The sequence below is a fragment of the Betaproteobacteria bacterium genome, assembly GCA_016720925.1.
Lineage (GTDB): Bacteria > Pseudomonadota > Gammaproteobacteria > Burkholderiales > Usitatibacteraceae > UKL13-2.
The window spans coordinates 1-169,981 of sequence record JADKJR010000009.1 but is presented as its reverse complement, the minus strand read 5'-3'; the positions used below and the strand labels follow the sequence as shown (position 1 = coordinate 169,981).

General features: G+C 59.1%; 146 protein-coding genes, 1 tRNA gene, 5 pseudogenes and 1 riboswitch. Of the genes and pseudogenes, 66 read left to right on the top strand and 86 right to left on the bottom strand.

Annotated features, from left to right (window positions below; translation table 11 throughout):
• Nucleotides 1-168: 168 nt before the first annotated feature.
• Nucleotides 169-245, top strand: a tRNA-Ile gene (locus IPP88_14875).
• Nucleotides 246-928: 683 nt separating this feature from the next.
• Here IPP88_14875 and IPP88_14870 read toward each other — a convergent pair.
• Nucleotides 929-2,290, bottom strand: a complete 1,362-nt coding sequence (locus IPP88_14870; protein MBL0123946.1) for a hypothetical protein — start codon at nt 2,288-2,290, stop codon at nt 929-931.
• Between the two features lie 111 nt (nt 2,291-2,401).
• On the opposite strand from IPP88_14870, the gene IPP88_14865 reads away from it, so the two are divergent.
• The 7 genes from IPP88_14865 to IPP88_14835 all read left to right on the top strand — a co-directional run bounded on the left by IPP88_14865 (nt 2,402) and on the right by IPP88_14835 (nt 15,574).
• On the top strand, nt 2,402-2,737 hold the full coding sequence (locus IPP88_14865; protein ID MBL0123945.1) for a hypothetical protein: 336 nt from the start codon (nt 2,402-2,404) through the stop codon (nt 2,735-2,737).
• Between the two features lie 36 nt (nt 2,738-2,773).
• A complete protein-coding gene (locus tag IPP88_14860) occupies nt 2,774-3,124 on the top strand; it encodes a hypothetical protein (protein ID MBL0123944.1) in 351 nt (116 codons plus the stop codon).
• A 79-nt stretch (nt 3,125-3,203) separates the two neighbouring features.
• Nucleotides 3,204-5,117, top strand: a complete 1,914-nt coding sequence (locus IPP88_14855; protein MBL0123943.1) for a PKD domain-containing protein — start codon at nt 3,204-3,206, stop codon at nt 5,115-5,117.
• A gap of 41 nt (nt 5,118-5,158) precedes the next feature.
• Nucleotides 5,159-12,382 carry a PASTA domain-containing protein gene (locus IPP88_14850; protein MBL0123942.1) on the top strand — a complete coding sequence of 2,408 codons (7,224 nt, stop codon included), beginning with the start codon at nt 5,159-5,161 and terminating at the stop codon, nt 12,380-12,382.
• 44 nt (nt 12,383-12,426) lie between these two features.
• Nucleotides 12,427-12,963, top strand: a complete 537-nt coding sequence (xrtH, locus tag IPP88_14845) for an exosortase H (GenBank protein MBL0123941.1) — start codon at nt 12,427-12,429, stop codon at nt 12,961-12,963.
• A gap of 391 nt (nt 12,964-13,354) precedes the next feature.
• Entirely contained in the window at nt 13,355-13,561 is a 207-nt protein-coding gene (locus tag IPP88_14840; protein ID MBL0123940.1) for a hypothetical protein, read from the top strand.
• A gap of 636 nt (nt 13,562-14,197) precedes the next feature.
• Nucleotides 14,198-15,574 (top strand): tyrosine phenol-lyase, encoded by a 1,377-nt coding sequence (locus tag IPP88_14835; protein ID MBL0123939.1) that lies wholly within the window; start codon nt 14,198-14,200, stop codon nt 15,572-15,574.
• 193 nt (nt 15,575-15,767) lie between these two features.
• On the opposite strand, the gene IPP88_14830 is transcribed toward IPP88_14835, so the two are convergent.
• A complete protein-coding gene (locus IPP88_14830; protein ID MBL0123938.1) occupies nt 15,768-16,628 on the bottom strand; it encodes an alpha/beta hydrolase in 861 nt (286 codons plus the stop codon).
• 125 nt (nt 16,629-16,753) lie between these two features.
• Here IPP88_14830 and IPP88_14825 point away from each other — a divergent pair, with 125 nt between their 5' ends.
• Nucleotides 16,754-17,545: a TetR family transcriptional regulator gene (locus tag IPP88_14825; GenBank protein ID MBL0123937.1), complete on the top strand. Its 792-nt coding sequence runs from the start codon at nt 16,754-16,756 to the stop codon at nt 17,543-17,545.
• 2 nt (nt 17,546-17,547) lie between these two features.
• Here IPP88_14825 and IPP88_14820 read toward each other — a convergent pair whose 3' ends face one another.
• Nucleotides 17,548-19,887: a TonB-dependent receptor gene (locus tag IPP88_14820; GenBank protein MBL0123936.1), complete on the bottom strand. Its 2,340-nt coding sequence runs from the start codon at nt 19,885-19,887 to the stop codon at nt 17,548-17,550.
• A gap of 284 nt (nt 19,888-20,171) precedes the next feature.
• Here IPP88_14820 and IPP88_14815 point away from each other — a divergent pair, with 284 nt between their 5' ends.
• The 10 genes and pseudogenes from IPP88_14815 (at nt 20,172) to IPP88_14770 (ending at nt 30,987) form a co-directional block, all read left to right on the top strand.
• On the top strand, nt 20,172-21,350 hold the full coding sequence (locus IPP88_14815) for a substrate-binding domain-containing protein (GenBank protein MBL0123935.1): 1,179 nt from the start codon (nt 20,172-20,174) through the stop codon (nt 21,348-21,350).
• A gap of 88 nt (nt 21,351-21,438) precedes the next feature.
• The gene (locus IPP88_14810; GenBank protein ID MBL0123934.1) at nt 21,439-22,458 is read left to right on the top strand and encodes a hypothetical protein; all 1,020 of its coding nucleotides are present in this window, start codon (nt 21,439-21,441) and stop codon (nt 22,456-22,458) included.
• A gap of 26 nt (nt 22,459-22,484) precedes the next feature.
• A complete protein-coding gene (locus IPP88_14805; GenBank protein ID MBL0123933.1) occupies nt 22,485-23,249 on the top strand; it encodes an ABC transporter ATP-binding protein in 765 nt (254 codons plus the stop codon).
• Complete coding sequence (locus IPP88_14800; GenBank protein ID MBL0123932.1) at nt 23,246-23,971, top strand: ABC transporter ATP-binding protein; 726 nt, start codon at nt 23,246-23,248, stop codon at nt 23,969-23,971. Before IPP88_14805 ends, IPP88_14800 begins: the two co-directional genes overlap by 4 nt.
• Nucleotides 23,968-24,954, top strand: coding sequence for a branched-chain amino acid ABC transporter permease (locus IPP88_14795; GenBank protein ID MBL0123931.1), 987 nt, complete (start codon nt 23,968-23,970; stop codon nt 24,952-24,954). The genes IPP88_14800 and IPP88_14795 overlap by 4 nt, the downstream gene beginning before the upstream one ends.
• A gap of 8 nt (nt 24,955-24,962) precedes the next feature.
• Nucleotides 24,963-26,018 carry a branched-chain amino acid ABC transporter permease gene (locus IPP88_14790; GenBank protein ID MBL0123930.1) on the top strand — a complete coding sequence of 352 codons (1,056 nt, stop codon included), beginning with the start codon at nt 24,963-24,965 and terminating at the stop codon, nt 26,016-26,018.
• Between the two features lie 50 nt (nt 26,019-26,068).
• Nucleotides 26,069-27,236 (top strand): annotated as a pseudogene (locus tag IPP88_14785) (acetyl-CoA acetyltransferase).
• Nucleotides 27,233-28,747, top strand: coding sequence for an AMP-binding protein (locus IPP88_14780; protein MBL0123929.1), 1,515 nt, complete (start codon nt 27,233-27,235; stop codon nt 28,745-28,747). Before IPP88_14785 ends, IPP88_14780 begins: the two are co-directional and overlap by 4 nt.
• Before the next feature lie 17 nt (nt 28,748-28,764).
• Nucleotides 28,765-29,571, top strand: coding sequence for an SDR family NAD(P)-dependent oxidoreductase (locus IPP88_14775; GenBank protein MBL0123928.1), 807 nt, complete (start codon nt 28,765-28,767; stop codon nt 29,569-29,571).
• A gap of 93 nt (nt 29,572-29,664) precedes the next feature.
• Nucleotides 29,665-30,987 carry a protein kinase gene (locus IPP88_14770; protein MBL0123927.1) on the top strand — a complete coding sequence of 441 codons (1,323 nt, stop codon included), beginning with the start codon at nt 29,665-29,667 and terminating at the stop codon, nt 30,985-30,987.
• Nucleotides 30,988-31,114: 127 nt separating this feature from the next.
• On the opposite strand, the gene IPP88_14765 is transcribed toward IPP88_14770, so the two are convergent.
• From IPP88_14765 to gshA, 5 genes and pseudogenes are all read right to left on the bottom strand, one after another.
• The gene (locus IPP88_14765) at nt 31,115-33,673 is read right to left on the bottom strand and encodes a DUF349 domain-containing protein (GenBank protein ID MBL0123926.1); all 2,559 of its coding nucleotides are present in this window, start codon (nt 33,671-33,673) and stop codon (nt 31,115-31,117) included.
• A 205-nt stretch (nt 33,674-33,878) separates the two neighbouring features.
• Complete coding sequence (locus IPP88_14760; protein ID MBL0123925.1) at nt 33,879-36,182, bottom strand: carbohydrate binding family 9 domain-containing protein; 2,304 nt, start codon at nt 36,180-36,182, stop codon at nt 33,879-33,881.
• A gap of 311 nt (nt 36,183-36,493) precedes the next feature.
• A complete protein-coding gene (locus tag IPP88_14755) occupies nt 36,494-36,862 on the bottom strand; it encodes a hypothetical protein (protein ID MBL0123924.1) in 369 nt (122 codons plus the stop codon).
• Between the two features lie 88 nt (nt 36,863-36,950).
• Nucleotides 36,951-37,889 (bottom strand): glutathione synthase, encoded by a 939-nt coding sequence (gene gshB, locus IPP88_14750; GenBank protein ID MBL0123923.1) that lies wholly within the window; start codon nt 37,887-37,889, stop codon nt 36,951-36,953.
• A gap of 80 nt (nt 37,890-37,969) precedes the next feature.
• A pseudogene (gene gshA, locus IPP88_14745) lies at nt 37,970-39,248 on the bottom strand (glutamate--cysteine ligase).
• A gap of 175 nt (nt 39,249-39,423) precedes the next feature.
• Between gshA and IPP88_14740 the strand changes: the two are divergent.
• Complete coding sequence (locus IPP88_14740; protein ID MBL0123922.1) at nt 39,424-39,780, top strand: DMT family protein; 357 nt, start codon at nt 39,424-39,426, stop codon at nt 39,778-39,780.
• A gap of 117 nt (nt 39,781-39,897) precedes the next feature.
• Nucleotides 39,898-41,279: pseudogene (gene mpl / locus IPP88_14735) on the top strand (UDP-N-acetylmuramate:L-alanyl-gamma-D-glutamyl-meso-diaminopimelate ligase).
• 279 nt (nt 41,280-41,558) lie between these two features.
• On the opposite strand, the gene ssb reads toward mpl, so the two are convergent.
• Nucleotides 41,559-42,059 (bottom strand): single-stranded DNA-binding protein, encoded by a 501-nt coding sequence (ssb, locus tag IPP88_14730; protein MBL0123921.1) that lies wholly within the window; start codon nt 42,057-42,059, stop codon nt 41,559-41,561.
• A 238-nt stretch (nt 42,060-42,297) separates the two neighbouring features.
• On the opposite strand from ssb, the gene uvrA reads away from it, so the two are divergent.
• The 3 genes from uvrA to IPP88_14715 all read left to right on the top strand — a co-directional run bounded on the left by uvrA (nt 42,298) and on the right by IPP88_14715 (nt 46,986).
• Nucleotides 42,298-45,171, top strand: coding sequence for an excinuclease ABC subunit UvrA (uvrA, locus tag IPP88_14725; GenBank protein MBL0123920.1), 2,874 nt, complete (start codon nt 42,298-42,300; stop codon nt 45,169-45,171).
• A gap of 164 nt (nt 45,172-45,335) precedes the next feature.
• Nucleotides 45,336-46,130 (top strand): DUF481 domain-containing protein, encoded by a 795-nt coding sequence (locus tag IPP88_14720; GenBank protein ID MBL0123919.1) that lies wholly within the window; start codon nt 45,336-45,338, stop codon nt 46,128-46,130.
• Between the two features lie 205 nt (nt 46,131-46,335).
• Entirely contained in the window at nt 46,336-46,986 is a 651-nt protein-coding gene (locus IPP88_14715) for a response regulator transcription factor (GenBank protein MBL0123918.1), read from the top strand.
• An 85-nt stretch (nt 46,987-47,071) separates the two neighbouring features.
• Here the strand turns inward: IPP88_14715 and IPP88_14710 are convergent, their stop codons facing one another.
• Nucleotides 47,072-48,223: an aminotransferase class I/II-fold pyridoxal phosphate-dependent enzyme gene (locus IPP88_14710; protein ID MBL0123917.1), complete on the bottom strand. Its 1,152-nt coding sequence runs from the start codon at nt 48,221-48,223 to the stop codon at nt 47,072-47,074.
• 20 nt (nt 48,224-48,243) lie between these two features.
• Between IPP88_14710 and IPP88_14705 the strand changes: the two genes are divergently transcribed.
• Entirely contained in the window at nt 48,244-48,639 is a 396-nt protein-coding gene (locus IPP88_14705; protein ID MBL0123916.1) for a VOC family protein, read from the top strand.
• A gap of 41 nt (nt 48,640-48,680) precedes the next feature.
• Here the strand turns inward: IPP88_14705 and IPP88_14700 are convergent, their stop codons facing one another.
• A complete protein-coding gene (locus IPP88_14700) occupies nt 48,681-49,787 on the bottom strand; it encodes a trypsin-like peptidase domain-containing protein (protein ID MBL0123915.1) in 1,107 nt (368 codons plus the stop codon).
• Between the two features lie 50 nt (nt 49,788-49,837).
• On the opposite strand from IPP88_14700, the gene IPP88_14695 reads away from it, so the two are divergent.
• Complete coding sequence (locus IPP88_14695; GenBank protein MBL0123914.1) at nt 49,838-49,999, top strand: hypothetical protein; 162 nt, start codon at nt 49,838-49,840, stop codon at nt 49,997-49,999.
• 283 nt (nt 50,000-50,282) lie between these two features.
• Here the strand turns inward: IPP88_14695 and rplQ are convergent, their stop codons facing one another.
• From rplQ to IPP88_14595, 20 genes are all read right to left on the bottom strand, one after another.
• Nucleotides 50,283-50,681 (bottom strand): 50S ribosomal protein L17, encoded by a 399-nt coding sequence (gene rplQ / locus IPP88_14690; protein MBL0123913.1) that lies wholly within the window; start codon nt 50,679-50,681, stop codon nt 50,283-50,285.
• 148 nt (nt 50,682-50,829) lie between these two features.
• A complete protein-coding gene (gene rpoA, locus IPP88_14685) occupies nt 50,830-51,810 on the bottom strand; it encodes a DNA-directed RNA polymerase subunit alpha (GenBank protein MBL0123912.1) in 981 nt (326 codons plus the stop codon).
• Between the two features lie 64 nt (nt 51,811-51,874).
• Entirely contained in the window at nt 51,875-52,495 is a 621-nt protein-coding gene (rpsD, locus tag IPP88_14680; GenBank protein MBL0123911.1) for a 30S ribosomal protein S4, read from the bottom strand.
• Between the two features lie 19 nt (nt 52,496-52,514).
• Nucleotides 52,515-52,910, bottom strand: a complete 396-nt coding sequence (gene rpsK, locus IPP88_14675) for a 30S ribosomal protein S11 (GenBank protein MBL0123910.1) — start codon at nt 52,908-52,910, stop codon at nt 52,515-52,517.
• 22 nt (nt 52,911-52,932) lie between these two features.
• Nucleotides 52,933-53,295 carry a 30S ribosomal protein S13 gene (gene rpsM / locus IPP88_14670; GenBank protein ID MBL0123909.1) on the bottom strand — a complete coding sequence of 121 codons (363 nt, stop codon included), beginning with the start codon at nt 53,293-53,295 and terminating at the stop codon, nt 52,933-52,935.
• Nucleotides 53,296-53,318: 23 nt separating this feature from the next.
• The gene (gene rpmJ / locus IPP88_14665) at nt 53,319-53,432 is read right to left on the bottom strand and encodes a 50S ribosomal protein L36 (GenBank protein MBL0123908.1); all 114 of its coding nucleotides are present in this window, start codon (nt 53,430-53,432) and stop codon (nt 53,319-53,321) included.
• A 31-nt stretch (nt 53,433-53,463) separates the two neighbouring features.
• Nucleotides 53,464-53,682 carry a translation initiation factor IF-1 gene (gene infA, locus IPP88_14660; GenBank protein ID MBL0123907.1) on the bottom strand — a complete coding sequence of 73 codons (219 nt, stop codon included), beginning with the start codon at nt 53,680-53,682 and terminating at the stop codon, nt 53,464-53,466.
• Between the two features lie 33 nt (nt 53,683-53,715).
• Nucleotides 53,716-55,035 carry a preprotein translocase subunit SecY gene (secY, locus tag IPP88_14655; protein MBL0123906.1) on the bottom strand — a complete coding sequence of 440 codons (1,320 nt, stop codon included), beginning with the start codon at nt 55,033-55,035 and terminating at the stop codon, nt 53,716-53,718.
• Nucleotides 55,036-55,072: 37 nt separating this feature from the next.
• Nucleotides 55,073-55,540 carry a 50S ribosomal protein L15 gene (gene rplO, locus IPP88_14650; protein ID MBL0123905.1) on the bottom strand — a complete coding sequence of 156 codons (468 nt, stop codon included), beginning with the start codon at nt 55,538-55,540 and terminating at the stop codon, nt 55,073-55,075.
• A gap of 54 nt (nt 55,541-55,594) precedes the next feature.
• Complete coding sequence (gene rpmD / locus IPP88_14645) at nt 55,595-55,780, bottom strand: 50S ribosomal protein L30 (GenBank protein ID MBL0123904.1); 186 nt, start codon at nt 55,778-55,780, stop codon at nt 55,595-55,597.
• An 11-nt stretch (nt 55,781-55,791) separates the two neighbouring features.
• Nucleotides 55,792-56,301 carry a 30S ribosomal protein S5 gene (gene rpsE, locus IPP88_14640; GenBank protein ID MBL0123903.1) on the bottom strand — a complete coding sequence of 170 codons (510 nt, stop codon included), beginning with the start codon at nt 56,299-56,301 and terminating at the stop codon, nt 55,792-55,794.
• Between the two features lie 15 nt (nt 56,302-56,316).
• Nucleotides 56,317-56,670 (bottom strand): 50S ribosomal protein L18, encoded by a 354-nt coding sequence (rplR, locus tag IPP88_14635; protein ID MBL0123902.1) that lies wholly within the window; start codon nt 56,668-56,670, stop codon nt 56,317-56,319.
• A 14-nt stretch (nt 56,671-56,684) separates the two neighbouring features.
• Complete coding sequence (gene rplF / locus IPP88_14630; protein MBL0123901.1) at nt 56,685-57,218, bottom strand: 50S ribosomal protein L6; 534 nt, start codon at nt 57,216-57,218, stop codon at nt 56,685-56,687.
• 12 nt (nt 57,219-57,230) lie between these two features.
• Nucleotides 57,231-57,626 carry a 30S ribosomal protein S8 gene (rpsH, locus tag IPP88_14625; protein MBL0123900.1) on the bottom strand — a complete coding sequence of 132 codons (396 nt, stop codon included), beginning with the start codon at nt 57,624-57,626 and terminating at the stop codon, nt 57,231-57,233.
• Between the two features lie 24 nt (nt 57,627-57,650).
• Nucleotides 57,651-57,956, bottom strand: a complete 306-nt coding sequence (gene rpsN / locus IPP88_14620; protein MBL0123899.1) for a 30S ribosomal protein S14 — start codon at nt 57,954-57,956, stop codon at nt 57,651-57,653.
• 22 nt (nt 57,957-57,978) lie between these two features.
• Entirely contained in the window at nt 57,979-58,518 is a 540-nt protein-coding gene (gene rplE, locus IPP88_14615; protein MBL0123898.1) for a 50S ribosomal protein L5, read from the bottom strand.
• A gap of 9 nt (nt 58,519-58,527) precedes the next feature.
• A complete protein-coding gene (gene rplX, locus IPP88_14610) occupies nt 58,528-58,848 on the bottom strand; it encodes a 50S ribosomal protein L24 (GenBank protein ID MBL0123897.1) in 321 nt (106 codons plus the stop codon).
• A gap of 10 nt (nt 58,849-58,858) precedes the next feature.
• Nucleotides 58,859-59,227 carry a 50S ribosomal protein L14 gene (gene rplN / locus IPP88_14605; protein ID MBL0123896.1) on the bottom strand — a complete coding sequence of 123 codons (369 nt, stop codon included), beginning with the start codon at nt 59,225-59,227 and terminating at the stop codon, nt 58,859-58,861.
• 60 nt (nt 59,228-59,287) lie between these two features.
• The gene (locus IPP88_14600; protein ID MBL0123895.1) at nt 59,288-59,581 is read right to left on the bottom strand and encodes a hypothetical protein; all 294 of its coding nucleotides are present in this window, start codon (nt 59,579-59,581) and stop codon (nt 59,288-59,290) included.
• Nucleotides 59,582-59,662: 81 nt separating this feature from the next.
• Nucleotides 59,663-60,436: an SDR family oxidoreductase gene (locus tag IPP88_14595; protein ID MBL0123894.1), complete on the bottom strand. Its 774-nt coding sequence runs from the start codon at nt 60,434-60,436 to the stop codon at nt 59,663-59,665.
• A gap of 163 nt (nt 60,437-60,599) precedes the next feature.
• On the opposite strand from IPP88_14595, the gene IPP88_14590 reads away from it, so the two are divergent.
• Nucleotides 60,600-61,121 (top strand): DUF3016 domain-containing protein, encoded by a 522-nt coding sequence (locus IPP88_14590; GenBank protein MBL0123893.1) that lies wholly within the window; start codon nt 60,600-60,602, stop codon nt 61,119-61,121.
• A gap of 162 nt (nt 61,122-61,283) precedes the next feature.
• On the opposite strand, the gene IPP88_14585 is transcribed toward IPP88_14590, so the two are convergent.
• Nucleotides 61,284-62,276 (bottom strand): aldo/keto reductase, encoded by a 993-nt coding sequence (locus IPP88_14585; GenBank protein MBL0123892.1) that lies wholly within the window; start codon nt 62,274-62,276, stop codon nt 61,284-61,286.
• A gap of 270 nt (nt 62,277-62,546) precedes the next feature.
• On the opposite strand from IPP88_14585, the gene IPP88_14580 reads away from it, so the two are divergent.
• Nucleotides 62,547-62,789 carry a hypothetical protein gene (locus IPP88_14580; GenBank protein MBL0123891.1) on the top strand — a complete coding sequence of 81 codons (243 nt, stop codon included), beginning with the start codon at nt 62,547-62,549 and terminating at the stop codon, nt 62,787-62,789.
• Between the two features lie 284 nt (nt 62,790-63,073).
• Here IPP88_14580 and IPP88_14575 read toward each other — a convergent pair whose 3' ends face one another.
• The gene (locus IPP88_14575; protein ID MBL0123890.1) at nt 63,074-63,580 is read right to left on the bottom strand and encodes a rhodanese-like domain-containing protein; all 507 of its coding nucleotides are present in this window, start codon (nt 63,578-63,580) and stop codon (nt 63,074-63,076) included.
• Between the two features lie 116 nt (nt 63,581-63,696).
• On the bottom strand, nt 63,697-64,116 hold the full coding sequence (locus IPP88_14570; protein MBL0123889.1) for a response regulator: 420 nt from the start codon (nt 64,114-64,116) through the stop codon (nt 63,697-63,699).
• 318 nt (nt 64,117-64,434) lie between these two features.
• On the opposite strand from IPP88_14570, the gene IPP88_14565 reads away from it, so the two are divergent.
• The gene (locus tag IPP88_14565) at nt 64,435-66,048 is read left to right on the top strand and encodes an amidase (protein ID MBL0123888.1); all 1,614 of its coding nucleotides are present in this window, start codon (nt 64,435-64,437) and stop codon (nt 66,046-66,048) included.
• A gap of 95 nt (nt 66,049-66,143) precedes the next feature.
• On the opposite strand, the gene IPP88_14560 is transcribed toward IPP88_14565, so the two are convergent.
• Nucleotides 66,144-66,842, bottom strand: a complete 699-nt coding sequence (locus tag IPP88_14560; protein ID MBL0123887.1) for a hypothetical protein — start codon at nt 66,840-66,842, stop codon at nt 66,144-66,146.
• Nucleotides 66,843-67,051: 209 nt separating this feature from the next.
• Between IPP88_14560 and IPP88_14555 the strand changes: the two genes are divergently transcribed.
• A complete protein-coding gene (locus IPP88_14555; GenBank protein MBL0123886.1) occupies nt 67,052-67,414 on the top strand; it encodes a hypothetical protein in 363 nt (120 codons plus the stop codon).
• Nucleotides 67,415-67,479: 65 nt separating this feature from the next.
• Here IPP88_14555 and IPP88_14550 read toward each other — a convergent pair whose 3' ends face one another.
• Entirely contained in the window at nt 67,480-67,992 is a 513-nt protein-coding gene (locus IPP88_14550; protein MBL0123885.1) for a hypothetical protein, read from the bottom strand.
• A 301-nt stretch (nt 67,993-68,293) separates the two neighbouring features.
• On the opposite strand from IPP88_14550, the gene IPP88_14545 reads away from it, so the two are divergent.
• On the top strand, nt 68,294-68,527 hold the full coding sequence (locus IPP88_14545) for a hypothetical protein (protein ID MBL0123884.1): 234 nt from the start codon (nt 68,294-68,296) through the stop codon (nt 68,525-68,527).
• Nucleotides 68,528-68,600: 73 nt separating this feature from the next.
• Here the strand turns inward: IPP88_14545 and IPP88_14540 are convergent, their stop codons facing one another.
• Nucleotides 68,601-68,918 carry a helix-turn-helix transcriptional regulator gene (locus IPP88_14540; GenBank protein MBL0123883.1) on the bottom strand — a complete coding sequence of 106 codons (318 nt, stop codon included), beginning with the start codon at nt 68,916-68,918 and terminating at the stop codon, nt 68,601-68,603.
• A 151-nt stretch (nt 68,919-69,069) separates the two neighbouring features.
• Between IPP88_14540 and IPP88_14535 the strand changes: the two genes are divergently transcribed.
• The 3 genes from IPP88_14535 (at nt 69,070) to IPP88_14525 (ending at nt 70,976) form a co-directional block, all read left to right on the top strand.
• Nucleotides 69,070-69,567, top strand: a complete 498-nt coding sequence (locus IPP88_14535; protein ID MBL0123882.1) for a cytochrome P460 family protein — start codon at nt 69,070-69,072, stop codon at nt 69,565-69,567.
• Nucleotides 69,567-70,064 (top strand): TlpA family protein disulfide reductase, encoded by a 498-nt coding sequence (locus IPP88_14530; protein MBL0123881.1) that lies wholly within the window; start codon nt 69,567-69,569, stop codon nt 70,062-70,064. The genes IPP88_14535 and IPP88_14530 overlap by 1 nt, the downstream gene beginning before the upstream one ends.
• 231 nt (nt 70,065-70,295) lie before the next feature.
• Nucleotides 70,296-70,976, top strand: coding sequence for a polysaccharide deacetylase family protein (locus tag IPP88_14525; protein ID MBL0123880.1), 681 nt, complete (start codon nt 70,296-70,298; stop codon nt 70,974-70,976).
• Between the two features lie 146 nt (nt 70,977-71,122).
• Here the strand turns inward: IPP88_14525 and IPP88_14520 are convergent, their stop codons facing one another.
• The 4 genes from IPP88_14520 to IPP88_14505 all read right to left on the bottom strand — a co-directional run bounded on the left by IPP88_14520 (nt 71,123) and on the right by IPP88_14505 (nt 74,576).
• Nucleotides 71,123-71,413: a type II toxin-antitoxin system RelE/ParE family toxin gene (locus IPP88_14520; GenBank protein ID MBL0123879.1), complete on the bottom strand. Its 291-nt coding sequence runs from the start codon at nt 71,411-71,413 to the stop codon at nt 71,123-71,125.
• Nucleotides 71,403-71,663, bottom strand: coding sequence for a hypothetical protein (locus IPP88_14515; GenBank protein MBL0123878.1), 261 nt, complete (start codon nt 71,661-71,663; stop codon nt 71,403-71,405). The genes IPP88_14520 and IPP88_14515 overlap by 11 nt, the downstream gene beginning before the upstream one ends.
• A 569-nt stretch (nt 71,664-72,232) precedes the next feature.
• Complete coding sequence (locus IPP88_14510) at nt 72,233-72,952, bottom strand: hypothetical protein (GenBank protein MBL0123877.1); 720 nt, start codon at nt 72,950-72,952, stop codon at nt 72,233-72,235.
• A 10-nt stretch (nt 72,953-72,962) separates the two neighbouring features.
• Complete coding sequence (locus tag IPP88_14505) at nt 72,963-74,576, bottom strand: gamma-glutamyltransferase (protein ID MBL0123876.1); 1,614 nt, start codon at nt 74,574-74,576, stop codon at nt 72,963-72,965.
• A gap of 88 nt (nt 74,577-74,664) precedes the next feature.
• Between IPP88_14505 and IPP88_14500 the strand changes: the two genes are divergently transcribed.
• From IPP88_14500 to IPP88_14490, 3 genes are all read left to right on the top strand, one after another.
• Nucleotides 74,665-76,533, top strand: coding sequence for an RNB domain-containing ribonuclease (locus IPP88_14500; GenBank protein MBL0123875.1), 1,869 nt, complete (start codon nt 74,665-74,667; stop codon nt 76,531-76,533).
• Nucleotides 76,534-76,587: 54 nt separating this feature from the next.
• Nucleotides 76,588-77,568 carry a TonB family protein gene (locus IPP88_14495; protein ID MBL0123874.1) on the top strand — a complete coding sequence of 327 codons (981 nt, stop codon included), beginning with the start codon at nt 76,588-76,590 and terminating at the stop codon, nt 77,566-77,568.
• A gap of 87 nt (nt 77,569-77,655) precedes the next feature.
• Nucleotides 77,656-79,026 carry a TrpB-like pyridoxal phosphate-dependent enzyme gene (locus IPP88_14490; GenBank protein MBL0123873.1) on the top strand — a complete coding sequence of 457 codons (1,371 nt, stop codon included), beginning with the start codon at nt 77,656-77,658 and terminating at the stop codon, nt 79,024-79,026.
• A 399-nt stretch (nt 79,027-79,425) separates the two neighbouring features.
• Here the strand turns inward: IPP88_14490 and IPP88_14485 are convergent, their stop codons facing one another.
• The 4 genes from IPP88_14485 to IPP88_14470 all read right to left on the bottom strand — a co-directional run bounded on the left by IPP88_14485 (nt 79,426) and on the right by IPP88_14470 (nt 83,246).
• A complete protein-coding gene (locus IPP88_14485; protein MBL0123872.1) occupies nt 79,426-80,499 on the bottom strand; it encodes a TAXI family TRAP transporter solute-binding subunit in 1,074 nt (357 codons plus the stop codon).
• A 1-nt stretch (nt 80,500) separates the two neighbouring features.
• Nucleotides 80,501-81,292, bottom strand: a complete 792-nt coding sequence (locus IPP88_14480; protein MBL0123871.1) for a zinc ribbon domain-containing protein — start codon at nt 81,290-81,292, stop codon at nt 80,501-80,503.
• A 98-nt stretch (nt 81,293-81,390) separates the two neighbouring features.
• Entirely contained in the window at nt 81,391-82,221 is an 831-nt protein-coding gene (gene phnE, locus IPP88_14475; GenBank protein ID MBL0123870.1) for a phosphonate ABC transporter, permease protein PhnE, read from the bottom strand.
• A gap of 143 nt (nt 82,222-82,364) precedes the next feature.
• Nucleotides 82,365-83,246, bottom strand: a complete 882-nt coding sequence (locus IPP88_14470; protein MBL0123869.1) for a phosphate/phosphite/phosphonate ABC transporter substrate-binding protein — start codon at nt 83,244-83,246, stop codon at nt 82,365-82,367.
• A 161-nt stretch (nt 83,247-83,407) separates the two neighbouring features.
• Between IPP88_14470 and IPP88_14465 the strand changes: the two genes are divergently transcribed.
• From IPP88_14465 to IPP88_14440, 6 genes are all read left to right on the top strand, one after another.
• Nucleotides 83,408-83,791 (top strand): winged helix-turn-helix transcriptional regulator, encoded by a 384-nt coding sequence (locus tag IPP88_14465; protein ID MBL0123868.1) that lies wholly within the window; start codon nt 83,408-83,410, stop codon nt 83,789-83,791.
• A gap of 2 nt (nt 83,792-83,793) precedes the next feature.
• On the top strand, nt 83,794-84,288 hold the full coding sequence (locus tag IPP88_14460; protein ID MBL0123867.1) for a VOC family protein: 495 nt from the start codon (nt 83,794-83,796) through the stop codon (nt 84,286-84,288).
• A complete protein-coding gene (locus IPP88_14455) occupies nt 84,281-84,775 on the top strand; it encodes an arsenate reductase ArsC (GenBank protein ID MBL0123866.1) in 495 nt (164 codons plus the stop codon). The genes IPP88_14460 and IPP88_14455 overlap by 8 nt, the downstream gene beginning before the upstream one ends.
• A gap of 19 nt (nt 84,776-84,794) precedes the next feature.
• Nucleotides 84,795-85,862, top strand: a complete 1,068-nt coding sequence (arsB, locus tag IPP88_14450) for an ACR3 family arsenite efflux transporter (protein ID MBL0123865.1) — start codon at nt 84,795-84,797, stop codon at nt 85,860-85,862.
• Nucleotides 85,846-86,325 (top strand): GNAT family N-acetyltransferase, encoded by a 480-nt coding sequence (locus tag IPP88_14445; GenBank protein ID MBL0123864.1) that lies wholly within the window; start codon nt 85,846-85,848, stop codon nt 86,323-86,325. The genes arsB and IPP88_14445 overlap by 17 nt, the downstream gene beginning before the upstream one ends.
• Before the next feature lie 136 nt (nt 86,326-86,461).
• Nucleotides 86,462-87,718: an HD domain-containing protein gene (locus tag IPP88_14440; GenBank protein MBL0123863.1), complete on the top strand. Its 1,257-nt coding sequence runs from the start codon at nt 86,462-86,464 to the stop codon at nt 87,716-87,718.
• A gap of 129 nt (nt 87,719-87,847) precedes the next feature.
• On the opposite strand, the gene IPP88_14435 is transcribed toward IPP88_14440, so the two are convergent.
• The 18 genes from IPP88_14435 to IPP88_14350 all read right to left on the bottom strand — a co-directional run bounded on the left by IPP88_14435 (nt 87,848) and on the right by IPP88_14350 (nt 108,231).
• The gene (locus IPP88_14435; protein ID MBL0123862.1) at nt 87,848-88,291 is read right to left on the bottom strand and encodes a copper chaperone PCu(A)C; all 444 of its coding nucleotides are present in this window, start codon (nt 88,289-88,291) and stop codon (nt 87,848-87,850) included.
• A gap of 47 nt (nt 88,292-88,338) precedes the next feature.
• On the bottom strand, nt 88,339-88,821 hold the full coding sequence (locus IPP88_14430) for a hypothetical protein (protein ID MBL0123861.1): 483 nt from the start codon (nt 88,819-88,821) through the stop codon (nt 88,339-88,341).
• The gene (locus IPP88_14425; protein MBL0123860.1) at nt 88,799-90,031 is read right to left on the bottom strand and encodes an exo-alpha-sialidase; all 1,233 of its coding nucleotides are present in this window, start codon (nt 90,029-90,031) and stop codon (nt 88,799-88,801) included. The genes IPP88_14430 and IPP88_14425 overlap by 23 nt, the downstream gene beginning before the upstream one ends.
• A 7-nt stretch (nt 90,032-90,038) precedes the next feature.
• The gene (locus IPP88_14420; GenBank protein ID MBL0123859.1) at nt 90,039-92,543 is read right to left on the bottom strand and encodes a TonB-dependent receptor; all 2,505 of its coding nucleotides are present in this window, start codon (nt 92,541-92,543) and stop codon (nt 90,039-90,041) included.
• A gap of 172 nt (nt 92,544-92,715) precedes the next feature.
• Entirely contained in the window at nt 92,716-93,099 is a 384-nt protein-coding gene (locus IPP88_14415) for a hypothetical protein (protein ID MBL0123858.1), read from the bottom strand.
• A gap of 255 nt (nt 93,100-93,354) precedes the next feature.
• Nucleotides 93,355-94,179 carry a DJ-1/PfpI family protein gene (locus IPP88_14410; GenBank protein MBL0123857.1) on the bottom strand — a complete coding sequence of 275 codons (825 nt, stop codon included), beginning with the start codon at nt 94,177-94,179 and terminating at the stop codon, nt 93,355-93,357.
• Between the two features lie 130 nt (nt 94,180-94,309).
• On the bottom strand, nt 94,310-94,753 hold the full coding sequence (locus IPP88_14405; GenBank protein ID MBL0123856.1) for a four-helix bundle copper-binding protein: 444 nt from the start codon (nt 94,751-94,753) through the stop codon (nt 94,310-94,312).
• A gap of 411 nt (nt 94,754-95,164) precedes the next feature.
• Nucleotides 95,165-96,673: a hypothetical protein gene (locus tag IPP88_14400; GenBank protein ID MBL0123855.1), complete on the bottom strand. Its 1,509-nt coding sequence runs from the start codon at nt 96,671-96,673 to the stop codon at nt 95,165-95,167.
• 77 nt (nt 96,674-96,750) lie between these two features.
• On the bottom strand, nt 96,751-99,168 hold the full coding sequence (locus IPP88_14395) for a TonB-dependent receptor (protein MBL0123854.1): 2,418 nt from the start codon (nt 99,166-99,168) through the stop codon (nt 96,751-96,753).
• A 107-nt stretch (nt 99,169-99,275) separates the two neighbouring features.
• Nucleotides 99,276-99,659: a DUF2946 family protein gene (locus tag IPP88_14390; GenBank protein MBL0123853.1), complete on the bottom strand. Its 384-nt coding sequence runs from the start codon at nt 99,657-99,659 to the stop codon at nt 99,276-99,278.
• A gap of 273 nt (nt 99,660-99,932) precedes the next feature.
• Nucleotides 99,933-100,313 carry a hypothetical protein gene (locus IPP88_14385; GenBank protein ID MBL0123852.1) on the bottom strand — a complete coding sequence of 127 codons (381 nt, stop codon included), beginning with the start codon at nt 100,311-100,313 and terminating at the stop codon, nt 99,933-99,935.
• 113 nt (nt 100,314-100,426) lie between these two features.
• On the bottom strand, nt 100,427-100,810 hold the full coding sequence (locus IPP88_14380; protein MBL0123851.1) for a hypothetical protein: 384 nt from the start codon (nt 100,808-100,810) through the stop codon (nt 100,427-100,429).
• A gap of 177 nt (nt 100,811-100,987) precedes the next feature.
• A complete protein-coding gene (locus IPP88_14375; protein ID MBL0123850.1) occupies nt 100,988-101,410 on the bottom strand; it encodes a DsrE family protein in 423 nt (140 codons plus the stop codon).
• Nucleotides 101,411-101,692: 282 nt separating this feature from the next.
• Complete coding sequence (locus tag IPP88_14370) at nt 101,693-103,915, bottom strand: TonB-dependent receptor (protein ID MBL0123849.1); 2,223 nt, start codon at nt 103,913-103,915, stop codon at nt 101,693-101,695.
• 94 nt (nt 103,916-104,009) lie between these two features.
• Nucleotides 104,010-104,393 (bottom strand): hypothetical protein, encoded by a 384-nt coding sequence (locus IPP88_14365; GenBank protein ID MBL0123848.1) that lies wholly within the window; start codon nt 104,391-104,393, stop codon nt 104,010-104,012.
• Between the two features lie 128 nt (nt 104,394-104,521).
• Nucleotides 104,522-105,478 (bottom strand): NAD-binding protein, encoded by a 957-nt coding sequence (locus IPP88_14360; protein MBL0123847.1) that lies wholly within the window; start codon nt 105,476-105,478, stop codon nt 104,522-104,524.
• Nucleotides 105,471-107,225, bottom strand: a complete 1,755-nt coding sequence (locus tag IPP88_14355; protein ID MBL0123846.1) for a dihydroxy-acid dehydratase — start codon at nt 107,223-107,225, stop codon at nt 105,471-105,473. Before IPP88_14355 ends, IPP88_14360 begins: the two co-directional genes overlap by 8 nt.
• 4 nt (nt 107,226-107,229) lie before the next feature.
• Nucleotides 107,230-108,231, bottom strand: coding sequence for a tripartite tricarboxylate transporter substrate binding protein (locus tag IPP88_14350; protein ID MBL0123845.1), 1,002 nt, complete (start codon nt 108,229-108,231; stop codon nt 107,230-107,232).
• A 604-nt stretch (nt 108,232-108,835) separates the two neighbouring features.
• Here IPP88_14350 and IPP88_14345 point away from each other — a divergent pair.
• The 4 genes from IPP88_14345 to IPP88_14330 all read left to right on the top strand — a co-directional run bounded on the left by IPP88_14345 (nt 108,836) and on the right by IPP88_14330 (nt 113,826).
• Nucleotides 108,836-109,441, top strand: coding sequence for a hemerythrin domain-containing protein (locus IPP88_14345; GenBank protein MBL0123844.1), 606 nt, complete (start codon nt 108,836-108,838; stop codon nt 109,439-109,441).
• Nucleotides 109,442-109,453: 12 nt separating this feature from the next.
• Entirely contained in the window at nt 109,454-111,157 is a 1,704-nt protein-coding gene (locus tag IPP88_14340; GenBank protein MBL0123843.1) for an AMP-binding protein, read from the top strand.
• A 57-nt stretch (nt 111,158-111,214) separates the two neighbouring features.
• Entirely contained in the window at nt 111,215-112,972 is a 1,758-nt protein-coding gene (locus IPP88_14335; GenBank protein ID MBL0123842.1) for a thiamine pyrophosphate-binding protein, read from the top strand.
• Between the two features lie 158 nt (nt 112,973-113,130).
• Nucleotides 113,131-113,826: a VIT family protein gene (locus IPP88_14330; GenBank protein MBL0123841.1), complete on the top strand. Its 696-nt coding sequence runs from the start codon at nt 113,131-113,133 to the stop codon at nt 113,824-113,826.
• Nucleotides 113,827-114,127: 301 nt separating this feature from the next.
• On the opposite strand, the gene IPP88_14325 is transcribed toward IPP88_14330, so the two are convergent.
• From IPP88_14325 to IPP88_14305, 5 genes are all read right to left on the bottom strand, one after another.
• Entirely contained in the window at nt 114,128-114,358 is a 231-nt protein-coding gene (locus IPP88_14325; GenBank protein MBL0123840.1) for a hypothetical protein, read from the bottom strand.
• A gap of 221 nt (nt 114,359-114,579) precedes the next feature.
• Nucleotides 114,580-115,347: a glucose 1-dehydrogenase gene (locus IPP88_14320; protein ID MBL0123839.1), complete on the bottom strand. Its 768-nt coding sequence runs from the start codon at nt 115,345-115,347 to the stop codon at nt 114,580-114,582.
• Entirely contained in the window at nt 115,344-117,920 is a 2,577-nt protein-coding gene (locus IPP88_14315; GenBank protein MBL0123838.1) for an alpha-L-rhamnosidase N-terminal domain-containing protein, read from the bottom strand. The genes IPP88_14320 and IPP88_14315 overlap by 4 nt, the downstream gene beginning before the upstream one ends.
• A gap of 101 nt (nt 117,921-118,021) precedes the next feature.
• A complete protein-coding gene (locus tag IPP88_14310) occupies nt 118,022-119,395 on the bottom strand; it encodes an MFS transporter (protein MBL0123837.1) in 1,374 nt (457 codons plus the stop codon).
• On the bottom strand, nt 119,392-120,642 hold the full coding sequence (locus IPP88_14305; GenBank protein ID MBL0123836.1) for an SGNH/GDSL hydrolase family protein: 1,251 nt from the start codon (nt 120,640-120,642) through the stop codon (nt 119,392-119,394). Before IPP88_14305 ends, IPP88_14310 begins: the two co-directional genes overlap by 4 nt.
• A 180-nt stretch (nt 120,643-120,822) precedes the next feature.
• Here IPP88_14305 and IPP88_14300 point away from each other — a divergent pair, with 180 nt between their 5' ends.
• From IPP88_14300 to IPP88_14285, 4 genes are all read left to right on the top strand, one after another.
• Nucleotides 120,823-121,284: a RidA family protein gene (locus IPP88_14300; protein ID MBL0123835.1), complete on the top strand. Its 462-nt coding sequence runs from the start codon at nt 120,823-120,825 to the stop codon at nt 121,282-121,284.
• A gap of 82 nt (nt 121,285-121,366) precedes the next feature.
• Nucleotides 121,367-122,410 (top strand): dienelactone hydrolase family protein, encoded by a 1,044-nt coding sequence (locus IPP88_14295; protein ID MBL0123834.1) that lies wholly within the window; start codon nt 121,367-121,369, stop codon nt 122,408-122,410.
• Nucleotides 122,380-124,815: an acylase gene (locus IPP88_14290; protein ID MBL0123833.1), complete on the top strand. Its 2,436-nt coding sequence runs from the start codon at nt 122,380-122,382 to the stop codon at nt 124,813-124,815. Before IPP88_14295 ends, IPP88_14290 begins: the two co-directional genes overlap by 31 nt.
• Nucleotides 124,816-124,846: 31 nt before the next feature.
• Nucleotides 124,847-125,701 carry an alpha/beta fold hydrolase gene (locus IPP88_14285; protein MBL0123832.1) on the top strand — a complete coding sequence of 285 codons (855 nt, stop codon included), beginning with the start codon at nt 124,847-124,849 and terminating at the stop codon, nt 125,699-125,701.
• A gap of 109 nt (nt 125,702-125,810) precedes the next feature.
• On the opposite strand, the gene IPP88_14280 is transcribed toward IPP88_14285, so the two are convergent.
• Nucleotides 125,811-128,000 carry a TonB-dependent receptor gene (locus IPP88_14280; protein MBL0123831.1) on the bottom strand — a complete coding sequence of 730 codons (2,190 nt, stop codon included), beginning with the start codon at nt 127,998-128,000 and terminating at the stop codon, nt 125,811-125,813.
• Between the two features lie 784 nt (nt 128,001-128,784).
• Here IPP88_14280 and IPP88_14275 point away from each other — a divergent pair.
• The 3 genes from IPP88_14275 (at nt 128,785) to IPP88_14265 (ending at nt 131,539) form a co-directional block, all read left to right on the top strand.
• Nucleotides 128,785-129,804, top strand: a complete 1,020-nt coding sequence (locus IPP88_14275) for a YihY/virulence factor BrkB family protein (protein ID MBL0123830.1) — start codon at nt 128,785-128,787, stop codon at nt 129,802-129,804.
• 15 nt (nt 129,805-129,819) lie between these two features.
• Nucleotides 129,820-130,821, top strand: a complete 1,002-nt coding sequence (locus tag IPP88_14270) for a type II secretion system F family protein (protein ID MBL0123829.1) — start codon at nt 129,820-129,822, stop codon at nt 130,819-130,821.
• Nucleotides 130,822-130,918: 97 nt separating this feature from the next.
• Nucleotides 130,919-131,539, top strand: coding sequence for a glutathione S-transferase (locus IPP88_14265; protein ID MBL0123828.1), 621 nt, complete (start codon nt 130,919-130,921; stop codon nt 131,537-131,539).
• A 124-nt stretch (nt 131,540-131,663) separates the two neighbouring features.
• Here the strand turns inward: IPP88_14265 and IPP88_14260 are convergent, their stop codons facing one another.
• Nucleotides 131,664-133,082 carry a GIY-YIG nuclease family protein gene (locus IPP88_14260; protein MBL0123827.1) on the bottom strand — a complete coding sequence of 473 codons (1,419 nt, stop codon included), beginning with the start codon at nt 133,080-133,082 and terminating at the stop codon, nt 131,664-131,666.
• Nucleotides 133,083-133,180: 98 nt separating this feature from the next.
• On the opposite strand from IPP88_14260, the gene ubiM reads away from it, so the two are divergent.
• Together ubiM and IPP88_14250 are read left to right on the top strand one after the other, a co-directional pair.
• Nucleotides 133,181-134,410, top strand: coding sequence for a 5-demethoxyubiquinol-8 5-hydroxylase UbiM (ubiM, locus tag IPP88_14255; protein MBL0123826.1), 1,230 nt, complete (start codon nt 133,181-133,183; stop codon nt 134,408-134,410).
• Between the two features lie 341 nt (nt 134,411-134,751).
• Nucleotides 134,752-136,419: a hypothetical protein gene (locus IPP88_14250; GenBank protein MBL0123825.1), complete on the top strand. Its 1,668-nt coding sequence runs from the start codon at nt 134,752-134,754 to the stop codon at nt 136,417-136,419.
• A gap of 123 nt (nt 136,420-136,542) precedes the next feature.
• Here IPP88_14250 and IPP88_14245 read toward each other — a convergent pair whose 3' ends face one another.
• Complete coding sequence (locus tag IPP88_14245; GenBank protein MBL0123824.1) at nt 136,543-136,965, bottom strand: YXWGXW repeat-containing protein; 423 nt, start codon at nt 136,963-136,965, stop codon at nt 136,543-136,545.
• A 185-nt stretch (nt 136,966-137,150) separates the two neighbouring features.
• Here IPP88_14245 and IPP88_14240 point away from each other — a divergent pair, with 185 nt between their 5' ends.
• Both IPP88_14240 and IPP88_14235 read left to right on the top strand, forming a co-directional pair.
• Nucleotides 137,151-138,158, top strand: a complete 1,008-nt coding sequence (locus IPP88_14240) for an aldo/keto reductase (GenBank protein ID MBL0123823.1) — start codon at nt 137,151-137,153, stop codon at nt 138,156-138,158.
• A 22-nt stretch (nt 138,159-138,180) separates the two neighbouring features.
• Entirely contained in the window at nt 138,181-138,750 is a 570-nt protein-coding gene (locus tag IPP88_14235; GenBank protein MBL0123822.1) for an esterase, read from the top strand.
• Nucleotides 138,751-139,584: 834 nt separating this feature from the next.
• Here the strand turns inward: IPP88_14235 and IPP88_14230 are convergent.
• The 3 genes and pseudogenes from IPP88_14230 to IPP88_14220 form a co-directional block, all read right to left on the bottom strand.
• Entirely contained in the window at nt 139,585-140,982 is a 1,398-nt protein-coding gene (locus tag IPP88_14230; GenBank protein MBL0123821.1) for an L-fuculose kinase, read from the bottom strand.
• Between the two features lie 70 nt (nt 140,983-141,052).
• Nucleotides 141,053-142,336 (bottom strand): annotated as a pseudogene (gene rhaI, locus IPP88_14225) (L-rhamnose catabolism isomerase).
• Nucleotides 142,337-142,375: 39 nt separating this feature from the next.
• Entirely contained in the window at nt 142,376-144,490 is a 2,115-nt protein-coding gene (locus IPP88_14220) for a bifunctional rhamnulose-1-phosphate aldolase/short-chain dehydrogenase (protein MBL0123820.1), read from the bottom strand.
• Between the two features lie 181 nt (nt 144,491-144,671).
• On the opposite strand from IPP88_14220, the gene IPP88_14215 reads away from it, so the two are divergent.
• Together IPP88_14215 and IPP88_14210 are read left to right on the top strand one after the other, a co-directional pair.
• Nucleotides 144,672-145,493, top strand: coding sequence for a DeoR/GlpR transcriptional regulator (locus IPP88_14215; protein ID MBL0123819.1), 822 nt, complete (start codon nt 144,672-144,674; stop codon nt 145,491-145,493).
• A 2-nt stretch (nt 145,494-145,495) separates the two neighbouring features.
• Nucleotides 145,496-146,473 (top strand): Gfo/Idh/MocA family oxidoreductase, encoded by a 978-nt coding sequence (locus tag IPP88_14210; protein MBL0123818.1) that lies wholly within the window; start codon nt 145,496-145,498, stop codon nt 146,471-146,473.
• A gap of 327 nt (nt 146,474-146,800) precedes the next feature.
• Here the strand turns inward: IPP88_14210 and IPP88_14205 are convergent, their stop codons facing one another.
• Nucleotides 146,801-148,171 carry an iron-containing alcohol dehydrogenase gene (locus IPP88_14205; GenBank protein MBL0123817.1) on the bottom strand — a complete coding sequence of 457 codons (1,371 nt, stop codon included), beginning with the start codon at nt 148,169-148,171 and terminating at the stop codon, nt 146,801-146,803.
• A 57-nt stretch (nt 148,172-148,228) separates the two neighbouring features.
• Between IPP88_14205 and IPP88_14200 the strand changes: the two are divergent.
• A pseudogene (locus IPP88_14200) lies at nt 148,229-150,250 on the top strand (dehydrogenase).
• 1,608 nt (nt 150,251-151,858) lie between these two features.
• Here IPP88_14200 and IPP88_14195 read toward each other — a convergent pair.
• Nucleotides 151,859-153,973, bottom strand: a complete 2,115-nt coding sequence (locus IPP88_14195) for a hypothetical protein (protein ID MBL0123816.1) — start codon at nt 153,971-153,973, stop codon at nt 151,859-151,861.
• Nucleotides 153,974-154,199: 226 nt separating this feature from the next.
• Between IPP88_14195 and IPP88_14190 the strand changes: the two genes are divergently transcribed.
• The gene (locus tag IPP88_14190; GenBank protein MBL0123815.1) at nt 154,200-157,538 is read left to right on the top strand and encodes a hypothetical protein; all 3,339 of its coding nucleotides are present in this window, start codon (nt 154,200-154,202) and stop codon (nt 157,536-157,538) included.
• A 111-nt stretch (nt 157,539-157,649) separates the two neighbouring features.
• Here the strand turns inward: IPP88_14190 and IPP88_14185 are convergent, their stop codons facing one another.
• Nucleotides 157,650-157,970 (bottom strand): hypothetical protein, encoded by a 321-nt coding sequence (locus tag IPP88_14185; protein ID MBL0123814.1) that lies wholly within the window; start codon nt 157,968-157,970, stop codon nt 157,650-157,652.
• 78 nt (nt 157,971-158,048) lie between these two features.
• On the opposite strand from IPP88_14185, the gene IPP88_14180 reads away from it, so the two are divergent.
• Nucleotides 158,049-158,822: a TerC family protein gene (locus IPP88_14180; GenBank protein ID MBL0123813.1), complete on the top strand. Its 774-nt coding sequence runs from the start codon at nt 158,049-158,051 to the stop codon at nt 158,820-158,822.
• Entirely contained in the window at nt 158,819-159,952 is a 1,134-nt protein-coding gene (locus tag IPP88_14175) for a M20 family metallopeptidase (GenBank protein MBL0123812.1), read from the top strand. The genes IPP88_14180 and IPP88_14175 overlap by 4 nt, the downstream gene beginning before the upstream one ends.
• Nucleotides 159,953-160,015: 63 nt before the next feature.
• Here the strand turns inward: IPP88_14175 and IPP88_14170 are convergent, their stop codons facing one another.
• From IPP88_14170 to IPP88_14135, 8 genes are all read right to left on the bottom strand, one after another.
• Nucleotides 160,016-160,453 (bottom strand): two pore domain potassium channel family protein, encoded by a 438-nt coding sequence (locus IPP88_14170; protein MBL0123811.1) that lies wholly within the window; start codon nt 160,451-160,453, stop codon nt 160,016-160,018.
• Between the two features lie 85 nt (nt 160,454-160,538).
• The gene (locus IPP88_14165; protein MBL0123810.1) at nt 160,539-160,916 is read right to left on the bottom strand and encodes a DUF202 domain-containing protein; all 378 of its coding nucleotides are present in this window, start codon (nt 160,914-160,916) and stop codon (nt 160,539-160,541) included.
• A 255-nt stretch (nt 160,917-161,171) separates the two neighbouring features.
• Nucleotides 161,172-161,984 (bottom strand): sulfite exporter TauE/SafE family protein, encoded by an 813-nt coding sequence (locus tag IPP88_14160; protein MBL0123809.1) that lies wholly within the window; start codon nt 161,982-161,984, stop codon nt 161,172-161,174.
• Complete coding sequence (locus tag IPP88_14155) at nt 161,985-162,806, bottom strand: LrgB family protein (GenBank protein MBL0123808.1); 822 nt, start codon at nt 162,804-162,806, stop codon at nt 161,985-161,987. It abuts the gene before it with no gap.
• Complete coding sequence (locus IPP88_14150; protein MBL0123807.1) at nt 162,707-163,054, bottom strand: CidA/LrgA family protein; 348 nt, start codon at nt 163,052-163,054, stop codon at nt 162,707-162,709. Before IPP88_14150 ends, IPP88_14155 begins: the two co-directional genes overlap by 100 nt.
• A 37-nt stretch (nt 163,055-163,091) precedes the next feature.
• The gene (locus IPP88_14145) at nt 163,092-163,559 is read right to left on the bottom strand and encodes an EVE domain-containing protein (GenBank protein MBL0123806.1); all 468 of its coding nucleotides are present in this window, start codon (nt 163,557-163,559) and stop codon (nt 163,092-163,094) included.
• 280 nt (nt 163,560-163,839) lie between these two features.
• The gene (locus IPP88_14140; protein MBL0123805.1) at nt 163,840-164,139 is read right to left on the bottom strand and encodes a cell division protein ZapA; all 300 of its coding nucleotides are present in this window, start codon (nt 164,137-164,139) and stop codon (nt 163,840-163,842) included.
• 38 nt (nt 164,140-164,177) lie between these two features.
• On the bottom strand, nt 164,178-164,387 hold the full coding sequence (locus IPP88_14135; GenBank protein MBL0123804.1) for a hypothetical protein: 210 nt from the start codon (nt 164,385-164,387) through the stop codon (nt 164,178-164,180).
• A gap of 145 nt (nt 164,388-164,532) precedes the next feature.
• Here IPP88_14135 and IPP88_14130 point away from each other — a divergent pair, with 145 nt between their 5' ends.
• A complete protein-coding gene (locus IPP88_14130) occupies nt 164,533-166,596 on the top strand; it encodes an EAL domain-containing protein (GenBank protein MBL0123803.1) in 2,064 nt (687 codons plus the stop codon).
• 50 nt (nt 166,597-166,646) lie between these two features.
• Nucleotides 166,647-166,870, top strand: a riboswitch (cobalamin riboswitch).
• Nucleotides 166,871-166,981: 111 nt separating this feature from the next.
• Nucleotides 166,982-168,859, top strand: a complete 1,878-nt coding sequence (locus IPP88_14125; GenBank protein MBL0123802.1) for a TonB-dependent receptor — start codon at nt 166,982-166,984, stop codon at nt 168,857-168,859.
• Nucleotides 168,860-168,911: 52 nt separating this feature from the next.
• Here IPP88_14125 and IPP88_14120 read toward each other — a convergent pair whose 3' ends face one another.
• Nucleotides 168,912-169,691 carry a hypothetical protein gene (locus IPP88_14120; protein ID MBL0123801.1) on the bottom strand — a complete coding sequence of 260 codons (780 nt, stop codon included), beginning with the start codon at nt 169,689-169,691 and terminating at the stop codon, nt 168,912-168,914.
• Between the last annotated feature and the right edge of the window lie 290 nt (nt 169,692-169,981).

Sequence of the window (169,981 nt, the reverse complement as noted above, 5' to 3'; positions counted from 1 at the left end):
AGCGCCCCTTTACGCCTCGCAAGCGCCGATGATTGCGACGGATTTCGGCGCCAACAGCGGAGTGAGGTAGTGGTTGGATAAGGCGGTACTTGTTGTTTTGCGGCTATGATAGCCTGATTAAAAGCGATGTATTACTTGCCATAATCTTGCCTGCTGCAACGTCACACCGGGCCGTTAGCCTGGCTGGTTAGAGCAGAGGACTCATAATCCTTTGGTCGAAGGTTCAAGTCCTTCACGGCCCACCATTGAATTTGGCTTGTACTGACTCGAGCTGCCTTAGTTCGCTAGCTGGCTGCGGGCCTCCGTTACACCGGTAATTCTGACGAGTCAACCACGTCCGCGTACACCGCCGAACATACACTGGCGCGGCGTTCTGCTTTAGCTAGGCCGGAACCCCGTAGCATGGTGCTGGTTGCTGTTTTTCCTTCCAGCTCAAAGTCGTCAAGCGCTGTCGGAGTTCGTTCAGACGCCTGGTCCGAATTGTGCGATTGTTGCCATTGGCAAATGCCCGTCTATTGCCAGTTTGAGCCTTCAGGCGCTGCCGCCGTGGCGCGGACAAAATGTGGATGCGCCGCGCCAATGGTCAAATTCCTTCGTGATAGAAAGAGAGGATAAGCATAGGGGTCGCGTTGTCCGACGGCGTGTTCCCACGCGCGCAGTACACCCTCTTCGTCGCCTAGCAGCGCGTCGATCGTGCCGTACACCATCGGATCATCTGCCCACGGAACTTCATCGAGAGCCCGAGCGCGCAGTTCCCGCGCCTTCTCCAATTCGCCCGCGCTAGCGTGCGTGAGTGCACGGATAAGTTCCGTGTAACGCGCGGTGCTCGGCCAGCGACACGCTATCCGCGAAGTTGTTGTCGCAGGCGTCAAACTCGCCCATCTTCCGCAAGACATGTCCCCGGTTCCAGCGCGCGCCGTTTAGTGGTTTACGGCACTCTGGCCCGTCCAGCACCGTCAACGCACGAGGATAGTCGGGTGCCACGATGGCGGCAGGGCCGCCTCCGCCGCAGTGGACTGAGTGAGGACTGTGCGCGCGCAATTTCGAGACTTTCGTTCGCAGTTTCGAAGCGCCGAAGATAGCTGCAGATCTTCGCGTGCAAGAGGTGTGCCTCGATAACGTGGGGGCCATGTCGAATAGCCCGCACCGCAAACGCGAGCGCAGCCGATGGATCGTAATCGACAAAAAACACGAGGTATCCGTGCGCTGCCAGCACCAGTGGATCAAACGGCGCCAGTGCCATCGCCTGACGGGTTGCCGCAAGCGCACGATGCGCAGCAACGGTCAAGCCCTCAATGCCTGCGTTTCCCTTGGCCCACCACGTTCGCGCGAGCGCGGCATGTGCACGCGCAAAGCCTGGATCGGTGCGGACTGCGTCGGAAAAGCTCTTCTCCGCTGCCGTGAAACCAGCCACTGTGCCCTGCCGGTAGGCATAAAGTCCGCGATGATAGTGCGCGATAGCAACGGTGCTTCCCGACATCGTGAAGAGCGCTTCGCCAGACACCACTGCGGCCTCGCGGTCAGCGATCGCGGTCGAAGGCGAGTCGGTCATGTCGACGATCGATCTTTGCATCAGGTCGATGAGCTGCCCCTGCAATTGCGCGCGATTTTCGGCATCAGCCTCGAATGAGTGACTCCAAAGATGAGTGCTGTCGCTGGCCAGTATCATCTGAGCGGTCAGGCGGAGCCTCGCTCCAACTTCCTGAACGCTACCTTCAAGCACGGCATCGGCGCTGACGTCCTGGGCGATAGCGCGAATATCGGCGGAGACCGCCTTGAACTTGAAGCTCGATGTACGTGCCAGCACGCGCACACTGCTCAATTGCGCCAGCGCGTCGATCAGATCCTCGGTCAGTCCGTCGCATAGCGCGTCGTTGCAAGGTTTACCGGTGAAATTGGCCAGCGGCAGCACGAGAATTCGCGGTTGTGAGGGCAATCCCCCAGGCGTGCGTCGGCGAATGACGGGCGCGTAACTGCCGAGTGGGATCTCAAACCGGAACAACGCCTCGCCACCTTCGCTGCCATAGTAACGCGCCAACGCCTGACGCAGCCTGTTGATGGAAACGCGCACGATGCCATCGGTGTCGCCATCGAAACGGGTTGGTGCCCGCCCGAACACGTCCACCGCAATGGAGGCCTCTTTCAGCCGCGCCGAATCATCGGCGAGTTTGGCCTCGACCAGATACTTGAGCAACGCGCGCGCGCGCGCAGCACGCGCAAAACCGCGACTGGCGAGCGCGTCAGCGAGGGCGCTGCGAATATCCTTGGGGGAATGGACGGGGGTCTTCATTTCTGTGCGATCAAGGTGTAACGGTAACGTAACGTGACAGACGTGGCAATCCCACCAATTGGCGCGCGGGTTCAAGCACACTGTCAACGAGAAAAGCACACCGGGAAAATCATGAGAATAATCGGAAAAACTCGGATTTCATCATCGAAGCAGGCAATACTGGTTGCGTTGACCGCACTTGGGTCGATTTGCGCGTTGCTCATGCCTGCACTAGCCAGTGCGGCCACGCATTCATACGAAGTGTTGATCGACGCTGACGGCAACGCCGCCACCGGTTGCACAGTCAGCAACAGCGCGGGCGCGGCGGCTGGCGTCGAAATCATCGTGCGCGCCACGGTGAACACGACGCAAAACACCGCAAACGCCACGGCGCTTGAACGGCTCAATTGCCAGAGCGGCACATTTGGCGCGGCCAGTGCGCAACCCGGGCACCTTACACGCTGCTGATAGGGATATGGCGGCAGCGGTAGCACCGCCATCGAAATGAGCCTGGCGCTCGCCGCCATTCCGCCCAACGCTAACCCGGCACAGCCGACCGTGGTGCGCCTTGGTGCTCAGTCGCTTGCCGGCAATGGCGCCGCGGATGCACTGCTTCCGCTCGCGCCTTTACAGGTATTTGCAGCCGGCCTGAGCGCAGGTAACACTATTTCGGTTCCGACGCTGCACTGGAGCGCGGTAATGGGGCTGGCGCTGATTGTGTATGCGCTGGGCATCCGGCAGATTCGCCGTAACGGATTGGCCGCGTTGCGCGGCGGCGCAATGGCCTGGTTCGGCGTTGCGCTGGGCAGCGCCTTGTTGATCACGGGCAGGGGGTGCCGTATGCGATCACCGTAAAGACGGCTACATTGGTGATTGGAACGGCGTCACCGCACTGATCACTGGCGCAGTCGGCAACGTCGGGCCGAATGCGGATTTGCACGCGCTCTACGCGATGATAGATGGCACGGAACTGGCATTGCGCGTTGACGTCGATCTGCGCCTGGAGCCTCCATCCGCCAACACCGCCCCAACCGTGAGCGCCGGGCCCAATCAAACGGTCACGCTCAATGCCGGCGGTACCGTGCAGACGAGCCTCGCAGGCAGCGCGAGCGACGACGGCTTGCCCAATCCTCCGGGCGCGCTGACGGTGTCCTGGAGCAGAGTTTCCGGTCCCGGCACGGTGGTTTTTGCCAATGCGGCGCTTGCCGGCACCACCGCCACCTTCAATCAGGCAGGCGCTTATGTTCTGCGCCTTACCGCAACGGATTCGCTGCTCAGTGTCAGCGCAGATGTCACGATCACGGTCAACCCCGTTGTGTCCGGGAATCAGGCGCCAGTAATCTCCGGGCTCCCAGCGGCTCTCGGACTGACGCTGCCTGTGAATTCCACAACCTTCACACCGACGGTCACCGACGATGGCTTGCCCAACCCGCCAGCCGCCCTGACCTACGCATGGAGCAAAGTCTCAGGGGGTACCGTAACGTTTTCCACGGCCAGCAATAAAGACACCACCGCAACGTTCGCGGCGACGGGCACCTATGTGTTGCGTCTGACGGCCAGCGATTCACTGCTCTCCACCACGCGCGACATCAGTGTCACCGTGAATGCGGCCGGCGCGACCAATCAGCCGCCGGTGGTCAGCGCGGGACCGAACCAGGCGATCACGCTGCCGGCCCTGGCCACACTTGCCGGCACCGCCACCGATGACGGTTTGCCGAATCCGCCAGCGCGGCTCACGACTACCTGGAGCATGGTCTCCGGGCCTGCCGCAGGGGTCGCATTCACCGACCCCGCCTCGCCAACGACCAGCGTAACGTTTTCCGCGCCCGGCACCTACGTGTTGCGACTGACCGCGGGCGATGGTGCGCTTTCGGCAACGAGCGACACGCAGGTGACGGTGACTGACGGGGCGCCGCTTCTCCTGAATATTCCCGACCGGACCATCTCGCTCGGCACGCGCTATCAACAGCTGCTGGTGGCACGCGACGGTAACGTCAATGATTCGCTGACTTACACGCTAGTCACGTCACCTGCCGGCGCCGCGCTGAATCCCTCGCCGCTGGTTGACTGGGTGCCGACAGCTGCACAGCTGGGAGCGCACACCTTCACGGCGAAGGTGGTGGATGCGCTGGGCCACACCGCAACCACTTCTTTTACCGTGACAGTCGTGCACACCAATCAGCCGCCGCAACTGGCGACGCAGACCAATGTGATTCTCCCTGTCGGGACCAGCTTCAACCGTGTGCTGCAGGGCCGCGATCCGGACGCAGGCGATGCGCTCACCTACGCGCTGGTTTCCGGCCCGCCGGGCATGGCGCTGAGTGGCGCGACACTGGATTGGTCGACCCTGGGCAGGCCTCCCGGTGACTACCTTGTGACCGTACGGGTGACTGATGGCGGCGGATTGTTCGACAGCAAACAATTCACCGTCACGCTTACGCCGTCGGCCCCGGGACCGACAGCGAAAGATGACAGCTATACCGTCCGGCTCGGCGAGACGCTCACAGTCGCCGCACCTGGGGTACTTGGCAACGATATTTCGCCCGGCGGCCGGCCGCTGACCGCACTAGAAATCACCGATCCCACCAAAGGAACGTTGAGTGCCTTCAACGCCAATGGCGGCTTCAGCTACACCGCACCCGCCACTTTGCCGCCTCGTGCACTCAACCCGGTCGTGAGTTTTCGGGGTATCAACGGCGGCAGCACAGTCTTCCAATACGCGGCTGATTTTGATCGCGATGGCAAGGCGGACTATGTCTCCAGCGACTTCGGTAATTTCCGCGCATGGCGCGGCAGCGACGGTGCGCAACTTGGCACAGTTCGATCCGAATATCGCCACCAACGTTGATCTGACCGGCTGCACGTTCTTTGGCTTTTACTGAGTTTGCGTTGGGCGACGTAACCGGGAATGGCGAGATCGATCTCGTCATGCCCGTCCAATGTACGAAGGATATCGCCGGCGGCGGCACCACGGATCGGCTGGTAGCGGTCAATACGTCTGCGATCTCAACCACCGGCAAAGTGGCGGCACGCTGGCTCAGTCCGCGCCTGTCGCAGCCGCATCCCGGCGCATACGAACCGCCGGCAGGCTCGGCGCTGCCCAACCCGCCAGCCTATCCCGGTTCGGTGGGCGGCGCCTACAGATCGTTGCCGACTCTGGCCAGGATTACACCTACGGGCGGCACCAAAATTCTGTTGCGCAAACTTTGGTCGAGTACCGAGGGCTATTACTTCGCCACACCTGCGCTTGGCACCTATACCTACGCCGCCTGCCGCACTGTCACCGGTCTTGTTGCCGACGAAGGGCGCGCGTGCAAGGCCACCTATGTGCTCAATGCCGGCACTGGTGTGGTAGAGAACGTACTGACCGCGCCAAACAATGCCGATGAGCAGCAAATCGACAATGGCCCCACGACGAGCAGCCCGCCCATTGTCGCGGACCTGGACGGTGACGGTCAGGTAGAAATTATTTCCGGCGGTGACGTGTGGAAGCTTGTGAATGGCAACTGGACGCTGGCATGGCAGGCCCCTTTCGAAAGTAATGCCGGCATCCCGAAAGCCTATGAACCAGACTCCGTCGCAGTCGCAGACCTCGATGGCGATGGTAAGGCGGAAGTCATCATGCACATGTTGCCGACGAGCAACTCTGGCGTGCAAATTTTCGGCTGGATTTATATCTTCAGCCACGATGGAACGCCCCAACGAAAGATTCCCATGGAAAACGGGCTGCCCGGCATCGTTAGCGTGGCTGACGTGGATGGCGATGGCACGTCTGAAATCTTGCTCACCTTTAGCGGCGTTCTGTATGTGTACCGTGGTGACGGAAGCCTGCTCTGGGCGAAGGAGCTTTCCGACGACGTCACAGTCGTGACGCCGGTCATCAACCAGCTTCAACCTGCCTTGCGCTCCAATAACTCGCCGGTCTACGTCTACGACCTTGACCTGGACGGCGTGCCGGAAGTAATTGTGCAAGGTTCGCGACGGCTCTTCATTTTGAATGGACGCACCGGCGCCGAAATCTGGAGCGTCGACACAGAAGCCGACGGCTATCGCAACAACGCCACCCCAATGCTGGTCGATGCCGACGGCGACGGCCATGTCGATATTGTCCTGAACAATCGTAGTCGTTGGAACTGCAGCGTCCTCACTGGTGGACCAGTGGACTGCAAGGGCGGTACCTTCAAGATCAGCGGCGGCGATCTGAACTGGGCACCTGGTCCAAGAGTACAAAACCAGATGAACTTCCGTGCCTCTGCGATCAACGATTCAGCGGTGATTCGCTATGACGCCTCGATGCGGCGCGACTTCCGTCAGCAAATTCAGCAGGGCACGGTGATCGACCAGCGCGTGTCGCAGGGCACCTCGTTTACTTATAAAGCCAATGATGGCACGCTTGATTCCGCGCCAGCCACCGTGCAGGTCGACATCAAGCCAGTCAATCGCCCACCGGTGATCACTTCGATCCCGCCGACGGCATTTACCGAGACGGCACCGACCGGTACTTTTCAAACTGTATATACCATCACAGCGGTCGATCCCGATCCGGGCGACAGCGTGCACTACGAATTTGTTGCAACGCAAGGAAGACAATTTGCGCCGCCCACCGTCGATCCGGTGACTGGCGCGGTGAACGTAACTGTGTGCGGCGCGGCGTGCGGCGGGCGGCTGGTCACCATCGTGGTGGCGGCCATTGATTCGTTCGGCGCGCGTACCGAACAATCGATGATCATCAATATGACGCCAACAACGGCCACCGTGCCAAACGTGGTTGGGCAAACCATTGTTGCCGCGCGGGCATTGCTGGAGCCGGTACCACTGACGCCGCTGGTCGCCTCGGAGGTGTTCAACAGTGCAGCGGCGGGCATTGTGCTCGCTCAAGATCCGCTCGCAGGCGCGTCTGGTATCGCTCAGAACGCCACAGTGAGGCTGACGGTCTCGAAGGGGCCCAAACCAACGCTGGTGCCGTTTGTGGTGGGTGACACGCTTTCTGTCGCCAACGCCAAGCTGGTGGCGCTTGGATTCAGCCGCGCGGTTGCGCCCGTGTTCTCAACGACGATTCCTGTCAATCAGGTGATGTCGCAAACACCCAATGGTGGAACAGAGTTATTGCCCATCCCCGCCAATCCGGTCTCGCTTACGGTATCCGCCGGGCCGCCTTTGCCGCTGCCCATTGCATCGATCGTCGTCGAACCCGGCCCTGGTCCGCTGCAGCGCCTGGCTGGTGACGAGTTGCAATTTAAAGCCACCGCCGTATTCACCGACGGCACCAGTGCCGACATCACACTCACCTCAGCCTGGGCATCGACCGCTGCGTCGGCGGCCACAGTCAGCACCACCGGCCTCGCCAAAGCCATCGGCAACGGCACCACAACCATCAGCGCGACCCTGGGTGGAAGGACTGGATCGGTCACGCTGAATGTCGCGGCGCGAACGCTTGGTGACAACACGCCGCCGGCAGCGGCGATCACGGCACCGACAGACGGCGCCGCGATCACGGGGCCGACCACCATCGTGGGCACTGCGACCGATACCAATTTCTTGCGCTACGAGTTGGCCATCGCATTGGCCGGTGACGAGACTTTCAGCGTGATCGCCGAGGGCACCACTGCCGTGAACAATGGCACGCTGGGTACACTCGATCCAACGACAATGGTCAACGATCTTTACACGATCCGTCTCACCGTGTTTGATCGCAGCGAAAACGTGACCGTCGTCACCAGCACGGTGCAACTGAAGGGCAACCGCAAGGTGGGCTTGTTCACCTTGACCTACCAGGACTTGAACGTTCCCGCGGCAGGCATACCGCTCACGGTACATCGCACTTACGACAGCCGCGACAAAATGAAAGGTGACTTCGGCATCGGCTGGCGCCTTGGTTTGCAGACACTGCGCATCCGCACCAACCGTGCGCTTGGCACGGGATGGGTCAGGAATGTCGCCGGCATCAACGTTTCGCTGGCCCCCACCTCGGGTCACTGGGTCAGCGTCACGCTGCCCGATGGCCGCGTCGAGGAGTTCGACATGGTGGTATCGCCCACCTCGAACGGCGGTTCACTCGATGCAACAAACGTCACCGGTTTCACGCCCCGCGCGGGAACGCTCGGGCGGCTCGAAGCGCTGGGCAACAATAGTCTGTTGATCATCAGCGGGGGCGCCACGTTCGAACTGGTCGACGACACCACGCTCAATACCTACTCCCCCAAGCTTTATCGCTACACGACGCAGGACGGAACACAGATCGAGATCAGTCCAGCTGCCGGCGTGAAGAAAGTGACCGATCGCAATGGCAACGCTGTCACGTTCGGCCCGGGCGGCATCCTGCACTCCGATGGGCGCGGGATTGTGTTCAAGCGCGACGCAAAAGACCGGATCGTGTCAATCACCGATCTTATGGGCAATGTGCAGAACTACACCTATGACGGTAACGGCGACCTTGTTACTCATACCAATGCGGTGGGCGCAGTGTCGACGTTCTCGTACGACCGCAATCACGGCTTGATCGAAATACGCAATGCGCTCGGCGTGCGCGCGGCCCGCAACGATTACGATGCCTCGGGGCGATTGATTTCGATGACGGATGCTGATGGCAAGCAAATCACCATCACCCACGATATGGCATCAAACGAGGAGGTTGTCACTGATCGTCTCGGTAATTCGAGCCGCGTACTCTACGACGCCAGCGGAAATGTTTTATCGAGTCAAAAGAGCGTAACGATTGCGGGCGTGCTGGTGAACGCCACAACGACCATGACCTATGACGCGCAAGGGAATGAGACATCGGTCACCGACCCGGACGGATTGAAACAGACGTCGACCTACGCCGGTGTACTACCGATCACGCAAGTGGTCGATCCAACGGGTCTCAACCTCAGCACATCGTTTGCCTACAATCCGCGAAATGATGTCACCAATGCCACAGATGCCGGTGGTCGTGCCTTCAATTTTAGCTACGACGCAAACGGCAATCTGACCAGCTTTGATTCGCCACTTGCGGGCGCAAGCTCATCCCCGGCTGGCCCGCTAGGATTGCCGTCGCAACGCATCGATGCCCTCGGCAATAAGACCAATCTGACCTACGACTCCGCAGGGCGCGTGACACGCGAGGAAGTCGTTGACGCAGCATCGACGCTGCTCAGACGGATGGACTTTGCCTATGACACAAATGGCAACAAAACCAGCGCAACACTTTTCCGAACCATCGGAGGCACCCTGACACCTCTAGTGACGCGCTATGACTACGACGCGGCGAATCGGCTAATCGCGACCACCGATCCCCTCGGTGGCATCTCGCGCACCGAATACGATGCAAATGCCCGGGTTACCGCCACGGTCGACCCGCTCGGACGACGCACCACCTACACGTACGACACCTTGGGGCGCTTGTCGCGTACGACCTTTCCTGACGGCACGTTTGAGTCGTCAACTCTGGACCCGGATGGTACGGTCATCGCATCGACAGACCGCGCTGGCCGAACCACGACGTTTGCATACGACGAACTGAAGCGACTGGTGAAGACAACCCTGCCAAACGGATCATTCACGCAGACGATCTACTCGGCAGGTGGGCGAGTCGATGCAACCATCGATGCCAACGGCAACCGCACTGACTACGCCTACGACACCGCGGGACGTCGAACGACAACCACACTGCCAGCGGTGGCCAATGGCACCAGCGCCTCGCCTCTGGTGCGGCCAAGCATGACAACATCGCTCAATCCGCTCGGCACGCCTGTCAGCGCCACTGACGCCAATGGGCAAGTCACCACATTCCAGTACGACGTGAGCGGTCGGCCATCTCAAACAACGTACCCGGACGGGAGCACGACGCGCCAGACCTTCGACGCCCTGGGTCGACGCACCAGCAACACCAACGAGGAAGGGCAAACCACCAACTACTCCTATGACGGTCTCGGGCGGTTGATTGCGGTATCCGGTCTAGCGGGAGACGCTACTTATACGTACGACGAAGGCGGCAATATGTTGACGCAATCCGATGCCCTCGGCCGCGTCACCCGCTTCCGTTACGACGCCCTTGGCCGAATGGTTGAGAAAACCTATCCGGGCGGTGAGACCGAGCGCCTTGCATTTGATGCTGTTGGCAATATTGTCGCGCGCGTTGACGGGCTCTCACGGACAACGTTGTTTACCTATAACAGCATGAGCCGCGTCATCACCAAGATCTTGCCTGGGGGCTCAACCGTCGCAACGACCTACAACGCAGACGGGCAGCGCGTCAGCGTGACCGATGCGCGTGGTGTCACCCGCTATACCTATGACGCGATCGGCCGGTTGGCTTCGGTCATCCATCCAACCAGCGAAACCGTGACATACACGCGGGACGCAAATGGCAACCTCATGTCACTCACATCGCCCGCCGCGACAGTGAACTATAGTTACGATGCGTTGAACAGGTTGTCACAGGTTACGTCGCCAGAAGGGCAAAGCCGCACCTACTACGACCTCGTCGGCAACCGCATTCGGCAAACAGCCGCCAATGGAATGGTGACCGACACCAGCTTCAGCAATCGCAACCGACCCACACTGCTGACTCACACCAACGCCACCGGCACCATCCTGCAATCATATGCCACTGTTTATTCGTTGGCAGGACGACGTACTCGAATTACTGAACTGGACGGCTCAGTCGAAAATTACACATACGATGCGCGGGGCCGGCTTGCCACCGAGACGCGCACCGGCACCAACCCCCTGGTGCATACCCACACCTACGATGCGGTTGGCAACCGCGTGCAAGCCGTACGGGGCGGAGTGTCAACCACATACAGCTATAACAGCAACGACCAGCTACTCTCGGACGGTGTCGCCGCGTACACGTGGGATGCCAACGGCAATCTCGGGACAAAGATACAAAGTGCGACGGCAACGGCATACGGGTTCGACGCGGAAAACCGGCTGCGCTCCGTCAACGGTGGCGGGCTGGCAAACACTTACGCTTATGACGCGGATGGCAATCGTGTACAGGCATCCACGGCGGGCGGCTCATTGCGCTTTCTCATCGACGGCGCAAACAATACCGGCCTGTCGCAGGTACTCGAAGAAAAGGACGGTAACGGAACGCTAAACGCGCGTTATTCATATGGCGCCGAGATGCTCGCCATGGCACGCGGCGCGGTGACGAGCTTTCAGATGAAAGACCCGCTCGGCAGTATCCGCGCGCTTGCGAATGCCACGGGGACGCCAACAGATCAGTACCAATACGATGCCTACGGAGCGCCGGTAAGTTCGACGGGAAGCACTGTGAATCATCATCGCTATCGCGGCGAACGGTTCGACGCGGACACGGGGTTGTATCAATTGCGCGCGCGCTACTACAGCCCGGAGCAGGGGCGGTTCAATTCCCGCGATCCTTTCTCCGGTCGCATGGATGCGCCAGTGTCCCGACACCGCTACCTGTACGCGGACGCCGATCCGGTGAATCGCATGGACCCGACCGGCCAGACGACACTCACCGAGCTCTCATTCGTTCAGGGCATGCAGTCCATGCTCAATGCCTCATATGGGGCGCAGGTGGTGGTGCAGTTTTGCAACGTGACGACTCAATTGGACCAAGCGAAAGCCGCCTTGTGGGCGGTTGACAACCTCGGAACAGCGGCAGTGGCCGGTGTTGCTGGTTATGCGGCCCTGCAGGCGGCCGCGTATGGAAGTTTCGCGCCCACACTCGCTCTCGGATGGGAGAGCACCGAACTTACCGGCAAGAAGGGGCTCAAGAAGATAGGCGTGGGCGTAACCGGTGGTGGCGGCGCTCTTGCGATTGGGTTCAATTTCGACCTCCACACCAGTCCACCCAGCGCCGTCAAATTTGACTTCGGGCTGCTGCCGACGGTCAGTTTGGCGCCAGGCTTTGCCATTTCTAACGACAAGTTAAAAAAGGAATTCACGTACTGTTCAACCCTCGTTGTCGGCAGTGTGGCCGTGAAGGGCGAACTGGGTGCCGGTGCCACATTTGACGTGGCTGGCACGGGCGGTAGCTCGGGTGCTTCACTCGGTATCGAGGCGAGCCTATTTCGTGGTGCAGTGAAGTTTGGAATTCCGCTGTTGAAAATTACCTTTCCTCCCGCGTTTTCAGTCGGGTCGATTTTGACGGGTTTCTAGTTTCATCGGCGTGACAGTCGGCACCAAGTGAAAAGGACAATGTTGTGCACCGCTTCCTCCTGATATTCGTCGCCCTGCAAACGCTGCTCTTCGGCATCGAGCTGCTGCATCCCGTGCAACAGCATCTGGTGTTGCCGTGGACCGCCCTGCTCGCGAAGACCTGCGTCGCGCTGGTAGCGCGGTTCGATCTCAATGCCGTCGCTTTTGGAAAGATACTGTGGAATCCGGCGACGGGATTTGGCGTGGCGATCGAACCGGGCTGCAACGGCATCGAAGCATGCATCGTCCTGCTCGCGGCGATCGTTGCCTTTCCTGCCGGTTGGCGGCATCGCGCCTGGGGACTCGCGTTCGGCTTCCTCGCCGTGCAGGGTTTAAACGTCGTTCGCATCATCAGTCTTTTCTACCTCGGGCAGTGGAACGACTCGGTGTTTCGGTTCGCACATGAGTATCTCTGGCAGGGCCTGATCATGCTCGATGTGCTGCTGGTCTGGCTGTTCTGGGTCCGGGCCAATCCGGATCCGTGGGTGCGGAGCGATGCGCAAATAATCCCCAGTCACATGAATGCGCGGCTCACCGCATGAAGCCATCGCCAACTCTGCGGGCCTTTTTCCTCAGCGCCACATTGCTGTTTCTGGTCTTGACCTTGTTATGGTCGTTGGTATCGAGGTGGACATCGGTTCCCGCGGCGGGGATTGCCCGTATCGGTCTGGAGTACGGCGCAAAGGACTGGGTACGCAGCAGCCAAGCGGTTCACGGGCGGCTGGAGGTGGAAACACGGATAGCCGTCAGGCTGCCGCCCGAAGAGAAACGCAGCGGCGAACTAGTCGTTGAGGCCGATGCCGCGCGACACGCGTATGGGCTTCCGCTCTACGTCGCCCTTCTCCTGGCCGCGCACAGCCGACGCAACTTTCGACGGGCGGCAATTGGCTCTTCATTCTGCTTCTTCCTCAAAGCACGTTCGGCGGTGTGTATGTGGATGTCCTCAAGGAGATTGTCGCGAATGCAGGTAACCCGGCAACGCTGGGGGTTTCCCAGTGGCGACTGGAAGCCATTGCGCTGGGCTACCAATTTGGTTCGCTCATATTGCCGACGCTCGCGCCAGTGATCCTGTGGCTGTGGTTCGACCGCGCCTTCGTGGCGGCGTTGATGGTGGATAGCTGGTTGCGCCGGACGCCGTAGCCCGCGTGATGGTTTTTTCACTGTTAACCGATCGGCCTGGATGATTCCGGGATGCCAATACGCGACCCGAAATATGGCCCTTCCCGAAACTGCAAATTCGCCTTTAGAACGGTTGAAATCCGGCCCTTTGATACTTGGGAGAATCCGTTCAGGCTGGCTCCCGCCCTCTCTAAAGGCTGGCGATTCCTATTATTGCGGAGTACAAACTCAAGCACTGGCGAGGCGCTCAAGGCCCTTTACCTCCGAAACCCTTATGGATAGACGTTCTACGTTATCGCGCGCCGCGAAAATGCATTGCGAAAATTTACTCGAGTATGTTTAACTCAAACGAAATCCGGACAGTCGCAATGCATGAAACAGCGGCAAGTAGTGGGCAGATTCCCTTACGACCACAGTCGCACCAATCATGTCAGGGCGCGTTTGATCTGGATCAGTAAAGCCTCGGATATTCGTTGCCAATGTCTCAATGGCGGCCTAGTCTCTAACTTGCGATCGACTTGGTCGCATTCACGGCCACTTCCCCTTTGCAAGGGGTAAGGGATGAAATGCCACAGTCCGTTTCTGTGGTGTTTTTTTGCGTCACCCAAGCTCCACGGAAACTCGTAAGCAGTACTTGTTACCTGAGGAGTGTGTGTCATGCAAAAACGTTCATGGGCTGAGCCCTACAAGATCAAGATGGTCGAGCTGATCAAGATGACCACGCTTGAGGAGCGCCAGAAAGCCATTCGCGACGCGGGAATGAATACCTTTCTGCTGCGCGCGGAAGATGTGTATATCGATCTGCTGACCGATTCCGGCGTCGGTGCGATGAGCGATCGCCAGTGGGCGGGGCTGATGATGGGCGACGAATCTTATGCGGGTAGTCGAAATTTCTATCACCTGCGCGACGCGGTCGAAAATTACTACTCCTACAAATTCACCGTTCCAACTCACCAGGGTCGCGGTGCGGAAAACATCCTCAGCAAAATCCTCATCAAGCCCGGCGACTTTGTGCCAGGTAACATGTACTTCACCACCACGCGGCTGCATCAGGAACTGGCCGGCGGCACCTTCGTTGATGTCATCATCGATGAAGCCCACGATGCGATGAGCCTTCATCCCTTCAAGGGCAATGTCGATCTCGCCAAGCTGGACGCGCTGGTCGATAAAGTGGGGGCGGAAAAAATTCCTTATGTTTGCGTCGCCACCTGCGTGAACATGGCCGGGGGACAGCCGATCTCCATGGAGAATCTGCGCGCGGTGCGTGCCTGGTGCGACCGCCACGGCGTGCTGCTGGTACACGATATGACGCGTGTGGCGGAAAATGCCTGGTTCATCCAGCAGCGGGAACCAGGATACGCAGACAAATCAGTGCGCGACATCGTGCACGAGCTTTGCAGCCTCACGCACGCCGCCACCATGTCCTCGAAAAAGGATGCCATGGTCAACATTGGCGGCTTCCTTGCGATGAATGACGAGAAGCTATACGAGAAGGCCTGTGGCCTAGTAGTTGTGTATGAAGGACTGCACACGTACGGCGGAATGGCGGGACGCGATATGGAAGCGCTGGCCATCGGCATCGGTGAAAGCGTGCAGGATGATCACATGGATGCGCGCATCGGCCAGGTAATTTATCTGGGAGAAAAACTGGAAAAGGCCGGCGTTCCGATCGTCAAGCCGATCGGCGGCCACGCGGTATTCCTGGATGCGCGGCGCATGTTGCCGCACATTCCGCAGGCCCAGTTCCCCGCACAAGCATTGGCCGCCGCGCTATACGTCGAGTCAGGCGTGCGTGCAATGGAACGCGGAGCCGTATCGGCGGGTCGGGACAAGGACACCGGTGAAAATTACTACCCGAGTCTGGAGCTCGTGCGCCTGACCATCCCACGCCGGGTGTACACCCAGGCGCACATGGATGTCACCGCCGAGTCGGTCGCGCGCGTAATGGAGCAGGCGGATAACGTGCGCGGCCTGCGCTTCAGCCATGAACCTGAAATGTTGCGTTTCTTCATGGGTCGGTTTGAAGAGGTTTGAGCGTTCAACTGGATCGGTTCCCTTGCCGATGCTGCGACAAGGAATTCAGGCAATTCGCGATGGGAAAATGCGGCGGCGAAAGCAGGCAGGTATTGCGCGCAATCGACGCCCAGTGATCAAGTGTGCCAGTCGGAAGGCGCGAACTTTCTTACCTCAAACTCGATCACCATCTGGATGGCGTTGCCTAGCACGTTCATACCGCAGACTGCTCCAGACCACCAAGAAATTTGTCGATTGCCGACCAAGCCTCTGGCTCGCTTAGCGTCGGGGCGTGTCCGCGCCTGCTGACATTCTGTGTAATGATGTGAGGCAGCCGGCGCGTCATCTCCGCGAGCGTCTCAGTGGACAGAATGTCCGACGTCTCGCCACGTACCACCAGCAGGGGTTTGGCGCCCGCCAGTTCGAATAGCGGCCAGAGGTTCGGTGCGGTGGTGCCGTTGGACACTCCCAACGCAATCGCGGGGTCGTAATCGAGAACCGGCGTTGGTCCCTCCTGCACATAAATTTCACGCGCCATCGCCTGCCAATCCTCGACGCGATAGTCGGGAAAGGCGACGCCATTGGTGTGGGCAGTTTGCGCGGCCGCCGCGTCCCAATCACGAACGGGGCCACTCTTGCCAACGTAACCGGCAATGCGTGCGAGGCCACGCGGATCCACTTCGGGCCCGACGTCATTCAGCACTGCCGCACGGATTCGACCCGCATCGGTTGCCATCATAATCATCGCCATCAGACCGCCGAGGGACGTGCCGATCACGACCACTTTGGTAATGCCAAGCATATCAAGCAAATTGCGCATGTCCTGTACATACCGGTCAGGACGGTAGCGAGCTGGATCGGCATCGCGGGCCGAGCGGCCACGGCCACGCTGGTCCGGGCAGATTACACGATACGCGGTCCGCAATTTTTCCGCGAGCGGCGCAAAATCCTTGCTGTTTCGCGTCAGCCCGGGCAAACAGAGAATAACCGGCGCGTCCCTCGCCGGGCCGGGGTAGTCGCGCGCATAGAGACGCAGACCGTCATCACTCTGGTAAAACACATCGACATAGTTCATCACGGCGTCCTTAAACAATTAGAATGAGGCATGTTTGAATTGAATGTTCCCTTAATGCCGCGATGGTACTGGCTGAATCCGCAACAGGAATTCACGATTGGCCGCACATGAAAATCAGCCGCGACATGGGTAGAAAAAAAGCCGGTGAAAAGGCCAAGGTGCCCAGGCCCGGAACGACGAAGGCCAAGGCGCCGAAGCGCGCGCGTGCGACGGTTGGACGCCCGCGAAAGGTGGATGGCAGAGTGATCGCGGCGGATCGAATACTCGATGCCGCCGAGGATCTGTTTTCCAAGCGCGGTTTTGACGGTGTCACCATGCGCGAAGTCGCCGAGCTGGCCAATGTTGATGCCGCGCTCGCGCACTATTATTTCGCCAACAAGCAAGGCTTGTTCGATGCAGTACTGGAGCGCCGGTCCGAACTGGTATTTTCCGAACGCACGCAAGCCTTCGATGCCTACGAAGCCGCCTGTGGCGACAACGTGACCGTCGAGGGCGCTGTTGCGGCCTTTGTGATGCCCTTGCTGGAGCGGGCACGCAAGGGTGACGACGGCTGGAAGAACTATTTTCGCCTGATCGCGCTGGTGAACAACGACGCCTCGCATGTGGCGCAATACATCATGTCGTACTTCGATCCGCTGGTGCACCGGCTGATTGCGCTGGTGAAGCGTGCGCTTCCGGAGGCCAGCGAGGAAGAACTTTTCTGGTGCTTTCATTTTCTGACTGGTTCCCTCACGCTTGCGCTTTCACGCACCGGTCGTCTTGACCGGCTCAGTGGTGGACTCTGCCGATCGGATGATCTGGCCTCGATCGAACCGCGCATGGTCGAGTATTGTGCGGCGGGCTTCCGTAGCGTTTGTGTGCGTGCCGATGGGCTGCCCAAGAAGAAAACCGGCGGCCCGCGAGCCGCCGGCAAGTAGCCCTAAAACTTCAGGGTGACGGTGGCCTTGACCACACGCGGATCACCGTAGAAGGCCGTGACCGTATTGAAGAACGAAACGAAGTTGTAGCCGGCGACCTTGTAGCGTTTGTCCGTCAGGTTGCGACCATTCAGTCCTACCTGGACCTTGCGATCCTTGCTGGTCCACACCAGGTTGGCATCCCACAACGTGTACCCCGGTTGCGCCAGCATCAGATTCGCCGGTATCAACGCGTCAGTCGCCGCAATGCCGGTCGGACGTGTGAATTCCGTCTGATACGCCTGGCTCTTGTAAGACAGGCTGTTACCCCAGGCCAGTCCGCCATCTCTGCCGAACATCGCGAGCGGCCATTCGTAGGTCGCCGTGATGTTGGCAGACTTCTTCGGCGTGTTTTGGAACTCTGCCGAGCCCGCAACGTTGATCAGGGCCGCCGCGCTGCCCGTAAGCCCGTTGGCAACGATCCATTCCTTGTATTTGGCGTCGATGTAACCGACCATGCCGCTCACCGTGAAGGCATCCGTGATGCGCGCCAGCGCCTCCAGTTCAAGGCCTTTGATCGTGGCTTTGCCGGCATTGGTCACGTTTCCGGCAAATCCCGTGACGACGCCGCTGGCGTTAAAAGTGGGAATCGAGCCTGGAATCTGGACATTGCTGTAGTCCGTGTGGAACACGGCGGCATTGGTCTGAATCCGGCCGCCGTTGAACGTCGACTTAAGGCCCAACTCATAGGTCTTGACCTCTTCGGGCTCAACCCCTTTGCGTTTTTCAAGCGAAGTCGCACTGGTGGGGATCCCTCCCAAGTCCATGCGTGGATCGAAGAATCCGCCCTTGAATCCTTCCGCGTAGGACGCATAGAGGTTGTGCTCCCGGGCAAACTTCCAGCCGAAACCGATCTTGGGGGTGAATTTGGTATCGGTCCGATTCAGGTCACTCTTGCTCATATCCGTATTGACCGCGAGGCCAACGGCCGCCGGGTTGCCGAGCGTGGGGGATCCGATCAGTCCAAGATAGGTTCTCTTGTAGATCGCCGCCTCGCGCTGGTCATTCGTGTAGCGTCCACCGAGGTTGATATTGAATGTGTCCGAAACACTGTAGCTGGCATCGGCAAACGCGGCCCAGGTCTTGGTGTCTATATCGTCGCGCGTATAGAGGGACAATCCGCCCGCAGCGTTATACAACACGTCAAATTCGTTGAACGCGTTTGCTTTCATGTAGTAGACGCCTGCAACGCCCTGCCACTTTGCACCCGTGTACGTGAACTGGAATTCCTGGCTGCGTTGTTTGTTTGTATAGATCGCAGGCGCTTCAAAAAGCGGCGTATTCAGCGAATCGAAATCGATCGGCGCGTAGGATTTATCTGCGCGGCTTGCGGTGATCGATTTGAATGACAGTGCTGAATCGATCGTCCAATCAACAAGCAGCGATTCACCATGGGTGGTCACTTTTTGAGCGTTTCCGAGCACGGAATAAAGATTGGCGCGCGTGTCGTAATTGCCGTCGAGTACCGGCAAGTTTGTCGGCGCCGGGCCAGACGTCAGGCGATAACCTTGTTTGGGAAGCGAATCGTCGACCGTGCGATCCGCCGCAAAGCGGATGAACAGCGCGGTTGTTGGCGTGAACTCGGCGCTGACACGGCCCGCCAAAACATCCTTGTTGTAGTTGTCGGTGCCGTTAACGACATTCTTGCCGAATCCGTCGCGATTGAAGGAAGCGACCGTCGCGCCCAGCCTGAAGGTGTCCGTAATGGGAAGGCTGCCTTTGACGACCAGGTCCTTTTCGCTATAGCTGCCGAAGGTCGCCTTGACGCTCACCTCGGCTTTGTCGGAAATCTTGCGTGTAATGTATTTGACCGCGCCACCAATCGTGTTGCGTCCGTAAAGCGTACCCTGCGGGCCGCGCAGGACTTCTATGCGATCAAGATCGTAAATATCCGTCAGGGCGCCCTGCGGGCGCGCCAGGTAAATATCGTCCAGATATATGCCAACGCCCTGCTCATATCCCGCCACCGGATCCTGTTGACCGATGCCGCGAATGAACGCCGTCAGCGTCGTATTTGTCGCCCTCGATGTTTTTAGCGTGGTATTGGGCACCAAGTCTGCCAGGCCGGTAATATCCGGAACGCCTGCTTTTTCAAGCGCCGCGCCGGAAAAGGCACTGACTGCGCCCGGAACGTCCTGTATCAACTCTTCACGCCGCCGCGCGGTCACCGTGACAGTTTCGACTTTTTCGCTGTCGTCCGCCTTGGCGGTGGCAGGATTGCTGGCCGGCGCCTGCTGAGCGGATACCGATCCTGCGCCGACAAACAGGGCGGCAATGGCAATACTCATGGTCTTCAGTTTCATGTCTCTCTCCTCCGCTGGGGTTTTTTGATGGATCACTTCCCGGGGTTTTTTGCGTAATGAATCGCAAAAACTTGTCGATTCGGGCAAAGTCCCGGTAAAATTCATTAGTTGGTGAATTAATCGTAACAAAGAATTTGCGGAAGTGCAAGACAGTTTGGAGGCGCGCCGCACTGTCGCCGTCGGCACGCCGCTAAAATGCATGCGCGATGGTGTGCAAGAGCGGCGTGCAAACGCGACGTTGAAGCGCGGCGTTGCCAACGGAATAAAAAGGAGGAGACCCGCCAATGAATGTTCGTTCCTGGATTATGTTGCCCGCGCTCTTCGCCAGCGGGATTGGGCTTGCGCAGCCGACAGACATTCGCATCGCCCTCATCTATGACAAGACCGGGCCGCTCGAAGCTTACTTCAGGCAAACGCAGACTGGATTCCTGATGGGCCTCGACTATGCAACCGCAGGCACAATGACGCTTGGCAGCAGAAAACTCGTCGTGCTGGAGCGCGACAGCCAGGGCAAGCCTGACGTCGCCAAGGCGCAATTGGCTGCGGCTTATGCCGACGACAAAGCAGATATCGCCGTGGGTGCCACCGGCTCTGGCGCGACGCTTGCCCTGCTTCCCGTGGCTGAGGAATACAAGAAAATACTGTTGGTGGAACCCGCCGTCGCGGATTCGATTACCGGCGACAAGTGGAACCGATATGTCTTCCGCACGGGCCGCAACAGTTCACAGGATGCAATTTCCAACGCCGTCGCGCAGGACAAGGCGGGCGTCAGCATTGCCACGCTTGCGCAGGACAATGCGTTTGGCCGCGATGGCGTCAAGGCGTTCAGGGACGCAATCAAGATCGCGAAGATCGTTCACGAAGAATACCTGCCTGCCACCACCACCGACTTCACCGCCGGTGCGCAGCGCCTGATAGACAAGCTTCGCAACTTGCCCGGCCGGAAACTTATCTGGATCTCCTGGGCCGGCGCGGGCAATCCTTTCAAGATTGCCGACCTTGACCTGAAGAGGCACGGCATCGAAATCGTCACGGGAGGAAATATTCTGCCTGCCATGGCAGCGTACAAGAATTTCCCCGGGATGGAGGGGGCAACCTATTACTATTACGGTATCCCCAACAATCCGCTGAATGACGAACTCGTAAAGCGTCATCAGGCCAAGTTCAAGTCCCCGCCAGATTTTTTCACGGCCGGTGGTTTCGCGGCGGCAATGTCTCTTGTCACTGCGCTTAAGAAGACCAATGGCGACGCCCGAACCGAATCGCTCATCAGTGCAATGGAAGGCATGAGCTTCGATACGCCAAAAGGAAAGATGACGTTCCGCAAGGAAGATCATCAGGCGCTGCAGAGCATGTATCACTTCCGGATCAAGGTCGATCCCGCGCTCGCCTGGGCAGTGCCGGAACTGGTTCGTGAGATCAAGGCGGATGAAATGAATGTGCCAATCCGCAACAAGCGATGAACACCGACGAGGTTGCGTGGCCTTAATGCCAAAACCGGGCGGCTCGGGTTATTCGCATGAAGCAGTGTTCACGATTCAGGAGATGAAAATGAAGCGTTCCCTTTTTTCCCGCGTCCCCATATTTGCACTACTATTTGCCGGGGCCGCGATTGCGGCGCCCCTGCCGCAACTCGCGATCGACAAATCGCAGACGACGGTGTCGGGCATTTCATCCGGCGGCTACATGGCGGTGCAGTTGCACGTCGCGTATTCCGGCACCTTCAAGAAAGGTGTCGGCGTGGTGGCCGGCGGCCCCTACAACTGCGCCGAAGGATCGGTGCTCCACGCAATCGTACGTTGCCTGGGCCGCGCCGCCATCCCCGTTGCCGACCTGGTGAAGACCACCAATGAATGGGCGAAGAGCGGCCTGATTGATCCAACGGCCAATTTGTCCAACTCCAGGGCATACGTGTTCTCAGGCGCCAGGGACAGCGTGGTCGGTCAGTCAACTTCCAGCGACTTGCTGGCTTACTATCAAAACTTCATGCCGGCGTCGAACATCCTTTACAAGAATGATATTGAGGTCGAGCACGCGATGGTGACAGACGACTATGGCGCCGCATGTCTGACCAAAATATTGCCCTTCATCAATAATTGTAACTTTGACCTGGCAGGCGCCATGTTTCAGCACCTGTACGGCTCGCTGGTTCCGCGCACCAGGGACACTCTCGCCGGCGCCTTCACGGAGTTCGACCAGACGGCATTCGTAACGGCTCACGGCATGGCAGCCACGGGATGGGTGTTTGTCCCCAAAGCCTGCGCATCGGGCGCAACCTGCCGCCTCCATGTGGCGCTGCACGGTTGCAAACAGAATACGGCCGACATCGGTCAGGAGTTTGTCCGCAATGCCGGTTACAACCGCTGGGCGGACGCAAACAACATCGTTGTCCTGTATCCGCAAACCAGCCAGAAGGCCACCAACAGTTGCTGGGACTGGTGGGGCTATGACGATGCCAGCCACGCGAAGAAATCCGGGCCGCAGTTGGTGGCTATCATGGCGATGGTCGAGCATCTTTCCCGCGGCGGCGCGGCTGAAAAGCCGGCGTCTCCCGCAAGCGCCGCGCGCTGAACGCTGCCTGCGGGGCCACCTTGGGCTTGCTGACGACATCGAAATTGACCGTTCGCTTCGGTGGCCACATTGCGGTGAACGCCGTGTCCTGCGAGTTTCATCCGGGGACGCTGACGGCAATCGTCGGCCCCAACGGCGCCGGCAAGACCACATACTTCAACCTGATTTCCGGCCAGTTGAAAGCGACCAGTGGCCGTGTGATGCTGAACGGTCAGGACCTGTCGAATAAATCCGCGTCGGCGCGTACCCGTGCGGGACTCGGCCGCGCGTTCCAGCTGACAAACCTGTTCCCGCATCTCAGCGTGCTGGAAAATGTGCGCCTCGCCGTGCAGGCCACACGCAAGGGCCCGCATCGCCATGGGCTGAACCTGTGGACCATCTGGAGCGATCATGCGGCGCTGACCGCACGCGCGGAGGAAATCCTCGAATCGGTTTCATTGATCGACAAATCGCACAATGACGTCTCAAGCCTGCCACACGGCGACCAGCGCAAGCTGGAAGTGGCGATGCTCATGGCGCTCGAATCACAGGTATTCATGTTCGATGAACCGACCGCGGGCATGAGCGCCGATGAAATGCCGGCGGTGCTCAACCTGATTCGGCGACTGAGGGAAGACAAAAGCAAAACGATTTTGCTGGTGGAGCACAAAATGGATGTGGTGCGTGAACTGGCGGACCGTATCATCGTGTTGCACAACGGCACGCTGGTAGCCGATGGAGAACCGGCGGCAGTGATCGCGTCACCCATCGTGCAGGAAGCGTACCTGGGCGTGGCCAGGGTTGCCGCATGAGTGATGCCCTGCTCGTGCTCGAAGCGGTGCACACCAATATCGGTGCGTATCACATCCTGCACGGCGTGGATTTGGTCGTGCCGCGCGGCAAGCTCACGATGCTACTCGGCCGCAACGGCGCCGGCAAGACCACCACACTTCGGACCATCATGGGCTTGTGGCGCGCATCTGCCGGCCGGATCGTATTTTCTGGAGAGGACATTGCCGCCATGAGCACGCCGCAAATTGCCGGGCTCAATATTGCCTATGTTCCCGAAACCATGGGAATTTTTTCAGACCTCACCGTGAAAGAAAACATGCTCCTCGCCGCGCGCGGCGCCACGCGCGCGAGCGACATGGACGATACGCGCCTGAAATGGATCTTTTCTCTCTTTCCGGCGGTGGAGACGTTCTGGTCATATCCCGCCGGCAAATTGTCCGGGGGGCAGAAACAAATGCTCGCAGTGGCGCGCGCCATTGTCGAGCCGCGCGAATTGTTGATTGTCGATGAACCCAGCAAGGGCCTCGCCCCGGCGATCATCAACAATATGATCGACGCGTTTGCCGAACTCAAGGCCGGCGGCGTGACGATACTGCTGGTGGAGCAGAACATCAATTTTGCCAAGCGCCTTGGCGACAGCGTCGCGATCATGGATGACGGCCGGGTGGTGCACAGCGGCGCCATGCAGGCGCTTGCCGAAGATGAAGTGTTGCAGCGCTCATTACTGGGGCTGGCGCTATGACTCCCTGGCGGGATTTCGATTGGCAGCCATTGGCGCTGGTGCCGGTGCTGGCGCTGCTGGCGTTGCCATTGGTCGGGTCCGGCTCAACCTGGATCACGCTGACCGTTGCAGGACTTGCGATGGGCATGATCATCTTCATCATCGCCTCTGGCCTCACACTGGTGTTCGGTCTGATGGACGTGCTGAATTTCGGTCATGGCGTGTTCATCGCCCTTGGCGCCTTTGTCGCCACCAGCGTGCTGGGTGCGATGGGTGACTGGACCGGATCGCACTCACTGTGGCGCAATCTGGTAGCGGTGTTTCCGGCGATGCTGATTGCCATGCTGGTGGCCGGCGCCGTCGGCCTCGCGTTCGAACGCTTCATTGTGCGACCGGTGTACGGCCAGCATCTCAAACAGATCCTCATCACCATGGGCGGCATGATCATCGGCGAAGAGCTGATCAAGGTGATTTGGGGCCCGCAGCAGATTCCGCTTCCGCTGCCGGAAGGCATGCGTGGCGCCATCCTGCTCGGCGACGCGGCGATCGAGAAATACCGGCTGTTCGCAGTGGTGGTGGGGCTCGCGGTTTTTGGCGGCCTGGCATGGACGCTGGGGCGCACCAAGATCGGTCTATTGATCCGCGCCGGCGTGCAGGATCGGGAAATGGTGGAAGCGCTGGGCTATCGTATCCGGCGCCTGTTTGTAGCGGTGTTTGTCGTCGGCAGCGCGCTGGCGGGACTCGGTGGCGTCATGTGGGGGCTATATCAGCAGAACGTCATTCCGCAAATCGGCGCGCAGGTCAACGTGCTGATCTTCATCGTCATCATCATCGGCGGGCTGGGATCCACCGGCGGCGCATTGATCGGCGCGCTATTGGTGGGACTGATGGCCAACTACACCGGTTTTCTCGCGCCAAAAGTTGCCCTGTTTTCAAATATCGCCTTGATGGCCGCGGTATTGTTGTGGCGGCCCCAGGGCGTTTACCCGGTTGTGAACAGGTAGGGGTCTTGATGCTAAATCGCATACTTTCCGGTGACTATCCGCGCAGCCGCATCCTGGCCGTGGTGCTGGTCCTGCTGCTACTGGCGCTGGCATTTGCGCCGTTCATTTTTCCCGGGGTAAAGGCCCTGAGCGTCGCGGCCAAGGTGCTGGTGTTCCTGGTGCTGGTCGCAAGTTTCGACCTGCTGCTGGGTTATACCGGCATCGTCAGCTTTGCCCACACCATGTTCTTCGGCATTGGGGCATACGGCATCGCCATCGCCTGCACGCGTTTCGGCCCTACATGGGAAGCCGTGGGTATCGGGCTCGCGGGTTCGCTGGTGCTGTCGTTTGTGCTAGCGCTGGCGGTGGGTCTCTTTTCCCTGCGTGTGCGGGCGATTTTTTTTGCGATGATTACGCTGGCCGTGGCGTCTGCATTCCAGACGCTGGCATCGCAACTGTCGGATATTACCGGCGGCGACGACGGTCTCAATTTCAAGCTGCCGGACATTCTGTCGGGCGGCTATTCACTGATGGAGGAGCCGTTTCTCGGTGTCGCCCTCAATGGCCGCCTGCTCTGCTATTACCTCCTGTTCGTTACCGCACTGGCGCTGCTGCTCGCGATGCTGCGCATCGTCAATTCGCCGTTTGGCCGGGTGCTGCAGGCGATTCGCGAGAACGAATTTCGTGCCGAAGCCATCGGCTATCGGGTCGTCGTCTATCGCACCGTTTCCAGCGTACTCTCCGCCCTGTTTGCCACACTGGCCGGCGTCATGCTGGCGTTGTGGTTGCGATACAACGGCCCCGACACATCGCTGTCGTTCGAAATCATGATCGACATATTGCTGATCGTGGTGATCGGCGGCATGGGGACCATTTACGGGGCCGCCATCGGCGCGGCGTTGTTCGTGGTGGCCCAGGGCTACCTGCAGGAGCTCCTGAAACTTGGCAGCGATGCCGCCGCCGGCCTGCCGTGGTTGGCGGCATTGTTGTCGCCGGACCGGTGGCTGCTGTGGCTCGGCGTGTTGTTTGTGCTGTCGGTCTATTATTTTCCGACGGGCATTGTTGGAAAGTTACGGAAGCGATAGCTTTTGGTGGCACCGCAAATGGAAAAAGTCGAACCGCAGAAGGTACGCACATGACCGCATGCATCGTAGGCTGGGCGCATTCGCCCTTTGGCCGGCTTGTCGCCGAAGATCTCGAGTCGCTGATTGTCGGCGTCAGCAGGCGAGCGATGACGGATGCCGCCATCGGCGCGGAGGAAGTGGACGGTATCTGGCTGGGCAACCTGAATGGTGGCTTCGTTCCCGACAGCTTTTGCTCGTCGCTCGTTCTGCAAGCCGACGATGGGTTGCGCTGGAAACCGGCGACGCGGGTCGAAAATGCCTGCGCGTCAGGGGCGGCGGCAATCTATTCTGCCCTCAACGCCATCGAGGCGGGGCAGTGCAAAATCGCTCTTGTCGTCGGCGCGGAAAAAATGACCGCCGTGTCCGGTGAAGAGGTGACGAAAGCGCTCGGCGCGGCTTCTTATGTAAGGGAAGAAGCGGCGATGGGAATGACTTTCCCGGGTATTTTCGCGCAAATCGCGCAGACTTACTTTCGCGCGCTTTGGCGACCACTCCGCGACGCTGGCGCACATCGCCGCCAAGAATCACGCCAACGGCGTCAGCAACCCGTGGGCACAGATTCGCAAGGACGTGGGCTTCGAATTCTGCAATACGGTATCCGACAAAAACCCCATCATCGCCGCGCCATTACGCAAGACCGACTGCTCGCTGGTTTCCGACGGCGCGGCCGCGCTCGTCATCGTCGACGAATCGTTGTTGGCGCGGTTTGCGCGGGGCGTGCGCTTTCGTGCTCGCAGCCAGGTCAATGATTTCCTGCCGATGTCGCGGCGCGACCCCGCGTCGTTCGCCGGACCGCAACGCGCGTGGAAAGATGCGCTGGCATTGGCTCGCTGCAATGTTAACGACCTGTCACTGGCCGAAGTGCATGACTGTTTCACCATCGCCGAACTGCTCGCCTATGAAGCCATGGGACTGGCGCCAGCCGGACAGGGCCAGCGTGTTCTTGACGACGGCACCGTTTACGCAAACGGACGATTGCCCGTCAACCGTTCCGGCGGGCTCAAGGCCAAGGGCCACCCGATCGGCGCGACCGGCGTCTCGATGCACGTCATTGCCGCCATGCAGTTGTGCGGCGAAGCCGGCGAGATGCAGGTACCCGGCGCGAGGCTCGCGGGCGTGTTCAACATGGGAGGATCGGCGGTCGCCAATTACGTCAGCATCCTGGAGGCCGCCAGATGAACATTGCCCAGCTACTGGTGCGCAGCGCGACGGTTTTTGCTGAACGTCCCGCGGTATTTCTCGGTGAGCATTGTCTGTTCGATTACCGCACGCTGGCGGCGCGCGCGGCCAGCATCGGCGGTTTCTTGCGTGACGAACTCGGGCTGGCTGCAGGCGAACGCATCGCCGTATTCATGACCAATTGCCCGGAATACCTCGAGGTGCTCTACGGCATCTGGTGGGCCGGGCTCGCCGCCGTGCCGGTCAATGCCAAGCTGCATCCGCGCGAGATGGCGTACATCCTGGAAAACGCTGAGGCATCTTGCCTGTTCGTTGGCGCCGACCTCGCGCTGGATGTCGTGCCGCTGGTGGACGATATCGCTTCCGTGAAACGCATCTTCACTCCAGGCACGAGGGAGTACGCAAGCCTCCTGCAAGCCGCGCCGATTGCCATTCAGCATCGTGCCGCGGACGATCTCGCGTGGCTTTTTTACACCTCCGGCACCACTGGCCATCCGAAAGGCGTCATTCAGACTCACCGCAATCTGCTGGCAATGACATCGTGCTATTTCAGCGACGTGGATTCGGTCGATCCCGCCGACGCCATCGTCTATGCGGCACCCATCTCGCACGGCGCCGGGCTCTACAATTTTGCGCATGTGCTGAAAGCGGCGCGGCACGTCGTTCCGGAGTCGGGTGGATTCGATGCCGCCGAACTCAGCGAGCTTGCGCGGAAGATCGGTCGCATGTCGCTGTTCGCGGCGCCGACGATGGTGAAGCGCGTGGTCGAGCACATCGAAACCAGCGGTGCCGATCCGGATGGTTTCAAGACGATTGTGTACGGTGGCGGGCCGATGTACGTCGAGGATATTCGCAAGGCGCTCGATATCATGGGCAATCGCTTCGTGCAGATCTATGGCCAGGGTGAAAGTCCGATGTGCATCACCGCGCTTTCGCGTGATCAGCTCGCCGATCGCGCACACCCGCGCTGGCTCGAGCGCATTGCGTCGGTCGGTGTTGCCCAGTCGCTGGTGGAGGTGCGCGTCGCCGATGAAAGAGGGTTGCCGCTGCCAATCGGCGAGGCCGGGGAGATCCTGGTGCGCGGCGATCCCGTCATGGCGGGCTACTGGAACAATCCCGCCGCGACATCGAAAGTGCTGCTGGCTGGCTGGCTGTGGACGGGCGACATCGGCAGTCTTGACGGCGACGGTTTTCTCACGCTCAAGGATCGCTCCAAGGACGTGATCATTTCCGGCGGCTCCAATATCTACCCACGCGAAGTGGAGGAAGTGCTGCTCAAACATCCCCGGGTTCGCGAAGTTTCCGTCGTGGGGCGCCAGGATCCGGAATGGGGTGAGGTCGTCATTGCGTTCGTGGTCGGCGAGGGCGTTGACGCGCGCGAACTGGATGCGCTCTGCCTTGAGCACATTGCCCGCTTCAAGCGACCGAAGGAATATCGCTTCCTCGAAAGCCTGCCCAAGAATAATTACGGCAAAGTACTTAAAACCGAATTGCGCAAGCATCTTCAATAGTCACACAGGAGAATCGCATGACACCGCCACCCGCAGGCCGCCGTGCCCTCGTTACCGGATCGTTTCAAGGCATCGGCCTCGCCATCGCCGAGGCGCTTGCCGCGGAGGGCTGCCACCTGGTGCTGCACGGCCTTGGTACTGCCGCCCAGCAGGATAATGCGCGCCAGGCAGTGCTCGCCGCCGGGGCACTTTCCGTTGCCTGCTTCACCAACGATCTCAGCAATGCACGCCAGATAGAAACCCTGATGCAGGACGTCCTCGCGGCCAGCCCGCTCGATATATTGGTGAACAATGCCGGCATCCAGCAGACGGCGCCACTTGCAGATTTGCCGGCGAGCGTCTGGGACCGCATTCTTGCCGTCAACCTTTCGGCGGCCTTTCACACCATGAAGGCGGCGATGCCCGGCATGGCTGAACGCGGTTACGGCCGCGTGATCAACATTGCCTCGGTGCATGGCCTGGTCGCTTCGATCAACAAGGCGCCGTATGTTGCGGCCAAATTCGGGCTGATCGGCTTGTCGCGCGTGGCCGCGCTGGAATACGCCAGCGCCGGCAGCCGCGAGCAAGGCGGCGTGACGGTCAATTGCATCTGCCCCGGCTGGACCGAGACGGCCATCATCGAGCCGCAAATAGTCACGCGCTCGGCGCTCTTCAATGGCGATCGTGACGCAGGGGCGCGCGATCTGCTGCGCGAGAAACAGCCCAGCCAGCGCATGTCCAAACCGTCCGAGATCGGCCAACTGACCGCGTGGCTGTGCCATCCAATCGCCCACAACATCACCGGCAGCGCGATCCCCATCGAGGGCGGCTGGACCAGTCAATAAGTGTGAGCAGGCGTCACTGACGGGCATCGTGCGCGGCGCAGTTGCGTCCTCACCGTGCTAACCTGACACGTCGATCTGCTGCACCAGAACAAGATGACCAGCGCGTTCCCGGAATTTCCCGACGATTCTGACCTGCCCCGCCAACTGGGCAAGTACACGCTGCTGCGCGTCCTCGGCAGCGGCGCAACCAGCACGGTTTATCTGGCCGAAGATCCGTTCCACCGCCGCGAGGTCGCGGTGAAAGTTGTCAATCACAATAGTGCGGACAAGCCGAGTATCGCGCTCGCGGATTTGGGAATGCGAACCGAAGCGGCGCTGTTGGGAAAACTCAACCATCCGCATATCGTCAAGATTTTCGATGTCATTCATGACGGCGATGATCACTACGTGGTGATGGAATGCGTGGATGGCGGCACGATGGAAAAGCATTGCGAACGCGGCACGCTGCTCGGCCATGAAGCGCTGGTGGACATTGTTTTCAAGTGCGGCAAAGCGCTGGAATACATGAATGTGTTGGGGCTCATCCATCGCGACATCAAGCCGGCCAATATCCTGATCACCACCAGCGGCGACATCCGCCTGAGCGATCTGGGAGCGACGCTGATATCCACGCGTGCCGGCCAGGTCGAGGCTGGCATCGGCTCACCGCTTTACATGTCGCCGGAGCAGTTGCTCGGTCACCGCCTTGATTTTCGCAGCGACATGTTTTCGCTTGGCGTGGTCTTTTACCTGCTGCTTACTGGCGTGCGGGCGTTCGATGGTACGAACATGGAAGAACTGACGACGCGGATATTCAAGGCGCAGCCGAAACCGCCGAGCGAAATCCGGCCCAGCATCCCGCCCGCGCTCGATGCGGTGATCGCGCGGATGATGGCAAAGCTGCCGTCCGAACGCTTTGGTTCCTGGCGCGAATGCCTGGACGCGCTGACCAAAATCGCGCCGGTCTCGCTCAATCAAGGCTATCTGGCCGTCAATCTTTCGAGCGAAAGCGAGCGTTTTCAGTTGCTTCGCGAGTCGACGTTCTTCCGGCTGTTTTCCGATGCGGACCTCTGGTATGTACTCGAGATCGGAGAATTCCGGCGCGTCTATCAGGGTGACGTGCTGATTCGTGAGGGCGATATTGGCGACTGTTTCTTTGTTCTGCTGAATGGCCAGGCGAGAGTATCGAAGCAAGGACGATTGATTGACCTGGTCTCCGCCGGCATGAGCATGGGCGAAATATCCTATGTGCTGGAAGGCCGCGGGCCGCGCAACACCACTTGCACTGTGCTGCTCGACGGCATCGTCTTGCGTATCGCCGATTCCGCGCTGCGCGACGCGTCGGAAATTTGCCGCGCGCGCTTCGAGAAAACTTTCCTGCAGACGATGGCGAGCTGGCTGGTGGATGCGGACAAGCGATTGAGTACGGTGCCCTAACGCGTCCCCGCCACACCCTCACCAATACGCGAAAGTCCAGCACTGGCGCGGCTTTCAGGGCATAAATGCCCCGAACGGCAATCGGCACGCGGACTTTAGACTCTGGCGCAGACCCGAACCGCCAATCTTATGCGCTGCGATGCGCCCCTTCCCGCAACGCCAACAGGATCGTCCCCAGCCGCTGACGGGACGCCGCATCCGGACGCGCAAACCCGAATGCTTCGGCCAGCCACCGGTCGATATCTGCCGCGTTGACGCCCGCCGATTGCCGCGCTTCCATCGCATTCTTCAACGCGCGCAGTTTCAGTTCGCGGCGCGCTGCCTGAAAGGCTGGCGGGGATTCAATGTTGAGCGCGGCTTCCAGTTGCAACAGAACGCCAGCGAGTGCGTCGGCGGAGGTTTTTGCGGCGTCCGCATTGCCCGCCATGGCCGCCTTGAAGCGTCCCTGCAAGGCAGGTTCCCACGCAGCAGGCAGCGCCGCGGCGGCTTGCCAGCGAACATCCAAGCCTTCGTTCGGCTGCGCGGACTCGACTTCCTCGCACATCGCCAATTTCGCCGCCAGTGCATCGCAGGTGACGTGCCAGACACGCTTCGCGCTGCCGGCGAGATGCTGCTGCGCGGTGTCACGCGCGGTGCGAAACGCGGCATCGAGTTTCGCGCCGACCGCACGTGGCGCTTCGCCGCTATTGCGCCATTCGCGGTCGATATCAACCAGCGCGCGCTTGATCTCGGCGGCCGGCGTGTCGGCGGCCAGTGCGGCGAGGCGCGCGATGAGCGCTTCCTTCGCGACCTGATGGGTTTTGAATTCGGCATCGCGCGTCGCATGCACCGCATCGCGCTGCTTGAATACGGCATCGGTCGCGGCTTTGAATTCTCCCCACAATTTGTTTTCTTCGTTTCGTGCCAGCGGCAAACCTTTGGCGTGTTGCTGCCATTCGGTTTGCAGCTCACGTACCTTGGCGATGACATCGCGGGCGGCCGAATCGGCGGCCAGTGCCTTCGCGCGTTCGATCAGTTTGCTGCGTTTCAATTGCTCGACGCGACGCACTTCACGTAACGGTGCATCGAGGCGTTCGGAACTGGCCTTCAGGCGCGCATCGAGGGCATTGCGCGCCTTGTGCGGCACGGTATGTTCCAGCGGTCCCAGCTTGCGCCATTCGGTCTGAAACTGTTCAAGCACTCGCGCCAGCGCGCGCCAGTCCTGCGTCTCGCCTTTTTCGGCGGCGGCCAGCACCACGGCATCGAGTCCGGCAATCAGCTTGTTGCGCGCCTCGAGATTTTCCTGGCGCACGGCTTTCAGTTTGGCCAGATGCGCGGCCACCGGCAGGTGCGCGGTTTTCAGCGCGCCATCGAACCGGAGCCATAGGGTGCGGTTGGTGGCGCCGCCGAGCTTGTCGAGTTCTTTCCAGCGTTCGCGCAAATTGTCGATGGCATCGCCGTGCGCCTTGATGGCCAGCTTCTCGGCGGCACTGGCCTTGGCGAGCGCTTCGGCTTCCAGCACCAGATCGTCGCGCACCCGTCCGCCACCCCAATGCTGCCAGCCCTTCAGGCGCGCCACTTCGCCCTGCACGGCTTCCATGCGCGCCTGCAGTTTCTTGTCCACGCTCGTTGATTGCGCCGCGCCATCGGCCTTGTGCAAGTGCTCTATGGTCTCGGCCAGATGTCCGGCGGCCAGCGCGGCCTCGGCCTGGGCCAGCACCGCCTCAATTTCATCCAGGCGCGTTTGTCGAGCCGCCTTGCTTTGCTCGCTGGCGTGCTTTTTTACTTCTGCGGTTCGCGCCTGACGGGCATCGGTCTGTTCGCGGTGCCATTGTTCAAAGCGCGCATTGAGCGCCGCCGCGACGTGCGCCTCGGCAATCGGAAGGGCTTGCCAGGCGGCAACTTGCGTGCCATCGGTAGCCGCCGGCAAGTTTTCCAGAAACGTCAATCGCGCGTCGGTTTCGGCGGCGAGTTGCAGTGCTTCACGCAAGCTCGCCTGCAAGTGGGCAACCGATAGCACGGACGTCGCCGCATCACCGGCGGTCAGGGAAGCCGAAAGCGACTCCTCGACCGAGGCGCGCGCCGACGTCAGGTCCGCATGTTCCTTTTCCGCGCGCGCCACCTGCATGCAGACGGTATGAAAATGTGTCAGCGCGCGATTCGCCTCGGCCATCCAGCGTTTGGTCCAGAGTTGCTGGTCGCCGCGCTCGCGCGTCAGCGTGGTGAGCCGGGTCCATACCGCCGCATAGGCGGCAATCTGGCTGTCTTCCAGCATGGCGGGACTCAACACCTGCCAGGCGTGATCAAGTTCTACCAGGCGGTTTGCCGGAATATGCGTTTCCTCGACCAGCGCCGATGCGGCATCAATGAGTTGCGCGGCCTGCGCGCGCGCTTCGCGCTCGGCGATCTTCGCTTCCAGGCGTTGTTTGGCTTCACGGTGCACGCGCCGGTCATGATTGCGAAATTCGCGTTCCGCCAGTTTCAGTGCTTCTTCGCTTGCAAGCGCCTGCACGGCGGAAAACTTGATATCGATGAACGGCGCGGATTTCGCCACCGCCAGCAGCGCCTCGTCATTGCCTGCTGCGGCACGCAATTGTTCTTCCCACGGCGTCTTATCCGGCGGCGGTGAGGCAGCCTGTGCAGATGCGGGTGCGGTGGCCTGCGGTTTGTCGGAGGATTCGTCCTTCTTGAATAGCTTGGTGAACATGGTGTGGGTAGCGGTTAAGTAATCCAGAACGCGCATTGTGACATTTATCGCTGCCGATATCGCGCATTGTGGGTGGCAGCGCAAGCTTGGGTATTCGCCGCGAAATGTGTCTGGCGGCAGCACAAAGTCCGCATCCAGCTTGCCGTTTGGGACATTTTTGGCCAGAAACCCTCGCCAATGCTGGATCTACGTGTTTTCGCCAGTATTATAAAAACAGCGCGACCATATCAAAGGCCCAGGAGATCTTCACGAACACTTCGTTCTGACGCCGCTTCGTCTCGGCGCCGCTGTCAATGCTTCGCGAAGTGGTGGCGCCCACGTACACACTGGTGCCGAGGCTGCGCAAATGCCCGTACACCAGCGACAGCGTTTCGGTTTTTTCATTGGCGGTAACCGGCTCCGCATAGAACGCTGATTCGCGTTTGACACTGCTGTACTGGCCGATGAATCGCAGGTGGTCGCGTGCGGTGAAGTGATAGACCGATGTGATCTGCATCGCGCGTTCGCGCAGCGCGATGTCGCTGCCGGTGGCAAGAATGCCCGTTCCCATCACCGATTCATCGATGCGCGGTTCGATTTCAAATCGATCGGACAGCCGCAAAGTTGCGTTGGCGCCGATGTAATAACCGCGACGGATGACGTTGCCGACGATATCCGCGCGGTCACCGATTGCCGTCTCAACGAAAAGGCGCGACAGCCATGTGCCCGGCGACGTTTCGATCGACGCAAATACCTGATCGCGCTTCAACGTGTCCCCTTCATTGCGGATGCGCACGCGCGTATTGGGCCGCCACTCGATGGCGATGTTGGTGTTTTTGTCGGTGGCGAAAAAAATACCGGGCACGGCTTGCCGGTACAGCAGGTTGCCCGCATCGTCCACGGTACGAACGAGATTGACGAAGGGTGACACTTCATGAAAAGGCCCGACATGGTTCCACCTGCGCTGGATTTCCTGGCGCGCATTGGTGTAACCGGCCTGGCCGAAAAAGCCGTTGTCCGCGCGAAAACCGCGGCCAACCTGTTCGACGCCGCCGGACAAGCCCCACGTCGCGTCGCGGTAGTCATAGTCCCCCATCGCGGCATAGTCATTGTCGGGCGTTACCGGCTCGCGCGGATTACGCGGATCCTTGGTGAAGCTGCCCAGAAGCTGGCCGCGCACGCGCGTCTCGCCCGCCGGACGCCAGACGAAATCAACGCCGGCGACGCGGTTGTACGCGGCCGGGTTGCCGGGTGCGCTTTCATAGGTGCGATCGGTCACCAGTCCACCCACCGACAAATTGCCCAGATGAGAGCGAAAGCGGCCAATGGTCGCCTGTGACTTGGTCTCCTGGGTGGCATAGCCGGTGTCGAGCGGGCCAGGCAACAGGATGAAACCCTTGCCATCATCGCGCGCGGTGAGGATCGTGAAGTCGTTGGTTTCATTGCGCCGGGTGAGGCGCGCGCCCCATGCAGGGTCATTGATGGAGCGCGTATAAATGGCACCCGTGAACGGCGACGAAAGTATGTCCGCGCCCTCGAGAAAAAACGGCCGCTTTTCGGGAAAGAACAAGGCGAACTGCGCGCTGCCGCCCAGCTGCGGGGCATCGAGTTCCACCTGCGAAAAATCCGGGTTGATGGTGGCGTCAAAGACCAGGTCCGGCCGCGGGCGGAATTTCACATCGACGCCGGCGACTAAATCGGTCTTGCCGTGCCGAGGGCCATCATTGTGCCGGTCGTTGGCATGTCGCAACGTCATCTGCGGCGTGACGGTGAACTCGGTGCCGACCGGCAGGTTGGTCATGCCCTCAAGTGTTTGTGCGTAACAGAGAAAACAATTTGAGTTGCGCGGGATGCGGGCGTTCGCCAGACGATACTCCTGGTCTCGCGAAATGAGTCGAACGATCTGAATGCTCCAGTTCGGGGACGGCGGACTGGAATAACGCAGCGTTGAAAACGGGATGCGTATTTCGGCGGTCCAGCCGGTTGAATTAACCGCGGTGCGCGCCTCGAATTCGAAGTCGGGCGAAAGGTCCTCGCTGGCGGTGGCATCGTTGAACAGGCCATCACCGATTGCGCCTGCCGCATTGACGCGAAAAATTTGCGCGAATTTTCGCGTGCCCAGGGGGTCGATATGAATGGCGACAAAATCCTGCGTGCCCAGGACCTGATCGCGGCGCACCAATGGCGCATCAATCCTGGCGGGCTGCGGATCAATCGCGGTGATGCCGATATAGAGCGCGTGTTCACCGTAGGCGATGCGGGCTTCGGTGGGAAATTTTGCGGGCAATGCATCACCCGGGCGGTACTCATAGAATTCCGTTATCGGCTTGATGCGCTGCCAGACCGCGTCGTCGAGCTTGCCGTCGATATTGATGGACTCACCGGGCAGGAGCGCGGTGGCTGTGATCGGCGGGTTGCGGCGCTCGGCAGGCGTCTGCGCTGCGGCCGCCAACGCAATTGCTGCCGCGATACATGCCATCGCGATTTGCCGAATGAGTCTGCTCGGCTCTTGTGAGATGCGGATGCTCACGGTTGCCACCTCCTTGTCGAGTACGGCGACGGATTCGTATGGCCAGGTTGATCGGGCGACGCAATGTGGGAGCGAATGCTTCCAGCTACCGACTTCACAAATGAACACAAGCACTGGCGCGGCTTTCCCGGCATTTTTGTCCAGGGAAGCCCGCCAAATGGCGTTCTACATCTTTTTGTTCATTGAAAAAAATCTGCCCACGTGTAGCCCGGGTACAGCGAAGCGAAATCCGGGAGCAATGCACATGAAAGAAAATTCGCTCATCACAACGGGGCCCTCGATTGCGCTTCGCTGCATCGAGGCTACGCTTGCTACGCACGCTTCTTGAACCCTGAGCCAATGAGTGACAGGTCTTGACCGCCGGCGAGTGCATTGGCGAGATATTGAATTGTGAGTTCCAGCTCGTCCGCATTGCGCCAATAGTCATCGATCACGCCATAGTCCGAGTACACCGAACGATTGAATCCGTTTTCGAGATCGTTGTACCAAATCACGGTTCGACCAGCCAGTCCAACCGCCCAGAATCCGTCGCCTGCGTCACCGTAAGGATGTTGTTTCCATTTTTCGGGTTTGATCTGAACACCTCGCCACAAGTGCCGTTGCGTTTCCGTCATGCGCGCACAGCCCTGCGCGATTCGTTCCAGCAGTGCACCCAGGGATATTGGTTCCCAATCCACCATGACCGATGCCCTCCCACAAATTGGGATTAAAACTTACCGCACGTCAATTTCCGCGATCAGCGATTACAAATTACAGCGGAGAACAATATTACGCGTTGCGCTTTTCCAGCGCGTCGATGATCAACGCCGCCGCATTAAAGCCGACCTGCTCGAATATTTCGACAAGACAGGTGGGTGACGTCACATTCACCTCGGTCAGGTAATCGCCGATGATGTCGAGCCCGACGAGGGTAAGGCCGTCGGCCTTCAATTGCGGACCGACTGCTTCGGCGATTTCGCGATCACGCGGCGAAATTGCTTGCGCGACGCCGCGCCCGCCGGCGGCGAGATTGCCGCGTGTTTCGCCATCCTTCGGGATGCGCGCGAGGCAGAACGGCACCACATTGCCGTCGATCACCAGCACGCGCTTGTCGCCTTTGGTGATCTCGGGAATGTAGCGTTGCGCCATGATGGTTTCGCAGCCATTGATCGTCTGCACTTCAATGATGGCGTTGCGATTCGGGTCGTCCTTGCGCACGAGAAAAATCGAGGTGCCGCCCATGCCATCGAGTTTCTTGACGATGACGTCACGATGCTCATCGACGAATGCATGAATACGGCCCATGTCGGCCGTGACCAGCGTGGGCGAAGTGAAGCGCTCGAATTTCAGGATCGCGAGTTTCTCGTTGTAGTCGCGCAATGCATTCGGCCGGTTGACGATGCGCGCGCCCTGCTGCTCGGCGAGGCTCAGCAACAACGTCGAATAAAGGTATTCCTGATTGAAAGGCGGGTCCTTGCGCATCAGCACCGCATCGAAAAAGGTCAGCGGCTGCGTGTTCGACGATACCTCGCGATACCAGGCATGATTGTCACTGGAAACGTCGAGGCGATGCGCGTTGGCGCACACTTGCCCGGCGGAAAAGATTTCGTGCGCTTCGAATGCCCACACTTCGTGGCCGCGTCTCGCGGCTTCGCGCATCATGAAGACGGAGGAATCCTTGTAGGCCTTGAGTTTTGCCAGCGGATCAACGATAAAGGCAAACTTCATGCGTCAATCCGCGGAGACGGCCATCGGCCGGATCAACGTAGGGGGAGCCGAAGAAGTTAAGGGCAGGGTACCCTTCGACATCAACCGTTTCCGACAGCGCCTGCCAGTTCCTTGGCTGCCGCCAACATCGCCAGTCTGCCCGACCACGCCATAGGTATAAAAACGATTCGGTGGCGCATCCGGCATGCCGGCGCAATCGGGCGTGTGACAATCGGTTTCGAACGCGAGCGGCACGAAGCTCATGCCGCGCGAGTTGAGATTCTCATCCACACCCCGATCGGTGTTGATGCGATAAAAGCCGCCGACCACGAACTGGTCGATCATGTACACGACGGGCTCCGCCACCGCGCCATTGACGCTTTCAAAGGTGTGCACGCCTTCCTGCACGATCACCTCGTTTACTTCGAGGCCTTCCTTCACCACCGCCATTTTGTTGCGTTCCTTGCGGTTGAGCCCGCGCACATCCTCGGGCGAACGCGCCGTGAGGATGCCCATGCCGTAGGTGCCGGCGTCGGCCTTGACGATGACGAACGGCTTTTCCTTGATACCGTATTCGTCGTACTTCAGCTGTGTTTCGTGCAGCACGGCTTCCACATTCGCCGCAAGGCATTCCTCACCCTCGTTGGCGCTGAAATTCACCTTGCCGCACTGGCTGAATACCGGGTTGATGAACCAAGGATCGATGCCGATGATTTTCGCAAAATCTTCGGCGACATTGTCGTAGGCGTGAAAGTGCAGCGTCTTGCGGCGCGTGGTCCAGCCGGCATAGAGTGGCGGCACAACCGGCTGCTCCAGGCGTTTCAGCAGCTCGGGCACGCCAGCCGAGAGATCGTTGTTGAGTAAAATCGCGCACGGCTCGAAACCGTCCAGCACCAGCTTGTTACCGACGCGCCTGATCGGTTCCAGGACGAGCCTCTCCCCATTGGGCAAATCGAGCGTGGTCGGCGCCGTGATCTCCGGCAGTAGCGAACCCACGCGCACATCCAGGCCCGCGCTGATCAGGATTTTCCGGATCGCGGCGACATTGGTGAGATAGAACAGATTGCGCGTGTGGTTTTCCGGAATCAACAGGAAGCGCTGCTTGTCCGGGCAAAGCTTTTGCACGGCCGACATTGCCGCATGCACGCACAGCGGCAGAAAATCGGGATTGAGATTGTTGAAGCCACCCGGAAACAGATTGGTATCCACCGGCGCCAGCTTGAAGCCGGAATTGCGCAGATCGACCGAGGAATAAAACGGCAGGATGTTTTCGTTCCACTGCCCGCGAAACCAGCGCTCGATATCGGGCATGCTGCCAAGAATCTTCTTTTCCAGGTCCAGCAGCGGACCGGTAAGCGACGTGGTGAGATGTGGGACCATGATTATCCGATGTCAGTGAACTAACGACTATAAGTGCGTCCATCATTGGTCGTTTCAAGGCCGTTCAGTTTACTCCCAAAGGATGTCTGTTTTTGTGACGAATTTTCACATGACAGGTGATAAAATTTCCCCATGCGAATCAAGGTCAATCCGCGGTTACCCGACAGCATCAGAAATGGGTAATTTGTTTGGTTCGCCCGTCTTCACCGCCAGCCTGCTGTTGATTGCCTCGAATGTTTTCATGACCTTTGCCTGGTACGCGCATCTGAAAAATCTTTCGGGCAGGCACTGGTTCCTCGCGGCGATGGCGAGTTGGGGTATCGCGCTGTTTGAATACCTGCTTCAAGTGCCGGCGAATCGCATCGGTTATACCCAGATGAACCTGGCGCAACTGAAAATATTGCAGGAAGTCATCACGCTGTCGGTATTCGTGCCGTTCGCTATTTTCTATATGCAGGAACCATTACGTTGGAATTACCTGTGGGCCGGGCTGTGTTTGATGGGCGCGGTTTATTTTATCTTCAAGAGTTAACAAGCATGGTGACTCCGGGCAGTAGGCGACGAATTCCGGGTTGACGTTCACACTTCCTATAGGACCAATGCCTCCCGGGCCGAGATCGTTCGCGTTGCCCAGGATGACAAACTAAAAATGCACATTCATATCCTCGGTATCTGCGGTACCTTCATGGGCGGTATCGCCGTCCTCGCGCGCGGGCCGGCCACACAGTGACTGGTTCCGACCGGAACGTTTATCCCCCCATGTCCACGCAACTGGATGCGGCGGGCATTGAATTGCACACCGGCTTCGACGCCGCGCAACTCGACGAATTCAAGGCGGATCTCTACGTTGTCGGTAACGTGATGACGCGTGGCATGCCGGTCGTTGAGGAAATGTTGAATCGCGGTCTGCCCTACATTTCCGGCCCGCAATGGCTGGGAGAAAATCTCCTCTACGGCAAATGGGTGCTGGCCGTCGCCGGCACGCACGGCAAGACCAGCACCAGCGCGATGCTGGCGTGGATACTCGACTACGCCGGTGTCGGCCCGGGTTTCCTGATCGGCGGCGTGCCCACCAACTTCGGTATATCCGCCCGTGCGCCGCAAGGCGATTCCCCTTTTTTCGTGATTGAGGCCGACGAATACGACACCGCGTTTTTCGACAAGCGCAGCAAGTTCGTGCACTACCGTCCGCGCACCGCCATCATGAACAATCTTGAGTACGACCACGCCGATATTTTTCCGAATGTGGAAGCAATCGAAACGCAGTTTCATCACCTGGTGCGCACCGTGCCCGCCAACGGACTCATCGTCAGCAATGGCCGCGACGAACACGTTCAGCACGCGCTTGCCAAAGGCTGCTGGACGGCGACAGAAACTTTTGGTCCGGGGGCAATGTGGGACTTCCGGCGCGGTGAACGCGATGCGCAGTTTCATGTGCTGCTCAATAACGAAGACCGCGGCATGGTCGATTGGAGCCAGATGGGCACGCACAGCACACTAAACGCGCTGGCTGCTATCGCAGCGGCGCGGCACGGTGGTGTACCGGTCGCGCTCGCCATCGAGGCGCTGAACACATTCACCGGCGTGGCACGTCGCATGGAAATAAAAGGAGAGATTGGCGGCGTGACCGTTTACGATGATTTCGCCCATCATCCAACCGCGATTCAAACGACGGTCACAGGTTTGCGTAAACGCGTCGGTGACAGCGTGCGAATCATCGCCGTGCTGGAACCGCGTACCAACACCATGAAGCTGGGCGCGATGAGTGCCGCGTTGCCGGGTTCACTCACCAATGCGAACGTGGTATTCGTTTATGCGAATAATCTTGGCTGGGACGTCGCCAAGGCGTTTGAACCAATCGGGACAAAGACGGGAATATTTGAAAATCTCGACGCGATGGTGAACGCGATTGTGGTCATGGCCCAGCCTGGAGATCATGTTTTGGTCATGAGCAACGGCGGGTTTGGTGGCGTGCACGGGAAGATTTTAGCGCGACTGGCGGAGCGGGAGATGAAATTGGCGGCGGCATAGCGATAGAAAGCGCGGATCGCCATTTGGCGCGGGTTTTGGGGGTAAAGTGGTCTGGGAGGCGCGCCCATTGCTGAGTTGGCTGATCGAGCTGTCATTCCCGTGAACACGGGAATCCACGATTCACATAAGGCCACGGCTTTTCTTTTTGCCACGACGGAATGCTGAGGGACTCCGGCTGACGCCTGTCGCAAAACGCAGAACGATGGTCTTTAGTGCTGTCCAATAACAAGCAAAAAGGCCCGCAAACGCGGGCTTTCCAATTCAATCAAAAAACGAATTTCAAAACGGAATATCGTCGTCCATATCTTCAAACTTCGCCGCGCCACCCTTGGGCCCGCCACCCGGTTTCGAGGAAGAACCCGCTGAAGGTCCGCTTGGTGCGCCACCGGAAGACTGGGCGCCACCCGATGAGCGCGCATAGTCCCCGCCGCTATCGCCGCCCATTCCTTGCCGCGACCCCAGCATCTGCATGGAATCCGCGATGATCTCGGTCGTGTATTTATCCTGGCCGTCCTTGTCCTGCCATTTACGCGTGCGGAGTTTGCCTTCGACGTAAACCTGCGAGCCTTTTTTCAGATATTCGCCGGCGATTTCGGCCAACTTGCCGAAGAACGAAATGCGATGCCATTCTGTGGCTTCCTGTTTTTCGCCGCTCTTGTCTTTCCAGGTCGACGTGGTCGCAATCGAGATGTTGGTGATTGCGCCGCCGTCGGGCATATAGCGTGTTTCTGGATCACGACCCAGATTGCCCACCAGGATGACTTTATTGACTGATGCCATGAGACTTCCTTCCATGTAACGATTGGTTTTGGAGGAGAGGCTTTGCCGCTCCCCACACGAGTGCGACTCGTATTCCGATTGAGCCGCGCGAGCATTGTGCCCCAAAAAAGAGATGCGGGGGGAAACCCGAAAGCGTTAAAATGACCGGTTGCCCTTTTGTTTGCGCATGGGGCCGGTTGCCTGCGTTTCCGCACCCCTATGCATCAAGGCCTTAGCCCGTTTTCTTCATAAGAAATTCATGGAATTCATCAAGATCCGCGGTGCCCGCACCCACAATCTCAAGAACATCAATCTCGATTTGCCGCGACATTCGCTGGTGGTGATCACCGGCCTGTCCGGCTCGGGAAAATCTTCACTTGCGTTTGATACCTTGTATGCCGAAGGGCAGCGGCGCTACGTGGAATCGCTGTCGGCCTATGCGCGGCAGTTCTTGCAGTTGATGGAAAAGCCGGACGTTGATTTGATCGAAGGGCTGTCGCCCGCCATTTCGATCGAGCAAAAAGCAACCTCGCATAATCCGCGCTCCACCGTCGGCACGGTCACCGAGATTCACGATTACCTGCGTCTGTTGTTCGCACGTGCCGGGACGCCGTATTGTCCCGAGCATCAACTGCCGCTGGAAGCGCAGACGGTATCGCAGATGGTGGATACGGTTGCCGCACTGCCGGATGGCACCAAGCTCACGTTGCTGGCCCCTGTGGTGGTGAATCGCAAGGGCGAGCATCTGGATATGGTCGAGGAATTCCGCTCGCAGGGATTCGTGCGCTTGCGCGTCGACGGCAAGGTGATCGAGATCGATGCCTTCCCCAAGCTCGACAAGATGAAGAAACACACCATCGAAGTGGTGGTGGATCGCCTGAAGGTTTCACCCGATCCGGCGACGGGTTCGCCGCAGGCGTTGAAACAGCGCCTCGCGGAATCGTTTGAAACCTGCTTGCGTGTGGGCGAGAGCAAGGCCATCGCGGTCAACATGGAGACGAGCAAGGAAATCCTGTTCTCATCAAAATTTTCCTGCCCGTCCTGCGACTATTCGATCTCCGAAATGGAGCCGCGGTTGTTTTCGTTCAACAATCCGATGGGTGCATGCCCAAGCTGCGATGGCCTGGGCCAGATCACGTTTTTCGATCCGAAGCGAATTGCCGCCTACCCGGGATTGTCGCTCGCGGGCGGCGCGATCAAGGGCTGGGACCGGCGCAATCAGTTCTACTTCCAGATGCTGCTGGGGTTGGCGCAGCACTACCAGTTCGATATCGACAAACCCTTCGACCAGCTTTTGCCGGAAGTGCAGCAACTCATTCTCCAGGGCTCCGGCAAGGAAAAAATCTCGTTCAAGTATCCGGGCGAACGCGGCAAGCCGATCCTGCGAGAAGAGATTTTTGAAGGCATCGTGCCGAATCTGGAACGGCGCTATCGCGAAACCGATTCGCTGGCCGTGCGCGAGGAACTCGCCAAATACATTTCGACGAAGAGCTGTCCGGACTGTGCCGGCACGCGCCTGCGCATCGAGGCGCGTCACGTGAAAGTCGGCGATAAAAATCTGCATGAACTGTCTGCCATGGCGCTGAAAGATTCCAGACGCTGGTTCGACGAGGTCAAGCTTTCGCCGCAGAAAATGGCGATCGCCGATCGTATCCTGAAAGAAATTACCGCGCGCCTCACGTTCCTGAATAACGTCGGCCTGGACTATCTATCCTTGGTGCGTTCCGCCGATACGCTATCCGGTGGCGAGGCCCAGCGCATTCGCCTCGCCTCGCAAATCGGTTCCGGCCTGACGGGCGTGATGTATGTGCTTGACGAGCCCTCCATCGGCCTGCATCAGCGCGACAACGACCGCTTGCTGGAAACTTTGAAACGCCTGCGCGACCTGGGCAATTCGGTGATCGTGGTCGAACACGATGAGGATGCCATCAATTCCGCGGACTACGTGGTGGACATGGGCCCGGGCGCGGGAACGCACGGTGGCCAGGTGGTGGCACAGGGCACGCCGGCCGAAATAAGGAATGCCTCGGAGTCACTGACCGGCCAGTACCTGTCAGGCAAGAAAGCGATCGCGATTCCGAAGAAGCGCACCAAGGTCGACCTGAAAAAACTCCTGACGATCAAAGGTGCGTCCGGCAATAACCTGAAACATGTGCGATTCGATTTGCCCGTGGGCGCGTTCGTGTGCATTACCGGCGTATCCGGTTCAGGCAAATCCACGCTCATCAACGACACGTTGTACAAGGCGGTTGCACATCACATCTACGCGTCTTCCGATGAACCTGCGCCGTTCGAAGTCATCGAAGGGTTGGATCATTTCGACAAAGTCATCAACGTTGATCAGTCGCCGATTGGCCGCACGCCGCGTTCCAATCCCGCCACCTACACCGGACTGTTCACGCCGATCCGCGATCTGTTTGCCAGCGTGCCGGAATCGCGCGCGCGCGGTTATGGCCCGGGCCGCTTTTCGTTCAACGTCAAGGGTGGCCGCTGTGAAGCTTGCCAGGGCGACGGTGTCATCAAGGTGGAAATGCATTTCCTGCCTGACGTTTATGTGCCGTGCGATGTCTGCCACGGCAAGCGCTATAACCGTGAAACGCTGGAAGTGCATTACAAGCACAAGAACATCCACGAAGTACTCGATATGACGGTCGAGCAGGCCTACGAGTTCTTCAAACCGGTGCCGGTAGTGGCGCGGAAGTTGCACACTTTGCTTGATGTCGGCCTCGGCTATATTCGCCTCGGCCAAAGCGCCACCACGCTCTCCGGTGGCGAAGCGCAGCGCGTGAAACTCTCGCTGGAGCTTTCCAAGCGCGACACTGGCCGCACATTGTTCATTCTTGATGAGCCGACCACTGGCCTGCACTTCCACGATATCGATCTGTTGCTGAAAGTACTGCATCGCCTGCGCGATCACGGCAATACAGTTGTTGTCATTGAACACAACCTCGACGTGATCAAGACCGCGGACTGGATGATCGACCTCGGCCCGGAAGGCGGAGATGGCGGCGGCGAAATCATTGCGCAGGGAACGCCCGAAGACGTCGCGCAAGCACCGCGAAGTTTCACCGGCCGGTATCTTGCGCCGCTACTCGGAACACCAAAAAAGCGTGTCGCCAATACAACACGCTGACAAACAAACCAGTCACGTCGCGCACTTTCCACAAAAGTTCACAAATCCTTTCTGACCCGCGTGTTACCTTGCGTCCGCTCTGCAAGACAAAGTGCGACGCAGGGTAACTATATTCGCAACCACACAACAACGTTCCATAGACGTTGTCCGTCAGAAAGGAAACCATGAAGAGAATTTCTCGTGTCACCGCGCTTGCCTGCGCATTGTCGTCCGTCGGCGTGTTGGCTGATCCGCCGAAGGAAGACGGATTGTGGCGGGGTTCGCTCGCTGCCGGCCTTGCGGTCGCGTCGGGCAATACCAAATCAACCAATTTCAACATTGGCGCCGACGGTTTGCGCGCCACCAAGGAAGACAAGATCAGTCTGTTCCTGACCTCCCTTTACGGCAGCCGCGATGTGGCCGGCAGGACCGAGAAGACCGCCAACCTCACGCGCGCCGGCGCGCGCTACGACTGGAATCTCTCCGATCGCTCATTCGTATTCGGCACGCTGGAAGCCGAGCAGGACAAGATCCAGCGCCTCGACTCGCGCATCGTGTTGGGCGGCGGGTTCGGCTACAAAGTGATCAAGGAAAAGGATACGTCGTGGGATTTGTTTGGTGGCGTGGTTTACAAGAAAGACAGGAACACCGTAACGCTGACCACATTGACGCCACCGCCGCCGCGGACCTTTGATTCCAAAGTCAGCAACAATTCAACGGAACTGTTGCTCGGTGAAGAATCGAATCACAAGCTGAGCGAATCCACATCGTTCAAACAAAAGCTGACCCTGTTCCCGAACATGACGCGCTCGGGTGAATACCGCGCCCAGTTCGACTCGGGTCTCGTAACCGCGATCGCGAACGGCATCAACTTGCAGGTCACGCTGTCAAACCGCTACAACAGTGAAGCACCTGCGGGCACCAAGAAGAGCGACACACTTTTGTTGACCGGTATCAACATCGCGCTGGGCAGCAAATAGCCGATTCATCGCGCATATCGGCATATGAAAAGCGGGCGGCCTGTGCAATACACGCCGTCCGCCTTCATTTGCACGATTCTTGATCTGAATAATCGACAGCCCGCGGCGGTCCAGGGGCATAATATTTCATACTGCAATTGACTGTGCATCTCGGGGAAGGAGTCGAATTGACGATATCGAACAAAGGTCCCGGACAGGAGCGGCCATGAAAGCCCGCATCATGGTCGTGGATGATCACGCCATCGTCCTGCATGGTTTGAAACAACTCATCAATGATGAGCCGGATCTCGATGTCTGCCTGCAGGCCGAATCGGCCGAGGAGGCATTGCGTATCCTCGCGCGGGAACGCCCGGACATGTTGGTGACCGATATTTCCCTTCCTGGATTGTCGGGTCTGGACCTCGTCAAGAAAATGACGGCGCTTTATCCGAAGGTTCCGGTACTGGTGCTGAGCATGCACGACGAGCTGGGACACGGTGAGCGCGCCTTTCGCGTCGGCGCAAAAGGCTATCTGGTCAAGCAGGAAGCAACCGAAAAGGTCATCATTGCCATTCGCAAGATTCTTGCCGGTGAGGTCTATCTCAGCGAACGCATGCAAGGCGTCCTGTTGCAGAAGGTGCGCGGCAAAGCGTCCACGCAACCGGTGTCGGTGCTGTCCGCGCTCACCGATCGCGAGTATGAAATTTTCCGGCTCATCGGGCTCGGTCTCGGATCGAGCGAAATTGCCGCCAAGCTGGTGCGTAGCGTGAAGACCATTGAAGCGCATCGCGCCAACCTGAAGAAAAAACTCGGGTTGCGCAATGCCCATGAGCTGAACCGGTTCGCAACGAACTGGGCGGAGCGGGAACGGGGTTAGCCCCAAGAATAACAGGACAATATTGGCGAAACTCTAGCACTGGCGCGCTTTTCATGGCACAAACGCCTGCGAAAGCTCGCCAATGCTAGAGTTTTTCCAATCGCTCCGCCGCCCTCGCCAGCGTCTCTTCCTTCTTGGCAAAGCAAAAGCGCACCACGCGATGATCTTCTGCCTCGCGATAAAACGCTGAAACCGGAATGCACGCCACGCCCATTTTTCGCGCGAGCATCGCCGCGAATTCCGCTTCGGATAAGTGTTCGAACTCCGGCAGATGCGCATAGCTCGCCGAGACAAAATAGGTTGCCCGGGAAGGCTGCCATTGGAAGCGCGACGCCTTCATGTGCCTCAAAAAGAAGTCGCGCTTCGCCTGATAAAAATCAGAAAGCAGTTTGTGTGTGCCAAGCCGAATGTAATGCGCGATCGCGTGCTGCGAAGGCGTGTGCACCGTAAACACCACGAACTGATGCGCCTTGCGAAACTCCGTCATCAACTCTTTCGGGGCGAGACAGTAGGCGATCTTCCAGCCGGTGACGTGATAAGTCTTGCCGAACGACGAGATGACAAACGCGCGCTCGGCAAGATCCGGGAATGACGCCACGCTCAAGTGTTTCTCGCCGTCGTACACCATGTGCTCATAGACTTCATCGCTGATCAGCATGATGTCCGTGCCGCGTAGCAAGTCCGCCAACGCTTCCATGTCTGCGCGCGGCCAAAGCGTTGCGGTAGGATTGTGTGGCGTGTTGATCATGATCGCGCGCGTGCGCGGCGTGATAAGCGCACGCACGGCGTTCCAGTCGGGCCGGTAATCGGGAAACGCCAGCCGCGCATACACCGGCACGCCACCATTCAAACGAATCACCGGCTCGTAGCTGTCGTATACGGGCTCGAAAATGATGACTTCATCACCCGGATGCACGATCGCCGTGAGCGCGGTCTGGATTGCCTGGGTGGCGCCGGCGGTGATGGTGATTTCCGCGGCGACATCGTATTGCCGGCCATACAACTCGAATACTTTCTTCGCGATTTCCTCGCGCAATTCAAGGATGCCGGTCATCGGCGGATACTGGTTGAAGCCCGCGCGCATCGCCGCATTCATCATGTCCAGTAAACGCGCGTCACAGTCAAAATCGGGAAAGCCCTGCCCGAGATTGACCGCGCCGACTTCCTGTGCGAGGGCCGACATGGTGGTAAAGATGGTGGTGCCGACGCGCGGGAGTTTGGAGACAGGCGGTTTCATGCGAGCATAATAGCAGCGTGATTGCGATCGACCACATCGACCATTTCGTCCTTACTGTCGCCAGCATTGACGCCACCTGCGCGTTCTATTCTCGCGTGCTCGGAATGGACGTCGCACGTTTCGAATCGATGGGCACGCCACGTGTCGCGCTCACGTTTGGCAATCAAAAAATCAATCTGCATCAAGCCGATGCCGTACCCGATCCGAATGTACTGAAGCCCACGCTTGGCGCGGCGGACTTCTGCCTGATCACAAAGACGCCGATGGACGAAGTTTGCGCGCACCTCGCGCGGGAAAACGTGGTGGTCATCCTCGGGCCAGTGCAACGCACGGGCGCGAGGGGAAAGATTCTCTCGGTTTATGTTCGCGATCCGGATTTGAATCTGGTGGAGATTTCGAACGATCTTGCCATATAGCAAACTCGATGACCGGCGCTGAAATCATTGGGAGCGCGCGGCTATTCGAGCCCCGCGGGCTTGCGCTGATTGGGGCCGGCAAGACTGCACGCCCACGAGAGAACATTCGCGTTTATTGAGCCGGGAACGACGTCCTCGAATTTCCAGTCAGGCTCCGGCCGGGATTTGGTCTGCAACAGGATGTCGCCCTTTCCCATCGGCTCCGAGTACTGGATAATTCCGATCACGGCATTACGCTGAATGTCGCAGTCATACGCGATACGCAGCTTCTCTGAAGTGTTGCTGATTGGCGTGCCTGGCCGATCCTTTTGCGGCGATTGCAGCCGCCATGCCAGGACAAGACGTTCATATTTTTTCACCTCGCATGGATCGAGGTAGAACTGCAGCGCGTCGGACTGCGCAACCAGTTGCCATCCGCAAGTTCGATCGATGAGGTCCCGCGGTCGCGGAACCTGGGAATCACTCGCCAGCTCATGCAGCGGAACCTTCTTTGCCTCCAATGCTTCCTGTAGCCAGTCGGACGGCGCGGCGAAGTTGAGATTCTGCGAAGACTTTACATAAAATGAAGTAAGCCCCAACAGTTTGCCTTGCTCGTCGAAAAGGCCTCCGCCGCTCGAACCCGGCGATATGGCGGCGTTCGTTTGAATAGTAGGTACATTTTCACCCGCGACATTTCTGAGTTGTGAAACGATGCCATCCGAGATCGAGAGTTCGAGGCCGCGTGGCGCGCCAACGGCAAAAACCTTCTCGCCGATTTTCAGGGTTTGGACAGAACGCATTGGCGCGACCGGCAGATCGGCCTGCGCGGTAAGGATGCAGATATCCCTTTTTTGGTATTTTCTCAATACCTCCGCCGGCGCCGTGCGTTCCCCGCGGATAATGGTCAGTGTTCGATCCTCGCCGACCAAATGGCAGTTGGTCGCAATCGTTACCGTTGTTGAAAGGCTCGACTCGTCGCGCGCGATGACAACCCCGCTTCCTTGCGCGGAACCGTCTATCTTATTGATGACGACAATCGACGGCGCGACCTTTTCAAAGACGCTCTTTGCATTTTGACCGTACGCAACGGATGCGAGTCCGGCGACGGTTAACGCGGAACAAATATGCACGCACAAAACGCCCATGACCCGCACAGTACGGCCCTTCAAGAGAATTCTTCCATTGCCGATTCGGTTACTTCCTGATCCAGCCATTGCAAATGATTCGCTCAAAAATGCTCTCGGCAAACACACGGACAACTTTATCAGACAGCGCGACAATGGGCGCGATGGGCTATATTTTCATGGTCGAAGATAATGATCCGCATTTGAATCTGATGCAGGGCGCGAACTTTTCGGCAAACATCAAACTCAAGCACTAGCGCGCGTTTCCGAACCTTTTATGCCCGGGAAGCGCACCAAATGGCAATCTACGATAGATTGCAGTATGAAACTAGCGCGCTAACTCGATAACAGCTTTCCTATCCGGTCGAGGCACCTGGCGAAAAGGCTGAGCATCGGCCATGACGGAAACGCACGTGCAAGTTCTCGCTATTCCGTCAAGTGCACCCTGCCCGAGCTAAGAGCCTGCTCCAGGGAAAAGAGCGATCTTAAAAAAAAGCCAGGCATGCCCGGCTTTTTTCATTTCTCGTTGTTCAGCGAATCTTACTCGCCTGTCGTTTCCGTCTTCGGTGCTTCCGAAATTTCCGGACGATCCACCAGCTCAACCAGTGCCATCGGTGCATTGTCGCCGACGCGGAAACCGAACTTCAGGATGCGCATGTAGCCGCCGTTGCGGGCTTTGTAACGCGGGCCAAGTTCGTCGAACAACTTGGTGACCATGTCGCGATCGCGCAGGCGGTTGAAAGCGAGGCGGCGATTGGCCAGCGTCGGTTCCTTGCCCAATGTAATGATGGGTTCGAACACTTTGCGTAGCGCCTTGGCTTTCGGCAGTGTGGTCTTGATGACTTCGTGCTTCAACAATGAATTGGTCATGTTGCGAAACATGGCCAGGCGATGCGACGAGGTTTTATTTAACTTCTTTAATCCGTGACGATGTCTCATGGTTATTTCCTTTTGGTCTCTTGGCCGTTTTGCTTAAATACTTAAGCCAGCCTTGTTATCGTTATGGGTTTGAAGAATGAAAATCTACGCTTCAATTCCCGCTTAATTACCTGACTAAGCGGAAATGACAGGCTTTTCAGCCTGTCTCTTATTTCGTGACGCCGGCGGCTGGCCAATTCTCCAGTTTCATGCCTAGGGTCAGTCCCTTGCTGGCGAGGACTTCCTTGATTTCGTTGAGTGACTTGCGACCCAGATTCGGGGTCTTCAGCAGTTCGTTTTCGGTACGCTGGATCAAATCACCGATGTAGTAAATATTTTCGGCCTTGAGGCAGTTGGCGGAACGTACCGTGAGCTCAAGATCGTCAACCGGTTGCAGCAGGATCGGATCGATCTGCGGTGTCTTGGCTTCTTCGGTCTGCATCGGCGTGCCTTGCAGATCAGCGAACACAGACAGTTGATCGACCAGCACACGGGCGGCGTACCGAACCGCTTCTTCTGGCTCAATCGCGCCGTTGGTTTCGATATCCATCACCAGTCTATCCAGATCGGTACGCTGTTCAACGCGCGCGCTTTCGACGGCATAGGACACACGGCGAACCGGCGAATACGATGCGTCAAGCAGGATGGCGCCGATGGAACGGTTATCGTGGTCGGCGCGGCGCGCGGTGGCGGCAACATAGCCACGGCCTTTTTCAATCTTGATCTGCATGTCGAGTTTGCCATCCTTGGTCAGATGGGCAATGACGTGATCGGGATTCAGAATCTCAACATCATGCGTCTGCTCGATGTCCGCGCCCGTGACCGCGCCCGCCGTGCCTTTTTTCAGCTTCAGCGTGACTTCGTTACGGTTATGCAGCTTCATCACCAAGCCCTTGAGGTTCAGCAGGATGTCGACCACATCTTCCTGCACGCCTTCAATGGTGGAGTACTCGTGAAGCACACCGGCGATCTTCACTTCGGTCGGGGCGTAACCCGGCATCGAAGACAACAGGATACGGCGCAAGGCGTTGCCCAGCGTATGGCCATAGCCGCGCTCGAACGGCTCCATCACAACCTTGGCATGTGCCGGGGAAATGTTTTGCACGTCGATGATGCGCGGCTTCAGGAAAGTCGTAGCATTACTTTGCATTGACGAAGGCCTCTATAAAAGATGAAGACGCACCATGCAATACATGGCGCGCCCGAAAAACGAATTACTTGGAATACAGTTCGACGACGAGTTGCTCGTTGATGTCGGCCGCAAATTCGGCGCGATCCGGCATGGACTTGAAGACGCCTGAAAACTTCTTGGAGTCGACTTCCACCCAGCTCGGGAAACCGTTGGCTTCAGCGAGTTTGAGCGAGTCCTGCACGCGCAACTGCTTTTGCGCCTTTTCACGCAGGGTTACCACATCGGCGGGTTTGAGCAAATAAGACGGAATGTTCACTGACTTGCCGTTAACCTGCACCGCGCAATGGGAAACGAGCTGACGCGCTTCCGCCCGCGTGGAGCCGAAGCCCATGCGATAGACGGCGTTGTCGAGACGCGATTCCAGCAGCTGCAGCAGGTTTTCACCGGTCGCGCCCTTGCGACGCTCGGCTTCAGCGAAGTAGGTGCGGAACTGACGTTCCAGTACGCCATACATGCGGCGAATCTTCTGCTTTTCGCGCAACTGCGTGCCGTATTCCGACACGCGATTTTGCTTCGCGCCATGCTGTCCGGGACGCGATTCAAGTTTGCACTTGGAATCGAGCGGACGGCGTGCGCTCTTCAGGAAAAGATCGGTGCCCTCGCGACGGGAGAGCTTACATTTTGGACCAAGATAACGAGCCACGTTCTATTCTCCCTGGCAATTACATGCGGCGACGCTTGGGTGGGCGGCAACCATTGTGCGGTACCGGCGTCACGTCAGCGATCGACAAAATTTTGATGCCCAAGGCATTCAGTGCACGCACTGCCGACTCGCGGCCCGGGCCGGGGCCCTTGATGCGTACCTCCAGATTTTTTACACCACACTCCTGCGCGGCTTTGCCGGCAGCTTCGGCGGCTACCTGCGCCGCGAACGGCGTGGATTTGCGTGAGCCTTTGAAGCCCGCTCCGCCTGAGGTTGCCCAAGACAGCGCATTTCCCTGGCGATCGGTAATGGTGATGATGGTGTTATTGAACGACGCATGAATGTGTGCGATGCCTTCCGACACATTCTTCTTGACCTTCTTGCGTACGCGTGTGGCAGCGGTGGGCTTAACCATGCTTATATCCTTCGTCTAAAACTTATTTGGCCAAGCGAATGGCTTTGCGCGGGCCCTTGCGGGTACGTGCGTTGGTGCGGGTGCGCTGACCACGCAGCGGCAGGCCTTTGCGATGACGCGTGCCACGGTAACAACCAAGATCCATCAATCGCTTGATGTTCATGGATATTTCACGGCGGAGGTCGCCCTCAACCGTCAGCTTGGCGATTTGCTCGCGCAGCTTGTCCATCTCGCCATCGGTCAGATCCTTGACCTTCGCCGAGGTTTTGACGCCCGCGGCGGCACAGATTTTTTGTGCGCTGGTGCGGCCGATGCCATAGATCGCGGTCAACGCGATTTCGGTGTGCTGATGATTGGGAATATTGACGCCAGAAATACGAGCCATGATGGTTTTCTCTACTTTTCCAATTAACCTTGGCGCTGCTTATGGCGCTTGTCTGTACAGATCACGCGCAGCACGCCCTTGCGTCGTACCAGCTTGCAGTTACGACAGATTTTTTTTACCGATGCTTGAACTCGCATAATCGCTACTCCTTCAAATTTCTGTTTCCGCCTACTTGGCGCGGAAGGTGATTCTTGCTTTCGTTAAATCGTAGGGCGTCAGTTCTACGGTCACTTTGTCGCCAGGCAAAATGCGGATGTAGTGCATACGCATTTTTCCGGAGATATGGCCCAACACAATGTGGCCGTTCTCCAATTTCACCCGGAACATTGCATTGGGAAGTGTTTCAACAATTTCCCCCTGCATCTGGATCGTTTCTTCTTTCGACATTAACCCTCGTATACCTTGGTTGGAAGCTAATTGTCAGCGGACCGGAAACCCGGCGCCTTTGAAATTGGCTTTCTTCAACAAACCCTCATACTGGTGCGACATCATGTAAGCCTGCAGCTGCGCCATGAAGTCCATGGTGGTAACCACAATAATCAACAATGAGGTACCACCAAAGTAAAAGGGCACGTTGTATTGCAAACGCAGGAACTCGGGCAGCAAACACACCAGCGTGATATAGAACGCCCCCGTCAAAGTAAGACGCATCAGGATCTTGTCGATATATCGCGCCGTCTGTTCGCCGGGACGGATGCCCGGAACAAACGCACCGCTCTTCTTCAGGTTATCCGCCGTTTCCTTGGAATTGAACACAAGGGCCGTATAGAAAAAACAGAAGAAGATGATCGCGGCTGCATACAGAATCGTATAAAGCGGCTGGCCAGGTGAAAGTGCCGCGCCGATATCTTTCAGCCAGGTCATATTGTCGCTTTGACCAAACCAGCCGGCAACTGTCGCCGGGAACAGAATGATCGAAGACGCAAAGATCGGCGGAATTACGCCGGACATGTTGAGCTTCAACGGCAAATGCGAGGACTGACCGCCATACAATTTGTTGCCGACCTGGCGTTTGGCGTAATTCACCAGAATCTTGCGTTGGCCACGCTCAACAAATACCACGAGGAACGTTACACCGACGACCAGAATCACAATACCCAGAACAACCGGGATCGACATCGCTCCGGTGCGCGCCAATTCGAGCGTGCCACCGATGGCGGAAGGGAGTCCCGCGACAATGCCTGCGAAAATGATCAGCGAAATACCATTGCCCACACCGCGTTCGGTAATTTGCTCACCCAACCACATCAGGAACATGGTGCCGCAGACCAGGGTGATCACCGTGGTCAGGCGGAATGCCATACCGGCATCAATCACCAGGCCCGGCTGCGACTCCAGCGCAATCGAAATGCCCACGCCCTGAAACAGCGCCAATGCAACGGTGCCGTACCGGGTGTACTGGGTAATTTTGCGACGTCCGGCTTCGCCTTCCTTCTTGATTGCTTCCAGTGGCGCGTAAACGACTGTCAGGAGTTGCATGATGATCGATGCCGAAATGTACGGCATGATCCCCAGTGCGAACACCGAGAAACGCGACAGCGCACCACCCGAGAACATATTGAACATACCAAGGATGCCACCGCCTGCCGTGTCGAACAGTTTGGCCAATTCCACCGGATTGATTCCCGGCACGGGAATGTGCGTACCAATGCGGAAGACGATAAGCGCCAGCACCAGGAACACCAGTCGGCGTTTCAGGTCGCTCATCTTGCCCATTGCCGCTAGGGGGTTGGAAGCCAAATCCGTTTCCTGTTCAGTCTTTTGTGCGTGTTAACTATTAAGCCTGCGGTGCCGCAGCGGCCGCTTGTGGTTCGGCCTCAATGGAGCCGCCCGCCGCTTCAATGGCCGCCTTGGCACCCTTTGTGGCAGCGATACCCACCAGCTTTACTTTTTTCTCAAGCTTTCCGGACAGGATGACTTTTGCAGCCAATGCCCCGTGTGGTACAAAACCTGCCTGCTTCAATGCGGCAAGGTCAATAGTCTCAACCGGCATCTTGGCGATTTCCGACAAGCGAACCTGTGCGGTGTCGTAACGCGTCAGCGAAATGAATCCGCGCTTCGGCAAGCGACGTTGCAGCGGCATTTGGCCGCCTTCAAATCCAACTTTGTGAAAGCCACCCGAACGGGATTTCTGGCCCTTATGGCCACGACCAGCCGTTTTTCCCAGGCCCGAACCAATACCGCGACCAACGCGACGACGGTTCTTTTTGGAGCCCTCAGCGGGCTTGATGGTGTTCAATTCCATATTTTTCTCGCTCGTTTATTTCGCACGAATTATTTCTCGGCGAAGAACCTGACCTTAGGCAGCAACCTGGAGCAGGTAGCTCACTTTGTTAATCATGCCGCGGTTCGACGGCGTATCAATGACAGTGACGGTCTGGTGGATTTTTCTCAAGCCCAAGCCACGAATGCACGCCTTGTGCGCTTCGAGTCGACCGATGGTGCTCTTGATCAATTTGACGCTGATGGTTTTCTGGGTGGACATGTTGTCTCCGATTAACCGAGAATTTCTTCAACGGTCTTGCCGCGCTTGGCAGCGATTTCCGAAGGACGGCTGATTTGCAGCAAGCCATCCAGCGTGGCGCGAACCACGTTGTAAGGATTGGTGGAGCCGTGGCATTTGGCTGAAACGTTGGTGATACCCATCACTTCGAACACCGCGCGCATGGCACCGCCAGCTTTGATACCGTTACCTTCAGCGGCAGGCTGCATGAATACCTTGGTACCGCCGTGCTTGCCGATCACCGTGTGATGTAGCGTGCCGTTATTTAGCGGGATCTTGACCAGCTTGCGGCGGGCCATTTCCATCGCTTTTTGTACCGCAACTGGTACTTCACGCGATTTGCCCTTGCCCATGCCGATGGAACCATCTCCATCACCGACCACGGTCAATGCGGCGAATCCCAGGATACGACCGCCCTTCACCACTTTGGTGACGCGGTTTACCGAGATCATCTTCTCGCGAAGGCCGTCGCCTTTGTCTTCTTGCTGATCGCTTCTTGCCATTTGTCGAATCCTTAATTAGAACGTTAGGCCGGCTTCACGAGCCGCCTCGGCCAGCGCCTTGACGCGACCGTGATACGCGAAGCCCGAACGATCAAATGCAACCGTGGACACACCGGCCGCCTTCGCGCGCTCGGCGATACGCTTGCCTACCAGCACCGCTGCATCCTTGTTGCTGCCGCTCTTGACTTGGCCGCGCACTTCTTTTTCGGCGGTAGAGGCCGCCGCCAGCACCTTGGCGCCACTGGCGTCGAGGATCTGCGCATAGATGTGCGTATTGGTGCGGTGAACGGTCATGCGAACCGCTTTTAAACGTGCGATGGTGGCGCGGGTTTTCGCGGCACGACGCAAACGGGAAATTTTCTTTTCGATCATGATAGCCTCGCTTACTTCTTCTTCGTCTCTTTGAGGGTGATCTTCTCGTCGGAGTAACGTACGCCCTTGCCTTTATATGGCTCGGGAGGACGATAACCGCGAACAATGGCAGCGACCTGACCAACCTTTTGCTTGTCCACGCCCTTGATGAGAATCTCTGTCGGCACCGGTGTCTCGCATTTCACGCCATCAGGCATGGAGTGCACGATCGGGTGCGAAAACCCAAGCGTCAGGTTCAGCTTTACACCTTGCGCTTGCGCCTTGTAGCCCACGCCGACCAGATTCAGTTTCCGTTCAAATCCTTTTTCGACGCCGGTGACCATGTTGGCAACCAGGGCGCGCATGGTGCCGGACATCGCATTGGCTTGCTTGCTGTTGCCAACCGCTTCGAACACCAGTTTGTCGCCATCTTTTTTGACGGTGACATCACGGGAAGAAGCCTGCTTCAGCGTGCCGAGTGGACCTTTTACCGTAATCTCGTTTTCCGCCAGTGTGATTTCCACTTTCGCGGGAACGATGATGGGGAGCTTGCCTACGCGTGACATATCGTTCGCCCCTTACACCACGATGCAGAGCACTTCGCCACCAACACCGGTAGCACGCGCTTTGCGATCGGTCATGACGCCCTGGGAGGTGGATACAATCGCCACGCCCAGTCCGTTCATGACGGGTTTGATATCTTCACGTCCGCGGTACACGCGCAGGCCAGGGCGCGAGATGCGCTCGATCTTTTCGATCACCGGCTTGCCAGCGTAATACTTGAGGCTGACGTTCAGTTCGTTTTTGCCTTCGATGGTACGAATGGCGAAGTCTTCAATGTAGCCTTCGTCCTTCAATACCTTTGCAATGGCCGACTTCACTTTCGAAGCGGGCATTGTCACGTCGACCTTTTCCGACTGCTGCGCATTACGAATGCGAGTCAGCATATCGGCGATCGGATCACTCATGCTCATAATTTGTCTCCGTCCGCTTTCCGGTTACCAGCTTGCTTTCACCAGGCCCGGCACTTCGCCGCGCATAGCGATTTCACGCAATTTGTTTCGACCCAGGCCAAACTTGCTATATACGCCACGTGGCCGACCGGTAAGCGCACAACGATTGCGCAGGCGCGTCGGGTTGGCATTGCGCGGCAGTGCTTGCAGCTTCAGGCGAGCCTGATAGCGATCTTCTTCCGGAATGCTTTGGTCGTTGATGATTTTCAGGAGTGCCGCGCGCTTGGCCGAAAACTTCTTGACCAGCTTTTCGCGTTTGTCCTGACGGTTGATGAGAGCGAGTTTAGCCATGATGTGCCTTGAACTTAACCTTTCAGCCTCGGAACGGGAATTTGAAAGCCGCCAGCAATGCCTTGGCTTCTGCATCCGTCTTCGCGGTGGTGGTAATCGAGATATTCATGCCGCGCAATGCGTCAATCTTGTCGTACTCGATTTCCGGGAAAATGATCTGCTCTTTAATGCCCATGTTGTAATTGCCACGACCATCGAAAGAGCGGCCCGAGATACCGCGGAAGTCGCGCACGCGCGGCAGTGACACGGTAATCAGGCGATCAAGGAATTCATACATGCGATTCGCGCGCAGGGTAACCATGCAGCCGATCGGGTAACCGTCGCGAATCTTGAAGCCGGCGATCGATTTCTTCGACAGCGTCACGACAGGCTTCTGGCCAGCGATCTTCTTCATGTCGCCCACGGCGTGATCCATGATTTTCTTGTCGGCCACCGCTTCGCCCACACCCATGTTCAGGGTGATCTTGGAGATGCGCGGAACTTCCATCGTGGACTTGTAGCCGAATTGCTTGATCAGCGCCGGCGCCACAACTTCCTTGTAATGTGTTTGCAGTCGAGTCATGTCTAATCCTTACGCGTCGACAACTTCGCCGTTGGAACGAAACACTCGCACTTTGCGCTTGTCGTCCAGGGTCTTGTATCCAATGCGGTCCGCTTTGCTGGTCGCCGGATTGAAAATGGCGATATTGGAAACGTGAATCGGCATTTCCTTCTCGACGATTCCGCCCGTTATCCCCTTCATCGGGTTCGGCTTGGCGTGTTTCTTGACGCGATTGATGCCTTCCACCACGGCACGCTCGACCTCAGGAACCACGCGCAACACGGTGCCGCGTTTGCCTTTGTCTTTGCCTGTGAGGACGACAACCTGATCGCCTTTTTTGATCTTGCTCATCATCGGCTCCTTACAATACTTCCGGCGCCAGCGACACGATCTTCATGAAGCGCTCGTTACGCAACTCGCGCGTAACCGGCCCAAAGATACGGGTGCCAATCGGCTCCAGCTTCGCATTCAGCAACACGGCGGCATTGCCGTCGAACTTGATGAGCGAACCATCGTTACGGCGTACACCCTTGGCGGTACGAACCACCACGGCGTTATAAACTTCGCCCTTTTTCACGCGGCCACGGGGCTGCGCGGATTTAATACTGACTTTGATGACATCACCGATGCCGGCATAGCGACGCTTGGAGCCGCCGAGCACCTTGATACACATCACCGACCGCGCGCCGGTGTTATCGGCGACGTCGAGAATCGACTGCATCTGAATCATTTTTTATCTCCAACTTGTGCCGCGACCACCGATGTGGAAACAGCCAGTCTTGGATCCGTCTTATGTCAATCGCCCCTTGGAGGAGACGATCAACAGGTTAGAAAATTTCTTTTTGCCCGGTCGCTTAACTTCGGCTTCGGCTGACGCTCGGGCAGTACGCACCGCGATGATTTGCAAGGCGTTTTGTAGCAGACTTTCAGCCGACGAAGCCACGGCTGAAGCAGCAAAGAGCGCGATTTTAACCCGATTTCGAATCGGTGCGCAAGAGCTTTCGTTGTTTTTGCCAAAGACTTCCCCGCCGGCAGCGAAAGGCCGACGAACGGCGACGGCGCGTTGGGAAATGCGATCATTCACTAAAAACTGTTTAATCGCAATGACTTACGTGCCGAAAGTTCGGCTGGGATTTCCTTGATTTGCCCTGGTACGCAGCCGCCGTCAGACGGCCATCATCCCGCCATCTACCGACAAGATGTGCCCGGTTACGTAGCTCGCGGCGGCGGAAGCCAGGAATATCGCCGGGCCCATCAGGTCCTCATCGCCCCCCAAGCGACCCATTGGGGTCATCGCGAGGATTTGCTTGTCAATTACCTTCAACAAGCCAGCACTCATTTTGGACGGAAAGAAACCCGGTGCTATCGCATTGACGCGAATGCCGTGTTGCGCCCATTCGGCAGCGAGCGCCCGGGTGAAATTGATCAGCCCGCCTTTGCTGGTGTTATAGGCAATGGTCTGCATCGGTCCCATTTGTCCGCGAAATCCGGCAATCGAGGCCACATTGATGATGGCCCCACTCTTGTTCGGAATCATGCTCTTGGCGCCCACCTTCTGCGAAACCAGAAACGCGCCGGTGAGATTGGTATTAAGCACCTTGTTCCAGGCGTCGAGTGAGTACTCTTCCGCAGGTGCGCCCCAGGTTGCGCCCGCATTGTTGATCAGGATATCGATCCGGCCAAAGTGGGCAATCACTGCGTCAACCATCGGCGCAATTGTTTCAGGTTTGGATAAATCGCTCGGATGGATAACGACCTCGTAACCCTTGCCGGCCAGTTCTTTGCGCGCGGATTCCAGTTCATCGGTTTTCCTTGCCGTCAGCGCAAGCTTCGCGCCCATTTCGCCGTAGCCGTGGGCAATTTGCAGCCCGAGTCCGCGGGAACCGCCAGTGATCAATGCGACCTTGCCGGTCAAATCAAAAAGCTCCTTTGCGCTCACGCCAATCTCCTGTCATTTCCCTGAATATTCGCAATTCTGACACGCAGCAGGTTCGCCTACTTGCCAAATCGATCGAACCATCAAACCAAAATCTGGAATCATGGTCTGACTTGGCGGGAGTAACATGAAAGTTCGTTTCACGATCCTGCTGAAAGGAGTGACCATGAAATCCACTTCAATTTTGTCTTTATTGCCTTCATTACCTTTATTACCTTTATCGCTCGCTGTAGCATTGGCGCTGCTCGGCACTGCAAACGCCAGCGTGACTGTCACATTCATTCAACCGGACAAGTACGCCGACATGCCATTTAACTCCCGTGACAAGGAGAATGTAATGGCAGACTTGCAGAAACACTTCGACACCCTTGGCGCAACCCTGCCCGCGGGACAAGACCTGAAGGTTGACGTTCTGGATATCGATCTCGCCGGGCGCATTGAGCCAAGCACGCGACTGACGCAGGACTTGCGTATCCTGCGCGGCAGCGCCGATTGGCCCATCATCACCTTGCGCTATAGCCTGGAAAGCCAAGGAAAAGTGCTGAAAAGCGGCGAAGAACGCATCGCCGACATGTCGTATCTTCAAGGCTACAACCGCTACAGCTCAGGTGAAAGTCTGCGATATGAAAAACAAATGATCGATCGGTGGTTCAAGAAAACGCTAGTGGCGCCAAAGCAAGGTGGCTAACCAAAGAAATTTGGCTATTGCACCGCCGGGACGGCGATATATAGGGTTTTGAACAGGTTAAAGAAATAGAAAAAGTCAAGCGCTGGCGCGGCCTCTGGCGGTTTTTATCGCGGAGAACCGCGCCAGTGCTAGCGTTTGACAATCAGGCCGGACTGCACGCTGCTACGCAGATCTATCCCAATTCTCTGCCATTCGTCGACGCATACCCTCATCGGGAAGTTCGCCAAGTAGCGCCTTCATGTTCTCCGCCATGTGCGTCGCTTGCGACGTGGCCGGTATCGCGCAAGTCACGGCTGGGTGCGAGACGATGAATTTCAGAAAGTAATCCGCCCAGGTTTTGCAGCCAAATTCATCCGCCCACGCTGGTAGGGGCTTTCCTCGTATCCGGCGAAACAGGCCGCCGCCGTCAAACGGCCGATTGACAATCACGGCCGCACCACGCTCTCGCGCCAGCGGCAACAGGCGCGATTCCACCGACCGATCCGACAGGTTATAGGTGAACTGCACAAAATCGAAACGCTCGCGTTTCATCGCGGCCTCGAGGTCATCGGAACGGCTGCCGTGTGACGTCGTGATGCCGATATAACGAATACGTCCTTCGGCCTTCCACGTCTTCAACGTCCGAAGATGTGTTTGCCAATCCATCATGTTGTGGATTTGCAGCAGGTCAAAAACCGGGTTGCCCGGGAATGCGCCGTTCCCTGCCCGCCACAGCGCAAACGAGTCCTCCATCTGCCCGCGTCCCGCCGCCTCGCCCATCGTCCATACCTTTGTTGCCGCAAACACCCGCTCCCTCCCCACAACGGCACTGGCGCCGGGCCGCAGCAATTCACCGATGACCTGCTCGGATGAACCATACATGGGTGAGGTGTCGATCAGCGCGCCGCCCCGATCAAGGAACGTCTGCAATACCGCCCTCAACGCATCGACCCTCACGCCTGCATTGCCGTTACCGGCGACATTGAATGTCAGCCATGAACCCATGCCGACGACTGGAATCCGTTCGCCGCTGACGGGGATGGCGCGCATATGTACAAGCGGCCTGTCGATGCGCGGACCCGAGGCCCACACGGCTTCAGGCACCGCCATCAAGGCACTCGCACGCGACAGCGTTTGCAGGAATTCTCGCCTGTCAAGTGGTGGGGGTGTCCGCATGTTTGTCCGGAAAGTTGAAAACGATGTCAATTCGATAACGGCAGAAGTTTTTTGTTCCATGCGCGCGCGCGGCATCGCGCAATTCGCGCGACCAGGTCGCCCCAAAAAAACTCAACCAAACCCGAACCACAACCGAGACAGTCGCGCTTTTAGCGCATTCGCACGCCTTTTTCTCCATTTCGTCGCAATCCGTTTGAGCGCATGTGAGCCTTTAACTACAGTGACGTCATCAACAGCGCAGTACCGAACCCAAACAACCAGGAGATAAACATGAACACCAATTACACCAAAGCCAATTTGAAAGACAACGTTGCCGCCGCCGCCGTACTTGCCGCCACCTTCATCGCCATCGTTGGTTCAATGGTCAACAGCAGCGATGCACGCGCAAATCACGAAACCGTGCAACAAATGGAAGCAATCGTGGTGGCCGCGCCGCGCTTCGAAGTTACCCGGATGGACACAATCGTGGTGACTGCATCGCGCGAAGCCAATATCTTCCTTGCCTCGAACTAATCAGCTTCTCTTTGCACCGCACGCTCACTCGCAACAAAGCATCGTTGCAGGCAATTGGGAGAATCGCATGATAAGACGACAACGCAAAGCAGGTATCAGGGTATGAAACCCTAGCACTGGCGGGGTTTCCTGGCCGAAATGCCGCCAGAAGCCTCGCCAGTACTAGGGTTTCACCGCATCAAACCAGCACGGCGGACCTCGGTCCGCCGTGCTGGCTGATTCGACCACTCTTTACAAATTCTTTTGTCACTTGCGCGGTCGACCGGAAATTCGGCAACCGCACTTCAACGATTCGAGACCAGTTTGAGCCGGGTTTTCTTCGCATCAACGAGCGGTGCCAGTTCCATGACGTTTCGATATCCATAGTTAAAAAGCGCCGCAAATGTGGAAAGATTGAGCGAGGCCGATGGCAATTTGCCGGGAAACGCGCCTTCCGCGTTCGTAAAATTGTTGTTGCAGTAGATCAGTACGCGCGTGCGCTTGTCGGGGATAAATCGCGCCAGGCTAGCCTCGGTGATGTCGGGAAAGCTCAGGTTAAGCGCGCCATCGACATGCAGTTCGCGATATTTTTCGCTGCTGCGCGCATCAAGAATCACGGTGCCGGGCTCACCACTCATGCGCAGGAAATCGTCTTCACTGATTCGCCGCCCTTCACGATGCCGCAACGCCTCTTGCGTCACCGCCAGAAATGCCTGTGCATCGATGCGCGGATTCAACGCGACCGCCGGATCCTGCGCGGCGAATGTTGTGGAAACCATCAGTGAAAAGACCACACCCATCGTGCATTTCATCGCAAGCCTCCGTTAGTTCCGCGCAGCGCGCGTCGCAACAGTTCCAACGGCTTGGCCCGGCATTGTGATGACAGGTTCCAATTGTGGCATGGCGCCATGGCGGCCATGCCAGGACATCATCCCAGCACGCGATCAGCCACCTGGTAGATATCTTTCATCGCCTCCGGCTTGAACACGACTTCGCGCACACCGGCGCGGCTCGCCTGCAATCGCAATGCCTCGGTGATAAAGCCCGACGCCAGCGTGACCGGCAGGTTCGGGCGAATGCTGCGCACTTCCAGTGCGACTTGCAGCCCGGACATCGCCGGCATTTCCTGATCGACCACCACCAGGTCATAGGCGGACGGATCGGCGCGCAATGCCTGTAGCGCGGTGAACGGATTTACGTGACCGACCACACGGTAACCACGCCGTTGCAGCATGTACGTAAAAAGTTCCACCATTACCGGGTCGTCGTCAATGTAGAGAATCTGCGGCTGTTTCTCCGCGGGCGCGGCGACTGGAGCCTCTCTGAACCTTTTGCGAACAATATGCATGGTGCGTCCTGACAAAGGGCAATTAAATGACGCGACGATTTGCGTCGTGGTTCGAATGTGTTCTATCTCGCCTCGCGCCCGCCATATGCCAAACCGACTTCGGGCTGGGCCCTTGAGACTACACCTTATGGCGCTACTCAACTCCCATTATGTTTGCAAAGCGCATTCATGTGATACCGCAATCGAGGGATGGACTTCGTTCATTTTTCTGGCGTATCACGCGTCAAACGGCGAAGGGCAACTTTCCGGCGCCAGGCAGACATCGGCCCAAATCGCACGGCTATACTTGGCCACACAGAAAATCCGGGGGTGGGCACAATGAATCGCAGGGACTTCATGCGCATCGGCATGGCGGGTGCCGGGCTGGGGACGGCAATCGAGGGAGCAGCCATGGCAACGAAGGCAGCGTCAGGCAAGAAAACCGCATTCAATGTCATTGAAGCGAGCGTGACCGATCTGCAGGCCGCGATGCAATCCGGCAAGCTCACATCGGTTTCGCTGGTGAAGGCATACCTGGCACGCGTCAAGGCAATCGACAAATCCGGCCCGCGCATCAATTCCATCATCGAACTGAATCCCGATGCGATGAAAATTGCCGCGGCGCTCGACAAGGAACGCAAGACGAAGGGACTGCGCGGCCCGCTGCACGGCATCCCGGTGCTACTGAAGGACAATATCGCGACCGCCGACAACATGCAAACCACTGCCGGCTCGCTGGCATTGATGGGCGTGAAGCCGCCGCGTGATGCGTTTCTGGTTACCCGATTGCGCGACGCCGGCGCGGTCATTCTTGGGAAGACCAATCTGAGCGAATGGGCCAACCTGCGCTCGACGCGCTCCACATCCGGCTGGAGTGCGCGCGGAGGATTGACCCGCAATCCCTACGCGCTCGATCGCAACGCCAGTGGGTCCAGTTCGGGTTCCGCCGCATCGATCGCCGCAAGCCTGGCCGCTGTGGCGGTCGGTACGGAAACCGATGGTTCGATCATTTCGCCCGCCAATGTCAATGGCCTGGTGGGCTTCAAACCGACCGTGGGCCTGATCAGCCGTAATGGCATCATCCCGCTTTCGCATTCGCAGGATACCGCCGGTCCCATGGCGCGCACGGTTGCCGATGCCGCGGCACTGTTGAGCGTGATCGCGGGTAGCGATCCACGCGATGACGCAACGCGTGAAGCCACCACTCGCACGAAGGACTACACCAAGTTCCTCGATGCCGATGGCCTGAAAGGCGCACGCATCGGCGTGGTGCGCGCCAACTTCGGTGGACGCAACGATCTCGCCTCCGCCGTGGTCGAAGAAGCGCTGGTGGTGCTACGTGCCAAAGGAGCCATTCTGATTGACCCGGTCGAGATACCAAACGCTGGCAAGTATGGCCAAACCGAGCTGGACGTATTGCTCTATGAACTCAAGGCGGATATGGCGGCATACCTGGCTGAATTTGCGCCGGGGTCGGCAATCATGACGCTGAAAGACCTGATCGATTTCAACGAAAAACACCGCGATCGCGAGTTGCCATTTTTCGGTCAAGAGTATTTCCTGCGCGCGGAAGCGAAGGGCGGACTCGACAGCCAGGAGTACCTTGACGCGCTGGCCAATAATCACCGCTACGCGCGCGCCGAAGGGCTGGATCAGATACTGAAAGAACACCGGCTCGATGCACTGGTCGCGCCGAGCGGTCCACCGGCCTCACTGACGGATCTCATTCGCGGCGATCCGGGTGGTGTCAGCTTCAGTTCTCCCGCCGCCGTGGCCGGCTATCCGCACATCACTGTCCCGGCCGGTTTTGTTCGCGGTTTGCCGGTCGGTATGTCGTTTGTTGGCGCGGCATGGAGCGAGGCCACGTTGATTCGCTTGGCTTTTGCCTATGAGCAAGCAACCCGGCACCGCCGCAGCCCGACATTTGCCAAAACACTGAATCCGGCAGGCTGATTGGCCGCGCGGGCTGCCTTTTCAACTGTCAGCGCTCAATTTGGTTCCGTCCGATCAATCTGGTGAACCCGAACCGCTTCGTCCGCAAATCCTGACTACGGCTGCTGCTGCCTGTGTCTTTCGTACTCGATGCGCGCACGTTCGGTCTCGCGCTCGATGCGCGCGAGTTGCCGTTCTTCTTCTTCGCGGGCACGCTCCGATTCACGCGCAAGCTGCGCGCGCTGCCGTTCAAAGTCAGCGGCTGCTTTTTCGGATTCGTATTTTGCGCGCGTGAGCTCCGCATCCCGTTCCATCTGTGCACCGGCGGCGCGAAGTCGGGCCACGTGCTTACGTTCAATGTCCCCGGCCGTTTCGTCATGTCGGCAGCCATTCCCTAACACCGTCACGTATTGCCAGTTGGCGGAGTAACACTGCCACTGAATCGGCAAATTGCCGATCGGCTCCGCCAGTTGCGGCAGGAAAATCGCCCGCAGTCGCTGGCCGGACTTGTCCTTGTCATCGAGCAGCAGTTCGATCACACCGCCTTCGCGTACATTCAGCTCCGTAACGGGTTCCGCGCCTTGAATGCGTCCAAGCTTGACGGTGCCGCCCACCAGCTCTGCTGCCTCGGCATTGGATTCGGCGAATCGCAGGTCAGACTGGAATCTTTCGGTCTGGGCGGTCCTGAGATGCCGAAGGGATCCCATCAGATTTGCAGACGCTGTGTTGACCTGTGGCGCCGAACGCGAAAAGAAGACGGCCACAAAGATAGTGACGAGCGCGGCAGCAATGAGGATGCCTATTTTGTTACGCACGGTTGAAATTTGTTCTTGAAAAGTGAACGCCGGGAGGCGGGTACGCGAAACTAGTATTGTAAGGGGAACCTGCCGGAATCAACGCCGTTACTGCTCTCGCGGACTACTTACGCAGTTGCTTGGGTCGCCACATGTTGCTTGCGACAATCCGCTGCCAACCGTACCATGGGGATTGAGACCAGATCGAACTGCCCATTCAGGAAACCGCCATGACTCATCGATTGACCCGGGACGAATTTGCCGCGCTGGACGAAGTGAATAAAGCGCCCAAATCCGCCAAGCCCAGTGCATGCGTGGCCCGGAATGCGAAGCATCTCGTCGGCATCAAGTTCCTTTCGCATCGAAAGGACGGCAGCTACGCGCTGACCGAGAAAGGCACCGAGGCGATCCTCGTCATGAATTGCATTGCCGGGTTGCGCGCCCTCGCGACAGATGCAGACACGCAGCTTGATCCAGCGGTGACGACTTTTCTCGGGCGAAAGGGGCACATCGTTGCGACTGCTGTGCCTGGTCGTTTTGAAGTCACGCCAAAGGGGCATGAGTGCCTCGCGGATATCGCGCTTAATCCTTGACGCCGCGATCGTTCCACGTTGCCGTCAGAACGTGACGGCAGCTTGGTAGTCAGGTCACTGTTGGCTCAGTATCGGCGGCGACGATCGTAACCGTCATGCCGCTGGGCATAGTGCCCGCGTCGCGACGAGCCATGGCGCTCGACATATGCAGGCGCTCGATAGCTCGCGTAGCGGACCGGATAACTTTCGATGTACACCGGTGGCTGGACATAGCGAACCAAACGCGGCTCGTACTGCACTTCATACTGCGGCTCATAGTAGGGCTGGTAGGCGACCGGCGGCGAATAGTAAACGGGCGCGGGCTCATACCGGGGTTCATATCGCGCTTCATACCTTGGCTCATAGCGCGCGTATTCGCGTGTATCGCGTGTGCGCCCGCGACGATCGTAGTTGTCATCCGCCGCGCTACCGATAACCGCACCAATGATGGCGCCGGCGACCGCGCCATGCGCGCCGCCAAAGTAACTGCCAACCAGCGCGCCATCCACGGCGCCCACGATGGGGCGCTCCGACGCGTTGGCTTGAATACTCACGAGTGTTCCGGCTGAAAACAGGACGGCGATTGCAAACTTGTTCATGGTTCACTCCTTTTGTAGGAAACCTGTCCCTCATAGTACGCTTCATTGGACCGCGGATGCGCAGGCACGCCGCCCGCAAGTTTACGTATCAAAAAATGCGCCCCGCAGCGTCAGAAAATGCCCTTTCCTTGCGTGCGCAATGCCGAGATGCGTCGCATGTGGCGGCCGAAAGGTCCCGCAAATTGGCGTTTCGCGCACCATTTTTCGCAATTGGTCGGATTCCGTTTGAGGCCCGGCGCGCACATCCGTAAAGTTCAGTCATCAGCAGCGCAAACCCACCACCGACCCCAAGGAAAAAATCATGAAAACCAACTTCACACGCAGCAACAAAGACAACATCGCCACCGCCGCCCTTGTCGCCATCAGCCTGTTCGCCCTCGCAAGCGGCGTATTCACCAGCGCACCGGCCGCCGCCACGCACGCGCCTGCCGCCCTCCAGAAGATGGACGCGATCATTGTGACGGCTCCGCGCGTCGCACACGCCACGCTCGACACGATCATCGTCACCGCGCCACGCAACGTTAGCCACGCCTGATTGCGGAATAACCTTTTCGCTGGTGCTGGCGAAACCGAGCCCTCCTGGATCTTTGCCGCTTTAACCAACCGCACTATTTCCTGATTCCCGCGTCATTCATCGACCGCTGCAGCACGTCAACTTCATCAAGGAGTTTGATGAACTTGTTACCGAAGTCTGTCATCCGGTATTCCACACGCGGCGGCACCTCGGCGAAACTCGCCTTGTCCAGAATGCCGTAGCGCACCAGCTTGGTAAGCCGTTCGTTGAGCACCTTGCCGCTCAGCCCGTCGATTGCATGCTCCATTTCACCGGGTCGGCACACGCCCTTTCGCACCAGGCTCAGCACGGTCAATGACCATTTGCAGCCGATGATGCTTTCGACCATCTGATGAACACTTGGTTTTTCCATGTTCTTTCGAAATATTTATTTCGTTTGCGATCAACAAAATGCACCGGAAAGTGCCTACCCCACGAGTTTGTACCCGCTTGCCGTGACAGTCCTCCGTCCGTAGATTGCATGCTGTGTTGTCACACAAATCTTATTCGAAAAGGAATACAACATGCGAGCGATTCTCACAACCATGGCGGCCGCTGCCGCCGCTTTTGCCGCAACCATCACCAGCTTTGCCGCTGCCGCGGATCCCGCGCCGGTTCCATATCCAAAAGGTTACCGCGATTGGCACCACGTCAAGTCGATGATCATCAATCCCGGACACGGCCTTTATGATGCGTTCGGCGGGATCCATCATCTCTATGCGAACAAAGCAGCGGTGCGGGGCTATCAAACGGGTAAATGGCCTGATGGCGCCGTCATCGTATTTGACCTGCTCGATGCCAAAGCGGCCGACAAGACGGTGACCGAGGGCGCGCGTAAAGTGGTCGGTGTCATGCATCGCGACGCACGCAAATACGCGTCAACGGGCGGCTGGGGATATGAAGGGTTCAAGGGTGACAGCGCGACCGATCGCGCCGTCGGTGGCAATGCCGCCACCGCTTGCCATCAGTGCCACATTGCGCAAAAGGAATCCGCGTTCGTTTTCAGCAAATTGCGCCCGTGATGCCAACGGACGATGCAGAAGCGGCTCCCGCGCTGTGCGTCTCACATTGGCTCAACAGCGACAAGCCAATCACGCTGCACGAATTGCGGGGAAAGGTGGTGCTCATTCACGCCTTTCAGATGTTGTGTCCTGCCTGCGTCATGAGCGCCGGGCCGCAGGCCGTGCGTATTTGGCAGCACTATCGGCAGGGACCGCATGATGGCGCGGTGGTCGTGATCGGGCTACACACGGTCTTCGAGCATCATCACGTCATGACGCCCGCGGCGCTCGAAGTCTATTTGCACGAATTTCGCGTGCCCTTTCCGGTCGGCGTCGATGCAGCCGGACGCAACGGTCCGATTCCGCAAACCTTGCGCACCTTCGATATGCAAGGCACCCCCACGACGCTGCTAATCAACGCCGTCGGGCGCCTGCGCAAGAATCACTTCGGCATCGAATCGGATCAACAGCTCATTGCCGACATCGATCGTTTGGTTTCGGAACTGGCGTTGCGATAACCTCTTCCGCATTTTCGCAGGCTTTGAAGGCGTGAAGAGAAGAAGGACGGGGCAGACGGCAGTGCCACGTCCAGAGCGCTTCCGGGTGGCGAATGAGGCTTAAACACAAGCATTGGTGGGGCTTTCCAGCCATTTTTGGCCTGTATGCCCCGCCAATGCTTGTGTTTGCACAATCTCCTCGGCCCACGCTCCGGCCAATCAACCAATTGCGTTCTCGCGCGTTAAAGCAGCATGTGGAACGTTCTCTTATGGAATCGATCAAGCAGCCTCGTCATGCGCGCGATGGGCGCGGCGGCGTGCATTGGCGCGTTTGTCCTTACCTTGCCGGTCTTCGCCGCGGATAAATCTTTGCCCGCGTCTGCGGTCGATCGCCCCGTTGAAATTCACCAGCGGCTGGTCACGCGCGACGGCGAGAAATCGGTCGCACTGACATTGGACGCCTGCGGCGGCGGGTTTGACGCTGATCTCATCTCAACACTCATTGAACTTCGTGTGCCGGCAACGATTTTTGCCACGCGCAAGTGGATCGACCGCCATCCCAAGGGCATGGCGCTGCTCAACGCCCATCCGAAATTATTCGCTATCGAAGACCACGGCGCGGCGCATGTGCCGGCGGTAATCGGCGCGGACAAGCGCGTGTACGGTATGCGCGGCGTACCCGACATTGCGCATCTGCATGCGGATATCGACGGCGGCGCAAGCGCCATCGCCGCGACCGGGGCGCCGCGTCCAAGCTGGTATCGCGGCGCCACCGCGCTCTACGATCGCGCGGCGATCGGCGCCATCGAAGCATCGGGCTATCGAATCGCCGGCTTCTCGGTCAATGCCGATGCCGGTGCGACGCTGCCACGCCGCGCCATTTTGCGCGCCTGCAAAACGTCAAGGCTGGCGACATCATCATTGCGCACATGAACAAGCCGGCTTCGGACAGCGCCGAGGCGTTGAGCGATGCGCTGCCCGGCATGCTCCGCCAGGGGATTCAGTTTGTGACCCTACGCGGTCGCGCGGTGGAAACGCTGACGGCGGCTAACTCGCGCAGTTAGTGTGTGCCGTAACGGCTATTTCTTCAAACGGCTCGCAAGCGCGTCGTACACATCGTCACGCGATGTTACCGCCAGGATCGTTAATCGCCTTGACGCGTCGTCGATGTGATACGCCAAGCGAAATTGCGGCGAGGTGATTTTGATCCTATAGAGATCGCGCGCACCGGATAATGCGGCATTGGCGACAGGCGGATTTTCCAGGCGCTCTGCGAGTCTTGTTTTGAATCGCGCTTTGACACTGTTATCCAGGCGCGCCCACTCCTTCTCCGCCGCCGGATGGCGAGATCGTATGGCATCAAAGATCAGCGAGCGATATTGGTTTGCCTTTGCTTAGCGTGGGCAAGCGTTCGAGCGCGCGTTGTTCAACGAGCTTGTCCGCGACCAAGTCGAGCAAATCCCCCATCAACTTTGGTGATAGGACGTACGCGACCGGCGCGTTGTGATTCAACACTGCGACGGCTTCGCCCCCCGCGGCCTCGATCACCTTCATCGGCGCCTTGCGCAGTTCGCTGATTGCCACGCTGTAAGTGGCCCGAAGTTTGTTGAGTTCTGCCATGAGGTCTACTCGTTTATTTGTACAAAATATTGTAGCAAATTTGGTGTGGCGTGGACAACAGCGATAAAGCAGGCCAGACAGCGTTTCGCAACAAACTCAAGCACTGGCGCGGCGTCTGGCAGCAATTTGGCCTGGGAGGCGCGCTAATGCTTGAATTTGGCACGATGGTCATCTCGTAATTCCCGAGCAGACGGGAATCCAAGTTTTGCAAGAGGCTGCCCCCTTTTTCTTGCTATGACCCAATGCCGGGGGGTAGCCCGGCGGCTACTCACTTTTCTTGCTTCGCCAAGAAAAGTAAGCAAAAGAAGGCGACCCCAGGTTCGTCGCCCCGATAAAGCGTCGGGGTACCCTGCGCTACTCGGAACGACAGGCCGCTGCGGAACTCGGGCTCGTGGTTGCAATGGTGCAAAAGATTGAAATTGCGCTCGCCCTCAGACAGTCCTCGCGGACTTCCCCTGTCGTTCCTGCGTTGCTCGGCGACTCTCATGGAGACCCGGTCGCGGCGCAACGAGTGCAATGAAATGTTCAGTTTGAAGTTCGGGCTACCCTACGCTTAACCAACCCCCGAGCTATTTACAAAATCTGGAAACTTTCTGTCGGTATTCATTCATTGGCTGAAGCTCCATGGACGCTCGACGCACTTCAAGCTGCTCTGGATTTTCAATTTGCCATGGTTCCCAGTCCCCTTGACCTTTACATGAGCCTTGCGAGCCATACCGTTGCGGTAACTTGTCATTCTTAGCCACGCGGTCGTACAAAAAGGCATAGTGCTCCTTTGGCACACGTCCCTTCGCAGCGAGTGGCTTAAGGATTTCAAGTATTTCGCGCTGAAAGTCGACGTCAAAATCGGCATGTTGCACAATTAGCCATGCCGATTGTGTTCCGTCGAAGTCAACCTTTTCTAACGTTGGCCAGCCGGTGTCCTTTACTATCTCCTTGAGCCGGGCAAGATGAAGTTTGAAGACTTGTTGTGCCTTTTCCGGAGTCGCTCCATTTGATCGTATCGCATCTTGATCGTCTTTCCTCATTTGGATGAGCTCCTGCTTGATGTGATTCCAATTGATGGCACATGACGAGGTTACTAATAGCGCCATGCCGACGAGCAGGACTTTGATTGCAAGCAATAAATGATCTCGCGCGCAAAAGGCAACAGCACGAAGTCTGTTCATACGGCAGAATATTTTTTGTGAGTGAGCAGCGCAAACGAATGCCAAGATACAAGCAAGAATTCCATTCTTTTCCTTTGCAATAGATGGCAAACTGGGGCGATTGTTGTTCAGGGTGCTCATTAGTTTGCGCCTAAAAACCCGCAATCCCCCCGTCACTCCGCGGATCAAACCCACCCGTCAGCGCCCCATCCTTCGCCCGAATCAACGCCCCCGCATGCCCGACGCTTTCATCGAATTCACCGAGCTTTTCAACGTCATGCCCGCGCGCCCGCAAGCCATCAAACACCGCCGCGCCAAATCGTGACTCCAGCTTCAACGTATCCGACGGATTTCCCCACGTGCGGCCCAGCAACCAGCGCGGCGCGGCGATCGCGTCTTGCGGACTCATGCCGAATACGCCGATGCGCGTGAATACCGCGCATTGTGTCTGCGGCTGGCCGTCGCCGCCCATGGTGCCGTAGGGCATGACGCGGCCGTCGTTGAACAGCGCCATGGCGGGGTTCAACGTGTGGAACGGTTTCTTGCCGGGCTTGATGGCCAGCAGGGCCTTGGGGTCGAGTGAAAAGCTGGCGCCGCGGTTTTGCCAGTTGACGCCGGACTCATTGAGCACAATGCCGCAGCCGAACTCGTGATAGATCGACTGGATGAATGATACCGCGCGGCCTTCATTGTCGATCGCGCCCATCCACACGGTGTCGCCCGGCTGCCCGTTCTTGCCCCACGGCGCCGCGCGATCGCGTTTCACTTTCATGGAGAGTGCGGTAACGATATCGTCATCGAGCAGCGATTGCGCATGCACATTCATGTGCGCGGGATCGGTGATGTATTTATCGCGAATCGCGAACGCCTGCTTCGTGGCTTCGACGCAGAGGTGCACATATTCAGCACCAAGTGGATCAAGTCCCTTCAGGCCCAGTTTATCGAGGATGGCGAGGATCAATAGCGACACCACGCCCTGCGTGGGGGGTGTCATGTTGTAGAGATCGCCGAGCGAGTGCTTGACGGTCAGCGGCTCGCGAAACAGTGCCTGATGCCGGGTGAAATCGTCGCGCGATAACGGACTGCCGACGGCGGCAAGATCCTTGGCCATGCTCTGCGAAATATCGCCGCGATAGAAATCCTGCAAACCGGCCTTGCCCAAATATTCCAGCGTATTGGCGAGGCGCGGCAAGGCGAAACGTGATCCTGCGGCAGGTGCGACGCGACCGGGGTTCGTGCTGGCAGGCGCATCGACCAGGAAACTTTCACTGAAGCCCGGTTGCGGGCTCAGTTCTGCCAGTTTGGCCGAGGTGCTGGCGAACTGGCTTTGGGTGACGATAATTCCTTCTCGTCCGCGCGTGACGGCATCCGCCAACAACATCGACAGCGGCATCTTGCCGCGCCAGCTTTTGGAAACTTCCAACGCAGCGTCCCAGCCGGAGATGGTGCCCGCCATCGTATTGGCCGCCTGCGGTCCGCGAATCGGGATCGTCGATACACCTTGTTGCTTGTAGTATTCGAGCGTCGCGTTTTGTGCGGCAGCCCCGCAAGCGTCAATGGAAATCGGCGCGCGGCCAGGATCGTGAATCAGCCAGAACGCATCGCCGCCGATGGCGGTCATGTGCGGATAGACCACCGCGATGGTCGCGGCGGCGGCCACCATCGCCTCGATAGCGTTGCCGCCTTCGCGCAGGATGTGGGTGGCGGCCTCGGCGGCGGCAGCGTGGGGAGCGACGGCAATACCGTGTCGATAAGTGCGATTCATGACGTTTACCTTCCTTCGAAGATTATGCATGACCCGACCGGTATAATTGCGCTCCCCTCAACCACAGCGGCTTTCACTCGCATTTTCGATGAACGTGTTCTACGAAGAAGACGGCAGCTTCAAGGTAGGGCACGTGATGTCCGATATCGGCACGTCGCTGCAGATCGAATCGGTGTCCGGCAAGCGCAGCAAGATCAAGTCGAATGCGGTCGTGCTGCGATTTGAATCCCAACTTGACCAGTTCCTGCCTGCGGCGGAAAAGCTTGCTGCCGAGATTGAGCCCGACTTCCTCTGGGAAGTGTGCGGCGAAAATGAGTTCGGCTGCGAGGACATGGCGCAGGAATATTTTGGACACAAGCCGGTGTCCGCCGAGGTCGCCGCCATCGCATTGAAGCTACACGTGGCACCGATGTATTTCTACAAGCGCGGCAAGGGCCGCTACCAGGCCGCGCCGGAAGAGAATCTGAAGGCCGCGCTGGCGTCGATCGAACGCAAGAAGCGCGAGGCCGAGCAGATGGCAGGCTGGGTCGCGCAATTGAAGGCCGGCACCATGCCGGACGACATGCGCGCGCACCGCGATACGCTGCTGTACCAGCCCGATCGTAATACCCTTATGGTGAAAGCCTGCGAGGCGGCCGTCGCGGAAACCCACATCAATTTGCCACTGTTGTTTTTTCAGGCCGGCGCCTGGCCCGATCCACAGACCGCGCAATATGAGTACCACCTGGGCAAGTTCCTGCGCGAGTACTTTCCCCGGGGCCGCGAATACGGTGGCGCTACTGATGCAATTGAGCCGGCGGAGCTGTCGCTGGCCGATATTGCGGCGCACAGTATCGACGACGCCACCACGACTGAAGTAGACGACGCATTCTCCGTGAATCATCTTGATGCAACGCGCGTGGAGATCGGCATCCACATCGCCGCGCCGGCCCTGTTTTTTGATCGCGACAGCGCGCTGGAGAAACTCGCGAATACGCGCTTGTCCACGGTTTATTTCCCCGGTGACAAGATCACCATGCTGCCCGATGCCGCGATCGCCCACGCCACGCTCGAGGCGGGACGCATCTGCCCCGTGGTGTCGTACTACGCCGTGTTCGACACGGCGTCGTTTGCCATACTCGCGACCCGGTCCGCCATCGAGCGGGTGAAGATCGAAAGCAATCTGCGGATTCATGAACTCGAAGTGTATTTCGATGAGGCGGCGATCCTGCGCGGCCAGGTGGATGGTGACTTCGGCGAAGAATTGATCTTGCTGCACAAGGTCGCCAAGGCGCTCGGCGTCCGCCGCGGCAAGAATGAAAATGAGCAGGATCGTGTCGACTACAACTTCGATATTGTCGACGGCAAGATTGCGATCACCACCCGCAAGCGCGGAAACCCGATTGATACCGTCGTCTCCGAGCTGATGATTTTCGTGAACAGTGAATGGGGAAAACTGCTGGCCGACAACGGCGTCGCCGCGATTTATCGCGTGCAGCAGAACATGAAAACCCGCATGACATCCGACGCGCTGCCGCACGAAGGCCTGGGTGTGGCGCAATATGCATGGTCGAGCTCGCCCCTGCGTCGCTACGTTGACCTCGTCAACCAGCGGCAACTGATCGCTTTCCTGCGAAATGAAATCCCGCCGTTCCAGAAACGCTCGCGTGATTCGTTGAGCCAGTTGAACGAACTCGCCCGCCGCTTCGACGTGACCTACGACGCCTACAATGAATTTCAGCGCAATCTCGAGCGCTACTGGTGCCTGCGTTATCTGGAACAGGAGGGCATCACGCAATTTGAGGGCGCCATGATCCGTGATGAGCTGGTACGCGCCAACTCATTGCCCCTGATCGTGAAGCTCGATCGTAATCCCGAGTTGCCGCCCAGGACGCCGGTGACGGTGAAAGTCGGGGAGTTGGACTATTGGGACATTTCGGGGCGGTTTTCGCTGGCGGACCAAGCTCCGCTTCTCTAGCACCCTGCTAGAATGAGGCTATGTGTTTTTCGCCTGAGATAATGCCGATTCGCCATGCTTGACAAGCAACGCGAATTTGCCCGCAAGCTCGATACCCGCATCAATCAAAGACTCGATGCGGTGGCTGCTCTCCCGCCGCCGCCGGTGTTTCTCTCCGTGCAAAAGGCGCTCGCCGTCTCGGTGCCGATGCAATCGTCGGTGCTTTCCTCGGTTGCTTTCCACTTGTTATTGCTCTTCGGTGTCGGCGCCAAGCTGTTTGATCCCCGCCAGTTCTCGCCGCCCCACAACATCATGGATGTCGTGCTGGTCAATGCCAAGTCGGCCACCAAGCCCATCAAGGCCGATGCACTGGCGCAAGCCAATCTTGACGGTGGCGGCAATACCGACGAGAAGCGCCGCGCGGCGACGCCGCTGCCCGCCATCGAACAATCGGCGGCCAAGAACGCGCGTCAGGCCCAGGAAACCGTCAAGCAGCTTGAGCAGGAAATGAAGACGCTGATGACGCAGGTGCGCTCAACAGCGAAAATCATGCAGGGTGAAATCGCCCAGAAATCGACCGGTACACCCGACCCCGCCAGCACGTCGGACCTGATGCAAAAGTCCATCGAAATCCAGCGGCTGGAAGCGCAAATTGCCAAGGAATTCGATTCCTACCAGCAACGTCCGAAGCGCAAGTATGTCGGCGGTCGCACGCAGGAGTACCGGTTTGCGACGTACGTCGACAGCTGGCGCCAGAAGATTGAGCGTGTCGGCAATCTGAATTACCCGGGCCAGGCGCGCGCGAAAGGCATCCACGGCGCGGTGCAAGTGACCGTGGCGATCAAGGCGAACGGCGAAGTCGAAGACATTGAAATTCACACCACGCGGGCGGATAAAGTCCTGAAGGACGCCGTGCGGCGAATCGTGACGCTTTCCACGCCGTTCGATCGATTCCCGGAAAGTTTCAGGCGCGACACCGACATTCTGCACATCACGCGGACGTGGATATTTGGCCCAGGCGACGTGCTCTCGGCGGAGGCGCCCGAGGTCAAGTAAGGAGAAGAGTATTCAACCGGTTGCGCTCTGTAGCGGGAGCCCGGTGTGGCATTATTTCGTGTAGTTCAATTTCCTTCCGGAGCAATTATGAGCAAGCAGACAAAGTATCTTTTGGACGAAAACCAGATGCCGCGTTTCTGGTACAACCTTCAGGCGGATTTGCCCACGCCGGTGCCGGCAGTGTTGCATCCGGGGACATTGAAGCCGGTCGGCCCGGATGATCTTGCGCCGCTCTTCCCCATGGCATTGATCATGCAGGAGGTGAGTTTGGAGCGGGAGATTGAAATTCCTGAGCCGGTGCGCGATGTTTACCGTTTGTGGCGACCGACGCCGCTGTACCGGGCACACGGGCTGGAAAAGGCGCTCGGTACGCCGGCCAAGATTTTCTACAAATACGAAGGCGTCAGCCCCGCAGGCAGCCACAAACCCAACACGGCGGTGCCACAAGCGTTTTATAACAAGGAAGCAGGCGTAAAGCGGCTCGTCACCGAAACAGGGGCGGGCCAGTGGGGAACGTCGCTCGCGTTCGCGGGTTCTCTGTACGGATTGGAAGTTGAAATATTCCAGGTGCGTGTGTCTTATGACCAGAAGCCCTATCGACGCGCGGTGATGGAAACTTACGGTGCGCGATGCGTGGCGTCACCATCCAATGAAACCGTTTTCGGGCGTTCGGTGCTGGCCAAGAACCCGAATCATCCTGGCAGCCTGGGCATCGCCATTTCCGAGGCAGTTGAGTTGGCCGTGCAGCGCGAAGACACCAAGTACGCACTCGGCTCGGTACTCAATCATGTGCTGTTGCACCAGACCATCATCGGCCAGGAAGCCATGGAGCAGATGCAGATGGCCGACTCCTGGCCCGATGTGGTGGTCGGTTGCACGGGTGGCGGCTCCAATTTTGCGGGCATTGCCTTTCCCTACATCGGACACGGATTGCGTGGTGGCCAGAAGTCGCGCATCGTGGCAGTGGAACCCGCAGCATGCCCATCGCTGACCCGCGGCAAGTACGCCTACGATTTCGGCGATACCGGCCGCATGACGCCATTGACCAAGATGCATACATTGGGAAGCCAGTTCACGCCGCCGGGATTTCACGCGGGCGGTCTGCGCTATCACGGCATGGCGCCGCTGGTGTCGCACTGCAAAGAACTGGGATTGCTCGAAGCAGTGTCGTACAACCAGGTGGAGTGCTTTGAGGCCGGTGTGCTGTTTGCCCGCCATGAGGGCATCGTCCCCGCGCCGGAGGCGAACCACGCGGTCAAAGGCGCGATTGCCGAGGCAATGCGCTGCAAGCGCGAAGGCAAGTCCGAAACCATTTTGTTCAATTTGTGCGGCCACGGACATTTCGACATGACGGCCTACCAGAAGTACTTTGCCGGAGAATTGACCGACGAACATTACGATGAAAGCGAATTGGCGATGGCGCTGGCTGGATTACCCAGCGTGCCGGAACCAGCTTGACAGAGAAGTAGTGCCGGGCCATTGCGGCCCGGCTTTCCTAGCTCACCACCCGATCCAATAAAAGTGCTATGCGTCAGGCGGCATCGTCCTTGCGCGAACGCCAGCGCGGCGGCTCGCCTTTGATCCAGCAAACCGCAACGAGCAAGCCGCAGAGTAACGCAACAAACATGACGTAAGCGCCAGATTCCGTGCGGGGCGGGAACAAAAATGTGCCTGCAAACAACAGCGCGAAAAAAACTGCCAGAACAACCCAGCCTTGCCAAACGTCGGGAACTCCCCAACCCCACCCATATTTTTTGGCGGGAAACCAATACGGACGTTCAGTTTGCAACGTGCGTTCCCTTTGTCTGTTCTTCAGGTCCAATGGACTTGATGAATCCAGAAATAGAAGGATCCAGACTACTTGCACAACCCCAAAATTCGTTCTTCCGCCGCGCATTTTTGCGTAGTCTTGGAAGCCGGCGCAACAGCCGCCGTGGTTGGTTTCTTTCCGAGGCAGGCGCGTATCTCCCGTGTCGTTGGCGGGTAGTACGTCCAGCCAGGCCCCAGATTCGGCAACGCCAGGTCGACCTCACGCCACTTCGGATGTCCTTCCGCCTGCAGCTTCGGGAAATTGCGGCACAACGATTTTCCGAAGCGGGTGAAATATTCCATCGTGCCCTTCAGGTTGTAGTCGTAGGTCACCAGAAACGCACCTACGGAAATCGTCGTGAAATCCGCCGTCAGCAAATTCGGATAGCTGCTGGCAAGCACCTTGGCGGGTGAGTAAACGGTCAAAGGCGATTTGCTGCTCGGGTGATTGGGGTCGAACTTGAGGAGCTTGATGAATTTCTGCGCCTCGGGCTTCATATTGGCGATCAGCGGCGCAGGCTGTCCGGCTGCGATGACGACGACATCGATCGACTTGTCGGTAATCAGCTTGACCAGGGCTTCTTCGTTGGACAGGAAGCTGGCGTTTGCTTCGGGCATCGGTCCGTTGAACATCATCCGGTAAAGCGTGTGCGTGATAAGCGCCGCGCCACTGCCGACCACTCCGCCATTGATCTTTGCATTCTTCAGGTCGTGCAGGTAACTCAGGTCCGAGTCGGCGCGAACGATGTAATGGATCTCGGTGTTATACAGCGGCAGGATGACCCGCAGTGGCCGGATAATTGAAGCAGCTTCCTTGTTGCCGCCGGTCCCCTGATCGATAAAGGCCTGATATACATCGGCCTGAACAATTGCAAGTTTCACGCCGGGTTCGTAGCGCAGCAACTTGACGTTCGCCGCTGAACCGGATGTGGCCAATACCTCCAATTGAATGTCGGCCTCGGGCGCCACGAATTTGGCCAGGTCCTTGCCAATCGCGTAGTAGGTGCCTTTGTCGGAGGCGGTCACGATCTTGTATTCCGCCGCAGCGCCAACGACACCGCCATGGAGCATCAGGGAAATTGATGCAACGATGGCGATCGCGCGAAAAGTTATTGATGTCATGTCAAGGCCTTCCGGGGTTGGATTCTGGTGTGCAAAGCCCGAGGGCAGCGACGGCTTCGGTGCAGGGCCCATTGAGCAGCTTCCGTTTTTCGATGCCCTTGCTGGCATCGATGCGTGCACGGGCGATGTCCGGCGCGACCTCGCCCTTTGCGGCAGGTGACGCGATGGTCGCGCGATCGCCGTTCGGTTTACCGGCGTTCAATTGCCCCGCCGCCGCCGTCGAGGCGGAGGTCTCGCGTGGCGGATCGCCGTCGGCTTTAGTACCTTTGGGGTCAACCGGCACGGCGACCGTATTGTTTACAACCGCTGGCGCCTTGATGATGGTACCCGTACCGGTGTTCGCGCCCGTATCAGAACCACCACGATCCTTTGAGTCCGATTGCGCGGATTCACGCGCACCGATCACGGTGCGTTGCCGGTACGCATAGTAACTGGCTGCGGCAAACGCGAGGAGAATAATGCCGACCACCAGCGCATGCGGTCGCTGGCGAGTAGCCGCATCTACCGTGACGTATGGCGTCATTCCCTCCATGGATTCCGCCTCGACCGGTTTGGCCGGGGCGGGCGGCGGCAGCACGACGGTGGCGTTTTCGCGCAAATCGCTGTGGCAGCGATAGCACGCAGTGACGACCGTGATGTCGTTGACTGCGCCGCAATGCGGGCACGGCATCAGGTGCAGCGCCGCGCCGCATGCGCCGCAGAATTTCGATCCCTCCGGGCTCACATGGTCGCAATACGGGCAAAGGGTAATCGGCCTGATGAGGGGCTTTGCAAGAGATGTGGCGGTTGACATGGCGTCGGTCCGGCTTTCAACCATCGGGGCGATGGCCCATTGTATTGCGGTTCGGTTGCCGATGCTACATGGCTTGTCAAAGGCCTTTTATTGGCCCGTCAAAGAATGGACGCGCGAATCCTTCTCGATAACGCGTCAAACGCCACCACCATCAAAACGATCGCCATCAACAGCGTCGCGAGTCGGCCCCACTGGAACAGCGAGACTGCTTCCGATACAAGCAAACCGAGTCCGCCGGCGCCAATCAGGCCAAGCACGGTGGAATCGCGGATGTTGTATTCCCAGATATAGAGATGATTGGAAATGAAATTCGGCAGCAAGGCGGGCCACACCGCGAACATCCACACCTGAATCGGCGTTGCACCGGTTGCACGGACCGCTTCAAGCGGCCGCATGTCCAGTGTCTCGATGCTCTCCGCATAAAGCTTGCCCCACGTGCCCATCGAATGCAGCGCAATGGCGAGAATGCCCGCCATCGGTCCGAGCCCGATGATACCGACAATGAGGAGCCCGAAAACGAGTGTGTGAATCGAGCGGCAGACGTCCAGCACGCGCCGCGCCACCCACGCCACCGCCGCCGGTGCGTGCATGTTTTTGGCGGACAGGAATCCCAGTGGTGCGCCGAGAACAGCGGCAAGCAGTGACCCCAATGTGGCGATTTTCAACGTGGTCCAGATTGCGCCGCCGAGGCCCGTCAGAAACGCCGCTTCGCTGACGCGCCGGTCTTCGACCCGCAATACCCGGCCATCATCGGATTTGTATTCGAGATGCGGGTCGCCGAACCACACATCGATAAAGCTGGGCCGCGAAAGTTCGCTCGCGGTCGTGAGCAGGTTTTCCCATGGTTTACGGCCGAGCGACAGGTCGCCGGCCTGATACAAGCTGACCAGGCAGGTGACGATCAGCAGGGCGTAGAGGGCCAGCAGCAGTGTGCTGCGGCGGCTCGAAAAGCCTCGGACGCGCGAAGCACGATTGAGCGGAGAAACGTCATTCGCCGGGATGCTTTGGTCAACGATGTTCAATGGTGAGGACAAAGGCGAGATTCATTTGGAATGAGACAAGTTACAACAGATTAGTGCTTTACCGGCGTCAACTTTCCACTTTCCAGTCCGGCATCGCGGATTGGCTTGTAGTAGGTGTTGGTTTTTGCGACAAACCCGGTGTAGTTCCTGGGCAGCAAATTGGCTTGCAATTTCAGCAGCGGGCCGATGCCTTCCAGCGCCGTCACCAGCTTCGCGATGAATGTCTTGTCGCGGGCAAGGTCCTTCGATATGGCGAGTGCGTCATTGGGCAGCGGATCAGAAGTCCAGATGATGCGGCTGTCGGCGGCCTTGATCAGCCCGTCGGCGATCATTGCATCGCGGTTGCGGTTGTAGTCGGCGCCGGCATCGAGCTCCCCGCGTGTTACCTGAGTTTCAATGGCCTGGTGTTTGGTGTAAATAACTTTGGAAAAGAACTTGTCGGGATCGATGCCGCGCTTCTGGAATTCGTGACTCGGAATCAGATAACCCGACGTGGATCCTTTATCGCCAAACGCAAAAGTCCTGCCCTTCAAGTCATCGATCTTCCGGATGCCGCTGTTTGGCCCGGTGACCATGATGGCGAAATACTCTGGCTTGCCTTGATAGAGAATGGTGGCAACAGCTTCGGCGCCGGCCTGATGGTTGGCCAGCACGTAGCCCCACGGGCCCATCAGGGCCATGTCGGTCTCGCCCGAGGCCAGCGATTTGGCGAGGCCCTCCCAGGTATCGACCGTGCGCAGCCTGACTGGTTGGCCCAGGGCTTTGGCCAGATAGTCGGCCAGCGGCTGGTAGGTCGCGTCATTCTTTTCCTTGTCCGGCTGGAACATGCCGACGCCGAATTCAAGCGGCTTCAAAGTGCGTGGCGATTGCGCGGATGCGCTTGCTGCAAACGAAAGCAGAACAGTAGCGAACAGTGAGACGAACAAATGCATAAGGAAGAGTTCCGATCGGATGGGTAGGGGAGCTGCGCGATCACATACGCGAAGATATTCTGCGCGGATTCGCCCCGCTTTCATACGATCAGTCAGCTGCGGCAGAAAAATCTTACATCCGGGGTTGACACCACAACCATCATTTCGATATTATTAGAAATATGGAAATAAAAGACATCATCAACGCATTGGGTGCACTCGCGCAGGAAACGCGGCTGCGTATTTTTCGCCTGCTGGTCGAAGCCGGTCCGCAAGGCTTGGCCGTTGGCGCCATTGCCGAAAGCCTTGGCGTTCCAAATGCCACCTTGTCCTTCCATCTGAAGGAACTGACCAACGCCGGACTGACGATCGCGACGCCAAACGGCCGCTCCATCATTTATGCAACGAATTTCCCGACCATGAACGGATTGGTCGAATACCTCACTGAAAACTGCTGCGTGGGCGCGGGTTGTGCTCCCGGCAAATCGTCAGTCCCCGCTTGCGAGGTTGGCAAATACACGGCCAGCCCGCAGAAAAATCCCGCAACCATTTCCAAAAGGAAATAATCATGAAACGTTTTCACGTACATGTTGCCGTGAGCGATCTCGAACAAAGCGCACGCTTTTACTCCGCCATGTTCGGCATGCAACCGACCGTATTGAAGAATGATTACGCGAAATGGATGCTCGACGATCCACGCGTCAACTTCGCCATTTCCGCGCGCACCAATGGAACAGGCTTGAACCACCTGGGATTTCAAGCCGATTCCGGCGAAGAGCTCGAGGAAATCCACGCGCGCCTGCAGACGGCAGATGCCGCGATCACCGAGGAAAGAGGCGCCAATTGCTGCTATGCCAAATCCGACAAGTACTGGGTGCAGGATCCATCCGGCATCGCCTGGGAAAGCTTTCATTCGCTTGACGCCATTCCTTTTTATGGTGAGCAAAGCCACCAGGGTGCAGCAGGGGCGGAGAACGCCGCAGGCAGCGGTTGCGGCACCTCATGCTGCCCCGCACCGGTTGCGGTCGAAAAAACGGCGGCAAAGGCATGCTGCAATGGCTGATCGCCTCTTCAATGTGCTGTTTCTGTGCACCCACAATTCGGCGCGTTCGGTGATGGCGGAAGCGCTTCTGAATACCATCGGGAGGGAACGCTTCCAGGCCTTCAGCGCCGGCAGCATGCCAAGCGGACGCGTGAATCCTTTTGCGATCGAGATGGCCCGCACCATCGGCTACCTCACCGAAAATGTCCGCAGCAAATCATGGGACGAGTATGCCCAGCCCGGTGCACAGAGAATGGACATCATCATCACCGTGTGCGATGACGCGGCGGGTGAAGTGTGTCCCGTCTGGCCAGGACATCCCGCGACCGCGCATTGGGGATTTCCCGATCCGTCCAACACCCAAGGCAGCGACGCCGAAAAACGCCACGCGTTTGAACAAGTGTTTCACGCCATTCGACGGCGTATCGAGCTGCTGGTCAATCTGCCGGTGGAAAAACTCGAGCACCTTGCGCTGGCCAATGAGCTGAAGCGGATCCACGCGCAATGAGCCAGGTTGCCCCACCTGTTTGTCCGGCGTCCTCTGCGGCTCCGGCACCGCTGAATTTTTTGAACGCTACCTGACCGCGTGGGTGGCGCTGTGCATCGTGGTTGGCATCCTGCTGGGACAGGCGCTTCCCGCGGTTTTTCAGGCTATCGCAGCGCTTGAGATCGCGCGGGTCAACCTGCCGGTCGGGTTGCTCATCTGGATCATGATCATCCCGATGCTGATCCGCATTGACTTTGGCGCGCTCGGCCAGATCCGCGAGCATGTGCGCGGCATCGGTGTGACGCTGGTGGTGAACTGGCTGGTCAAACCATTCTCGATGGCCTTCCTTGCGTGGCTGTTTATCCGCCAATTATTCGCGCCCATGCTGCCGGCCGAACAGATCGATAGTTACATCGCTGGCCTGATATTGCTGGCGGCGGCACCGTGCACGGCAATGGTGTTTGTCTGGAGCCGCCTCACCAACGGCGATCCGTATTTCACGTTGTCGCAGGTGGCGCTCAACGATCTCATCATGGTGTTTGCCTTTGCGCCGCTGGTCGCCTTCCTGCTCGGTGTATCAAGCATCACCGTGCCCTGGGCGACGTTGCTGACGTCGGTGGTGCTCTACATCGTGATTCCGGTGCTGATCGCGCAAGTTGTGCGGCGCATGTTGCTCGCGCGCGGCGCGGAGGTACTCGATCGCGCGCTGCATCGCATCCAGCCTTGGTCGATTGCCGCGCTGCTGGCCACGCTGGTGTTGCTGTTCGCCTTTCAGGGCAACGCGATTCTCAAGCAGCCGCTGGTGATCGCGCTGCTGGCAGTGCCGATCCTCCTGCAGGTGATCTTCAATTCCACGCTGGCCTATTGGCTGAATCGCAAGCTGGGCGAGACACACGCAGTCGCCTGTCCGTCCGCGCTGATCGGCGCATCAAATTTCTTCGAGCTTGCCGTTGCAGCGGCGATCAGCCTGTTCGGATTTGAGTCCGGCGCCGCGCTGGCGACCGTGGTGGGCGTGCTGATCGAAGTGCCGATCATGTTGCTGGTGGTGAAAGTGGTGAATGCGTCGAAGCCGTGGTACGAGGCCGGTCAAGGTGCAAAATCAATCTGATATCAACACGAGAGGTTTGATCGCCTATCGGCCCGCCACGACCGCGGACTGGCCGGCCGTTCGCGCGCTGCTGCAATCCTGCGACCTGCCGCTGGCCGGTGCCGGGGAACACCTTGGAACTTTCATGGTTGCGACAGTGGCAGGACGCATTGTGGCCTGCGCAGGCATCGAACCGTATGGTGATACCGCATTGTTGCGTTCATGTGCAGTCGATGTGCCCAACCGCAACCAAGGCCTTGGGGCCGCACTGTGCGCTCGCGCGATTGCGCTTGCCAAAAACCTTGGCATCCGGCAACTGGTATTGCTTACCACGACTGGCGAAGGGTATTTTCCGCGATTCGGCTTCAAGCCCGTCGCGCGCGAAAACCTGCCGGACGCCATTCGCCGCTCCGAGGAATTTCGCGGCGCATGTCCCGCGTCGGCGTGCGCCATGGCACTAAGCCTGGCTCCAGCGGGCGACTAGGCGACGGCACACACGGGCGGCGCGAGGATCGCCGGTCAATTGCCGCCGGGGCCGGACCGGCTGACGTATCATGATGAATCCTGTTTTCGTGATTCAGGCGCCGTGCTGAATTAGTCCCCAATAAACCAACCGGTCTATGGCATTTTCGAAGCAAGATATCGCGGTTCGCATCGCAATGGTCAGCGTGGTCATGGCCGCGGTGGCTAGTCCAGTCGCCTGGTATATCGCGAGGGAAAATGCCGAGGAGCAACTGGTCGCATTTGCCGGCGAAGAATCGAGGCGCGTGATCGCGCATCACGGCAACAACCAAAAGGCCTTGCAGAAACCCGAGGAGAGCGCGGCGGAAGCAGCGACGGTGCTGGTCGGCGGCATATTTGAAATCGCCGAAATTTACAATCAGTCCGGCGAAAAATTGGCCGAAAAATTGACAGCGCTGGGCAAGCAAGTAGAGCCTTCGCTGCCCAAACACGGACGGCCCAACTACCAAAAATCTTTTTACGAGAGCCTTCAAGTGAATGAAGGGTTGTGGGCGGTGCGGGTGTTCGTTCCGCTACGTAACGACAAAGGCGCACCAAATGGTTTTTTCGAGGGTGTCCGCATCATCCCCGATTGGCAGCACCAGCAAATCCTGCATGATGCGCTGATCGCGGCGTTGATGGTATGTCTGGCTTCACTATTTTGCGGGGGCGCGCTATACCCGATTGTGGTGCGCCTGCTCGCCGAAAATGCACGCAAGACCAGGGAGATTCTTGAATCGCATATCGCGATGATGGAAGCACTCGGGCGGGCCATCGCCAAGCGCGACTCCGACACCGGGGCGCATAACTTTCGCGTTACGTGGATTGCGGCCAAGCTCGGCGAAGCGCTCGGTTTGTCCGGCGCCCGCATGCAGTCGCTGATTGCCGGCAGCTTTTTGCACGACGCGGGAAAGATCGGCATACCGGATGCCATTCTCCTCAAGCCCGGTCGACTCACACCAGAAGAGATGAACATCATGCGGTCCCACGTGCCGCTGGGCGAGGAAATCGTTAGTGGCGCGGGCTGGCTCGATGGCGCCCGCGACGTGGTTTCGTGCCACCACGAAAAGTGGGATGGATCGGGCTATCCGGCGGGCTTGTCGGGCGATGCAATCCCGTTGGCGGCACGAATATTTGCCATTGCCGACGTGTTCGACGCGCTTACCTCGCGGCGCCCGTATAAGGCGCCATTGTCACTGGACGAATCCATACAAATTCTCGAACAGGGACGCGGCAATCACTTTGAGCCGGCTGTGCTGGAGCGTTTTCTGGGCATCGTGCGCGAACTGCATGCACAAACATCCGGCTTGCAGGAAAACGAAATGAGATTCCTGATGGAAGAAATGGTAAGGCGCCACGTTTTTGCGGAAGCGTGAAGCGGAAAAGTCAGCGCCCCGACTGTTCCAAACGGCGGAAGCAAACTCAAGCACTGGCGCGGCTTCTAGCGGACTATTGCCGGGAAAGCCGCGCCAGTGCTTGAGTTCTAATTGTTGGCGAAGCGCACGTCACTTGTGCGCGGCGGGTCCCGACGTCAAATCACGCACTTCCGCCTTGACTTCCTGTTTGCTGGATTTGCCATCGGCATCCTTGAATTCCAGCGTCAGCGGAACGGAGTCCCCCTTGCTCAACGGCTTCACCAACTCGATCAGCATGACGTGATAGCTGCCCGGCTTCAGTTCAGTCGGCTTGCCGGGAACGATGTCGAGCTTTGGCATCGCTTTCATCTTCATCACGTTGTTCTCAATCTTCATTTCGTGGATCTCGACAATCTTCGCGGCGGGCGATGCGGCGGAAACGAGGCTGACGGGCTTGTCACTGGTGAGCGTCATGAACGCGCCGGTTGATTTTTGCGCCGCAATGGTGCCGCGCACCCAGGGTTGATCGACCTTCACCTCTGCTTGGGCGGCGAGCGAGAACGAAAGAGCAATGAGCAAAGCGATTTTTTTCATGATGAGTCCTTGATGAGGTAAAGATTGAGATACTGCATTGGGAAAATCTATCGGGAGGCGAGCAGCGCATCCAGGTCTGCTGTCGATGGCGGACCCGTGACGAAACGGGGTGCGCCCTTCCTGGGAATCAGTGCGACATAGGGCGTGAGTCCGCGCCAATCGGGATTGACCGAATAACGCAGGGCGAGGTCCTGTCCGCTGAAGGCATACAAGTCGTCGGCGCGCCGGTAGTGTGGATTTTCCGGCAGCGTATCAGCCTGCCCCGCGCCATCCATCACGACGACGATCAATTTCGCGCGCGACTTGCCTTTCGGGTGAAGTTCACGTGCCAGCGCATCGATCACCGCCGGGCAGAATGAACAATCGGTGGTGGTAAAGACCACGACGCTGGGCTTGGAAAGCGATGTGGTCATCTGCGCCCAGGTTGCCTTGTCGAAATGCTTGACGACATTCGGCGCGCCAAGTGACACGCACGGCAAACATGCCGCCACCACGATGGCGGTGACGTCAGAACGAAATCTTGTAAACATTGATGGCCTTGTTTGTTCGCCAAACCGCGTAAGCGTTCCCGCCGTGGGTGAGCATGCGCGGATGATCGTTGTCTTCCGTCGTCGCGGCGAGCTCTCTCTGCGTGAATGTTACGCCATCGTCCGTTGAAACCCATGCGCGCAGATTTGTACGCTCACCGTCGAAGCTGCGCCAGGCGATGGCAACCGATTTACCGTTAGCGACCACATCCGCATGCTCGGCCTTGTCGTCCGGTAGTTCACGGACCTTCCCGACCGGCAGGCCTTTTTCAGACAGCCGGCCATATCGTACGGCGGATTTCCCGTCCTTCAAGCCGAACCATACCGAGTGGAAACCGGCGGGCGAGGCGTTGGCCAGGCCGGGCCCGTGATGCGGGCATCCCGCCAGCACCCAGCCGTCTTCGGTCGCGCGGGCGGGCGGGTGGTTGCCGCCGAGATCGGACAATGAGGCAAAGCCGTGATCGCGGATACTGCCTTCAAAAACGTGCCGCCACATCGCCACCATGCCGGATTGCGGGGAATCAACCATGGCAATGCGGCAACACTCGCACGAATGATCGGCCAGCTTGAGATCGGCGCCAAAGGTCTTTCCGCCATCTTTCGACACCTTGCCGTAAATCGCCGCGCCCTGATACGACGATCGCTTTCCGCCGCTTTCGCGGGCTGGCGCCGCTTCGAGATCGCGTTTGTCCACCCAAGTGACATACAGATCGGCCTTGCGGTCGAACGCAATCGATTCGAAACGATGCGTAATTTGCTGCCGGTCATCGTGCACCGTGAATGGGGGGGAGAAAGTCTTGCCACCGTCGCCGGAGCGGAGCATGCGAATATCGCCGGTGAACGGTTTGGCGAGCGGCTTGGTATAAGCAATCACCACCACGCCATCGGCGCGTCCCGACCCAAAGGCAATCTTGGGGCGATTCTCGCCATCTGCCGAGATGGCATCGCCCTCGGTCTCCAGGATTTGGCGCGGGTTCCAGGTGGCGCCAGAATCCGCGCTCGACTGAATGAACAGGTGAGCATCCTCATCGAGGCCGGACACCCAGAGCTTTCCATCCGGCGCGAAGGCGGCGCCAAGCGCCAATGCCGCACGGGGCTTTCCCGCCGCCTTCATCCCACCCATCGGGCGCGCCTTCTCCTGGGCCGTCGCCGTCAAACTGGCGCAGGCAAGCATGCCGATGCAACACATCATCAAACGTCTGCAAATTCGCATGGCATCCTCAATAGTCATATTTCACACCCGCATAATAAGTGCGTTGCGGGTAGGGATTCGGATTGACGTAGTACTTGAAACTGCCGAGATTGTTGATGCCCAGCGATACCGCCCATTGCTTCGTCAGCCGGTAATTTGCCTTGGCGTCGAACACGCTGTAGTGACTGACCGCGCCATACACATCCGGATTCGGATCATTGTATTGATTGGTCGCGGTATTGAAGAGGCCGTTATGCTGACGACCGCTGAAGCGATAGCTCAGGCTGAGCGACAGTTGGTCCGATGCACGATACGTGGACACCAGTGTGGCGCGCCAATCCGGGATACGCGGCTGATCGGTGCCGACCAAACCTGGGAGCTTCGCGTTTGCGGTGATTTTCGAATGCGTATACGTCACGCTGCCAGCAAAATCGAAGCCTTGTATCCACCAGTCATTCAGTTCCAGTGCCGCTTCAATGCCATAGGTACGCACTTTGTCGACGTTCTGAATGCTGGAAATCGTGTAGCCCGTCAACGCAGAATCCAGACTCGGCAAGGTTGTAATGTCCGTCTGGCTGATCAGCGCGTCGCGTTTCTCTTCGCCAAAAAACGACGCGCGCACGACACCCTTGGGAAACAGCTTCTCCGCAGTCAGATCCCAGGAGTTGACCGATTCCGGTTGGAGATTCGCATCGTTCCGGACCGTGTTATACGGCGGCGGCAGCGTGGCAAAGTTGGTCAACGTAACACCGGCCGCATTTCGAATCGTGAGATTGGCGAACAACTCGCTGACCGTCGGGAAGCGCGTCCCCAGGCCGTAAGAACCGCGTAGCGCCAGATCCTGCCCGGCCTGATAAGAGAGTGACAATTTCGGCGAAACAGCGTTCTTGGTGCTCTCGGGGTAAGTCACCGTGTTGTTGCTGCCTTGTGAGGCTTTCCAGCTTTCCAGCCGGACCCCGGCGACCAATTTCAGTGCGGGATCAAGTTGCACGACATCCTGCGCGTACAGCGCGTGCGTTTCGGTTTTTCCCCGTGAGGTCGCCGTCGGCGCACCCGTGATCGGACTGGTCAGCCAGCTTCCCGCGGCTAGGTTGAACGTGTCCGTTTTCAATTTGTAACTGTCGGCATGCGCGCCGAAACTAACCTGGTGCAGGCTGTCTCGATCGCCGCCCGGCCGCCAATCTCCCCGCATGTCAATATTGCGCCAGCCAGTCCCATCGGCTTGCGTGAACGTGCCGGCCAGCAACGAATCCTCGCTGGACGTGGTGCCGGACGTGGCGCCGGAGGTGCGTGTCTGCTCCCTATTCTGCCGGAACAAACTGGCGATCACTTCCCAATCCCACATCCCGCCCGCTTCTGATTTTAGCGACAGTCCATGCATGAAATGTACACTTTCCGCGCGACTGGTCGGCGGCGCCGTGACGGTGTAATCCACGCCATTGAAGCGAAGATACCGGTATGGGCCGGTGACCGCTCGCGTGCCGTAGATGACATTTCCGGCCGAATCGCGCAGATAACTTTCGCCCTTTTTATCGGACGTGTTTTGCCAGATACCCAGGGTGTAGCTGGCGCGTACCTGGGGCGTAATCTCGTAAGCGATCTTGATTTTTCCGTTGTCTTGCACGCTGCGGTCCGCACCCGACGAGGCGGTGGTCACCCGCGGCAGATTTCCCGTATCGATGTCATTGAGCGCGCCGGTGACGATGGTCGTATTTTGTGTCGCGCCCGGCGTGATGATCGCGGCCGGCAGGGTCGCGGCGGCTTTCGGCGCTGCCGCGACAAAAGTTTGTGGGTGCCCCTCGTTATCCAGGTGATCGGCATTCAACCACCACGACCAATTACCTATTTTGTTACCCAGCGAAGCGGCGATGTGCCCGCCGACAAATTTGTCGTCTGTCGCATACTCCTTGAAGCGCTGACCGAACACATCGAGCTTCACCTGCGCTTCAAACTTGCGTGGCATGCGCGTGGTCATGCTCACCACCCCGCCCGCAGAGTTGCCCGGATAAAGTGCCGAGAACGGACCATACATCACATCGATGCGCTCGATTTCATTCGGTGACACCATGCCCCAGCGCGGCGCGGTGGAAAAACTGTTGTTGAGGAAATTGGAGAGCAACAAGCCATCGGCATACACCGTTGTTTGCGCGCTCGATACCGAGGAGTTCACGCGCATCACCAATACGCCGTTCACATCGCCGACGTAGCGCTCCCGCACATGCACGCTGGGCAAATACTGCAGTGCGCCCGCCGAGGTCACCGTATTGATCTTTTCCTCGATCTGCTGTGCCGTCACGCCCGCGGTGGTGGAAGGCACATTGGCGGGCACCCCGGGCCGCTCGCCCTTGACGACCATTTCTTCCAACCGCTGTTCCGCGCTGCTTTTGCCGGCATCCGCCGCGGCGGCAGCGGATACCGCATCTGCCGCAGATATCGCATCCGCTGCGTAGGCCGCGTTCGTGGCGTTCATCGCGCCAAGGAAAACGCAACTCAAGGTAATTATTTTCTTCCTGCCAAGTATCGCGCTGGTCATTTCAACGTCTCCTTTTGTCTCGCTGACTGTTCGCCTTTTGCGGAACAATCAAATGGTTGATGCGCACGGGATGTTCCCGATGGCTGGGAACAACAAACAATCACGCATCCGGGCGCAAAAGCGTCCGAAGGTGACGGGCCGACTGCGTGGCAGTCGACAGTTTGTTAGCGGATCAGGAGAAAGCGGGAGGTGCTTGCGCCCACGCGAACGCGTGATGGCGGGAGAGGGAAACTTGTTTGCGCGCCAGACTTGGCGAGGGTTCACGGCCGAAGGTGGTGGGAATATGCAAGGCATCGCCGCCAACCAGCGCCAGTAACGACCCCGGTGAGAGGCATGACGCACAATCGTGGCTGTACTTGACTGGCTTGGCCGGCATGCCGGTGTCATCCAGCGCCACCTTCACGAAACCCATCGACGTGCACAACTCGGTGAACTGCTTCGGCTGCCCTTCCGCACGCCACGCGTGCAGCGTCGGCGACAGCGCGGCGAACAGCAGCGCAATGGCGGCGAGCCAAAGCGTGAGACGAGCGCGGCGAGTGAAGTTGAGATAGGTCATGGATGAATGCAGTCTAGCGTGTGGCTGTGTCAAAAGGTAATACAGGAAAACCCGCATTCGTTAGGTGGGTTTCTATCCATGCTGGGCGAATGCATGCAAGCAATCTGCATGCGCGCAAAACACGTAGATCGCCATTTGGCGCGGCTTTTCAGCCATTTTCGTGCCGCAAAGCTCGCCAGTGCTTGTGTTTATCTTATTCATTTACAAGTTTCGCAAATTTCATCATCGCGCAGTCAAGTCATGTCAGCCGCTCACTCAGCGCCTGGCCTGCGAGTCCTTTGCAACGGCAGTCAGTTCCTTAATGAAGCCGACAAACATGCCGTCGACGACACGCTTGGCCGCCTTGGGCGCCGTTTCGACCGAACCCGCAGAGAATGGCGGCGCGGGCGCGTATTCCGCGAGCAGTTGCACCGCTTCGGCGTAAGGCTGGTCGCGCAATTTCGCGAGGATCGCCAGTCCAAAATCGAGCCCTGCCGTCACGCCCGCGCCCGTGATGCGATTGCGATCTTCCACCACCCGCTGGTTCACCGGAATCGCGCCAACATACTTGAGCAGATCGCGCGCCACCCAGTGTGAGGTTGCCCGATAGCCCCGCAACAGCCGGGCCGCGCCCAGCAGCAATGAGCCGGTGCATACGCTGGTCACAAGCTTCGCGCGCGCACCGCGATCCGCGAGGAATCGCAACGTGGCCTCGTCCTGCATTGCGGCCAGCGTGCCGGTTGAGCCGCCCGGGGCGAACAGGATATCGAGGTCCTTCGGGCACTCGTCGAACGTGGCCGACGGAACAATGGCGACACGCGTATCGCTCACGACGGGTTCCCGCGTCTTGGCGACCAGATGCACGGTGGCGCCCATCAGGCTCGCGAACATGTATTGCGGGCCGATCAGGTCGAGCGCGGTGAATCCGGGGTAGAGCAACATGGCGATCTGCTCCTTGCCCGCCCAGGTCGGCGGCATGCTATTCATGTCATGCGTGTCCACGGCGGGCTTGGGTGGGTCCGGTGGGGCCGCCGTTGCATCGCGGGCGGCGGCAGCGAGTATTGCGGTCAGTGCGGCGGCGTGAAACTCTCGTCGATCCATTGTGGTCTCCTTTGAATGGTGAATCTATTTTTACCCGGAGCGGGATCGTTCGCCCGCCGTTGCCGTTACTGCATTGCGCTTCCACAACGCGCAATGCGTGCACGACCGGCGATGCGGAAATCGCCAGGATTCAAGCTACAAACGCCTTGCATTGCTTGATGGATTCCGCGCAGGATTCCGCGCACGCCTTGCATTCGGCGTGCTTCTTTTCGTGCTTCCGGCATTCTTTTTCGCACTCCGTACAGGTTTCCAGCGCAATCTTGACCAGCGCCGGTGTCCTCTTCGACTGTTGTGCCGCAAGCTTCTGCAGGGCATTGCAGATGGCGAGCATCTGATTCACGGACTTCGAGCATTCCGCCATCGACTTGTCACCGTCGCCCAGCAGCACCAGACAGTGAGCGAGACACACTTCGCCCTTGGTGATACAGTCGCCCATCGCGTTCAGCAGCGGCTGATACTTCAACATGGCGGCGTGATCGTGTTTGTGAGTTTGATCGTCGGCGGCTGATGCGGACGTTGCCGCGACGGCGAGGGCTAGGACAGCGGCGGATTGAAGGGCTTCGCGACGGTTCATGGCAGTTCTCCGGTTAGGACGCAACATAGCGTGGCGCCAATTATGCGCCGGGTAGTTTTCAGTGCAGCCAGGCGCGAAGCTTTGGGCCCGTAAAGAATCTCCAGCTGGCGTCGGGTCAATAAAAAAGTCGCCAAGTTCTTCATTTCTTGGCCGCCGGGGAAGGTGGTGTTGGTGTCGATGCCGGTACGGGTCCCAGCGCCCAATCTCGAGTCAGATTCCCTTCCATTCTCCAGATGAAAAAGCAAACCAGCAACACCGTAAGGACAATTCCGGCGGCCAATGCGATCCGATCACCCCTCTGGTACGAAATGGCGGGGCGAATCGCGGGCCCAATGGTTGAACCATGCAAGGGGTTACCAAACGCAGGCTCGCCTTTGCACTCTGCCCTTGCCGCATCGGAAGGCTCCTCGCTCATAGCCGCGCTCCGGCATTGCTATTGTCCGCGCCAATTGAAATTGGCTGCGACCCCTTGACAGGTGCAGCGCTGCGACCCCATTTTTTGGCATATGCCTGTTTGCCGGGAAACTGCAGCCTCCAACCGGTCACGATCACGACCAGAAAACCGATCTGGAATAGTGCAAGCAACGTAATATCCACGACCTTGTTCTTGCTCACTGCAAGCATGTGCGTGGCCAGGAACGGTCCGAACAAACGCCAGAAAGCGGGTCTCCGCATGATGATTTCACCGGTATTCTGGAGTACGTATATGTCCGTCACATTGGCATCTTTGAATCGGAAACGATATGCGGGTAAACGCTGATTCAGATCCATCGATGCGAAGTGCAGCGGACCCAAATAGTCGAAGGTCGGCTGCCCAACCGTTTCCTGACGGGCAATCTCTCCCGCAACGTCAGGGTGAAGGGCGTCGATTCGCGCGCCCGTTGCGGCATCGAAAACGACTGGCCGTTCATCCTTGCGCGACGTGACAAACCAAGCGTCCCGATTTCCGAGCTTGCGCCATTCAATCGCCTGGACGGGGCGCGGACTTGCCGGCAGCATGCCGGCGACCAGGGTGAGCACTGCTTTGGAATCCGCAAGTATCTGCTGAGCGGGAATACCCGCGCTCCAATCCCTCGCAAAGCTGGTCTTGCCGCGGAATGGATCATTGAGGGGGCCGAGACTCAGCCAGATGTATGTGCCGGCGAAGAGTTGCATGATCAGCACGCCGCCAACAACGACACCCACTTTCCTGTGGAGGTTGCGTGCGGTAAACGGGCCCGCGCCCGTTGGCGCCGCCGGGATCGCCCGCTTGCGCCGCCACCAAAACAACAGATATCCGAAAAGCGCGAGCGTGATGACACCAGCGACGCACGCGTAGAGCAGCGCGGTCCACGGTATGACATTGTCCGTGTACTGGTTGACATGAAAGGCTTTGTACCACCAGTTAAAACTCGCAGCGTCGGCGTCGAGCCTTCGTAGCGTACGTCCACTATCGCGCGAAAGCATCAGGATTGAGGGTTGCTCACCAACCATCGTCGCGGCAACGGCGGGAACGCGATCGATCTCGTAATCGCGGTTGAACTCCCGCACCGCGTCGAGTTTGGCGATGCGGGTTCCGGCCAATGTTTCATTTGCCGCGATCGCCAAAAGTTCATCGGACAGTGGATCCAGGCGCGCACCCGTACGCGCGTCAAAGGTCATTGCCAGCGAGAACGGCGTTGGACGCACCACGTACCACAGGTGCGTCCCGCGCGCTTCGAGGCGAAGCCAGTGCACGCGCTTGATTCCATACTCGGCTGAAAGCGTCTTTAGAAGTTCCGAGGGCGCAACAATCGCCGTGTCCAGGCGAGTGTCGACGGAATTGTAGGGTTGCAGTTTGTAGACTCCCTGCAGTCCATTGGGGAGGCCCGTCGTGATGATGATCAGGGCGGCGGATGACACCACCCATCCCAACAACGGAACCGAAAAGATCAGTCCCATCCACTTGTGCCAAGAGGAAACTCTGGCCTTTGCGCTTCTTCCAAACATCGGCTCTGGATGATTCACAAGCGTGCCAGTCAGAATTGAATCCGAAGAGAACCGGTGATCGTGCGCGGCTCGCCATAGTATGTATTTAGCCGCGTGCCGCCACTACCACCGTGATCGAAATATGTCTTGTCGAGCAGGTTTTGCACATTGATCTGAGCAGTCATGAGCTTGCCGCCAAACGCTTTGAACCGATATGCCAGCAGTGCGTCCACGCGGCCATAGCCGGGAAGCTGGAACGTATTTGGCGTATCTCCCTGGCGCTGACCGCGAAGGAATATGCCAGCGCCGAAACTGAGACCTTCCGTCGCGTTGCCGGTATCGTATTTCGCCCAAATACTTCCAGAGCGGCCCGGTACCCCGGGGAGAATCTTCCCTTGATTGCCCCGGTTGTCCTTGGTGATCTCCGCCCGGTCATAAGTGAAGTTGCTGATAACGGACCAATTCCGGCCGATGCGCCCGCTGACGTCGAACTCGACGCCCCGGCTGCGCGCTTCGCCGATTGGTATGGAAAAGTTCGGATTGTTTGGGTCCCTTGTCAACACGTTTGTCTTGGTGATTTCAAACAGGGCAACCGTCGCCGTCAACTTGCCGTCGAGCAATTCGCTTTTTGTGCCTGCTTCGTATTGTTTTGCTTTTTGCGGGTCGAACGCCTCGCCCGTCGCGGATACTCCGTTGTTGGTGCCGAATGACCCCACATAGTTTCCGTAAACCGATAGCCATGGCGCCGGCTGAAACAGCAATCCCAGACGGGGGCTGAACGCTTTGTCGTTGCGCAGCACCAGCGCCTTCCATGCGTTTTCGAGTGATCCGCCGATGACATAATTGCTGCCCGTGCCATGACTGGCATCGTCGAATCGCCCTCCTGCCAGCAAATGCCACTTTTCACCAACGCGCATCTGGTCTTGAAAGTAAATACCCGTCCAATACTCTTTGCGGATGAAATAGGAGTTATCCGGTGTGCTGTTGACCAGCGTGGAAATGTCGCTATAGACGGGATTGAAAATGTCGATCGATGGGAGTGGAATGACAATTGGGCTCAGGCCAAGTCCATGGTAGTTTTGTTTCAATCCGAAGTAATCGATCCCGAGAAGCAACTGATGGTGGATTTCTCCGGTGGAGAATTTTCCGGACAAATCCAGATTTGTGGCGTATGACTTGCGATCCTGGAAAGCGCCTTGCAACGATTGCGTGAGGATGCCGGTGGTTTCATTCAGCGCCCTGGCGCCAGCATAGTGGGTGAGGTAGTCCACAGCCGTATAACCGAACCGGTGCTTTAAATTCCAGTTGTCGTTGATTGCGTAGTTCCCGTCGAAGCCGGCGAAATCCCGGTTTTGTTCATTTGGAAAATTGACCGCGATGCTCGGATTTCCGATATATCTCGATCTGGGTAAATTGGCCGGTCGATTTCCAATGGCAGGAACGCCGCCGCCGTTGGTGCCGAAGTGAACATATTCCCGGCGTTGGTATTCGAGTTCCAGGTTAAGTTCGAAGCGGTTCGAAGGACGCCACGTCAGGGAAGGGGCGATGAAGGTATTTTTATTGCTGAGGAAGTCGACAAACGATTCGTTGGTTTGATACGCGAAATTGACGCGGTACATCATTGCACCGTCATCGGTGACTGGTCCGGTGGCGTCCGCCGTCGTTCGATACAGGTCGTAAGTGCCGACCTGCTGCTGAAGTGAGTAGTAGGGTTGAGCCCGGGGCCGCTTGGTGACAACATTGACCATTCCGCCAGGCTGGATTCGTCCGTAGAGAATTGCGGCTGGACCTTTCAGCACCTCGACTTGCTCGACGTTTGCCGTCTGCTGGTCACTGAAGGACGGTTGTCTCAGGCCATTCCGATAAACGTCCGTGCCGGTATCGAATCCGCGAATCGTATAGGCTTCGTAGAACTGATATGTGGAAGGCAATACGCTGCTTACATTCTTGGTTGCGTCCTTGACGCCGATTACTTGCTGGTCGTCCATGACTTCACGCGGGATCACTTGAATCGACACGGGTGTTTCGTGTATCGCCACTTCGGTCTTGGTGCCGGACGATGCCCGCTTGGCGGTGTAACCCTTCTCCGCGGCATCTTGCACTTCGATCGTCGACATGCGAGTCACATTGGCTGCGGAAGCCGCGTCTATCTTCACCGCATCTGTGGATACAAATTGATAGCGCAATCCACTGCCGCTCAGCAGCTTGTCCAGCGCCTGCCGGGGGCTGAGATTTCCTTCGATCCGCGGTGCATTCTTGCCGGCAAGCAGTGCGGCCGGAATCTGCACCTTGATCCCGCTTTGCTCGGCGAATTTGGTCAACGCGCTTGAAAGCGGCTGTGCGGCGATGTCCACCTTGATTTCATCGGCCGCATGTGCGACGTTAAACGTGGCCGCGATCAGCGTGGCCAAGAGGGTGCGGCGGGCGACGCGAAACAGGCGCGCTTTATCGATTGCTTTTATGTACACGGAATTCTCCCTGGGGGTTTCGAATATCAATCAGTCACGCATCCGGGCGCGCGGGCGACCGACGGTGACGGGACCGACTGCATCGCAGTCAGCCGTTCACGAGCAGATCAGGAGAAAACGGGCGGTGCGTGCGCCCACGCGAACGCGTGATGGCGGGAGAGGAAAATCGGTTGGTGCGTCAATACGGGCGCGGGCTCGCGACCGATGGCGGTGGGGATAAGTAACGGATCGGCATTGCCCATCGCCAGCAACGAGGCCGAAGACAAACACCACGCGCATTCCGGGCTTTGCTTGACTTGCTTTGCCGGCGCGCCGTTATCGTCGACCGCGACGCGCACAAAACCCATGGACGTGCACAGCTCGGCAAACAGCTTCGGCTGACCCTCCGTGCGCCACGCATGCAGTGTTGGCGACAACGCGGCGAACAGCATCGCGATGGCGGCGAGCCAAAGTGTGAAGCTTGCGCGGCGAAGAAGGGTCGATTGGGTCATTGCGGGGCGGATTCTAATTCAGCCGACGCGAATTTGCATGCATATCATTGCCGCCGCATACCATCTTTGTCCACTTTCCACCGGGACGTCGAAGTCGTGCCGGCCAGCAATTTTCCGATGCAATCATTTTCGTTGGCGTGGGTTGTACGCGTGGCCTTTGATGGTGTTTCCATGAATCATTGCCGGGCGCCAATGCGGTCCAGGAAACCCGGGCAGGGGCCGCCGGGAAATATATTGACGGGTCGCGGCGTGACCCGATGCAGTCGAATGCTTTCATGCGTGTCTGCTTGCACTAAGAGTATTGACAGTGCCGACCGCATTCGCGCCGATTTTTTCTGCTGGCGGCGCGGGTTGGCATTGACAGCTTTCCGTTGTCGGGTCCACATCCGACTTCAAGGAAAACGTGTCGAGCCGGCCACCGGCAAACCATGCCGCCGAAAAATAGAAGATATACGCGGCGACCAGCGCAACGGTCAGGCTCCAGCCGAGCGCGCGCCAAAAGTAAAAAGTCTTCGATTTCGCGGCCTTTACTATTGCCTTTCCCGCGAGTGCGGGAATCAGTATGATAGAAACACTCAGCACAAGCACCACGACTTGGAAATAAATCGCGGTGAGCAGGCGCAATACATGGCCGAAACGGGATAGCGCAATCATGACAATTCCTTTGGTGAAAATGATCGTGCTGGCGAGTAAGGCGCAGGCCGCGCCAACACAAAACGCCCTCCCGGCAAAAAGCCAGGGGACTACGCGTGTGCAATGTGTAACGATCAGGAAAGGACGGGCGGTGCTTGCGCCCACGCGAACGCGTGATGGCGGGAGAGGGAGTATGAATGGGACGTGAATATCGGCGTGGACTCGAGACCGATGTCAGTGGGAACCTGAAGTGTATCCAAGCCGGGTATCGACAGCTGCGACGCGGGCGAGAGGCACCATGCGCATTCAGGGCCATGCGCGGCTTGCCTGGCGGGCATGGCGTTGTCATCCACCGCTACCTTGACGAAGCCCATCGACGTGCACAATTCCGTAAACCGCTTCGGTTGCCCTTCCGCGCGCCACGCATGCAGCGTCGGCGACAGCGCGGCGAACAGCAGCACGATGGCGGCGAGCCAAAGTGTTGCACGAGCGCGGCGATGGAAATTGAGATACGTCATGGTTGGATGGAGTCTATCGTGTCGCGGCCCAAAATGAAAATACCTAAAAACCCGCATTCGCATGGGGGGTTTCACCCACCCTCAATACGAACGGAAACGAGGTTTTAACGTGGAAGTCACGGACGCTGCGCGGCCCTCGTGCGCAGCGTCCGTGTGGACTGCTGGCCTGGACCATTGTCACCAAGTGAGCGCTTTGGTGTTGTCCTTGAAGAGTGCCCCACCGGTAAGCTCTGGTTTTCCCAGTTTCAGGCCTGGCAACAAGTCGGATTCTTTGACGCCATAGTGCTTCATGCACATGTTGCAAATCAGGACTGTCGCTCCTTTGCTCATAAGTTCGGCAAGTGCCTTTTGATGATCGGCGAATTTGGCTGAATTTGCCTTGGAACCAATCAGCACGCCTTTGTCGTTCAAGAATATTGTCAATGGATGCCCGCGTTCGTGTTGGTTCCCACCGAAAGTGATTGCCATGTTGGCACGGTGTGAATCATCGCTCGTCAAATTGATGAATAACGGGTCTGTGTCTCCTGCAAGCGCTGGCATAGCGGCCAGTGTCCCGATACACAAGGTCAGTGCGAGTAGCATTTGGGATATGAATTTCATTTGAAGCTCCTTCTAATGGTTATGAAGCTAGGGTGCGTTTTTCAAGTTGTTACGAGTTCCGGGGCGACAGATCTTGAGGAAAATGGCAATTCCCAAATTCAAGAGCCGCCATTTGGCGCGGTTCACCAGCCATTTTGTCGCTGGACGCCGCGCCAGTGCTTGCGTTTCATACAGTTTCGCTAGGTACAGTCGGCATTTTTGTCCCAACGCAGGTTACGCATTGCGGTATAACCCTGCTTCTGACCGCCAGGCCTCAGCCTGGCCGGTGACAATATCAAACCCCTACCAGCTGTACTCCGCCGAAACATAGGCAAATCGTCCCGCGTTCGGCACGCGCTGGCCAATCGCCAGTCCTCCGCCCAGCGCTGCATTGTTCACCGTGTTCCTGCCCGACAGGTGATCGGCGTAGAACTTGTCGAACAGGTTTTCGATGCCCACACTTACCTTGGCCAGTTTGCCGAACCGATACGCCGCGCGCAGGTTCAATATGCCCCAGCCGCCGGTCTCTGTTTCCGCGTTGTAAGCGGACACGTGGGTCTGGCGTGCAGCACCCTTGCCTTCGACCGCCGCATTCCACGGGCCGCTGTTGTACTCGAGGGCGAGGGTCATGCGCAGCGGGGCGATGCGGTAAAGGTTGTCATTGTTATCGCGATTCTCGCCGCGGACATAGCTCAGGATGCCATCGAGCTTCCAGGCGCCATCGAGCTGATAGCCGAACGCGCCATCGATCCCGTGAAGCTGTGCGCGAATATTGCTGAACTGCAGCACTGCAGCGTTGGCGGCACTGCGCGCGGCGACGCCCTGGATGTAGTCGTTCACCCGGTTGTAGAAAAATGTCGGCTTGAGGTACGCGCCGCCCTGCTGCCAGTCGGCACTTACCGCAAGTTGATTCGATACTTCAGGCTTGAGATCGATTTTGCCGAGATAGTTTTGGCCATCGGCGGAGCCGTAAGTTGACGACGGCTTCCACAGATAGCGTTCAATCAGGCTGGGCGAACGGGTTTTGCGGGCGATGCCGAATTCCCATGCCAGCGCGGAACCGACGGTATGGCGAGCTGTAGCGGTGAGATCCCAATTGCGGTCCGTCTTGTCGCGGCCGGCCAGATTGAACGCATCCCGCTCGGCGGTATCGCCAGCACCCATGCTGCGGGCAACCGTGCTCGCGGACGTACTGACCGTTTCGTGACGCAGCCCCAGCACGGTGCGCCATGCCGGGTCGGGTTTCGTTTCCCATTCGGCGTAAATGCCGAGGCGGTCGCGGCTCGCGTTCGGGACCAGGTCGCGAATCATGCCAGAGCCGAGGCTCTGCTGATACACATTGAAGTCGTTGCTGTGCCCATCGACGCCAACGCGGAAAGTATCGGCCCCTTTCGGCAACGTGAAGCCCAATACAAAACCGCTATCGTCACTGGTGGCGGGCGCTTTCATCCGTTGCGCGGCGGGCGTATAGGTGCGCAGGGTGAAGTTGTTCATTTCGTGGTCGATCTTGTGCTGATAGATCCGCGCCTCAACGCTGCCGGCGATGTGGCTGGCGCCGCCGCCGACATCAAACTTGCCGTTGTAGCCAACGCGTACGCTGTCCGCGTCATCCTTGATCATGTCCATGCCGAGCGCCGGTGTGCCGACGTCTTTCGATCGGTGCTGGCCGACGGACACGCCAACCTCGCCATTGCCAACTTTGATGCCTCCCTCCAACTGGTGTCGCACGCTGTCATAGCCGGTGAGCCGCGCCGTGCCGCCCGCGTATTTGAGATCACCACCCTGTAGCGTATCGCCGCTGTAGCGCAGTGCGGCGCCGCTGCCGCCAAGGTTGAGGCTCAGGTTGGCTTCGTGGCCGCTATTGGCGCCGCTGTAGCCAGCCTTGGCGCGCCCGGAGAACTCGAAGGCACCCGTGGTGCTGTAACGCGGGCCCTTGGTGTTGGCGGTCACCGTACCTGCGATGGAATCGCCGCCCTGCACTACCGAAGTGAGTCCGGCCGTGACCTGAATGGCCTCGATATCGGCAGGCGAGATGTAATGCATCGGCGGATCCATGTGATTCGGGCAGGCCGGGCTGATCTCCATGCCATCGATGCGAATCTTGACGCGGTCCTGCGAAAGTCCGCGCAACTGCAAAATGCCGGTCTGCGCGCCGTTTCGCACCACGGCTGCACCCGGCACGGATTCGATCATCGCTGCACTGTCGCGAACGGAATCGTTGCGCGCATCATCGCGGTCCACCGACGCGGCGCTCGGCAGCGCCGGTCGCGTCGCGGTGACCACGACCGGGTCAAGCGTCTTCTCAAGCGCCTTCACGTCGGCGGCGAAAGTGGTAACGGGAAACATTGCCTGGAGAACGGCGGCGAGCGGGAGAAGACGCATGGCGGCGCGCGACTTGGCCGATTTATTTTTCGTGATCGGTGCAAGTGAACCGCGGGGAATCGGTGCAATAGCGAAAAGATTGGCCGTGGCAACGCTGGTGACAACCGCGCGCGAAACCGGTCCGGAACGGGATGAATCAAACATGGAAATTCCTGTCGTAATCAACGCCACGCGGCAATGGCCGCCGGCGCAAGAGGTGTCACCGCGGCAATGCCGCGGGACGACGCTTTACAAACGATCAGGAAAGAGCGGGAGGCGCGTGCGCCCACGCGAACGCGTGATGGCGCGAAAGGGAAGCCGGAAACCGGGCTGATAGTGGCGCGGGTTCGCGACCGATGGCGGGAGGAACGTGCAGCGCATCGGCACCACCCAGCGCCAGCAGCGACGCGGGCGAGAGACACCATGCGCATTCGGGGCCGTGCGTGACTTGCCTGGCGGGCGTGCCGTTGTCATCAACCGCCACCTTGACGAAGCCCATCGACGTGCACAACTCCGCGAACAGCTTCGGCTGGCCCTCCGCGCGCCACGCATGCAGCGTCGGCGACAGCGCCGCGAACAGCAGCGCGATGGCGGCGAGCCAAAGCGTGAGACGAGCGCGGCGAAAAAAGGTCAGGCGAGTCATGGAACGGCGAATTCTATCGCATCGCAACCTGAAAAGTCGCGGATCGCCATTTGGTGCGGGTTTTCAGGTGTTTATCGCCGGGAAGCCGCACCAGTGCTTGAGTTTGGCATCTGGCGCGGGTAGCCACTCTACTTATCGGTATCTGGTGAGATACGCGGCAACTCCGCCGCGATCAACTTGAGCCCGGCGCGCAGCAGGTCATCGTAGCGCTTGCGTTCCGCCGCCGCGGACTCCTGCGTCCAGCGATAGAACCCTTCGCCGGTCTTCATGCCGAGTTTCCCGGCGGACACTTTGTCGCGCAGCACTTTGGCCGGCACGGTCGCGGCCGAGAGCGAGGGATACATGGTTGTGGCGGCGGCTGCATGGACTTCCACGCCCGCGTGGTCGCGTTGCAGCACCGGGCCCGCCGCGAGGAAACGAAAACCGAAGCCGAAGCGCACCGCATTGTCCACATCCTCGGCGGTGGCGATGCCGTCATCGATCATGGCAAACGCTTCGCGGGCAAGCGCGTGCTGCAGGCGATTGGCGAGAAATCCGGGCAGGTCTTTTTTGACGATGACCGGTACCATGCCGCAGGCGCGCATGAAGGCCGCGAGTGTTTGCGCATGCGCGGGATCGCTGGTCTTGCCGAGGATGACTTCCACCAGCGGCACCAGGTGCGCCGGCATGAAGAAATGCAGTCCGAGCATGCGTGACGCCGTATCGAGATTGGCGGCGATGGCGCTGATGGGAAAGCTGGAGCTATTGCTGGTGAGCAGTGCATCGGGCCGCGCGCGGCGCACCAGTTCGGCAAACAACGTTTGCTTGATATCGAGGCGCTCGGGAATGCATTCGATGACCAGATCAATTTCGTTCCACGGTACTTCATCGAGCGATGCGCACGCCGACAGTTTGCCGAGGCGGTTGGCGTAACCGAGATCGGTCATGCCGCGCGCGAAATAATCCGGCAACAATTTACGCCGCGCGTCGGCGGCTTCGAGCACGATGGTCTTGCATCCGGCGCGCGCCAATACCAGCGCCACATCGGCGCCCATGGTGCCGCCGCCGACGACCAGCGCGGCGGAACGTGACGGTGCGTCAAGCATGTTTGCCCTCCGTGGCAAGAATGGGCGCGGTCCGGTTCATCTCCGGCAGCATGAAATCAAAATCGCAACCAATGTCCGCCTGCGTGACGCTGGTCTGGTATAGCTTGCGATAGCCGTGAGCGGGCATGTTGGCCAGCGTCGGCGGCGGCGTCCATGCAGCAAGGCGTGCGGCCATTTCGTCGTCGCTGATTTCCAGTGTCAAGGTTCGCGCCGAAACATCCAGGCTGATCATGTCGCCGTTGCGCACGGCGGCGAAAGGTCCCCGTTCCGCCGCCTCGGGCGTGATGTGCAGCACGATGGTGCCGAACGCAGTGCCGCTCATGCGCGCATCCGACATTCGCACCATGTCCTTCACGCCCGCCTTCGCCAGCTTTTTCGGGATAGGGATGTAACCGGCCTCCGGCATGCCGGGCGCGCCTTTGGGGCCAATATTCTGCAACACCAGCACGTCATCCGCCGTCACATCGAGATCATCGCGGTCGATGCGCGCGGCAAGATCCTCGATGCCGGTAAATACCACGGCGCGGCCACGGTGTGTCAACAGTGCTGGTGTCGCCGAGGAATGCTTGATGATCGCGCCGCGTGGCGCGAGGTTGCCTTTCAATACCGCAAGCCCGCCCGAGTGAAAGATCGGTGACATCGCAAGGCGGATTACCTTGCGCGTGGCGGGCACGTTGGCGGCATCGATTTCCTCGCCCAGCGTGCGACCGCTCACCGTCATGCAATCCAGATGCAGCATCGGCTTCAATTCTTTCAGCACCGCCATCAGGCCGCCATCTTCATAGAGATGCTCCATGTAATGCGCGCCGCTGGGTTTCAGATCGACCAGCACCGGGATGTTTCGCCCGAGTTGATCGAACGCGGCCAGATCGATGGCGATGCCGAGGCGCGCCGCGACCGCCGTGAAATGAATCAGCGCATTGGTGGAACCGCCGATCGCGTGCAGCACGATCAGTGCGTTGGTCACGGACTCGGGGGTGAGAATGTCTTTGGGCATCAATGGCGCCTTGGTCATCTCCACGATCCGGCGTCCGGTCGTCTCCGCGTGGCGAAAGCGCTCTGCATACACCGCCGGAATCGCCGCCGCCCCAGGCAGGCTCATGCCCGCCGCTTCGACCATGCAGGCGATGGTGCTGGCGGTGCCCATCACCATGCAGGTGCCGGTGGTCGGCGCCAGTTTCGCGTTCACTTCATCAATCTCGGCTTGATCGATTTCACCCGCGCGATATTTCGCCCAGAAGCGCCGGCAATCGGTGCACGCACCGAGGCGCTCGCCCTTGTGTTCGCCGGTCAGCATCGGCCCGGTGGGAATGACGATCGACGGAATATCCAGTGAGGCCGCCGCCATCAACTGCGCCGGAATGGTCTTGTCGCAGCCGCCGATCAGCACCACCGCATCGACCGGCTGTGCGCGCATCATTTCCTCGGTATCGAGCGCCATCAGGTTTCGAAGGTACATGCTGGTCGGGTATGCGAATGATTCGCCGATCGAAATGGTCGGGAACACAAACGGCATGCCGCCCGATTGCATTACGCCGCGCTTCACCGCTTCGATGATCTGCGGGACATTGCCGTGACAGGGATTGAAATCGCTGTAGGTATTGGTAATGCCGATGATCGGGCGATCGAGCGCATCGTCGGTAAAGCCCATCGCCTTGATGAACGCTTTGCGCAGGAACAGCGAAAAGCCGCTGTCCCCATAGGAGGTGAGGCCTTTGGTGAGGCCACGTCCGGTCTTCGTTGTCATAGGACTACTCGAGTTTGATATTGGCGTCTTTCGCGACCTTGGTCCACTTGTCGATCTCCGCCTTGATGCGCTTGGCGCTATCCGCCGGATTCAGATAACCCGTGACTACACCTTGCGCTTCCATGCGTGCCTGCGTATCCGGCGCGGCCAATACCTTCTCCAGCGCGGCGGTGAGCTTGGCGACGATGGCAGGCGGCGTCTTGGCGGGCGCCAGCAGCCCGAACATCGATGTCACAATGAAGTCCGGCAGCCCCGCTTCGGCGGCAGTGGGTACATCCGGTAAATTGGCGGAGCGCGCCGGCAACGCAACCGCCAGCGCGCGAAGGCTGCCCGCCTTGATGTGCTGCAGTGATGCCGGCATGGTTTCAATCATGCTTTGCACCTGTCCGCCAATGAGGTCATTCATCGCCGGTCCGCTTCCTTTGTATGGCACGTGCAGCATATCGAGCTTGGTCATCGACTTGAATAACTCACCCGCCATATGTTGCGGCGAGCCATTTCCCGACGACGCATAGGAAACGCCGGGATTGGCCTTGGTGTACGTCATCAGTTCCTTCAGCGTCTTCACCGGCATTTTAGGATTGACCACAAACACCAGCGGCACCTGGCCCACCACGCCGATCGGCACGAAGTCCCTGGCGAGGTCGAATGAAAGGTTGGGCTGCAACGCGGCGTTGATCGAGTGGCTGGTGAGCGCGCCCAGCAACAGCGTGTAGCCATCGGCAGGTGACGTTGCGGCGGCGCCGGCACCAATCGAACCAGTCGCACCTGCGCGGTTGTCGACGATGAGTTGCTGCCCCAGCGCCTCGGACATTTTCAGCGCGACGATGCGGCCGATCACATCGGTGGCGCCGCCTGGCGGATAGGGAATGATGAGTTTGATCGGCTTGGCGGGATAGTCCTGCGCCGACGATATGCCGGGCAAGGTCGCGGCCGCCAGCAACGCGCTGACCGAGAGCAGAACAAGAGTGACGCGTCGAACCGACTGCATAGCCTGACAGAACATGGGAATCCTCCGGTGTTGTTTGTGATGATCAATGCGTGGGCTGGCCTTCACCGCCCGTGCATCATATGCGCAAAGATTAACAGAACCAGGTTTCCTGCCATTGAGGGCGATCAGGAATGTCTAAATGTTGCGTCCAACCACAGTGCCGGGTTCGCGCAATTGATAGACCCCCGGCGCGTGCGGTGACACCTTGAATGTCGGCTTACGACCCGCGGCAGCCTGTCAGCTTTCTCCGAAGCCGACACTCAGCGACCGGGAGCGATCTCGACGAGACATCGGTGACACTACTGCAAAATGAACTCGCCATACACACCAGTTGACGAAGATATGCGGGGCCACCGTATCAATGCAAAAATCATGCAACGCCGTCAGTATCCGCTGCCGAAAAGTGGATTAGTATTTCAGCGCAATAGAACGCAGATCGCCAGTTGGCGCGCCTATCATGGCATAAAGTCCCGGAAAGCCGCACCAGTACTTGAGTTTCGGTACGCCGCCTGTCGGCACGTTGCGCGCGTGAGCCAATGAGTCGCCGCTTGACGAGGATCAAAACGCACGCAGATGGTTGCGCGTAGCGTGGTACTCACAAATCCCGAAGGGGACAGCCATGACAAACGCGCTAACCACCATCCGCTGGGAACATCATTCAATCGAGTCCGTGCTGCACGCGCTCGCCTATTTTGTCGATCAGATGTGGGCGGGCAAGCGCGCGCCGGACAACAAGGTATTCCGCGCGATGTTGCAGTACATCGATCTGTTCGCCGAGCATTTGCATCATCCGAAGGAAGATCGCCACCTGTTCCGGCGCCTGCGATTGCGCACGCACCAGGCGGACGATTTGCTGGATTTGCTGGAAGCGGATCATCGCGCGGGCGCGGAAAAAATACGCCGCCTGCAACAGGCGTTCATGCGCTACGACGAAGGCGGGCCCGCCTACTTCTACGCCTTTGCGATGGCGTTTCGCGACTATGCGCGGTTCTATCGCGCGCACATGCGCTGCGAAGAGGAGATGCTGTTTCCGCTGGCGGAGAGTATGCTGACTGATGATGACTGGCGTGAAATCGACGCCGCGTTCGCCGGGCATGGCGACTTTCAGGTTTCACCACAGACCAAACACGATTTGGATAATTTATTCGACCACATTCTGAGCATCACGCCCGCGCCGATTGGCACGGCGCCCGAGCTCGTGGGTGCATTTCGCCGCCTCGCCTGAGGCCGACGCCGGATGAATGACCGTCCCTGGTTGCGCTATTACGGTACGGTGCCGCACAGCCTTTCCTATCCGGATCTCACGTTGTACGAGGTTGTCCGTGCGACCGCCGAGCGGGTGCCTGATGCGATCGCGTGGGATTTCTTCGATACCACGCGCAATTACCGGCAATTTATCGATGACATCGATCGCTGCGCGGACGCGCTGGCCGCCGTCGGGCTGAAGGCGGGTGACCGGATATTGATATCGATGCCGACATCGCCGCAAGGCGTGAGCGCTTTCTATGCGGCCAATAAGCTCGGCGCGCTGCCGGCGATGATTCATCCGCTCTCGACCGCGCCCGAAATCGAGCGCTACCTGAATATCAGCAAAGCACGCATTGCGCTCACGCTCGATGCGTTCTACGCCACCTTTGCCGATGCCAGGCCGGAACTGCCGCTCCTTACGCTCATCCTCGCGCGCATTCCCGATGCGCTTTCGCCGAGGAAGCGATTCGGATTCTGGCTGAAGAAAGGGCGGCATATTCCGCGGGTACCAGCGGATTCGCGCGTCCGCTGGTGGGCAGAGCTGATGGATGGGCGTCATCCCGTTGCGACCCGCGCGCTGGCCGGCACCAATGATCCTGCCGCGATCCTGTTTTCCGGAGGCACGACCGGCGTGCCGAAAGGCATCGTGCTATCAAACCGCAACTTTATCGCTGAAGGCATGGGCGTCGCGACCTGGGGTGGCGTTCGCGATGGCGATTCCATTCTCGCCATCCTGCCGATATTCCACGGCTTCGGACTGGCCGTGTGTATCAATTCCGCGTTCATGGCGGGCGGGAAATCGATCCTCGTGCCGATATTCACGCCAAAAATCGTGGCCACGCTGATCCGCACCAAGCGACCCAATTTGCTGGTCGGCGTGCCGACGCTGTATGACGCGCTTTCCCGCGACCCATCGCTTCAGCACGCTGATTTATCCTGCCTGCGGGCCACGTTCTGCGGTGCCGACAGCCTGCCGCGTCCGGTAAAGGAACGATTCGAAAAGCTGGTCCATGCGCGCGGTGGCCATGTGCAATTGCTGGAAGGCTATGGGCTTACCGAGGCCGTGAGCGGCATCATGGCGACTCCGGTGGGGGAATATCGCGAAGGCTCGATCGGCCTGCCGTTTCCCGACATGCTCGCCAGCATCTGCCGCATCGGCACGACCGAAGCGCTTCCTCCCGGCGAAGAAGGCGAGATCTGCATAGCCGGCCCGGCGGTGATGATCGGTTACCTCGATGAACCCGAGGCGACGGCTGAGGCCTTGCAGGTGCACGCCGATGGCCGCACCTGGCTGCACACGGGCGACCTGGGGCGGATGGACCGGGATGGATTTTTCTACTTCACGGCGCGCCTCAAACGCCTGATCAAATCATCCGGCTTCAATGTGTACCCGGCGCAAGTTGAAGCCGTGCTCTATCGGCATCCGCTGGTCGAGGAGGCGTGCGTGATCGGTGTGCCGGACGCGGAACAGGTGGAGCGGGTCAAGGCCGTGGTGGTATTGAAAGACCCGGGAATGGCGAATGCGGAAACGGAAAAAATCCTCATGGAATTCTGCCGTGCCACGCTCATCAAGTGGTCGTGCCCGCGCGAGGTTGAATTCCGGCGTGCGCTGCCAATGACGCGTGTCGGCAAAATTGATTACAAGGCGTTGGTGGCGGAACATGTGCACAAGCCAGACGCAGCAGGGGAGTAGCCTGCACAGAATAACTGACGCACCCTCGATCCAACTTTCCTCTGACCAGGACCTGCCATGCAATCAGAACCACCCACCCAACACGGCGGCGACCGCGTTGCCACCGCGCTAAAAGCGCACGGCGTGCGCACCATTTTCACGCTCTGTGGCGGGCATATCTCGCCGATCCTCACGGCATCGAAGGCGCGCGGCATTCGCATCGTCGATGTGCGCGACGAAGCGACGGCGGTATTCGCCGCCGACGCGACCGCGCGGCTCTCGGGCATCCCCGGCGTCGCGGCCGTGACAGCCGGTCCCGGCATCACCAACACCATCACGGCGCTTAAAAATGCGCAGCTCGCGCAATCACCGGTGATCCTGATCGGTGGCGCGGCGCCCACCGCGCTGCAGGGACGCGGCGCGTTGCAGGATATTGACCAGCGCCCGCTGGTGAGTCCACACGTGAAACTGTTTCGCAAGATTTTGCGGGTGAGTGATCTCGGTCCCGGGGTCGACGAAGCGTTCGCCATTGCCCGCGCGGGTGTGCCCGGCCCGGTGTTTATCGAATGCCCCGTGGATTTACTTTACGACGAAGCCACCATTCGCCAGTGGTACGCCGACGCAGCCGGCAAGGGCACGTCGATTGCCGACCGGCTGCTGCGTTTCTATCTGAACCGCCACGTCGAAAAAATGTTTTCGGGAAGCAAGGAATTCGCCGCACCGCAAGTGCAACCGGTGACGCCACCCCGTGCAGCGGATTCGAGTGTGCAGGCGACGCTCTCCGCGCTGGCGAAGGCCGAGCGGCCGCTGCTGGTGATCGGCAGCCAGGCGCTGAGTCTTTCGGCGGAAGCTTCTCGGATTGCCGAAGCAGTCGCGAAACTGGGGATTCCGGTGTATCTGTCGGGCATGGCACGCGGTCTGCTGGGGCGCGACCATCCCTTGCAGATGCGCCATCAACGGCGCGCGGCGCTGCGCGAGGCGGATTGCGTGCTGCTCGCTGGCGTGCCGTGTGATTTTCGGCTCGATTATGGTCGTCATGTGCGGCGCAAGGCCACGCTGATCGCCGCCAATCGCAGCGCGAAGGAAGCGCGCATGAACCGGCGGCCCGACATCGCCGCCATTGGCGACGCGGGCCTGTTCCTCGAAACGCTTGCGGTCGGATCGACGGCAAACAACGGCGGCTCGCGCGGGACGCAATGGCTCGATCAACTGCGTAGCCGCGATGCCGTGCGTGAGACCGAGATCGATCAGCAGGCGGCACCCACCGGCAGTTACGTCAACCCCATCGCATTTTTTCGTGCACTCGAACGCGAGGCCGGCGACAACGCCATCCTGGTGGCCGATGGCGGTGATTTCGTGGCGACGGCATCGTACGTCATGCATCCGCGCGCGCCGCTCTCCTGGCTCGATCCGGGCGTGTTCGGCACCTTGGGCGTTGGCGCGGGCTTCGCGCTCGGCGCGGCGGTTTGTAAACCGGATAGCGAAGTGTGGATTATTTTCGGCGATGGCGCGTGTGGTTACGGCCTGGCGGAATTCGATACTTTTGTGCGTCACGGCATCCCGGTGATCGCGGTGGTCGGCAACGATGCCGGCTGGACGCAAATCGCCCGCGAACAGGTAAAGATGCTGCACGACGATGTCGCCACGGTGCTCGCGCGCACCGCGTATCACGAGGTCGTGGCGGGTTTCGGTGCGGAAGGTATCCTCGTGAAAAACATGGCTGAGGTGCCTGCGGCGCTGGCACGCGCACGCGCGCTGGCAAAGGCCGGCAAACCGGTGCTGGTGAATGTGTGGCTCGACAAGACCGAATTTCGCGACGGCTCGATTTCGATGTGATGGCAGGAAAAGTAGCGATGTTTTCGCTGAGTCGCTCGGCCCATGGGCGTCCTCACCCGAACGGTGAGAGATGCAAAGCCCTTCTCCCTCGGGAGAAGGGTTGGGATGAGGGGAAACATCGCCATGAATAATGAAAACCAAATCTAGGAGCAACGAATATGCGCCCACGTCACCTTGAAGCACATCGCACCGATCGAATCGGCTGGCTGCGCGCCGCGGTATTGGGCGCCAATGATGGCATCGTCTCCACTGCGAGCCTGATCGTCGGGGTGGCCGCCGCGCATACCAGCCACAGCGCGATATTGGTTACCGGGGTCGCGGGACTGGTCGCCGGCGCCATGTCGATGGCGGCGGGCGAATACGTCTCGGTCTATTCGCAGGCGGATACCGAGAAGGCGGATATCGAGCGTGAACGCCTGGAACTGGCGGCGGATTCAGCCGGCGAACACAAGGAGCTGGCCGCCATCTACATGGGCCGCGGGCTGGATGCGGCGCTCGCCAAACAGGTCGCAGAACAGCTGATGGCCCACGACGCCCTCGGCGCGCATACCCGCGATGAACTGGGCATCTCGCACGCGCTGGCCGCACGCCCGCTGCAGGCGGCGCTGGCGTCGGCGGGCAGTTTCGCCGTTGGCGCGGTCATGCCGCTGCTGGTGACTGTGCTGGTGCCCGAGGCGATGCTGATCTACGCCGTTTCCGGTACGTCGCTGGTATTCCTCGCGCTGCTCGGCGGCATTGCCGCGCGGGCCGGTGGCGCACCGGTTATGACCGGCACCATTCGCGTGACATTCTGGGGTGCGCTGGCCATGGCGTTGACAGCCGGTGTCGGTGCAATGTTCGGTGCGGTGGGTTGATCCGCGCGCCGAAAAACCGGACCGTGACGATTCACTGTCGCGATAAAGTCTGTCGGGAATGTCAAGCGCGGCTCGTAGGCAATTTGTGAATCGGTGAATCCGCAAAGTCTGATGGGACTTCCACCTTGTCAATTTATCCTCGCATCGACCACGGTCTCAAGGGCGAGCGAATATCTTCTGGAGGCGCGAACTTCCGCTTACGACCCACTCCAGCCGGTCAGTTTTCTCGGAAGCGGACATTGGCGGTCGAACTAAACGCCGTTGTGATTCGCATATTCCGCAAGGAGCGAATGATAGGGGCCTAACGTGAATGTTGTCGTTGTGCACGCCAAAATGCAAAAAAAATAGCGCTGGTAAGCAACTGCAGAAGTAACTGCCAGAACCATCCAATAAGAATGAAGCCAACTACGGCCAGCGCTAATGTGGCGATTGCCACAACGAGCAGAGGCATATTTACCATTAGGGCAGCGAAAATCAGAGCGACACATAAGAACGTGATGCCCTGAAGAACTGTAGCGAGTTCAATATTCATGCCGACAGACCATTCTCAGCCATAGGAAATATTAAGCATTGAATTGACTGCCCACTTCTGGCCGGCAAGGAGCCTTTCACATTCTGTCCCAATTTGGCTGTTTCGACAGAAGTCTGCGACCAGACGAAGCCACTTCAAACAGCTGACTTTGAAGGTTGCCATGTGATGTTCGACAAAAAACTTACTTCATGCTGCCCGATCGACTTCATTACCACGCTCACTCAAATCTGCACCGAGTAACCGCCATCCACCGCGATCGCGGTGCCAGTAATGAAATCCGCGGCAGTGCTGGCGAGAAAAACGGCGACTCCTTCGAAATCTACAATCTCGCCCCAGCGTCCGGCCGGCGTGCGTGCGATCACGCGATCATTTAATTCGCCGCCGGGTACTCTTGCGTCGTGGGTCATGGGCGTATCGATCCAGCCGGGCAGCACGGCATTGACCTGGATGCGGTCTGCCGCCCACGCGGTGGCCAATGAACGGGTCAATTGCAGTACGGCGCCCTTGCTCGCGCTGTAGGCGGCTGCATGCGCCACGCCGAACAGGGATACGAGCGACGCGACGTTGATGATCTTGCCGCCGCCTGCCGCGCACAGATGGGGATAGGCGGCCCTCGCGCAAAGGAAGGGGCCGGTGGAATTGGTATCCATCACTGCCTGCCACTCGGCGAGCTGCGTGTCTTGCGGGGGTTTTCTCAGGAAGGTGCCGGCATTGTTGACCAGGATGTCGAGACGCCCACATCGGCTGGCGACCTCGGCGAATAACGCGGCGACCGAATCTTCGTTGCTGACGTCCGCCGAAACCGCGAAGGCATCGGAGCCGATCGCGCGCAGCGCGTCGACCGCCTGCGCGGACTTCGCGGCGTCGCGTGCGGCGATCACCACCCGCGCGCCCGCACGCGCCAGTCCGCGCGCCATGCCGAAACCGATGCCGCCGTTGCCACCGGTGACCACGGCCACTTTGCCGGTCAGATCAAACATTCCGTTCATGGCTGTTTCACTCCATCGATGAATGTGTGTTCGCCGGGGCCGACGCGGTGCGTGCCAGTCGAAGTACCGGACGTAGCGGACGTGCCGGGGCAGTGAACCTCGGCTTCGCAGCCGGCGGGGACTGTGACCCTTAGCGTGACATGCTCGCCTCGCCGTTGCCATGCCACGCTCACGCCGCCGTGGGGCGTCGGATAGATACCGCGCGCAAACTCGAGGTCCGCAATCTGCGGGGCAACCCGAATTCGCTTGAAACCCGGCGCGACGGGCGCGACGCCCAACGCATGCGCCGAAAGCTGATATACCGCGCTGGCGGAAAAGGCGTGGCAGAGACTCGCCGCCGGATCGAAACTTTCCCAGAGGGTTTCGGTGCCGGTATCGAGCATCGGCCGAAAATGATCACTGAGCGATCGCAGGGCGAGATCGAAGCGCCCGGCCTTGCCAAGCGCGGCATGCAGGAAGTGGCCGAAATACGTGTTGGCCTGAACCACATCTTCATTGAGATTGAGCGTCTCGCCATGCGGCACGACCGGTGGCGCCGCCGTGATCTTGACACGCGCCGGGTCCATGATGCGGGCAATCATTCGTGGCCATCGGCTGGCAGGCGCGATGTCCCACAGGATCATGGCCACGTTCGCATGTTGCGACACTTTTGGCTGCTGTTTGCCGGTGGTCGGGTCCGCCATGTCCACGTAAACGCCGCGCACCTCGTCCCAGAGCCGATCGTTGATGGCCTGACCAATGCCATCCGCGAGCGCGGCATAGCGCGTGCCGGCGCGATCATAGCCAAGGCTCTGTGCCAGCGCAGCGGCAGACCGCAGCGCGCCGACAAACATCGCATTGACGATTGCCGCCTCGCCGTCGCGCCCGACATGCGCCCACTCGATGAAATGCCAGTACGGTAAATCCGCCAAGAGCGTCTTCGGCCCGACCTGCCGTTCAAACCAGGCGAGTGTACGCTGCATGGCCGGAAACACACTCTCCACCAGATCGATATCGCCGGTGTGCATGAAGTATTGATGCACAGCGAATACCCAGTGCAGATTGAAATCGGGAATGATGATGCCGTTGGTGTAGTGATCCCCCGGGGCGAACATCTGCATCAACCCATCGGGGCGCTGGCCCTCGGTCGCCTGGATAATCGACTGGCGATCAATCGCCTGCGTGCTCGTGCCGAACGCGGCGGCATTGATCAAATAGTGAACATACGCATCGCCCAACCATTGTCGCTTTTCGCGGCTCGGACAATCCTCGAATGCATCGTGCGTGCATTCGAGCGTGGTATATCGTCCCACCTGCCACAAGTGATTCAGCACGTCGCTGGAACATTCGAAGGCCCCCTGGTTCTCGACCGGGTAGTGAAAGTAGATTGAGCCCACATGCCGAATGCGGATGCCGCGCGGCGCGTTTCGAACCACGAGCTGCAGGTATTTGACGGCGGTCCACTCGAATTTCTGGAACCGTTGCATGCCGGGCCGCGCAACGTAGCGAAACAGGTGCGCGCAATCGAGATACGTCTCGCGTGACACACGCGGTCGCCCGGGCCGCGCGAGGCCATATTCACCCGGTATCGTCTCGGACACAGCGAGCTCGATGATTTCCCCGCCGGACGCATCGAGTTCGATGAACGGGAAACCGCAGTGACGTTGGTCGAACGCAATCAGCAATGAGACATCGCAACCCTCGCGCGTGCGAATCGTTGTCATGCGTTCGTCGTCGGCAAGCAATGCCTCGGCATCCAAAACGAACCCTTCCGGCAGATCGATCAATGGTTCGTCGAACAGCCGGCGATCGATCGGCAATTGCGATTGCGGCAGCACACCATAAGCGCCCAGGATCTTGACTGGCGACACCGGCGTTTCGAGCATGTGCGGAATCTCACGCGCGACCAGCGTGGGAAAAGGCTTTACCGGGCCCCAGCCTTTCGATAAGTCGTCGGCCGTGCAGTTCGAACGTTGGACAATGCAGTGTTGCCATGCCTCATCATCGAAATCGGTGTCGAACCAGCCGACCGGCATCTCGTTGGCATCGAAGTCTTCAATGAAATCCTGCCCCCAGCCGCTGCGTGGTGTGTCGCGTCGCCAGGCGGTGCCTTCGCGCCAACGCCAGTCGGCGCCCGACCGCACCGCGATGTCTTCGTGTTCGCCCTCACAGCGAATTTGCGCATCGAAATAAAGCGCGCCATCACCGTGAACGGTTTGCCAGACATCCTTGGCCGTTTCGTACCAGGCCATGTCCGCACCGTACACATGCACCAGCATTGCGACGGCATTACGGCCGGGCTGCAAGGCTTGCGCGATATCGTAATTGTCGACCCGCTGAAACGCGGGGGAAGACCGGCATGGCCCGCGACCGATGAATTTGCCGTTGACGTACAGGAGATAGCGGCCATCTACCGTGACATTGACGTCTGCTTTGCAGGCAACGGAGGGCAGGTCGAAGCGATGCCGAAACAGCACCCAACGATTTACACCGGTGTCGCGCCGCACTGCGCCTTCGCTGATCAGCGATCGAAACGTGACGGTCGCATCGGCGGGCTGGTCGCTAGTCCAGATGAATGGCGCGCGGAGGTACATTTGGAATCCTCTTGTTCATCATCGGTGTGTTCGGCTAATACACCAAACCCTAGTACTGGTGCGGCGTTCCCGCTAATAATGGCCGCTATAGCGCGCTGGCGCTAGAGTTTAGTCGTTAACGATTCAAGCTTTCGAGGCATCGTCATGGCAGGCAAAAACCCCAGTAGCGCACCGAGCAGACCAAACACCGGCGCCGTCCACATCAAGCCATGCCGCAGTGCGGCGGCGTCACCGAGCGAGGCGGTCATTGAATCGCTGATCATCCCAGCGATGACCGGGCCAACCGCCGAGCCGAGGACATTGGTGGCGATGAGGAAGACGACGGTGGAAACACTGCGCATTTCGCCCGGCATGAGGGTGATCGACAAGCCGAGGATCGGTGGCACGCGCGCGATGGTCAATCCAAATGCGATCGCCCCCGCTGCGAGCGAAACCGCTTTCGATACATCCGAGCAGGCGACGATCATCGCCGGCACCGACAGCAGACAAAAGATGGCAGGCAAGTTCGCCATCCAGCGGTCATTGCCGGTGCGGCGCACCACGAAAGGGCAGAAGAATCCGCTAGCCAGCGAAGTCGCAAACATGATGATGCCAAGGCCGGTACCGGCAATGAGGCCTAGCTCGGTGTAACTGATACCGAACGTACGAATGATGCTGACCGGATACCACGCCACGAAGGCGTATATGCCGAATCCGTAAACGCCGTGCGCAAGCAGAAGCAGGCAGAACGTTCGATTGGCGATCATTGTGCGAAACGTATGCCGGACGGAAATTTGCCCGTCGCGGATTTTGGTTGTGTCGCCGCCTGGTGCTGCCAGACGCACCGCCTCACGCATTGGTTCACGCAGCGTGAAACGCACCAGCACCGCCAGCAATAGCCCCACCACGCCAAATACGATCACGGCCACGCGCCACCCGTGGCGATCGATGAGCAGGCCCATGATCGGCGAACCAATAATGCCGGCGGCGGGCAGCGCGGAATTGAAGATGCCAATGGCCTGCGTGCGTTTCTCCAGCGGAAAATAATCGCCAATCAACGACACCGCGGCGGGCACGCAACCCGATTCACCCGCGCCGACACCGGCGCGGGCCAATACCATTTGCACGAATGTTCCTGCCGCTCCGCAGGCGGCCGCCATGATCGACCAGATGCCGATAGACCAGGCGAGAATCACATTGCGCTGCCCGCGATCCAGCCAGCGCGCGACCGGAATCCCGAAGGCCACGTATGCGACCACGAATGCGGCCCCCGTGACCACGCCGACTTCGGTATCCGAAAAATGCAAATCAACCTTGATCGCCTGCACCGCCATGCCGAACGAAAAGCGGTCGATGTTCGCGATAATATGGACCAGCCAGAGGATGAAGAGGGCGTAATAGGCGCGTCCGGCAGAAATCGGCGCACGTGCGGTTGCCGCATCAGCCGCATCCGCCGATAACGCACCGTCTTGCCCGGCAAGCGGGTTTGAATTCATTTGATCGACTCGACTGTGGACGCAAACGACGCAAACATCTCAAGGTCGATGGCGTCGCCCATCGCCCTGAAAGCGACCATGTTGGGATGCAAGTGGTCGCCCGTGTCGAAATCGGCTCGCAACCGGCTCGGGTCGCGTGGGTCGTGCAATACGCGGTCAAAATCAATGAGGCCATCAAACGCCGCCGCGTTGCGTATCCAGTCATTCACTGCCTGGCGCACCAGTTCCTTTTCGTCGAGGAAATAGAAGGCATCGCGAAACGGTGGCAGCGTCGCGCCGATCACCTTGATGCCTTGTTCGTGGGCGCGTTCGATGATTTGCCGGTAGCCCGCAATCAACTCGTCGGCGCTGACGTTCGGGTAGGTGAGTCCATCGATCGTCCTGCCGCCAATCCCAATGTCATTGAGGCCTTCCAGCACAATCATGTGGCTGACGCCGGGGATCGCAAATACATCCCGGTCAAGGCGGGCCAATGCGTGGATGCCAATGAAGTTCTTGAGCAGACAATTACCGCCGATGCCGGCATTGACGACGCTGTACGCCGTGATCTCCTTACCCGGTGGCACGCTGGCCTTTTCATCCGCGGCGGCGCGGGTATTGAGTCGCTGCGCAAGAATATCCGGCCAGCCCCGAAAAGCGAAGGGCATGCAGCCTGTTGCGTCGGTGCTGCCATCGGTAATGGAATCGCCCAACGTGACAACGGTCCGCGTGGGCCGCAATGGGACGATGGTAACGGCCGACACGATCGGTCGCACATTGATTGATGTCGCATCGGGCCAGTCGGTCGACATCACGTTATCCTGGCCGGCACTTAAGGCCGCCTTGTGCGTGTCGCCGCCCTGGGCAGCCATGAACGGCTGCGGCAAGTACAAACTGACAATGAGGTCGCCATGATGCGCGACTTGCAGATCGATCGGATCACTGACGATAACCGCGCCGGGGAGAATGCGCGCGGTCGGCAGGCAGCTGAAACTCACGCGTGCGACCGTCCCCTTCTGGATGCAGGCGGCGGTTTCGCACGCAAGGCCGATGCTTGCCCCACCGATCATCAGGGCCCGGTCGCCCGCTTCGTTGGATAGCCGCAGACGCAATCGTGATCCGCCGGCGCTGACCCGCAGACGATAGCGAATGGTTCCCTGGATCGGGAAAGGCGCGGGAATGAACTCGACCGGAATGAAGTAGGTGGGCGCCGCAGGGCTGGCACACCAAGTACCGACACTTGATTCTATTGGCTGGTTTTCATTCAAGGCGTGCCTCGCTTATCGGCGGACTGCCCGCCCAACATGCTCAGCGCGTTGCCGTGGGGCAGAAAACGCTGCGCTGATCGACTTTGCTCATTCATGCAGCATTTTGAGCTGAAATTGACAAATAGCGCAAATTTGCCTGTATTCTTGAGGAATTCCACCAAAGAGAAAAAGGAGAAAGGCATGAAACAGGTTTTAGCTACGTTCCTGGCCTCGCTATGCGTTCTGGCCGCGCAATCGTTGTTTGCCGCGCCCTCCACGACCATCGAGTTCCTCAATTCTGGCAAAGTGCTGCCGACCACCCTGCCATTCTCAGAGGCGGTACGGGTTGGCAATACGATCTACCTTTCCGGCCAGATTGGCGTCGCGCCTGGAACGTTGAAACTTGTGCCGGGCGGCATCAAGGCCGAAGCCAAGCAAACGATGGAAAACATCAAGACCACCCTCGAATCGCACGGCTACGCGATGAGCAATATCGTCAAATGTACGGTCATGCTGGCCGACATGGCCGAATGGGGCACGTTCAATGATATCTACCGAACCTATTTCGCTAACCGATTTCCGGCGCGAAGTGCCTTTGGCGCTAACGGACTTGCCCTGGGCGGGCGGCTTGAAGTCGAATGCATCGCAGCCGTGGATAAATAGGCCGCGCGCGGCGTTTCTCTGTGCAGGCAGTCACGCTAGCCAGCATCTCAATTACTGACCTATCCAACAACGGCGAAAAATCATGACCAATTTGCGCGCAATCGTTATCCCGGGCGTCATCGTGGCGCTGCAGGCGTGTTCACATATGCCGGCGCACCCGCCCGAAAAAAATGCGGCACCGATCAAGGTGTCCTACGTTTCATTTCAGACCCTCGACCCCGCCAAACCCCTGGCGGAGGCGGCCGTCCTGCGCGAGCCGATCAATGCGCCGCGTCCGATGCCGGCGGTGGTGATTGTGCATGGCTCCTCGGGCATCGATAGTCGCGGCATTTCCTACGCAATGGAACTCAATAACGCCGGCATTGCGACGTTGGAGATCGATATGTGGACGGCGCGTGGCATTGCCAGCCCGGCAGACCGGCCCAAGGGCGTCCCGCTGACTTTGCCGGATGCATATGGCGCCTTCAAGTTGCTCGCTGCGAATCCCGCGATCGACGCGAAACGGATCGGCATCACCGGATTCAGCTGGGGCGGCGTGGTTTCGATGCTCACCGCGACCAAGCCCTACAGCGAGAAATACCTGGGCAAGGACTTGAAGTTCGCCGCACATGCGCCGAATTATCCGGTTTGCTGGGTCTATAACCGCGTGCCGGGCTATGAGTTCAAGGAATTTACCGGCGCGCCAGTCCTGTTGCAGGCGGGTGAAATGGATACGTATGACGTGCCGGAAACCTGCCCCGCGCTGGTGAAATCGCTCGGTGAACCGGCAAGCCGACTCATCACCTTGAAGCTCTATCCCAACGCCGGTCACGGCTGGGAGCGGACCGAGCCGGCGATAACGATCGAGGATCCGTTCTCGCATCTCGGCAAAGGCGGCAAGGTATTGATGGCGGAAAACAAAGCGGTCGCTGCGACGTCTCGCGCGGCAACCGTTGCATTTTTCGTTGTTCATTTGCGATCGGACCTTGTCCATAATTTGATTAAACCCCAGCATTGGCGCGCCTTCCAGGCTAAAAGAAGTCTGAAAGGCGCGCAAATGCTGGGGTTTAAGTACGTTGTGTACCATCAAGTGCGCATGAAACCGCTCTCGCCGCCATGCAGGCCATCAATAGAAAATTTCCAATAGAGGATAAATTGAACCCACTTTTCCAGCGGTCTCCTTCTCACGCGTTTTTCTATATCGCCATCGCCGCCATTGTTGCCATCGCAGCAGGTTGTGCCACGACCATCACTGGCGCCGACAAGACGGTTCAAATCCAGCGAACAAAGCACGGTATCGCGCATATCACCGCACGTGATTACGAGGGTATCGCGTACGGGATTGCCTACGCGCATGCGCAGGACAACGTTTGTCAGACGGCGGATCAGTTGGTGACCGTGCGCGGCGAGCGCTCAAAGTTCTTTGGCGCTGGTGCGCGTGGATTGCTGGGGCTGCGCCAGCTGCCAAATGAGCAGATCGATTTCTTTATTCGTTTTCACATGGATGACGCAATACTGCTGGCGGCCAATCGCACCGCCAGCGCCAATGCCCAAGCGGCGGCGCGCGGTTACGTTGCAGGCTTCAATCGTTATCTTGGGGACACCGGAACAAGCGGATTGCCGCTTGCATGCCGCGGCGCCGCATGGGTCCGGCCGATGAGCGAAGGCGATTTTCATCGCTTGCAGGAGCTGACGATGATTCAGATCGGCAGCGGCTTTCTGGCCGATGCACTGCTGGCCGCGCAGCCGCCCTCCACAACCATTGCGACGGCGGCAACATCCAATGGGGACATGTCTCCTCCTGCGGATAAGTCTCTGACAGATGCCAATCCGGTGGATGAAGATGTCATGCTGGGTTCCAACGGCTGGGCCTTCGGCAAGGACGCCACACCCAATGGGCGCGGATTGTTGCTTGGCAATCCACATTTCCCCTGGGCGGGGACCAACCGTTTCTGGCAAATGCACCTCGTCATACCCGGTGAGCTCGATGTGATGGGCGCGTCCATCGGCCACGCCGGTTTCGTGCTGATCGGTTTCAACAAAGACGTTGCGTGGACGCATACCGTGTCGACCGGGAAGCGGATTACGCTGCATGAGTTGACGCTTGATCCAAAAGATCCGACCGCCTACCTTGTCGATGGCGTATCAAGAAAAATGGGTCGCAGAATGATCGAAATCGAAACGCTGGGCGCGGATGGCAAGCCTGCCAGGAAAACGCAGACGATGTGGACCTCCGTCTGGGGACCGATCCTGGTGATGCCGCGCCGGGGACTGACATGGAGTAACACGACCGCCTACGCGATCAAGGACGCCAATGCGTCCAACGTCCGTTCCGCAGATACTTGGATCGCGATGAATAAGGCACGCAGCGTTGAGGAATTGCGCGCGGCACTTGGCAATTCCGGCATTCCCTGGGTGAACACCATCGCCGCGGACCGGCACGGACAAGTCATGTATGCCGATTTGTCCGTTGTCCCGGACATCACCGATGAACAGTTGCAGCGCTGCGTGCCATCCAAGGCGGCGGCCGCATTGTTCGCCTCAGCGGATATCGTGGTCCTCGATGGCTCGCGAAGCAGTTGCGACTGGCACCGCGATCCTGCCGCGCCGGTGCCGGGATTGATCCCTCCCAATCGCATGCCGGTCATGATCCGGAATGACTGGGTGCAGAACAGCAACGACAGCTATTGGCTCAGCAATCCCGCTGTCATGATCCCGAATATTTCGCCCATGGTGGGCCAGATCAATATCCCGCAGCGGCTAAGAACCCGAAGCGGCATCGAGGAAATCCGTGCGCGACTTTCAGGCAAGGATGGTTTAAGCGGCGACAAGATCGGCCCCGCTGAAGTGCAGGCCGTGCTTTTCCGCAATCGCAACAAGGCGGCACAACTGGTGGTCAGCGATCTTCTGTCCACATGCACAAACACGAACGACGGCGACATGAAAGAGGGTTGCGCGGCCTTGCAAGGCTGGGATCATAACAACAACGTCGATTCGCGCGGCGCGCCGCTGTTCAAGGAGTTCTGGCGCGTTGCCAGCGAGATCCCCAATGTCTGGCGCGTTCCGTTCAACGCGGTCGATCCGGTCAACACGCCAGCCGGCCTGAATCTCGGCGACAACGTGGTGCGCGAGAAGGTGATTGATGCATTTGTGAAATCGGTTCAAGCCATGAAGAAAGCGGGCTTCAAGCCTGATGCCACGCTGGGCACGGTGCAATACCGGAACACAAGTGTTGGCGGCCGAATCGAGATCCACGGCGGCGCAGAATTCGAGGGCGTGTTGAACAAGGTTGGCATGTTCGGCCCGGCGGCGGTAACCGAACACGGTTTCATTGTGGATTTCGGCGCGAGCTATCTGCAAACCGTTACCTTTAATGATCGCGGTCCGCTTGCGCAGGGCCTGCTCACTTATGGCCAGAGCAGCGACCCCGCTTCGCCATACGCCTACGATCAGTTGCCGGCATTTTCGCGCAAGCAGTGGCTCGATTTGCCTTTTCATCCGCGCGATATTGATGCGCAAGCGGTCGGGCCGGCATTGCAGCTTCGTCGCTGACCCGAGACGGGGCGAACACCGGTCACACACGATGCACGCAAGCATCAACGGCACGGAACTCTACGTTGAACGTCATGGCAACGGCATCCCGATACTGGTCATGCACGGTGGATTGGGGCTGGATCACACCTATTTCCGGCCATGGCTGGATCACCTAGGTGACTGCGCCGAATTGATTTATTACGATCATCGAGGCAACGGTCGTTCAGCAAGAACGGCGTCGTTGTCCGCGGTCGACCACGCAACGTTCGCGGCGGATGCCGAGCAACTGCGCGCGCGCCTGGGCCTCGATCGCTTCATTCTGCTGGGTCATTCCTACGGGGGTTTCCTGGCGCAGGAATATGCATTGCGATATGGTGGTGAGGGCAGCGCTCTCGCCGGGTTGGTACTTTGCTCGACCGCACCGGCGCTGGACTACGCGCCGGTCACGATGGCCAACGCGTTGGCGCGTGGCAAGCCGGATGAACTGGCGGCGCTCGGCGAAGCCTTCGGCCGTGCGATGGAAAGCGATGAGGACTTGCGCGCAGTCTGGATGCGACTCCTTCCGCTTTATTTCAAACAATATGATGAGCAGATTGGCCGGGCTGTCGATCAGGCAACGATCTACAGCGCGGCGGCATGGAACCACGCCAACGCGAATTGTCTGCCGACGTTTAGTACCGTCGCGAGGCTCGCGGAGATCACGGTGCCGACATTGGTGCTTGGCGGCAGTGACGACTGGATTACACCCCCCGAACAGGGACGACGTTTGCAAGCCTCGATCGCGGACGCGGAATTAGCGATGTTCGAACAGAGCGGACACTTTCCGTTCATCGAAGAGCCCGACAAATTCATCGCGACGGTAAGCGGTTGGCTGGGGCGCTTGAGCGCCGCTGACTGCGGGTAGCCGCATGACCCTCCCGGATTCCGTCCAACAATGAAAAACGGCGCGGTGCCTCGACCCACTTCAGGTCGGGGTACCGCGCCGCCGATTTCAGCTGGCGACTATTCGCGGCCTAGAAGTTGTACTTCGCCTCGACGCCGTACATACGCGGTACGCCGCGGGTAACGAAATTATTTCCGAGGAAATCGCGGCCCGAGGCAATGACGTAGTCCTTATTCGTCAAGTTGCGGCCCCACAGGCTGGCCGTCCACTTGGCATTGTCTGGCGAAAAGGCCAGGCGCATGTTGACGAGGTCGCGCGCGGATGACTTCGGCAATCCCGCACCCTGGAAGGTGCTATCGCGATGGCTGAGATCGGCGAACAGGTCGATCCTGCCACCCAGGGCTGGCACGGGCATGCTGTAGTCGGCGTTGAAGGCTACGGTCAGTTTCGGTGTGTCGGGTACCTCCTGGCCCGTGAAGTCCACACCGAGTCCACCCGCATTCGGGAAGCTTTTGTATTTGGTGCTTAACACGCCAACATTGCCACCGATGCTGAAATTCTGCGTGACGCGCACGCGGGCACTGGCTTCCAGTCCTTCCGACTTGACCTTGGCCGCGTTTTTCAGCTGGAGGATCGCCGTGCCATTTGCCAGCGGCACGAAGAAGAAGGTTTGATAATTGTCGAACTCGCTGGTAAAGGCGGCGAGATCATATTGCATCCGTCCGCCAAGGAGTTTTCCCTTTACGCCCACTTCATAGCTTTTGACCGTCTCGGTATTGAAATTGAGTCCATCCGCCACTTGCGCCGCCCGGACGAAATCCGCGTTCCAGCCGCCACCCTTGAAACCGGTGGAGTATTTCGTATAAAGGTTCATGTCCTTGCTCACCGCAAACGTCGCGCCCACTGTCCCGGTCAGCTTGTTTTCGGACCGACTATCTCGATAGTCCACGAGCGTGGCGATGCCAATCGCGGCGGCGCCATTGAGGTTGTAGAGGAAATCCTTCTTTTCGCTGGTATGGCGTGCGCCGAGATTAAGCGTGAGCGCGCGGGTGATATCGTAGTCAAGGGCGCCGAAAACCGCGGTCGTCTTGGTGTTGATTGCTCCGGCATTGGTACCAACCAATCCGGTGGGCAAGCGAATCAGCCCTGCATCGGGGCCGCTGAATGCCTTGCGCAGGGTATCGGCATCCTCCTTCGAATAGTAGAGACCGGCAACGTAACGCGCACTGCCCTTGTTGTCGGAAACGAGGCGGACTTCCTGCGATGTCTGCGTGAAGTCGTCAACGTACTGGATCCGGAAAATGTCCTGCGGGTTATAGTCCGTGTCGTTGGTGCGATCCTGGTGTGTGTCCCGGAAGCCGGTGATGGACGTCAACGTTCCGCCATTGTCCAGCGCATAGTTCATGGTCATGCTGGCGCCCGATAGCTGGGCATTGGTATAGGGCGTCGTATTGAAATTGACCTGGCGGTTCGGCAACGGGCCCGCCGGAAGCGGCCGATCACTGAAGCTGGTGACTGGCTCGCCGAGAACGATGTTTTGTTTGGTATCCGAATAGTCACCGAAAAGGCTGATCTTGAGTTTGTTGGTGGCGTCGATGACGAGTTGCGCTCGGGACGTCACGCGCCTCAAGTCGTCGAGCTTTTGCCCATTAAAGAGATTGGTCGAGTATCCATCCCGTTTCTCGGTGGCAATCGAAAACTTGCCAAGCACCTTGTCGGCAACCGCGCCGGAAAATGTGGCATAACCTTCCGCTGCGCCGTAATTGCCTACGACCGCACGCAACGAGCCTTCGAAATCTTTCGTAGGCGCGCGGGAAGTGATGTTGACGGCGCCGGCCACGGTGTTTCGGCCAAACAGATGGCCCTGCGGTCCGCGCAGCACTTCGACCTGCTCGATATCGAAAAGCGGCTGGTTGATGGCTTGCGCCTGGCCAAGATAAATGCCGTCCAGATAAACGCCCACGCGCGTGTCAAAGCCGATATTGCGGCCGCCGCCGCCGACGCCGCGCACGCTGATTTGAGGTGTGCCCGGCAGCGGAGCGGCCTCGAAATTCGGCACCGATTGGTTCAGATCAAACAGCGTTTTGATCCGCGATTTTTCGAGCGCCTCTTCACCGATCACCGTCATGGAAATCGGCACATCCTGGAGCGACTGGGCGCGCTTTTGCGCGGTCACGGTAACGGTATCGAGCACGGCGGGATCATCGGACTTTGCCGCCGCGGTGCCGGACTGCTGTGCAAATGCCGTTCCAAGTGTGCTTGCGACAGCGAGTGCGAGAAGCGAATACCCCATGTTGCGTTGTTTCGTCGTTACCTTCATCTATTTCTCCTCGTTGTATTAATTTTGTAAGGCCGTCGCGTGCTCGTCTGCGCGGCATTCTTGAATCACTTCATTCACCCAATCCTGGTCAGGCCATTTATGTTGCCGAAACGCAATAACCTCGCGCGCGCGCCAAAATGAGCGCGCGATAGGGTATTAAGGAAACTCGCATGTAACGTCACCGGGAAACTGTTCTTCACGGAAGCCAACCTCCAGCGCATTCTTATTGTGTCGGATACAACGGGTGTCGGCCAAACCCGCTGCCCGCCGGGTGGCTGCTACCACAAAAGGCTACCATCACTTCAATCATTAATCAACAATATCGATAAGTTTCGAGCGACTTGCGTCTTTTCGCGGTCACGACGGCGTCCGAAACAACGAAGGCTGATTCAAGTGATGGAGACAAAGAGCAAACCTCTCACTGATCTTTACTCTGAATCATCCCTTGAATAGCAATCCCCGGGCTGACAATGTGGGTTCGCCTCGATTTCGGCTGCGCTGAGCGTCAGCTGTCTTCACCGACGAGAATAGCCAGCCTAGGCCCTGAAGTGCCTAGATCATTCACGTGATTAGTCAAGTTAGATCATTTTCAATCAAATGCTGAGTGATTGCTAATCGGCCGGGTTTTGGGCGATCGTCGTGTCCACGGCTGCAAGCATGCAGATTCGCGCCGCCCCCGCAACCCGCGTGTAAAGAACAACCACGAACGGCCCGGCAGCAACCGCCGCATGCACCAAACCCTTGCAAGCGATACTATGGTTTGCACCAGAACCATTGGATGAGCATGCCTGCAATCGCGCCGATCCCGTTTGTGACCCAGGAAGCCAAACAGATTATCAAACACCCTGCGGCATTCGCTTTGCAGGTGATGAGGGCATTTCGCGCCAATCAGGGTTTGCTGCTGGCCGGTGCCGTCGCCTACTACACACTGTTGTCCATCGTGCCACTGTTGATCCTGATCGTGATGGGTCTGTCACAAGTTGTCGACCAAGTCATCTTGTTTGACACCCTGCGTCGTGCGTTGGAATGGGTCGCGCCCGGTCAATCGCAAGCGGTTGTGCAGGAGCTCGCCGCGTTTCTGGAACACCGAACCGTCATGGGCTGGGTGTTGCTGGGGACGATGCTGGTCTTCAGTTCGCTCGCATTCTCGGTACTGGAGAGTGCCATCTCGGTTATCTTCCTGCATCGCGTGAAGGTGCATAAGCGGCATTTCCTGGTCTCGCTGGCGCTACCGTTTGGCTATATCGCGTTTATTGCGCTGGCGCTGTTTGCGGGCACCTTCGTTATGCCCAACCTGCTGGCAATCGGCCGGGAAAATCTGCAAGTCTTTGGCGATAGCTGGTCGCTTAGCGGACTGTCGCGCGGCACACTATATGTCATCGGCGTCGGCGTCGAAATCCTGCTGATTTCATCGATTTACTATTTCATGCCGGTGGGGCGGATCTCGGCGCGTCACGCGCTGATAGGCGGCGCGACGGCAGGACTCCTGTGGGAGGTCATCCGCCATGCCCTGGTGTGGTACTTCACTACTCTCTCCCAGGTGAGCGTGGTGTACGGCTCGCTCACCACGGCGATCGTGGTGCTGCTTAGTTTCGAGATCGCCGCCACACTGTTGCTGGTGGGCGCGCAGGTGATTGCCGAGTATGAGCGCGTTGGCCTGGAACATGCCGTAATGCCGTTGGCCGCACGGCAGGTGGCGGCGAATGAAAACCCGCTCTCAGCAGCCGCTCCCCCGACGAAGGGTCGGGCAAACGCTTTTCGCCGGCGCCGCAAGAGAAAGCCCGCCGGGCCGCCCCAGCAATAGGCGCAGCTCGCCTTCATGTCGCCGTTGGCACACCCGCCCCTCACCTGCCGGCTTCGCGCCGAGCTGTATACGCAGCTCGCGCAAATGGAAATTGCTGGCCTGCCGTTCGACAGGGCGTTCGCGTTGCTGGATATCGCGGCACCTGCAAAATTGCGGGTGGAGGCAATGAAAAAGCTGACGTCGCGTGGAATGGCGCCAGCCGAGGCGGGTGAAAAAAGTGGCTTGTTCAACCGGCTCGATGCGCGACTGATTCATGCCGCGTTCACGGCAGGCAGCCCGGGTGGCATGTATCGCCGGCTGGCTGATCTGTACACGCAGCGCGCGATGCACATCGCGACGCTGAAATCGCGTCTTCTGATGCCCGCATTTGTGTTGCTGGCAGCACTGTTCATTGATCCTCTGCCCGCGCTGATCGGCGGCTCGATCGGGATGGGGGGCTTCATGCTGCAGGTCCTGCGTCCGCTCATTGTGCTGGTGGCAATGTTCTACGCCGGGCGCTGGCTGTGGACGCAGCTGCTCGAGGCTTCCCTCGCCGCATCGCGGGAAACTCTGCTGTTTCGTATCCCGTGGATCGGCCGCATGATCGTGCGCCGCAATGTGCGGGACTTCGTTGAAAGTCTGGCACTGATGCTGGAGGCGGGCATCTCAATGCTTGACGCCTTGCCGACGGCACTGGACACGCTGGAGATCGGCGCGATCAGGCGCGAGTTTGCGAAGATCATGCCGCGCATTGAGAAAGGCGCCACGCTGGCCGGCGCGATGGCAGGTCTACGCTACCTCGACAGCGACACAAATGGCAATCGCTTGATTGAATTTGTGAAGACCGCCGAAGCCAGTGGCACGCTACCGGAAATGCTGATGCGTCACACCGCAATGGAAACCGAATCGATCAATGACGATTTCCAACAGATCGCGGAGTGGCTGCCGCGCGCCATTTATGGATTGGTCATGCTGTGGATAGCATATGGGGTGCTGGCGAGCGGTGTACTCGTCTCGACCGTGCCAAAGAATTTGTAAGACGCATGCGCGTGGGGGGCGTTTGAGGTAAATGCCGGTAGACAACACGACCGGCGATAATCCAACGATCAAATCGTTACGACGAAAGAAATTTGCCATGCTGAAAATATGGGGTCGCCTCACCTCCGTCAACGTACAGAAAGTAGTGTGGTGTGCCGACGAACTCGGGTTCGCCTATGAGCGTGTCAATGCCGGACGCGACTTTGGCCTGGTCGACACGCCCGCGTATCTGGCAAAGAATCCGAACGGCCTGGTGCCAATGATCGAGGACGATGGCTTCATTCTCTGGGAATCCAACGCGATTGTCCGCTACCTTGCATCGCGATACGGCGAGGGATCACTCTGGCCCGCAGACATCCGGATACGCGCGGACGCCGACCGCTGGATGGATTGGCAGGCAACAACATTCAACCCGGCAATTGGTCCAGCGTTCTGGCAACTGATTCGCACGGCGCCCGAGAAGCGCGATGCCGCCGTCATCGAAACCGCTCGCGTAACCGGCGAGAAAAAATTGGCGTTGCTGGATGCGCACCTGGCCACCAGAAATTTTCTTGCGGGGCCATCGTTCACCATGGGCGATATTCCGCTGGGCTGCTCGGTTGATCGCTGGTACAAACTACCAATAGCGCGCGAAACGCACCCGCATGTGGAGCGCTGGTATGAAAAGCTTCGTGAGCGCAAGGGGGCGAGGCAGGTGGCGGAGTTGGCATTGTCCTGACTGCTGTGCCGTACAAACTCAAGCGCAGATGCGTCTCTCCAGACATTTATGCGATGGAAGCCGCGTCAGTGCTTGAGTTTTAACAAAACAAGGGGATTCATCTTTGCGGCCGGAAAGACCGCTCTCAAGTGTCGCCGCGCGTCGCGCTCTTCAGCCGCACAATCCCTTCCCCACCCTGCGCCAAGCGCTTCACGATCAGCCGAAATATATCCGCATCGAATTCCACTTCGCTGCGGATCTCGGCCAATTCGTGCATTTCCGCCTCGGTCTTTGCGCTGCCGTAATACCGCCAGCGATGAAACACGTGCGCGCGTTGCCAGCCGTGGTCGGGGTGAGTCTCACGAACGGCAATCGGACCGTCGAACGGCCAGGCGGGAAAGGCGAATTCCGCCAACGCTGTGGCCAGCCGCGCGTTATGCGCGGCCATCGTCTCCACGCCTACGCAGAAGCCGTGGCAGCGCTTGATTTGCCGCGCGAAACATGGGCCATCAATGGACTGTGTGCCGATGGCTATCCAGCAAAGGCCATTTTCGGCCGCGAGCCGCGTGAGCATTTCCTTCGCGCGCGGTTTGGCCGGAAAAGGGCCGAATAATCCCGTTGCATTTTCTAGGTCCGCGTCTTCAAGCTTGATGATCTCCAGCGGCGCGCCCAAATCGGTGAGCTTGATAAACACCATTTGCGCGTTGCGCCGCAGCCGCAGGTTCCTGAGCGGCTTGGAGGACTTGATTAATTGCGATTCACGCAGCAGCGCGCCGAGTTCGCCTGCCGTTTCCTCGTGTTCGATACGGCGAATTTCCATGGAAAGGCGCACGTCGTTGGAATTGCGGTGGTCACTGGAAAAATGCGACCGCACGCGGTCGCGCAGGTTGACGCTTTTGCCGATGTAGATCGGCAAATCGTTGATGCCGTAGAACACATACACGCCGGGGCCATCCGGCAGCGCCTTCAATGCATCCGCATCGAGTTGCGGGGGCAGGCTCGGCATCTTCAGCAGTGATTTGGTCGCGGCCATCACGTCTTCCGCCGGATGTTCGCGCGCGGCGGTCAGCATGAATTGCCAAGCGAGCCGCGCATCGCCGAGGGCACGGTGCCGTCCTTCAGTGGAAAGACTGTGGCGCGAGATCAATGTATCGAGATTATGTTGCGCATATTGCGGATAAAGCTTTCGCGATAGTCGCACGGTGCACAACACCTCGGCTGTGAACGGCACGCCCAGGCGGCGAAAGGCATTCTTGATGAACCCGTAATCGAAACGCGCGTTGTGAGCGACGAACAAATGCCCGTTGAGCCGCGAGAGCACCTCATCCGCCAATTGAGAAAACACCGGCGCATCGCGCACCATGGCGTCGGTAATACCGGTCAGCGCCTGGATTTCCGGCGGGATGGTGGTTTCCGGATTGACCAGCGAGGACCATTCCTCGACGACTTCGCCGCGTTCAATGCGCACGATGCCGATCTCGGTGATGCCGTCGCTGGTCGCGGCGGTGCCGGTGGTTTCGAGATCGATGACGGCGATGCGTTCGTGCAGGAAGGGCAGCAACATCGGCAAAGTTTACGTCATACTTCCACGCTGGCAGATGCGCAATAGTGTCCCGGGATTGATGTACGTCAAATACGGGTCGGGACGGTTGCCTAAGATAGATGCTAATTTCGGAGGTATATATGTCAACCCATCGCGACATTCTTATTATCGGTGCCGGCCCCTCGGGTCTGGCGCTGGCCAGCGCCTTGTCCCGCGAGGGCCTCGATGTCACCGTGCTGGAAAAATTGCCCGCCTCCGTGCTGGCTGACCCGCCACCCGATGGTCGCGACATCGCACTGACGCATCGCTCGCAAGCGATCTTGCAAACACTTGGTATTTGGGAACGCCTGCCGGCGGCAGAAATTGCCGAGATCCGCACGGCGCGCGTGCTGCACGGCACGTCGCCACACTTCCTGCAATTTGACGCCAACAAATCGGGAAAATCCGCGCTGGGTTTTCTGGCCGGCAATCACCTGTTGCGCCGCGCGGCGTATGAGGCCGTAAAAGATTTGCCAGGTCCGGCCGTGGAAATTATCGATAACGCCAACGTGACCGGCATCCACACGGCCGGGTCGTGCAGTGAAGTGACACTCGCCGATGGCCGCACGCTTTCGGCGGCACTGACCATTGCGGCTGACAGCCGCTTCTCCGAATCGCGCCGGCGCATGGGCATTCCCGCGCACATGCATGACTTTGCGCGCGTCGTTATCGTTGCCCGCATGACCCACGAGCGTCCCAACGAGGGCGTCGCGTACGAATGTTTCCTGCTCGGCGGCACGCTGGCGGTGTTGCCGCTGAACGGCAACCAATGCTCGGTGGTGATCACGCTGTCTGCCGATCGTGCGGCCGAGATTGCCAATTCTCCGGTGGCCGAATTCAATCAGTGGGTCGCGCAACAATTCGAGCATCGCCTCGGCACGATGCAGCTGACAGGCGAGCGGCACAGCTATCCCTTGGTGGCGGTTTATGCGCGGCACTTTTACGCGCCACGATTCGCCTTGCTGGGCGATGCGGCGGTGGGCATGCACCCGGTCACGGCGCACGGCTACAATTTCGGACTCTACGGTGTTGAATCACTGGTGCAGGAAATCAGCAAGGCACGACGCGCCGGCGAGGATATTGGGTCCGACACGGTTTTGCGGCGCTATGAGCGCACCCATCGGCGCGCGACGTTTTCGATATTCCTCGGCACCAACGCGTTGGTAAAGCTCTACACCGACGATCGTCTGCCGGCAAGAGTGGTGCGGCGCGGCTTGCTGCGGGTGGCTGATCGCATCCCGCCGCTCAAGGGCTGGATCACGCGCCGCCTGACCGAAATGCCTTTGCCGGTGCGGCTGCGGACGCGCTAGCCAGTCCAACAAATTCGTCGCGCAAATCAAGCGTTGCAAAGGCGAAGACGCGGAGAAGACCAAGTCGCTTTTGTCTTACCTCCGTGTCTTCTGTGGTTTCCGTAGTTCTTGTCTTCAATACCTGTCCATGCCAACGCGAGTAGCGAAGCGCGCCTACAGGTAGTAGCATTCAGTCGAGCGAATTTTCGCGACCGATTGCCAATCCCATCCCCATGAGTCCTGGCGGACAAATTGATGCCATTCCAGAACCGGGGGAATCCACTCGGGGTGAAATTGCGCCCGCCGCCTGGACCGAGAACCATACGCCGCGGGAAATCTGTACTACGTACGGATCGGCCTTCGTGCCCCCAACACCGTTGGACGAAGTCGCCGTCGCCATTAATACACTGGGACAACCGCCGCTGAATGCGCGCCGCGTGTCGCCGGAGCGCGGTGCCTGCGGCTGGTATATCTGGGGAGGGGAAGGCGGCGGTCGCTCGCGAACGCCGGGATTCTTTCAAACCCTGCCCGTCGCGAATTTGATTGACCGCTGCCCGCAGATCATTCCTTTCCTGGCGCTGGCCCCGGGCTGGCGCGTGCGAATCGCAGCCGATGGTCCCGAGATCATGCCGCCGCATCATGCCGCGGTGCCCGCAAACGTCGCCGCCCGTCGCATCGGCTTGAAGACCTCGCCGCCACCGTCGGTCAAGCAGTGGGTTTGGCTGTCGATCCTGCTGCACATCCTGGCCGTTGCGCTGTTCGGCGACACTACCGGTGGTGGCACGCGTAGCGGTGAACCTCGCGGTGAGCGTAGTGGGCCACTGAGCGTGACCTTCCAGGCGCCTGTTGATCGTGATGCAGACGCACCGCCGCGCCGCGTTGCCACGTCGCCAGGCAGTCCGAAACGGCGCATCCCGGCAGCGCCGGACGCACCTGTCACGCCGCCACTGAGCAACGCGGCACCCGACGCAGTTGTTGCGCCCCCGTCCCCTGCCATGACAACATCTGAAGAGAGACCTCCCGCACCCGTCATGCCGCCGGTGATTGCGACAGAAGTCGACAAGCCGGTGACAAACTTTGTCGTGCCTGCCGTACCTGTCGTCGTGCCGGTGGTAATTCCGGATGCACCGATGCGATCGGAGCCCGAGCCTGCCGCGGCCCATCTGCCGTCATCGTTGCCCTCGCTGCCAAGGCTCAATGCCATCGCGCCGCCAAAGGCGATCGATCCGCCGACCGTCGAGCGCGATGTTGCCTTGCCCACTGAGTTGATTCCGCGCCTCATTCCGTTGACCCCGTTAGCCCCACCCGCGCGCGCCGAGCGCGAGACCCGGGCGCCGGGCGAGGCACCACGGCTGAAGACTTTTGTGTCGCCGCGCATCGAGCCTGAAGCGGTGCCGCCGCCGATTGAATTGCCGCGGATGGTACCGCTCGCGCCGCTGACGCCGTCGCAGGTTGAACGAGAAGTGGTGCGCCCGACCGAATTGCTGCCGCGTCTGCCACCGGTCACACCAGCCGCGCCGATCGAGACTATCGCGCCAGCCGCGCAGGTGCCGCGGATCGCACAACCGGTGCCCGAGGCCGCCGATCGAATCGCAGAACCTGTGGGCGCCGCGCCGCCGCCGATGACGCCATCGACCCCAATTCACACGTCGCCGCCGTCTGTATTGCCATCCGCGTCGCGTGTCGCACCGGGCGCGCCGGACGACGCGGGCACGGCAGTCGTCGATGCCGCTGCCGGTGCGGCAACGATACCGCGCGTGCCGACGCCGTCGGCTGCCGGCAATGCGCCACGCATCGACCTCGATGCAGTTCGTCAGCGAGCCCGCGAACTCGCCCGCGAAGGGTCGGGTCCGCGTACGCTGTTACCGTTTAACGTCAGGCCGAAGGAAGACAGCAGAACCAAGGAACAACAGGCATTCGATAAAGCGCTAAAACGTCCAGATTGCCGCGACGCCTATTCCGGCATGGGTCTCGCGGCAGTCGTGCCACTGTTGTGGGACAGCGTTTCGGAAAAAGGCTGCAAGTGGTGAACACGTGGTTGATGGCGACGAAAAAAAAGCGAACGACCGAATACCCGAAGGGTTCAGCCATTCGCTCTAGTTGACACGCAAGCACGTCGTCAGTAGACGAGGTGCTTTAGCGGTTGAAGCTGTTTATCGGCGACGCGGGTTATCCGGTGCACGATCTACCCGGTTCGGGACGCCATCGCCATCGCGATCACGATCGGCGCGATTCGGCACGCCATCACGGTCACGGTCGCCCATCGGGCGGTTGCGATCCCAGCGGCTGCGCTCATTGACCCAGCGGCCGTCGCGTTCCGTCCAGCGATTGGGATGATAGTAATAGCCGACCCGTTCACGTTCCCAATGGCCCCGTGACCAGACATGGCGGTTGCTTTGCCAGTTCCAGTAGCCGGGCGCCCAGATGTAACCCGCGCGTGGCGCAGGCATTACTTCATGGCGCATCGCCGGTGGCGGAACATTGATTAGCACGTCCACCCGGGCTTGCGCGGTGGGCGCGACGGCGGTAAAGGTTGACGCCACGATAGCGCTCAAAAGCAATTTGCGAGTCCACATATGATTCTCCAGTAGTTGAATGGTGCTACAACAGGTTAACGCGCACCCTGGCATGTCGGATGTAGGACCAACACCAAATAAGATGTAAGCGAGTATTGCGAGCGGGGAAACTGTTCCCAATGTGAAGAATCCATTACCCTGTCGGTACCTTCGCTGCGTCCACCCTTTGTTTCGCGAGATCCCGAATGCAATATCACCCTCTTGGCAAAAGCCCGTTGAAAGTCTCCCGACTCTGTCTGGGTGCGATGATGTTCGCCGATCAGACGGAAATCACTGAAGCGCGGCGCATCGTCGCACACGCCCGTGAAAACGGCGTCAACTTCATCGATACCGCCGATGTCTATTCAACCGGCAAATCAGAAATGATGGTAGGTGAACTCCTAAAGGGCGCGCGCCACCAGTGGATTCTCGCCACCAAGATCGGCAACAAGATGTCGAGTGTGCCGAACGAATCGCACTATTCGCGAACGTGGATGATGCGCGAATGCGAGGCGAGCCTGCAGCGCCTGGGTACCAACTACATCGACATCTATTACATGCACCGCGACATCAATGGCATGGACCTGGAAGAACCGCTGCGCGCGATTGATGCGCTATTGCGGGCGGGCAAGATTCGCTACTGGGGCGTATCGAATTTTCGCGGCTGGCGGATTGCGGAAGCTGTGCGCGTGGCACGAGAGATAAACATGCCCGGTCCGGTGGTGTGCCAGCCGTATTACAACCTGCTTAATCGCCAACCTGAAGTGGAAGTGCTGCCAGCTTGCGCGCATTACGGCATTGGCGTGGTGCCGTACAGCCCGATTGCGCGCGGCGTGCTCTCTGGCAAGTATGCACCCGGCAGTAAGCCCGCCGAGGGCACCCGCGCCGGGCGTGGCGACAAACGCATCATGGAAACCGAATTCCGCGAAGAATCGCTGGTGATTGCACATGCGCTGAAAGAGCATTGCGCGAAGACGGGCCGTTCGCTGGCGCATTTCGCCACAGCCTGGGTGCTGGCCAATAAAGCCGTGAGCGCGGTGATCGCCGGGCCGCGTACGTTTGAACAATGGCAGGACTATTTTGGCGCGCTGGATGTTCTGATTACCGGTGACGATGAAACGCTGGTGGATTCGCTGGTGAAGCCGGGACATCCATCGACGCCGGGTTACAACGATCCGTACTATCCGCTGATTGGCCGAACCACTGGCCTTTAGGTGATCGCGGGTGACTCAAACCATTGTCTATGCACACGGCTTCCGGAGTTCGTCGAAGTCGCGCAAGGCGACGCAGCTTAGTGAGTACCTGCGTACGCATCCTCCCGGTATCCACTTCCTCGCGCCGGATCTGAGTTTTCGTCCGGCGCTTGCGGTCGCGCAACTGGAATCGGCATGTCACGGCATTGCATCCGGGGATTTGACGGTCGTTGGTTCATCGTTGGGCGGATTTTATGCGGTGGTGCTTGCAGAAAAACTGGGGTGCCGCGCGGTGTTATTGAATCCGTCGATTCGACCGTTTGAAACATTGGCGAAGCACCTCGGTGAGCAAACCAATCTGTACACCGGTGAGAAATTTGCCTTTGATGCGTCACACGTTGCCGATTTGAAGGCGTTGTTTGTACCAGCAATTACGCGGCCGGAGCGGTATTTGTTGATGGTGGAAATGGGGGATGAATTACTCGATCATCGGCGGACGATTGCGTACTGCGCGGGGGCGAAGCAGATTGTGATTGAGGGCGGGGATCATGAGCTGAAGTCGTTTCCAATGCACATTACTGACGTGGTGAAATTTGCGGGTTTGACGCACTAGTGTCCCAACGTTTGAACAAAATAAAAGCGAATTAACCTGCGAGTACGGCGTTCACTGGCGAGGAAACGCTCCAATAGATGGGCGAGTCTGCAAACGAATTTCAAATCGACAACACTCAAAATACGACCTTTCACATGAAAAATCATCGGGTTAACAAGTCTCGCGCGCCAAACGTTGGGACACTAGTGGGTGTGACGGGGAAACTCTAGTACTGTTGCGGCTAACGGCGGCATTTTGGCCTGGGATGCCCGCCAGTCCTTGAGGTTGCGCGGGAACTTCTCGAAACCTCCATATTCTCGCCTTCATCGTTGTTGATGAATTTTTTTGGCCAGCTTCGCTTCGCGCTGCTCGGCTATGAACAAGTACCGGTCCGCTCTTTCATTCCTTCCCCCTCATGTCACCTTGGCCGGAAGACTTGGCAAGGGGGGGGTAGAAGTTCCCCAACGAGGACTTCTCAAAACTGAATTTCTGTCGCCCCGGATTTAGTCTGGGGGTGAGGCGGGGAATTCGCAGAGCATGCTCTGCGCCCGGAGAACGCCGAGCCAATGCAGTGGCTTGGCCCAATTTTTGTCAATGCATCATATGCTTACAAAACTTGGATCCCGGCCTGCGCCTTTAAGCGCTAACTTAGTTCATTTTCCGTCCAAGGAAAACATTGTCATCCTGAGCGAAGCGAAGGATCTGGTCGCCACGAGATCCTTCGCTTCGCTCAGGATGACAACATTATTAATTTGAAAACGGATTAAGTTAGCGCTTATGGGCCTGCGCCGGGATGACAGGATTTATGGAAGCGCAACAACCGATCGTTTTGATCATATTTGCTCGCAATCTCCGTCAACGCTCGACGAGAGCCCGCCACGCATCCCGATACTCAATCAGTCCCGCGACGGGCAACGCAGTTACCGCATGAACCGCGACGGATGCCGCCGGCGTCGATTCGCCGAGCACCAGCGCCAACGCCCCTGCCGCGGCCCCGGAGGCAAGATTGCTGATGGATATGTTCGCACCCGGCCTGAATGCCTTGAGGATGCCGGCATACAGCGGATTGCCAGCGAACGGCCCGTCGATGACGATCGCATCCGATTCGCCCAGCAGATCCAGCACGACATCGGTGACCAGCGCGACATACAGGCTGGCGAGGGCTGCGCGTTCGCCGGGGGAGAGTTTCGCCTCCGCAACGATACGGCCCACCCGTCCCGGAAATGGCCCGCCGGCCTCGGCGAAGCTGGGTAGCGCCATGACTCTGGCGGCGATCACGCGTTCCAAATCGGTGAGGGACGGAGTGGCATTTTCAGGCCCGGCGATCGCCGCGTATTCGCGCCCGCCCATGAAGCGCGCCGTCGCCACAGGCGACGAAAAAACATTCACATTTGCCAGCATGTCGCGATCTTCACGCAACCGGGAGAGATCGCCGTTGCTCGTCATGGCGATGATCCACGTGCCACTGGAAATCACCGTCAGCGCCGCACCATTCCGGACATCACGCAGGTGGGCAAGCCACGACGCGTTGGAATCGTGGACGCCACAAAACACCCGGCAATCAGCGGAAAGACCGGTGAGCGCGGCGATGCGATCGTCGATCAAACCGAGCGTGGCCGTGGCGGGCTGCAATGGCGGAAACAACTTGTCCCAACCGCGACGGCGCGCCAGCGAGGAAAATTCATTGCGAACAGGACACCACAAATCCGAATGTGCCCCGAGCGAACTGACTTCGGATGCCGACACGCCGCTGAAGCGCCATGCCCAATATTGCGGCAGTGGAAAAATTCGCGCGGCGCGGGCGAAGACTTGCGGGTGGCGAGTTTCCAGGAAATACAACTGCGCGCCGAGATTCAGGCCGTCAGGCAATCGCGGCGACAGGGTCTCGGCGAACGGCGCGCGCTCACGTTCATATTCGCTGGCGGTTCTGCGGAAGCAAGTGTCCTCGTAATCAGGTGCGGCGATTACATGGCCGTGGTCATCGACCAGCACACACGCGGCGCCATGCGCGACCGGCACCAGCGCGGTGATGCGCTCACGCCCGGGACAGTCGCGCAGTTGACCCAGGAACCAGTGCTCCATCCCGGCGACATCAAGCTGACGCATCGACAGCGATTCTGTCGGCGAGTTGGCCCGTTGCACGACGTGGATAGGCAACCCGGTGGCGGCATCCACCAGGCTGAGTTTGGCATTGGTTTTACCGACATCCAGAACCGCAATGAGGTCATGCACGGTGCTGGCCACGGATCGCATTCATTTTCATAATTCGATTGGGTCACGGAGTGGGTGCATGGCCGGCATTTGCGCCAATCGTTCGAGATGATCAGACGATACCGCCGCCGCCACCCTTCCTTGCGGGTCGCGCGGCGGCGCATGCCGCACGATAGCCACTGGCACGGTACGCAGCAAGGGGATCGAGGGCCGCGCCGTTCATTTCACGCGCACGCGCCAGAATGGGCGAGACATCGGTAATGAAGGCGGCTTTCAATGTTTGCGATGCCATCAGCGCGTCATTGCCCTACTGAAGCGCAGCAAGGGCCGCACGATCCACCAGCAATGCCTGCGCTTGCGCACGCTGTAGCTCGATGGTGCTTGAGATCAGGCTCTCGATCGGGTCGGTAATGTTGTGCGACTGGTCGAGCATGTGGGCCAGCCCGGGATTGGCCGCACCACGCCATTCCGCATCAATCAATTCGTTGAAGACCAGAAACAGGCGGTAGGGATTGATCGAGCCGGTATCGAGATCGTCATCACCATAACGCGAATCATTGAAATGGAAACCGCCGAGGCGACCGGCATGGATGAGGCGCGCGACGATCATTTCGATATTCACATTCGGCGCATGGTGGCCCAGATCCACCAGGCATCGTGCCTGGGGTCCCAGCGCCTGCGCGGCCATCAGCGAGCTGCCCCAATCCTGAATCACCGTGGCATAGAAGGCGGGCTCGTACATCTTGTGTTCGATCAACATCGTCCAGTCACTGGGCAGCGCGGCGTAAATCTCCGCGGCTGACGCCAGGTAGCGCTCAAAGGCGCGGACGGTGTGTTGCTGGCCGGGAAAGTTGGCGCCATCGCCGATCCAGACAGTCAACGCGTGCGAACCGAGTGCCTCGCCGATGCGGATGCAATCGAGATTGTGTGCGATAGCCTGCGCGCGCACCGCAGCGTCGGTGTGACACAGGCTGCCGAACTTGTAGGACTGTTCCTGTCCGGGCTGATCCTGAAAGGTGTTCGAATTGACGGCGGAAAATCCCAGTCCCAATTGGCTGGCGCGCGCGCGCAGCGCAGCTGGGTCTGCCGGCGTGTCCCATGGAAAATGCAGCGAGACTTCATTGGTCGCGCCCGTCAGGCGATGGATCATCGCGCAATCGTCGAGTTTGTCGAAAACGTCGCGCGGTTCACCCGGGCCGGGGTAGCGCGCGAATCGCGTGCCGCCGGTGCCGACTGCCCACGACGGCAGCGCCACACGAAAACGTGCAACACCTTCGGCGATGCGCTCGATATCAATACCGCGACGCGCAAGTTGGCGGGCCAGAGCGTCGTAGTCGCTGGCGTGATCGGCCGCGCGGGCGGCGTTGTGTTCCGCGACGAAATCCATGGCGATCATGCGTGTTCCTTGGCGGCTAGTGGGTGACGGCTAGGCGCCTTAGCGTGTGAAGGCGGCGGCGTGTCCGGCGTCGACATTAATAATATTGCCGGTTGATTTTGCGGATCGCGGCGAGATGAAAAAGGCGATGGCTTCGGCGACGTCTTCGGGAAATACGCTGCGCTTGAGCAGGCTTCGTTCCCGGTAGATCGCTTCCAGATCATCCGTCGTCGTATTGTATTGCTGTGCCCGCTGGTCCGCCCACTCGCCCTGCCAGATGCGTGAACCGCGCAGCACGGCGTCGGGATTTACCACGTTGACCCTGATGCCCATGGGGGCGCCTTCAAGCGCCAGGCAACGCGCCAGGTGCAGTTCGGATGCTTTCGCCGTGCAATACGCAGCAGCGCCGGGCGATGCGGCCAGGGCGTTTTTCGAGCCGACGAAAACCAGCGCCCCGCCCATGCCCTGCGCTTTCAGTACCCGCACTGCCTCACGGCTCACCAGGAAATATCCGGTGGAAAGGACTTCCATATTGCGTTGCCACAGTTCCAGTGTTGTGTCCTCGATGGGTGACGCCGTCGCAATGCCGGCATTGGACACGCAGGCATCGATACCCCCGAACATCCAGGCCGAATCGCGGAATGCGCGGATAACGGATTCTTCGTCGGTCACATCCATCGCCACCGAGGCAACATTGTCCCGGCCGTGGCTCGCGCGAAGACTATTGCGGGCGACAAGCAGGGCCTCCGCATCGATATCGCAGAGCACCACACAGGCACCTTCATCCATCAGCCGCCTTGCCGTCGCCAGACCGATGCCGCCCGCGGCACCGGTGATAAGCGCGATTCGTCCGGCCAGCGCCTTGGGTTTTGGCATGCGTTGCAGCTTGGCTTCCTCAAGCAACCAATATTCGATATCAAAGGCCTCCTGCTCGGGCAGGCCGCGATAGGTGGACACCCGCGAAGCGTCGCGCATGACGTTGATGGCATTGATATAGAACTCTGCCGAGATACGCGCCGTCGCCTTGTCCGCGGCGAAGGTCATCATGCCCACGCCGGGGATCAGGTAGACCACGGCATTGGGATCGCGCATCGGTGGCGAATCGGCGCGTTTGCAGCGATCGTAGTAGGCCTGATAGTCGGCCCGGTACGCTTTCACGGCATCCGCGATGCGCGGAATCACGTCGGTCGCGGATTCTGTGGCGGGATTGAATTCCAGAACCAGCGGACGAATTTTGGTGCGCAGAAAGTGATCCGGGCAGGACGTGCCGAGCGCAGCGAGTGGTCGAAGCGCCGTCCGGCAGACGAACTCAAGGACCTCCGGGCTGTCGTCGAAATGGCCGACCTTCGGTGTGGCAGTCGAAATCAGGCCGCGAATTTGCGGCATCACTGCGGCCGCAATTTCACGCCGCCTGTCCGCCGGCAGCGGCGCTGCTGTGATCTCGCCAAATGGATGCTTTTCGCCTTGCTGCGTCGCGAGCCAAGCGATGGCCTGATTGATGGTGCCGACGGTGTTTTCGTAACACGCGCGTTGCGTATCACCCCACGTAAACAGGCCGTGGGCCTCCAGAATGGCGCCATCGGCGTCAGGATGATCGCGTAAAAAATCGCGCAGACGCACGCCGAGTTCAAACCCCGGGCGCACCCAGGGCAGCCAGCCAATCTTGTCGCCGTAAATCTGCCGGGTCAGTTCACGGCTATCGGCGGACGCGGCAATGGCGATGACGGCATCCGGGTGCATGTGGTCGACGTGCGCCTTATCCAGCAAACCGTGCAACGGTGTATCAATACTGGTCGCGCGCGGATTCAATCCGTGCGTGCAGTGGGGATACAGCCCCACCATTTCATCTTCGAATTCCTGGCCGCGGTAGAGCGCCTGCAGCGACCGCAGCTTGTCCATGTTCAACGTGGCAAATCCATCGAGACCCATCGTGCCGATATCGCCGCCGGAACCCTTGACCCAGAGGACCGATACTTCTTGCCGGGTCAGCGGATCGATCATGGGAATTTTCGATGAGGTATTGCCGCCGCCATAGTTGGTAATCCGTTTGTCCGATCCCAGCAGGTTGGAGCGATAGCGCAACAATTCCGGTGCGGTGAGTTGCGACGCTTTGGCCTCATCCCATTTGTTTTCGAGCACTAGATTTTTATCAACTGGGGCAGTCATGGCGTCCATGGGTTTTTCTTCACTTGATTCTTTAGGCGAGCGATGTGCAGACCGCAACATAGCAATAATAGCCATAAACAGTCAAGTTCGATCATTTGCAATCAATCGTCCGCTGTTTTTGTGGACGTTAAGACAAGTCAATGATTGAATTAGTGCAATAATGCTCCGCACGAAATAGCGGAGAGAAGCCATGCTGGAACGAGAGCGGCATACCATTATTCTCAAGCTCGTCAATGATCGATCGATCGTGAGCGTGAGCGACTTGTCCGGGCTTCTCAATGCCTCTGAGGCGACGATTCGACGCGATATCAACGCGATGGCCGAACAGGGCACATTGCGGCGCATCCGCGGTGGCGCTGAAGCCGTGCGCCCGCGCCACGAGGCGCGCCTGGTGGGTGTCCCGTTCGCCATGAGCCAGGAACTTTGCGTCGCGGAAAAGCGGGCCATTGCCGCGGCGGCGGTGAAACTGATCGAGGGCGATGAGAGCATCATCATCCAGGGGGGCACCACCACCTATGCGCTCGTGGAATTTCTTGCCGATACCAGTCTCGACATCCTGACCAACTCTTTTCCCATTGCAGCCAAGCTCCTCGAAACCAGCAAAAATCGCATCACGCTGCCAGGCGGCACGCTTTTCCGCGAGCAGAACATTATCCTCAGTCCTTTCAACAACGATGCCATCGACGGATTCCGCGCCGGCATCATGTTCGCCGGATGCTATGGTATCGGCCGCTTCGGCATCATGGAGACCGATCCCTTGATCGCGCAGGCGGAAAGTCGCCTGCTGCAACGCGCCGAGCGCCTGGTGATCATGGCCGACAGTCGCAAGTTGCGTAATCGCTCGTCCATGATCGTTGCCGACCTTGAGCGCATTTCGGTATTGATTACCGATGACGGCGCACGCCCCGACGAGCTCGACGTATTTCGCACCGCCGGCATCAAGGTCATCGTTGTACCCGTTCCCGATCGGCAACCCGACACCGCCGCCAACGAAATCGCGGCTGCGGGATAGCGATGGCAGTGGTTGCCGGGAGTCCGGCAAGTAGGGCAGCCGGACGCATTCGCGTTGGCCTGATCGGTGCCGGCCGCCACGGCAACGCGATCATCCAGCCAGCCTTGCGCTTCGCCGCCATCGACGTGGCGGCGACCTGCTCACGCCACGACGCGCCCACGTACCCGAACGTGCGTCACTACATTGGCCACGAGCAGATGCTCGACGCCGAGGCCGCAAATCTCGATGCCTGCATCGTGGCTGTTCCGGCTGCCGCATATCGGCGCGTACTGAGTGACGTCCTTGCGCGCGGGCTGCCAGTGTGGAGCGAGAAACCGGCGGCCGAAAACGCGGCGGATGCGGCAATTCTTGAAGACGCCGCGCAGCAGGCCGGAAAGCCACTGGTGGTGGGCTTCAACAAACGTTTCGCCACCGCGTATGGCATGGCCGCAGCGGCAATGCGCCGGCCAGAATTCGGCCAGCCAACATCCTTCTTCGGCAAGTTCATGGTCGGCGGCCGCTACTACGCCGATGAGGCCAGCTACCTCGTGGACAATCCGATTCACCTGATCGATCTTGCTCGCCACTTCATGGGTGAAGTCACTGCGATGCATATCGAGCGTGCCGACATTCGCGAAGGGCAATGGAGCTATGCGGTAACACTACGCTTTGCCAGTGGCGCCGTCGGCGGACTGCAGTTCGGCAACACCCAGTCATGGCAACAGCACAACGAATTCGTCGAGATCACCGGTGAAGGCCACTCCGTGATGGTGGATAACCTAGTGCGCTACCACTATCGCCCGGAAGTAGGCCCCGAAGAATTCTGGGAGCCTAACTTCACCGTTCCGGCGGATCGAAACAACTCGCTGGTGCTCGCAGGCTACGCCGGGCAGTTTTCGCATTTCGTCGATGTGGTGCTCAATGGTGCCGCGCCGCGAGCGAGCATTTCGGATGCCCGGCGGGCGCTGGAACTTGTCGATGACATTCGGCGGCAGCGGTGACGGTAGAGGTCGAGTTTGTTGGGAATGCCGGACAGACTACGGCGGGACTTTCGCAAGTTCGATGGAGAATATTAGCAACACAATTCCTCCTGGAGGGCGACCGTTCCGATGACAAACGACTGCTTTTTTCCAACGAAAGCGGAAGTTCTAGCTCCAAAAAACGTTCATTCGCGAACCCGCGCCTTTCAGCGAATTCCAGAAAAAATCCCAGACGAATTGCAATCATTCCGCAGTCCCGACGGCCAATGCTGGTTACTCAATATTCATTTTCAGTCATCGGATTCGATTGCGAACTGGACGCGCCCCGAAGTCAGGCATCACCGCGAATCATTGCGCTTGCTTGCGGACGCCGGTGTTGACTTTGCCGCGTGGCTTTCGACGGGCGGCGGCAACAACCCGAGGCGCCACCACCTTCTTCCTGGGCGTTACCTTCGCACGCGCCGAGGGCTTGCGCGTTGCGCGCTTTGCCTCGGCCTTCGGCTGTAGCACGACACGCAGCAGCGCCTCGCAATCTTCCTGCGTCATGCGCCGCGGCACCGGGTAGTTGGAATCCGCTTCCCAGCAGGCTGCTTTGGCAAGTTCGGGAATGTCCGTTTCCTGCAACGCTTCCAAGTGACGGGTAATACCGAGCGCCGCATTCATGGCGTCAACTGACTTGAGAAACTTGCGCGCCAGCGTGTCTTCTCGCTCGCCTTCCTCGCCCACGCCTGTTCGTACGGCCAACACCGCCAGCTTGGCCGCGATATCGGGTGCTGAAAATCGCAACACCGCCGGCAGCATGATGGCGTTGGCCAGTCCATGTGGCGTGTGGTAACGGCCGCCGAGCTGGTGGGCGATGGCGTGCACGTTGCCGACGTTGGCGCGCGTGAAAGCGATTCCCGCATACGCGGCGGCCAGCGACATCTTCTCGCGTGCCCGCAGGTTGCTGCCGTCGCGGTAGGCGATCGGCAGATATTTGTAAATCATGCCAATGGCGGCGAGCGCCATGCGGTCGGTGTAGGCGGTGGACCAGCCGCCTATGTAGGCCTCGACCGCGTGTGTCAACGCGTCCATGCCGGTGGCGGCGGTGATCGCGGGCGGCAGGCCGGTCATCACGCACGGATCGAGTGCGGCCATGTCGGGGACGAGCCGGGTATCGGCGATCACCAGTTTGGTGGCATGTTCGGGGTCGGATATCACTGCCGCCACGGTCACCTCTGAACCGGTGCCGGCGGTGGTGGGTACGGCGTAGATCGGCGCCGGCCCGTGCCGGCCCTTGAAATACCCGACCAATTCACGGGGGTGTTTGTTGTTCGCGGCGGAAAGGCCAATCGCTTTGGCCGCGTCCATTACGGAGCCGCCGCCAAAGGCGATAATCGCATCGCATTTCTTGCGTTTGAACAACGCAATACCTTCTTCGACCACGGGGATGGGCGCATCAGGTGTAATCGCGTCAAACACCACGTAGGGCGTGCCACCGGCAGTAAGCGCTTCCATCAGGGGCTTCATCAGGCCAAGTTTGGATACCATCGCGTCGGTCACGATCAGCACCTTGCGGTGTCCGAAATCGCCGATTGCCTCGCCCAGCCGAGCGCTGGCGCCAGGCCCGACCAGCAGCACCGGCTGCGGAATCGGCAGCCGGCGTGTCACCACCCCTGCCGCCTGCTTGAGTTTCGGCAAACCAAATGAACGAACTATGTCACTGATCAAATTCTGCATATTGACTTTGCTCCATTATCTAGGCTTCAACTGTCTCTACTTTGGCCCCAAAACTCCATGAAGAATGTGATCAGCATCAGTCTTGGTTCAAAAACCCAGGATTTTGACTTCAAAACCCGCTTCCTCGGCGTCGAAATGCGCGTGCGCCGCCGCGGGACAGATGGCAGCATGGCCGAGGCGGTCAAGCTCGCCCGGTATTGGAACAAGCGTGCCGACGCGATCGGTTTCGGCCTGGTAAAGGAAAGCTGCCATATCGGCGCGGGGCGCGCGGTGGAAAAGGATGGCGGGCGGCTACAGGCGGTTGCTACCCATGTGCCCGTGACCAGCGGGGCGCGGCTGGGCGAAATTTTCCTCGAATGGGCGGTACGTCACACGCAGATCGAACTCACCCATTACTTCGACAATGCGAAGGTACTGTTTTTCTCCGGCATGGCAAATCACCGGCTGGCCACGTCAATGGCCGAGTACACCGAAAACCTGCAGTTCGCCGACCCGCTGCTGCAGCTATGCGTGCCGAAGTTGCTCACGTCGCTGGATGCGTTGACCCTGTACGCCAGCGGCGCGCACTATGTCTCCGACTGGACGCCGCCGCAAGTGATCCCGACAACGCTGCTCAAGCAATGGACGCGATTCGTGCTGCGCAAGGCGATGCAATCGGCCAGCGTGGTGGTCGCACCGGTGCACGAGCTTGACGACTTCGACCTCGAAGACCTGGCCGGCAAAACCATCATCACGTCCACCGTCAATGACGAACGTTTGGCGCGCTTCGGGGACAAGGGCGTGCACATGGTGGTTGACGGCTCGCTTGCCATGGATGGGCACGTGCTCAGCCCTGACCTGCTCGATGCGATGATCCTCGCTGCCACCGCCAAGGACAGCGACGAAATCCTCGACGACGACTACCTCGAAATCATCACGTCCCTGCAGATGCAGCCGCGCATCCTCTATCCCAACGGTGTCAAGCGGGTCAACCGCTTCGCCTTCGTGATCCATCCGCTGTCGCAGGAGTATTTCAAGAAGATCAAACCGATCGAGATGCTGTCGCGGGTATCACCGCCGCTGCTGATGGATTCGATCGAGAAATTGATGGCCTACGCGCCGCCGTTTGTCTATTCCAGGGTTGAAGGCATCCGCTCTCCCACCGGCGTGGAGGCCGAAGGCTGGCTGATCTCCGTGGGCGGCACGCCGCGCGAGATCATGGGCCACAGCCCCGAATTCACCTACCGCCGGCTGCTTGATGCCGCCCGCATGGCCAGGCGGCTGGGCGCGCAGATCATGGGCCTGGGCGCCTTCACCAAGGTGGTGGGCGATGCCGGCGTCACGGTGGCGCGGCGCGCGCCGTTGCCGATCACCACCGGCAACAGCTACAGCGCTTCGGGCGCGTTGTGGGCGGCGCACGACGCGCTGCTGCGCCTGGGCCTGTTGCCGCCGCCGAAGGGCAAGGCGCGCGTGAAATTCAAGGCCATGGTGGTCGGCGCCACCGGCGCCATCGGTGCGGCGTGCTCACGGCTGCTGGTACGCGCGGCCGACGAGGTCACTTTGGTTTCGCCTGAGACTGCCAAGCTGCTGGCGCTGAAGGAATCCATCCTGCACGAAACGCCCGATGCCAAGGTCGTGCTGTCATCGAAGGCCGACATCCACATCGCCGCGATGGACATGATCGTCACCGCCACCTCGGGCGCGGGCAAGAAGGTGCTCGATATCATGAAGGTCAAGCCTGGTTGCGTGATCACCGACGTCGCCCGCCCGCTTGACCTGCCAGCGTCGGAAGTTGCCAAGCGTCCCGACGTGCTGGTGATTGAATCCGGCGAGATCCTGTTGCCCGGCGACGTAAAAATGAAGAATATCGGTCTGCCGAAAAACGTCGCCTACGCCTGCCTCGCCGAGACCATCGTGCTGGCGCTGGAAGGACGCTTCGAGAACTTCACCGTCGGCCGCGCCATTGAATGGGAAAAGGTGCGCGAGATTTACCAGATGGGCCTGAAGCACGGCATGACCTTGGCGGCGATCTCGGGAGTCAACGGCGTGTTCAGCGACGAAGACATTGCGCGCGTACGCGAACTCGCGCTGGCCGCACGGGCCAAGCAAGCGGGGGCCCGCGCCAAGGTCACGAAGGCGCCCACTGTGGTCAATGCGAATGGCGCAGCGGCAAAGGTTCGGAAGGCGAAACCGACGGCGGCCAAGGCACCGGCCCGACGACGGAAAGCGACCGCCCGCGCGACAGGCGGATGATGATTGCCGACAGCTTGGCGCATGGGGACTGGGAGCCAGACAATATTCGTGACATAAATGCCAAACTCCAGCGTGGGCGAGGCGTTCCGGGCATTTTTTTGCCGGGGGGCGCACCAGTGCTAGGGTTTGTACCCCGCACAACGCAGACCATTTGGTTGGAGTATGCGACGGCACCGGCAATCACAGGCGGGTATTGCGCAGTCAGCACATTGTCACGCAGCGGGATAAACCCGCGCTGACCTCGGACAAAAAAAGGGCACCAACCGGTGCCCTTTCATTCTCCGGAATCCCAAGCCAGAGAGGTACTGCGAGTACGCCTTCCATGCTGTAACGTCTTAGTGCGGCCTCTTCATTCTCTAATTTGTTGCGTGATCAGCAACGAACCCATCTTCTGCCGGCGGTGGCACGAACGCTGTGAAGAAAAACACAAAATCAAGCCCTGAAACACTTGTTGACAATCTCACCCACCCACGTTTGAACGCGGCATACATATTTGTCGAAATCAGGGTGGCAAATTGTTGATGTCGGGAGTGCCCGTTTTCATTGAGGCTTGTCCAACGCCTGCTCACCGGCACCGTAACGTCTTGACTGCTGGTCCCGTGTCAAGCGAGTAAGCGAATCCAGACGGCGCCAGCCGCCAATTCTTGATCAATCACTACCTCCCAACTGCAGCTCTAGCGTTAGCGGGAGCCCCCCGACTTTGCCCTGATCATGCCCCACATTTTTCGCTGAACACGGAGAATGCTTAGTTCTAGCGGGCATAAAGGCGCGCCGGCGATTTCCCTTTAGGCCGTCCACGCGCAGGAGCAACAGGCCTCCGCAGGGGTTAAGCCGCTCGAATGGCTACTGCTCACGACGCTGCGGGCCACCCGCTTCGAACAGGCGCAGGAGAAGTTGCGGTGGTATGCGCGCCGCCGGGCGTCGAAGTGTTGCATCGGACGCTGAAGAGCGGCTGTCGCATCGAATAGCGTCAGCTGGGACAGGAAGGACGACTCGAAGCTTGCCTGGCTATCGACCTGGTCGTGGCATGGCGTATCTATCACTTGAACAAGCTCGGTCGCCAGCATCCCGAGGCAGCGTGCACGCTCTATTTCGAGCAAGCCGAGTGGAAGGCCCAGATGAGGCAAACTGCGGCAAGATCTCCCGTGTCCAGCACTATCGATTCTGGGAAGAGATCAGGATTTAGTCCGGGGGTGTGGCGGGGAATTCGCAGAACCTCGCTCTGCGCCTGCTGTACGCCAAGCCAATGCGGTGGCTTGGCCCAATTTTCTCAATGTCTCATTAACCTAGAAAAACCTGGGTACCGCCCTCCGCCAGCAAGACAGAGCAAATAGAAGTACCCCCGATTGAAACTCCAGCATTGGCGAGGCTTTTCAGCCAAAGGCGCGCCTGAAAAGCGCGCCGGATTTAGAGTTTCACTTTATGAATGGTGAAAATCCATTCGAGCGACCGCCGCTATTCGTTGCTCCCGCATTGGCGCGCGAGCGCTTCTGTCTCTGCCGATGGTTTGACCGACAACAATACCGACAGCATCTTGCGGCAGCGCCGGTAGACGCGCAGCACCTCGGCGTGGCTGCCTTGATTGGCGTGGATTTGCATCAGTTTGCGATACAGGTTCTCCGCGAGAGGCTCGGCCTCCAGCGCATGCTCCAGCGTGCGAACGGCGGCCTGATGCTCACCCACGGCAAAGAGCCTCGATGAAACTGCGCCGGCCGCGCGGGTGAAGCGCAGCTTGAAACGCTCACGCGGTTCGAGCTGCCACGAAATATCCTGCGCTTCGCCATCGAGAAAACCGCGCTGGTAATATCGGATGAGTTGATCGGCGTGCCGGGTAAGTTGCGCGGGATCGATGGCTGAAACATCCCGATCCGTGAGCGCGACAAAGGCCGCGGCATCCATCCATACCAGGTTGCCGGCAGCCAGCAGCTTGCCCTCCTGAATCAGGAAAGCGTCATCGCGCCCCTCGCGGCCCGTCAGTTTCCGCAAACGCGAGAGCGCCATGTCGAATGACTTTCGACCATTGTCGGCCACGGCATCGGGCCAAAGAGCATCGATCACGCGCTGCACACTCAGCGCTTTGCCGTCGTTTGCGGCCAGCAGCTTCAGCAGGTTCAGCCGATGATCATTGCCGCGCTGGCCGGCATCCGCAGCCTGATTGTCGATGCTGAGCGCGAAAACGCCCATGGCGGAGACGCGAATCGGCCACGGCCAAGTGCTACCGGCATTGCCGGGGGGCGTCAGGCCGCGTCGTGCGAGAAGTTTCTGGACAAATTCGGGTTCAATATTTTTCTCAAGCGCATCCGCGCACATTTCCGCCAGTTCCATCGGTAAATTCAGGAACACGCGCACCAGCTCGAATTCACGCGCTTGTGCAAATGCGCGTGCGAGTTCGGTGGCGTAGTCGGCATGACGGCCCTCGCTCCACGCCGCGCGCGCCCGAATCAGCGCGACCGTCGCCTCGTAGACTGCAGTGAGGCGCGGTTCGCTGGCGGGCGGATCACGCAGCCAGTCGATGCCCTCGGCAAATTTCTTTTGCGCGACCAATGCATGCGCAATGCCGCTTCTGGAAAGGTACCGGTGTTCGGGCGGTGCCGCTCCGCGCTCCATGGCTTCGAGCGCCAGCCGGTGATGTTGTTCCGAACAGCGCGGGTCATTTTCGATAATCGCCAACCAGCCGGCCAGATGATGATACTCACGCACTTCGTACGGGTGGTTCTTGTCGAGCAGCGCCTCAAGCTCGGCCAGCACCTTGCGCGCGGCGCCGGCATCGCGCCGGTCCCAGGCGGATCGTCCGTTGTGCGCGGTCTGCTGAAAATTGAGCCAGCGCCAGCCTGTGCGGGCGGCGGCCTCGGCGGCGCGCGCATAGAGAACTTGTGCGCGCTCCACTTCATCGAGCAATCGCAGCGCACCCGCGGCCCAGAACAGCGACCGCGCCGCGATGCGCTCGTCCACCGCGGCATGCGTGGCAAGCAGTTCGAGCTGTGCGATGCAATAACTCGCGTGCGCGTTCTCACCGGTATGCGCGTAGTGCGAGGGAAGCTGTTCGTAGGCGGCAATCACCAGCGACGGAAACGAAAAATCCGCCAGCTCAAGAAGCGCCTCGCGCCCCATGCGGCCGATGCGCTCGCCATGTTCACGCGACAGGACGCGCTCACCCGCGTGATCGAAGGCGCACATCAGGCCGCTGGCCAATTGCAGACGCGCCATCGGGTCGGCGGGAACCTGATGTATGGCCGGCAGGATTCGGTCCACCCACCGGCGCAGTGGAGAAAAGTCACCATAGGCAGAGACGACGATCTGTGCGCCCAACGCCGCAATCACCGCTCTTGCCTCGGCTGCATCCTCGCCATCGGCACGAACTGCTTGGAACTCGCGCTCAAGCTGGGCAAGCGTTTCCGGCTCGCGATCGAGCGAATCGTGCAGGACCGCATTGAGCGCGGGCCACGGGTGGCGCCACGTCGTGCCGGTGGCGCGGATGACCCGGAGGGGCGTCACGTTGTTGGGACGGGCAGGCAAGGCAATGTCCAGAAATTGATGACGGCCAAGCGTGGCCAACGGGTGACCGCGCATTGCGTATGCCGCGAAGCGATCGATGTATCCGATTATAGCGAGCCATCATCCAGTGGAACCGCACCGGCCCGTGCCTTGCGTTGACAGATATCGGCCCTCGAAACGCCCGCCCTGTTACCGGATTCGACTTGTGTGGGATTAGTGTGGGATGACGTTGACTATTATTCATCGAGCCTTCGCCCATGGCCATCGGTTGGCCGGTCGATACAAATGAAAGGATGTCGACGTGAATATTTTTCGATTGGTCGCGCTTATCGCGCCGGCCATGCGTGGAGCCAATGCGACCGGGCGATACCGGGCGCTCCCGCTGGTGATGGCCCTTACGATGTCGTCGGGGGCCCTGGCGGCGGCGTGCAACTGGACTGGCGGCAGCGGCGATTGGCACGATGCCGCCAAATGGAGCTGCGGGGCGGTGCCAACGGCCGCGGATGATGTGACCATCACCAATCTGGGGTTTGGGAACACGCTCACGGTCAACGCCGCCGCCCCGGCCAAATCACTTACTTTCAATAGCAGCGGCACGGTATCCGGCAACGGTGCGTTCGATGTGACCGGGACCACGTCGATCACCACGCAATTCAGCGGCAGCTTCAGTACCGTTGGTTCGCGCTTGCCGGTGCTGGAGGCGTCGGTCGCATCGGGGACGGTCCTCACGCTGACCGACCCCGCGCTGACGGCCGACAGTTTCGTTTCGGTGTCGGTGTCTCGACCGCCGGGATCCAATGGCTCGATGGTATTCGACGTCGGCGTACACAACGTCGGCACGCTGAACCTGCAAAACGCGCAGATCAGTCTAAACGCGCCGCTGACCGTGACCACCGCCCTAAGTTGGAACCAGAGCGCAATCTCGTCTATCACCAAGCAGCCTTTGATCCTCGCGGCAGGCTCTGTCTCGACGCTGACCGGGGGTGGCAACAGCCTCGCCACGGCACTCGTCACCAGCGGCACCCTGACATGGTCCGGTATCGGGCCACTTTCGGTCGGCGCCGTGAGCTGGACCAACCATGGCACCCTGAACCTGCAAGCCGCTTCGTCAACGGCAGATACGACCTTCGACAGCGGTTTACAGTTTGGCGGCTCCAGCATGGCCTTTACCAACTACGGCACGATCAACGCCAGCCACACCGGCACCGTGAGATTCGAGACCGCCGGCTTCGATAACCACGGCACCGTTATGATCAATAGCGGCACGCTGTGGACGGCCTGGAGTCCGTACAAGCAATACGCCGGCTTGCTTCGCCTCAACGGCGGCAGGATCGCCGGCGCGACCAAGTGCTGCAGCCTTGATGCAACCCAAATTTATCTGTATGGCGGCGAACTGAGCGGCGGCGGCAATGGGTTGTACGACGTGGTCGGCGGAATCGAGAACGATGGCGGCACGGTCAGGCTCGACAGTGCGCTCCGGGTCAGCAATTTCTACACGCAGACCGCGAGGGGATCATTGGCGGTGACGATCAATGGCACCACACCGGGAACCGATTTCGGCACGATGAACGTGGTCAAGCGCGCGGGCCTGAACTCCAATGGTTCAGTCAGCCTGGCCGGCGGCTTGATCGTGGATCGCGGGGCGGCTTTCTCGCCACGCGCCGGCGACCGATTTGCCATCGTGACCGCCGAGGGCAACGTGTCCGGCAACACCAGCGGCGGCAGTGGCAGCATGTACCCTGCTTTCGCCGCTTTCGCCGGTTTGGGCCAGATAACTATTGCGGAGCCGGCAGCGGCGCTACTGCTACAGGCCAAGGCAGATGCCGCTTCATCGCTGCGTAACGATGTGAATGGCTACACCGTGCAAATGGTGAACCCGACCACCGCCGCGATCAGCGTATTCTCGATGCAAGTGACCATTCCGATCGACTTCACCTATCAGGATGGGTCGAGTACCGGAATCGCCACCACCAACCCGCTCGTGAGTGACAACACCGCGACTGGCAGCCGCACGTTGACATGGAATTTCGCAAGTGCCGTAGCCATTGCTCCTGGCGGTTTACGCGCCCTGCATTTCGGTGTCACGGTTGGCGCATCGACAAAGATCGGCCGCTATCGGATCAGCGGCAGCGTGAGCGGCACGTCGGCGGCCAGCTTTACCCATGTCGCGCCGATTGATGTGAAGGCCGCAAGCGCGCTCAGCAGCACGACGATCAGCATTAGCGGCGGTGGCGGCACGACGATTCAGAACCAGAACGGTACCCGCAACATCATGCTCAAGCGCTCGGATATTGCCACCACCGTCATTAGTCTTCGCACGCGCATCAGTTGCCCACCCGAGATGGAGCCCTGCGGCAACTTGCGCACGGTCTATTTAGGACAGGAGTTCAACGGCCGCTACTACAACATCACCCAGTTGACACTCGATCCGAACCAGAATGAGCCCGTCATATCCGCCCGGCGGGCGGACAATGTCACGATGCGGGCGCCGGCACAAACGCCCCCTTCGATGACAAAGGCGGGTACCGACTATGGCTTCTGGAAAGGGCAGATTCCCGGCGCCGGCTCCATCCCCGGTGTGCCACAGAAAATTTATCCCGATTGGGATGCACACCGCCCTTGTATCGCCTTTAACGGCGACGGCAATGGCCTCTTCCCCACCAACTGCGTCGGCGGTGGGGGCGGAGGTGGAGGAGGGGGTGATGACCTCGGCACGCCGCAGTTGTACGACCCCAGCGGCATCATCACCGACGCCACCACCGGGCTGCCGATCGGCGGTGCGACCGTGTCGTTGTACCGCCAGATTCCCGGCCTGCCCGATACGCCGACGCTGACGCGCAACTGCCGCACCATCGATACCCGCGGCGGCTTGCTCTGGACCGGCAGCGCGCCGGACACGGGGGTGTTCGAACAGCCCGGCTTTGCGCCCGCGCAGATGTCGCCTGATGTCAATCCGCAGGTCACCGGCGTCGATGGCCGCTACGGCTGGAACGTGGTCACTGGTTGCTGGTACGTGAAAGTGAGCGCCCCGGGATATGCCAGCAGGATCAGCGCACTGGTTGGCGTACCGCCGGAAGTCACCGATCTCGACCTGGCTTTGCAGCCCGTCGTTGCCGGCCCGGTCTCGCTGACCCAGGTAGTTTCCCGTAAGACGCATGCAAGCGCCGGGACGTTCGAATTGCCGATCAACCATACGGTGGCCATCGGGGACAACGTGACGGTTGAGCCGCGCGCCGTCGGCAGCGGCCATAGTCTGGTATTTCGCTTCGATGGGCCGGTGGTGACGGTAGGCGGCGTGAGTGCGCGCGATGCTGTCGCCAATCCGATCGGGGCCGTATCGGAGACGCACTCAGGCAACGAGATCGTGGTCAACCTGACAGGCGTTGCGGATAATCGGCGCGTCAAAATATCGCTTGCCGGCATCAACGGCCTCGTTGATGTTTCCGCGTCGATCGGGTTTCTTGTCGGTGACGTCAATAGTTCACAATCCGTGGATGCCGGCGATCGCAGCGGCATGAAAGCGCGCACAGGTCACACCGCGATCGACGCGAATTTCATGTTTGACCTGAACACCTCGGGCAGCATCACGGCTGCCGATATCGCAGCGGTCAAGGCTCGCGCGGGGCAGCGCTTGAATTGAACACGGCGTCAATGACGGAACTCTCTGACGATTTAGCTAAACTCCAGTACCAGTGCGGCTCGCCAGCCATAAATGCCCCGAACGCCGCACCAGTGCTGGAGTTTCGCTGTGTCAGTCCTTGTCCGGGGGCTCGATCCGGACCAATACCTTGTTCGCCACGCGACCGTCATCGCCCATCATCACGCTGAGGTCCACCCAGTATCCCCACGTATCGCGGAAACGATAGTCCCACGCGGTCGCTTTCAAATTGTCGAATCGTATCTGGCGGTAAGGTGTGCCAAGCAATGCCGAGACTTCCATGCCGCTCTGCCCCGGCGACACACGCGCAACGACATCGTCGTTCAGGTCGGGCCGGTACATTCCCGTTCCGGGCTGCGCGCACGCGCCGAGTAACAGCGCGACTCCTAACAACCATTGCAATCGTTGTTCCATTGAAACCTCCAGAAATCGAAACACACGTTTGGTAAGATGCGCCTTTAGTCAACGCGGTTCAATAGCCGTTCCAAGAAAATGGAATTTTTTGCCTTCGAGTGGGTATCCAACCCGCAAATCTGGTTGTCGCTCGTCACGCTGTCCGCGCTCGAAATCGTGCTGGGCATCGACAACATCGTTTTCCTTGCCATTCTCACCAACCGCCTGCCGCCGCACCAGCGGCCGCTGGGCCGCAAGATCGGTTTGGGGCTGGCTCTCGGCACGCGCCTGTTATTGCTGGCGACGCTGGCATGGATCGTGAAGCTGACCGAGCCGCTATTCATGCTCTACGGCCAGGGTTTTTCGTGGCGCGATCTGATTCTCATTGGGGGCGGCCTGTTCCTGCTGGTGAAGGCCGTGCGCGAGATGCACGATACGGTGGAGGGTGATGAGGATGAAGATGAAGCCGTGCGCGACGACGCGGCCAAGGTCTATCCGGCATTTGCGTCCATCGTCGTGCAGATTGCTCTCGTCGACATCATCTTCTCGCTTGACTCGGTGATTACCGCGGTCGGCATGTCCGACACGCTGTGGGTGATGGTGGTGGCAGTGGTGGCGGCGATGATTATCATGCTGGTCGCTTCCGGTCCGCTGTCCGATTTCGTTTCTGCGCACCCAACCATCAAAATGCTGGCGCTGGCGTTTCTGCTGCTGATTGGCGTGTTCCTCGTCGCCGACGGTTTTGGCATGAAGATTCCCAAGGGATACTTGTACTTCGCGCTCGGTTTCTCGGTGGTGGTGGAGGCGATGAATCACTGGATGCGCCGCCGCAGGAAAGCGCGCAAACTGGCTCATGGACGGGCGATAACATGAGCACGCAGCCGCTTCAACTCACGCGCGATCTGCTGCACTTCAACACCATCAACCCGCCGGGCATGGAGCGAGATTGCGCGCGGCATCTCGGCAAGCTGCTGGAAGCGGCCGGATTCGAGGTGAAGTATCACGAGTTCGCGGATGCTCGCACCAGCGTGGTCGCGACCATCGGCGGCAGACAGGAAAAACCGCCGATCTGTTTTACCGGCCATATCGATATCGTGCCGTTGGGCATGGCGACGTGGTCGAAGGATCCGTTCACCGGCGAAACCGATGGGGATCGCTTGTACGGGCGCGGCTCGACCGACATGAAAAGCGGCATTGCCGCGTTCGTGGTCGCAGCAATCAAGCTGGCGCCATTCCTGAAAAATTCTCCTGGCATTGTGCTGGTGCTTACCGCGTCCGAAGAAGTCGGCTGCGAGGGCGCCAAGTATCTGGCTGACCAGAAGCTGCTCGACCGTGCCGGCGCTATCGTCGTCGCCGAGCCGACCGCCAACTATCCCTACATCGGCCACAAAGGCTTGATGTGGGTGGAGATCGAGACCAAAGGCAAGACCGCGCACGGCTCGATGCCCGAGCAGGGCGAAAACGCGATCCTCAAAATGAACAAAGTGATCGACCAGCTCGAGCACTTCGACTGGCAACACCAGTGCGGCGTCGATTGCCATCACGTCATGGGCACGCCGACCCTGAATATCGCCACCATTCACGGCGGACTCAATACCAATTCGGTGCCGGACTCGGTCAAGCTCACGGTGGATGTGCGCACCGTGCCGGGCATTGACCACGTGCACTTGTGTCACTCGATCCAGACCCTGATCGGCGATGTGGGGAAAGTTCGAAAATTAGTCGATACGCCGACCTTGTATTCCGAGCCAGATGAGTGGATTGAAAGCGTGTATGGCGTGGCCGCGCCGTACATTGATGGCCGGCCTACGCCGAAGACCATTATGTTTTCCACCGACGGTGCGGACTTGAAGCGTGGCTATGGAGGCGTGGCGCCCACCGTCATCATCGGACCGGGACAACCCGAGCTCGCGCACCAGACAGACGAATGGTGTTCAATGAATCGCATCGATCAGTCGGTGGAGATTTTCGAGCGCATCATGCGCGAGTGGAACGGGATTTAAGGCAATCGCTCTGCTGCCCGCCCCGGCATACCTGATGAGTCGCCAGGCAGTGCCCCGAGCGCTTTATTTATTCTCGCTGCCATCACTCCAGAAACGCTCCATCGCGATGTAGGTGTAGGAGGCGGACCACCCGATCAACAGAAGACCGTTCAGCACTTCCACACCAGCGAGCAATCGCAGGTCTCCGCCAGGAACGACATCCCCATAGCCAAGCGAAGAGTACGTCTCCGCCGAGAAGTACAGGCATTGCGTCAGTGAAAAACGGCTGGCATCACCCAGCGTCCCGGCGCCTGCGTATTCTGCGAGCAGGTAGATGGCGATTGCGTACAAAACTATTTCCGCGGCGTGCGCGAAGAATGCGCTGAGGATAACAACAATCAACTTGGCTCGTGCGGGAATTCCGAATGCCGGGAGGGCGATCGTCAACAAACGCAGGACTTCGTAGTGAATGATTGTGGTGAGCACGAGTAGCACAACACAGCAGATGCCAACCAATACCATTATTCAGCCTCGTGTGGATTGCGGTCATCCGGACAAAGGATGATCGCGGGTGCTGCCTCTGTCGAGCTGTCGCAACCCGATCACGCTACAAACTCGTCCCTTGAAAGTATAGATAGACGACCAGTGCAATGCCCAGCGCGGCGACAACCAGGTTCGTGAGCACCCCCAGATTGACGCGATAACCCTCCGGGATCTCAATGGGCTTAAGGGTGCGAAGCACGGTGCGGTATTGAACGACAGCGAGGGCGGCAGTGAGCGCGCCCAGCAGCATGAACGCAAGGCCAATCCAGAACGAAGGGCCTCGCTGGAGTGCCTCGCCTTTCTGCGGCAAGATCATGTAGACAAACAGGCCAAAGCGTTCAATCACAAAGCCAAACGCCATCAGTGCCAGGCTGGTGCGATTCCAGGCGAGCAACGTGCGCTCGGCCGCAAAGAACACTCTTGGATCATTCAGGTCAGACATGTTGTTGTCACCTTTGTACCAAATGCAAAGCCGGGCGCATGGATTTGCAGCAACAATCCACACTGCGCCTCGGGCATTCCATGGAAATGCCAACAGGAAATCGTGATGGACAAGAGCTTACACCCGCGCTGTAATTCAATGGGACCACAAACGGCATCGCCCAAAGCGGCAACATGACTTCGTCGCCACGAGCGCACCTAAGTTCCCAGCCATTCTTCCTGTTGCGCTCAAAATGAGAGCCGCCGCGATTTCCAGCTAGACGGACACCGCCATCTTCAACACCAGTGCCAGCAGGAACACCACGAACACCCTGCGCAGCACCGCCACCGGCAGGCGATGCGCGAGCTTGGCACCTAGGGGCGCGACAAGAAAGCTGGTAAGGGCAATCCCGGCGAACGCGGGCACGTAGACATAACCAATACTCCACGGCGGCAGGCCCTTGTCGAACAATCCGGTAATGACAAACCCAACCGTTCCGGCGAAGGCGAGCGGTACGCCGATGGCCGCGGCGGTGCCGATGGCTTCGTGCAGACGGACGTTGCACCAGGTGAGAAAGGCAATCGACATGATCGCGCCACCGATTCCCGCGAAGCTGGAGATGACGCCCATGGCGATGCCGAACGCCAGCATGCCCGCGGTGCCTGGCAAGGCATGGCGGCCTTTCGGTTTCAGGTCAAATAACAGTTGCATCGCCAGGATGCAAATGAAGCAAACGAAAAACGTCTTCAGAAAAGCGGTGCTGGAAAAGTGCGCGATCACCGCGCCCGAAAAAGTTCCGAGCAAAATGCCCGGCAGCAATTGTTTTACCACTGGCCAATTGACGGCGTGATGTTTGTGGTGCGTCCACGCGCTGGCGATGCCGCCAGGGAGGATCGTCGCCATCGAGGTCGCCAGCGCCATGTGGACCAGTTGATCACTCGAAAAGCCCTGTGACACAAACGTGAGCGACAGGATCGGCACCATCACCGCGCCGCCGCCAATGCCCAGCAGGCCGGCGAAAAAACCGACGAACACGCCGACACCGAGGTAGATCAGCCAGAGGGCGAAGTCCACTTGGACGAAATCCATTTACACGATCAAATCGGCGATGAGCGGTATCAGCACCGCCCCCGCCACGCCATGCATGCCCATCGCCAAGCCGGAAAAGGCACCCGCCTCGGCGTTGATCGACAGCGCACGTGAGGTACCGATGCCATGTGCCGCGACGCCGATCGCAAAGCCGCGCTGCCACCACGCCTGCATGCGCAGCGCATCGAGCACATAGCGCGCGACGATCGCGCCGATGATACCGGTGGTCACCGCGAACACGGCAGTCAAAGTTGGCGACGCGGAAATCCGCTCGGCCACGCCCATGGCGATGGGTGCAGTGACGGATTTCGCCATCATCGCTTTCTGGATGGTGCTGTCCGCGCCCAGCAAGCGGGCGATGCTGACCGCACTCACAATGGACACGGCGCCGCCGCACAACAGCGAGACAACCAGCGGCACCACTTTGCCGCGCAACGCGTCCCAGCATTGGTAGATCGGCACCGCCAGCGCAACCGTCGCCGTGCCGAGGAGAAAGTGAATGAATTGCGCGCCCTCGAAATACTTTGCGTATGGCATGTCGATAAGAGTGATGCCAGCCGCGACAATGAGCACCGCAATGGCGACAGGATTCGCGAACGGCTGCCGATGCGCGCGCTCATAAATGGTTACGCCGGCTTCGTAGGCCGCCAGCGTCAGCAACAGCGCAAATAGCGGGCTGCCGGCAAGGTATACCCAGATTTCCGCGATGGGCAGCGCAGGCGTCACGACGGCGATTTCCCGCCGGGCCAGAATCGCAATATCGCCGCGCTCGCCGCGATGGTCGCAATCACACTGACGATCAATGCAACGCTCACGGCCCATAAATGCGTCTTGAGTTGCGGCCAGTACATCACCACGCCGACAGCAGCGGGCACGAACAACAGCCCAAGGTGTTTGGTCAGCGCCAAGGCGACGGTGTCAATCGGCGCATCAACTTTGCCACGCCGGATCAGAAACACCAGCAGCAACACCAGGCCGATGACCGGGCCGGGAATCGGCAATGAGAACAGCCGCGAAATGATTTCCCCCACGCCCTGGAAACCGAGCAGGATGATGAGGCCGCGAATCATCGTTATTGCCGCGCGCGCGCGCCGATGCCGATGCCGATCAAAACGTCGACCCGAGCAGCTTAAGCACCACCTTCAATTCCGCCGGCTTCACTGGAGTGATCGACAGCCGGTTGCCGCGCTGCAGGACGACCATATCAGACAACGATGCCTGCGCGCGCATGTCGGTCAAGGAGAGCAGCCGCGTTTTCTTGACCAGCTTCACATCCACCAGCATCCAGCGCGGGTTTTCGCGGGTGGCCTTGGCGTCAAAGTATTTGCTCTTCCTGTTCCACTGCGTATCGTCGGGATAAGCCGCGCTGGCGACGCGGGCGAGGCCGGCGATGCCCGGTTCGGGGCACGACGAGTGATAGAACAACACTTCATCGCCGACCTTCATCTGGTCGCGCATGAAGTTTCGCGCAAGGTAATTGCGCACGCCGAACCACGGCACGGATTGATTCTTCGCCTTGACGAGATCGTCAATGGAAAATTCTTCCGGCTCGGATTTCATCAACCAGCAGGCCATGACAGGAATATAGTGGGAGTTAAAAAATGCGACGGGATGGCATGGCGCTTGAGGGTTCGCTTAAGCCCGCACTCTTGAACCTGGGTTCAAGGCGGTCGCTCACCGGATGCCTTCAGGTACGTCCGCGTAGGACGCGCACACCAGCATCGCTTGAGTAAGCGTCCATCGACTTACGTCTATCGGTTCAAAGGATCTAAGACCTAAGCGAACGCTCAAACACCATGCAACAAGTACATCATAGCGCTTTAAAGGTCGCGTTGCGCGGCCGTCGTTCGCGAAACTAGAAAAGCTTTTCCTGATCGGCCAATGCTTTTTCGATGATGCCCTCGAACTCATCCATCTTGCGCCGGACCAGTTCGGTATCGACATTGGCATGCGCGGCTTTGGCGCCCTTGCCGCCCGCTTGCAACTGCAAAAATTCGTGGGCGATATTCAGTGCCGCCATGATGGCGATGCGTTCGTTGCCGACGACTTTTCCAGTGTCGCGAATCTCACGCATTTTTTTGTTGAGAAATTCGACCGATGCTACCAGTTGGCGCTCTTCGCCTCCAGGCGCGGCGACGCGGAACTCGCGCCCCATCACGTTGATGGTCACGCCCTTGCTCTCTTTGGGCTCACTCACAGGCGTTCGCTTTCGATGTCGGGCAACTGTGCGATCAGCGCTTCCATGCGGGTTTTCGCCTGATCGAGTTTTTCGCTCAATCGCTTCACTTCGTCGGATTTGCTGGCAATCGATTGCCTGAGCTCGTTGTTTTCTGTGCGCAAACGGGCAAACAGCGTGACGAAGTGATTGAGCTTGTCCTCAAAGCGTTGAATATCGTGTTCCATGCGCTGCAATTTAGCGAAAAAACCCTGTCTGGTCAATGGTTAAGCGTCGAAATTGAAGGTTTTGTCGAAATTTACCGTGGCGATAGCCTTTACCAGCGATGCAGACAAATCTATAGTGGTTACAGGCATAACAACGAATTGCTCAATGGCTCCCGCGCTCGACACCCGAAATCCGGTCGCTTCGTCTGCCCTGCTGCGGCTACTCGCCGACAATGTGCCGGCATTGATTGCCTACTATTCGATTGACGGCCTAAGGTGCGAATTTGCCAACGCGGCCTACGCCAAAACCTATACCGGCGACACCACGTCAATCATCGGTAAAACGTTGGTTGAGATAATCGGCGCGCCAGCCGCAAAGATGATTGAACCCCACATTGACCAGGTCAAGCAGGGGCAAAGCGTCAGCTATGAGCGACCGCTGATTTTCCCAAACGGGGCACCCGGCGTGATCGAGGTAACGCTGGTCCCGCACTACGATGCGCACGCCGTACTGCAGGGCGCATTTGTCCTCATCAACGACATCACCAAATATCGTGCGAGCGAGCAAGCGCTGCGCGATAGCGAAGAACGTTTGCGCAAATTCTCCGATGCCACCAGTGAAGGCATCGTTTTCATCGACAAGGGCATTATCGTCGACAGCAATGAAGCCGCCGCCCGCATGATTCACCTGCCGGTCGACAAGTTGATCGGAAGGCCGAATATCGATTTCATCGCGCCCGAATCCATTGAGACGGTCGTGAACAATATTCGCGCCGGATTTGAACGCGCCTACGAGGCGACGCTGGTGCGTGCCGACGGCACGCGCTTCGCCGCGGAACTGGTCGGCAAGGATATCGTCAGCGGCGGCAAAACCCTGCGCATGACGGCCATTCGCGATATCAGCGATCGCAAACAGGCGGAAGCACGCATCCAGTTTTTGGCGCATCACGACATCCTGACGCATTTGCCGAATCGCGCGCTGTTGATGGACCGCCTGCAAGTGCTTCTGTCGTCGGCTCGCCGGCAGAACTGCCTGGTCGGCATCCTGTTTATCGACCTGGATAATTTCAAGACCATCAACGATTCACTTGGACATTTCGCGGGCGACGAACTGCTGAAGCGGGTGGCCGGCCGCCTCCAGGGATGCCTGCGCGGCGCGGACATGGTTGGTCGTCTCGGCGGCGACGAGTTTGTGGTGGTCGTAACCGATCTTGCGACGGCGGAAGATATTGCCCCGGTCGCGGAGAAAATTGCCGAAGCGATCAGCGAGCCGTTTTCCCTGGAAGAACGGATTCTGTCGATATCGGGCTCGATCGGCATCAGCGTGTTTCCAAAGGATGGTGAAACGCCGGACACGCTGATTCGCAATGCCGACGCCGCCATGTACCTCGCCAAGGATCGCGGCCGCAGCAATTTCCAGTTCTTCACACCCAGCCTTAACAAGTCGGCGTTCCAGGCGCTGGCCATGGAATCGGGCATCCGCAAAGCCATCAAGCAGGTCGAGTTCCTGCTCCACTACCAGCCGGAAGTGATGGCAAAGACCGGCGTGGTCAGCACCGTCGAAGCGCTGATTCGCTGGATGCATCCCGAACTTGGCTTGCTCGGACCCGATCAATTCATTTCTGTGGCGGAGCATCGCGGACTCATCATGCCGATCGGCCGCTGGGTCATCAATGAGGCCGTTCGCCAGGCGCGCGCATGGGCAGACGAAGGCATCACAGTGCCCATCGCGATCAACCTGTCGGCGGTGCAATTCAAGCAGAAAGATCTGGTCGAGGATATCGCGTCGCGACTGCGCGAACACGGCGTTTCCGGGGAGATGATAGAGCTGGAATTGACCGAAAGCCTGTTCATGGAGGATGTGAACGCGACCAGCCGGACGCTGCATCAATTAAAGGATCTTGGCATTTCGCTGGCGGTGGATGATTTCGGCACAGGTTACTCCTCCCTGTCTTATCTCAAGCGCTATCCGATCGACAAGATCAAGATTGATCGCTCTTTCATTCGCGACGTGCCGGTGGACCCGGACGATGTTGCGATTACGCTCGCCATCATCAGCCTCGCCACCAGCCTGGGCCTGAAGGTCGTTGCCGAGGGCGTCGAAACCCAGACCCAGCTCACATTTCTGGAAGACAATCACTGCGATTACATCCAGGGATTCCTGGTCTCGCAACCGCTGGATCCGCGGGCGATGCTGCAGTGGTTGAATCGGCACCGGCTGCAACCGTAACGATTGGCCGCGTGGTTTGGGCCGCCGCCAACGTGGGGCGCGCCTTCACGTACAATGTTGCAGTGCAAGGTGTTTCGCGATTCTCGGCACGGGACCGCGAAATTAAACGGGAAGCCCGCAAGATTCGGGCACTGCCCCCGCAACGGTGATTGGTTTACTTGTGATGGTGGTACCACTGGGTGAGAGGTTTCATCCGGGAAGGTCATCGCAAGCGCATGCAGGCCATGCATGCAATCCATCAGTCCGGAAACCGGCCTTCATGCTCGCCCCGATGCACGACAGTCGGCGTGGGCCGGTGTGCAAGCGCGGTTTTATTTATTGATCGCACCTGCATGAAGAACCACGCGGCTTGCGGGGACGCTCGCCGCCTCAGAAAACCACTTCCATGAAAACCCAGAACGTCAATGCAATAACGGCATCACCGCTGCTTTTTCCGCTTGTCCTGTCCGTTTCCCTTTCCCTGTCTTACACTTACACGACCACTGCGCACGCACAAATCACCGAGCCGCCCAACCGCCTCGATAACGTTGTTATCACCGCGACGCGAACGGCGCAACCACTGGACAGCACGCTGGCCCAGGCGGCAATCATCACCCGCGATGAAATCGAATCCGCCGGCGTGGCGTCGCTGACCGAACTGCTGCAACGTAAAGCCGGCCTCGAAATCCGCGCCACCGGCGGCCCGGGCCAGCCCTCCAGCGTGTTCATTCGCGGGGCCAATAGCGCGCACACGCTGGTGCTGGTCGATGGATTGCGCGTCGGCGCCTCTTCCTCCGGCGCAACCGCGTTCGAGCATATTCCGCTCGACCTGATCGAGCGCGTCGAGATCGTCAAAGGGCCGCTGTCCGGCCTCTACGGCTCGGACGCCATCGGCGGTGTGATACAGATTTTCACGCGCGCGCCTGCGTCCGGCAAGCCGCGCCTCACCGCGTCGATCGGTGCCGGCAGCGATTCCACGGTGGGGGCAAACGCCGGATTTTCGATCACCGAGGGTAAATCCGCGCTCACCTTCGACGCGGGCTATCAGGACAGCAAATCGAAATCCGCCACCAATCCGGCGGCGGGGTCATACACCTACAATCCCGATCGCGATCCCTATCAGAATACCCACGCGCTGGTGAAGCTTACCCATACGCTGTGGCAGGGCGAGGTGGTGGGATTCACCGCCTGGCAGTCGCGCGGCAAAACCAATTTTGATAGCGGGCCAACGGATCCCGCGTCGAACAAGCAGACCCTGTCAGGTTATCACCTCACGTCAGAGAACAAGTTTTCGCCCGACTGGAAATCGCGACTGATCATCGGCCGCACCACCGACGACAGCGTCATCTCCTCGACCTACGCCGGCAATTTCAAAACCGAGCAGAACCAGGCGAACTGGTTCAACGAATTCAAGACCGCTGTCGGGCACATGACGGCGGGCATCGAGTGGCGCGGCGAGAAGCTCATTTCGGATACCGCTTACGACGCAAAGAAACGCGATACCACCTCGATTTTTGCCGGCTATCTCGAAAGGATCGGGCCCGCGCAATTCGAGTTCACGCTGCGCCGCGATGAAGAAGCCCAGTTCGGCCAGCGCAATACCGGTTCAGCGTCCTACGGCTACACGCTCACGCCGGGCATTTCCGCCTACGTGCGCGTCGGCCGCGCCTTCCGCGCGCCGAGTTTCAACGATCTCTATTACCCGGGATTCAACAATCCCAATCTGAAGCCCGAGCAAAGCGATCAGGCGGAAGCGGGGCTGCGGCTACGTGGCACCGGCGCGCAGAAATATCGCGTTGATGTGGTGCACTTCGAGAATCGGATTGACGATCTCATCGTCGCCGCGCCAATCACCTATTTGCCGGAAAACCTGAGTCGCGCGCGCATTCGTGGCTGGGAAATTCAAGCCGACACCAGTTTCGTCGGCATGACCGTCAAGGCCACGCTCACCGTACAACGCCCCGAGGATCGTGATACCGGCGATCAAATTCGCTCACGCGCCAAACGCTTTGGTTCACTGAGCGCGTCGCGAAATTTCGGCAAATGGGATGTGTCGGGCGACATCGTCGCCAGTGGCGCACGATTTGATTCCAGCAACGAAGCCCCCGCCACACGCATGGGCGGTTACACCGTGGTGAATGCCAATCTGCGTTATCGCATCGACAAAACCTGGAGCGTAGAACTCGTCGGACAGAATCTCGCCGACAAGAAATACGAACTCGCGCAGGGCTACAACACGCCGTCGCGGTCGGTGTTTCTGAACGTTCGGGCCGTGGCGTTCTAGAAATGTGAATAGGTGGGCACGCTGCGCCTTGCCCACCCGTTTGCGACGAGTGCTACTCCGGTCGGTCCGCCGGGCACCAGAGCCTGGGCGCAATGGTCTGTACCATTTCCGTTGCCACACCTCGCAGTTTTTCCTGCACATCGGCGGCGACGTCCGTGATCGCCAGTGCGGGTAAGCCGCTGGGCGGCGCGCCGGTGATCGTGGCGTACAGGATCAGAGAGGCCAGAAAGGCGCCAGCCGGCGCGGAATGGTTGCCATCGGGATTATGGAGCGTGATGGCCGGAAATCGTGCGCGTGCAAGGTCGAACGCTTGCGGGATCGGCGGTACACATGCCGGTTCCTTCATTGCGATCGACACATATTTGTCGATAATAATCTGCGTTTCCGCGGTCCCCATGCGCGGCCATTCTGGAAAAAGCACCGGCAACGCACCCGCCTGGCGCGACAAGCGCACCAGCATTTCCGCGCCGGTGGTGGGATAGAGAGTCTGACCGCTCAAGCTGTAGTTTTGTGCTTGCAATATGACGTAATTCCAGCGCTGGCTTTGGAGCAACGCCAACGATGTGGCGTCGCCTGCCCGTTCTTCAAGATGCATCCAACTGGGGGCTTCGATAGCGGCAACCGTTTTGCCGGGCTTGCCGGCACGCACCATGGCGGCCACCATGCCGGGAATATTATTGACCGACGTGTGGCTGTTGCCATGAATAGCAGCGTGATGTCGGCCGCCGTGTTCGTCACGGGCGGCGGCGTGGCCACGCTCGATGGACCGCCCGCGCCCCCGCCGCAGGCGATGAGCAGAGCCAGAACGAGCCCAGCGAAAAAGGTGCGACATCTATCCAATTGGGATTCCGGAAAGAGCTGGAGCGCGCGTGAGATCTTCAAACGCGCCTGTACCGATACCACCGGGAGGGAATTGCAACACACGGCGACGGATTGCGACATTTCCGGAAGTGGAACCGCCGAATATCAAAGGCCGTTGTCCCGGCGCAGGGCCGGGGCCCAATTTTCGATGCGTGTCGACGGCGACAAGTGCCGGCAACATTTCCGTTAACTGCTGGAACTGGCTTTGCCGGGACGCTCCATTGCGACGACGGATTGGGTAAATCCCAGCTTTTCATAGAA

What these genes read in the sequence shown, in the direction of transcription:
- IPP88_14870 (MBL0123946.1), bottom strand. Translation starts at nt 2,290, where the DNA reads ATGAAGACCCCCGTCCATTCCCCCAAGGATATTCGCAGCGCCCTCGCT.
- IPP88_14865 (MBL0123945.1), top strand. Translation starts at nt 2,402, where the DNA reads ATGAGAATAATCGGAAAAACTCGGATTTCATCATCGAAGCAGGCAATA.
- IPP88_14860 (MBL0123944.1), top strand. Translation starts at nt 2,774, where the DNA reads ATGAGCCTGGCGCTCGCCGCCATTCCGCCCAACGCTAACCCGGCACAG.
- IPP88_14835 (MBL0123939.1), top strand. Translation starts at nt 14,198, where the DNA reads ATGCAAAAACGTTCATGGGCTGAGCCCTACAAGATCAAGATGGTCGAG.
- IPP88_14830 (MBL0123938.1), bottom strand. Translation starts at nt 16,628, where the DNA reads ATGAACTATGTCGATGTGTTTTACCAGAGTGATGACGGTCTGCGTCTC.
- IPP88_14825 (MBL0123937.1), top strand. Translation starts at nt 16,754, where the DNA reads ATGGGTAGAAAAAAAGCCGGTGAAAAGGCCAAGGTGCCCAGGCCCGGA.
- IPP88_14820 (MBL0123936.1), bottom strand. Translation starts at nt 19,887, where the DNA reads ATGAAACTGAAGACCATGAGTATTGCCATTGCCGCCCTGTTTGTCGGC.
- IPP88_14815 (MBL0123935.1), top strand. Translation starts at nt 20,172, where the DNA reads ATGAATGTTCGTTCCTGGATTATGTTGCCCGCGCTCTTCGCCAGCGGG.
- IPP88_14810 (MBL0123934.1), top strand. Translation starts at nt 21,439, where the DNA reads ATGAAGCGTTCCCTTTTTTCCCGCGTCCCCATATTTGCACTACTATTT.
- IPP88_14800 (MBL0123932.1), top strand. Translation starts at nt 23,246, where the DNA reads ATGAGTGATGCCCTGCTCGTGCTCGAAGCGGTGCACACCAATATCGGT.
- IPP88_14795 (MBL0123931.1), top strand. Translation starts at nt 23,968, where the DNA reads ATGACTCCCTGGCGGGATTTCGATTGGCAGCCATTGGCGCTGGTGCCG.
- IPP88_14790 (MBL0123930.1), top strand. Translation starts at nt 24,963, where the DNA reads ATGCTAAATCGCATACTTTCCGGTGACTATCCGCGCAGCCGCATCCTG.
- IPP88_14780 (MBL0123929.1), top strand. Translation starts at nt 27,233, where the DNA reads ATGAACATTGCCCAGCTACTGGTGCGCAGCGCGACGGTTTTTGCTGAA.
- IPP88_14775 (MBL0123928.1), top strand. Translation starts at nt 28,765, where the DNA reads ATGACACCGCCACCCGCAGGCCGCCGTGCCCTCGTTACCGGATCGTTT.
- IPP88_14770 (MBL0123927.1), top strand. Translation starts at nt 29,665, where the DNA reads ATGACCAGCGCGTTCCCGGAATTTCCCGACGATTCTGACCTGCCCCGC.
- IPP88_14765 (MBL0123926.1), bottom strand. Translation starts at nt 33,673, where the DNA reads ATGTTCACCAAGCTATTCAAGAAGGACGAATCCTCCGACAAACCGCAG.
- IPP88_14755 (MBL0123924.1), bottom strand. Translation starts at nt 36,862, where the DNA reads ATGGTGGATTGGGAACCAATATCCCTGGGTGCACTGCTGGAACGAATC.
- gshB (MBL0123923.1), bottom strand. Translation starts at nt 37,889, where the DNA reads ATGAAGTTTGCCTTTATCGTTGATCCGCTGGCAAAACTCAAGGCCTAC.
- IPP88_14740 (MBL0123922.1), top strand. Translation starts at nt 39,424, where the DNA reads ATGGGTAATTTGTTTGGTTCGCCCGTCTTCACCGCCAGCCTGCTGTTG.
- ssb (MBL0123921.1), bottom strand. Translation starts at nt 42,059, where the DNA reads ATGGCATCAGTCAATAAAGTCATCCTGGTGGGCAATCTGGGTCGTGAT.
- uvrA (MBL0123920.1), top strand. Translation starts at nt 42,298, where the DNA reads ATGGAATTCATCAAGATCCGCGGTGCCCGCACCCACAATCTCAAGAAC.
- IPP88_14720 (MBL0123919.1), top strand. Translation starts at nt 45,336, where the DNA reads ATGAAGAGAATTTCTCGTGTCACCGCGCTTGCCTGCGCATTGTCGTCC.
- IPP88_14715 (MBL0123918.1), top strand. Translation starts at nt 46,336, where the DNA reads ATGAAAGCCCGCATCATGGTCGTGGATGATCACGCCATCGTCCTGCAT.
- IPP88_14710 (MBL0123917.1), bottom strand. Translation starts at nt 48,223, where the DNA reads ATGAAACCGCCTGTCTCCAAACTCCCGCGCGTCGGCACCACCATCTTT.
- IPP88_14695 (MBL0123914.1), top strand. Translation starts at nt 49,838, where the DNA reads ATGATTCGCTCAAAAATGCTCTCGGCAAACACACGGACAACTTTATCA.
- rplQ (MBL0123913.1), bottom strand. Translation starts at nt 50,681, where the DNA reads ATGAGACATCGTCACGGATTAAAGAAGTTAAATAAAACCTCGTCGCAT.
- rpoA (MBL0123912.1), bottom strand. Translation starts at nt 51,810, where the DNA reads ATGCAAAGTAATGCTACGACTTTCCTGAAGCCGCGCATCATCGACGTG.
- rpsK (MBL0123910.1), bottom strand. Translation starts at nt 52,910, where the DNA reads ATGGTTAAGCCCACCGCTGCCACACGCGTACGCAAGAAGGTCAAGAAG.
- rpsM (MBL0123909.1), bottom strand. Translation starts at nt 53,295, where the DNA reads ATGGCTCGTATTTCTGGCGTCAATATTCCCAATCATCAGCACACCGAA.
- rpmJ (MBL0123908.1), bottom strand. Translation starts at nt 53,432, where the DNA reads ATGCGAGTTCAAGCATCGGTAAAAAAAATCTGTCGTAACTGCAAGCTG.
- infA (MBL0123907.1), bottom strand. Translation starts at nt 53,682, where the DNA reads ATGTCGAAAGAAGAAACGATCCAGATGCAGGGGGAAATTGTTGAAACA.
- rplO (MBL0123905.1), bottom strand. Translation starts at nt 55,540, where the DNA reads ATGGAATTGAACACCATCAAGCCCGCTGAGGGCTCCAAAAAGAACCGT.
- rpmD (MBL0123904.1), bottom strand. Translation starts at nt 55,780, where the DNA reads ATGTCCACCCAGAAAACCATCAGCGTCAAATTGATCAAGAGCACCATC.
- rpsE (MBL0123903.1), bottom strand. Translation starts at nt 56,301, where the DNA reads ATGGCAAGAAGCGATCAGCAAGAAGACAAAGGCGACGGCCTTCGCGAG.
- rplF (MBL0123901.1), bottom strand. Translation starts at nt 57,218, where the DNA reads ATGTCACGCGTAGGCAAGCTCCCCATCATCGTTCCCGCGAAAGTGGAA.
- rpsH (MBL0123900.1), bottom strand. Translation starts at nt 57,626, where the DNA reads ATGAGCATGAGTGATCCGATCGCCGATATGCTGACTCGCATTCGTAAT.
- rpsN (MBL0123899.1), bottom strand. Translation starts at nt 57,956, where the DNA reads ATGGCTAAACTCGCTCTCATCAACCGTCAGGACAAACGCGAAAAGCTG.
- rplE (MBL0123898.1), bottom strand. Translation starts at nt 58,518, where the DNA reads ATGACTCGACTGCAAACACATTACAAGGAAGTTGTGGCGCCGGCGCTG.
- rplX (MBL0123897.1), bottom strand. Translation starts at nt 58,848, where the DNA reads ATGAGCAAGATCAAAAAAGGCGATCAGGTTGTCGTCCTCACAGGCAAA.
- rplN (MBL0123896.1), bottom strand. Translation starts at nt 59,227, where the DNA reads ATGATTCAGATGCAGTCGATTCTCGACGTCGCCGATAACACCGGCGCG.
- IPP88_14590 (MBL0123893.1), top strand. Translation starts at nt 60,600, where the DNA reads ATGAAATCCACTTCAATTTTGTCTTTATTGCCTTCATTACCTTTATTA.
- IPP88_14585 (MBL0123892.1), bottom strand. Translation starts at nt 62,276, where the DNA reads ATGCGGACACCCCCACCACTTGACAGGCGAGAATTCCTGCAAACGCTG.
- IPP88_14580 (MBL0123891.1), top strand. Translation starts at nt 62,547, where the DNA reads ATGAACACCAATTACACCAAAGCCAATTTGAAAGACAACGTTGCCGCC.
- IPP88_14575 (MBL0123890.1), bottom strand. Translation starts at nt 63,580, where the DNA reads ATGAAATGCACGATGGGTGTGGTCTTTTCACTGATGGTTTCCACAACA.
- IPP88_14570 (MBL0123889.1), bottom strand. Translation starts at nt 64,116, where the DNA reads ATGCATATTGTTCGCAAAAGGTTCAGAGAGGCTCCAGTCGCCGCGCCC.
- IPP88_14565 (MBL0123888.1), top strand. Translation starts at nt 64,435, where the DNA reads ATGAATCGCAGGGACTTCATGCGCATCGGCATGGCGGGTGCCGGGCTG.
- IPP88_14555 (MBL0123886.1), top strand. Translation starts at nt 67,052, where the DNA reads ATGACTCATCGATTGACCCGGGACGAATTTGCCGCGCTGGACGAAGTG.
- IPP88_14550 (MBL0123885.1), bottom strand. Translation starts at nt 67,992, where the DNA reads ATGAACAAGTTTGCAATCGCCGTCCTGTTTTCAGCCGGAACACTCGTG.
- IPP88_14545 (MBL0123884.1), top strand. Translation starts at nt 68,294, where the DNA reads ATGAAAACCAACTTCACACGCAGCAACAAAGACAACATCGCCACCGCC.
- IPP88_14540 (MBL0123883.1), bottom strand. Translation starts at nt 68,918, where the DNA reads ATGGAAAAACCAAGTGTTCATCAGATGGTCGAAAGCATCATCGGCTGC.
- IPP88_14535 (MBL0123882.1), top strand. Translation starts at nt 69,070, where the DNA reads ATGCGAGCGATTCTCACAACCATGGCGGCCGCTGCCGCCGCTTTTGCC.
- IPP88_14530 (MBL0123881.1), top strand. Translation starts at nt 69,567, where the DNA reads ATGCCAACGGACGATGCAGAAGCGGCTCCCGCGCTGTGCGTCTCACAT.
- IPP88_14525 (MBL0123880.1), top strand. Translation starts at nt 70,296, where the DNA reads ATGTGGAACGTTCTCTTATGGAATCGATCAAGCAGCCTCGTCATGCGC.
- IPP88_14515 (MBL0123878.1), bottom strand. Translation starts at nt 71,663, where the DNA reads ATGGCAGAACTCAACAAACTTCGGGCCACTTACAGCGTGGCAATCAGC.
- IPP88_14510 (MBL0123877.1), bottom strand. Translation starts at nt 72,952, where the DNA reads ATGAGCACCCTGAACAACAATCGCCCCAGTTTGCCATCTATTGCAAAG.
- IPP88_14505 (MBL0123876.1), bottom strand. Translation starts at nt 74,576, where the DNA reads ATGAATCGCACTTATCGACACGGTATTGCCGTCGCTCCCCACGCTGCC.
- IPP88_14500 (MBL0123875.1), top strand. Translation starts at nt 74,665, where the DNA reads ATGAACGTGTTCTACGAAGAAGACGGCAGCTTCAAGGTAGGGCACGTG.
- IPP88_14495 (MBL0123874.1), top strand. Translation starts at nt 76,588, where the DNA reads ATGCTTGACAAGCAACGCGAATTTGCCCGCAAGCTCGATACCCGCATC.
- IPP88_14490 (MBL0123873.1), top strand. Translation starts at nt 77,656, where the DNA reads ATGAGCAAGCAGACAAAGTATCTTTTGGACGAAAACCAGATGCCGCGT.
- IPP88_14485 (MBL0123872.1), bottom strand. Translation starts at nt 80,499, where the DNA reads ATGACATCAATAACTTTTCGCGCGATCGCCATCGTTGCATCAATTTCC.
- IPP88_14480 (MBL0123871.1), bottom strand. Translation starts at nt 81,292, where the DNA reads ATGTCAACCGCCACATCTCTTGCAAAGCCCCTCATCAGGCCGATTACC.
- IPP88_14470 (MBL0123869.1), bottom strand. Translation starts at nt 83,246, where the DNA reads ATGCATTTGTTCGTCTCACTGTTCGCTACTGTTCTGCTTTCGTTTGCA.
- IPP88_14465 (MBL0123868.1), top strand. Translation starts at nt 83,408, where the DNA reads ATGGAAATAAAAGACATCATCAACGCATTGGGTGCACTCGCGCAGGAA.
- IPP88_14460 (MBL0123867.1), top strand. Translation starts at nt 83,794, where the DNA reads ATGAAACGTTTTCACGTACATGTTGCCGTGAGCGATCTCGAACAAAGC.
- IPP88_14455 (MBL0123866.1), top strand. Translation starts at nt 84,281, where the DNA reads ATGGCTGATCGCCTCTTCAATGTGCTGTTTCTGTGCACCCACAATTCG.
- IPP88_14440 (MBL0123863.1), top strand. Translation starts at nt 86,462, where the DNA reads ATGGCATTTTCGAAGCAAGATATCGCGGTTCGCATCGCAATGGTCAGC.
- IPP88_14435 (MBL0123862.1), bottom strand. Translation starts at nt 88,291, where the DNA reads ATGAAAAAAATCGCTTTGCTCATTGCTCTTTCGTTCTCGCTCGCCGCC.
- IPP88_14430 (MBL0123861.1), bottom strand. Translation starts at nt 88,821, where the DNA reads ATGTTTACAAGATTTCGTTCTGACGTCACCGCCATCGTGGTGGCGGCA.
- IPP88_14425 (MBL0123860.1), bottom strand. Translation starts at nt 90,031, where the DNA reads ATGCGAATTTGCAGACGTTTGATGATGTGTTGCATCGGCATGCTTGCC.
- IPP88_14420 (MBL0123859.1), bottom strand. Translation starts at nt 92,543, where the DNA reads ATGACCAGCGCGATACTTGGCAGGAAGAAAATAATTACCTTGAGTTGC.
- IPP88_14415 (MBL0123858.1), bottom strand. Translation starts at nt 93,099, where the DNA reads ATGACCTATCTCAACTTCACTCGCCGCGCTCGTCTCACGCTTTGGCTC.
- IPP88_14410 (MBL0123857.1), bottom strand. Translation starts at nt 94,179, where the DNA reads ATGGATCGACGAGAGTTTCACGCCGCCGCACTGACCGCAATACTCGCT.
- IPP88_14405 (MBL0123856.1), bottom strand. Translation starts at nt 94,753, where the DNA reads ATGAACCGTCGCGAAGCCCTTCAATCCGCCGCTGTCCTAGCCCTCGCC.
- IPP88_14400 (MBL0123855.1), bottom strand. Translation starts at nt 96,673, where the DNA reads ATGGGACTGATCTTTTCGGTTCCGTTGTTGGGATGGGTGGTGTCATCC.
- IPP88_14390 (MBL0123853.1), bottom strand. Translation starts at nt 99,659, where the DNA reads ATGACCCAATCGACCCTTCTTCGCCGCGCAAGCTTCACACTTTGGCTC.
- IPP88_14385 (MBL0123852.1), bottom strand. Translation starts at nt 100,313, where the DNA reads ATGATTGCGCTATCCCGTTTCGGCCATGTATTGCGCCTGCTCACCGCG.
- IPP88_14380 (MBL0123851.1), bottom strand. Translation starts at nt 100,810, where the DNA reads ATGACGTATCTCAATTTCCATCGCCGCGCTCGTGCAACACTTTGGCTC.
- IPP88_14375 (MBL0123850.1), bottom strand. Translation starts at nt 101,410, where the DNA reads ATGAAATTCATATCCCAAATGCTACTCGCACTGACCTTGTGTATCGGG.
- IPP88_14370 (MBL0123849.1), bottom strand. Translation starts at nt 103,915, where the DNA reads ATGTTTGATTCATCCCGTTCCGGACCGGTTTCGCGCGCGGTTGTCACC.
- IPP88_14365 (MBL0123848.1), bottom strand. Translation starts at nt 104,393, where the DNA reads ATGACTCGCCTGACCTTTTTTCGCCGCGCTCGTCTCACGCTTTGGCTC.
- IPP88_14360 (MBL0123847.1), bottom strand. Translation starts at nt 105,478, where the DNA reads ATGCTTGACGCACCGTCACGTTCCGCCGCGCTGGTCGTCGGCGGCGGC.
- IPP88_14355 (MBL0123846.1), bottom strand. Translation starts at nt 107,225, where the DNA reads ATGACAACGAAGACCGGACGTGGCCTCACCAAAGGCCTCACCTCCTAT.
- IPP88_14350 (MBL0123845.1), bottom strand. Translation starts at nt 108,231, where the DNA reads ATGTTCTGTCAGGCTATGCAGTCGGTTCGACGCGTCACTCTTGTTCTG.
- IPP88_14345 (MBL0123844.1), top strand. Translation starts at nt 108,836, where the DNA reads ATGACAAACGCGCTAACCACCATCCGCTGGGAACATCATTCAATCGAG.
- IPP88_14340 (MBL0123843.1), top strand. Translation starts at nt 109,454, where the DNA reads ATGAATGACCGTCCCTGGTTGCGCTATTACGGTACGGTGCCGCACAGC.
- IPP88_14335 (MBL0123842.1), top strand. Translation starts at nt 111,215, where the DNA reads ATGCAATCAGAACCACCCACCCAACACGGCGGCGACCGCGTTGCCACC.
- IPP88_14330 (MBL0123841.1), top strand. Translation starts at nt 113,131, where the DNA reads ATGCGCCCACGTCACCTTGAAGCACATCGCACCGATCGAATCGGCTGG.
- IPP88_14325 (MBL0123840.1), bottom strand. Translation starts at nt 114,358, where the DNA reads ATGAATATTGAACTCGCTACAGTTCTTCAGGGCATCACGTTCTTATGT.
- IPP88_14320 (MBL0123839.1), bottom strand. Translation starts at nt 115,347, where the DNA reads ATGAACGGAATGTTTGATCTGACCGGCAAAGTGGCCGTGGTCACCGGT.
- IPP88_14315 (MBL0123838.1), bottom strand. Translation starts at nt 117,920, where the DNA reads ATGTACCTCCGCGCGCCATTCATCTGGACTAGCGACCAGCCCGCCGAT.
- IPP88_14310 (MBL0123837.1), bottom strand. Translation starts at nt 119,395, where the DNA reads ATGAATTCAAACCCGCTTGCCGGGCAAGACGGTGCGTTATCGGCGGAT.
- IPP88_14300 (MBL0123835.1), top strand. Translation starts at nt 120,823, where the DNA reads ATGAAACAGGTTTTAGCTACGTTCCTGGCCTCGCTATGCGTTCTGGCC.
- IPP88_14295 (MBL0123834.1), top strand. Translation starts at nt 121,367, where the DNA reads ATGACCAATTTGCGCGCAATCGTTATCCCGGGCGTCATCGTGGCGCTG.
- IPP88_14290 (MBL0123833.1), top strand. Translation starts at nt 122,380, where the DNA reads ATGCAGGCCATCAATAGAAAATTTCCAATAGAGGATAAATTGAACCCA.
- IPP88_14285 (MBL0123832.1), top strand. Translation starts at nt 124,847, where the DNA reads ATGCACGCAAGCATCAACGGCACGGAACTCTACGTTGAACGTCATGGC.
- IPP88_14280 (MBL0123831.1), bottom strand. Translation starts at nt 128,000, where the DNA reads ATGAAGGTAACGACGAAACAACGCAACATGGGGTATTCGCTTCTCGCA.
- IPP88_14275 (MBL0123830.1), top strand. Translation starts at nt 128,785, where the DNA reads ATGCCTGCAATCGCGCCGATCCCGTTTGTGACCCAGGAAGCCAAACAG.
- IPP88_14270 (MBL0123829.1), top strand. Translation starts at nt 129,820, where the DNA reads ATGTCGCCGTTGGCACACCCGCCCCTCACCTGCCGGCTTCGCGCCGAG.
- IPP88_14265 (MBL0123828.1), top strand. Translation starts at nt 130,919, where the DNA reads ATGCTGAAAATATGGGGTCGCCTCACCTCCGTCAACGTACAGAAAGTA.
- IPP88_14260 (MBL0123827.1), bottom strand. Translation starts at nt 133,082, where the DNA reads ATGTTGCTGCCCTTCCTGCACGAACGCATCGCCGTCATCGATCTCGAA.
- ubiM (MBL0123826.1), top strand. Translation starts at nt 133,181, where the DNA reads ATGCTAATTTCGGAGGTATATATGTCAACCCATCGCGACATTCTTATT.
- IPP88_14245 (MBL0123824.1), bottom strand. Translation starts at nt 136,965, where the DNA reads ATGTGGACTCGCAAATTGCTTTTGAGCGCTATCGTGGCGTCAACCTTT.
- IPP88_14240 (MBL0123823.1), top strand. Translation starts at nt 137,151, where the DNA reads ATGCAATATCACCCTCTTGGCAAAAGCCCGTTGAAAGTCTCCCGACTC.
- IPP88_14230 (MBL0123821.1), bottom strand. Translation starts at nt 140,982, where the DNA reads ATGCGATCCGTGGCCAGCACCGTGCATGACCTCATTGCGGTTCTGGAT.
- IPP88_14220 (MBL0123820.1), bottom strand. Translation starts at nt 144,490, where the DNA reads ATGGACGCCATGACTGCCCCAGTTGATAAAAATCTAGTGCTCGAAAAC.
- IPP88_14215 (MBL0123819.1), top strand. Translation starts at nt 144,672, where the DNA reads ATGCTGGAACGAGAGCGGCATACCATTATTCTCAAGCTCGTCAATGAT.
- IPP88_14210 (MBL0123818.1), top strand. Translation starts at nt 145,496, where the DNA reads ATGGCAGTGGTTGCCGGGAGTCCGGCAAGTAGGGCAGCCGGACGCATT.
- IPP88_14205 (MBL0123817.1), bottom strand. Translation starts at nt 148,171, where the DNA reads ATGCAGAATTTGATCAGTGACATAGTTCGTTCATTTGGTTTGCCGAAA.
- IPP88_14195 (MBL0123816.1), bottom strand. Translation starts at nt 153,973, where the DNA reads ATGCGCGGTCACCCGTTGGCCACGCTTGGCCGTCATCAATTTCTGGAC.
- IPP88_14185 (MBL0123814.1), bottom strand. Translation starts at nt 157,970, where the DNA reads ATGGAACAACGATTGCAATGGTTGTTAGGAGTCGCGCTGTTACTCGGC.
- IPP88_14180 (MBL0123813.1), top strand. Translation starts at nt 158,049, where the DNA reads ATGGAATTTTTTGCCTTCGAGTGGGTATCCAACCCGCAAATCTGGTTG.
- IPP88_14175 (MBL0123812.1), top strand. Translation starts at nt 158,819, where the DNA reads ATGAGCACGCAGCCGCTTCAACTCACGCGCGATCTGCTGCACTTCAAC.
- IPP88_14170 (MBL0123811.1), bottom strand. Translation starts at nt 160,453, where the DNA reads ATGGTATTGGTTGGCATCTGCTGTGTTGTGCTACTCGTGCTCACCACA.
- IPP88_14165 (MBL0123810.1), bottom strand. Translation starts at nt 160,916, where the DNA reads ATGTCTGACCTGAATGATCCAAGAGTGTTCTTTGCGGCCGAGCGCACG.
- IPP88_14160 (MBL0123809.1), bottom strand. Translation starts at nt 161,984, where the DNA reads ATGGATTTCGTCCAAGTGGACTTCGCCCTCTGGCTGATCTACCTCGGT.
- IPP88_14155 (MBL0123808.1), bottom strand. Translation starts at nt 162,806, where the DNA reads ATGGGCCGTGAGCGTTGCATTGATCGTCAGTGTGATTGCGACCATCGC.
- IPP88_14150 (MBL0123807.1), bottom strand. Translation starts at nt 163,054, where the DNA reads ATGATTCGCGGCCTCATCATCCTGCTCGGTTTCCAGGGCGTGGGGGAA.
- IPP88_14145 (MBL0123806.1), bottom strand. Translation starts at nt 163,559, where the DNA reads ATGGCCTGCTGGTTGATGAAATCCGAGCCGGAAGAATTTTCCATTGAC.
- IPP88_14140 (MBL0123805.1), bottom strand. Translation starts at nt 164,139, where the DNA reads ATGGGGCGCGAGTTCCGCGTCGCCGCGCCTGGAGGCGAAGAGCGCCAA.
- IPP88_14135 (MBL0123804.1), bottom strand. Translation starts at nt 164,387, where the DNA reads ATGGAACACGATATTCAACGCTTTGAGGACAAGCTCAATCACTTCGTC.
- IPP88_14130 (MBL0123803.1), top strand. Translation starts at nt 164,533, where the DNA reads ATGGCTCCCGCGCTCGACACCCGAAATCCGGTCGCTTCGTCTGCCCTG.
- IPP88_14125 (MBL0123802.1), top strand. Translation starts at nt 166,982, where the DNA reads ATGAAAACCCAGAACGTCAATGCAATAACGGCATCACCGCTGCTTTTT.
- IPP88_14120 (MBL0123801.1), bottom strand. Translation starts at nt 169,691, where the DNA reads ATGTCGCACCTTTTTCGCTGGGCTCGTTCTGGCTCTGCTCATCGCCTG.